The sequence below is a fragment of the Acidimangrovimonas pyrenivorans genome, from assembly GCF_042643245.1.
Classification (GTDB): domain Bacteria; phylum Pseudomonadota; class Alphaproteobacteria; order Rhodobacterales; family Rhodobacteraceae; genus Acidimangrovimonas; species Acidimangrovimonas pyrenivorans.
On sequence record NZ_JBHRSK010000002.1, the window covers coordinates 1 to 229115 of the forward strand.

The 229115-nt window shown below is 66.9% G+C and carries 197 protein-coding genes, 3 tRNA genes and 2 pseudogenes (1 of these 202 running past the window's edge); 94 read left to right on the forward strand and 108 right to left on the reverse strand.

Features of this window, described 5'->3' with window-relative positions; genetic code table 11:
• Window positions 1–454 (forward strand): tyrosine-type recombinase/integrase (locus ACFOES_RS00965; RefSeq protein WP_377831008.1); only part of this gene is annotated, 454 nt, incomplete at its 5' end.
• 83 nt (window positions 455–537) lie between these two features.
• Here ACFOES_RS00965 and ACFOES_RS00970 read toward each other — a convergent pair.
• From ACFOES_RS00970 to metF, 6 genes are all read right to left on the reverse strand, one after another.
• Window positions 538–2379, reverse strand: coding sequence for a hypothetical protein (locus ACFOES_RS00970; RefSeq protein ID WP_377831010.1), 1842 nt, complete (start codon window positions 2377–2379; stop codon window positions 538–540).
• The gene (locus ACFOES_RS00975) at window positions 2372–4855 is read right to left on the reverse strand and encodes an ATP-binding protein (protein WP_377831012.1); all 2484 of its coding nucleotides are present in this window, start codon (window positions 4853–4855) and stop codon (window positions 2372–2374) included. Before ACFOES_RS00975 ends, ACFOES_RS00970 begins: the two co-directional genes overlap by 8 nt.
• A gap of 4 nt (window positions 4856–4859) precedes the next feature.
• The gene (locus ACFOES_RS00980; protein ID WP_377831014.1) at window positions 4860–6167 is read right to left on the reverse strand and encodes a hypothetical protein; all 1308 of its coding nucleotides are present in this window, start codon (window positions 6165–6167) and stop codon (window positions 4860–4862) included.
• Between the two features lie 789 nt (window positions 6168–6956).
• A tRNA-Leu gene (locus ACFOES_RS00985) sits at window positions 6957–7040 on the reverse strand.
• Window positions 7041–7150: 110 nt separating this feature from the next.
• Window positions 7151–7636, reverse strand: coding sequence for a PaaI family thioesterase (locus ACFOES_RS00990; RefSeq protein WP_377831016.1), 486 nt, complete (start codon window positions 7634–7636; stop codon window positions 7151–7153).
• 107 nt (window positions 7637–7743) lie between these two features.
• Window positions 7744–8610, reverse strand: a complete 867-nt coding sequence (gene metF / locus ACFOES_RS00995) for a methylenetetrahydrofolate reductase [NAD(P)H] (RefSeq protein ID WP_377831018.1) — start codon at window positions 8608–8610, stop codon at window positions 7744–7746.
• Window positions 8611–8703: 93 nt separating this feature from the next.
• Between metF and ACFOES_RS01000 the strand changes: the two genes are divergently transcribed.
• Together ACFOES_RS01000 and ACFOES_RS01005 are read left to right on the forward strand one after the other, a co-directional pair.
• Window positions 8704–9609: a LysR family transcriptional regulator gene (locus tag ACFOES_RS01000; protein ID WP_377831021.1), complete on the forward strand. Its 906-nt coding sequence runs from the start codon at window positions 8704–8706 to the stop codon at window positions 9607–9609.
• Between the two features lie 280 nt (window positions 9610–9889).
• Window positions 9890–10678 (forward strand): inositol monophosphatase family protein, encoded by a 789-nt coding sequence (locus ACFOES_RS01005; protein WP_377831023.1) that lies wholly within the window; start codon window positions 9890–9892, stop codon window positions 10676–10678.
• A 157-nt stretch (window positions 10679–10835) separates the two neighbouring features.
• Here the strand turns inward: ACFOES_RS01005 and ACFOES_RS01010 are convergent, their stop codons facing one another.
• The gene (locus tag ACFOES_RS01010) at window positions 10836–11582 is read right to left on the reverse strand and encodes a rhomboid family intramembrane serine protease (protein WP_377831027.1); all 747 of its coding nucleotides are present in this window, start codon (window positions 11580–11582) and stop codon (window positions 10836–10838) included.
• Between the two features lie 59 nt (window positions 11583–11641).
• Window positions 11642–15106 (reverse strand): bifunctional proline dehydrogenase/L-glutamate gamma-semialdehyde dehydrogenase PutA, encoded by a 3465-nt coding sequence (gene putA / locus ACFOES_RS01015; RefSeq protein WP_377831029.1) that lies wholly within the window; start codon window positions 15104–15106, stop codon window positions 11642–11644.
• A gap of 105 nt (window positions 15107–15211) precedes the next feature.
• On the opposite strand from putA, the gene ACFOES_RS01020 reads away from it, so the two are divergent.
• Window positions 15212–15676 carry an Lrp/AsnC family transcriptional regulator gene (locus ACFOES_RS01020; protein WP_377831034.1) on the forward strand — a complete coding sequence of 155 codons (465 nt, stop codon included), beginning with the start codon at window positions 15212–15214 and terminating at the stop codon, window positions 15674–15676.
• Window positions 15677–15848: 172 nt separating this feature from the next.
• On the opposite strand, the gene ACFOES_RS01025 is transcribed toward ACFOES_RS01020, so the two are convergent.
• The 3 genes from ACFOES_RS01025 to ACFOES_RS01035 form a co-directional block, all read right to left on the reverse strand.
• Window positions 15849–16970, reverse strand: coding sequence for a DUF2235 domain-containing protein (locus ACFOES_RS01025; protein ID WP_377831039.1), 1122 nt, complete (start codon window positions 16968–16970; stop codon window positions 15849–15851).
• A complete protein-coding gene (locus ACFOES_RS01030; protein WP_377831043.1) occupies window positions 16927–19236 on the reverse strand; it encodes a xanthine dehydrogenase family protein molybdopterin-binding subunit in 2310 nt (769 codons plus the stop codon). Before ACFOES_RS01030 ends, ACFOES_RS01025 begins: the two co-directional genes overlap by 44 nt.
• Before the next feature lie 120 nt (window positions 19237–19356).
• Window positions 19357–20502, reverse strand: coding sequence for a type III PLP-dependent enzyme (locus ACFOES_RS01035; RefSeq protein WP_377831045.1), 1146 nt, complete (start codon window positions 20500–20502; stop codon window positions 19357–19359).
• Window positions 20503–20725: 223 nt separating this feature from the next.
• Between ACFOES_RS01035 and ACFOES_RS01040 the strand changes: the two genes are divergently transcribed.
• From ACFOES_RS01040 to ACFOES_RS01060, 5 genes are all read left to right on the forward strand, one after another.
• A complete protein-coding gene (locus tag ACFOES_RS01040) occupies window positions 20726–21157 on the forward strand; it encodes an Lrp/AsnC family transcriptional regulator (RefSeq protein WP_377831047.1) in 432 nt (143 codons plus the stop codon).
• A gap of 189 nt (window positions 21158–21346) precedes the next feature.
• Complete coding sequence (locus tag ACFOES_RS01045) at window positions 21347–24301, forward strand: valine--tRNA ligase (RefSeq protein ID WP_377831049.1); 2955 nt, start codon at window positions 21347–21349, stop codon at window positions 24299–24301.
• 67 nt (window positions 24302–24368) lie between these two features.
• The gene (locus ACFOES_RS01050; protein WP_377831051.1) at window positions 24369–24839 is read left to right on the forward strand and encodes a macro domain-containing protein; all 471 of its coding nucleotides are present in this window, start codon (window positions 24369–24371) and stop codon (window positions 24837–24839) included.
• Between the two features lie 173 nt (window positions 24840–25012).
• Window positions 25013–26119, forward strand: coding sequence for a pyridoxal phosphate-dependent aminotransferase (locus ACFOES_RS01055; RefSeq protein WP_377831054.1), 1107 nt, complete (start codon window positions 25013–25015; stop codon window positions 26117–26119).
• A gap of 140 nt (window positions 26120–26259) precedes the next feature.
• Entirely contained in the window at window positions 26260–26673 is a 414-nt protein-coding gene (locus ACFOES_RS01060; RefSeq protein ID WP_377831056.1) for a DUF6858 family protein, read from the forward strand.
• Window positions 26674–26793: 120 nt separating this feature from the next.
• Here ACFOES_RS01060 and ACFOES_RS01065 read toward each other — a convergent pair whose 3' ends face one another.
• On the reverse strand, window positions 26794–28011 hold the full coding sequence (locus ACFOES_RS01065; protein ID WP_377831058.1) for a pyridoxal-phosphate-dependent aminotransferase family protein: 1218 nt from the start codon (window positions 28009–28011) through the stop codon (window positions 26794–26796).
• 409 nt (window positions 28012–28420) lie between these two features.
• On the opposite strand from ACFOES_RS01065, the gene ACFOES_RS01070 reads away from it, so the two are divergent.
• On the forward strand, window positions 28421–29119 hold the full coding sequence (locus ACFOES_RS01070; RefSeq protein WP_377831061.1) for a tyrosine-protein phosphatase: 699 nt from the start codon (window positions 28421–28423) through the stop codon (window positions 29117–29119).
• The gene (locus tag ACFOES_RS01075; RefSeq protein WP_377831063.1) at window positions 29116–30855 is read left to right on the forward strand and encodes an ABC transporter ATP-binding protein; all 1740 of its coding nucleotides are present in this window, start codon (window positions 29116–29118) and stop codon (window positions 30853–30855) included. The genes ACFOES_RS01070 and ACFOES_RS01075 overlap by 4 nt, the downstream gene beginning before the upstream one ends.
• 204 nt (window positions 30856–31059) lie before the next feature.
• Here ACFOES_RS01075 and ACFOES_RS01080 read toward each other — a convergent pair whose 3' ends face one another.
• A complete protein-coding gene (locus ACFOES_RS01080) occupies window positions 31060–31680 on the reverse strand; it encodes a hypothetical protein (protein ID WP_377831066.1) in 621 nt (206 codons plus the stop codon).
• Between the two features lie 372 nt (window positions 31681–32052).
• On the opposite strand from ACFOES_RS01080, the gene ygfZ reads away from it, so the two are divergent.
• The 10 genes from ygfZ (at window position 32053) to ACFOES_RS01130 (ending at window position 41928) form a co-directional block, all read left to right on the forward strand.
• Window positions 32053–32826: a CAF17-like 4Fe-4S cluster assembly/insertion protein YgfZ gene (ygfZ, locus tag ACFOES_RS01085; protein ID WP_377831069.1), complete on the forward strand. Its 774-nt coding sequence runs from the start codon at window positions 32053–32055 to the stop codon at window positions 32824–32826.
• Window positions 32823–33632 carry a fructosamine kinase family protein gene (locus ACFOES_RS01090; RefSeq protein ID WP_377831071.1) on the forward strand — a complete coding sequence of 270 codons (810 nt, stop codon included), beginning with the start codon at window positions 32823–32825 and terminating at the stop codon, window positions 33630–33632. Before ygfZ ends, ACFOES_RS01090 begins: the two co-directional genes overlap by 4 nt.
• 331 nt (window positions 33633–33963) lie before the next feature.
• Window positions 33964–34290, forward strand: coding sequence for a DUF6280 family protein (locus ACFOES_RS01095; protein WP_377831074.1), 327 nt, complete (start codon window positions 33964–33966; stop codon window positions 34288–34290).
• A 255-nt stretch (window positions 34291–34545) separates the two neighbouring features.
• A complete protein-coding gene (locus ACFOES_RS01100; protein ID WP_377831078.1) occupies window positions 34546–35169 on the forward strand; it encodes a VOC family protein in 624 nt (207 codons plus the stop codon).
• Complete coding sequence (locus ACFOES_RS01105) at window positions 35166–35660, forward strand: GNAT family N-acetyltransferase (protein ID WP_377831082.1); 495 nt, start codon at window positions 35166–35168, stop codon at window positions 35658–35660. Before ACFOES_RS01100 ends, ACFOES_RS01105 begins: the two co-directional genes overlap by 4 nt.
• A 31-nt stretch (window positions 35661–35691) precedes the next feature.
• Window positions 35692–36375: a TerB family tellurite resistance protein gene (locus tag ACFOES_RS01110; RefSeq protein WP_377831084.1), complete on the forward strand. Its 684-nt coding sequence runs from the start codon at window positions 35692–35694 to the stop codon at window positions 36373–36375.
• Between the two features lie 5 nt (window positions 36376–36380).
• Window positions 36381–37418: an endonuclease/exonuclease/phosphatase family protein gene (locus tag ACFOES_RS01115; protein ID WP_377831087.1), complete on the forward strand. Its 1038-nt coding sequence runs from the start codon at window positions 36381–36383 to the stop codon at window positions 37416–37418.
• Window positions 37419–37455: 37 nt separating this feature from the next.
• The gene (locus ACFOES_RS01120; RefSeq protein WP_377831089.1) at window positions 37456–37818 is read left to right on the forward strand and encodes an AAA+ family ATPase; all 363 of its coding nucleotides are present in this window, start codon (window positions 37456–37458) and stop codon (window positions 37816–37818) included.
• Window positions 37819–38122: 304 nt separating this feature from the next.
• Entirely contained in the window at window positions 38123–40192 is a 2070-nt protein-coding gene (locus ACFOES_RS01125) for a hydantoinase/oxoprolinase family protein (protein ID WP_377831093.1), read from the forward strand.
• Window positions 40189–41928: a hydantoinase B/oxoprolinase family protein gene (locus tag ACFOES_RS01130; RefSeq protein ID WP_377831097.1), complete on the forward strand. Its 1740-nt coding sequence runs from the start codon at window positions 40189–40191 to the stop codon at window positions 41926–41928. Before ACFOES_RS01125 ends, ACFOES_RS01130 begins: the two co-directional genes overlap by 4 nt.
• 131 nt (window positions 41929–42059) lie before the next feature.
• Here the strand turns inward: ACFOES_RS01130 and ACFOES_RS01135 are convergent, their stop codons facing one another.
• Window positions 42060–42938: a glycosyltransferase family 2 protein gene (locus ACFOES_RS01135; protein WP_377831099.1), complete on the reverse strand. Its 879-nt coding sequence runs from the start codon at window positions 42936–42938 to the stop codon at window positions 42060–42062.
• Between the two features lie 160 nt (window positions 42939–43098).
• Here ACFOES_RS01135 and ACFOES_RS01140 point away from each other — a divergent pair, with 160 nt between their 5' ends.
• Window positions 43099–43251, forward strand: coding sequence for a hypothetical protein (locus ACFOES_RS01140; RefSeq protein ID WP_377831102.1), 153 nt, complete (start codon window positions 43099–43101; stop codon window positions 43249–43251).
• A 29-nt stretch (window positions 43252–43280) separates the two neighbouring features.
• Here the strand turns inward: ACFOES_RS01140 and ACFOES_RS01145 are convergent, their stop codons facing one another.
• Entirely contained in the window at window positions 43281–43982 is a 702-nt protein-coding gene (locus ACFOES_RS01145; protein ID WP_377831105.1) for a sugar transferase, read from the reverse strand.
• A 369-nt stretch (window positions 43983–44351) separates the two neighbouring features.
• Here ACFOES_RS01145 and ACFOES_RS01150 point away from each other — a divergent pair, with 369 nt between their 5' ends.
• From ACFOES_RS01150 to ACFOES_RS01160, 3 genes are all read left to right on the forward strand, one after another.
• Window positions 44352–45845 carry an oligosaccharide flippase family protein gene (locus tag ACFOES_RS01150; RefSeq protein WP_377831109.1) on the forward strand — a complete coding sequence of 498 codons (1494 nt, stop codon included), beginning with the start codon at window positions 44352–44354 and terminating at the stop codon, window positions 45843–45845.
• Window positions 45846–46333: 488 nt separating this feature from the next.
• Window positions 46334–56203, forward strand: a complete 9870-nt coding sequence (locus ACFOES_RS01155) for an amino acid adenylation domain-containing protein (RefSeq protein ID WP_377831112.1) — start codon at window positions 46334–46336, stop codon at window positions 56201–56203.
• A 2-nt stretch (window positions 56204–56205) separates the two neighbouring features.
• Window positions 56206–59061, forward strand: coding sequence for a condensation domain-containing protein (locus ACFOES_RS01160; RefSeq protein ID WP_377831114.1), 2856 nt, complete (start codon window positions 56206–56208; stop codon window positions 59059–59061).
• On the opposite strand, the gene ACFOES_RS01165 is transcribed toward ACFOES_RS01160, so the two are convergent.
• Window positions 59055–59726 carry a 4'-phosphopantetheinyl transferase family protein gene (locus ACFOES_RS01165; protein ID WP_377831116.1) on the reverse strand — a complete coding sequence of 224 codons (672 nt, stop codon included), beginning with the start codon at window positions 59724–59726 and terminating at the stop codon, window positions 59055–59057. The two genes, ACFOES_RS01160 and ACFOES_RS01165, sit on opposite strands and share 7 nt — an antisense overlap.
• Before the next feature lie 80 nt (window positions 59727–59806).
• Here ACFOES_RS01165 and ACFOES_RS01170 point away from each other — a divergent pair, with 80 nt between their 5' ends.
• On the forward strand, window positions 59807–61600 hold the full coding sequence (locus ACFOES_RS01170; protein WP_377831119.1) for a CocE/NonD family hydrolase: 1794 nt from the start codon (window positions 59807–59809) through the stop codon (window positions 61598–61600).
• 317 nt (window positions 61601–61917) lie between these two features.
• Here ACFOES_RS01170 and ACFOES_RS01175 read toward each other — a convergent pair whose 3' ends face one another.
• Together ACFOES_RS01175 and ACFOES_RS01180 are read right to left on the reverse strand one after the other, a co-directional pair.
• Window positions 61918–64071, reverse strand: coding sequence for a GumC family protein (locus ACFOES_RS01175; protein WP_377831122.1), 2154 nt, complete (start codon window positions 64069–64071; stop codon window positions 61918–61920).
• A gap of 271 nt (window positions 64072–64342) precedes the next feature.
• On the reverse strand, window positions 64343–65761 hold the full coding sequence (locus tag ACFOES_RS01180) for a hypothetical protein (protein WP_377831126.1): 1419 nt from the start codon (window positions 65759–65761) through the stop codon (window positions 64343–64345).
• A gap of 137 nt (window positions 65762–65898) precedes the next feature.
• On the opposite strand from ACFOES_RS01180, the gene ACFOES_RS01185 reads away from it, so the two are divergent.
• Entirely contained in the window at window positions 65899–67623 is a 1725-nt protein-coding gene (locus tag ACFOES_RS01185) for a hypothetical protein (protein WP_377831129.1), read from the forward strand.
• Here the strand turns inward: ACFOES_RS01185 and ACFOES_RS01190 are convergent.
• The 14 genes from ACFOES_RS01190 to atpD form a co-directional block, all read right to left on the reverse strand.
• Window positions 67620–68852: a glycosyltransferase family 4 protein gene (locus ACFOES_RS01190; RefSeq protein WP_377831132.1), complete on the reverse strand. Its 1233-nt coding sequence runs from the start codon at window positions 68850–68852 to the stop codon at window positions 67620–67622. The genes ACFOES_RS01185 and ACFOES_RS01190 overlap by 4 nt on opposite strands.
• 230 nt (window positions 68853–69082) lie before the next feature.
• Window positions 69083–69328 (reverse strand): MoaD/ThiS family protein, encoded by a 246-nt coding sequence (locus ACFOES_RS01195; RefSeq protein WP_377831136.1) that lies wholly within the window; start codon window positions 69326–69328, stop codon window positions 69083–69085.
• 2 nt (window positions 69329–69330) lie between these two features.
• On the reverse strand, window positions 69331–71574 hold the full coding sequence (locus tag ACFOES_RS01200) for a xanthine dehydrogenase family protein molybdopterin-binding subunit (RefSeq protein ID WP_377831140.1): 2244 nt from the start codon (window positions 71572–71574) through the stop codon (window positions 69331–69333).
• A 1-nt stretch (window position 71575) separates the two neighbouring features.
• The gene (locus ACFOES_RS01205; RefSeq protein ID WP_377831144.1) at window positions 71576–72052 is read right to left on the reverse strand and encodes a (2Fe-2S)-binding protein; all 477 of its coding nucleotides are present in this window, start codon (window positions 72050–72052) and stop codon (window positions 71576–71578) included.
• Window positions 72049–72912 (reverse strand): FAD binding domain-containing protein, encoded by an 864-nt coding sequence (locus tag ACFOES_RS01210; protein WP_377831148.1) that lies wholly within the window; start codon window positions 72910–72912, stop codon window positions 72049–72051. The genes ACFOES_RS01205 and ACFOES_RS01210 overlap by 4 nt, the downstream gene beginning before the upstream one ends.
• A 222-nt stretch (window positions 72913–73134) precedes the next feature.
• A complete protein-coding gene (locus ACFOES_RS01215) occupies window positions 73135–73980 on the reverse strand; it encodes a F0F1 ATP synthase subunit gamma (protein ID WP_377831153.1) in 846 nt (281 codons plus the stop codon).
• A 1-nt stretch (window position 73981) separates the two neighbouring features.
• Entirely contained in the window at window positions 73982–75520 is a 1539-nt protein-coding gene (locus ACFOES_RS01220) for a F0F1 ATP synthase subunit alpha (RefSeq protein WP_377831156.1), read from the reverse strand.
• Window positions 75507–76247 carry a F0F1 ATP synthase subunit delta gene (locus tag ACFOES_RS01225; protein WP_377831159.1) on the reverse strand — a complete coding sequence of 247 codons (741 nt, stop codon included), beginning with the start codon at window positions 76245–76247 and terminating at the stop codon, window positions 75507–75509. The genes ACFOES_RS01220 and ACFOES_RS01225 overlap by 14 nt, the downstream gene beginning before the upstream one ends.
• A 4-nt stretch (window positions 76248–76251) precedes the next feature.
• Window positions 76252–76482, reverse strand: a complete 231-nt coding sequence (locus tag ACFOES_RS01230; protein WP_377831523.1) for a F0F1 ATP synthase subunit C — start codon at window positions 76480–76482, stop codon at window positions 76252–76254.
• A gap of 34 nt (window positions 76483–76516) precedes the next feature.
• Window positions 76517–77182, reverse strand: a complete 666-nt coding sequence (gene atpB, locus ACFOES_RS01235; protein WP_377831162.1) for a F0F1 ATP synthase subunit A — start codon at window positions 77180–77182, stop codon at window positions 76517–76519.
• Window positions 77182–77466 carry an N-ATPase subunit AtpR gene (locus ACFOES_RS01240; protein WP_377831165.1) on the reverse strand — a complete coding sequence of 95 codons (285 nt, stop codon included), beginning with the start codon at window positions 77464–77466 and terminating at the stop codon, window positions 77182–77184. Before ACFOES_RS01240 ends, atpB begins: the two co-directional genes overlap by 1 nt.
• On the reverse strand, window positions 77463–77759 hold the full coding sequence (locus tag ACFOES_RS01245; protein ID WP_377831167.1) for an AtpZ/AtpI family protein: 297 nt from the start codon (window positions 77757–77759) through the stop codon (window positions 77463–77465). The genes ACFOES_RS01240 and ACFOES_RS01245 overlap by 4 nt, the downstream gene beginning before the upstream one ends.
• Window positions 77756–78217 (reverse strand): F0F1 ATP synthase subunit epsilon, encoded by a 462-nt coding sequence (locus ACFOES_RS01250; RefSeq protein WP_377831169.1) that lies wholly within the window; start codon window positions 78215–78217, stop codon window positions 77756–77758. Before ACFOES_RS01250 ends, ACFOES_RS01245 begins: the two co-directional genes overlap by 4 nt.
• On the reverse strand, window positions 78214–79740 hold the full coding sequence (gene atpD, locus ACFOES_RS01255) for a F0F1 ATP synthase subunit beta (RefSeq protein WP_377831172.1): 1527 nt from the start codon (window positions 79738–79740) through the stop codon (window positions 78214–78216). The genes ACFOES_RS01250 and atpD overlap by 4 nt, the downstream gene beginning before the upstream one ends.
• A gap of 198 nt (window positions 79741–79938) precedes the next feature.
• On the opposite strand from atpD, the gene ACFOES_RS01260 reads away from it, so the two are divergent.
• Window positions 79939–80349 carry a carboxymuconolactone decarboxylase family protein gene (locus tag ACFOES_RS01260; RefSeq protein WP_377831174.1) on the forward strand — a complete coding sequence of 137 codons (411 nt, stop codon included), beginning with the start codon at window positions 79939–79941 and terminating at the stop codon, window positions 80347–80349.
• Window positions 80350–80425: 76 nt separating this feature from the next.
• Here the strand turns inward: ACFOES_RS01260 and ACFOES_RS01265 are convergent, their stop codons facing one another.
• From ACFOES_RS01265 to ACFOES_RS01275, 3 genes are read right to left on the reverse strand one after another with little or no spacing between them, the layout of a single operon-like run.
• Window positions 80426–81943, reverse strand: coding sequence for a hypothetical protein (locus ACFOES_RS01265; protein ID WP_377831177.1), 1518 nt, complete (start codon window positions 81941–81943; stop codon window positions 80426–80428).
• Window positions 81940–82686, reverse strand: a complete 747-nt coding sequence (locus tag ACFOES_RS01270) for an FAD:protein FMN transferase (protein ID WP_377831180.1) — start codon at window positions 82684–82686, stop codon at window positions 81940–81942. Before ACFOES_RS01270 ends, ACFOES_RS01265 begins: the two co-directional genes overlap by 4 nt.
• Window positions 82687–82697: 11 nt before the next feature.
• Entirely contained in the window at window positions 82698–83132 is a 435-nt protein-coding gene (locus ACFOES_RS01275) for an FMN-binding protein (RefSeq protein ID WP_377831182.1), read from the reverse strand.
• Between the two features lie 271 nt (window positions 83133–83403).
• On the opposite strand from ACFOES_RS01275, the gene purU reads away from it, so the two are divergent.
• Entirely contained in the window at window positions 83404–84288 is an 885-nt protein-coding gene (gene purU, locus ACFOES_RS01280; protein WP_377831185.1) for a formyltetrahydrofolate deformylase, read from the forward strand.
• 94 nt (window positions 84289–84382) lie between these two features.
• On the opposite strand, the gene ACFOES_RS01285 is transcribed toward purU, so the two are convergent.
• The 11 genes from ACFOES_RS01285 to ACFOES_RS01335 form a co-directional block, all read right to left on the reverse strand.
• Window positions 84383–85849 carry a DegQ family serine endoprotease gene (locus ACFOES_RS01285; RefSeq protein ID WP_377831187.1) on the reverse strand — a complete coding sequence of 489 codons (1467 nt, stop codon included), beginning with the start codon at window positions 85847–85849 and terminating at the stop codon, window positions 84383–84385.
• 173 nt (window positions 85850–86022) lie between these two features.
• The gene (locus tag ACFOES_RS01290) at window positions 86023–86217 is read right to left on the reverse strand and encodes a DUF2065 family protein (RefSeq protein WP_377831190.1); all 195 of its coding nucleotides are present in this window, start codon (window positions 86215–86217) and stop codon (window positions 86023–86025) included.
• On the reverse strand, window positions 86217–87122 hold the full coding sequence (hflC, locus tag ACFOES_RS01295) for a protease modulator HflC (RefSeq protein WP_377831192.1): 906 nt from the start codon (window positions 87120–87122) through the stop codon (window positions 86217–86219). The genes ACFOES_RS01290 and hflC overlap by 1 nt, the downstream gene beginning before the upstream one ends.
• Window positions 87122–88372, reverse strand: coding sequence for an FtsH protease activity modulator HflK (hflK, locus tag ACFOES_RS01300; RefSeq protein WP_377831196.1), 1251 nt, complete (start codon window positions 88370–88372; stop codon window positions 87122–87124). Before hflK ends, hflC begins: the two co-directional genes overlap by 1 nt.
• Before the next feature lie 68 nt (window positions 88373–88440).
• Window positions 88441–89799 (reverse strand): glutathione-disulfide reductase, encoded by a 1359-nt coding sequence (gene gor / locus ACFOES_RS01305; RefSeq protein ID WP_377831524.1) that lies wholly within the window; start codon window positions 89797–89799, stop codon window positions 88441–88443.
• A 4-nt stretch (window positions 89800–89803) separates the two neighbouring features.
• Window positions 89804–90592, reverse strand: a complete 789-nt coding sequence (rpiA, locus tag ACFOES_RS01310) for a ribose-5-phosphate isomerase RpiA (RefSeq protein WP_377831198.1) — start codon at window positions 90590–90592, stop codon at window positions 89804–89806.
• Window positions 90593–90699: 107 nt separating this feature from the next.
• A complete protein-coding gene (locus tag ACFOES_RS01315; protein ID WP_377831202.1) occupies window positions 90700–91620 on the reverse strand; it encodes a DMT family transporter in 921 nt (306 codons plus the stop codon).
• A 455-nt stretch (window positions 91621–92075) separates the two neighbouring features.
• Entirely contained in the window at window positions 92076–93455 is a 1380-nt protein-coding gene (locus tag ACFOES_RS01320; RefSeq protein WP_377831204.1) for an L-serine ammonia-lyase, read from the reverse strand.
• Between the two features lie 111 nt (window positions 93456–93566).
• On the reverse strand, window positions 93567–93818 hold the full coding sequence (locus ACFOES_RS01325; RefSeq protein ID WP_377831207.1) for a DUF2267 domain-containing protein: 252 nt from the start codon (window positions 93816–93818) through the stop codon (window positions 93567–93569).
• Window positions 93779–93952: a hypothetical protein gene (locus ACFOES_RS01330; RefSeq protein WP_377831210.1), complete on the reverse strand. Its 174-nt coding sequence runs from the start codon at window positions 93950–93952 to the stop codon at window positions 93779–93781. Before ACFOES_RS01330 ends, ACFOES_RS01325 begins: the two co-directional genes overlap by 40 nt.
• Window positions 93953–94062: 110 nt before the next feature.
• Window positions 94063–94752, reverse strand: coding sequence for a glutathione S-transferase family protein (locus ACFOES_RS01335; protein WP_377831212.1), 690 nt, complete (start codon window positions 94750–94752; stop codon window positions 94063–94065).
• 160 nt (window positions 94753–94912) lie between these two features.
• On the opposite strand from ACFOES_RS01335, the gene ACFOES_RS01340 reads away from it, so the two are divergent.
• The 4 genes and pseudogenes from ACFOES_RS01340 (at window position 94913) to ACFOES_RS01355 (ending at window position 96796) form a co-directional block, all read left to right on the forward strand.
• The gene (locus ACFOES_RS01340) at window positions 94913–95038 is read left to right on the forward strand and encodes a hypothetical protein (protein WP_377831214.1); all 126 of its coding nucleotides are present in this window, start codon (window positions 94913–94915) and stop codon (window positions 95036–95038) included.
• Window positions 95039–95052: 14 nt separating this feature from the next.
• A pseudogene (locus tag ACFOES_RS01345) lies at window positions 95053–95145 on the forward strand (hypothetical protein); the annotation flags it as partial.
• A 118-nt stretch (window positions 95146–95263) separates the two neighbouring features.
• A complete protein-coding gene (locus tag ACFOES_RS01350; RefSeq protein ID WP_377831525.1) occupies window positions 95264–95602 on the forward strand; it encodes a LysE family translocator in 339 nt (112 codons plus the stop codon).
• 222 nt (window positions 95603–95824) lie between these two features.
• Complete coding sequence (locus tag ACFOES_RS01355; RefSeq protein WP_377831217.1) at window positions 95825–96796, forward strand: DMT family transporter; 972 nt, start codon at window positions 95825–95827, stop codon at window positions 96794–96796.
• Here ACFOES_RS01355 and ACFOES_RS01360 read toward each other — a convergent pair.
• The 3 genes from ACFOES_RS01360 to ACFOES_RS01375 form a co-directional block, all read right to left on the reverse strand.
• Window positions 96687–97379, reverse strand: a complete 693-nt coding sequence (locus tag ACFOES_RS01360; RefSeq protein ID WP_377831221.1) for a thiamine diphosphokinase — start codon at window positions 97377–97379, stop codon at window positions 96687–96689. The two genes, ACFOES_RS01355 and ACFOES_RS01360, sit on opposite strands and share 110 nt — an antisense overlap.
• A 2931-nt stretch (window positions 97380–100310) precedes the next feature.
• Entirely contained in the window at window positions 100311–100550 is a 240-nt protein-coding gene (locus ACFOES_RS01370) for a DUF2842 domain-containing protein (protein ID WP_377831228.1), read from the reverse strand.
• A gap of 10 nt (window positions 100551–100560) precedes the next feature.
• Window positions 100561–101853: an adenylosuccinate synthase gene (locus ACFOES_RS01375; RefSeq protein ID WP_377831231.1), complete on the reverse strand. Its 1293-nt coding sequence runs from the start codon at window positions 101851–101853 to the stop codon at window positions 100561–100563.
• Between the two features lie 169 nt (window positions 101854–102022).
• Here ACFOES_RS01375 and ACFOES_RS01380 point away from each other — a divergent pair, with 169 nt between their 5' ends.
• The 11 genes from ACFOES_RS01380 to ACFOES_RS01430 all read left to right on the forward strand — a co-directional run bounded on the left by ACFOES_RS01380 (window position 102023) and on the right by ACFOES_RS01430 (window position 111705).
• Window positions 102023–102418, forward strand: a complete 396-nt coding sequence (locus ACFOES_RS01380; RefSeq protein WP_377831233.1) for a DUF6524 family protein — start codon at window positions 102023–102025, stop codon at window positions 102416–102418.
• A 73-nt stretch (window positions 102419–102491) separates the two neighbouring features.
• Complete coding sequence (secG, locus tag ACFOES_RS01385) at window positions 102492–102887, forward strand: preprotein translocase subunit SecG (RefSeq protein WP_377831239.1); 396 nt, start codon at window positions 102492–102494, stop codon at window positions 102885–102887.
• A 210-nt stretch (window positions 102888–103097) separates the two neighbouring features.
• On the forward strand, window positions 103098–104741 hold the full coding sequence (locus ACFOES_RS01390; RefSeq protein WP_377831242.1) for a CTP synthase: 1644 nt from the start codon (window positions 103098–103100) through the stop codon (window positions 104739–104741).
• 122 nt (window positions 104742–104863) lie between these two features.
• Window positions 104864–105337, forward strand: a complete 474-nt coding sequence (locus ACFOES_RS01395; RefSeq protein ID WP_377831245.1) for a transglycosylase SLT domain-containing protein — start codon at window positions 104864–104866, stop codon at window positions 105335–105337.
• 52 nt (window positions 105338–105389) lie between these two features.
• Window positions 105390–106292, forward strand: coding sequence for a PhzF family phenazine biosynthesis protein (locus tag ACFOES_RS01400; RefSeq protein ID WP_377831249.1), 903 nt, complete (start codon window positions 105390–105392; stop codon window positions 106290–106292).
• A 20-nt stretch (window positions 106293–106312) separates the two neighbouring features.
• Window positions 106313–106606 (forward strand): DUF1330 domain-containing protein, encoded by a 294-nt coding sequence (locus tag ACFOES_RS01405; protein WP_377831254.1) that lies wholly within the window; start codon window positions 106313–106315, stop codon window positions 106604–106606.
• 152 nt (window positions 106607–106758) lie between these two features.
• Window positions 106759–107202, forward strand: coding sequence for a tellurite resistance TerB family protein (locus ACFOES_RS01410; protein ID WP_377831258.1), 444 nt, complete (start codon window positions 106759–106761; stop codon window positions 107200–107202).
• Window positions 107199–107945 (forward strand): phosphate/phosphite/phosphonate ABC transporter substrate-binding protein, encoded by a 747-nt coding sequence (locus ACFOES_RS01415; protein WP_377831262.1) that lies wholly within the window; start codon window positions 107199–107201, stop codon window positions 107943–107945. The genes ACFOES_RS01410 and ACFOES_RS01415 overlap by 4 nt, the downstream gene beginning before the upstream one ends.
• A gap of 250 nt (window positions 107946–108195) precedes the next feature.
• A complete protein-coding gene (locus tag ACFOES_RS01420) occupies window positions 108196–109536 on the forward strand; it encodes a glutamine synthetase family protein (RefSeq protein ID WP_377831265.1) in 1341 nt (446 codons plus the stop codon).
• A 177-nt stretch (window positions 109537–109713) separates the two neighbouring features.
• Window positions 109714–110394 carry a type 1 glutamine amidotransferase gene (locus ACFOES_RS01425; protein ID WP_377831269.1) on the forward strand — a complete coding sequence of 227 codons (681 nt, stop codon included), beginning with the start codon at window positions 109714–109716 and terminating at the stop codon, window positions 110392–110394.
• A 117-nt stretch (window positions 110395–110511) separates the two neighbouring features.
• Window positions 110512–111705, forward strand: coding sequence for a DegT/DnrJ/EryC1/StrS family aminotransferase (locus ACFOES_RS01430; protein ID WP_377831271.1), 1194 nt, complete (start codon window positions 110512–110514; stop codon window positions 111703–111705).
• Window positions 111706–111845: 140 nt separating this feature from the next.
• Here the strand turns inward: ACFOES_RS01430 and ACFOES_RS01435 are convergent, their stop codons facing one another.
• The 4 genes from ACFOES_RS01435 to ACFOES_RS01450 form a co-directional block, all read right to left on the reverse strand.
• Window positions 111846–112811, reverse strand: a complete 966-nt coding sequence (locus ACFOES_RS01435) for a LysR family transcriptional regulator (protein WP_377831275.1) — start codon at window positions 112809–112811, stop codon at window positions 111846–111848.
• A 160-nt stretch (window positions 112812–112971) separates the two neighbouring features.
• Window positions 112972–113535 carry a polyhydroxyalkanoate synthesis repressor PhaR gene (gene phaR / locus ACFOES_RS01440; protein ID WP_377831277.1) on the reverse strand — a complete coding sequence of 188 codons (564 nt, stop codon included), beginning with the start codon at window positions 113533–113535 and terminating at the stop codon, window positions 112972–112974.
• A gap of 152 nt (window positions 113536–113687) precedes the next feature.
• On the reverse strand, window positions 113688–114140 hold the full coding sequence (locus ACFOES_RS01445) for a phasin family protein (RefSeq protein WP_377831279.1): 453 nt from the start codon (window positions 114138–114140) through the stop codon (window positions 113688–113690).
• 130 nt (window positions 114141–114270) lie between these two features.
• Window positions 114271–116064: a PHA/PHB synthase family protein gene (locus tag ACFOES_RS01450; protein WP_377831282.1), complete on the reverse strand. Its 1794-nt coding sequence runs from the start codon at window positions 116062–116064 to the stop codon at window positions 114271–114273.
• Between the two features lie 114 nt (window positions 116065–116178).
• On the opposite strand from ACFOES_RS01450, the gene phaZ reads away from it, so the two are divergent.
• Window positions 116179–117453, forward strand: a complete 1275-nt coding sequence (gene phaZ / locus ACFOES_RS01455; protein ID WP_377831285.1) for a polyhydroxyalkanoate depolymerase — start codon at window positions 116179–116181, stop codon at window positions 117451–117453.
• 40 nt (window positions 117454–117493) lie between these two features.
• On the opposite strand, the gene ACFOES_RS01460 is transcribed toward phaZ, so the two are convergent.
• The 3 genes from ACFOES_RS01460 to ACFOES_RS01470 form a co-directional block, all read right to left on the reverse strand.
• Window positions 117494–118204 carry an alpha/beta fold hydrolase gene (locus ACFOES_RS01460; protein WP_377831291.1) on the reverse strand — a complete coding sequence of 237 codons (711 nt, stop codon included), beginning with the start codon at window positions 118202–118204 and terminating at the stop codon, window positions 117494–117496.
• Between the two features lie 190 nt (window positions 118205–118394).
• Complete coding sequence (locus ACFOES_RS01465; protein WP_377831295.1) at window positions 118395–119258, reverse strand: alpha/beta hydrolase; 864 nt, start codon at window positions 119256–119258, stop codon at window positions 118395–118397.
• Between the two features lie 124 nt (window positions 119259–119382).
• Window positions 119383–120132: an alpha/beta fold hydrolase gene (locus ACFOES_RS01470; RefSeq protein WP_377831299.1), complete on the reverse strand. Its 750-nt coding sequence runs from the start codon at window positions 120130–120132 to the stop codon at window positions 119383–119385.
• Between the two features lie 249 nt (window positions 120133–120381).
• On the opposite strand from ACFOES_RS01470, the gene thrS reads away from it, so the two are divergent.
• Complete coding sequence (gene thrS, locus ACFOES_RS01475; protein ID WP_377831303.1) at window positions 120382–122400, forward strand: threonine--tRNA ligase; 2019 nt, start codon at window positions 120382–120384, stop codon at window positions 122398–122400.
• A gap of 213 nt (window positions 122401–122613) precedes the next feature.
• On the opposite strand, the gene ACFOES_RS01480 is transcribed toward thrS, so the two are convergent.
• The gene (locus ACFOES_RS01480; RefSeq protein WP_377831307.1) at window positions 122614–122970 is read right to left on the reverse strand and encodes a hypothetical protein; all 357 of its coding nucleotides are present in this window, start codon (window positions 122968–122970) and stop codon (window positions 122614–122616) included.
• 293 nt (window positions 122971–123263) lie between these two features.
• Between ACFOES_RS01480 and ACFOES_RS01485 the strand changes: the two genes are divergently transcribed.
• Window positions 123264–123470, forward strand: a complete 207-nt coding sequence (locus ACFOES_RS01485) for a cold-shock protein (RefSeq protein WP_377831311.1) — start codon at window positions 123264–123266, stop codon at window positions 123468–123470.
• A 174-nt stretch (window positions 123471–123644) separates the two neighbouring features.
• Here ACFOES_RS01485 and ACFOES_RS01490 read toward each other — a convergent pair whose 3' ends face one another.
• The gene (locus ACFOES_RS01490; protein WP_377831314.1) at window positions 123645–124070 is read right to left on the reverse strand and encodes an EamA family transporter; all 426 of its coding nucleotides are present in this window, start codon (window positions 124068–124070) and stop codon (window positions 123645–123647) included.
• Window positions 124071–124463: 393 nt separating this feature from the next.
• Between ACFOES_RS01490 and ppk2 the strand changes: the two genes are divergently transcribed.
• The 3 genes from ppk2 to ACFOES_RS01505 all read left to right on the forward strand — a co-directional run bounded on the left by ppk2 (window position 124464) and on the right by ACFOES_RS01505 (window position 127431).
• Entirely contained in the window at window positions 124464–125342 is an 879-nt protein-coding gene (ppk2, locus tag ACFOES_RS01495) for a polyphosphate kinase 2 (RefSeq protein ID WP_377831526.1), read from the forward strand.
• Between the two features lie 78 nt (window positions 125343–125420).
• Window positions 125421–126017 (forward strand): SAM-dependent methyltransferase, encoded by a 597-nt coding sequence (locus ACFOES_RS01500; RefSeq protein WP_377831317.1) that lies wholly within the window; start codon window positions 125421–125423, stop codon window positions 126015–126017.
• Between the two features lie 55 nt (window positions 126018–126072).
• Complete coding sequence (locus ACFOES_RS01505; RefSeq protein WP_377831320.1) at window positions 126073–127431, forward strand: MATE family efflux transporter; 1359 nt, start codon at window positions 126073–126075, stop codon at window positions 127429–127431.
• 85 nt (window positions 127432–127516) lie between these two features.
• Here ACFOES_RS01505 and ACFOES_RS01510 read toward each other — a convergent pair whose 3' ends face one another.
• Together ACFOES_RS01510 and ACFOES_RS01515 are read right to left on the reverse strand one after the other, a co-directional pair.
• Window positions 127517–127933, reverse strand: a complete 417-nt coding sequence (locus ACFOES_RS01510; RefSeq protein ID WP_377831322.1) for a hypothetical protein — start codon at window positions 127931–127933, stop codon at window positions 127517–127519.
• Between the two features lie 10 nt (window positions 127934–127943).
• Window positions 127944–129146 (reverse strand): pyridoxal phosphate-dependent aminotransferase, encoded by a 1203-nt coding sequence (locus tag ACFOES_RS01515; protein ID WP_377831325.1) that lies wholly within the window; start codon window positions 129144–129146, stop codon window positions 127944–127946.
• Window positions 129147–129232: 86 nt separating this feature from the next.
• Between ACFOES_RS01515 and ACFOES_RS01520 the strand changes: the two genes are divergently transcribed.
• From ACFOES_RS01520 to ACFOES_RS01530, 3 genes are all read left to right on the forward strand, one after another.
• Window positions 129233–129637: a helix-turn-helix domain-containing protein gene (locus tag ACFOES_RS01520; RefSeq protein ID WP_377831327.1), complete on the forward strand. Its 405-nt coding sequence runs from the start codon at window positions 129233–129235 to the stop codon at window positions 129635–129637.
• Window positions 129634–129909 (forward strand): FAD assembly factor SdhE, encoded by a 276-nt coding sequence (locus ACFOES_RS01525; RefSeq protein WP_377831331.1) that lies wholly within the window; start codon window positions 129634–129636, stop codon window positions 129907–129909. The genes ACFOES_RS01520 and ACFOES_RS01525 overlap by 4 nt, the downstream gene beginning before the upstream one ends.
• A gap of 264 nt (window positions 129910–130173) precedes the next feature.
• Complete coding sequence (locus ACFOES_RS01530) at window positions 130174–130668, forward strand: MarR family winged helix-turn-helix transcriptional regulator (protein WP_377831334.1); 495 nt, start codon at window positions 130174–130176, stop codon at window positions 130666–130668.
• Between the two features lie 92 nt (window positions 130669–130760).
• Here the strand turns inward: ACFOES_RS01530 and ACFOES_RS01535 are convergent, their stop codons facing one another.
• The 3 genes from ACFOES_RS01535 to ACFOES_RS01545 form a co-directional block, all read right to left on the reverse strand.
• Window positions 130761–131189, reverse strand: coding sequence for a VOC family protein (locus ACFOES_RS01535; protein WP_377831337.1), 429 nt, complete (start codon window positions 131187–131189; stop codon window positions 130761–130763).
• 85 nt (window positions 131190–131274) lie between these two features.
• Window positions 131275–132666 (reverse strand): surface lipoprotein assembly modifier, encoded by a 1392-nt coding sequence (locus ACFOES_RS01540; RefSeq protein ID WP_377831340.1) that lies wholly within the window; start codon window positions 132664–132666, stop codon window positions 131275–131277.
• A 9-nt stretch (window positions 132667–132675) separates the two neighbouring features.
• Complete coding sequence (locus ACFOES_RS01545) at window positions 132676–133686, reverse strand: hypothetical protein (protein WP_377831346.1); 1011 nt, start codon at window positions 133684–133686, stop codon at window positions 132676–132678.
• Window positions 133687–133942: 256 nt separating this feature from the next.
• Here ACFOES_RS01545 and ACFOES_RS01550 point away from each other — a divergent pair, with 256 nt between their 5' ends.
• From ACFOES_RS01550 to ACFOES_RS01565, 4 genes are all read left to right on the forward strand, one after another.
• Window positions 133943–134776: a thymidylate synthase gene (locus tag ACFOES_RS01550; protein ID WP_377831351.1), complete on the forward strand. Its 834-nt coding sequence runs from the start codon at window positions 133943–133945 to the stop codon at window positions 134774–134776.
• A gap of 2 nt (window positions 134777–134778) precedes the next feature.
• On the forward strand, window positions 134779–135303 hold the full coding sequence (locus ACFOES_RS01555; protein WP_377831527.1) for a dihydrofolate reductase: 525 nt from the start codon (window positions 134779–134781) through the stop codon (window positions 135301–135303).
• A 55-nt stretch (window positions 135304–135358) separates the two neighbouring features.
• On the forward strand, window positions 135359–135994 hold the full coding sequence (locus ACFOES_RS01560; protein WP_377831354.1) for an ATP-binding protein: 636 nt from the start codon (window positions 135359–135361) through the stop codon (window positions 135992–135994).
• 189 nt (window positions 135995–136183) lie between these two features.
• Window positions 136184–136636, forward strand: a complete 453-nt coding sequence (locus tag ACFOES_RS01565; protein WP_377831359.1) for a hypothetical protein — start codon at window positions 136184–136186, stop codon at window positions 136634–136636.
• A gap of 9 nt (window positions 136637–136645) precedes the next feature.
• Here ACFOES_RS01565 and parE read toward each other — a convergent pair whose 3' ends face one another.
• Window positions 136646–138607: a DNA topoisomerase IV subunit B gene (gene parE / locus ACFOES_RS01570; RefSeq protein WP_377831364.1), complete on the reverse strand. Its 1962-nt coding sequence runs from the start codon at window positions 138605–138607 to the stop codon at window positions 136646–136648.
• Between the two features lie 161 nt (window positions 138608–138768).
• Here parE and ACFOES_RS01575 point away from each other — a divergent pair, with 161 nt between their 5' ends.
• Entirely contained in the window at window positions 138769–139275 is a 507-nt protein-coding gene (locus ACFOES_RS01575; RefSeq protein WP_377831367.1) for a c-type cytochrome, read from the forward strand.
• A gap of 3 nt (window positions 139276–139278) precedes the next feature.
• Here ACFOES_RS01575 and ACFOES_RS01580 read toward each other — a convergent pair whose 3' ends face one another.
• Entirely contained in the window at window positions 139279–139605 is a 327-nt protein-coding gene (locus ACFOES_RS01580) for an ArsC/Spx/MgsR family protein (RefSeq protein WP_377831370.1), read from the reverse strand.
• A gap of 195 nt (window positions 139606–139800) precedes the next feature.
• Between ACFOES_RS01580 and ACFOES_RS01585 the strand changes: the two genes are divergently transcribed.
• Entirely contained in the window at window positions 139801–140187 is a 387-nt protein-coding gene (locus tag ACFOES_RS01585) for a DUF302 domain-containing protein (protein WP_377831372.1), read from the forward strand.
• Window positions 140188–140266: 79 nt separating this feature from the next.
• Here ACFOES_RS01585 and ACFOES_RS01590 read toward each other — a convergent pair whose 3' ends face one another.
• Window positions 140267–140674 (reverse strand): c-type cytochrome, encoded by a 408-nt coding sequence (locus ACFOES_RS01590; RefSeq protein WP_377831374.1) that lies wholly within the window; start codon window positions 140672–140674, stop codon window positions 140267–140269.
• A 141-nt stretch (window positions 140675–140815) separates the two neighbouring features.
• On the opposite strand from ACFOES_RS01590, the gene ACFOES_RS01595 reads away from it, so the two are divergent.
• On the forward strand, window positions 140816–141277 hold the full coding sequence (locus ACFOES_RS01595; protein ID WP_377831376.1) for a DMT family transporter: 462 nt from the start codon (window positions 140816–140818) through the stop codon (window positions 141275–141277).
• A gap of 86 nt (window positions 141278–141363) precedes the next feature.
• Here the strand turns inward: ACFOES_RS01595 and ACFOES_RS01600 are convergent, their stop codons facing one another.
• From ACFOES_RS01600 to proS, 4 genes and pseudogenes are all read right to left on the reverse strand, one after another.
• Window positions 141364–142044 (reverse strand): ABC transporter ATP-binding protein, encoded by a 681-nt coding sequence (locus ACFOES_RS01600; protein ID WP_377831378.1) that lies wholly within the window; start codon window positions 142042–142044, stop codon window positions 141364–141366.
• Window positions 142037–143323 carry a lipoprotein-releasing ABC transporter permease subunit gene (locus tag ACFOES_RS01605; RefSeq protein WP_377831528.1) on the reverse strand — a complete coding sequence of 429 codons (1287 nt, stop codon included), beginning with the start codon at window positions 143321–143323 and terminating at the stop codon, window positions 142037–142039. Before ACFOES_RS01605 ends, ACFOES_RS01600 begins: the two co-directional genes overlap by 8 nt.
• Window positions 143324–143476: 153 nt before the next feature.
• A pseudogene (locus tag ACFOES_RS01610) lies at window positions 143477–144666 on the reverse strand (PQQ-dependent sugar dehydrogenase).
• Between the two features lie 71 nt (window positions 144667–144737).
• Window positions 144738–146075, reverse strand: a complete 1338-nt coding sequence (gene proS, locus ACFOES_RS01615; RefSeq protein ID WP_377831381.1) for a proline--tRNA ligase — start codon at window positions 146073–146075, stop codon at window positions 144738–144740.
• 125 nt (window positions 146076–146200) lie between these two features.
• On the opposite strand from proS, the gene ACFOES_RS01620 reads away from it, so the two are divergent.
• From ACFOES_RS01620 to ACFOES_RS01635, 4 genes are all read left to right on the forward strand, one after another.
• Entirely contained in the window at window positions 146201–147298 is a 1098-nt protein-coding gene (locus ACFOES_RS01620) for an AI-2E family transporter (protein ID WP_377831385.1), read from the forward strand.
• 1 nt (window position 147299) lies between these two features.
• Window positions 147300–147989, forward strand: a complete 690-nt coding sequence (locus tag ACFOES_RS01625; protein WP_377831387.1) for a chromosomal replication initiator DnaA — start codon at window positions 147300–147302, stop codon at window positions 147987–147989.
• Between the two features lie 41 nt (window positions 147990–148030).
• A complete protein-coding gene (locus tag ACFOES_RS01630; protein ID WP_377831390.1) occupies window positions 148031–150205 on the forward strand; it encodes an RNA degradosome polyphosphate kinase in 2175 nt (724 codons plus the stop codon).
• Window positions 150206–150493: 288 nt separating this feature from the next.
• Window positions 150494–152053, forward strand: a complete 1560-nt coding sequence (locus ACFOES_RS01635) for a Ppx/GppA family phosphatase (protein ID WP_377831392.1) — start codon at window positions 150494–150496, stop codon at window positions 152051–152053.
• A gap of 9 nt (window positions 152054–152062) precedes the next feature.
• Here ACFOES_RS01635 and ACFOES_RS01640 read toward each other — a convergent pair whose 3' ends face one another.
• Both ACFOES_RS01640 and ACFOES_RS01645 read right to left on the reverse strand, forming a co-directional pair.
• Window positions 152063–152662, reverse strand: coding sequence for a 2-hydroxychromene-2-carboxylate isomerase (locus ACFOES_RS01640; protein ID WP_377831397.1), 600 nt, complete (start codon window positions 152660–152662; stop codon window positions 152063–152065).
• A gap of 84 nt (window positions 152663–152746) precedes the next feature.
• The gene (locus ACFOES_RS01645; RefSeq protein WP_377831403.1) at window positions 152747–153262 is read right to left on the reverse strand and encodes a PhnA domain-containing protein; all 516 of its coding nucleotides are present in this window, start codon (window positions 153260–153262) and stop codon (window positions 152747–152749) included.
• Window positions 153263–153405: 143 nt separating this feature from the next.
• Here ACFOES_RS01645 and ACFOES_RS01650 point away from each other — a divergent pair, with 143 nt between their 5' ends.
• The 6 genes from ACFOES_RS01650 to ACFOES_RS01675 all read left to right on the forward strand — a co-directional run bounded on the left by ACFOES_RS01650 (window position 153406) and on the right by ACFOES_RS01675 (window position 159551).
• On the forward strand, window positions 153406–154791 hold the full coding sequence (locus ACFOES_RS01650) for a hypothetical protein (RefSeq protein ID WP_377831406.1): 1386 nt from the start codon (window positions 153406–153408) through the stop codon (window positions 154789–154791).
• A gap of 124 nt (window positions 154792–154915) precedes the next feature.
• The gene (locus tag ACFOES_RS01655) at window positions 154916–156217 is read left to right on the forward strand and encodes an ABC transporter substrate-binding protein (RefSeq protein ID WP_377831409.1); all 1302 of its coding nucleotides are present in this window, start codon (window positions 154916–154918) and stop codon (window positions 156215–156217) included.
• Window positions 156218–156278: 61 nt separating this feature from the next.
• Entirely contained in the window at window positions 156279–157202 is a 924-nt protein-coding gene (locus ACFOES_RS01660; protein WP_377831411.1) for a branched-chain amino acid ABC transporter permease, read from the forward strand.
• The gene (locus ACFOES_RS01665) at window positions 157199–158143 is read left to right on the forward strand and encodes a branched-chain amino acid ABC transporter permease (RefSeq protein ID WP_377831412.1); all 945 of its coding nucleotides are present in this window, start codon (window positions 157199–157201) and stop codon (window positions 158141–158143) included. Before ACFOES_RS01660 ends, ACFOES_RS01665 begins: the two co-directional genes overlap by 4 nt.
• Window positions 158140–158856, forward strand: a complete 717-nt coding sequence (locus tag ACFOES_RS01670) for an ABC transporter ATP-binding protein (protein WP_377831413.1) — start codon at window positions 158140–158142, stop codon at window positions 158854–158856. Before ACFOES_RS01665 ends, ACFOES_RS01670 begins: the two co-directional genes overlap by 4 nt.
• Entirely contained in the window at window positions 158856–159551 is a 696-nt protein-coding gene (locus ACFOES_RS01675) for an ABC transporter ATP-binding protein (protein ID WP_377831416.1), read from the forward strand. The genes ACFOES_RS01670 and ACFOES_RS01675 overlap by 1 nt, the downstream gene beginning before the upstream one ends.
• A gap of 364 nt (window positions 159552–159915) precedes the next feature.
• On the opposite strand, the gene ACFOES_RS01680 is transcribed toward ACFOES_RS01675, so the two are convergent.
• The 9 genes from ACFOES_RS01680 to ACFOES_RS01720 all read right to left on the reverse strand — a co-directional run bounded on the left by ACFOES_RS01680 (window position 159916) and on the right by ACFOES_RS01720 (window position 169198).
• On the reverse strand, window positions 159916–161832 hold the full coding sequence (locus tag ACFOES_RS01680; RefSeq protein ID WP_377831418.1) for a hypothetical protein: 1917 nt from the start codon (window positions 161830–161832) through the stop codon (window positions 159916–159918).
• Window positions 161829–162782 carry a glycosyltransferase family 2 protein gene (locus ACFOES_RS01685; RefSeq protein ID WP_377831419.1) on the reverse strand — a complete coding sequence of 318 codons (954 nt, stop codon included), beginning with the start codon at window positions 162780–162782 and terminating at the stop codon, window positions 161829–161831. Before ACFOES_RS01685 ends, ACFOES_RS01680 begins: the two co-directional genes overlap by 4 nt.
• A 148-nt stretch (window positions 162783–162930) precedes the next feature.
• Window positions 162931–163224, reverse strand: a complete 294-nt coding sequence (locus tag ACFOES_RS01690; RefSeq protein ID WP_377831420.1) for a hypothetical protein — start codon at window positions 163222–163224, stop codon at window positions 162931–162933.
• 220 nt (window positions 163225–163444) lie between these two features.
• Window positions 163445–163891, reverse strand: a complete 447-nt coding sequence (locus ACFOES_RS01695; RefSeq protein WP_377831422.1) for a hypothetical protein — start codon at window positions 163889–163891, stop codon at window positions 163445–163447.
• Entirely contained in the window at window positions 163888–164790 is a 903-nt protein-coding gene (locus tag ACFOES_RS01700) for a hypothetical protein (protein WP_377831423.1), read from the reverse strand. The genes ACFOES_RS01695 and ACFOES_RS01700 overlap by 4 nt, the downstream gene beginning before the upstream one ends.
• Window positions 164783–165838, reverse strand: a complete 1056-nt coding sequence (locus ACFOES_RS01705) for a glycosyltransferase family 4 protein (RefSeq protein WP_377831424.1) — start codon at window positions 165836–165838, stop codon at window positions 164783–164785. The genes ACFOES_RS01700 and ACFOES_RS01705 overlap by 8 nt, the downstream gene beginning before the upstream one ends.
• Window positions 165839–166106: 268 nt before the next feature.
• Entirely contained in the window at window positions 166107–167030 is a 924-nt protein-coding gene (locus ACFOES_RS01710) for a hypothetical protein (RefSeq protein WP_377831425.1), read from the reverse strand.
• A gap of 86 nt (window positions 167031–167116) precedes the next feature.
• Window positions 167117–168487: a TolC family outer membrane protein gene (locus ACFOES_RS01715; protein ID WP_377831426.1), complete on the reverse strand. Its 1371-nt coding sequence runs from the start codon at window positions 168485–168487 to the stop codon at window positions 167117–167119.
• Between the two features lie 57 nt (window positions 168488–168544).
• Window positions 168545–169198: a protein-L-isoaspartate O-methyltransferase family protein gene (locus ACFOES_RS01720; protein WP_377831427.1), complete on the reverse strand. Its 654-nt coding sequence runs from the start codon at window positions 169196–169198 to the stop codon at window positions 168545–168547.
• An 833-nt stretch (window positions 169199–170031) separates the two neighbouring features.
• On the opposite strand from ACFOES_RS01720, the gene ACFOES_RS01725 reads away from it, so the two are divergent.
• Complete coding sequence (locus ACFOES_RS01725) at window positions 170032–171120, forward strand: PAS domain-containing sensor histidine kinase (RefSeq protein ID WP_377831428.1); 1089 nt, start codon at window positions 170032–170034, stop codon at window positions 171118–171120.
• A 299-nt stretch (window positions 171121–171419) separates the two neighbouring features.
• Here the strand turns inward: ACFOES_RS01725 and ACFOES_RS01730 are convergent, their stop codons facing one another.
• Window positions 171420–171818 (reverse strand): hypothetical protein, encoded by a 399-nt coding sequence (locus ACFOES_RS01730; RefSeq protein ID WP_377831429.1) that lies wholly within the window; start codon window positions 171816–171818, stop codon window positions 171420–171422.
• A gap of 389 nt (window positions 171819–172207) precedes the next feature.
• On the opposite strand from ACFOES_RS01730, the gene ACFOES_RS01735 reads away from it, so the two are divergent.
• From ACFOES_RS01735 to ACFOES_RS01765, 7 genes are all read left to right on the forward strand, one after another.
• Window positions 172208–173323 (forward strand): TauD/TfdA family dioxygenase, encoded by a 1116-nt coding sequence (locus ACFOES_RS01735; RefSeq protein ID WP_377831430.1) that lies wholly within the window; start codon window positions 172208–172210, stop codon window positions 173321–173323.
• A gap of 294 nt (window positions 173324–173617) precedes the next feature.
• On the forward strand, window positions 173618–174004 hold the full coding sequence (locus ACFOES_RS01740) for a hypothetical protein (RefSeq protein WP_377831431.1): 387 nt from the start codon (window positions 173618–173620) through the stop codon (window positions 174002–174004).
• A gap of 45 nt (window positions 174005–174049) precedes the next feature.
• Window positions 174050–174715: a TetR/AcrR family transcriptional regulator gene (locus ACFOES_RS01745; RefSeq protein WP_377831432.1), complete on the forward strand. Its 666-nt coding sequence runs from the start codon at window positions 174050–174052 to the stop codon at window positions 174713–174715.
• A 200-nt stretch (window positions 174716–174915) separates the two neighbouring features.
• A tRNA-Cys gene (locus tag ACFOES_RS01750) sits at window positions 174916–174989 on the forward strand.
• A gap of 73 nt (window positions 174990–175062) precedes the next feature.
• Window positions 175063–175812, forward strand: a complete 750-nt coding sequence (locus tag ACFOES_RS01755) for a DUF6946 family protein (protein WP_377831529.1) — start codon at window positions 175063–175065, stop codon at window positions 175810–175812.
• Window positions 175809–176639 carry a DUF3883 domain-containing protein gene (locus ACFOES_RS01760; protein WP_377831433.1) on the forward strand — a complete coding sequence of 277 codons (831 nt, stop codon included), beginning with the start codon at window positions 175809–175811 and terminating at the stop codon, window positions 176637–176639. The genes ACFOES_RS01755 and ACFOES_RS01760 overlap by 4 nt, the downstream gene beginning before the upstream one ends.
• A gap of 106 nt (window positions 176640–176745) precedes the next feature.
• A complete protein-coding gene (locus ACFOES_RS01765; RefSeq protein WP_377831434.1) occupies window positions 176746–177360 on the forward strand; it encodes a hypothetical protein in 615 nt (204 codons plus the stop codon).
• Window positions 177361–177378: 18 nt separating this feature from the next.
• On the opposite strand, the gene ACFOES_RS01770 is transcribed toward ACFOES_RS01765, so the two are convergent.
• The 4 genes from ACFOES_RS01770 to ACFOES_RS01785 form a co-directional block, all read right to left on the reverse strand.
• Window positions 177379–178500, reverse strand: coding sequence for a tyrosine-type recombinase/integrase (locus tag ACFOES_RS01770; RefSeq protein ID WP_377831435.1), 1122 nt, complete (start codon window positions 178498–178500; stop codon window positions 177379–177381).
• Entirely contained in the window at window positions 178487–178912 is a 426-nt protein-coding gene (locus ACFOES_RS01775) for a hypothetical protein (protein WP_377831436.1), read from the reverse strand. The genes ACFOES_RS01770 and ACFOES_RS01775 overlap by 14 nt, the downstream gene beginning before the upstream one ends.
• Window positions 178913–179017: 105 nt before the next feature.
• On the reverse strand, window positions 179018–179413 hold the full coding sequence (locus tag ACFOES_RS01780; RefSeq protein WP_377831437.1) for a hypothetical protein: 396 nt from the start codon (window positions 179411–179413) through the stop codon (window positions 179018–179020).
• Window positions 179414–179522: 109 nt separating this feature from the next.
• Window positions 179523–179927, reverse strand: a complete 405-nt coding sequence (locus tag ACFOES_RS01785; RefSeq protein ID WP_377831438.1) for a hypothetical protein — start codon at window positions 179925–179927, stop codon at window positions 179523–179525.
• A 379-nt stretch (window positions 179928–180306) separates the two neighbouring features.
• On the opposite strand from ACFOES_RS01785, the gene ACFOES_RS01790 reads away from it, so the two are divergent.
• The 5 genes from ACFOES_RS01790 (at window position 180307) to ACFOES_RS01810 (ending at window position 184375) form a co-directional block, all read left to right on the forward strand.
• Window positions 180307–180624, forward strand: coding sequence for a hypothetical protein (locus ACFOES_RS01790; protein ID WP_377831439.1), 318 nt, complete (start codon window positions 180307–180309; stop codon window positions 180622–180624).
• Between the two features lie 113 nt (window positions 180625–180737).
• Complete coding sequence (locus ACFOES_RS01795) at window positions 180738–181610, forward strand: hypothetical protein (RefSeq protein ID WP_377831440.1); 873 nt, start codon at window positions 180738–180740, stop codon at window positions 181608–181610.
• 9 nt (window positions 181611–181619) lie between these two features.
• Window positions 181620–182096 (forward strand): hypothetical protein, encoded by a 477-nt coding sequence (locus ACFOES_RS01800; protein WP_377831441.1) that lies wholly within the window; start codon window positions 181620–181622, stop codon window positions 182094–182096.
• Window positions 182097–182811: 715 nt separating this feature from the next.
• Window positions 182812–183660 carry a hypothetical protein gene (locus ACFOES_RS01805; protein WP_377831442.1) on the forward strand — a complete coding sequence of 283 codons (849 nt, stop codon included), beginning with the start codon at window positions 182812–182814 and terminating at the stop codon, window positions 183658–183660.
• 175 nt (window positions 183661–183835) lie between these two features.
• Window positions 183836–184375: a hypothetical protein gene (locus tag ACFOES_RS01810; RefSeq protein ID WP_377831443.1), complete on the forward strand. Its 540-nt coding sequence runs from the start codon at window positions 183836–183838 to the stop codon at window positions 184373–184375.
• A gap of 51 nt (window positions 184376–184426) precedes the next feature.
• Here the strand turns inward: ACFOES_RS01810 and ACFOES_RS01815 are convergent, their stop codons facing one another.
• Window positions 184427–185719, reverse strand: a complete 1293-nt coding sequence (locus tag ACFOES_RS01815; protein WP_377831444.1) for a MobA/MobL family protein — start codon at window positions 185717–185719, stop codon at window positions 184427–184429.
• A 214-nt stretch (window positions 185720–185933) separates the two neighbouring features.
• Between ACFOES_RS01815 and ACFOES_RS01820 the strand changes: the two genes are divergently transcribed.
• Window positions 185934–186215, forward strand: coding sequence for a hypothetical protein (locus ACFOES_RS01820; RefSeq protein ID WP_377831445.1), 282 nt, complete (start codon window positions 185934–185936; stop codon window positions 186213–186215).
• 3 nt (window positions 186216–186218) lie between these two features.
• On the opposite strand, the gene ACFOES_RS01825 is transcribed toward ACFOES_RS01820, so the two are convergent.
• A complete protein-coding gene (locus ACFOES_RS01825) occupies window positions 186219–187748 on the reverse strand; it encodes an AlbA family DNA-binding domain-containing protein (RefSeq protein ID WP_377831446.1) in 1530 nt (509 codons plus the stop codon).
• Window positions 187749–187767: 19 nt separating this feature from the next.
• A complete protein-coding gene (locus ACFOES_RS01830) occupies window positions 187768–191607 on the reverse strand; it encodes an Eco57I restriction-modification methylase domain-containing protein (protein WP_377831447.1) in 3840 nt (1279 codons plus the stop codon).
• Window positions 191608–191945: 338 nt separating this feature from the next.
• Between ACFOES_RS01830 and ACFOES_RS01835 the strand changes: the two genes are divergently transcribed.
• Window positions 191946–192034 (forward strand) — tRNA-Ser (locus tag ACFOES_RS01835).
• A gap of 202 nt (window positions 192035–192236) precedes the next feature.
• Here the strand turns inward: ACFOES_RS01835 and ggt are convergent.
• Both ggt and mntR read right to left on the reverse strand, forming a co-directional pair.
• Window positions 192237–193988, reverse strand: a complete 1752-nt coding sequence (gene ggt, locus ACFOES_RS01840; protein WP_377831448.1) for a gamma-glutamyltransferase — start codon at window positions 193986–193988, stop codon at window positions 192237–192239.
• A gap of 94 nt (window positions 193989–194082) precedes the next feature.
• Window positions 194083–194526, reverse strand: coding sequence for a manganese-binding transcriptional regulator MntR (gene mntR, locus ACFOES_RS01845; protein ID WP_377831449.1), 444 nt, complete (start codon window positions 194524–194526; stop codon window positions 194083–194085).
• Between the two features lie 220 nt (window positions 194527–194746).
• On the opposite strand from mntR, the gene ACFOES_RS01850 reads away from it, so the two are divergent.
• Window positions 194747–196033 carry an Nramp family divalent metal transporter gene (locus tag ACFOES_RS01850; RefSeq protein WP_377831450.1) on the forward strand — a complete coding sequence of 429 codons (1287 nt, stop codon included), beginning with the start codon at window positions 194747–194749 and terminating at the stop codon, window positions 196031–196033.
• 192 nt (window positions 196034–196225) lie between these two features.
• On the opposite strand, the gene ACFOES_RS01855 is transcribed toward ACFOES_RS01850, so the two are convergent.
• The 6 genes from ACFOES_RS01855 to bufB form a co-directional block, all read right to left on the reverse strand.
• The gene (locus ACFOES_RS01855) at window positions 196226–196981 is read right to left on the reverse strand and encodes a hypothetical protein (RefSeq protein WP_377831451.1); all 756 of its coding nucleotides are present in this window, start codon (window positions 196979–196981) and stop codon (window positions 196226–196228) included.
• Entirely contained in the window at window positions 196978–197976 is a 999-nt protein-coding gene (locus tag ACFOES_RS01860; protein ID WP_377831452.1) for a GSCFA domain-containing protein, read from the reverse strand. The genes ACFOES_RS01855 and ACFOES_RS01860 overlap by 4 nt, the downstream gene beginning before the upstream one ends.
• A 252-nt stretch (window positions 197977–198228) precedes the next feature.
• The gene (locus ACFOES_RS01865) at window positions 198229–198657 is read right to left on the reverse strand and encodes a glyoxalase superfamily protein (RefSeq protein WP_377831453.1); all 429 of its coding nucleotides are present in this window, start codon (window positions 198655–198657) and stop codon (window positions 198229–198231) included.
• Window positions 198654–200054 (reverse strand): MATE family efflux transporter, encoded by a 1401-nt coding sequence (locus ACFOES_RS01870; RefSeq protein ID WP_377831454.1) that lies wholly within the window; start codon window positions 200052–200054, stop codon window positions 198654–198656. Before ACFOES_RS01870 ends, ACFOES_RS01865 begins: the two co-directional genes overlap by 4 nt.
• A gap of 179 nt (window positions 200055–200233) precedes the next feature.
• Window positions 200234–201043: an HvfC/BufC N-terminal domain-containing protein gene (locus ACFOES_RS01875; protein WP_377831455.1), complete on the reverse strand. Its 810-nt coding sequence runs from the start codon at window positions 201041–201043 to the stop codon at window positions 200234–200236.
• Complete coding sequence (gene bufB, locus ACFOES_RS01880) at window positions 201027–201932, reverse strand: MNIO family bufferin maturase (protein ID WP_377831456.1); 906 nt, start codon at window positions 201930–201932, stop codon at window positions 201027–201029. The genes ACFOES_RS01875 and bufB overlap by 17 nt, the downstream gene beginning before the upstream one ends.
• A 252-nt stretch (window positions 201933–202184) precedes the next feature.
• On the opposite strand from bufB, the gene ACFOES_RS01885 reads away from it, so the two are divergent.
• Together ACFOES_RS01885 and ACFOES_RS01890 are read left to right on the forward strand one after the other, a co-directional pair.
• Window positions 202185–202478, forward strand: coding sequence for a BufA1 family periplasmic bufferin-type metallophore (locus ACFOES_RS01885; protein WP_377831457.1), 294 nt, complete (start codon window positions 202185–202187; stop codon window positions 202476–202478).
• Window positions 202479–202571: 93 nt separating this feature from the next.
• Window positions 202572–203153, forward strand: coding sequence for a DoxX family protein (locus tag ACFOES_RS01890; RefSeq protein ID WP_377831458.1), 582 nt, complete (start codon window positions 202572–202574; stop codon window positions 203151–203153).
• A gap of 81 nt (window positions 203154–203234) precedes the next feature.
• On the opposite strand, the gene ACFOES_RS01895 is transcribed toward ACFOES_RS01890, so the two are convergent.
• Window positions 203235–203501 carry an anti-sigma factor family protein gene (locus ACFOES_RS01895; RefSeq protein ID WP_377831459.1) on the reverse strand — a complete coding sequence of 89 codons (267 nt, stop codon included), beginning with the start codon at window positions 203499–203501 and terminating at the stop codon, window positions 203235–203237.
• A gap of 111 nt (window positions 203502–203612) precedes the next feature.
• Window positions 203613–204212, reverse strand: coding sequence for an RNA polymerase sigma factor (locus tag ACFOES_RS01900; RefSeq protein ID WP_377831460.1), 600 nt, complete (start codon window positions 204210–204212; stop codon window positions 203613–203615).
• Between the two features lie 253 nt (window positions 204213–204465).
• On the opposite strand from ACFOES_RS01900, the gene ACFOES_RS01905 reads away from it, so the two are divergent.
• Together ACFOES_RS01905 and ACFOES_RS01910 are read left to right on the forward strand one after the other, a co-directional pair.
• Window positions 204466–205221, forward strand: coding sequence for a glycosyltransferase family 25 protein (locus tag ACFOES_RS01905; protein ID WP_377831461.1), 756 nt, complete (start codon window positions 204466–204468; stop codon window positions 205219–205221).
• Window positions 205218–206021: a sulfotransferase family 2 domain-containing protein gene (locus ACFOES_RS01910; RefSeq protein ID WP_377831462.1), complete on the forward strand. Its 804-nt coding sequence runs from the start codon at window positions 205218–205220 to the stop codon at window positions 206019–206021. The genes ACFOES_RS01905 and ACFOES_RS01910 overlap by 4 nt, the downstream gene beginning before the upstream one ends.
• On the opposite strand, the gene ACFOES_RS01915 is transcribed toward ACFOES_RS01910, so the two are convergent.
• From ACFOES_RS01915 to ACFOES_RS01955, 9 genes are all read right to left on the reverse strand, one after another.
• Window positions 206015–206965 (reverse strand): glycosyltransferase family 2 protein, encoded by a 951-nt coding sequence (locus ACFOES_RS01915; protein WP_377831463.1) that lies wholly within the window; start codon window positions 206963–206965, stop codon window positions 206015–206017. The genes ACFOES_RS01910 and ACFOES_RS01915 overlap by 7 nt on opposite strands.
• A gap of 646 nt (window positions 206966–207611) precedes the next feature.
• Window positions 207612–209528 (reverse strand): AAA family ATPase, encoded by a 1917-nt coding sequence (locus ACFOES_RS01920; RefSeq protein WP_377831464.1) that lies wholly within the window; start codon window positions 209526–209528, stop codon window positions 207612–207614.
• On the reverse strand, window positions 209525–210046 hold the full coding sequence (locus tag ACFOES_RS01925; RefSeq protein WP_377831465.1) for an ABC-three component system middle component 5: 522 nt from the start codon (window positions 210044–210046) through the stop codon (window positions 209525–209527). Before ACFOES_RS01925 ends, ACFOES_RS01920 begins: the two co-directional genes overlap by 4 nt.
• Window positions 210031–211221: an ABC-three component system protein gene (locus tag ACFOES_RS01930; protein WP_377831466.1), complete on the reverse strand. Its 1191-nt coding sequence runs from the start codon at window positions 211219–211221 to the stop codon at window positions 210031–210033. Before ACFOES_RS01930 ends, ACFOES_RS01925 begins: the two co-directional genes overlap by 16 nt.
• Window positions 211218–214439, reverse strand: a complete 3222-nt coding sequence (locus ACFOES_RS01935) for a type I restriction endonuclease subunit R (RefSeq protein WP_377831467.1) — start codon at window positions 214437–214439, stop codon at window positions 211218–211220. Before ACFOES_RS01935 ends, ACFOES_RS01930 begins: the two co-directional genes overlap by 4 nt.
• 1 nt (window position 214440) lies before the next feature.
• The gene (locus tag ACFOES_RS01940) at window positions 214441–215586 is read right to left on the reverse strand and encodes a restriction endonuclease subunit S (RefSeq protein WP_377831468.1); all 1146 of its coding nucleotides are present in this window, start codon (window positions 215584–215586) and stop codon (window positions 214441–214443) included.
• The gene (locus ACFOES_RS01945; protein WP_377831469.1) at window positions 215583–217592 is read right to left on the reverse strand and encodes a class I SAM-dependent DNA methyltransferase; all 2010 of its coding nucleotides are present in this window, start codon (window positions 217590–217592) and stop codon (window positions 215583–215585) included. The genes ACFOES_RS01940 and ACFOES_RS01945 overlap by 4 nt, the downstream gene beginning before the upstream one ends.
• Window positions 217593–217783: 191 nt before the next feature.
• Window positions 217784–218917, reverse strand: coding sequence for a 5-methylcytosine restriction system specificity protein McrC (locus tag ACFOES_RS01950; protein ID WP_377831470.1), 1134 nt, complete (start codon window positions 218915–218917; stop codon window positions 217784–217786).
• Window positions 218914–221019, reverse strand: coding sequence for an AAA family ATPase (locus ACFOES_RS01955; RefSeq protein ID WP_377831530.1), 2106 nt, complete (start codon window positions 221017–221019; stop codon window positions 218914–218916). The genes ACFOES_RS01950 and ACFOES_RS01955 overlap by 4 nt, the downstream gene beginning before the upstream one ends.
• Here ACFOES_RS01955 and ACFOES_RS01960 point away from each other — a divergent pair.
• From ACFOES_RS01960 to ACFOES_RS01975, 4 genes are all read left to right on the forward strand, one after another.
• Window positions 220915–222017, forward strand: a protein-coding gene (locus ACFOES_RS01960; RefSeq protein ID WP_377831471.1) for an IS3 family transposase whose coding sequence is annotated in 2 segments (ribosomal slippage) — window positions 220915–221170 and window positions 221170–222017 — 1104 coding nt in all. Because the reading frame shifts where the segments join, the coding sequence is not laid out codon by codon here. The two genes, ACFOES_RS01955 and ACFOES_RS01960, sit on opposite strands and share 105 nt — an antisense overlap.
• Entirely contained in the window at window positions 221992–222444 is a 453-nt protein-coding gene (locus ACFOES_RS01965) for a hypothetical protein (protein ID WP_377831472.1), read from the forward strand. The genes ACFOES_RS01960 and ACFOES_RS01965 overlap by 26 nt, the downstream gene beginning before the upstream one ends.
• A gap of 399 nt (window positions 222445–222843) precedes the next feature.
• Window positions 222844–226386: a DEAD/DEAH box helicase gene (locus ACFOES_RS01970; RefSeq protein ID WP_377831473.1), complete on the forward strand. Its 3543-nt coding sequence runs from the start codon at window positions 222844–222846 to the stop codon at window positions 226384–226386.
• Window positions 226386–229115, forward strand: the 5' portion of a protein-coding gene (locus tag ACFOES_RS01975; protein ID WP_377831474.1) for a sacsin N-terminal ATP-binding-like domain-containing protein. It continues 411 nt past the right edge of the window; only the first 2730 of its 3141 coding nucleotides appear in the window; it begins with the start codon at window positions 226386–226388; its stop codon lies off the right edge, out of view. The genes ACFOES_RS01970 and ACFOES_RS01975 overlap by 1 nt, the downstream gene beginning before the upstream one ends.

A 229115-nucleotide genomic window follows, 5' to 3' on the forward strand; every position in this document is an offset into this window, starting at 1 on the left:
CTCTAATCGACGGTGGAGGAAAAATCCCGTGGCAGGTCAGGACCACTATGATGGCGAATACATCGCCGTGGTACAGGACAAGACCAAGGAGCGCCTTTGGGTCTATTGCCCTCAGGGCCTGCGAGACTATCTCGACACGCTGCCAAAGCGCGGCGCCTACATGCTGCCGAAGAACCTAACTGAACCACTGGGCTACCAGGCAATCGAGCGGCGTTTTCGTACGGTGCGTAAGACGGCCGGCAAGGCCTGTGACGGTCTGGTAATGCATGGCTGGCGTTACACTGCGGCCGTCGCACTTGCTGAGGCTGGTTGCAGTGATGCGGAAATACAGGCAGTCACCGGCCACAGGACGCTTGTGATGGTCCAGAAGTATCGCCGCCGGGCCGCACAGAAGCAGCTGAGCAAGCAGGCACAGCAGCGACGGGACCGCATTTCTAGCACTCCCCACGAGTGACACTTTCGGCCCATAGCCGGCTTCCAAGGGAAGCAGGTCACTATCAGAGGAGTGAGTTGCAGGGTGCGCCGCTAAGGGCGAGCTCAGCCAGGTCGGGAAAAATCATGTTCGTAAGCGTCTCGGGCCAAGAACCGGCTGTAGGCGCTCAGCAGCGAGATCGCCAGCGGATCGCGAATCCGACCACGCCGACGGATCGGGTAGCTGTAGGCGCCTGCGTCGTATGTTCCATACTTGGCAAAGCTCTTCTTGGGCGAAGCCCTCGGGATTACCGCGCGCGCTATGAGGGCAGCGACCTCGTCATTGTGCTTCTCCCGCGCTGATTCGATTTGCTTGCTCACACTCCGGAAGTGCTTCCGAAGCTCTTTGTCCCGTTTCTCCCAAGCCTTACTGTGAAGGCTAAGGCTAGGGTCAGCAGCAGCGCTGAGCTGGCAATGGCCGTCCTCATTTAGAACAGCCAGGTCGAGGACGTGTAGATTGGCCGGTGTCGCATCGGCCAACTGGACAATGGCCGATTGCGCACCGTAATGGTCATAGTGATCAAGCGAGAAGTGCAGGCCTTCCTTTATCTTGGGATCTGCGCCCAGTTCCCGTCTGCGCAATGGCGCCAACACTGCAACTTTGAAGTTGTTTTCCCGCACCCGCTCTCCATTGCTGCGGACCATCAGGTCGCACGGTTGGGCAATCAGCACCCACAACTTGAGATCTTCCCCTTCGCCGATCTCGAACACATCACCGTTGCGGAGCGGTTCGTTATAACTATTGACCAGCTCGTCACTCTCATAGAGTTCCTCCCTGCGCAGCCTGTGCAGCCGCTCCTGCGAACTGGCGGAAAGCTCGCGGCCGATGTCGGCGATGTCCTTGGCGGTTTTGGTAGCCGCGGAGAATCTTTCAAATTCTGGGTGTTGAAGAATCTGAGCCTTCACTTTGTCCTTCTGAATGATCCCGTAGACACGGATCAAAGTCTCCAGCTCCGATACGCCCTCCGTCTCCGATGACTTGACGATCATGTGCTCAAAGTCGATGGGATCGAGGTCCGAAAACTGCTCAAGGGCGTCTGCCAGAGCCTTTTCGAAGGCATCGGCTGCTAGGCTCTTCATCGTCTGACTGTAGATGTTGATGAGGGTCCGATAGACGGCGCCGTAAAATTCCGGCGCATCGCCCAAAGTGGTCTTGGCAATCGGCATGAAAAAGCGAAGGTCCAGCTTCTCGGACTTCGCAAGCTCACGCCAAGAGGCGACCTCCGAGCCCTTTTGGACGGTGTGGGTAAGCATGCCGCAGAACCACCGCGTGCCGAACCCGGCCTGTTCCTTCTCGGACATGTCGCGAATGATGTCCGAACCCTTCTTGAAGCCGAGGTCCGCATCATCGACCTCCAGTTCCTGGTCGAACAGGAAGAGCGTCCGATGCTCCTCCGTACACTCTGCGATCAAGGCCGCCCGCTGCTCATGCCAGGCCTGCGGCGTCAACAGTTGCGCTATCGTTTCGTCCGGCAGGTGGTCTTGAAGCAGCCCCAAAGCCTCGCGCTCCGCCGCGTCCTCGCTTTGGGAAGAGAGCACTTCGCGAAGTTCCGCCTGCTTATCGCCATCCAGTTCCGCCAGCCGGGCCGCCAGCTGCTCCGGCAAAGCACCATTATCTATTTCAAGGGTGACACCGGCGAAGAACGGCGCTAGCGCCTCGCTCGCTTCAGGCTTCGCCACCAAGACCTTGAAGACTGCACCGACGTCGGTCTCAAGCGCCGCTTTGTCATCGACAAAGACAATCTTGGCGATCTTCAGATGATCAAAGAGCTGAGCAAGCTTTGCGCGCGCGTCACCCGACGCCTCAGAGGCAGGTTCTACGACGACGGCGCTGTCCGCCACTGCGGGCTCGGGCGCGTCGGGCGCTGTGGCGGCTTTCATTGCCCTCGGCTTGGAGTCTTCAGCCATCGATGATCCCTGTTAGATCCAATTCGAAGATGTATCTCCGGTCTTGGGTGTTTCGGTCAGTCAGCAGTGCGATGCTGCAGCCCATAGACTCTAGAATTTGGGCGCTAATGAACAGGCCAAGACCCCGCCCTTCGTCCTTCGGCTTCAAGGTGATAAAGGGTTCGAACAGGACGTCCTCGACGGCTGGGTCAACCCCGCCGGCGTTGTCCCAGATGCGAAGCCGAGGCGCAGCGTAGGCAATCGCCAGTTTCGGGCGGAAGGCCTTGTCGCGCGATTGAGCTTCAGCGAGCCAGTACTCGCCGTTCAGAAGAACATTGTCGATGACCTGCGTTAACCGCCCACGACTGGTCTTCACCGCAAAATCGACGCTGCCCGGTTCGATCTCCGTCTCGATGCCGTGGCTGGCCCAGCGATCAGCGAAGTGCTCACGGATTTGATCGATAAGACTGGCGACCTTGAAGCTCTCGATCTTGTCTCGCTGATAGCGCAGCGACGGCGACAGATGGCCGATCTGTCGGCGAAGCGCTGAGGCCGCGGCAGTCACGTCCTGACCCAGGACCAGCAAGTCTGCATTCGGGGGTGACGTTTTGCGCGCGCGGGCGATCGCGGCAGCGGCCTTCTGCATAAGCCGGTCGGTTTGGTTCTGCACCTCGTGTGACAGGGCTTCAGCCAGGAGGCCAAGGCCGGCCAATTCGGAAAAGTCTTGGAGCTGATCGTTCAGCACGTCGAGCCGCGGCGACAAGGTCGCCACGATATCGGCTAGGTTCTTAGCCTCCTCGGCGTAGCCCGCCAGCTGGTCGAACAGCGCTTGAGAGGCTTCAAGGGCCTGATTGGCCTCGGTCAAGAGCTCAGCGAGTTCGCGTTCCGCCGCGCTCGTCAGCAGCGGGGCCTGTTTGATCTTGGTCGTGACTGCCGCGATCTTGGTGCGGGCGGAGGCGGTGCTAGCCTCCAGCGCCTTGGCCGAACGGCTGTATGTTGCCAGTCGGCGGGCCACGACCTCGGCATCAGCGATCGCTTTTCTACCGCCCTCGAAGGGCTTTGAGCGCGCCGGCAGATCGGCCTTGTAAGTGTTGAAATTGCGTCGCGACCATTCGTAGAAGTCGCCTATGACCTCGACGACTTGTAGCATCAACCGCCGGAAGTTGTGCGAATACGCATTGGCGACGAAGCCTTCACGGTCGGTCTTGTCCTTTAGGTTGTTATTGGCTGCTTCGCTAATCGAGACGAAGCCGATGACGTTCTGCGGTCGCAGACCATAATAGGAAGCGCCGCTGGTCTGTTGTGCGCTGAGTCGCAGCCAGTCTTCGCCATTCAGCCCATAGGGTTTGATGGCGAAACCGTCGCGAAAAACCTTGATGCCCGCGTGGAGTTTGACGATCTCGCGCACCTCAGTCGTATTGGCGAGACCACCTAGCTTGGCGCCCTCCTCATCGCGGCGGAACAAGAACTCATCTATCTCGGCATGGAACGGCCCCGGATCGGCGACGACGGGGTCAGAGTCGGCGGCCATGCCCGGGACCATCTCCACCTTGGCCAGGGACGACAACTGCAATCGGTATTTGAATTCAACGAAGTAGTTCGGGTCGTCACTGTAGCTAAAATCCACCGGCGCTTTACGCTTTTTCAGATATTCAAAGAAAGAGCGGCCGTTGTCGCGGGCCAGTAGGTGCTCAAATGAGTCCTGGTCTTGGTTGCCGCGTAGCTTCACGAGCCGGAATCTGCCTGTCAGGTCCATCTCGCCGTCGGCAAAGTCTACGACGAACTTGGCGACGGCCGCGCCGCGCACCTTAGTCGAAACCTGTCCAAGGTCGATCGGCCGGCCGTCAATGCGCAGCGTCACTAGGAATGGCCGGGCCTCGGCGAACGGTGAGATGATCTGAGAGAGGTCAGCGATAAGCCTATTTTCGGCGCCACTCCGCCAGACGCCCGGATTACGCAGGCCGGAAATGACCAGCTTCGTACCCTTCACCCGGCCAGCGGCCGCTGCCTCGATGGTCACCGGGACCTCGCTGAGACTCTTGTCGTCGGTGAAGGCGCTCCAGGCGAAGGCGACGTGCTGGGTCGCAGCTTGGCCGTCCTTGCGCGTATACAACTCAAGGTTCTGCCCCAGCTTCTGGGTGCTCAGCCGCCCCAAGCCCTTGTCACCGAGCGGGGTGCGCCCCTTGGGCGTCACGCCTCCGGCAGCCTTCAAGACTCGTTTGCCAGACAGCGAAATCATCAGCCAGCCGCGCTCGATATCAGCACGGTCCATACCCATGCCGTCATCTTCAATAGTGATATAGCCGACGGCCTTGGGGAACTTGCTTTGGTCGCCAGGCGGCGGATCAACGGTATTGACCACCACGTGGGCGTAATCGGCGTCCGCGTCATATGCGTTCTTGACCAGTTCGACGATGGCGGTGACCTCGTCGGAGACCAACTCGTCGCCCAACTGGCGCACGACCGCAGCACTGATGTTGAAGTGGGGATTGGCCATGCGGCTAGGGCTCACCCTTGCGGACGACGAGGATTTTCTCCTCGCGCATGGTCGCCGAACTGGCATTCCGATCTGGCATACGCTTGTGGTGAATGCGGCGCGTTAGGGTAGTGATCACCTTGCAGTTCAAACCCTCAAGCAACTCGCCCAACACTAAGTCGGTGGGCACCTGTTGGCCGGCGATGCTGCGGTTTCCTACCGTCCAAATCATGTAGCTGTCCAGTTTCATCACCCCCAGAATGCTGTCGAGGCTGGCTCCGAAATCCCGATAGAAGCGGACGAGGCGGCTCCGGCCGTCGTCCGGCTTGGACGGCAGCCCATCGGCGAACCGCTTCAGCCGGGGTGAAGCCTCCAAGAGCTTCGCCTCCTCCCAGGCTCTTTCGCCCGAGGCGCCGCCCAGGCTGCGGCGATCGATCTCCTGTGTCGTGCGCAACATCGCGGTGTCCGCAGTCGCATCGATATCCTGAAAATCGATCCAGTGCAGCGGAAGGTAGGAATGCTGGCCGTAGGTGACGGTCGTCAGATTGTCCCCGTAAGGCGGCGAGGTCATCAGGAGGTCGAATGGGGCGGCGTCGCCCCAGTAGTCTAAGGCCTGGCGCGTATCGCCTACGCGAACGTCGGTTTGACCGACGTACTGGGCCGACTTGATCCAATTGGCGTCGGTGAGCCGACGCCTGAATGTCGAGAAGCTAGACGCATTCGCCCGAGCCAGGTCGCGGAACACCGAGATCGGCGACAGGCTGCGCTTGGCGATCACGTCTGCGGGGCGGGCGTGCAGCTTATAGGTAGAGGTGCGATCATTGCTGGTAAGCCGTACGGTCTCGGCCAGCGTCACCCAGAGGAATCGGCGCATCCAAAGGTCGGTGCACTTGCGGATCGCGCGCCTCAGCCGAGACAGTTCGATCGCCACGTCATGCTGAAACCACTTCTCGCGATTATCCATCGAGGTCTCGATGGTTTGGCGCCGATCCGCTTTGGCCTGGGCGGCGACCTGTTCAGCGACCGCCTCGGCTGTGAACTCCACAGTTCTCGACGTCCTAACTCGGCTGATCAGCACAGCCAGCGGGTTGATGTCATTACCATACACATCCAGCCCGTAGTGCATCCCACTGACTAACGAGGTGCCAGAGCCCATGAAAGGGTCGTAAACCGACTGGATGTCCGGACGTACTTCCAATACGGCGCCCATCAGACGACGCTGAACGATAGGAACCATCATCGCCGGATACTGGAAGATGCTGTGGGCGCTATCGCTGCGATCGCGGTCTTTCGAAGACCAGAAGTCCGGATCGGCGCCCTTGGCCTCCAGCAACCTTAGAAGCTCGGCGTCGATGTCCTGTGCTGTGCGGACGTCAGGCGCAGTAGGAGAGCGTTGAGCTAAGAGGGGCATTAAATGCTCACCATGAGACAGCCGAATTTTCCCGATCTGGTCGGGTGATGAGCGTAATCCCCCGGTATAGTCCTGCCGAAGCCCGCCGGTCGCAACGCCTTGCCGCGTGACGATAACTCGATTGCTTGGCCCTGTGAAGTCTCGATAGTTTCCCGTTCGACACCGTGATGCTTGGAGAACCGAATCCGCAGAACCTGCGGCGCAATCCTGTGCTCCGTCGCTATCGCGTCGACGACAATGTCTGTTGACGATGATGAACCGGCAAGAGTGTCCGCAAGATCTTCGACGGCGGCTGAAATCTGATCTTCGCTTGGTCTCAAGGCCGACACCTAAGCAATACCATCACAGAGCGTCAATTGACGCTTTGACATTATGGATCGTGCTACGGTCTCCGTCGCGCTCGAACGTCTGCTTTCCAAGCGAGGCCCAACTGTCACGCATCTGCCGAGAAGGTCTGGAATCCGCCCAGTTCTGCAATAGATGTCAGGTGCGGCTGAAGTCGGTTTGAAAGTGGAGATTGGCTGCTTCCGGACCTGAGCTGCGGTCAGATCGAAGGTCGGGCATGGGTCGGTCTCGCCCTACTACCCCGCGTTCTTCCCTGCTCGGCCGAACAAGAACGGAACAGGAATGGGGGAAAATGGTGGGGGAAATCAGCCGTGCGGGACCGCCTTTCCGCCAACGAAACTCACCAGAATCATTTGCATTTCAATGTGGTACCCGCGGCCGGATTCGAACCGGCACGCCTTGCGGCTAGGGATTTTAAGTCCCCTGTGTCTACCGTTCCACCACGCGGGCGCGGCGCCACCCTAGAGCGCGAGAGCGGCGCGCGAAACCGCTTTTCGGGGAAACGCGGCACCGAGGCAAGGGGGCGGCGCAAGCGGCGGCGCAAACGGCCGCCTGGCCGGTCAGGCCTTCATGATCAGGCAGGTGGTCGAGCCGGTGGCATAGAGCCTGCCATCGGCAACGCCGCGGATCGTGCCCTCGGCGACGCCGGTCGAGCGGCCGGTATGGCTGACCATGCCGACGGCCTCGATCTCGGTGCCGACCGGCAGGGCGCGGGTGATGTTGATCTTGTATTCCAGCGTCGTGTAGTAGCTGCCCTTCGGCACCATGGTCATCACCGCGCAGGCCATGCAGCTGTCGAGCAGCGTCCCGTACCAGCCGCCATGCACCCCGCCCATCGGGTTGGTGGCGGTGAAGTCCGGCGCGCCGCGGAAGGCGACCCGGCCCGGCTCGACCTCGTGCAGCCGGTAGGTCATCAGCCCGGCGATCGGCGGGCCGGAAATCCGGCCCTCGAGGATGCCGCGCATGAAGTCGAGCCCCGACATCGACAGCAGCTCCTCCCGGTTCGGCAGGTCGTCGGGCTTCGTCGCGAAAAACTGTTCGGTCATGCGCACCTCCTTGTCGGAAGCGCGAGCCTAGGGGCAGGCGGAAAGGGCTGCAACCGGGTCGCGCGCGTGACCCTGCGTCGCAACCCGGACGGCTGCAAGGCCGCCGCTCAGGCGACCTTTTCCAGCGTCACGTCCGGCGTCACGCCCAGCGCGTGGCAGACGTCGCGGGTCAGGTGCGGCCGGTTGAGGGTGTAGAAATGCAGGTCCTCGACCCCCTCGCCGATCAGCGTGTCGCAGAGCTCGGTGCAGATCGCGGTGGCCAGCAGGTCCTCGCGATCGTCGCGCCTGGCGGTCTCGAAGGCGTCGTCGAGCCATTGCGGGATCGCGGCGCCGCAGCGGCCGGCGAACTTCTTCACCCCGTTCCAGTTCTCGATCGGCAGGATGCCGGGGATGATCGGCGCCTCGATGCCTTCCTTCACGCAAGCGTCGCGAAAGCGCAGGAAGGTCTCGGGCTCGAAGAAGAACTGGGTGATGGCGCTGGACGCCCCGGCCTCGATCTTGCGCTTGAGCCAGCGCACGTCGGCCATGCTGTCGGCGGCCTCGGGATGCGGGTCGGGATAGGCGCCGACGCGCAGGGTGAAATCGCCCGTCGCCGCCAGCGCCTCGATCAGCTCGACCGAGTTGGCGAAGCCATCGGGATGGGCAGTGAACCGCTCCTGCCCCTTGGGCGCGTCGCCGCGCAGCGCGACGATCTCCCTGACGCCGGCCTCGGCGTAGGATTTCGCGATCTCCAGCGTCTCGTCGCGGGTCGCCTCGACGCAGGTCAGGTGGGCGGCGACATTGAGGCCGTAATTCTTGCCGATCGTCGTCACCGCCTCATGCGTCAGCTTGCGGGTGGTGCCGCCGGCGCCATAGGTGACCGAGACGAAGCCGGGATTGAGCGGCGCCAGCACCTGCACCGTCTCCCACAGCCGAAAGCTCGCCTCCAGCGACTGGGGCGGGAAGAATTCGAACGAGACGCGCGGCGTGGCCATGATGATCCTCCTGAGATGCTCTCTTGTCGCAAATCGCGGAACGTGAGACAAATTCATAATCCTCAAGATCAATATGAACAACGCGACAAGAAGATGCATCTGGAACTGCGCCATCTCCGCTCGATCCGCGCCATCCACCAGGCCGGCGGCCTTGCCCGCGCGGCCGAGATGATGAACATGACGCAATCGGCTTTGTCCCACCAGATCAAGGGCTTGGAAGAACAGGCCGGGGTCGAGCTCTTCGCCCGCCGGTCCAAGCCCTTGCGGCTGTCGGCGGCCGGCCACCGGCTGCTGCGGCTGGCCGAGAAGGTGCTGCCCGAAATCGACGCGCTGGACGAGGAATTCCGCGCCCTGCGCTCGGGCAAGACCGGGCGGCTGCACATCGCCATCGAGTGCCACGCCTGTTTCCAGTGGCTGTTCCCGGTGCTCGAGGTCTTCCGCCATGCCTGGCCCGACGTCGATGTCGACATCCGGCCGCGGCTGGCCTTCGACGCCCTGCCGGCGCTGGTGCGCGAGGAGGTCGACCTGGTGATCTCGTCCGACCCCGAGGATCTGCCCGGCGTCACCTTCCACCCGCTCTTCGACTACGCCCCGGTCTTCGTCGCCTCGGCCCAGAACCCGCTGGCCGAAAAGCCCTATATCGAGGCCGCTGACTTCCGCGACCAGGTGCTGATCACCTACCCGATGGACCGCGGCCGGCTCGACATCTTCTCCGAGCTGCTGATCCCGGCCAAGGTCGAGCCGCGGGCGGTGCGGCAGGTCGAATTGACCGAGGTGATCCTGATGCTGGTGGCCTCGAACCGCGGCGTCTCGGTGCTGCCCGACTGGGTGGTGCGCGAGGTCAAGTATCACTCCGACTACGTCACCCGGCCGGTCACCGAACAGGGCCTGACCAAGCGGCTCTACGCCGCCACCCGCGACGAGGACGCGACGCGGCCCTTCATGGCCCATTTCCTGCGCCTTGCCCGCACCGAGCCGGTCAAGCTGCAACGGCAGTAGGGCGGCGCGCGCCGCTCTCTGCCCGCGTGCCCGGCACTGGGGTCACTCAACTGCGGCCGCTCAAAGGCTCGGAGGATCGCGCCCGGCCCCGAGGGTGGGCGCAATCGCGCCCGCAATGGGGGGCGGGGTCGGGCGCGATCCGGGGCTGAAGCCCCGGAAAGCCGGATGGTCGGCAGGCTGCATGATCTGCATGGCGGACAGCCTTCCCCTCCAAGCTATCGCCCCCTTCCCTTCCGTCCCCTTTGCGCCTATACGGCCCCGGTTACCAAGGAGCCCCCCGATGCAAGGCAGCGCCAATCTCAACCTGATGATCAAGGCCGCGCGCAAGGCCGGCCGCAGTCTGGTCAAGGACTTCCGCGAGGTCGAGAACCTGCAGGTCTCGTCCAAGGGGGCGGGCGATTTCGTCTCCCGCGCCGATATCGCGGCCGAGAAGATCATCCATGACGAGTTGATGGCCGCCCGCCCGACCTATGGCTGGGTCGGCGAGGAAAGCGCCCCGGTCGAAGGCAAGGACCCGACCCGGCGCTGGATCGTCGATCCGCTCGACGGCACCACCAACTTCCTGCACGGGTTGCCGCACTGGGCGGTGTCGATCGCGCTCGAGCACAAGGGCGAGATCGTCGCCGGCGTCATCTTCGACGCCGCCAAGGACGAGCTCTACTGGGCCGAGAAGGGCGCCGGCGCCTGGATGAACGACCAGCGGCTGCGGGTCTCGGGCCGGCGCTCGATGATCGAATGCATCTTCGCCACCGGCGTGCCCTTCGGCGGCCGCGGCACCCTGCCCGCCACCTTGCAGGATCTCGCCCGGCTGATGCCGGCCTGCGCCGGCGTCCGGCGCTGGGGCTCGGCCGCGCTCGACCTCGCCTATGTCGCCGCCGGCCGCTACGACGGCTACTGGGAGCGCGGCCTGAACAGCTGGGACATCGCCGCCGGCCTGCTGCTGGTGCGCGAGGCCGGCGGCCTGGTGGGGCCGATCCGCGAAGGCCAGGATATCCTCGAGAAGGGCGCCGTGCTGGTCGCCAACGACCAGATCTTCGCCCCCTTCGCCAAGATCATCCGCGACGAATAAGCCGCGCCACCGCGCCGCTTGCCTCCGGTGGGGATGTTTTCCCCTCGGAACGGCCGGCAGCGTCTTCCCAACTTTCTGCTCGCAAATATCCTCGGGGAGCGCGAGGGGCAAACGGCCCCTCGCCCGCGCGACGCGTGCCAAGCGCGGCGCCCCCCGATCAGCGCCGCTTGCGCACCACCGGGATCCGGCTTTTCGACAGCTCGTATTCCGCCTGCGGATGTGGCGGCCGGCCATGGGTCCGGCGCCAGTAGCCGATGCCGCCGCGCCGCAGCCAGATCGGCAGGGTCATCGCCAGCCCGGCGGCGAAACCGCCGACATGGGCCAGGTAGGCGACGCCGCCGCCATCCGCCGTCACCGCCAGGCTGCTGAAGACCTGCAGCCCGATCCACACCCCCAGCACGATCCAGGCCGGCAGGATGACGACTCGGAAGAAGATGATGAAGATCAGCAGCACGTCGACCCGGGCGCGCGGGAACAGCATCAAATAACCGCCCATCACCCCGGCGATCGCCCCCGAGGCGCCGACCATCGGGATGCGCGAGCCCGGGTCGCCGGCGATCTGCAGCAGCGCCGCCGCCAGCCCGGCCACCAGGTAGAAGCCGAGAAAGCCGGCATGGCCCAGCCCGTCCTCCATGTTGTCGCCGAAGATCCACAGGAACAGCATGTTGCCCAGCAGGTGCATCCAGCCGCCATGGATGAACATCGAGGTCAGGATCGTTTCCCAGCCATAACCCGACGTCACCCGGGCCGGGATCATCGCCCAGGCGTTGAAGAAGCGGTAGGCCTCGAGCTGGCTGGTGATGAAGGGCCATGTGCTGAGGAAGACCACGACATTGATCGCGATCAGCGCATAGGTGACATAGGGCGTCCGGCCCGAGGGGTTGTGATCGCGGATCGGGAACATGGGGATACGCTTCCCGATCCGCGGCCCACCGTCAAGCGGACATCGTCAAGCCGCCGCGCTCAGGCCGCCACCGCCGCCAGCAGCTGGGCGTTGCCGCCCGAGGCGGTGGTGTCGATGCAGACATGGCGCTCCAGCAGCACCCGCCCGGCATCCGGCATCTCCGTGACCAGCGGCAGGATCGCCCCGTCGCGCGCCGCCAGGGCCCGCGCGTAGTCCCGCGCCATCTCGACCTCGCCCCACCATAGAGCAGACGAGAACTCGTCGAGCCCGGTCAGCCAGTCGGGCGCCACCGTGCCCGCCGCCGCCACCGCGATGCCGCCGGCGGCCTCGACCGCCGTGACCTGTGCCGCCGCCGTGTCCGGCCCCGGGCCGAGGCAGAGCACCGGCGCCCGCGGCAGCAGCGACAGCCGGTTCGACTCGCCGGTCGGTCCCGGCAGGTCGATCACCCGCCGCGCCTCGGCCGGCACCCGGACCGCCCGCAGCTCGCCCTGCAGCCGGGCGCGCTCGTCATCGCCCTCCCAGCGGCCGCCCGCGGGCGTCTCGCCCTTGGTGAAGCGGGCCAGGTATTCCGGCCCGCCGGCCTTGGGCCCGGTGCCCGACAGGCCCTCGCCGCCGAAGGGCTGGCTGCCGACCACGGCGCCGATCTGGTTGCGGTTGACATAGGTGTTGCCGACCTTGATCTGCTCGACCACCTGCTGGACGCGGTCGTCGATCCGGCTGTGCAGCCCGAAGGTCAGGCCGTAGCCGGTGGCGTTGATATCGGCGATCACCTTGTCGATCTCGTGCGCCTTGAAGGTGGCGAGGTGGAGGACGGGGCCGAAGACCTCGCGCTCGAGATCGGCGATGCCGGTCACCTTGAGCACCAGGGGGGCGATGAAATGGCCCTCGTTCGGCGCCCGCAGCTCCTTCAGCACCCGGCCCTCGGTCCGCGCCCGGGCGACATACTCCGCGATGCCCTGCCGGGCCTCGGCGTCGATCACCGGCCCGACATCGGTGGCCAGGTCCCAGGGATCGCCCAGCGCCAGCTCCTCCATCGCGCCGAACAGCATCGTCTGCACGGTCTCGGCGACGTCCTGCTGGACATAGAGGCAGCGCAGGGCCGAGCAACGCTGGCCCGCCGACTGGAAGGCACTGGCGAGGATGTCGCGCACCGCCTGTTCCGGCAGCGCCGTCGAGTCGACGATCATCGCGTTGAGTCCGCCGGTTTCGGCGATCAGCGGCGCGGCGGGATCGAGATTGTCGGCCATCGCCCACCGGATCGCCTGCGCCGTCTCGGTCGAGCCGGTGAAGGCGACACCGGCGACGCGCGGGTCCGAGGTCAGCGCCGCGCCGACGGTCGGGCCGTCGCCGGGCAGCAGCTGCAACGCCGTCTCCGGCACCCCGGCCTGGTGCAGCAGCCGCACCGCGAGGGCGGCGATCAGCGGCGTCTGCTCGGCCGGCTTGGCCAGCACGCCGTTGCCGGCGGCCAGCGCGGCCGAGATCTGGCCGGTGAAGATCGCCAGCGGGAAGTTCCACGGGCTGATGCAGGCGAAGACGCCGCGCGCCGGGGCGGTCAGCCCGGCGGCGCCATCGGCATAGTAGCGCAGGAAATCGCAGGCCTCGCGCAGCTCGCCCACCGCGTCGAGCTGCGACTTGCCCGCCTCGCGCGCCAGGATGGCGAAGGCGGGGCCGAACTCGGCCTCGTAGAGCTCCGCCGCCTTGCGCAGCACCTTCGCCCGTTCCTCGGCCGGGGCGTCCCAGGGCCGCGCCGCCGCCAGCGCCGTCTCGACATCCTCGGCCGCGGCATGCACCACCCTGCCGACCACGTCTTCCGGCCGCGCCGGATTGACCGCCGTCAGCGGCGCGGCGCCGACCACCGGCCCGGCGATCATCGGCGCCGCATGGAAGACCTCCGAGCGCCACGGTGCGCGCGCCGCCTCGATCCCCTCCAGATCGCCGCTATCGGTGATGTCCCAGCCACGCGAATTGCCGCGGGCACCGAACAGCTCGGGCCCGGTGCGGATCGCCGGATTGGCAACCTCGGGCAGCAGCGGCTCGACGGCGGCGAAGGGACAGGCGGCCACTTTCTCCGGCGGCACCTCCTCGTCGACGATCTGGTTGACGAAGGAGCTGTTGGCGCCGTTCTCCAGCAGCCGCCGCACCAGATAGGCCAGCAGGTCGCGATGGGCGCCGACCGGGGCGTAGATGCGGCAGCGGGTGCCCATGTCGCTGTGGACGATATCGTGCAGACGCTCGCCCATGCCGTGCAGGCGCTGGAACTCGTAGGCGTCGCGGTCGCGCCCCATCTCGAGGATCGCGGCCACGGTATGGGCGTTGTGGGTGGCGAATTGCGGGTAGATGCGGTCGGTCATGCCCAGCAGCTTGCGCGCATTGGCGATATAGCTGACATCGGTCGCGGCCTTGCGGGTGAAGACCGGGAAGCTTTCCAGCCCCAGCACCTGCGCCCGCTTGATCTCGGTATCCCAATAGGCGCCCTTGACCAGCCGGACCATGATCCGGCGGTCGAGCCTTTGGGCCAGCGCGTAGAGCCAGTCGAGCGCCGGCCCGGCGCGGCGGCCATAGGCCTGGACGACGACGCCGAAGCCGTCCCAGCCGGCGAGTTCGGGATCGGCCAGCACCGCCGCGATCACCTCGAGCGAAATCTCAAGCCGGTCAGCCTCTTCCGCGTCGATGTTGAAGCCCAGCCCGTGCTGTGCCGCCAGCCGCGCCAGCTCCTGCACGCGCGGCACCAGCTCTTCCATCACCCGCGCCCGCTTGGCGAGCTCGTAGCGCGGGTGCAGCGCCGAGAGCTTGACCGAGATGCCCGGATTGACCCGCACGTCCTTGCCCTTGGCGGCCCGGGCGATGGCCTTGATCGCATCGCCATAGGCCTTGTGGTAGCGCAGCGCGTCGGCGCCGGTCCGCGCCGCCTCGCCCAGCATGTCGTAGCTGTAGGAATAGCCCTTGGCCTCCATCCCGGCGGCCCGGTCCATCGCCGAAGAGATCGACTCGCCCAGCACGAATTGCCGCCCCATCTCCTTCATCGCCCGGCCGACCGCGGTGCGGATGACGGGCTCGCCCAGCCGCTTGACGGCAGCGCGCAAGTGGCCGGCGATGCCCGGCTCGCGCTCTTCCAGCACCTTGCCGGTCAGCATCAGCGCCCAGGTCGAGGCGTTGACCAGCGACGAGGCCGAATGGCCCAGGTGCCGACCCCAGTCGCTGGGCGCGATCTTGTCCTCGATCAGCGCGTCCACCGTCTCGGCATCCGGAACCCGCAACAGCGCCTCGGCGAGGCACATCAGGGCGATGCCCTCCTCGGTCGACAGCCCGTATTCGGCCAGGAACACCTCCATCAGCCCCGGCCGCGCGCTGGCGCGGATGCGGCGGACCAGGTCGGCACCGGCGGCGCTGATCCGGGACCGGGCGGCGGCGTCGAGCCCGGCCTGGTCGATCAGCCGGGCCAGCAGCGGCCCTTCCGGGGTCAGCGGATCGGCGCGGAACGGGGCGATGTCGAGGGCGGAAAGGGGTGCGGCAGTAAGGGGCATGGCACGGGTCTCCTGTTTGATCTAGAATATCGCCAAACGGCAAGCCATATGTCCCGATTGTTCGCCCATCTTTGGCCGAACGAACCGCAATTGAGGAATAATGCGATGCAATCCGCCCCCGCAGAGCTCGACCGCTTCGATCGCGCGATTCTGCGCGAACTGGCCACCGACGGCCGGGTTAGCGCCACCGAGCTCGCCCGTCGCATCGGCCTGTCGAAATCGCCGACCCAGGCGCGGCTGAAGCGGCTGGAGGAAAGCGGCGTCATCACCGGCTACCGCGCCCTGCTCGACCCGATCAAGATGGGGCTGTCGCATGTCGCCTTCGTCGAGGTGCGGCTGTCCGATACCCGCGAGGCGGCGCTGCAGGCCTTCAACAAGGCGGCGCGGGCGATCCCCGAGATCGAGCAGTGCCACATGATCGCCGGCAGCTTCGACTACCTGCTGAAGATCCGCACCGGCGACATCCACGATTACCGCAAGGTGCTGGCCGAGAAGCTGTCCGGCCTGCCCCATGTCGCTGCCACCTCGACCCATGTCGCGATGGAGGCGGTGAAGGAAGGGCCGCTCTAGGGCGCAGGGCCGGCAAAGCCGGGGGCCAGCCCCCGCTCCCCCCGGGATACTTGCGCCCGGAAGAAGGGGGGAATGACCTCTTCTGCCTTTCACCTTTGCGAAAATACTCCGGGGGAGTCGCCTCTGGCGACGGGGGCAGCGCCCCCGGCCACGCCGGGCCCTGCAAGCCTCCTCACACCGCCTTGTCCCGGGCCGGGAGCTGCAGGTCCGAGACCAGCCGCGCCGGGTGGCGCTTGGCGACCCAGTCGCGGGCGCTGGGATGGATCGACTCGCTTGGATCGCGGCCGACGACACGGCGGCTGCGGATCAGGAACAGCTTGCCCAGCCCATACCAGGTGCCGATCATCGGCGCCTCGGAATCGCCGGGGAAGCGCGCCCGCCAGCCCACCGGCAGCGGCAGGCCGCAGCCGGCCGCCTTGTCCAGCATCCAGACCAGCGGGATGTTGGCCAACGGCCGGGCGGGCTCGTAATCGCCCAGCATGCCGCCGACATCGCCATGGCTGCCGCGGAACCAGACCTGCTCGACCCGGCCGTTGAAATCCTCGGGGCTGGTCCACATCACCGGGGCGAAGGCGTCGCGGGTCTCGTCCAGCGCCAGCGCGTGGAAGCCGCGGCGGATGGCCGGCCCCAGATCGTGGTTATGGAAGGCGTGATGGGATTCGGTCAGGCGCCACAGCACCGGCAGGCGCAGCCCGAGCGACTTCACCGTGTCCCAGACCCCGACCATCTCGATCGCCACCTCGTCGTGGCAGTAGAGCCGGACGAAGGCTCGGGCGGCATCGCGGTCGCGCGGCATCTGGTAATGGCGATAGGCGGTGCGGACGTTGCGCACGGTGGCATGCTCGGCCCGCAACAGCCCGACCCGGTCGATCACCCCGGCCAGCGAGCGCACGGCATAGGCGCCGCGCGAGAAGCCGAACAGGAAGATGCGGTCGCCGGGATGGTAGCGCGAGGCGAGGAAGCCGTAGGCGCGGCGGATCTGGCGGTTGATGCCGCGGCCCGAGATCACGTCGCGCGCATGGTGCCAGTTGTGCCACTGGATGCCCGGCTCGTAATAGACCGAGAGCCGGGCCGAGGGCGTCATCTCGCGCAGCAGCCGGTAGGTCAGGCCGGCATGGGTCTCCTGCCCCGGTTCGAGCGAGGACAGGGTGCCGTCAAGGATGATGACATGGTCGACCGGCCCCCGTTCGGCATGGGGCTCGGGCGAATGGGTCTCGGCCCGCCGGGGCCAGACCCAGCGCCTTATGCGGTCACGAAGCCGCACCGGCCTCCCCTGTGTCTTCCGCCGCCGCATCGCGCAGCCAGCCCCAGACCCGTTCCGGCGTCAGCGGCATGTCGACGGCCCGCACCCCGCGCGCGCAGAGGGCGTCGAGCGCGGCATTGGTGACGGCGGCCAGCGCGCCGACCGTGCCGGCCTCGCCGCAGCCCTTCATTCCCAACGGGTTGGTCGTCGAGGGCACCGGTTCGGTGGTGAAGCGGATCATCGGCATAGTGTCGGCCCGCGGCATGGCGTAGTCCATGAACGTCGCCGTGAGCAGCTGGCCGGCCTCGTCGAAGACCACCCGCTCGGTCACCGCCTGGCCCAGGCCCTGGGCGACGCCGCCATGAACCTGGCCCTGGGCCAGCATCGGGTGCATCAGGTTGCCGAAATCGTCGGTCACGGTGTAGCGCACCACCTCGAGCGCGCCGGTCTCCGGGTCGATCTCGACCTCGGCGACATGGCCGCCATTGGGATAGGAGCGGCCCTCGAGCTTGGTCCGCTCCTCGTGGCGCAGCAGCTCGGTCCGGCCCTGTTCCCGCGCCAGGTCGGCGGCCTCGACCAGAGTCATGGTCCGGTTCGAGCCCGGGGCGCGAAAAGCGCCGTCGTCGAACTCCGGCTTCGCCCCCATCTCGTCCTCGAGGAAATCGGCGAAGGCGGCGACCATCTTGTCGACCGTCGCCAGCGTCGCCGCCGACTGCACGGTGACCGAGCGCGAACCACCGGTGCCGCCGCCCCGAGCGATGCGATCGCTGTCGCCCTGGATCACCTTGATCTGTTCGATCGGGATGCCGGTCCGATCCGACAGGAACTGGGCATAGACGGTCTCGTGCCCCTGCCCGTTCGACTGCGTCCCGACATACAGGTTCACCGTGCCGTCCTCGTTGAACTCGACCGTCGCGCCCTCGGACGGATCGCCGAGGATCGCCTCGATATAGTAGCACAGCCCGAGCCCGCGCAGCTTGCCTGCCTTCTCGCTTTCCGCGCGACGTGTGGCAAATCCGGCAACATCGGCCTCCTGCTCGAGCCGGCCCAGCACGCGGGGGAAATCACCGACGTCATAGGTCTCGCCCGAGGCGGACTTGTAGGGGAAGGCGGCGGGCGGGATGAAGTTGCGCCGGCGCAGCTCGAACGGGTCGAGGCCGAGCTCGCGCGCCGCCATGTCCATGGTGCGTTCCAGCGTGTAGATCGCCTCGGGCCGGCCGGCGCCGCGATAGGCGTCGACCTGGGTGGTGTTGGTGTAGATGCCGCGCGCCCGGACATCGACGCATTGCACGTCATAGGTGCCCGTCAGCACCCGCGAAGAGATCGAGGACTGGATCGCCTGGCCGAAGACCGAGTTGTAGGCGCCCAGGTTCGAGACGATGTCGACCCGGTAGGCGGTGATCCTGTAGTCGTCGTCGAGGGCCAGCTCGGCGGTCGAGACCAGGTCGCGGCCGCCATTGTCCGACAGCATCGCCTCGGTCCGGTCGGCGATCCAGCGCACCGGCTTGTTCAAGGCCCGGGCGACATGGGCGAGGACGAAATACTCCGGGTAGGGCCCGGTCTTCATGCCGAAGCCGCCGCCGACATCCGGGGTGGTGATCTGGACCTGCTCGGCCTCCAGCCCCAGCGCCTTGGCGATCCAGCCCTTCATGTTCCACACGCCCTGGCCGCCGAAGGCCAGGTGCAGGCGCGCGCCGTCCCACTCGGCGAAGGCGCCACGCGGCTCCATCGAGCCCACCATGATCCGGTTGTCCTCGAGCCGCAGCTTGACCCGGTGGGCGGCCCTGGCAAAGGCCGCCTCGGCCGCCGCGGCATCGCCCAGCCGCCAGTCATAGGCGACGTTTTCGGGCGCCTCGGCATGGATCTCCGGCCCGCCCGGCGCCACCTCCATGTGCACCGGCAGTTCCTCGAGGTCGAAGCCAATCGCCTCGGCCGCGTCCCTGGCCTGGTCCATGGTCTCGGCGATCACCGCCGCGAAGGGCTCGCCGACATAGCGCACCCGGCCCTGCGCCAGCACCGGCCGCAGCGGCGCGGCGGCGTCGCTGCCATCGGCGTTCTTGACCGTGATATAGGGGATCGCCAGGTCGACCCCGGCGGCGACGAGGTCCTCGGCCCCCAGCACCATGTGGACGCCCGGCATCTCGCGCGCGTCGTCGAGGTCGAGCGCGGCGATCTCGGCATGGGCGACCGGGCTGCGCAGGAAATAGGCATGAAGCGCGCCCGCGGGCGCCACGTCATCGACATAATGCCCCCCGCCGGTCAGAAACCGGATGTCTTCCAGTCGCTTGATCGACTGGCTTTCGCCAAATCTGCTCATCTTCGCCCTCGCGGAAATCCTGTTCCGGGCGGAGACTAACCCGCGCGGCGCCGGTGTCCAGAGGGCGCGGCGGCGCGCGGGGCAGGATCGCGGGGCGGGATCGGCCGTCCTCGGGCCGTCCTAGTGCTGCAACGCCAGGACGGTGACCAGCGACAGGGCGCCGAAGCCGTTGAACCGGGTATTGGTCGCCATCGAATAGGCGCCCATGCCGTGGAACAGCAGGTAATCCTCCTCGGCCATGTCGCCGGGCAGCGCGATCTCGCCCGGCAGGCGGTCGACGCTGTCGCAGGTCGGGCCGAAGACGATGCGCGGCACCGTGTCGCCGTGGCGGCGCTGGCCCTCGGTCGAGAGCACCTCGATCCGGTCGATGATGCCGATCATCGGCAGCTCGGCCAGCGCGCCGTAGACGCCGTCGTTGAGGAAGACATGGGCGCCGTCGCGGATCGCCTTGACCCGGGCGGCCAGGCTGAAGGCCTCGGCGACCAGGCCGCGGCCCGGCTCGCAGACCAGTGCCGGCCGGCTGTCAACGAAGGCCTCGCCAGTGGCACGGTCGATCAGGGCGAAGGTCGCCTCGATCTGCGGCATGACGTCGTCGAGCCGATGCGAGGGGAAGCCGCCGCCGACATTGAGCCGGGCGATGGTGACACCGGCCTCGCGGGCGATCTGGGCGGCGCTGTGGATATAGGTCTCCCAGGCCGCCGGATCGGTGCACTGGGTGCCCGGGTGGAAGGTCAGCGACGGGATGAAGCCGGCATTGGCCGCCATCCGCAGCAGCTCGACCGCCTCTTCCGCCGTCGCCCCGAACTTGGCGCCGAAATTGTAGGCCGCGCCCTGCACCGGCAGCTTGAAGCGCACCGAGATCTCGCAATCCTCGGCCGGCACCAGCTCGATCAGCTTGGCCAGCTCGCTGCGGCTGTCGACCGACCACGACTTGACGCTCATCTCGACCGCGGCGCGGATTTCCGACCGCGCCCGCACCGGGTTGTTGTAATGCAGCGCGGCTTCCGGCGCGAGCCGGCGCAGCAGCGCGATCTCTTCCGGCGAGGCGACGTCGAAGCCGCGGATGCCGGCGGCGGCCAGATTGGCGATGACGATCTCGTCCGGGTTCGACTTGACCGCATAGGTCACCAGCCCCGGAAAGCCGTCGAGGAAGCGCCGCGCGGTAGCGTGCAGCACCCCGGGCGAGAAGAACATCACCGGGTTATCCGGCTGGCTGTGCTTGAGAAATTCGGACGGATTCGTCCAGATCGTTTTCGAGAGCCCCATCGGCGTTTCCCTTTCCCTGCCAACAGAGCGCAGCCCTCTCCAGCCCTGGGACAACCAGTTCGGAGCCGCTTTGCGCGTTCAACCAAACCAGGCCAGGTACAGGCTTGCGCCGCCCTTTGGTCCTGAAAACGAGTGTGCTGCATATGATGGACATTTTCACCGATGAAAAGAGTTGAATTGTGCGGAATGGTAGGCAAAATGACGAAAACCGTGGGCAGATTTCATGGACGACCTCGACGAGAAACTTCTGGCGGCGCTGGCGGCGGATTCCAGCACCTCGACCTCGCGGCTGGCGCGGCGATTCAAGGTGGCGCGCTCGACGGTGCAGGCGCGGATCGAGCGGCTGGAACGGACCGGCGTCATCGCCGGCTACACGATCAAGCTGGGCAACGCGGTGCTGGCGCGGCGGATCCGGGCCACCGTGCTGCTGCAGGTCGAGCCGCGCTCGACCCCGCGGGTGCTGCAGCGGCTCAAGATCATGCCCGAGATCGAGATCGCCCACACCACGACCGGCCGCTTCGACCTGATCCTGCAGGTCGCGGCCGAGACGACGCAGGCGCTGGACGAGGTGCTCGACCAGATCGGCGCCGTGCCGGGGGTGAAATCCTCCGAAAGCCTGATCCAGCTGGCGACCAAGATCGACCGGGCGGTGTAGCGGGGCGGTGTCGCCGGGCGCGCTCAACGGAGCCTGCGGCCCTGTTCGCGATGAGGCGCCGCAGGCGGCCGAAGAGCCTCCCCCGTTCTCCTGCGGCCAGATTTCCCCGTTTAGGCGCTTTTCCTTGGGCCGGGGGCGCGTTAAACACCACGCGCCCACCATGCGGGCGCAGTGAGCGGGAAAGATCCGATGCCGATGGAAAAGACCTTCAACGCCAAGGAGGCCGAAGAGCGCCTCTATGCAGCCTGGGAAGAGGCCGGGGCCTTCGCCGCCGGGGCCAATGCCAAGCCCGGGGCCGAGACCTTCTCCATCATGATCCCGCCGCCGAACGTCACCGGCGTGCTGCACATGGGCCATGCCTTCAACAACACGCTGCAGGACATCCTGACCCGCTGGCACCGGATGCGCGGCCATGACGTGCTGTGGCAGCCCGGCCAGGACCATGCCGGCATCGCCACCCAGATGGTCGTCGAGCGCGAGTTGGCCAAGGACAAGTCGAACCAGACCCGGCGCGAGATGGGGCGCGAGAAGTTCCTCGAGAAGGTCTGGCAGTGGAAGGCCCAGTCGGGCGGCACCATCGTCAACCAGCTCAAGCGCCTCGGCGCTTCCTGCGACTGGTCGCGCAACGCCTTCACCATGTCCGGCGCCCCCGGCGCTCCGGCCGGCGAGGAAGGCAACTTCCACGACGCCGTCATCAAGGTCTTCGTCGAGCTCTACAACCAGGGCGCCATCTACCGCGGCAAGCGGCTGGTCAACTGGGACCCCCATTTCGAGACCGCGATCTCCGACCTCGAGGTCGAGCAGGTCGAGGAGGACGGCAAGCTCTGGCGCCTGCGCTATCCGCTGGAGGACGGCGTCAGCTACGATCACCCGGTCGCCTTCGACGACGAGGGCCGGCCGCTGGAGACCGAGCCGCGCGACTATCTCGTCGTCGCCACCACCCGGCCCGAGACCATGCTGGGCGATACCGGCATCGCGGTGCACCCGGACGACGCCCGCTACACCCACCTGATCGGCAAGCATGTCGTGATGCCGATCACCGGCCGCCGCATCCCCATCGTCGCCGACGACTATGCCGATCCCGAGAAGGGCACCGGCGCCGTCAAGATCACCCCGGCGCATGACTTCAACGACTGGGGCGTCGGCCAGCGCACCGGGCTGCGCGTCATCAACGTGATGAACACCCGCGCCGGCATCGCGCTGAAGGACAATGCCGATTTCGCCGAGGGCTGCCCCGAGGACCTCGTCGCCCGCGCCATCGAGCGTTTCGACGGCTGCGACCGCTACGAGGCCCGCGACGCCATCGTCACCATGGCCGAGGACGAGGGCTGGCTCGACGGCATCGACAACGAGCGCCACATGGTCCCGCATGGCGACCGCTCGAAAGTCGCCATCGAGCCCTTCCTGACCGACCAGTGGTTCGTCGACACCCGGAAGGTCGTCGGCCCGGCGCTCGACGCCGTCCGCAAGGGCATGGCCGCGCAGGAGGCCGGGGAGTTCGACGAGACCGCCGGCTACACCCGCATCCTGCCCGAGCGCGACGCCAAGACCTATTTCCACTGGCTGGAGAATATCGAGCCGTGGTGCATCTCGCGCCAGCTGTGGTGGGGGCACCAGATCCCGGTTTGGTATGGGCCGAAGTGGTTCGCGGAACCAAATTCGAATGTCATTTCGCACAAGTTTGGGGAGCACGAGTTCTTCTGTGCTTCCAATGAAGCCGAGGCGATTGAACGCGCGAGCCAATATTACGAGCGTCAAATTGTGGTCGTGAGCGATGAAAAGGCCGCGACCTTGTATCTGGACCAACACGGCCTTGCGGGAGCGATGCCGATTTGGCGCGACCCCGACGTCCTCGACACCTGGTTCTCCTCGGGCCTGTGGCCGATCGGCACCCTCGGCTGGCCGGAAAACACCGAAGAGCTGCAGAAATATTTCCCGACCGATGTCCTGATCACCGGCTTCGACATCATCTTCTTCTGGGTCGCCCGGATGATGATGATGCAGCTTGCCGTGGTCAACCAGATCCCCTTCCACACCGTCTATGTCCACGCCCTCGTCCGCGACGAGAAGGGCAAGAAGATGTCGAAGTCGCTCGGCAACGTGCTCGACCCGATCGAGCTGATCGACGAATACGGCGCCGATGCCGTGCGCTTCACCCTGACCGCGATGGCGGCGATGGGCCGCGACCTCAAGCTGTCGACCGCCCGCATCGCCGGCTACCGCAACTTCGGCACCAAGATCTGGAACGCCACCCGCTTTGCCGAGATGAACGGCGTCTTCGAGGGCTACGCCCCCGACGGCTCCATCCCGCAGCCGAAGGCGACGGTGAACCGCTGGATCGTCGGCGAGACCGCGCGTGTGCGCGAGGCGGTCGACGAGGCGCTGACCAACTTCCGCTTCAACGACGCCGCCAACGCGCTTTACGCCTTCGTCTGGGGCAAGGTCTGCGACTGGTATGTCGAATTCGCCAAGCCGCTGTTCGACAGGCAAGAAACCGCCGCCGAGACCCGCGCGACGATGGCCTGGGTGCTCGACCAGAGCCTGACCCTGCTGCACCCGATCATGCCCTTCATCACCGAAGAGCTGTGGGCCACCACCGGTAGCCGCGACAAGATGCTGGTCCATGCCGACTGGCCGACCTACGGCGCCGAGCTGATCGACCCGGCGGCGGATCGCGAGATGAACTGGGTGATCGCCCTGATCGACGAGATCCGCTCGGCCCGCGCCCAGATGCACGTGCCGGTCGGGCTGCGGCTCGACATGCTGCAGCTGGCGCTCGACGACGCCGGCAAGGCCGCCTGGGACCGCAACGCGGCCCTGATTCAGCGCCTCGCCCGGATCGAGAGCCTGGCCGCGGCCGAGGTGGCCCCCAAGGGCGCGATCACCATCGCGGTCGAGGGCGGCACCTTCGCGATCCCGCTCGAGGGCGTCATCGACATCGCCGAGGAGAAGGCGCGCCTGGCCAAGACGCTGGAGAAGCTGGAAAAGGATCTCGGCGGGCTGCGCGGCCGGCTGAACAACCCGAAATTCGTCGCCTCGGCGCCGGAAGAGGTGGTGGACGAGACCCGCGAGCGGCTGGAACAGGGCGAGGACGAGGCCGCCAAGCTCAAGGCGGCGCTGGCCCGGCTGGCCGAGGTCGGCTAAGGCCGCGAAGCCAAGGTCGGGGCCGGCGCCGCTGGCCCCACCCGCCGCCACCGGCTACAGTCGGCCGATGAGCGGGATCAGCTACACCACCGGCGACGCCACCGCCCCGGCCGACCGTCCGGCCGTCATTGCCCATGTCTGCAACGATCTCGGCGGCTGGGGGAAGGGCTTCGTGCTGGCAATCTCGAAACACTGGCCCGAGCCCGAAGCCGCCTACCGCAAATGGGCCACCCACGGCCCCGATTTCGCCCTCGGCCGCAGCCAGTTGGTGAAAGTCGAGGACGATCTCTGGGTCGCCAACATGATCGCCCAGCACGGGCTGCGCCCCCGGCACGGCGTGCCGCCGATCCGCTACGACGCCCTGCGCGCCGCGCTCGACGAACTGCACCGCCTCGCCCCGCCCGGCGCCTCGGTCCACATGCCGCGCATCGGCTGCGGCCTCGCCGGCGGCAGCTGGGACGAGGTCGGCCCGATCGTCGAGCAAGCCCTCGCGGCAAAGGGCCGCCGGGTGACGGTCTACGACTTCGCCCGCAAATAGCCGCCCCCCTTTCATCTTCACGCAAATATCCTCGGGGGGCGCGGGGGGCAGACAGCCCCCCGCCTGCGTCACCTGCGCCATTGTTCAAGTACAATGGCAACGCGGGCAGACAGCCCCCCCGCCTCCGCCCTCGCCTCTTGCACAACGCCGCGTTTTCCGCTTCTGATCCGGCCATGACCGGACCACGCTACACCCCGCTCGTCGCCAGCCTGCCCTCGACCGTCCCCTTCGTCGGGCCGGAAACGCAGGAGCGCAGCCGCGGCCGCCCCTTCGCCGCCCGGCTCGGCGCCAACGAATCCATCTTTGGCCCCTCGCCCAAGGCCATCGAAGCGATGCAGGCGGCCGCCGCCGAGGTGTGGAAATACGGCGACGCCCAGAACCACGACCTGCGCCAGGCGCTTGCCGCCCACCACGGCATCGGGCCCGGGAACATCATCGTCGGCGAGGGCATCGACGGGCTGCTGGGCTACCTGACCCGGCTGGTGGTGGCCGAGGGCGACACAGTCGTCACCTCGAACGGCGCCTATCCCACCTTCAACTACCATGTCGCCGGCTTCGGCGGCGTGCTGCACAAGGTGCCCTATCGCGGCGACCACGAGGACCCCGAGGCCCTGATCGCCAAGGCGGTCGAAGTGCAGCCCAAGCTGATCTACATCTCGAATCCCGACAACCCGATGGGCAGCCACCACCCGGCCGAAACCATCCTCAAGATGATCGCGGCGGTGCCCGAGGGCAGCCTGCTGATCCTCGACGAGGCCTATATCGACCTCGCCCCGGAGGGCACGGCGCCGGAAATCGCCCCGGACGATCCGCGGGTGATCCGGATGCGCACCTTCTCGAAGGGCTACGGCATGGCCGGCGCCCGGGTCGGCTATGCCATCGCCGCGCCCGCGCTGATCACCGCCTTCGACAAGATCCGCAACCATTTCGGCATGTGCCGGACCAGCCAGATCGGCGCCCTCGCCGCGCTGCGGGACCAGCCCTGGCTGGAAGAGGTCAAGGCCAGGGTCGCCCATGCCCGTGCCCGGCTGGCCGAGATCGCGGCGGCCAACGACCTGACCGCCCTGCCTTCGGCGACCAATTTCGTCGCCATCGATTGCGGCGCGGACGGCGATTTCGCCCGCCGCGTGCTGGCCGAGCTGACCGCGCGCGACATCTTCGTCCGCATGCCCTTCGTCGCGCCGCAGGATCGCTGCATCCGGGTCAGCTGCGGCCCCGACGCCGATCTCGACGCCTTCGCCGCCGCGCTGCCCGAGGCGCTGGAAGCCGCCCGGCGCTGAGCACGGGCCGGCCGCCCGGCCACGCCCCGGCATGCCGCCTTTCCCGCGCGACCGCCGCGCCAGAGGCGCTATGTGGCCAGGTGGCCACGATGACGCATCCTGCGCCGGGAAGCGATATGATATTACATCGCCTCCCTGCCATGAACCGAAAGGCCAACATCATGCGCCAGTCCCTGCTGATGGACAGATACCCCGCCTACGACCTGACGCTGCCCAAGAGAGAGACCTCGCTCGGCTCGGTCGACGAGATCATCGCCGCGCTCAAGGCCCGGATCGATGCCCATCCCAAGGTGGCCTATATCGCCACCTTCGATCACTACGGCCATACCAGGGCGATCGACGGCACCGTCTCTGACGAGATCAAGGAGGCCAAGAACATCGTCTTCTGCTTCGGCGTGGCGCTGCCCAACCCGCATGTGCTGGCGGTGCGGCCGCGCTCGATCGGGATTGCCGACATGGGCGACCATTTCGAGATCACCTTCCTCGAACCGCCGATGGAGGTGGCGACCAAGGAGATGGAAGCCTGGTGCAAGGATCTGGCCGACCGGGTCTGACCCCGCCCGGACGGGCCGGCGCCGGGCACGGCGGAAGATAACCGCGGCCGCTCGAGGGGGCGGTGGAGGGGCCCAGCAAGCGAGGAAGCCGGCAAGCGAGGAGGCACGCAAGCCGGCGCTTCAGCCCGCCGTCTCCGCGACCGCCTCGGCCGCCACCGTGGCGGCCGCCTCCAGCGCGCCCGGCCCGTGCGGAATGCCCAGCGCCTGCATCCCGGCCTCCATCACCGCCAGCGCGCCCAGCGTCATATGGGCGTTGACATGGCCCATATGGGCGACGCGGAGGAAGCCGTGATAGGCCGGGTCGTTCGGCTCGGCCATGCCCAGCCCGATGCCCAGCGTCACCCCGGCCTGGGTCTCGGTCCACTTGCGCAGGGCAGAGGCCTGGGGCGCGCCCAGCCGGGCCGCCGTCACCGCGTGGCCGCGCAGCGCCGGGTCGGCGATGTTGAGCGCGATATCGGGGGCGCCCTGCCCCCAGGCCTCGAAGGCGGCCCAGACCGCGCGCGCCAGGGTGGCGTGGCGGGCCCAGATCTGCGGCAGCCCCTCCTCGGCGATCATGTCGAGCGCGGCGCGCAGGCCGTAGAGGTGATGGGTCGGCGCGGTGCCGCTGAAATACTGGTAGAACTGCTGCGGCGCCGCGCGCGGGCCCCAGTCCCAATAGGGCGTGCGCAGGTCGGCGCCAGCGCAACGCTCCTGCGCCTTGTCGCTGAACCAGACGAAGCCGAGGCCGGGCGGCGTCATCAGCCCCTTCTGGCTGGCCGAGACGGTGACGTCGACGCCCCAGCCGTCCATGTGGTACTCGTCGCAGGCCAGCGAGGCGATGCAGTCGACCGCCAGCAGCGCCGGGTGACCGGCGGCGTCGATCGTCTCGCGCACCGCCGCGATATCGTTGCGCACCGAGGTGGCGGTGTCGACATGGGTGACCAGCACCGCCTTGATCTCGTGCGCCCTGTCGGCCTCCAGCGCGGCGGCCAGTTGCGCCGGGTCGACCGTGGACTGCTTGCCGAAATTCAGCATCTCGACATCCACGCCCATGCGCCGCGCGCTGTCGGCCCAGCCCTCGCCGAAGCGGCCGGTGGCCAGCACCAGCGCCTTGTCCCCGCGCGAGAACATGTTGGCGTTGGCCGCCTCCCAGGCGCCATGGCCGTTGGCGATGAAGATCGCCACGTTATGCCGCGTGCCGGCAACCGCCTTGAGGTCGGGCACCAGCCCGTCGACCATCTCGTGCAGCGCACCCTCGTAGATGTTGGGCGCCGCCCGATGCATGGCATTCAGCACCCGGTCGGGCATGACCGAGGGGCCGGGGATGGCAAGGTAGGGACGGCCGTGACCGAGGCTCATGGGGCAAACTCCGCCGATTGCACGCAGGGAACCGCCAATCGGTAGACCCGGGATTCGGGAGCGTCAATCCGGCACGGCGCCCGCTCCGGCCCCGGGGAAGGCGATTGCCCGTTTCGTCATCACTTGCGCGGCTGCGCCGCAAGCCTGCCCGTTGGCGCTGCGCGCCGGGGGGCGCTGCCCCCGCCCGTTCCGGGCTCCCCCGGGATATTTTCGCTCAGGTGAAGGCGAAAAGGGATAGCCGTCGCCGGCTTCTTCTTTGCCCAAATACTCCCGCCGGAGGCGCCCGCCCGGCAAGGCCGCACGCCGCCGACCGGTGGCCGGCCAGCTTGCCACCTGCCCCCTTTGCGGCTAGACCGCCGGGGAACGCCCGGGCAAACGCCACGCGGGCCGGCACGGCGACGGAGAGCGGATGCTCAAGAAACTGCACAAGCGGGTCAAGGACCTCGAGCGGCGCCTCAACGTCCCGAATTACAGCGACCTGAGCAATCCGGAGCACCGGCGCCGCGCCTATTGGCACTACCAGCTGATGGACCACGCCTTCCTGCGTGCCTGGTGGACCAATTTCCACCCGGTGACCGAGGGCGTCTACCGTTCGAACCAGCCCGGGCCGGCGCGGCTGCGGCGCTATCACGAGATGGGCATCCGCGCCGTGCTCAACCTGCGTGGCGCCGCCGATACCAGCTATCACCTGTTCGAGCGCGACGCCTGCCGGCGCTACGGCATGGAGATGGTCGATATCGGCCTCTCGGCCCGCAGCCTGCCGCTGCCCGACACCCTGCTCGAGCTCGAACGCATCTTCCGCACCATCCCGCGCCCCTTCGTCATGCATTGCAAGTCGGGCGCCGACCGCGCCGGCTTTGCCTCGGCGCTCTACCTGATGATGATCGAGGGCGCGCCGGTCGAGGTGGCGGCGCGGCAGCTGCACTGGAGATACCTGCATCTGAAGAAATACGACACCGGCGTGCTCGACCATTTCCTGCGCACCTACGCGCGCGCGCAGCGGCGCAGCGGCATCGGCCTGATGGAGTGGATCCGCACCGGCTATGACCGCGACGCGGTCGGCCGCGACTTCCAGCTGTGGCGGAAGGGCGAGTGGGAGGCGGAATGACCGGCGGGGCGCTCTTCCTCTGGATCTGGCGCGGCTACCTGCACCCGCATCGCTGGCTGCTGCTGGCGGCGCTGGTGCTGATGAGCGTCGAGGGCGGCATGATGGGCGCCCTGTCCTACCTCGTGAAGCCGATGTTCGACCGGGTCTTCGTCGAGGGCGACAAGGCGGCGGTATTCTGGGTCGCCTTCGCGGTCAGCGGCGTCTTCATCCTGCGCGCCCTGGCCGGGCTGGGCCAGCGCATCCTGATGGTGCTGAGCGGCGAACGCGCCGTCGCGGCGCTGCAGGCGGACATGCTCGCCCACCTGATGACCCTCGACCAGGGCTTCCACCAGACCCATCCGCCCGGATCGCTGATCGAGCGGGTGCGCGGCGATACCGGCACGCTGCGCGGGCTGTGGACCTCGGTGGTGGCGGCGCTGGGGCGCGACGTCGTGGCACTGGTGTCGCTGTTCGCCGTGGCGCTGTCGGTCGACTGGCGCTGGACCCTGATCGCCGTCGCCGGGGCGCCGCTGCTGGTCGGGCCGATCCTGCTGCTGCAGAAGCTGGTGCGCCATACCAGCCGCAGTGCCCGCGCCTCCGCCGCCCGGCTCTCGACCCGGCTCGACGAGATCTTCCACGGCCTGACCACGATCCAGCTCACCGGCACCGAGGCCCGCGAATCCGCCCGCTTCGGCGCCGACCAGAAGGCCTTCATCGGCGCCCAGGTCCGGGCCGAGGCCGGCTCGGCCGGCATTCCCGCGATGATGGACGTGGTCGCCGCGATCGGCTTCGCCGGGGTGCTCAGCTATGGCGGGCTGCAGATAATCGCCGGCGAGAAGACGGTCGGCGAGTTCATGTCCTTCTTCACCGCCATCGCGCTGATCTTCGAGCCGCTGCGCCGGCTCGGCGCGGTGTCGGGGGCCTGGCAGGTGGCGCGCGCCAGCCTCGAACGCATCCGCGAGATGTTCGACCGCCCGGCCACCATCGTCACCCCCGCCAAGCCCGGCCCGGTGCCCGAGACGATGCGGGTCGAGCTCGACGACGTCCGGTTCGCCTATGACCGCGACCCGGTGCTCAACGGGCTGAGCTTCACCGCCGAGCCGGGCCAGACCACGGCCCTCGTCGGCCCCTCCGGCGCCGGGAAGAGCACCGTCTTCCACCTGCTCGCCCGGCTCGCCGACCCGCAGTCCGGAGCGATCCGGATCGGCGGGCGAGAGCTGCACACGATCGAGCTCGGCACGCTGCGCAACCTGTTCTCGGTCGTCAGCCAGGACGCCGCGCTGTTCGACGAGAGCCTGCGCGACAACATCCTGATGGGGCGCCAGGGCGTGGCCGAGGACAAGCTGGCCGAGGCCCTGCGCGCCGCCCATGCCGACGAATTCACCGCCGCCCTGCCGCAGGGGCTCGACACCCCGGCCGGGCCGCGCGGCTCGGGCCTGTCGGGCGGCCAGCGCCAGCGCATCGCCATCGCCCGGGCGCTGTTGCGCGACGCCCCGATCCTGCTGCTCGACGAGGCCACCAGCGCGCTCGACGCGCAATCCGAGGCGCTGGTCGCCGAGGCGCTCGACCGGTTGTCGCAGGGCCGGACCACGCTGGTCATCGCCCACCGCCTGTCGACGGTGCGCGATGCCGACAAGATCGTGGTGATGAAGGAGGGCCGCGTCGTCGAACAGGGCACGCATGACGAGCTGCTGGCCCGGGGCGGCACCTATGCCGAGCTCTACCGGCTGCAGTTCCGCGACAGCGCCGAGCAATAGGCACAGGGCCGACGGCCCGGCTTTCCTCGCCGAGGCCGCCGGGCCAGGCCGCTCTCGCCGCGCGGGCATACCCGCGGGAAACGACCTGCCCCCGCCCCGACTTGGCCCGCCCCGTCTTGGCCCGCCCCGTCTTGGCGCACGCCGTCTTGGCTCGGCCGCTGAACGCTCCGGGCGAATGGCACAGGCTCGCGGCTCTCGCCCTCTTCAGTCGAGGAACGGGTCCGGGTTCCAGTCCTTGAACGGGCTGTCCTCCTCCCCCCAACTCCGCTCGAACTGCTGGGCATGCACATCCACGCCGCCGGCCCGCTTCAGGATCTCGCTGGCTTCGCTTTCTTCACCGGCGTTGGCGACGGCCACCCAGAACAGGATCCCGCCCTCGCGCAGGCTGGCCTCCAGCCGGTCGGCATGGGTCTTGCCGATAGCCGCGGCAAGCACGCCACCGAGACTGCCGCCGACGGCCCCGCCGGCCGCCGCGGCCAGCAAGACCATCGCCAGGGCGCCGCCGCTCGCCACCACCATCAGCGCGCCGCCCATCGCCCCCACATAGAGGGGCAGCCCGATTGCCGCGCTTTCGGCGGTCATCCGGTCGGACCTCTGGATGAATGCGCGTTGCGGCACCCGCGGGTCGTCCTCCATCACCTCGATCGGTTCGAAATGGTGGCCCAGCTTCTTCGCGACCGCCTTCCGGTCGCCCATCACGCTCAGGCGGCTTTCCGAAAAGCCCGCCTTCAGCAGTTCCTCTGCCGCGGCCTCGAGCTTCCCGGCATCGTGAAAGACCGCGACGACCTCGCGCATCTTGTTGGTGGTGGCTGCAGTATCCGACATTGGTCAATCTCCCTCCTGGTTGCCTTGCGACTGGCCACCGGCGCCAGGCATGCAACGGTGCACCATCGTGGGGCGAGCGATGGCGTCGCGCTCGCCCGCGCGCATTTCGTCCCTTGCCCCGGAAGAGTTACCGCCAGGGAGAAGCGGCGGCATTGACGCCGGTCACGGGACCGGCGCGGCAAGGATTTCGTCTTGCCCTGCAAAGACAGAGGTTCCGGCCGCAGGGCCGGCTGGCGCGGCCCGGGAACGGGGCGATTTCCGCCCGCGAACATCGCCGAGCAGAGTGCAGCGCCAAGCCGGGAGGGACAGAGGCCCCCTGTCACGGAGGCCGCCCCATGCTATATCTGCGCCACGACGACCAAGGAGACCCGCATGAGTGGCGAACGCGCAGAGAACCGTCGGCTGTTCCGCATCACCGGCGCCGACCGGCAGGAGTTCCTGCAAGGGCTGGTCAGCAACGACGTGGCCGGCCTCGAGACCGGATTGGTCTATGCCGCGCTGCTGACGCCGCAGGGCAAGTACCTGGCCGATTTCTTCCTCGTGCCGATGGGCGATGCGATCCTGCTCGACGTTGCCGACAGCCTCGCCGACGGGCTGATCCGGCGGCTGACCATGTACAAGCTGCGCGCCGACGTCCAGATCGAACCGTCCGGGCTGCATGTCAGCCGCGGCCTCGGCACCCCGCCCGCGGGCGCCTATCGCGATCCGCGCCACCCGGCGCTGGGCTGGCGCGCCTATTCCGAGGCGGCGGGCAGCGAGCCGCAAGTCGACTGGGACGCGATCCGGGTCGCGCATTGCATCCCGGAAAGCGGGATCGAGCTCATTCCCGAGGACAGCTTCATCCTCGAGGCCGGGTTCGAGCGCCTCCATGGCGTCGATTTCCGCAAGGGCTGCTATGTCGGTCAGGAGGTGACGGCGCGGATGAAGCACAAGACCGAGCTGCGCAAGGGCCTGGCCATCGTCGAGGTGCGCGGCGCCGCCGCGCCGGGCACCGAGATCACCGCGGGCGGCAAGCCCGCCGGCACCCTGTTCACCCGCTCGGGCGACCGCGCCATCGCCTATCTGCGCTTCGACCGGGCCATCGGCGAGATGAATGCCGGCGCGGCCACCGTCACCCGCGCCGCCACAGCCGACGCGGCGGGATGAGCGGGCTCGCCGCCCGTCTCGCCACCGTGCTCGGGGCCCCGGTCAGCGGGCTTGCCCGGATCGGCGGCGGCGACCTGTCCGAGGTCTGGCAGGCCCGCGACGGCGACGGGCGGGGCATCATCGTCAAGCGCGCCGCCGGGGCCCGGACCGAGGCGGTGATGCTGGCCGCGATCGAGGCCGCCGGCTGCCCGGTGCCGCGGGTGCTGCATGGCGGCTCCGGCCTGCTGGTGATGGAGCGACTGCCCAGCGGCCACCGCCCCGGCACCGCCGGCTGGGCCGGCTTCGGCGCCGCCGCCGCGACGCTCCACGCCGCCACCGGCCCGCGCTACGGCTGGAGCGAGAACCACGCCTTCGGCCCCGTCGCCATTCCCAATGCCGCCGCGCCCGACTGGCCCGCCTTCTGGGCCGAGCGCCGGCTGCTGGCCGCGCCCGAGGCGCTGCCGGCCGAGATCGCCCGCCGCCTCGACAGCCTCGCGGCCCGCCTGCCGGAGCTGTTGCCGCAAGCCCCGCGCCCGGCGCTGCTGCATGGCGACCTGTGGATCGGCAACGCACTGTTCGGCCCGGACGGCTTCTCGGGCCTGATCGACCCGGCCTGCTCCTGGGGCGACCCCGAGGTCGACCTGGCCATGCTCGCCCTCTTCGCCAGCCCGCCACCTGCCTTCTTCGACGCCTACGGCCCACTGCCGCCCGGCGCCGCCGAGCGCGTGCCGCTCTACCAGCTCTGGCCCGCCCTGGTGCATCTGCGCCTGTTCGGCGCCGGGTATCGCGACCTGGTCGAAGGGCTGCTGCGCGCCGTCGGCGCCTAGGGACGGGCCCGCCCGGCCGACCTGTGGCCGGCGCGCAACGCCGCACCGCGGCATCCGCGCAGCGCCCGCCCCGGGCCGGCTATTGAGCGGGATTTCGCCGCCAAGGCCGGGAAAGATCGGGAAATTTCTTACGATAAACTTGATCGGTGAGGCGCGGCCTCTATATATCGCAGATCCAGCCCCGGCGATCCGACTAGATACGGTAGTTTCTTGCCTCAGCCATGCGCCTCACGCATGGCAGTCATTCCGAAAGAGGCATACCGAATCAGCGCGAAAAGTCCATATTCGCCGGACGCCACGAAACGCAAGAGCAATAATAAAGGACGACAATATGGCCGATTTTGTTGACGGCAGCGCATTCAACTTCGAACAAGGCCAGCGGGCGCGCAAGCTTTTTGCCGCCGTGGTGCTCGCCGCGCTCGATGATGCGATCGCCGACGACAAGAAGTACGGCAACGGGCCGGAGCAGATCGCGCGTTGGGCGCGGTCGCGCGACGGGCGGGAAGTGCTGTCCTGTGCCGGGATCGACCCGAATGAACGGGTCGTGAAGGGTCTGATGGAATTCGTCGGCAAGGGTGTGCGGACTTCGGTCGCCCTGTCGCGCGAAGAAAGCGAACGCCGCCATGCGCTCGAACTGGAGCAGGCCGAAGCCGCCTGAGCCAGAGCCGATAGACGCGGGCAACCGCGATGCGGAACAACGCGCCCCTCGGGGCGCGTTTTCCTTTTGCAGCCCGGCCTTCCCTGGCGACATGGGCGCCTGCGAAGGCCGCCGCATGAACGGCGTCTTCCCGTCCCGGTCGGGCCCCGGCCCCGGGCCAGGAGCTTAGAAGCTCGGGCCGCGGCGACGCGAATCCCTCTGGACGGCCGCGCCCGGGCGGGCCAGCATCCGCCCGACGATCAGGGAAGGACGGACATGCTGGTATTCGATCACTTCGCGGTGGCGGCCGAGACCTTGGCCGAGGGCGTCGAGGCCGTCGAGGCGGCGCTGGGATTGCCGCTGGGACCGGGCGGACAGCATCCCCGGATGGGGACGCATAACCGGCTGCTCGGGCTGGGCGATCTCTATCTCGAAGTGATCGCCATCGACCCCGACGCGCCGGGGCCGGGCCGGCCGCGATGGTTCGACATCGACAATTTCTCCGGCACGCCGCGGTTGACCAACTGGATCTGCCGCTGCGACGACCTTTCCGCGGCGCTGGACGCGGCCCCGGCCGACAGCGGCACGCCGATCGCATTCACCCGCGGCGAGTTGCGCTGGGAAATGGCGGTGCCAGAGGATGGCAAGCTGCCTTTCGACGGCTGCTTCCCGGCGCTGATCCAGTGGCACGGCGCGGCCCGCGGCGCCGCCCATCCGGCAAAACGGCTCGAGGATGTCGGCTGCCGGCTCAAGCGGTTCGAGATCGCCCACCCCCAGGCCGAGGCCCTGCGCGCCGCGCTGGCGCCGCTGATCGCCGACCCGCGCGTCGTGGTGCTCGACGGGCCGGAGAAGGCCCTGCGCGCCGAGATCGAAACCCCGCATGGAGTGCGCAGCCTGTGACGCAGATCCGCCCCGCCACCCCGGCCGACTGCCCGGCCATCGCCGCGATCTGGAACCCGATCATCCGCGACACGCTGGTCACCTTCAACGCGGTCGAGAAATCGCCCGCCGACCTCGAAACGCTGATCGCCGAGAAGGCCGCGGCGAGCCATGCCTTTCTCGTCGCCGAAGACGATGGCGGCCTGCTGGGCTTCGCCAGCTACGGCCAGTTCCGCGGCGGCATCGGCTATGCCCGGACAATGGAACACACCGTCATCCTCGGCCCCGACGCCCGCGGCCGCGGCGTCGGCCGGGCGCTGATGACGGCGATCGAGGATCACGCCCGCGCCGGCGGCGCGCATTCGATCTTCGCCGGGGTCAGCGCCGCCAACCCCGCCGGCCGCGCCTTCCACGCCGCGATCGGCTACCGCGAGGCCGCAATTCTGCGTGAGGTCGGCTACAAGTTCGGCCAGTGGCTCGATCTTGTGCTGATGCAGAAAATGCTGACCTGACAGCGCCCCGCCGGACCGTTATGCTGATCCCATGTCGATCTGGACCCGCATCTCCGCCGCCCTGTCCTCGCTCGCCTCGGGCGAGGCGCTGGGCACGCTGTTCGACAGTCTGCGCAGCCCGCCGGAACGCTCGGTCGCCTTCACCATCGCGGTGATCGCGCTTGGGGCCAAGATGGCCAAGGCCGACGGCCGGGTGACGCGCGACGAGGTCTCGGCCTTCCGCCGCATCTTCTTCATTCCCAAGCGGGAAGAGGCCAATGCCGCCAAGGTCTTCAACCTCGCCCGCCAGGACGTCGCCGGGTTCGAGGATTACGCCCGCCGCATCGCCCGCATGTTCCGCGACGACGAGCAGACCCGGATCGACCTGCTCGAAGGGCTGTTCCGGATCGCCGTCGCCGATGGCGAGTATCACCCGGCCGAAGATGCCTTCCTGAGCCGGGTGGCCGAGATCTTCGGCCTCGGCGACCGCTGCTTCCGCAGCCTGCGCACCCGCCATGTCCCCGACGCGCCGCCCGATCCCTATGCCGTGCTCGGCGTCTCGCCCGAGGCGCCGCTGGAGGAAATCCGCGCGGCCTGGAAACAGGCGGTGCGCGAAAGCCATCCCGACCGGATGAAGGCGCGCGGCGTGCCCGAGGAGGCGCTGCAACTGGCCGAGGCCCGGATGATCGCGGTCAACGCGGCCTGGGAGGAGATCTCGCGCCTGCGGGCGGCCTGACGGCGATGCGGATCGCGACCTACAACGTCGAGTGGTTCAGCAACCTGTTCGACAATGACGGCGAGCTGCTCGAGGACGGCGAATGGTCGGCGCGCTACAACGTCACCCGGTCCGACCAGCTGCAATCGCTCGGCATTGTCTTCACCGCGATGAATGCCGACGCGGTGCTGATCGTCGAGGCCCCGAACGAGAACCGGCGCCGTTCGACCGTCGGCCAGCTCGAGGCCTTCGCCGCCCATTACGAGTTGCGCACCCGCAAGGCGGTGCTGGGCTTTCCCAGCGAGACCGAGCAGGAGATCGCCCTGCTCTACGACCCGGACGTGATGACCGCCGTCCACGATCCGCGCGGCGAGCCGACCGGCAAGAAGGGCTCGGCCGACGCGCCGCGCTTCGACGGCGTCTTCCGCTACGATGTCGATGTCGACACCATCCCCGACCTGATCACCTTCTCCAAGCCGCCACTGGAACTGGCGGTGACGCTGAAGGACGGCTTCGCCTTCCGCATGATCGGGGTGCATGCCAAGTCGAAGGCGCCGCACGGGGCGCAAACGCCGGACGAGGTCCTGCGGGTGTCGATCGAGAACCGGCGCAAGCAGCTGGCGCAATGCGTCTGGCTGCGCCAGCGCATCGACCAGCACCTCGAGGCCAAGGAGCCGCTGATCGTGCTGGGCGATTTCAACGACGGTCCCGGGCTGGACGAATACGAGAAGCTGTTCGGCCATTCCGGCATCGAGGTGGTGCTGGGGCTGGGCGAGGGCGAGGGCCGGCCGCTGCGCCTGCGCGAGCCACATGCGATGATGGCGCTGGGCCGCCGCGTCGGCGTCGCCCCGACCACGGCGCGCTTCTACCTCGCCGAGCACAAACGCTATTTCTCGGCCCTGCTCGACTACATCATGCTGTCGCCCGACCTGGCCGAGCGCGACCCGTTCTGGCGCGTCTGGCACCCGTTCGACGACCCGCTCTGCTACCGAACGCCCGAGCTGCGCGAGGCGTTGCTGGCGGCGTCCGACCATTTCCCGGTCTCGGTCGATATCGTGCTCTGAGCTTCAAACGACTCGGGGGGGCGCCTATATTGAGGCCATGCGTATCTTGCTTGCCCTGCCCCTCGCCCTGAGCCTCGCCGCCACGCCCCTGTGGGCGCAGGAAGGCGATGCGCCCGGGTCCGACGGCCAGGCCGAGCAGGGCCAATCGCAGGACGGGAAGGGCGATCTCGGCCGCGGCGCCGAGATGATGCAGGAGGGCGGCAAGCTGATCCTGCGCGGGCTGATGTCGCAGATGGAGCCGAAGATGCGCGCGCTGACGCGCCAGCTGTTCACCCTGATGGACAGTCTCGACGCCTACGAACTGCCCGAGATGCTGCCCAATGGCGACATCATCATCCGCCGCAAGGTGCCGCTGGTCCCGGTCCCGCCCGGCGCCGGGGGCAACGATATCGATCTCTGAGCGGCCCGGGAGCGGCCTCTTTCGGCGCCTTCCGGCTCCTGGACACAGAGGGTCAGCGCCCGTCCGCGGGTGGACGCTGCGACAGCCCCGGTCTTCACTTCATGGCGCCGCCACATCGGAGTTCGGAGCGTGGAATAGACAGAGAAGACGCGCCCGCCCGATGGGGCGGACGGGCGCTGCCCCGGCGGCGCTGCGCGCCTTGCTTCCGGGTCGGGGAGGTCATCTCCCACACGCGCCGATTGACTTTCGCCCCGGCGCCGGAAAACATTTGCATACGAACAGTCTCGCATCCGAGGGCAGCTTCATGAACACGGGCGTTTCGGGCCAGTCGGGCCAGATCGTCGGCGTCGATGTCGGCGGCACCTTCACCGACCTCGTCGCGCTGGACCCGGCCACGGGCCAGGTGCGGCTGGCCAAGGTGCCCTCGACGCTGGACAACCAGGCCTACGGGGTGATGGCGGCGCTGGAGGAGGCGGCGGTCGACCTGGCCGCGCTCGACCTCATCGTCCACGGCACCACGACGACGACCAACGCGGTGCTGGAGCGCAAGCTGTCGAAGACCGGCCTGATCACCACCGCCGGTTTCCGCGACGTGCTGGAACTCGGCCGGCGGACCCGGCCGCAGCCCTACGGCATGAAGGGCAGCTTCACCCCGATCATCCCGCGCGACCTGCGGCTGGAAATCCCCGAGCGGATGGATGCGGCGGGCGAGATCGTCACCCCGCTGGACGAGGACGCCCTGCGCGGCGCCGCCCGGGAGCTGCTCGACAAGGGCTGCGAGTCACTCGTCGTCCATTTCCTCCACGCCTATGCCAACCCGGCGCATGAGCTGCGCGCCGCCGAGATCCTGCGCGAGCTCTGGCCCAACCAACACGTCACCCTCGGCCATGCCCTGCTGTCGGAAAGCCGCGAGTTCGAGCGCGGGGTGACGGCGGCGGTCAACGCCTCGGTCCAGCCGCTGCTGGAACGCTACATCCGCCGGCTGGTCGAGGAGCTGGCGGGCGGCGGCTATGCCGGCGAGGTGCTGGTGATGAACGGCAATGGCGGCATGGTCTCGTCGCGCATGGTGGCGCGCGAGGCGGCCAAGACGGTGATGTCGGGCCCGGCTTCGGGGGTGATGGCGGCGGCCTATACCGGGCGCCAGGCGGGGATGCCGGACCTCATCACCTATGACATGGGCGGAACCTCGACCGACGTCGCCCTGATCCGCGGCGCCGAGCCCTCGGTCTCGAACGAGATCGAGATCGAATACGCCATGCCGATCCACGTGCCGATGGTCGATGTCCGCACCGTCGGCGCCGGCGGCGGCTCGATCGCCCGGGTCAACGCCGCTGGCCTGCTGGAAGTCGGCCCCGAAAGCGCCGGCGCCAGCCCCGGCCCGATCTGCTACGGGCGCGGCGGCACCGACCCGACGATCTCCGATGCCAACCTGCTGCTCGGGCGGCTGAACCCGGCCAAGCTGAAATCGGTCGAGGGCGGGGTGTCGCTGGCCGATGTCAGCGCCATCTTCGAGGCCAAGCTGGCCCGGCCCCTCGGCCTGACCGTCCCCGAGGCGGCCGAGGCGGTGATCCGGCTGGCCAATATCAAGATGGCCGGCGCGATCCGCATGGTCTCGGTCTCGCTCGGCGCCGACCCGCGCGACTTCGCCCTCTTCGCCTTCGGCGGCGCCGGCCCGTTGCACGCCTCCGCGCTGGCGCGCGAGCTGGGCGTGCCGCGGGTGCTGGTCCCGGCCCGGCCCGGCATCACCAACGCACTGGGCTGCGTTGTCGCCGACCTGCGGCACGATTTCGTCACCACCCTGAACACCCCGCTCGACCTGCTCGACATGGATCACCTGGCGCAGGTGCTGGAGGGACAGGCGGTCGAGGGCGCGGCGCTGATCGGCGCCGAGAAGGTCGAGATTCGTGACACCCGTCCGGTCTATTCGCTCGACATGCAGTTCATCGGCCAGACCCACCTGCTGCGCGTCCCGCTCGACGGCCCGAAGATCAGCCGCGAGGCCCTGCGCAAGCGCTTCGAGGAGGTCTATTTCCGCCGCTTCCGGGTCGAACTGGCCGAGATCCGCGCCGCCGTGGTCAACGCCAACTGCTCGGTGATCGGCGCCCGCGCCCCGCTCGACCTCTCGACCCTGATCGACCCTGCGGGGCGCAAGGCGACGCTGGCCGAGGCCCGGACCGCCCGCCGCGCGGTGATCTTCGACGGCGCCGCCCACGACACCCCGATCTACTGGCGCGACCACCTGCCCGGCGACTTCAGCCTCACCGGCCCGGCCATCATCGAGCAGATGGACACCACGGTCCTGATCGAACCCGGCGATACCGCGACGGCCGACGGCGCCGGCAATATCATCGTCACCCTGGGGGGCCGCGCATGAGCCTCGATCCGATCACCCTCTCCGTCATCCAGGCCGGGCTGCAGCAGGTCTGCGACGAGATGGACCTGAGCTTCTCGCGCGCCGCCTTCTCTCCCGTGATCGCCGAGGCCAACGACCGCTCGGACGGCATCTACAGCGCCGAGGACGGATCGCTGATCGCACAAGGGGCCGGCGGGCTGCCGGTCTTCGTCGGCACCATGCAGGCCTCGACCGCGACCCTGATCGAGCGCATCCGCGCCGGCCGCAGCGCGGCGCCGCAGCCGGGCGACATCTATATCGTCAACGATCCCTATCTCGGCGGCACCCACCTGATGGATGTCCGCTTCGCCCGGCCCTTCTACCGCGACGGCGAGATCTTCTGCTGGCTGAGCAACACCGGCCACTGGCCCGATACCGGCGGCGCGGTGCCCGGCGGCTTCTCGGCCTCGGCGACGGCGGTGGAACAGGAGGGGCTGCGCCTCCCGCCGGTCCGGCTGTTCAAGCGGGGCGTGCTGGACGAGGAAATCTATTCCATCATCTGCTCGAACATCCGGGTCGCCGACCAGCGCATCGGCGACGTCAAGGCGCAGGCGGCGGCGCTGATGGTCGGCGAGGAGCGGCTGACCGAACTGCTCGACCGCTACGGCGACGCCACCGTGCGCGCCGCGATCGCCGAGCTGCGCGCCCGCGCCGCCACCCAGATGCGCGCCTTCATCGCCGCCATCCCCGAGGGCCGCCACGAAAGTACGGCCTGGATCGACAGCGACGGCGTCGTCGACGAACCGCTCGCCATCCGCCTCGCCGTCAGCCGCACCGGCGACGACCTGCGCTTCGACTTTGCCGGCTCCTCCGCGCCCTGCGCCGGGCCGATGAACTCGGTGAAGGCGACGACGCTGTCCTCGGTCTACCTGGCGATGCGCCACATCTTCCCCGAAGTGCCGATCAGCGCCGGCGCCTTCGAGCCGCTGCAGGTGACGGGGATCGAGGGCACCTTCCTCGACGCCCACTACCCTCGGCCGGTCTCGGGCTGTGCCGCCGAAGTGTCGCAGCGCATCGCCGAGGCGGTCTTCGCCGCGCTGGTCGCCGCCCTGCCCGACCGCGTCACCGCCGCCCCGGCCGGCACCTCGGGCAACTTCGCCCTCGGCGGCCACGACCCGGCGCGGGGCCGCGATTTCGTCATGTACCAGCTGTCGGGCGGCGGCTATGGCGGCAATGCCGACCATGACGGGCTCGCCAATGGCTGCTCGACCATCGGCATCTCCAAGGCGCCGCCGGTCGAGATCATGGAGCAGCAATTCCCCGTCCTCTACCACCGCTACGCCCTGCGCGAGGGCTCGGGCGGCGCCGGGCGCCATCGCGGCGGCTTCGGCCTCGACTACCTGCTCGAGCTGCGCCGGGGCGCGGCCCGGGCCAGCTTCGTCATGGATCACGGCCGGGTCGGGCCGCAGGGGGCGCTCGGCGGCCGGGACGGCGCACCGAACGAGGTCACGGTCTGGCGCGGCGGCGCGGCCTACACCCCCGCGCACCTGTCCAAGGAGCAGGACATTCCGCTGGCGCCCGGCGACCGGGTCCATGTCTGCACCCCGGGCGGCGGCGGCTATGGCGACCCCCTGACCCGCGATCCGGCGGCGGTGGCCGAGGATGTCCGGCTGGGCCGCTACACGGTGGCGCAGGCGCGGGAGCTGTTCGGTGTCGCGCTGACCGGCACGCCGCCGGAGGTCGACACGGCCGTCACGGCAGCATTGCGGAACGGTTAGGCCGGGGGCGCTGCCCCCGGACCCCCGGGATATTTGCCAGCAGAAAGAAGGCGCGCAGACAAGATCATCTTTCTGGTCGCGATATCCCCACCGGAGGCTCCGCCCGCTCCGCTGGCGCCTTGGCCGGGCAATCAGCCGAGTTCGAGAATGCGCTCGGGCGTGCTGCGGCCCAGGGCCAGGTCGCGCAGGGCGCGGAGGTTGCCGCGCAGCCGGCCGCGGCGGTCGACCCAGGGCTCGGGCCGCAGCGAACGGCCGAGATTGGCCGCGAGGTTGCGCGCCATCATCCGCAGGGCGCGGCGCGGCGCCATCGTGCCTTTGCGCATCAGGTAGGCCGGGTTGGCGATCTGGGAATAGCCCAGCCGGTAGCCCGGCGAGCGCCCGGTCTTGGTCCCCAGATGGACCCCCCGCAGCGCCCCGGCGCGGACGATCCGGCCATGCGGGGCCAGCCGGCGCGAGAAATCGACGTCCTCGAGCCAGGCATAGAGCGGCAGCCGCTCGTCGAAGCGCAGCTGGTTCTGCAGCACCGGCCGTGCCCGCACCGCCATGTTGCAGCCATAGCCGTTATAGGTGTCCTCGAGCCGGTCGTCGCCGCGGCCCTCGGCGGCGCGCAGCCGGGCCAGGCCCTCGCTGAAATCGTAGCCCGGGCCGAGGATGCCGTCGGCCACCACCGTGCCGGTCGCCACCACCACGTCCGGGTTGTCGCGGAACAGCCGCTCGGTCTGTTCGACGTAATCCGGCGCCATCAGGAAATCGTCGTCGAGCAGCAGCAGCACGTCCTCGGGCGCCAGCATGTTGATCGCCCGGTTGCGCTGGACCGAGGCGCCCTTGTCGCCGCTCACCACCATGCAGGGAAAGGGCAGGTCCTCCAGCGTCGATTCCTTGAGATCCCCCGATTCGGCCACCGACAGGACGACGAAATCGGGCAGCCGGGTCTGGCGGGCGATATCGCGCAGCGTCCGGGCCAGGATCTCGGGCCGACCGGTCGTCGGAATGGCAAGAACCAGCCTCATTTCGGCCACATTTCGCTGCTTCCTTTGGAAGACCGGAAATAGCAGCGTGCTATGGGGGTCGTCGATATGCAAGCTTGTGGCCATGATCGCCTCGTACCGGTTACTGCTTCGTCTATTCCGGCCGCCCTTCCGGGCGACCACTGAGCGTGAGGGAAAGCACATGGCGATGACCGAAGATCGTTTCTCCGGCGCCCACGCCCTGCGCCCTTGCCCCGGCTGGCTGGCAACGATGTCCGCCGCCGCGATTCGCCGTGCCGTCGTCATCGGCTGCGCCCTGGCCTGGGTCATGGTGATCGGCCTGGCCGTCGCCTGATTGCCGCGCGCTTCGGATTTCTCCCTGACCTAGCAGGCGCCGTCGCGGAACAGCACCACGCGCACCGTCCGCAGCAGGATGCGCAGATCGGACCACAGGCTGTGGTTGCGCACATATTCGACGTCCATCGCCACCCGCTCGGGATAGGTGGTGTTGCTGCGCCCGCTGACCTGCCACAGCCCGGTCAGACCCGGCCGCACCGAGAGATACTCGCGGAAGTTCTCGCCATAGTGATGCTGCTCGTCCTCGACGATCGGTCGCGGCCCGACCAGCGACATCTCGCCGCGCAACACATTGAAAAGCTGGGGCAATTCATCAAGGCTGGTGCGCCGGAGGGTGTCTCCCAGGCAGCTGATCCGCGGATCGTCGGTCAGCTTCTGGGTTTGCTCCCATTCGCGCCGGGCGACCGGATCGGCCGCGAGCAGCGCCTCCAGCCGTTCCCGCGCATCCGGCACCATGGTGCGGAACTTCAGGCAGCGGAAGCGGCGGCCGTTCAGGCCGATCCGTTCATGCGCGAAGAGAATCGGTCCGCCCTCGCGCAGCTTGAGAACCGCCGCGATGATCAGGAAGAACGGTGCGAAGAACAGCAGCAGGACCGCCGCGCCCAACTTGTCCAGGGCGATTTTCCACAGCGGTATCGTGTTCGCGCCACCCCGGGACAGGTCCAGGCGGTTGAACGAAGACACGATCTTGCCTGCCCCGTTGCTACGGGGGTCGGTAATGTCACTCATGCTTTGTCAGCCGGAACCCGGCCCCTCTCTCGGTTGTCAGTTCCGAGATCACACCCAAGACTGTGTTAGACGCTGAGCTGCCTTATTTTTGACACCATTATTGGCAAATCTCTGTTTCGCGTCTCACAACAGTCCGGCACCCACGTGTTAAATATCTGAAGTATAATAGTTTTTATAAACACGTTACTCGCGCTCGGAACCACGGGACAAGCCGTCGTACCCTCGTATCGCCACCTTGTCTCGTCCCCCCGGACACGTCGATAGTCCAAATGGTGCCTCAATTCCGCCCCATTCGCAACAGGCACTGCGATTCGGCACGAATATGGGTCGCCACGACATGGCAGATGGCACGACAAACGGACACAGCGCGTGAGCAACAAGACCTCTTCCCCCGCGCCCCGGCGCAAATCCGGCACCGTCGGCGACGGGATCTGGACGATGATGGAGCGGGTGATCTCGCAGGGCACCCAGCTGGCGATCTTCGTCGCCGCGGCGCGGTTGCTTAGCCCGGCCGAGTTCGGCGTCTTCGCCCTCGTCTCGACCTGCGCCATCCTGCTGCTGCGCGTCGCCGAGGTCAGCTGGGCGCCCTATATCATGTCGTGGAGCGGCGACGACACGGTGCCACGCCAAGTGGTGATGATCGCGCTCTATGCCGGGGTGGCGATGGGCGCGGTCGGGGGGCTGGCCGGGGCCCTGCTGCCCGCCCTGGGATTCGGCGCCCAGACCGGACACCTGGTGATGCTGTTCGCACTCTGGGTGCTGCTGGCCACCGTGTCATCGGCGCAGAAGGGAATGATGATCTGGCAGGACAGGCTGCGCGCCTCGGCCGCCGCCGAGATCACCGGCGACGTGGTCGGCATGGCGGTGGCCCTGGCCTTCCTGTTCTCGGGCTGGGGCGTCTTCGCGCTCGCCTTCGGCCGGCTCGCCTTCCAGTCGACCCACCTGGTGCTCAGTTTCGCCTTCACCCGGCGGGCGCCGCTGCCCGGCATGGAGGCCACGGCGCTGCGCGACCTGATCGCCTATTCGCGGCAGAACTTCACCAGCCGGATCATCGCCAACCTACGCCTCTACGTCGCCACCTTCGTCATCGGCGGCTTCCTCGGCCCGGCGGCGGTGGGCTATTACCGCGCCGCCGCGCGGCTGGTCGGCGCCGTGGCCGAGGTGATCGGCCAGCCGGCCCATGTCCTGGCCTGGAGCCTGTTCCGTCAGGTCCGCGACGCCCATGAGGGCAGCACCACCGGCTTCCAGACCCAGGCCAAGCTCTATTTCACCGCGCTCTTCGCGCTCGGGGTGCCGGTCTTCGTCTGGCTTGGGGTGATGGGCGAGGACCTGATTCGCGGCCTGCTGGGCGAGAAATGGCTGCCCGCGCTGCCGGTGGTCGCCGTCCTGGCGCTGTCGCGGGCGCTGCAACTGCCCGGCCCGGCGGTCGAGCCGATCATGTCGCTGGCCGGGCAGGTCCGGCGACTGCCCCTGTTCACCCTGTTCGGCCTGGTGCTGAGCGTCGCGGCAACGACGGCCGGAGCGACCTTCGGCCTGCTGGCGGTGGCCTGGTCGCAGGTCGTGGTCAGCGCGGTGATGGCCGTTGCCTCGGCCCGGCTGCTGCAGCGCCATGCCGGGCTGAGCTGGCCCGGCATCCTCTATTCGATGCGCCGCATCGTGGTGCCGCTGCTGCTGGGGGCGGCCGTGATCCTGCTGCTGCGCGAGTTTCCCGCCTTCGAACAGCTGCCGGCACTGGTGCGCGCCTTCGGCGCCGTCGTCCCGGCGCTGGCGATCTACCTCGTCGCCCTGGCCGTGGCCGAGCCGCGCCTGCGCGCCCTGGCCCGGTCCCGGCTCCGGCGCCGGCAGGGCGGCGCCCGGAGCTGAGCCCTGATTCGTCCCCGCCGCTCGCGGCGAAGCGGCCGGGCGAGGGCAGATGGCCGCGCCACGGCCAGATGTTGTGGCCGGCGGCCCATGCGCCCCACATCTGGAACGATGACAACCCCCGATTGAATACCCGTCGCGCAGTCGCCATGCGGCTGCGCCCTGAAACAAAGCGTTTCGATTTGCCTGAAAATTGCCGCATTGCGATCCCGAAACCGAACACAAACAACAGCTTAAACAGATAGCGAAACACCAGGTTTCTGGGGCCGACACGATCGTCTGCGCCGATTTGTTGACAGAAATTCTGATCGGCAAATACTCGGCAGTAGGTGACCGTAACGAGTGTTTTTCACCCCCTGCCCGCGGAGAGGCGGCCAAGGGGAAAGGCATTTGCACGGTGCGATTGCGTCGACTCCGACATGCGGCGCCCTTCGGCATCGGGTCATTTCCGGCCCGGATCCGCCAGTCGGGGATTTATTTTGGGGTGGGGAATGAAACGCGATGGCGATGCCGTATCGGTGGCCCGGCCGGGCTACGATCCGGGGCAGGCGATTTATCCGGTCTTCGCGGCTCAGGCGGTGCGGGCGCCGGACGCCCATGCACTGCTGGCCGGCGACCGTGTCCTCTCCTATGCCACTCTGAAAACGGCGGCAGAGCGGGTCGCGGCGCGGCTGCGCGCGGCCGGCGTCGGCCGCGGCGATTTCGTCGGACTGCTGGAATCGCGCTCGGCCGAGGCGATCATCGCCATGCTCGGGGTGCTGCGCGCCGGGGCCGCCTTCGTGCCGCTGGACCCGACTCACGCGCCCGAACAGCTCGCCTTCATCGCCACCGACCTGCCGCTCAAGGCCGCGCTGGTGGCGGCCCGCTATGCCGACAGGGCGCCCGAGCTGCTGCCCGCAGGGCTGACCGCCCTCGCCCTCGAGGACGTCCTCGCCGGCCCCGATCCCGACAGCGCCGACTGGCCCGAGGCGACGGGCGCCGACCCCGCCTATGTCATGTATACCTCGGGCACGACCGGCACCCCGAAGGGGGTGGTGACGGCCCAGCGCGGCATCGCCGCGATCATGCTCGACCAGCCGCTCTTTGCCGTCACTCCCGACGACGTCGTGCTGCATGCCTCGACCATCGCCTGCGACGGCTCGGTCTTCGACATCTGGGGCGCGCTGCTGAACGGCGCCGCCTGCGCCATCGTCGAGACGCCGATGCCGGCGGTTCAGGACGTCGCCGCGGTGATGCGCCGCCACAACGTCACGGCGGCAGTGTTCTATGCCGGGCTCAACCACCTGATGATCGACCACGCGCTGGATGCCTTCGCCAGCCTGCGCCTCGTCTCCTCGGGCGGCGACGTGATGTCGCCCGGCCATGCCAAGCGGCTGCTGGCCGCCTATCCCGAGATCCGGCTCAACAACATCTACGGCCCGACCGAGACGACCATGGTCAGCCTCGGCCAGTGGGTGACGGAAGAGCTGCTCGACGGCGGGCCGCTGCCGATCGGCCGGCCGATGGTGCATGAGGAGGCCTTTCTCGTCGACGAGGCGCTCCGGCCGCTGGCGTCGGGCAAAACCGGCCAGCTGACCATCGCCGGCCCCGGCGTGGCGCTGGGCTATTACGGCCGGCCCGAGAAGACCGCCGAGGTCTTCATCGACGATCCCCGGCCGGGCAAGTCCGGCAAGGTCTACCTGACCGGAGACCTTGCCCATCTGCGCGCTGACGGCGTCTTCGAGTTCCGCGGCCGCGTCGACCGCCAGGTCAAGCTGGGCGGAAGGCGGATCGAGCTCGACGGGCTCGAACACGTGCTGCGCAGCCAGCCCGGCGTCGCCGACGCGGCGGTCGAACTGGTCAAGGGTCCGGCCGGCGACAAGCGCATCGCCGGTTTCCTGCTGCCCGAGGGCGGCATGCCCGCCGACGAGACCGGTTTCGTCCGCCAGGTGATGGCGGCGGCCGGCGAAGAGGTCAGCCCGGCAACCCTGCCGCGCGTCACCCGGGTGACCACGGACTGGCCGCTGACCCCGGCCGGCAAGACCGACCGCAAGGCGCTGCTGGCGCTGCTCGACCGGCCCACGGCGGCCGCGCCGGCGCAGAAACCCGACCCGAGGAACATCCGCGCCACCATCGCCGCGGTCTGGCAGGAGATCCTGGCCTGTGATCCGCCGGACGACGACATCACCTTCTTCGAGGCCGGCGGCACCTCGCTGCAACTGATCGACGCCCATGCACGGCTGGAGGCGCGGCTGGGGGTGAAGTTCGACATCACCCTGCTGTTCGAGACCCCGCGGCTGGGCGATCTGGCGGCGCGGCTGGCCGATCTCGCCCCCGCCGCCCCGGCGGCCGAGGCGACGCCGCAAGCCGCGAAACGCGACGACCTCCCCGAGGGCGCCATCGCCATCACCGGGCTGGCAGGACGGTTCCCCGGCGCCGACGACCTGGCCTCGTTCTGGGCCCGCATCCGCGCCGGCGACAACCTGATCCCGCGCTTCGCGCCCGAGGAACTGGAAGACGTCGTCCCGCCCGAACTGCATGCCGATCCGGCCTATGTCCCGGCCCGCTCGGTGCTGAAAGATGTCGACCTGTTCGACGCCAGGTTCTTCAACATGCTGCCGCGCGACGCGGCCGAGATGGACCCGCAGGGCCGCATCTTCCTCGAGATCTGCCAGGAGGCGCTCGAGGATGCCGGCATCGACCCGACCCGCGCGCCCGGCCCGGTCGGCGTCTACGCCGGGGCGACGCTGTCGACCTATCTGCTGGCCAATATCATGGCCGACCGTGCCGCGCTGGACGATTTCACCGCCCAGTTCCAGATCGGCAATTACGGCATCCTGACCGGCAACACCAACGACAACCTTGCCGGCCGGGTGGCCTACAAGCTCAACCTGCATGGCCCGGCGATGGCGATCTCGACCGCCTGCTCGACCTCGCTGACCGCGATCGCCCAGGCGGTGCAGTCGCTGCGCGCCGGGGCCTGCGACGTGGCCCTGGCCGGCGGCGTCTCGATCACCTTCCCGCAGAAGCGCGGCTACATGGCGCAAGAGGGCGGCATGGGCTCGACCGACGGGCTGTGCCGGCCCTTCGACGCCCGGGCCGGCGGCACCGTCTTCGGCCATGGCGCCGGGGTCGTGGTGCTGAAACGGCTGGAAGACGCGCTGGCGGCGGGCGACCAGATCTATGCCGTGATCCGCGGCGCTGGGGTCAACAACGATGGCGCCGAGAAGATCTCCTACACCGCGCCCTCGGTCACCAGCCAGGCGGCGGCGATCCGGATGGCGCATCAAGATGCCGGCATCGACCCGGCGACGATCTCCTACGTCGAATGCCACGGCACCGCGACGCCGCTGGGCGACCCGATCGAGATCGCCGGGCTGACCCAGGCCTTCGGCACCGGCACGCCGGGCGCCTGCGCGCTGGGATCGGTAAAGGGCAATATCGGCCATCTCGACGCCGCGGCGGGGGTGGTCAGCACGATCAAGACGGCGCTGATGCTGCGGGCGCGGGAAATCCTGCCGGTGGCCAATTTCCAGACGCCGAACCCGCGGATCGACTTCGCTTCAGGCCCGTTCCGGGTGCCCGAGGGGCTGGAAGACTGGGCCAGCGACGGCCCGCGCCGCGCCGGGATCAGTTCCTTCGGCGTCGGCGGCACCAATGTCCACCTGGTGCTGGAAGAAGCCCCCGAGCGCCCGGCGGAAGCGCCGGTCGAGGCGCCGCAAATCCTGCCGCTCTCGGCCACCACCCCCGAGGCGCTGGCCGAAATGGCGGTGCGGCTGGCCGACCGGCTGGAGGCCTCCGACGCCCCCGCCCTGGCCGACGCCGCCTTCACCCTGCAGGAGGGCCGCCGGACCTTCCCCTGGCGCCTGGCCGTCGCCGCGATGACCAATGCCGAGGCCGGGACCGCGCTGCGCAAGGCCCAACCGCCGCGCGCCGCGACGCCGAAGGAGGCGCCGCCGGTCGTCTTCATGTTCCCCGGCCAGGGCTCGCAATATCCCGGCATGGGCAAGGGCCTCTATGCCAGCGAGCCGGAATATGCCCGCTGGATCGATCAGGGGGCGGAAATCCTCAAGCCGCTGATCGATCTCGACATCAACGAGTTGCTCTGCTTCGGCGACGTCACCGACAAGGCCGCCGCCCGGGCGCTGCGCGACACCCGCATCACCCAACCGGCGCTCTACCTGACCCAGGTGGCCACGGCCCGGCTGTGGCAGGCGCGCGGCATCGACCCGGCCGCCATGCTGGGCCATTCGGTCGGCGAATTCGCCGCCGCCACCATCGCCGGCGTGATGAGCTTCGAGACCGGCCTCAAGATCATCGCCGAACGCGGCCGTCTGATGCAGGACCAGCCGCCGGGCGCGATGCTTTCGGTGCGCTGCACGCTGGACGAGCTGCGGCCGCATCTCGACGACACGGTCGACCTGGCCGCGCTGAACGCGCCGAAGCTGCAGGTCGTGGCCGGACCGGACGAGGCCGTCGACGCGCTGGCCGAGAGGCTCGAGGCGGCGGGAATCGCGGTCACGCGGCTGCATACCTCGCATGCCTTCCATTCGAAGATGATGGACCCGGTGACGCCCGCGCTCGAGGCACTGGTCGCCGGCGAGGCGCTGGCGGCGCCGCAAATTCCCTTCGTGTCCAGCGTCACCGGGCGCTGGATCACCGACGACGAGGCGCAGAGCCCGGCCTTCTGGGCCGCCCAGGCCCGCGCCCCGGTCAATTACCAGGCCGCCCTGCAGGCGGTCTGCGAGACAAGGTCTCCGATTCTGCTGGAGGTGGGTGCGGGACGCACCTTGTCAGCCTTCGCGGCGCAGACCTTGGGACGCGGCGGGCATGGCGGGATAATCCAGTCATTGCCGGATCACACCCAATCGGACTCTGACGATCAAAGCGTCATGGCCGCCGCGTTCTGCCAACTCTGGGCCGCCGGGGCGCCCGTCGACTGGTCCCGCCTGCCGCGCGGCACCCGCCGGGTGTCGCTGCCGCCCTACCCGTTCCAGCGCAAGCGCCACTGGATCGATCCGCCTCCGGCCGGAGTGCCGATGGCTGCGCCGGCTGTTGCCGCGACGGCCATGCCCCCGGCCCCCGAAATCCCCGCGCCGCAGCCCGCTGTGCCCGCCGCAAGTGAGAATGCCATGACCGATGTTGCCCAGACCGCCCCGCGCAGCGCGCGCCTGACCGCCGAACTGCTGGCCCTGTTCTCCGACCTCTCGGGCGAGGACCTGGCGCCGGAGGAGGCGACGGCGCCATTCCTCGAACTGGGCTTCGACTCTCTGTTCATGGGCCAGGTGGCGCAGGCGCTGGGGCGCGACTACGGGGTCGAGATGACCTTCCGCAGCCTGCTCGCCGACACCCCGTCGATCGCCGAGCTGGCCGCCCATCTCGACGCGGTCCTGCCGGCCGAGGCCGCCCCGACACCGGCCCCGGCGCCCGCTCCGGCCCCGCAACCGGCGGCTGCACCCGCCGCGCAGGTCCCGGCGGCGGCGTTGACGGCGGCGGCTCCGGCGATGCCGGCGGCTCCGGCCCAACCGATGGCCCAACCGATGACCCAGCCGATGGCCGCCGGCTCGGATCTTTCCGGCCTGCTGCAGGCCCAGATGCAGACCATGCAGGCGGTCTTCGCCGAGCAGCTGCGCGCCCTCGGCGCCGCGGCGCCGGCCCCGGCCGCCGCACAGTCGGCGCCCGCCCCGGTTGCCCAACCGGCGGCGGCGCCGGCGACGATCGCTACCCCGGTTGCCCCGGCGGCCGAAGAGGCGCCCGCACGCAAGGAGGGTTTCAAGGTCGGCCGCGGCCCGAGCCTCGCCGGCGCCGAACTGACGCCCGATCAGCGCGCCTTCGTCGCCGACCTCGCCGCGCGCTATTCCGAGCGTCACGCCAAGTCGAAGGCCTACACCGCCGAGCACCGGTCGCACCTGGCCGACCCGCGCACTGCCGCCGGCTTCCACCCCGACTGGAAGGAGCTCACCTTCCCGCTGGTCTCGGACCGCTCGAAGGGCGCCTATATCTGGGATGTCGACGGACACCGCTTCGTCGACGTGGTTAACGGCTTCGGCCAGACCGCCTTCGGCCATTCGCCCGATTTCGTCAGCGCCGCAGTCGCCGCTCAGCTGGAAAAAGGCTATGCCATCGGCCCGCAATCCGAGAAGGCCGGCCCGCTGGCCAAGCGCCTATCCGAGATGCTGGGGCACGAACGCGTCACCTTCTGCAACACCGGCTCGGAAGCGGTGATGGCGGCGATGCGCGTCGCCCGCGCTGTCACCGGGCGCGAGAAGATCGTGGTCTTCTCAAACGACTACCACGGCCAGTTCGACGAGGTGCTGATCAAGGGCAAGACCCGCGGCGGCGATCCGGCGGCGCTGCCGATCGCGCCGGGCATCCCGCGCTCGGGGCTGACCAACATGGTGGTGCTGGGCTACGGCGCGCCGGAATCGCTCGACTGGATCAGCAGTAACATCAAGGACATCGCCGCGGTGATCGTCGAGCCGGTGCAGTCGCGCCATCCCGAGCTGCGGCCGTCCGAATTCTGCCGCGACCTGCGCCGGATCACCCGCGACGGCGGGTCGGCGCTGGTCTTCGACGAGGTCGTCACCGGCTTCCGCACCCATGCCAGGGGCATGCAGGGGATCTGGGAGATCGAGGCCGACATGGCGACCTACGGCAAGGTGATCGGTGGCGGGCTGCCGGTCGGCTTGCTGGCCGGCGCGCGGCGCTTCCTCGATGCGCTCGACGGCGGCCAATGGGCCTATGGCGACGATTCGGTGCCGCAGGTGGCGCCGACCTTCTTCGCCGGCACCTTCGTCCGCCACCCGCTGGTGCTGGCGGCGGTCGAGGCGGTGATGGACCATCTCGACGCCAGGGGCGAGGTGCTGTGGACCGAGGTCGCGGCCAGGGCCGGGGCGCTGGCCGGGCGGATGAACGCGGCGCTGGCCGAGCGCGGGCTGCCCGAGCTGGTGACGCATTTCTCGAGCTGGTTCGTCATCAACGTCACCAGCCACGACCCGCGCGCCGCGCTACTCTTCCCGCTGATGCGGATGGAGGGGGTGCATGTGCAGGACGGCTTCTGCGGCTTCCTGACCACCGCGCATAGCGACGAGGATATCGAGGCGGTCTACGGCGCCTTCGTCAAGGCCGTCGACACGCTGCAGTCGATCGGCATCCTGACCGGCACGGGCGGCGCGGCCCGGCCTTCCGCGGCGCCGCAACCGGCCGCCACGGCCACTCCGACCCAGGCGATCCCGCTGACCGAGAGCCAGCACGAGATCTGGCTCACCCACCAGCTTGGCGACGGCGCCGCCTGCAGCTTCAACGAGGGCGTCGCGCTGCGGCTCGACGGCCCGCTCGACCGGGCGGCGCTGGAGGGGGCGCTGCAGCTGCTGATCGCCCGGCACGACGCGCTGCGGCTGGTCTTCGACCGCGCCGGTGCCAGCTTCGACGTGATCGCGCCCTATGCGCCCGAGCTGGCGCTGCACGACGTCTCGGCCGATCCGGACCCGGAGGCGGCGCTCGAGGCCTTGCTGGCGAAGGACGCGGCCGAGCCCTTCGACCTGACCGCCGGCCCGGCGCTGCGGCTGGCGCTGGTCGCGCTGGCGCCCGAGCGTCACGTCTTGCTGATGACCGCCCATCACATCCTCTGCGACGGCTGGTCCTTCAACGTCCTGCTCGACGAGATGTCCCAGCTCTATGCCGCCGCCTGCGAGGGCCGCGATGCGGGCCTGCCGCCGGCGCCCTCCTTCGCCGCCTATGCCCAGGCCCATGCGGCGACCGAGATGCGGCCGGAAACCCTCGCCTTCTGGCGCGCGCAATACGAGACGATCCCGTCCCTGCCCGAACTGCCGGCCGACCATCCGCGCCCGGCGGTCAAGCAGTTCAACGGCGGCACCGTCACCGCCCGTATCCCGGTCGAGACGCTGAAGGCCGCGCGCAAGGCCGGGGCCAAGCAGGGCTGCACCCTGTTCGGCACCCTCTTCGCCGCGCTGCAGATCACGCTGGGCCGGCTCAGCGGCGCCTCCGACATCGTGCTCGGGGTTCCGACCGGCGGCCAGGCGCTGCTCGAGAACCAGGCGCTGGTCGGCCATTGCGTCAACTTCCTGCCGATCCGCGCCGCCTTCGACCCGGCGCAGCCGGCGGCCGAGCACCTCGCCCGGGCCGGCAAGGCGGTGATGGCGGCCTTCGACCACCAGGACACGACCTATGGCGCCCTGGTGCGCGAGCTGGAAATCCCGCGCGCGCTCAACCGGTTGCCGCTGACCGAAGTGCAGTTCAACCTCGAACGCGTCGCCGAGGAGCTGCCGATGGGTCCGGTGACCGGCCGCGCCGCGCCGACGCCCAAGGCGGCGGCCAATTTCGACCTGTTCTTCAACATGATCGAGGGCCGCGACGGGCTGCGCGTCGATGTCGACTACAATGCCGATGTCTACGATCCCGAGACGGTGCGGCGCTGGATCGGCCATCTCGAGGCGGTGCTGGCCGGGCTGGGCGCCGACAGTGCCACGGCGATCGCGCATCTGCCGATGATGGCGCCCGAGGCGCTGGCCGATCTGGTCGAGGGCCGGAACCGGACCGCGATGGACTATGACCGCGCCGCGATGCTGCCCGACCTGATCGCCCGCAGCGCCGCGGCCACGCCCGAGGCGGTGGCGGTCGAGGCCGCGGATGCCGCGCTCACCTATGCCGAGCTCGCCGGCGCCAGCGACGCGCTCGCCGCCCATATCCAGGCGGCCCTGCCCGAGCCCGGTGCCCGGGTCGCCGTCGCCCTGCCGCGCGGCGCCGGCATGCTGGTGGCGCTGATCGCGGTGCACAAGGCCGGCCATACCTACGTGCCGCTCGACCCGCGCCAGCCGGCCGCCCGGCTGCGCACGATCTGCGAGACGGCAGAGGTCTCGGGCCTGGTCTGCGCCGATGCCGGCTTTGCCGAGGGGCTGGACATCGCCGTCCTCCACCTCGCCGACGCCCCGGCCGGCGGCACGCCGGCACCGGTGGCCGCCGATCCCGAGCGCCCGGCCTATGTCATCTTCACCTCGGGCTCGACCGGCACGCCGAAGGGCGTCGCCGTGCCCCATCGCGCGGTGGTCAACTTCCTGACCACCATGGCGCGGGAGCCGGGCATGACCGCCGAGGACACGCTGCTCTCGGTCACCACGGTGATGTTCGACATCGCGGTGCTGGAGCTGTTCCTGCCGCTGGCGGTCGGCGGCACCGTGGTGATTGCCAGTTCCGAGGACATCCTCGACGGCTTCGCCCTGGCCGAGCGCGTGGCGCGGGACGACATCACGGTGATGCAGGCGACGCCGACGCTGTGGGACATGCTGCTGGAGGCCGGTCTGCAACCGCGCACCGGGCTGAAGATGCTGGCGGGCGGCGAGCCGCTGCCGGCCGACCTCGCCCAGCGGCTGACCGCGGCGGGTGGCGAACTGTGGAACATGTACGGCCCGACCGAGACGACGATCTGGTCGGCGGTCAAGCGCATCGCCCATGACGAACCGATCACCATCGGCGGGCCGATCGGCAATACCGATCTGCACATCCTGTCCGAGGCCGGGGAGGTTCAGCCGATCGGCGTCACCGGAGAGCTGAATATCGGCGGCGACGGGCTGGCGCTGGGGTATTACAACCGGCCCGACCTGACCGAGGCCGCCTTCCGCGACATCGCGCTGATGGGCAAGCCGCGCCGGCTCTACGCCACCGGCGACCTGGCGCTGCGCAAGGCGGATGGCGGGATCGTGGTGCTGGGCCGCCGCGACACCCAGGTGAAACTGCGCGGCTTCCGCATCGAGCTGGGCGAGATCGAGACCCGGCTGCGCGCCCTGCCCGGCATCGCCAGGGCGGCGGTCGACGTCGCCGCGCGGCCGTCGGGCGACAAGCTGCTGGCCGCCTGGCTGGTGGCCGAACCGGGCGCGACGCTCGACACCGCGGCGATCTCGGCCAGCATCGCGGCGCAGCTGCCCGATTACATGGTGCCGCAGGCCTGGAGCGTGCTCGACGCCCTGCCCCAGACCGGCAACGGCAAGCTCGACCGCAAGGCGCTGCCGGCGCCCGAGGCCGCCGCCGTGCTGGCCGAGGCGCCGCCGGCCGATCCGCCGAGCGGCCCGACCGAGGAGAAGATCGCCGCGATCTGGGCCGAGGTGCTGGGCCGCGAGACCATCGGCGCCACCGAGACGCTGCACGCGCTCGGGGTCGACTCGCTTTCGGTCTTCCGCATCGCGGCGCGGATGCTCGATGCCGGGCTCGGGCTCGAGGCGCGCGACATGCTCGCCCATCCCTCGATCCGCGACCTCGCCGCCTTCGCCGACGCCCGCGGCGGCGATACCGAACCCAAGGGCCCGGCGCGGCCCTCCCTGAAATCGTTCCGCGGCGGTGCCCGGCGCGGCATGGAGAAAGCCTCCTGAACATGAGTGACCACGACCCCTCCGCCGGCCAGGGCCCCGAGACGCAGGAGGCGCCGCTGCGCTTCCCGCTCAGCACGATGCAGCGCCAGCTCTGGTTCATCGACCAGATGAACCCGGGCGACCCGACGCTCAACGTCGCGGTCCGCTGGGAACTGCGCGGCCCGGTCCGCAACGAGAGCATCGAGGATGCCTTCAAGGCGATCATCGCCCGGCACGAGATCCTGCGCACCCGCTTCGTCGAGGAGGACGGCGCGCCGCTGCAGGAAGTGCTCGACGCGGCCCCGTTCCGCCTCGGCCTGATCGACCTGCGCACCACGCCCGCGGCCCGCCATGCCGAGCGGCTGGACGAGATCGCGCAGGAGGATGCCGCACGGCCGTTCGACCTGACCCAGCCGGGGCTGCTGCGCGCCACGCTGGTGCGGCTGGCGCCCGAACGGGCGGTGTTGCTGATCGTCGCCCATCACGTCGTCTTCGACGGCTACTCGATCGGCGTGCTGGGCCAGGAACTGGGCACCATCGCCGCGGCTCTGGAGGCCGGACAGGCGCCCGAGCTGCCCGAGCTGCCGCTGCAATACGGCGATTACGCGCTGTGGCAGGAGGAATACCTGGCCAGCGGCGTGCTCGCGGAAGATAGCGCCTACTGGGCCGCGCAGATGAAGGACGCGCCCTATTTCGAGCTGCCGGCGGACAAGCCGCGCCCGGCCCTGCGCTCGACGGCAGTCACGCGCCGCAGCCGCGCCCTGCCGGCCGAGTTCATGCCGCGCTTCGAAGCCGCCGCCAAGGCGCGCGGCGTCTCGACCTTCACCCTCGGCGCGGCTGCTCTGGCGGCGACGCTGCACCGGGTGACGGGCAAGCCGGAAGTGCTGTTCTCGACCCCGGTCGCGGGCCGGGCCGAGACCGATCTGGAACCGCTGATCGGCCCGTTCATCAGCCACCAGGTGCTGCGCCTACCGACCGCCGACGAGACCCCGTTCAGCGCCCATCTCGCCACCACGCGCCGCGTGGTCGAGGAGGCGCTGACCCACCAGTCGCTGCCCTTCAGCAAGCTGGTCGAGATCGTCAATCCGCCGCGCGACCCGTCGCGGGCGCCGCTGGTCTCGGTCGCCTTCAGCCTGCAGCACGTCTTCCTCAGGGACGCCCGCTATGGCGGGTTCGAGCTGGTCTCGGCCCCGTCGCACACGCCGGGCGCGGCGCAGGACCTGAACGTCGTCATCATCGGCCGGCCGGCGCAGGGCTGGCACCTGCATGTCGAGTATTGCCCCGAGCTGTTCGAGCCCGAGACGATCGAGGCGCTGATGGCGACCCTGCTCGCCGATATCGAGGCGGTGCTGGCCGATCCCGAACTGCCGCTGGGCGCCCTGCCCGCCGATGCCCGGCTGGGCGCCTCCACCGAGGCCGCGGCCCCCGGGCTGACCCAGGTCGAGGCGGTGCTGGCGGGCCATCCCGAGGTCGCCGCCGCGGCGGCCGTGGCCGTGGAAGGCGGCAGCTATGCCTTCGTCAGCCCGCAGCCCGACAGCCTGGTGCCGCTCGAGGGGCTGCCGGTCGAGCTGATGGGCTATGCCGCCCGCCGCCTGCCGGCCGCGGAGATGCCGCAGGGGATCAGCGTGCTGGCGGCCCTGCCGCGCGGCGCCCGGGGCGAGATCGACCGCGCCCGCCTGCCCGCCCCGCCGCACGGCACCTCGGCAACGGCCATGACCGCGCTGCTTGCCTCTTCCGCGCCGCAGCCCGCGCCCTTCGTCGCCGCCGAGGGGGCCGCCGTTGCGCCGGCTGCTCCAGCTGCGGTCAAAGCCGGCGCCGGCGAGATCGAGGACCGGCTGGCCGCGCTCTGGGCCGAGCTGCTGGACCAGCCGGAGCCGCCGCGCGAAACCTCGTTCTTCGACCTCGGCGGTCATTCCCTGCTCGCCGTCCGGCTGATGTCCCGGATCCGCGAGACCTGGGGCGTGCGCTTCGGCGTCGCCACGATCTACGCCCATCCGACCATCCGCGCCCTGGCCGCCAGGATCGGCGCCGAGATCGGCGGGACCGAAGAGGCGCAGGGTGACGACTGGCGCATCGAGCCGCTGGAAACCGAGGGCGACGCCCAGCCGATCATCGCGGTCAACGATGTCGCCATCATGCTCTCGGCGCTGGGGGAGATGAGGGACCGCCACCCGGCCGCCTGCGTGCGCCTGTTCGACGGCACCCGCGGCATCGACCAGCGTCCGCGCAGCTTCGAGGAGATCGCGGCCGAATACGCCAAGGTCATCCGCAAGCACCAGCCGCACGGCCCCTACCTGCTGTTCGGCGTCTGCGTCCACGGCAATATCGCGCTCGAGGCCGCCCGCATCCTGCAGGCCGAGGGCGAAAAGGTCGCCGTCGTCATCAAGGATGTCTGGGAACCGGGCTATGCCGCCAGCCTGAAGGCCGACAAGGCCAGCCGCTGGCGCGAGCGCCGCTTCGCGCTGGCGAACAGGATCCGCATGGTCCGGGCCGGCACGATGTCACTGCCGGCGATGCTGGGCAGTTACCGGCTCATCCGCAAGACCGGGCTTTTGCAACTGGCGGTGAAGGTGGGGCTGATCGAGCGCGGCGCGCTCTACGACCTGGCGCCCGAATTGCAGGGCTTCGTCACCTACATCTCGGCCGCGCGCGATGTCTATCGTCCGGCGCCCTTCGACGCGCCGGTGCTGCATGTCGTCACCAAGATCACCCCGCATGGCAAGCATTTCCTGCCCTCGGTCGGCTGGGAGAAGGTCGTCACCGGGCCACTGAAGACGGTCAATATCGACGAGGTCCTGGTGAAGGGCGAGAGGCGGCTGGGCACCGCCGAACTGGCGCGCGAGATCGAGACCTTCCTCGCCGAGCACGCGGCTCAGTGAGCCGGCAGCGGCAGGCTCCCCTGGCGCAGGCGCAACCGCAGGGTGGCGCCGCCGGTCTCGGCCGCCACAGCCCCGGCCATGCCCGGGCCAACGTCAAGGTCGGCCAGGGCCCAGTCCGCGGCCGTGCCGCCCTCGATCCGGGTCAGCCGCGCCTCGCCCGGCGCCAGCGTGACGTCGAAACTGTCCAGCGCCATCGACAGGCCGGGGCCGCAGGCCTTGACCAGCGCCTCCTTGCGGGTCCAGCAGCGGAAGAAGCCGGCCTGCCACTCGGCCCCGGGCAGCGCCGCCAGAGCGCGCTGCTCGGCGGGCGAGAAGAAGCGGCGGGCGATGCCCTCCTCGACCGTGCGATGGGCCTCGATGTCGATGCCCAGCCGCAGCGGCCGTTCGCTGACCGCCAGCGCCGCCCAGCCGCCGGAATGGCTGAGGTTGAATTCGGGCCCGCCGGCGAGCGACGGCCGGCCGTGATCGGAATAGCTGAAACGCAGCGCAGCGGGCGACATGCCCCTGTAGCCGGCAAGGATCTCGCGCAGCCGGCTACGGCCGGCGCGGAAGGCCTCGGCATGGCGGTGATAGACGAAACGGTCGGCCCGCGCCGCCTCGTCGGGCGACAGATGCGCGCCGCCGCCGGTCAGCGGCCAGAGCCAGAGGTCAATGACAATTTCCACCCGGCTCCCCTTCCCGCCCGCCGTTTCGGCGCGCATCCTAGCCGCGACGCGATATCGAGGTCGAGCCCCGGGGAGGCAGGATGAGGAAACGCTGGCTGGTGATGATCGGGGCCGTGGTGCTGGCGGCGGGCGGGGCGGCCGCGGTCAAGCTGCCCGGGCCGGTGCATGACGCGCTGCGCGGGCTCAAGTACCGGGCCGAATTCGCCGCCTGGGTGCGCGGGTTGCCGGCCAAGCGGCTGGCCGATGTCATGGTGCCGATGCCCGACGGCATCAAGCTGGCGACCGACATCTACCTGCCCGAGGACGGCCCGGCGCGCAAACCGGCAATCCTGGTCCGCCTGCCCTATGGCAAGGACGGCTATCCCGAGGCCCGGCACTGGGTCAGCCTGTTCACGCCGCACGGCTATGCCGTGGTGGTGCAGGACATGCGCGGCCGCTTCGGCTCCCAAGGCGTCTTCGCCCCCTACCCGCACGCCGCCAGCGACGGCGCGGCGACGCTGGACTGGATCGCGGCCCAGGGCTGGTCGGACGGCCAGGTGGGGACGATCGGCTGCTCGGCCCTGGGCGAGAGCCAGGTGATCCTCGCCGCCGCCCGGCCAAAGCAACTCAAGGCGATGGTGCCGATCGGCGCCGGCGGGGCGATCGGCACGGCAGGCGGGGTCTACGGCTACTTCGGCATGTTCGAGGGCGGCATCCCCGAGCTCGCCTCGGCCTATGGCTGGTTCGCGCGCTGGGGCGGCAAGACCGGCGACAGGATGGACGCGCCGCCGATCGACTATGCCCGGGGGCTGGCCACCCTGCCGCTGCGCGACGCCATCGCGCGCGCCCGGCCCGACCCGACCGATTTCGAGGCGATGCTGGACGGGTTCGACCAGCCCGGCTTCGGCGCCCACACCGGCTTCATCGGCGACGATGCCCGCTTCGCCACCCCGGCGCTGATGGTCGACAACTGGTACGACCAGAGCGTCAGCTCGACCCTGGTCCTGTCGAAGCTGATGCGCCGCTCGGCCCCCGACCAGCACGTGCTGATCGGCCCGGGCGGGCATTGCGACAGCACCGGCCCGTTCAGCGCCGGCCATGTCGGCGACATGGCAGTGAAGGGCCGGCCGCAGCCCTATGACCGGCTCTATCTCGGCTTCATGGATGCCAGGCTGAAGGATGCGCCGCCGAAGGGGCCGGGCAAGCTGCCGCCCTACCGCTTCTACGTGCTGGGCGAGGATGTCTGGCGCGATGCCGAGAGCTGGCCGCCGGCGGCCGCGCGGCAGGTAACCTACCGGCTTGCCGGCGACGGCCTGAGCCGCGCCGGGGCCTCGGCCGGGGCGCGCAGCTTGACCTCGGACCCGATGGACCCGGTGCCGACCCTCGGCGGCGCGATCTGCTGTACCGGCGATCCCGCCACCCGGGACGGGCCGCTCGACCAGCGCCCGGTCGAGGCGCGGGCGGACGTGCTCAGCTACAGCTCCGCCCCGCTGCAGGTGCCGCTGCGCATCGCCGGTCCGATCAGCGCCCGGCTGACCGTGTCGACCGACGTGCCCGATACCGACCTCGTCGCCCGCCTCACCGATGTCGCCCCGGACGGCACCTCGCTGATGATCCAGGAGGGGGCGCTGCGGCTGCGCTATCGCGACGGCTTCGCCGATCCCAAGCTGATGCAGCCGGGCCAGAGTTACACGGTGACGATCCGGCTGCGCGACATCGCCTGGCTGGTCCGGCCCGGCCACCGGCTGCGGCTCGACATCGCCGGGTCGAGCTATCCGCGGCTGGCGCGCAACCTCAACGGCGGCGGCGACCCGAACCGCGAGACGGTGCCGCACAAGGCCCGGATCACCATAGCGGCGCCGTCGGAGCTGACGCTTTACGATCTGCCGGAGTAAGCTGCCCCCTTCCGTCCGGGGAACCGGTGGCGCAGCCCTCCCGACCAGGGAGGGAGGATCGCGCCCGACCCCGAGGGTGGACACACGGTCGTTTGCGCTATGTCCGCATTCCCTGGCCCGACGTCTTCTGGCCCGACCTCCTCTGGCCCGGCGCCCTCTGGCCAGACCTCCTCTGGCCCGGCGTCCGTCTGCAGGGCAACGGCTGCTCCACACCGCGCCCGCCCTGAGCGGCGGGTCGGCTGCGATCCGGGGCTGAAGCCCCGGCAAGGCAGGTGGGTCAAACGGTCTTTGCAGCTTTCGCGGCCGGGGCGCCTGTCTCAGGCCGAATAGCCATACCCCTCGGTATAGACCTCGGTGCTCTGGCGCTGGTCGACCACGCTCAGCACCGCGCCGGTGAGGTGGAGCCCGTTCTCGTGGCATTGCGAGATGCCCTTGGTCACCGCGCTGCGCGGCGTGCTGTTCCAGCGCACCAGGTAGAGGCTCATGTCGACCGCCTGGCCGACGATCAGCCCGTCCGACACCGCCAGCAGCGCCGGCGCGTCGACCAGAACCAGATCGTAATTGTGCTTCAGCGTCTCGATCATCGGTTCGAGCCAGCTTGCCGCCAGTTCGTCGGCGACATCGGGCCGCGGGGTCGAGGCCGCGAGCACGTCGAAGCCGAGATCGGGGTCACGGTGGATCGCGTCATGCAGCGAGCAGGTATTGGCGATGAAGCCGGCGAAATCGTGCTCGGCCTGCCAGCCGAAGGTGCGGTAGAGCGTGGCCCGGCGCAGGTCGCAATCGACCACGATCACCTTCTTGCCCGACAGCGCCGCCATCCGTGCCAGCGACAGCGTCGTCGTCGTCTTGCCCTCGCCCGGCACCGAGGAGATCAGCATCACGCTGCGGGCCTCTTCCTTGCCGTCGCGCAGCAAGAGCGAGGTGCGCAGGTGGCGGATGCGCTCGGCATAGAGGCCATAGGGGTTCTGGGCCAGCTCGCGCCAGGCGCCGAGCGGCGATTTCCACGGCTCGCGCGGGATCGCGGCCAGCACCGGCAGGTCGGTCTCGCTCTCGACATCGCGGATCGAGCGGAAGGTGACCGAGGTCATCTCGAGGAAGAACACGAGCGCCAGGCCCAGCACCAGGCCGGTCATCCCGCCCAGCATCGTCATCAGCTTGGGCCGCGGCGAGACCGGCGCGGTCGGGACCGTCGCGTTCTCGATCAGCTTGGCATCGGCACGCTGCATCTGCTCCTGCGTCCGCGTGTCGGTCAGCCGGCCGAGCAGCTGCTCATAGGCCTGGCGCGCCGCCGCCGCCTCGCGCTGGAGCTGGCGCAGCCCGATCGTGCTGCGCGACAGGTCGACGATCCGCGACTCCATCTTCTTGACGCTGTCCTGCAGCGTCGCCTCGCGGATACGGGCGATGTCGACATCGTTCTTGCGCTGGTCGACGATCTTCTGAACCTCGGCCTTGAGGTCCTTGCGCAGTCCCTCGATCTCGACCAGGAGACGCTGGCGCTCGGGATGGCCCGTGCCGTAACGCTGGGCCCAGATCGCATCCTGGCGCTGGCGGTCCATCAGGTCGGCATTGATCTTGTCCAGCGCCGGCGAGCTGACGATGTTGTTGACCGCGTCGATGCCCTGCTTGTCGATCACCGATTTGATCTGGTCATAGCGCGCCTCGGCCTGGATACGGTCGGCGCGGGCCGTCACCAGCTGGCTGTTGAGCTGGGCCAGCTGCTGGTTCGCGGCGTCGAGCGTGCCGCCATCGACCAGCAGGTTCTCGGCCCGGAACTTCTCGACCTTGGCCTCGGCTTGCTCGACCTGCTTGCGAAGCTCGTCGACCCGGCTCGACAGAAAGCGGGTCGCGCTCTCGGCGGTGGCGCGGCGGCTGTCGAGCTGGGCCGAGATGTATTGCTCGGCGATGGTATTGGCCAGCAGCGCCGCCAGCTGCGGCTGGGTATTGGCGGCGTAGATATCGATGACGTAGGACTGGCCCTCGCGCCCGACCTTGAGGTTCTTGCTGATCTGCCAGACCAGCCGCTCGATCTTGCGCTGTTCGGGCGTCATCGCCCCCTCGGCCGCGCTGGGGGCCGGCGCCGGCTTGTTGAGGCCCAGCAGGCCCTTGACCTTGCTTTCCAGCTGCGCCGTCAGCGACGGCGCCTGATTGGCCGGGTCCATGCTGTCCAGCCGGTCCAGCCCGATCTTCCTGACCACCGACTCGATCAGCACGTTCGAGGTCAGAACCGAGACCTCGCTATTGACCACCTGGTCGTTGAGGGTGAGATCGGAGACCACGTCCTTCGAGGACGTCACCTGGCTCTTGCGGCTTTCGAGCATCACCTTGCTCATCGCACCGTATTTCGGGGTCACGAAATGGGTCGAGCCGCCGGCCAGGATCGCGCCCAGCAGGAAGGTGCCGATCAGCATCATGCGCCGGCGCCAGACCATGCGGAACAATTCGCGCACGTCGACGCGCTCGGGCTCGTCCACTGACCCGCTCGAGCGACGACGCGATGCCGCAGCCCTCTCGAAGGGCAGCACCCTGCTGTTCATCCCAGTCTCTCCTTGGCAGGGGCCCGTTCCGTCGGCGCGCACGCACCAAGAAAGCCCGGTTCCCACCCGCCGTCCGCCAAAGGCGCCCCCAAGAAGGCATCTTGTCCCGGATCGGGGCCGCAGGTCAAACGCTGTGTCGCGACGGGAGCGGATTTGCCGAATGCGGGGCCACAATCTGCCTGTCAGCGCGCTTATTGACGGCGAGCCTTCACCAATCGTCGCGCATCCCGCGGTGCAGTTCGCGCCGCGATTCTATCACCGCGCCGCGCGACAGGCCGCTGGCCAACCCGGCCAGGGCGAAGAAGAAGACGCCCAGGTCCGGCGTCGGCGCGGTCAGCATGGCCGAGATCAGCAGCGCGAAGCAGCCCGCCTTGAGCCCGCCGATCGCGGCCGCCCGGTCGGGGTCGAGCTGGGCCGGCGCCGGCGCCCGGCCAAGGCTGGCGAAGAAGCCCGCGAACAGCGCCGTGCCGATCAGCCCGATGCTGCCCAGGCAGGCCAGCAGCCAGTTCGAGGCACGCATGCTGCCCAGCCCCGCCCCCATCAGCCAGGTCTCGGTGAAGTTGACCCAGGCCTGGGCATTCCAGCTCATCCGCTCGACGCCCGAGGCGGTGCCGAGCTTGTCGAACAGGGCGCGGTTGAGGAAATCGCTCACCGGCCCGACCAGCTCGTAGGCCGCGACCAGCACCAGGAAGGCCAGCCAGAGCGTAACCGCCACACCGACGGTCAGCGCCGCGGACCGGCGGTTGATGCGGCGGTCGAGATGGCGGGCGACGGCAAACCCGGCATAGGCGACCAGGAAGGCCATCGCGGCGACATAGGCCGAGGACGAGGTCGAACGGACCAGCACGAAGGCGGTCAGCAGCAGGCACCAGGCGGCCAGCGCAGAGCGCCCCGCCCTCAGCCAGTAATGCAGCCAGAAGCCGAACAGGCCGAGCGTGTAATAGCCGAAGGCGGAGGCCTCGGGAAAGCCGCCGACCATGCGCTTGAGCCCGGCCATGCTGACCTCGGTCAGCATCGCGTAATTGGCGGTGCGGAGGAAATCGAGCAGCTGCGGCAGGCCGACATCGTGGCTGAGCACGTCGAGGATGCCGAGCCCGACATGGACGAAGGTCGCCGCTGCCATGCCCTTGACCACCACCTTGCCGTCGGGATGCTGGCGGAACACCGTTGCCAGGGCGAAGAAGGCGGCGGCGTCGATGTAGATGCGGAACAACTGGGTCAGGTTGCCGGTCGTCGGGCGCAACGGGATCGAGACGATGCTGGACTGGTTCTTGACCCGGGCGATGGCGAAGACCTCGGTCTGGCCGACGAAGAGCCGCGGAAAGAACAGCGCGGCGACAGTGCAGAACACCACCAGCAGCAGCAGGTAGAAGCCGGGCCGGAACGGCCGCATCGAGCCGAGCAGCCGCGCCGGCGCGTCCTTCTGCATCCACAGCAGCACGAACAACGCCAGGGCGCAGAAATCGCGCATGATGATCGAGGCGCCGCCCGCCGCCGGCAGGTTGAAGGCCGCCGCCGCCCCGAAAGGCGTGACGGCCAGGAACAGCCACAGCCCGCGATAGGGGCCTTTCACCGCCAGCGCGACGATCACCGCGAGGGCCAGGAAAGTGGTCGGAACGATCTGCATGCGTGCCTCTTTCGGGCCGCCCCGGCAGGGGGCGGACAGGTTCGGCGCAGCATAGCGTCCGCTCGCGAAAAAACGAGCGGCGGAGGGATGAAAAAACGCGTAGCATGGGTGCCAATCCGCTCCAAAGACGAATCCCCATGATCCGCCGATATTTCCTGCCCCTTCTTCTGGGTGCTGCCCTGCCCCTCGCCGCCGCGGCTCCCGCCGCCGCGCTCGACCTGCGCGGCCCGGCGCTGGCTGCGGATTCGAATTTCGGACAGGGCTGGAGTCCCGAGATGCTGGCGGCGGCCCAGGGCCTGGGCGTGCGCGCCCTGCGCGACGCGGTCTACTGGAGCCTGGTCGAGCGTGACGGCGAATTCCACTTCGACCGCAAGCGCACCAGCTATCCCGACAAGGTCGCCGCGGCGGGGCTGCGGATGAGCCTGGTGGTCAATAACGGCCATCCCGACTACGACGACGGCAAGACGCCGCACAGCAAGCGCGCCGTCGCCGCCTTCGCCCGCGACGCGGCCGAAACCGTGAAGCGTTTCCCGGTCATCGACTCGGTCGAGGTCGGCAACGAGTTCAACAGCGCCAATTTCGTCGACGGCCCGGTCAAGGAGGGCGGGCTGAGCCAGCGCGTCGCCTATTACGCCGCCTTGCTCAAGGCGACCCATGACGCGGTCAAGGCGGCGCGGCCCGAGGTCCGGATCCTCGGCGGCGGGGTGCATTCGATTCCGGTCGGCTATCTGCAGCGGCTCTTCGCACTGGGGGCGGCGGCGGACATGGACGCCCTGGCGCTTCACCCCTATTCGACCCCGCCGGAGCAGCTCGCCCGCCAGATCGCGGTGCTGCGCCGGCTGCCGCAGGCCGCCGAGATGCCGATCGAGGTGACCGAGTTCGGCACCACCGATGCCGCCGCCGCGCCGGGCTTCCTGCTGCGCAACTATTGCCAGATGGCACTGAGCGGGGTCAGCCGGGCGGTCTGGTTCCCGCTCAACGCCCGCGGCGACGGGCTCGAGCCGCTGGTCGACGACACCGGCGCCGCCACCCCGACGGGCCGCGCCTATGCCACCGCCGCGCGGCTGCTGGAAGGCAAGCCGGTAAGCGATGCCGCCCCCGACCCCTTCACCTATGCCTGCCAGTTCGGCGACCGGGCGCTGGTGATCTGGGGCGCGCCTCGGGCGCTGCATCTGGGCCGGAGCGACCTGCAGGCCTTCGACCCCAGCGGCGCCCCGCTCGCCCCCAGCCTGCTGCAGCTGTCCGAGACCGACCCGATCCTGGTCACCGGCGAGAGCCCCTTCGTGCTTGGCACCGACGTCACGCTGGGGCCGCAGCGGCTGATCGCCGACAGCTACGACCAATACGCCTTTCCCGGCGGCCGCACCGAAGACGGCTTCGACCGCTACGTGCTGGCCGGCGGCAAGCGCGTCGAACTGGAGATGCGGCCGGGGCAGGAGGCGCCGGGCCGGCCCTGGACGCCCTACCTCGCCGCCGCCGACAATCCATGGGTTCGGCTGCAGGCCCGGTCGCTGCTGCCCGGCGGCAGCTCCGACCGGCCCGAGATGATCGTCCAGAGCTTCACCGCCCCGCACGCCATGACCCTGCGCGCCGAGGCCCGCTTCACCCCGGCCCAGCGCAGCGCCGACGGCATCGAGGTGACGGTCGCGCTGAACGACCGGGTGCTGTTCCGGGGCGTGGGCAAGGATCCGCAGGTCTTCGACGGCAAGCCGCTGACGCTGAAGGCCGGCGACACCCTGAGCTTCACCGTCGGCCCGAACGGCAACGCCAAGGGCGATGTCACCGCCTATCGCATCACCCTGCGCCGGGCCGCGCCCGCCGAAGGCACCGCGGCCGGCACCGGGAGCGGCCCGGCCGACTAGGACAGTCCCCGGCCGCTCATGCCGTCATAGAGCCCGAGCAGGTCGCCGATCCAGCTCTCCGGCGTGTTGGCCAGCGCCACCACGCGGTCGAAGCCGCGCCGGCTGATCCTCGCGACCGCGTCATCGGACAGGGCGCGGAACCGCTGCAGCGCCGCGGCCAGATCGCCGGGCCGGGCCATGTCGAAGCCGAGGCCGAGGCCGTTGTCGACGATCTCCGGCGCCAGCAGCGCCGAATTGGCCACCAGCACCGGCAGCCCGCTCTGCGACGCCTCGGCGACGACCAGCCCGAAGGGCTCGGCATGGCGCGACGGCACGACCACCGCCCGGGCCCGCGCCGCCAGCCGGGCGATGCCGGCCCGGTCCTGCCAGCCGGCGAACGCCACCTCCGGGTGCGCGGCTTCCAGCTCGGCCCGCAGCGCGCCCTCGCCGGCCACGGTCAGCGGCATTTCCGCCTGCGCCGCCGCGGCGACCAGCTCGCGCACGCCCTTGTCGGCCTCGACCCGGCCGACGAAAAGCAGCCGGTCATTGCGCTCGGCTTCGATCCGGTGGTCGGTATAGGGGGTGACGGGATTGCGGACCACGTGCAGCCGCTCGGCCGCATAGCCGCCCAGCTCCATCAGCGGCACCATACCGGGATGGATGATGGCGATCCCGCCCCAGTCCAGACGCTGGTCGAAGGCGCGCAACAGCCCGGCATGGCGCGCCACCCGCCACAGCTTGTGAACATAGCTGCGCTTGTCGCAATTCGTGGTCAGGCAATCGAGGCCCAGCGGCCGGCGCCGGCAGGGCACGCCGCGCTTGTAGTCGGTGAAGACGCTGTTCGGGCAGGCCAGGAACAGATCATGGGCATGGGCCAGCACCCGCGGCGCCACCTTCTGCAGCGCGGTGAAGATCGAGGGCGAGAGGATCTGGCTCCAGACATGGACGTGGTAGACCGTCGCGGGCGTGTCGCGCTCGGCGATCAGCGCGGCCAGCGCGTCGCGGGCCTGCGTATTGTAAAGCCCCGCCGTCGCCGCCTGCCATTTCGGCTGTTGCAGCAGCCGGGCGCCGCCGACCGGCACCACCTCGACGCCGATCTCGGCCAGTTCCGGGTTGCCGCCGTCGTCACCGGTGAACAGGGTGACGTCGATCCCCCGCGCCCGCAGCATCCGCGCCGAGAGCAGCGCCAGCCCGGTCGCCCCGCCGCGCGCGGTGCTGGAATCGTTGACGATGACGACATGGCGGCTCATCGGCGGGCCTTGGGTTGGGAAACGGAGCGGAGGGGCATGCGGCGTCCTGTCTGGTCGGCGCAGAGCCTAGCCCGGATATCTTGTGAAAAATATGGTGTTGTGGCGATGTTGGGCGGGAAATTCGCGGCTATGGCGGGGACTGCTGGCAATAGCGCGCCAGGCGGAGGTTCGAGACAGCGCAACGGGGGGGCCGACCTGTCGAAGCTTCGGCCACGGCCCCCGTCTCTCCCCTAGCCGCCCTTCATGTAGGGCATCAGCACCACCTCGCTGTCGGGCTTGATCGGGGTGAACCAGGCCTCGCGGTAGATGCGGCCGTCGAGCGCGAGGGAGACCCCGCGCTCGATCTGCGGTTTCAGGCCGGGATAGTCGGCCGAAAGCTTGTCGAGCAACTCCTTGAAGTTGCGCGCCTCGACCTCGACTTCCGCCTGCCCGTCGGTGGCATGGCGCAAAGAGCCCCAGATCGCCACCTTGACCATACTCAGCCCTTCGCCATCAGCGCCGACAGGATCCGCGGCGGCGACATCGGCAGTTCGGTCAGCCGGACATCCGCCGCCCGCGACACCGCGTTCGAGATCGCCGCCAGCGGCGGCACGATCGAGGTCTCGCCGACCCCGCGCACGCCGTAGGGATGGCCCGGGTTGGGCACTTCGAGGATCACCGTGTCGATCTTCGGCAGGTCCGAGGCGACCGGAATACGGTAGTCGAGGAAGCCCGGGTTCTGCAGCCGGCCGTCCTCGCCATAGATGTATTCCTCGTTCAGCGCCCAGCCGATGCCCTGGGCGGCGCCGCCCTGCATCTGGCCCTCGACATAGGCGGGATGGATCGCCTTGCCGGCATCCTGGAACACCGTGTAGCGCAGCACCTTGGTGGCGCCGGTCTCGGGATCGACTTCGATGTCGCAGAGATGGACGCCGAAGCTGACCCCGGCGCCGTCGGCATTGGCCTCGTGATGGCCGGCGATCGGGCCGCCGGTCTGGAACGAGACCGCCGCGATCTCGGCCAGGGTCATCGGCGGGAACTTGCCCGCGTTCGGCCCCGCCGGCACCGCCGCGCCGTCGACCCATTCCACCGCCTCGGGATCGATGCCCCAGATCTTGGCCGCCCGCGAGCACATCTTCTTGATGGCATCCCGCGCCGCCTTGATCGTCGCCAGGCCGACGGTGAAGGTCACCCGGCTGCCGTCGGTGGTGTCGGAAAAGCCGATGCTGGTGGTGTCGGCGACGATGGTGCGGACATGCTCGTAGGGGATGCCCAGCTCCTCGGCCGCGATCATCGAGATCGAGGCACGGCTGCCGCCGATATCCGGGTTGCCCTCGGTCACGTTGACGGTGCCGTCGGTGTTGACGCTCAGCGTCACGCTGGTGTTGCCGCCGAAGTTGAACCAGAAGCCGCAGGACAGGCCCCGGCCCTGGTTCGGACCCAGCGGCGCGGTGTAATGCGGATGGGCCTTGGCGGCCTCCAGCGTCGCCCGCAGGCCGATATCCTCGAAGGTGACGCCGTAGCTCGACTTGGTGCCCTTGCTGGCGGCGTTCTTGAGCCGGACGTCGAGCGGGTCGAGCCCCAACTCCTGGCACAGCTCGTCGACGACGCTTTCGACCGCATAGATCGCCGTCGGCGCGCCCGGCGCGCGATAGGAGATCTCCTTCGGCCGGTTGGTCAGCGCGTTCAGGCCGTAGGTCCGCACCGCGTCGAGGTCATAGGGCGCGAAGGCGGCCTGGGCGCCCATCTCGCAGGTGCTGTTGGGGTAGCAGCCGCCGGAATAGCGCAGCGTCGCCTCGGCCGCGGTGATGCGGCCGTCCCTGGTCATGCCGATCTTGACGTCGGTCGAGGTGTGGACGGTCGGGCCCGAGGCGCGGAACACCTCTTCGCGGCTCATCACCAGCTTGACCGGCCTCCCCGCCTTGCGCGACAGCGCCAGCGCGACCGGCTCGATGAAGACCGTGGTCTTGCCGCCGAAGCCGCCGCCGATCTCGGACGGGGTCACCTTGAGCTGGCTCTCGTCCATCTCCAGGATCCCGGCGCAGAGTTCGCGCACCAGGTACTGGCCCTGGGTGCAGACCCAGAGCTCGCCACGGCCGTCCGGCCCCATCGAGGCGAGGCAGGCATGCGGCTCGATATAGCCCTGGTGGGTGGCGGCGGTGCGGAAACTGCGGCTGATGATCTTGTCGGCCTTGGCAAAGCCGGCCTCGAGATCGCCATGGCCGAACTCGCAGTAATTGGTGACGTTGGCGGTATGGCCCGCCGGCACCGTCTCCTGCACCCGGCCCTCCAGCACCACCGGCGCGTCGGGCTGCATCGCCGCGTCGACATCGGTGACATGGGGCAGGACCTCGTAGTCCACCTCGATCGCGGCCAGCGCCGCCTTGGCGGCCTGGGCCGAGGTCGCGGCGACGGCAGCGACGGCATGGCCGTCATAGAGCACCTTGTCGCGGGCCAGGCAATTGTCCTGGGTGTCGCGCAGGCCCATGTCGTCGGGCAGGCCGAAATCGGCCGAGGTGACCACGGCCTTGACGCCGGGCAGCGCCGCGGCCTTCGAAGTGTCGATCCTGACGATCCTGGCATGCGCATGCGGGCTGCGCAGGATGCGCCCCACCAGCATGCCGGGCGCGGTCAGGTCGGCGCCATAGAGCGCCCGGCCGGTGACCTTGTCGATGCCGTCGGGACGGGCCGGGCGCGAGCCGACCACCTTGAAATCGCGCTTCTGGTATTCGTCGAAAGCCATCTCACGCGCTCCTCAGCTTGGCGGCGGCATCCTGCACCGCCTCGATGATCTTGTCGTAGCCGGTGCAACGGCAGAGGTTGCCGGCCAGCCAGTAGCGGACCTCCTCGTCGGTCGGCGCGGGATTCTGTTCCAGCAGCGCCTTCGAGGCGACGAGGATGCCGGGGGTACAGATGCCGCATTGCAGCGCGGCATGGTCGATGAAGCTCTGCTGCAGCACGTGCAGGTGATCGCCCTCGGCCAGCCCCTCGACGGTGCCGACCTCGGCGCCCTCGGCCTCGGCCGCCAGCACCAGGCAGGAGCAGACCAGCCGGCCGTTCAGCGTCACCGAGCAGGCGCCGCAATCGCCGGTGCCGCAACCTTCCTTGACGCCGGTGAACCCGAGCCGGTTGCGCAAGGCGTCGAGCAGGGTCTCGTCCGGGGCGCAGACGAATTCGTACTCGTCGCCGTTGACCTTGGTGGAAACCTGAAGGGATTTCATTGCGCGCCTCCCGCCCGTTCGAATGCAATCCGGGCGGCGCGCTTCGCCAGCACGCCGGCCACATGGGTGCGGAACGCGACGGTCCCGCGCTTGTCGTCGATCGGCGCGCAGGCGGCCGAGGCGGCGGCGGCGAGCGCCTCGAGCACCCCGTCCTCCAGCTTCGAGCCAATGAGCGCCGCACCGGCCTCTGGCACCAGCCGCGCCGTCGGCGCCACCGCGCCCAGCGCGACCTTGGCCTCGGTGACGGTGCCGTCGGCGGCCAGCACGATGTTCACCCCGGCGCCGACGACGGCGATATCCATCTCGGTGCGCGGGATGAAGCGCAGATAGGCGTCACCGGCCCTTTCGGGCCGCGCCGGCAGGAAGATCGAGGTGACGAACTCGCCCGGCTTGAGCGAGGTCTTGCCGGGGCCGACAGGGATCTCGGCCACCGGGCAGTCGCGGCTGCCCTCGGGACCCTCGATCCGCGCCACCGCGCCGGCGGCGATCTGCGCCGGCACGCCATCGGCGGCGGGCGAGGCGTTGCACAGGTTGCCGGCCATCGTCGCCCGGCCCTGGACCTGGGTCGAGCCGATCAGGTTGACGCCCTCGACGACGCCGGGCCAGGCGGCGACAAGATCGGCGTTCTCGGCCAGCTCGGCGCCCGAGACGGCGGCGCCGATGCGGAAGCCGCCCTCCTCGCGCGTGATCTCGCGCAGGCCGGGGATATGCTTGATGTCGACGACGGTTTCGGGCGCGACGAGGCCCGATTTCATCTGCACCAGCAGGTCGGTGCCGCCGGCCAGGACGCGGGCCGCGCCGGCGCCTTCCAGCAGCAGGGCCGCGGCCTCGGCCGCGGTTTGGGGTGTTGTGTAACGCATCGGTCGGATTCCCTTCCGCCTCGTCCGAGGCTATCTGGCCGGGAGCCTATCAACAGCGTCACGGGAACCGCAACGGGGGAGCGGCGGAAATCGTGCCGCGGGCGGAGCTTGGCCGGACGGTGGGCAAGCCAGGCTCATCCCGTGAGCATTGTCTGTGGGTCCACCCTGCGCGAAATCAAGGCCGCGGACCGCCGCGCAAGCACGCGATGCTCGGCGCCGCCCCTACCCGTCCGTCCCGCGCCGGCTGGTGATCGCCTCGGCCCCGGTGACGACGTCGAGCAGTTCCTCGGTGATCGCCTCCTGGCGCAGGTCGTTCTCGGCCCGCTGCAGCACTTCCAGCTTGTCGGCGATCGAGCGGTCGGCGGCCTCCATCACCTGCAGCCGGGCCGCGTTCTCGCTGGCGAAGCTTTCCATCAGCGCCACGGTCAGGGCGGCGAAGAGATATTCGTCGTAGAGCCGCGCCACCAGTTCGGCCGGCGGCATCTGGGTCAGCGGCAGCACCAGCTCGCCATAGGCCGGCTGCGGCGCCGGCTCGGGCGGCAGGACGCCGCGGTCGGTGACGTCGAAGGCGCCGCCGCGGCGATAGGCGCCGAACACCACCCGGACGCGGCGCGCGCCCACCACCTGGGGAAACAGGTTGCGCGCCAGCCGCGGCACGCCGGGGGCATGGGTCGCCATCGGCTGGCGGCCCTCGAGCTCGAAACCGCGCTCGGCGGCGATGGTCGCCCCGCGCGAGCCGACGATGACCAGCCGCTCGCCCTTCTCGCGCAGCGCCTCGGCCCGGTCGAGCAGGCGGGCGTTGAAGCCGCCGACGAAGCCGTGCTCTGCGCAGACGGCGATCAGCACCGGCGGCCCCTCGCCGAAGGGCAGCGGGCGCGGGCCCTCGGTCACCAGCGCCAGCGCCTCGGACAGCGCCGCCTCGACCACGGCGACATGGGCGCGGATGCCGGCCAGCGCGTCCTGGCCCTCGTGCAGCCGCCCCGCCGCCATCGCCCGCAGCGCCTGGAACAGCTTGCGCAGCTCGCGCAGGTTGGCCAGACGGGCCTTGATCGCCTGGGCCTGCTCCATCCTAGTCCGCCTTCCCGGCCTCGACCGCCGCGACCTCTTCGATGCAGGCGTCGATGATCTTCAGGATCGCCGCCTGGTCGGCCTGTTCCAGCTTGCCGGTGGCGTCGATCCGCGCCACCGCCTCGGGGCATTCGGCCTCGAGCCGGTCGCCGATCGCCGCCTTGAAGCGGTCGACCGCCTCGAGGCTGACCCCGTCCAGCCGGCCCTGCCCGATCGCCAGCAAGAGCGCCAGTTGCCGGGCCAGCGGCGCCGGCTGGTATTGCGGCTGGCGCAGGATGGCGCGGATGCGGCGGCCGTGGTCGATCTTGGCCCGCGTCCGCTCGTCGACCATGGCGCCGAAACGGGTGAAGACCTCGAGTTCGAGGAACTGGCCGTAATCGAGTTTCAGCGAGCCCACCGCCGTCTTCATCGCCGGCGCCTGGGTCTGGCCGCCGACGCGGCTGACCGAAAGGCCGACGTTGACTGCCGGTTTCTGGCCCTCGTAGAACAGCTTGGGTTCGAGGTAGATCTGGCCGTCGGTGATCGAGATCACGTTGGTCGGGATATAGGCGGTCAGGTTGCCGCCCTGGGTCTCGACGATCGGCAGCGCGGTCAGCGAGCCGCCGCCATGCTCGGGCGCCAGCTTGGCGGCGCGCTCCAAGAGCCGCGAATGGAGGTAGAAGACGTCGCCCGGATAGGCCTCTCGCCCCGGCGGCCGGCGCAGCAGCAGCGACAGCTGGCGGTGGATGATGGCGTGTTTCGACAGGTCGTCATAGACCACCAGCGCATGCTGGCCGCGGTCGCGGAAATACTCGGCCATGGAACAGGCGGCATAGGGCGCGATCCATTGCGCCCCCGGCGGCGCGTCGCTTTCGCCGACGACCACGATGCAGCGGTCGAACGGGCCCTTTTCGCGGATCGCCTGGGCGACGCTGGCGACGGTCGAGAGCTTCTGGCCGATGGCGCAATAGACGCAGATCACGTCCGAGCTCTTCTGGTTGAGGATGGTGTCGACGGCGATCGCGGTCTTTCCGGTCTTGCGGTCGCCGATGATCAGCTCGCGCTGGCCCCGGCCGAGCGGGATCATCGCGTCGACGACGGTGATGCCGCTCATCAGCGGCTGGGTCACCAGCGCCCGGTCGACGATGCCCGGTGCCGGGCGCTCGATCGGCTCGTGGCGGGCGGCGGCGATCTCGGGCCCGCCGTCCAGCGGCCGGCCCAGCGCGTCGACGACCCGGCCCAGCAGCCCCTCGCCCACCGGCACGCGGACGATCTTGCCGGTGCCGCGCACCTTGCTGCCGGCGCTGATGCCCTCGGACGGGTCGAGCATGACGATGCTGGCGCGCTCCTCCTCGACCCGCAGCGCGAAGCCGCGCGAGCCGTCCTCGAACTCGACCACCTCGTCGGCGCGCAGCCAGGGCAGGCCGACGACCGTCGCCACGCCGTCGCCGATGGTGTCGACCGCGCCCTCGTGCTCGACCCCGGCGGCGAATTCCACCGCCCCGGCGCGGTCGCGTGCGCTGTCGAACCAGCTGCCGATCTTCTCGTCAAACCCGCTCATCGCTCTCGATCGCTTCCGTTGCCTGGTTGAGTTGCTCGGCCCAGCTGTATTTCAGTGCCGAATGGGGGAAGTGCAGCTCGGCCCCGCCGAGGATTTCCGGATCGACTTCGAAGGCGACCCTGGCGCCGTCGAACTCAGCCGCCAGCCGGGCGCGCCACTGGCCCTGCTCCCCGTCGGTCAGCGGCCGGGCGGTCAGCACCCGGATCTCTGCCCCCTTGACCTCGAGCGCGGCGTCGAGCCGGGTGCGCTCTTCCTCGGGCAGGGCGGCGACGCGGGCACAGACGTGTTCGAGCAGAGAGCCCTCGGAGGCCTCGCGCAGGATGCGCCGGGCCAGGGTCCGGGCCAGGTCCGCCAGTTCCGCCTCGGCTCCGGCGATGGCGGCGCGGCGGTCTTCGGCCAGCACCTCGCGCCCGATCTTGAGCACCTCCTCGGCCTCGGCCCGGGCCCGTTCCAGCAGCGCCTTGCGCTCCTTCGCCGCCTCGTCACGGGCGGCGGTCAGGACGCCGACCCGCTCGTTCTCCAGCGCGACGCGGTCCTCGACCAGCCCCTGGCGCTCGGCCTCGGCCGCCGCCCGGGCCTCCTCGGCCCGTTCGAGCGCCGCCCCGGCCTCGGCCCGCCGCGCCTCGATCACCCGGCGGACTGGCGCGTAGAGGAAACGCCGCAGCAGCCAGACGAGGACTGCGAAATTGACGGCCTGGAAGCCGAGGGTCCACCAGTCGATTTCCATCGCGTCAGCCCGTGAACGGGTTGGCGTAGAGCAGCAGCAGCGCGATGACGAGGCAGTAGATCGCCATCGTCTCGATCATCGCCAGGCCGACGAAGAGCGTGCGCGAGATCGTCCCGGCGGCCTCGGGCTGGCGGGCGATCGCCTCCATCGCCGCGGCTAGCGCCCGGCCCTCGCTGAAGGCGGGGCCGATGGCGCCGAAGGACACGGCGATGGCGGCGCCGATGATCGAAAGCATCTCGATGGTCACTGTGGGGTCTCCTTGGTTGCGCTCAGGTCTCGACCGCGCCGATGCCGGCGCCGATATAGACGGTGGCGAGGATGGTGAAGATGTAGGCCTGGATGACGCCGATCAGGATGCCCAGCAGCATGAACGGCACCGGCAGGAACAGGCCGGCGAGGTAGAGCACGATGGCGATGACGAATTCATGGCTCATCATGTTGCCGAACAGGCGCACCATCAGCGACAGGATGCGGGTGAACTCGCCCAGGATGTTGAGCGGCAGCAGCATCGGGCTGGGATGCAGGAAATGGGCGAAGTAGCCGCCCGCGCCGCGCGCCTTGATGCCGAAATAGTGGATCGAGAAGAAGACGATCAGCGCCAGCGCCGCCGGGGTCTCGATCCGGCCGGTCGGCGGAGTGACGCCGGGAACCACGGCCGAGAGGTTGGCGACGACGAGAAAGACGAACAGCGTCCCCAGCATCGGCAGATAGGGCCAGGGGTCGCGCTGCAGGATCGAGCGGACCTGTTCCTCCAGCGTCTCGACCAGGATTTCCAGCGCCGCGGCAAACAAGCCGCCGCGCGCCGCTGCCCGCGTCCCCCACCAAGAGACCAGCGTCAGCAGCGCCATGATCCCCCAGGTGGTCACGACCGCCCGGCTGATCGGCACCGGGCCGAGGTGGAACAGGATCTCGAGGCCGAAGGGCGTGTGATGCATCAGCCCTCCCTTCCGCCGCGGACGACGAGGAAGCGGGCGACGATGAAACCGGCGAAGGTGATCAGCAGGGGCAGCGCGCCCTCCTGCGCCACCAGCACGAAGACGACGACGGCGCCGCCGATGCGCAGCCCGTACCAGGCCGCCAGCTTGCCGGCCGGGGCCTTCTCGCCATGCAGCCGCACGGTGTGGCGCAGGGCGAGGAAATAGCCCGTCCCCAGCGCCCCGCCGAGGATCAGGTAGAGGATCGCCGCCAACGGCGCGATGGCGAGTTGAAGATGGGTCATGACCGGGTCGCCTTCTGCCAGGCCAGCCAGGCGCCGATGACGACGCCGGCGGCGATGAAGAGGCCGCTCCACAGGATCGGGTGGCCGGTGACCCGGTCGAGCCAGCGGCCGAGCAGCCCGCCCAGAAGCGGCGGCACCACGATCAGCCAGCCCAGGGCGCCGATCAGCGACAGGTTCTCCCACACCGTCGGCTCGCGCTCCTTGCGGCTGCGGGCCTCGCGCGCGGCGCGCTTCTGCACCGCGCCGTGCATCTCGTCGCTCCTGGCGTCGCGGTCGTCGTCGGGATCGCTCATGCCTTGCCTCCCGCCTGCAGCGCCGCCTCGATCCCCGGCACGTTGCCGCCCTCATAGCCGCGATGGGCCGAGGTCAGGTAGCGCTGCAGCTGCCGCATCGTCGCCAGGTGCAGCCGTGCCGTCGAGATCCGCGCCTCCTCGTCCGAGCGTTCCTCCTGCTCGAACTGTTCCAGCACCGCCGAGCCCAGCCGGTCGAGCGCATCCTCGGTCACCGCCTCGCGCGCCGCGACCGAGACCTGGTCGCCCTCCGAGACCCGCAACACGCCGCCGCGCAGGGCGGCGTGATGCTCGGCCCCGTCGGCGCCGGTCCAGCTCAGCACCGAGACCGCCAGCACGGTGAGGAAATCGGCGTGTCCCGGCAGGATGCCGAAGCTGCCGGTCTCGTCCTCGGCCCGGATCCGGGTGACGCCCTCGGTCTCGAGCACCAGCTTCAGCGGGGTGGTGATCAGCAGCTTCATGCCGCGTCCTCCCCCGGCTGCGCCGTGCCCCCCTCGCCCTCTTCCGATGTGCCGGTTTCGCGCGCGGCCTGCTCCTTGGCCCGGGCCTCCTCGAAGGTGCCGACCATGTAGAGCGAGCTTTCGGCCCAGTCGTCGGCCTCGCCATCGAGGATCGCGCGGGCGCCCGCGAGCGTGTCCTCGAGCGTCACCGAGGCGCCCGGCAGGCCGGTGAATTGCGAGGTGACGGCGAAGGGTTGGGTCAGGAAGCGGATGATCCGCCGCGCCCGCCGCACCGCGCGCTGGTCGGCCGCCCCGAGCTCGTCCATGCCGAGCAGCGAGATGATCTCCTGCAGCTCGCGGTAATGCTCGATCAGCCGCCGCACCTCCTGCGCGGTGTCGTAATGCACCTGGCCGACGATCAGCGGATCGAGCAGCGACGAGACCGAGGCCAGCGGATCGACCGCCGGGTAGAGCCCTTCCGACGCCATCTCGCGGCTGAGCACCAGCGAGCTGTCGAGATGAGTGAAGATCTGCGCCACCGCCGGGTCGGTGAAGTCGTCGGCGGGCACATAGACCGCCTGGATCGAGGTCACGGCGGCCTGGTCGACCGAGGTGATGCGCTCCTGGAAGGCCGCGATCTCGGTCGCCAGCGTCGGCTGGTAGCCGACCCGGCTGGGCAGCCGGCCGAGCAGGCCCGAAACCTCGCTGCCGGCCTGGACGAAGCGGTAGACGTTGTCGACCAGCAGCAGCACGTCCTGGCGCTGCTCGTCGCGGAAATACTCGGCGACGCTGAGCGCCGACATGCCGACCCGCCAGCGCGCGCCGGGCGGTTCGTTCATCTGGCCGTAGACCAGCGCGGTATTGGACAGCACGCCGGAGCCCTTGAGCTCGGACCACAATTCGTGGCCCTCGCGCGTGCGCTCGCCGATGCCGGCGAAGACCGAGAGGCCGCCGTGCTTTTCCACCGTCGCCCGGATCAGTTCCATGATCAGCACGGTCTTGCCGACCCCGGCGCCGCCGAACATCGCCCCCTTCGAGCCGCGGGCGAGCGGGGCCAGCAGGTCGATGATCTTGATCCCGGTCAGGAACAGCTCGGAGCCGCCGCGCTGCTGGGCGAAGCTCGGCGCGGCGCGGTGGATCGGGACGCGCGGCACGTCGTCCTCGAACGGCGCGCCGCCATCCGCCGCCTCGCCGATGACATTCATCAGCCGGCCCAGCACCGCCCGCCCCGCCGGCACGGTCAGCGGCCCGCCCAGGGCCGCGACCTCGAGCCCGGGGCGCAGCCCGGCGGTATCCTGCATCGCCACCGCGCGCAGCCTCGTGGCGCCGATATGCTGCTGGACCTCGATCATGACGTCGTGGCCGCGATCGGCCACCACCCGCAACCCGGCATTCACCGGCGGCAGCGCGCCCTCGGGGAAGACCGCCTCGACCACCGAGCCGTCGATCGCCGCCAGCCGGCCCGCCACCCGTTCGGCCCCGCCCCTGTCACTTCCGGCCTCGTCGTTCCCGCCTTGCGCCGCCGTCTCCGCCACGTCCGCCATGCACTCGTCCTTCCCGACGTCCCGCATTTCAGCCTGCCGCCCCCGGGTCATCCTGACATTGATTTGTCGCAATGGCATGTTTTTTCTGGCTTCCCCCGGGTCCGAATTGCGCCGACGGGGTTGACGGGCGCGGCCCGGGCGGCCGTCATCGGGAGAGCGCGGGGCCCCCTGCCCCGCCCCGGTTCAAGGAGGACGACCATGGCAACCGTGAGGCTGATCGGCGATGAAGAGGCCGAGACGATCCCCGCCGTCAAGGCGGTGTTCGACGACATCCGCGCGACGCGGCAGACCGACTTCATCAACAATTTCTGGCGCGGGCTGGCGAACGACCCGGTGACGCTGGCCCGGGTCTGGGACAGCCTGAAGGCCACGATGACCGGCGACACGGCGCTGCCGCCGATGGTGCAGGAGATGATCTACATCGCGGTCTCGACGGCCAATGGCTGCAGCTATTGCGTCCATTCCCACACCGCCGCCGCCAAGGCCAAGGGGATGACGCCGGACATGCATGCCGAGCTGCTGGCGGTGATCGGGCTGGCGGCGCAGACCAACCACCTCGTCACCGCGATGCAGCTGCCGGTCGACGCGGCCTTCCTGGTCGGGGAGTGAACGGCGCCGGCAGGAGACGCCGCGGCGCGGGCGCCCCCCCCCACAGGCAGGACCGGACGGGACCGCCCTCTGCCCCTCAGGCAAAGCCGGGGAAGAAGTCCACCTTGATCCGCGAACGCCGGACGCCCAGCCGCCGCAGCGCCTTCTCGAAGCGCACCACCATGCCGCGCGGGCCGGAGATGTAGAAGGTCCGCTCGCGCAGGTCGGGCACCTCGCGCAGGATCAGGTCCTCGTCGATGAAGCCGTTGTGGTAGCCCGGGCCGTAGACCCCGCCCTCGGCAACGGCATAGACCGCGCGCATCCCCAGCTCGCGCCGCGCCCGCTCGAACAGGTCGCCATAGGCGATCTCGTCGGGCCGGTTGTTGCCGTAGAGCAGCACGATTTCGCGCTCGTCGCCACGGTCGACGAGGTCCTGGACGATGCTGCGGAAGGGCGTGATGCCGATGCCGCCGGCGATGAAGGCCAGCTTCTGGTTCGGGTCGCGCGGCAGGGTGAAGGTGCCGGCGATCTGCGAGCCGTACATGACGTCGCCCGGCATCATCTCGATCATCTTGCGCTTGAAGGCGCTGGGTTGCGGGTAGAACTTGACGCCGAGCCGGACCTCGTTCTCGGTCGGGGCCGAGGCGATGGTGAAGGGCCGGCGGTTGCCGCGGCTGTCCGGCTGTTCGAGATGCAGGGTCCAGTCGAGATATTGCCCCGGCCGGAACGGCAGCGCCTTCTCGCTGTGGAAGACGTAGTCGTAGCAGCCGGCCGCGATCTCCTCGACCCGCAGCAGGGTGAGCTTGAACCGGCCCTTGGGACTGGCCGCCCAGGCGTAGAGGTTGCCGACGAGGAAGGCGATCTCGGGCGTCAGGTAGAAGCCGCCGATCTGGATGTTGGGCGAGGACAGCACGCCGACGATGGCGCCGTAGACCAGCCGCGAGACCCGACCATGGGCAGCGGTCAGCGGTTCGGTCAGCATGGCGAAACCGGCGAAGAACAGCGGCGAGTAATAGAGGCTCTGCTGCAGCGCCATGCCCGCCATCTCGGGTGGGGTGGTCGCGGCGACGGCGGCGAGGTTGGCCAGCACGTAAACCCCGATCATGTCGAGGCGCTGGACCTTGCGCGTCACCATCAGCCCGCCGATCAGCACGATCGGCAGCAGGTAGGAATTGCCGCCCAGCCACCAGATCGCCGGCTGGCCCAGCGCCAGCCCCGAGACCACGGCGCCGAGGGCGACCGGGTTGAAGATGTGCTTGCGGTCGACGGCGAGGAGGAATTTCGACGCGATCGCCGCGACCGAGGCCAGCACCAGCCCGGCCAGCCCCATATGGTCGGAGGCCGTCACCGGCGGCATGATCAGGGCCAGGATCAGCGCGGTGATATGGACGGATTCGGCGTTCACCGGCACCCGCAGCAGCCACGCGAAGGCCCGGTTGGTGGCCCAGCAGGTGGCGACGATCACCACGGTCGAGAAGACCAGCGCGGTGGGATCGGCGGGCACCAGCCCGAACAGCCCCAGGCCGAAGGCCGCCACCAGCAGCGCCCCGGTATAGTAGAGCATCAGCCGGTACATGGTGACATGGTTCAGCACACGGTCGACGAGATGTTTCATGATGCGACAAAGCCTCTGAAGCCGCTGGTCTGCTGGGCGGTGCCGTCGGCGCGGACGGCGTAGCCCTCGAGTTGCGGCACTGCCTCGATGAAGTGGATGCCCTCCGGCCCCATGGCGAAGCCGGCGGTGGCGTAGAGATCGGCGGCCAGCACGTCGGGGCCGATCACGGTCAGGCTGACGACCTGTTCGATCGGCCGCCCCGGGAAATGCGGATCGTAGATATGGGCGCCGCGGGCATAGCTGCCCGAGGTGGCGATGCCGCGCCCGCGCGGCGTCACCCCCTTGATGATCTGCCCGGCGTCGAAGGGGTTGCGGATGCCGATCACCCAGTCGCGGCCCTCGGCATCGCGGCCGCCGGTCTGGATGTCGCCGCCGGCATCGACATAGTAATGCTCGACGCCCGTCGCCGCGATCTGCCGCGCGACCTTGAGGATCGCCCAGCCCTTGACCACGCCCGACGGGTCGATGCCGCCCTCGGGGCGGGCGATGTCGAAATAGCCGTCGCTGGCCTGCCGCATCTCCTCGGCGATCTCCAGCACCTCGGCCATCTCGGCACTCGCCGCTCGGCGCGCCAGGCGGCCGGCATTGAGCGCGCTGACTTCGCTGTCGTCGCGATAGGGGCTGAACCGGGCATCGACCTCGGCAAAGGTCGCGAAGGCGGCGTCGATCAGCGCCTCCGCCCCCGCGCCGACCACCTCGACCGTGATCGGCATGCCCATCATCAGCCGCGTCTCGCGCGCCATCGGCGGCGTCCTCAGCCGCCCGCCCTTTGCAGCGCGCCCTGCATCGACATCAGGAAGGCCTCGCTGGTCAGGGTGGCGCCGGAGACGCCGCTGACCCGCAAGCTCTGGGCCCGGATCACCTCGGTTTCCAGCGCCGGCAGGGCGCGGCGGTTGATCCAGCGGCTGGTCGAGCGGTCATGCGGGTAGCGCAGGATGTCGATCGAAGCGATGCGGCCATGACGGATGTTCGCCCGGACCTGGACATAGCCGTAATAGTGGCGCACCGCCGGGCCGCGATAGCTGCCGTCCTTGAGGTGGTGGCGGCTGGACACCGTGGTGGCCATGGCGGCGGCATCGCCCGGCCGCGCCGGCGGCAGCGGCACCGGCGAGGCGGCGAAAGCGGCGGCGCCGCAGAGCAGCGCGGCGGCGGAAACGGCAAGGGCGGTGGTACGGATGGTGAAAGCCATCGGGGGCCTTTCGAATGGAGGTTGCACGAGTCGTCTGGCGGGCCTTCCGGGCCCTGTTTTCGCCTGCCATCCTAGCGATCCGACCTGACAGCGCGCTGAGAACCGCCCGCCCGCCGCAAATGACCTCGCGACGGCCCCGGGCTGGCCCGAGGCCGGGCCTCGGGGTCGCGCGTCTCTGCTGCGGTGCCGCATTTTGCTCTGACTCTCGCCGCAGGGGACGCTAGAAGGGCCCCAACGCATCCTTTCAACCCTCCCAACCGAAACGCGCGCCATGACCCATTACGCCCTGACCGTCAAATGCCCCTCGACCCGCGGCATCGTCGCCGCCGTCTCCGCCTTCCTCGCCGAGCGGGGCTGCAACATCACCGACAGCTCCCAGTTCGACGACCAGGAGACCGGCAACTTCTTCATGCGCGTCAGCATGAGAAGCGAGACCGGCGCGACGCCCGACGGCCTGACGGAAGGCTTCGCCGCCGTCGCCGAGCGCTTTGCCATGGATTACGCCTTCCATGACGAGGCCGAGAAGATGAAGGTCATCATCATGGTCTCGCGCTTCGGCCATTGCCTCAACGACCTGCTCTATCGCTGGCGCATCGGGGCGCTGCCGATCGAGATCGTCGGCGTGATCTCAAACCACCTCGACTACCAGAAGGTGGTGGTCAACCACGACATCCCGTTCCACTACATCAAGGTGACGAAGGACAACAAACCCGAGGCCGAGGCGCGCCAGATGGCGATCGTCGAGGAGACCGGGGCCGAGCTGATCGTGCTGGCGCGCTACATGCAGGTGCTGTCGGATGAGATCTGCCGCAGGATGTCGGGCCGGATCATCAACATCCACCATTCCTTCCTGCCCAGCTTCAAGGGCGCCAACCCCTACAAGCAGGCGTTCCAGCGCGGGGTCAAGCTGATCGGCGCGACCTCGCATTACGTCACCGCCGATCTCGACGAGGGCCCGATCATCGAGCAGGACACGGTGCGCGTCACCCATGCCCAGAGCCCGGAGGATTACGTCGCCCTCGGCCGCGACGTCGAGAGCATGGTGCTGGCCCGCGCCATCCACGCCCATATCCACCGCCGGGTCTTCCTCAACGGCGACAAGACCGTGGTCTTCCCGGCCTCGCCGGGCTCCTACGCCTCCGAGCGTATGGGCTGAGCCGGGCCGGGAGCGCCCCGCCCGACACGCCGCAAAGCAAAGGGCGCGCCGCAGGCAAGCGGCGCGCCCTTCTTTCGTTCGGATGCGGCCCGGCCTATTCGACCGACAGCGCCAGGAACCGCGGCTCGCCCTGGCGGCGGATCAGCAGCAGGATCGACTTGCGGCCGGCATCCTTGGCCTCGGCGATGCGGTCGTTCAGGTCGCTGATGCTGGCCACCTTGACCTGCCCGGCCTCGGTGATCAGGTCGCCGGCGCGCAGGCCCTTCTCATAGGCCTCACTGGTGTCGGCGACATCGGTGACGACGATGCCCTCGGCATCGGCCTTCAGGCCGAGCTGGTCGCGCAGTTCCGGGGTCAGCGTGCTCAGCGTCATGCCCAGCAGCGTCTGCTCCTTCGGCTCGGGCGCCGGCGCCGTCTCGGCCGCGGGCTTGTCGGCCTCGGCGGTCTCGCGCCGGCCCAGCGTCACGGTCAGGGTCAGCGTCTTGCCCTCGCGATAGACGAGCACCGGCACCTTCTTGCCGACCGGCGCGTCGGCCACCATGCGGACCAGTTCGCGGGTATCCTTGACCTCGGCGCCGTTGAAGCTCTGGATGACGTCGCCCGACTGGATGCCGGCGGCGGAGGCCGGGCCGTCCGGCACGTCGGTGACCAGCGCGCCCGCCGACTTGGGCAGGCCCATCGCTTCGGCGACGTCGGGGGTGACGTCCTGGATCCGAACGCCGAGCCAACCGCGCCGGGTCTCGCCGTAATCCTGGAGCTGGGCGACCACCTTCGAGACCACGTTCGAGGCCATCGAGAAGCCGATGCCGATCGAGCCGCCATTGGGCGACAGGATCGCGGTGTTGACGCCGATCACCTGGCCGTCGGTGTTGAACAGCGGCCCGCCCGAGTTGCCGCGGTTGATCGCCGCGTCGGTCTGCAGGTAGTCGTCATAGGCACCGCGCAGCGCCCGGCCGCGGGCCGAGATGATCCCGGCCGAGACCGAGAAGCCCTGGCCCAGCGGGTTGCCGACCGCCAGCACCCAGTCGCCGACGCGCATGTCGTCGCTGTTGCCGAAACTGACGAAGGGCAGCGGCTTGTCGCTTTTCACCTTGAGCAGGGCGATGTCGGTCTTGGGATCGACGCCGACCACCTTGGCCTTGAGCTTGCCGCCGTTGAAGAACTCGATCTGGATGTCGTCGGCGCCGTCGATGACGTGGTTGTTGGTGACGATATAGCCGTCTTCCGAGATCACGAAGCCCGAGCCCAGCGCCTGGCTGCGGCGCGGCTTGGGCTTGCCCTGGCCGTTGCGGTCCATGAAATCGCGGAAGAAATCCTCGAAAGGCGAGCCGGGCGGCACCATCTGGCCCGGATCGGTCGAGGCGGCGACCGTGGTCGTGGTGGTGATGTCGACCACCGCCGGGCTGACCTTCTCGACCAGGTCGGCGAAGCTGTCCGGTGCGGCACGGGCATAGGCTGCCAGCGCCTGGGCCAGCAGCAGCGCGAGCCCGAGCGCGAGCATCGCCAGCGCGCGCAGCGGATCCTGCCGCCGGACGGGAATGGAAATAGCCTTGGATTGCACTGCGAACTCCTTTTCATGCGCCCCGGCGCGAAGCCGGAGCTCCTCCTCCGGCCGGGCCGGCGGCCGGCGGCAGGTTTCCCGCCGCGGCCTTTGCCTCAGTATGCGCCCCCCGCCGCAGCGGGGGACATGATAATCCGAAACGGTCCCGCTCACATAGCCGTGAATGTCGCGTTTCAGTGGCCCAGCACCCGGACCAGCGTCAGCACCAGCACCCCGGCCGCCAGCGCCCCGAGACCGAGGATCCGGCGCCATTCGTTCGGCAGCCGCGCCAGCAGCAGCAGCGCCTCCTCGATCCGCCCCGGCGCCAGCGCGAAGACCAGTCCCTCGACCACCAGAACAAGTCCGATGGCCTGGAACGCGGTCTGCATCACTGCCCCGCGGCCGGCGCCGCCGGCGCGGGTTTGGCGACGCCCATGTCGCTGTTGAGATAGTTGAAGAACTCGCTCCTGGGCGTCAGGACGATGGTCGAGTTGTCGCCCTTGAGCGCCTTCTCATAGGTGCTGAGCGAGCGCGTGAAGGCGAAGAACTCCGGGTCCTTGCCGAAGGCCTCGGCATAGATCGCGTTGCGCTTGGCGTCGGCCTCGCCGCGGATCACGTCGGCCTGCTTCTGCGCCGCCGAGGTCAGCTCGACCGCGGTCCGGTCGGCGGCGGCGCGGACGCGCTGCGCCGCCTCCTTGCCGCGGGCGACCTCGTCGGCGGCCTCGCGCTCACGCTCGGCCCGCATCCGGGCGAAGGTGGCCGAGAGGTTCTGCTCGGGCAGGTCGGTGCGGGTCAGGCGCACGTCGATGACGTCGACGCCCAGCGCATTGGCCTCGCGCTTGGCCAGATCGCGGATCCGGTTCATCAGCGGGGTGCGGTCCTCCGACAGCACCGCGTTCGACGGCACCGAGCCCAGCACCTGGCGGGTCGAGGCGTTGAGGATGTTCTCGAGCCGCCGCTGGGCGAAGCCGATGCCCTGGGTACCCGTCGCCTCGCGGAATTTCACCAGATCGGTGATGCGCCAGCGGGCGAAGGCATCGACGACCAGACGGCGGTCGTCGAGCGGCGTGACCTCGAGCGGCTGGGTCGGCAGGCCGAGAATGCGGCCGTCATAGCGGACCACGTCCTGAATGAAGGGGATCTTGAAGCCGATGCCCGGCGTCTGGACCACCTGCTTGACCTGGCCGAACTGCAGCACCAGCGCCTTCTGGCGCGGATCGACGATGAAGATCGACGACAGGCCGACGGCCAGCACGATCAGGGCGGCCGGGATGATAATCGCTGTCTTGCGCATCAGTTGCCTCCCGTGGCGCTGGTATTGGCGGAATTCGCCGCGCTTGCCATGCCGCTCGCCGCCGCGTTGCCGGAACGCGACGAGAGCGACGCCTTGGTCTTGGGCAGCAGGTCGTTGAGCGGCAGATAGGGCACCACCCCCTGGCCGCCGCCGCCGTTGCCGGTGGTGACGCCGTCGAGGATGACCTTGTTCATCCCGCCCAGCACCGAGCCGATGGTGTCGAGATACATCCGCTTGCGGGTGACCTCGGGCGCCTTGACGTATTCCTTGTAGATCGAGTCGAAACGGCTGGCCTCGCCCTCGGCGATGTTCACCACCTGGGCGCGGTAGCCCTCGGCCTCCTCCTGGACCTGCGCCGCCTCGCCGCGGGCCGCGGCCAGCGCCTTGTTGGCATAGGCGTCGGCCTCTTTCTCGAGCCGGTCCCGCTCCTGCTGCGCGGCCTGGACCTGGCGGAAGCTGTCGATCACTTCCTTGGGCGGGTCGGCGCTGTCGAAGTTGACCCGGATCACGTTGATGCCGGCATTGTAGCTGTCGAGCGTCTTCTGCACCGAGGTCCGCAGGTCCTGGGCGATGACGCCACGGTCGCGGTTGAGGATCGGCGCCAGCTCGGTCCGGGCGATGATGTCGCGCATCGCCGATTCCGAGACCGCGCGGATGGTGTCGGGCGGATCGGCGAGGTTGAACAGGTACTTGGCCGGATCGGCGATGTTCCAGACGACCTGGAAATGGACATCGACGATGTTCTGGTCGCGGGTCAGCATCAGCCCGTTGTCGCCCGAGGCCGCCCGGCCGCCGCCGATATCGGTGGTGCGCTCGCCGGTGACCGGGATCACCTCGGCGGTCATGAAGGGCCAGGGCGCGAAGTTCAGGCCGGGATCGCCGATGCCGGCGAACTTGCCCAGCAACAGCTTGACCGAGCGTTCCTCGGGCTTGACGGTGTAGAACGAGCTGTAGCCCCAGACCGCCAGCAGCGCCAGCGCCCCCAGCGCGACGCCGCGCATGGTGAACATCGGGCCGCCGGAGCCGCCGCCGCCCACCGGGCCGCGCGGCCCGCCGCCGCGGCCGCCCATCAGCACACGCAGCTGCTCCTGGCCTTTCTTCATCAGCTGGTCGATCTCGGGGATCTGCGGCCCCTCGCCCGGGCGCCGCCCGCCGCGATCGTCGCCGCCACGGTCGCCGCGATCATCGTCGCCGCGGTTTCCGCCCCCCTGGCCGCCGCCGCCCCAGGGTCCACCTGTGTTGCCTGCCATCTGGCTTCCTTTTCCCTTTCGCAAGTCGCCTCAACTTAGGGTGAAAATTGGGGACTTGCCTGTGAAATTCAACCTTTGCGCACCGGGGTTTTCATCGTCACCAGTTCTTCCGACATGGTCGGGTGAACGGCCACGGTGCGATCGAAATCCTCTTTGGTCGCGCCCATCTTGATCGCCACCGCCGCCAGCTGGATCATCTCGCCCGCCTGCGGCGCGACGATATGGCACCCCAGCACCTTGCGGCTTTGCTGGCTGACGATCAGCTTCATCAGCACCCGGTCCTCGCGGCCGGCGAACAGCGTCTGCATCGGCCGGAAAGCGGCGCAATAGACCTCGATCGGCTCCTGCTCGCGCGCGGCCTCCTCGGTCAGGCCGACCGAGCCGAATTCCGGCTGGGTGAAGACGGCGCTGGCAACGAGATCGTGATCGGCCGTGGTCGGCACGCCGGCGAAGACGGTGCGGGCGAAGGCCTGGCCCTCGCGGATCGCCACCGGGGTCAGGTTGATGCGGTCGGTGACATCGCCGACGGCATAGATCGAGGGCACCGAGCTCTGGCTGTAGGCATCGACCTCGACCTGGCCGTTGCGGCCCAGCCTGACGCCCAGTTCCTCGAGCCCGAGCCCGGCCGAGTTCGGCACCCGGCCGGTGGCATACATCACCGCGTCGAATTCGCGGTCGTGGCCGTCGGTCGAGACGACGCGGATGCCCGTGTCGGTCTTCTCCATCCGGATCACGTCGGTGCCGCAATGGATCGCGATGCCGCTTTCGCGCATCGCCTCGGCGACATGGCCGCGGGCCTCGTCATCGAAGCCGCGCAGGATCTGGGCGCCGCGGTAATATTGCGCCACCTCGATGCCGAGCCCGTTGAGGATGCAGGCGAATTCCGAGGCGATGTAACCGCCGCCGACCACCAGCGTCCGCTTCGGCAGCGCATCGAGCTTGAACACCTCGTTCGAGGTGATCGCCAGTTCGGCGCCGGGGAAATCGGGGATGAAGGGCCGGCCGCCGGTGGCGATCAGGATATGCGCCGCGGTGACGGTCTCGCCCGAGGCAAGGCGCACGGTATGGGCGTCTTCCAGCACCGCGCGCTCGTCGAAGATCGTCACCCCGGCGCCGTCGAGCCCGCTGCGATAGGCCTTTTCCAGCCGGTTCAGCTCGGCATCCAGTTTGGCGCGGAACACCGACCAGTCGAAATCGCCGATCTGCGCGTCCCAGCCATAGGCGCGGGCATCCTCGACCGCCGAGGGGTATTCCGAGGCGAAGACCATCAGCTTCTTGGGCACGCAGCCGCGGATGACGCAGGTGCCGCCCATGCGGTATTCCTCGGCCAGCGCGACGTTGGCCTTGCCCTCGGTCGCGGCGATGCGGGCGGCGCGCACCCCGCCAGAGCCGCCGCCGATGACGAAGAGGTCGTAGTCGAAAGTCATTCCGTCACTCATCCAGGTCGGCGAAGATATTGTCGCTGTCGGCGAATTCGATCCGTTCCTCCGCCGTCGTGCCCTCGTTGATGTCGCGCAGCTCGACCTTGCCGTCGCCATGGCCGATCACGACGACGTCGCAGATGTCGATGAACAGACCGTTCTCGACGACGCCGGGGATCTGGTTGAGCACCAGCGCCAGCTGGCGGGCATTGCCGATCCGCTGCAGGTGCAGGTCGACGATGTAGTTGCCCTCGTCGGTGACGAAGGGCGCCTCGCCGTTCATCCGCAGCGAGGCCTCGCGGCCGAGCACGTCGAGCCCGACCAGCGTCTCCTCGATCAGCGCCTTCGAGGTCTGCCAGCCGAAGGGCACGACCTCGACCGGCAGCGGGAAGGCACCGAGCTGGGCCACTTCCTTGGCGACATCGGCGATGACGATCATCCGGTCCGAGGCGGTGGCGACGATCTTCTCCTGCAGCAGCGCCCCGCCGCCGCCCTTGATCAGGTTGAGATTGGCGTCGAACTCGTCGGCGCCGTCGATGGTGAGGTCGAGCCACTTGGCCTCGTCCAGCCCGAGCACGGTGATGCCGCATTGGCGGGCCAGCTCGGCGGTGCGGCTCGAGGTCGGGACGCCGGTGATCTTCAGCCCCTCCTCGCGCACCCGCTCGCCCAGGCAGCGCACCATCCAGGCCGCGGTCGACCCGGTGCCGAGGCCGAGGCGCATCCCGTCCTCGACGAAATCGACAGCGCGCCTGGCGGCGACGAATTTCGCCTTGTCGATGGGAGAGAGTTCAGCGGCCATGTCGGTCTCCTTGGAAATCGCTGGTTTCGCTTATAGGCAATCCGCACCGCAGGGGCGAGGGGGCAATTGCCGCGGTGCCGCGATGTGAAGGCGCCGGCTTGCCGGTTTCAGGGTTGCGCCGGGGCCGGACGCTCGACCGGCCGGGCCAGTGCCCGCTCGCGCCAGACGATGTAGAGCCCGGCGGCGATGGTCAAGCCGATCCCGGCCAGCGCGAGGCCGTCGGGGAAATCGCCGAAGACGACGAATCCGGTGATCGTGGCGAAGGGGATTTCCAGGTATTGCATCGGCGCCAGGGTCGAGGCCGGGGCGAAGCGCAGCGACCAGGTCATGAACAGATGGGCGAAGGTGCCCAGCGCGCCCAGCAGCACCAGCAGGTGCCAGGGCTGGGAGGCCGTCAGCAGCGGCCCGACCGGGGGCAGGCCGATATGCCGCCCCAGCAGGCTGAGCGGGATCAGCAGCACGCAGGCGACGAGGCCGCTGACCGCCTGCAGCGCCACCGGCCCGGCCTCGCGCGAGACCTGGCGCGTCACCAGCATGAAGAAGGCGAAGATGACGGCGACGCCCAGCGGCAGCAGCGCCGGCGGCCCGACCTCGGCGAAGCTTGGCTTGATCACCAGCAGCGTGCCGACGAAGCCGACGACGCAGGCCATCAGCCGGCGCGAGCCGACTTCCTCGTTCAGGATGAAGCGGCCGAGCAGCAGCATGATGAAGGGCATGACGAAGGCGATGGCGACGGCATTGGCCAGCGGCAGGAAGCGCAGAGCCGAGATCATCGTGCCGATCCCGGCGATATGCAGCAGGGTCCGCAGCACGGTCAGCCGCAGCCCGCGCCGGCTGAGCCGCAGGCTGTCGCCGGTGGCCAGCACCAGCGGCACCAGGATCACCGCCTGGGCGACGAAGCGCAGCGTCACCAAGTGGATCAGCGCCACCTGGCCGCCCAATACCTTGGCCGTCGCGTCCCCCATGGTGGCGAGGGCGCAGAAGACGAGCATCAGCAGGATGCCGAGAACGGGGCGGTCACTGGTCATGACGGGGACGATAGAGGCGGCCGCGCGGGGGCGCAATCGGGGATAGGGTGACCCAGAGGCACTTGGCAGAGCGAAGACGTGACCGGCCCGCTCGCGGGGTGGCCGGCATGCTCAGAGGCGCGCCGGTCGCCCTAGAACCGGGCCTTCCGCCGACACGACGCAAGCAGGGCGAGCGCCTGCTCGTGGGATGGCGCTCGCAACCTCAGAACGGGGCAGTTTATGCCGGCCAAGCCCCTCCACGATAGGAGCGTCGCGCGCAGTTCCCCAAAGCGCCAGCCCGTCACGCCAAAGGCATGCCGACGATACGCGGCGCACCTGCGGTGCGACGGGACGGACAGGCGCTCGCCCTGCGCGGTTCCCGCGCGCACCGGGCGGGAAGACACCAGGCCCAAGACCGCACCTCCCGCCAAGCGCTCCGAGACCGCTCAAGCTCGCCCGTGATCCACTAATCCCCCTCAGCAGTTCGGCACGTTCACCGCCAGCCCGCCGAGCGAGGTTTCCTTGTATTTCTCGTGCATGTCGTGCCCGGTCTGGCGCATGGTCTCGATCGCCGCATCGAGGCTGACCAGGTGCTTGCCGTCGCCGCGCAGCGACAGCGAGGCGGCGGACACCGCCTTGATCGCGCCCAGCCCGTTGCGCTCGATGCAGGGCACCTGGACGAGGCCCTTCACCGGGTCGCAGGTCATGCCGAGGTGATGCTCGAGCGCGATCTCGGCGGCGTTCTCGACCTGCTCGGGGCTGCCACCCAGCACCGCCGCCAGCCCGGCCGCCGCCATCGCCGAGGCGCTGCCGACCTCGGCCTGGCAGCCGCATTCGGCGCCCGAGATCGAGGCGTTGTGCTTGCACAGCCCGCCGATCGCCGCCGCCGTCAGCAGGAAATCGGGCACCCGCGCCGCGCTCGCCCCCGGCACGTGGTCGAGCCAGTAGCGGATCACCGCCGGCACCACCCCGGCGGCACCGTTGGTCGGCGCCGTCACCACCTGTCCGCCGGCCGCGTTCTCCTCGTTCACCGCCATGGCATAGACGCTCATCCAGTCGTTGATGACATGCGGGGCCGTGAGGTTCATGCCGCGCTCGGCCTCCAGCGCCTCGTGGATACCCCGCGCCCGGCGCCGGACGTTGAGCCCGCCGGGCAGGATGCCGCTGCCGGCCAGCCCGCGGTCGATGCAGGCTCCCATCACCTGCCACAGCCGCGCCAGCCCGGCCTCAATCTCGGCCTCGCTGCGGAACACCCGCTCGTTGGCGCGCTTCATCTGGGCGATGGTCTTGCCGCTTTCCGCCGCCATCGCCAGCATCTCGGCCGCGGTCTGGAACGGGAACGGCACCGGCGAGCGGGCATTGTCGGCCTTGGGATCGCGCGCGGCCAGTTCCTCCTCGGTCAGCACGAAGCCGCCGCCGATGGAATAGAACACCTCCTGCATCAGCACGTCGCCCTGGGCGTCGGTGGCCGACAGGATCATCGCGTTGGCATGGCCGGGCAGCGCCGGGCCGTAATCGAAGCTCAGGTCCCGGGCCGGGTCGAAGGCCAGCTCCGGCAGGCCCGGCGGCGTCACCCGACCGCTGGCCCTGATCCCGGCCAGCGCCGCCTCGGCCTTGTCGGCGTCGTAGCGCTCGGGGTCGAAGCCCGCGAGGCCGAGGATCGTCGCCCGGTCGGTCGCGTGCCCGACCCCGGTGAAGGCGAGCGAACCGTGCAGCGAGGCCTTGAGCCCGGCCGGGTGGAACGGGCTGCCGCGCAGCATGTCGAGAAAGCGGCCGGCGGCGACCATCGGCCCCATCGTGTGGCTCGAGGACGGGCCGATGCCGACCTTGAAGATGTCGAAGACCGAAAGAAACAAGGCGCGCTCCTGCTGTTCGCGGCGGAGAGTGCGGCGGGCCGGACCGGATTGCCAGACCGAAAGCGACGCTTTGCAGCCGAAACGGCGCGGGCGCGTCGTCGCAGCCCGCGCTCAACGCCCGCCAGCCGCGCCCGGCACCTGCCGGAAGGCGCGCGCCGCCTCCGGAAGCCGCTCCAGAACCCGTTCGAAATCCGCCGCGTCGACATGTCGGCGCAGCGCCCAGGCGACATCGCCGATCACCGTTTCCGGGCAGAAGTTGTGGTTGCGCCGGACGTCGCGGGCCGCGCGCATCATCTGCTCCCGGTCGGCGAAGGGCACCGGCATCACCGGCAGCCAGCCGGCAACGAAGATCGCCCGCAGCACCGCCGGCGGAAGACCCGGAAGACGGCATCGGCGCAGGTATAGGCGACATTGTCCGATGGCGTCCCCAGTCGCTCGCGCGCATCGGCCAGGTAGGCGCGAAATTCCTCGGTGGCATGGCGATAGGTGAAGGGCATCGGCATGGTGGCAATATGCCCCGACCAAGGGACAGATGCAGCCCCTAGCCTTTCTTCTTTGCCCCAATACTCCACGGGGGTCCGGGGGTGTGAAACCCCCGGCCTTGCCCTCAGGTCGCGCTGCCCTCTGGCGGTTCCGCGTAGCCCGGCGCCGAGAAGGGTGTCGGCCCCAGCCCCTCGGCCTCGGCACAGCGCCGGGCGGCCGGCCGCGCCTCCGCCGCCTCTGCCAGTGTCTTGAGCGCGGGCGTGTCGTCAAGCCGGAACCAGCCGGTCCCGCCCCGCGGGTAGAGCGCCGCCCAGCGCATCAGCCCGGCAAGGTAGCAGGACAGCACCGAGGGGGCCTCGGGCGAGAGCCAGTCCGGCGCCTCCGCCGCCACGACGTCGAGCAGGCCGAAATGGCGCGCGATCCGCCGCCCGGCGATGGCGTGGAAGCCCGCTTCGCAGCCCGGCGGCGCATAGCGTTCGGGATAGAACAGCTGGCGCAGGTCGGCGTGGAGCGTGTTGGCGGTGAAGAACAGCCACTTGAGGAAGGCGCCGCGCGCCGGGTCCAGCGGCGCCGGGGCCAGCGCGCCGTGGCGTTCGGACAGCCAGAGCAGGATGGCGCCGGTCTCGAAGATCGGCCCGTCGGCGGTTTCCAGCACCGGGATCAGTCCGGCGGGGTTGAGCGCGCGATAGGCCGCCCCCTCCTGTTCCCGCGCCGCCCGGTCGACCAGCCGCGTCTGGTAGGGCGCGCCCAGTTCCTCGAGCGCGAGGCGGACGATCAGCGAGGCATTGTCGGGCGCGTAGTGCAGCAGATACATCGGCGGTTCCTTTCGGGCATCTGGTGACCGGTTTGGCCGCAGCGCAAGCCGGCGGCGCGCCGGAAAGCGACCCCGGCCGGATCAACCGCGCCGCGAGAAACGTCTCGACATTGCGCCGCCCGCCCCTGGACATGGGGCATCTCCGGACAGGGCCAGATCCATGCCCCTCGACTCCGGCTTCGCCTTCGTCGCCGCCCTGCTGCTCTGGGTGGCGATCCCCGGCCCCGGCCTCCTGATGGGGGCGGCCGCGCGCTTTCCTGCGGCGTCCGCTCCACCCTCGGGCTGATCGGCGGCATCCTCTTGGGGAACGTCTTCTACATGGCGCCGGTCTTCCTCGGCCTCGCGGCGCTGGGGAAATTGCCGGGCGAGTTCTTCGTCGTCGTCCGCATCCTCGCCGCGCTCTACCTGATCTGGCTCGGCATCGCGCTGTGGCGCAAGCCGCCCGGGAAGCCGCAGGCGCCGGCCGCGGCCCAGGGCGACCGGGGGGAAGAGCTTCCTGACCGGCTTCGGCCTGACGCTCGGCAATCCCGAGGCGATCCTGTTCCATCTCGGTTTCCTGCCGACCTTCTTCGACCTGCCCCGGCTGTGGGCGCTGGACGCGGTGGCGATCATCGCGATCTTCGTCGCCATGCTCGGCACCGCCTTCGCGCTCTACGCCCTCGCCACCAGCCGCGCCGGCGCCGTCTTCGACAGCCCGGCCCGGATGCGCCGGCTCGACTGCGCCTCCGGCAGCCTGCTGATCGGCGCCGGCGGCGTGGTGCTGCTGAAGCGCGCCTTACGGGACCGCTCTCGATGGGGCCGCCGAGGAGCGCCCCAGGGGCAGCCTGCCTCCGGCGGGGATATTTTTTGAACAGAAAGTGAGGCGCGCGCACCTCCCCCACTTTCTGCTCGAAAATATCCTCGGGGAGCGCGAGGGGCAGACAGCCCCTCGCCCTTTCCTGCGCACCATTGCCCAGGCGCAATGGCGGCGGGGCAAACGCTCCCCCGCCTTTCGTCCCCGAACATCCAAACCCGTCCCCGCGATGTCGCAAACCGGACGGACTTGGCACCGCGCCGGCCCTATCCGCGGCGGATGAGCAGCACCGACCGCATCCCCCTCGGCATCGCCTTCATGCTGGGCTTCTGCGCCCTGGCGCCGATGATCGACGTCTCTTCCAAGCTGGCCGCGCAGAGCGTGCCGGTGGGCGAGATCACCCTGGCCCGCTTCGTCGTCCAGGCCGCGCTGATGGCGCCGCTGGTCTGGTGGCAGGGCCAGAGCTTCCGGCTGCGCGGCCGGGCGCTGCAGCTCACCCTGCTGCGGGCCGCGGTCTCGATCCTGTCGACCTATTGCTTCGTCGCCGCCGTCCGGGTGATGCCGATCGCCGACGCGCTGGCCATCGTCTTCGTCGAGCCGTTCCTGATCCTCGGCCTCGGCTGGCTGATCTGGCACGAGCAGGTCGGCCCGCGCCGGATCGTCGCCTCGGGCGTCGGCTTCCTCGGCGCGCTCCTCGTGATCCAGCCCAGCTTCGCCACGTTCGGCGCCGTCGCCTTCTTCCCGCTCGGCACCGCGCTCGGCTTCGCGCTCTATATCCTGATCACCCGGCAGTTGGCGCCGCTGCAGCACCCGATCGAGATGCAGTTCCACACCGCCTTCGTCGCCATGGCGCTGTGGGCGCCGGTGATCTGGCTGGCCAAGGGCAGCGGGCTGCCGGCGCTCGACCCGGTGCGGCCCGAGGGCTGGGCCTGGGCGTTCCTCATCGGCGTCGGCGGCTTCGCGACGCTGTCGCATATCCTGATCGGCTTCGGGCTGCGCTTCGCCCCGGCAGCGACGCTGGCGCCGCTGCACTACCTCGAGATCGTCAGCGCGGCGACGGTCGGCTACCTGTTCTTCGGCAATTTCCCCGACGCGCTGACCTGGGCCGGGATCGGCGTCATCGTCGCCTCGGGCCTCTACATCATCCACCGCGAACGGGTGCTGGCAAAGCGCCCGGCGCCAGCGCCCGCACCGCCGCTGCCAGCTGGCCCCGCGGCAGGATCACCAGCATCCGCGGCGCCGAGAAGCTGAGCCGCACCTCGCCGGCGACGACCCGGTTCGAGGTCCCGACCCGGCCGTCGGGCGCGAACTCGAGCCCCTCGATCGGCCATTCCAGCCCGGCGCTCTCGCCCTTGACCGGGGCGAGCGGGAACAGCGACAGCCGGCTGCCCTTGCGCAAGTGCAACGTCAGGTCGCGCGGCGCCAGGAAGCACAGGTCGCTGCCGCCGAGCAGGATGCAGGCACGGTCGGGATGGCGCGCCAGCGTGTTCAGCGCCGCCAGGCCGTGGTCGAAGCGCGGCCCCCAGAAGCCCAGCCCGAGCACGAAGGGCGCCGAGACATGGCGCAGCGCCTTGTCGAAATCCGTGGTTTCCTGCTCGTCGATGCGATAAAGACGGTCGGGGGGAAGGGTTGTCCGGGCCGCCGGCGTGAGCGAGTCGAGATCGCCGATCACCGCCTCGGGCGCGTGGCCCAGCGCCAGGGCCCGGTCGGCGCCGCCATCGGCCGCCACCAGCCGCGGCGCCAGGGCCAGGGCGGCCGCCAGGGCGGGCTTGGTTAACGCGCCGGCGCCAACCAGGGTGACCCCTGCGGGTGATTGGACAATCGCCTGTGTCATGCTTTTATTGTTCCCAAATAAGGCAAAGCGCCACGGTAACGGCCACATTCAATCCTTCAAAAGACCCCGTTCTGTCCACGGAAATGAACATGAACAAGGTAAATTGGACCGGATTGGTAACGGCAGAAAGCGAGCGTATCGATGGTCGGAGATAGTAAGATCCTCACAGTCTCCTATGGTACCTTTTCCTGCACGCTGGAAGGGTTCGAGGAACCGTTTTCGACGATGAAGGCGATCGCGGAGTATTTCCGCGACCTGGCCGCGGACGACCGCTATTTCGGCGCCGAGCCGCCGACGCCCGACGCCAACATGCTGCATCAGATCGCGGAACGCGAGATCCAGCGCCGGGTCGAGGCGAAGATCCAGGAGAACGGCGTCATCCTGCGCGCCGACGAGGGCCACGCCCTGAGTGCCCCCGCCGCTCCGGCCGCCGCTACTCCGGTCCCCACTACTCCGGCCCCCGCGGCCGAGGCGCCCCAGCCTGCCACGCAGCCTGCCCCGCATCTGGCCCCGCAAGCTCGGTCGGCCGCCGGCCAGCCCGAGACGGCGCGCCCCGTGCCCGCCGATACGCTGCGCCCCGAGCCGCTGGCCGAGCCGCATCCCCGGCCCGCCGCCTTCGCCGCGCCCGAGGACGAGAGCGAGAACCGTCCCGCGGCCACGAGCGACGACAGCGTCGCCGCCAAGCTGCTGCGCATCCGTGCCGCCGTCACCCAGGCCCGTGCCGCCAGCCCGGCGCCCGGCGCTGCGCCGGCTGTTTCTGCCCCTGAAGCCGTCCCGTCCGATGAGGCTTACGAGGAGGAAGCAGCCGACCTCGTCGCCAGCCCCGCGCTCTCGGCCCGGATCGCCGCCACGGAAACGCCCGCCGAGGAGACTCCGGAGGAGGAACCGGTCGCCGAAGCGGCGCAGGAAGCCGCCGAGGAAGCGCCTCTGGCTGCCGAGGCCGAGGAAGAAGCCGTCGAGGAAGCTCCGGAGGAAGAGCCGGTCGCCGAGGCGGCGCAGGAAGCCGCCGAGGAAGCGCCGCTGGCTGCCGAGGCCGAGGAAGAAGCCGTCGAGAAAGCTCCGGANGCCGAGGCCGAGGAAGAAGCCGTCGAGAAAGCTCTGGAGGAGGAGCCGGTCGCCGAGGCGGCGCAGGAACCCGTCGAGGAAGCGCCGCTGGCTGCCGAGGCCGAGGAGGAAGCCGTCGAGAAAGCTCCGGAAGAGGAGCCGCTCGCCGAGGCGGCGCAGGAACCCGTCGAGGAAGCGCCGCTGGCTGCCGAGGCCGAAGACGCGGAGGCCGCCGAGAAGGAAGCCGCGGCCTTCCAGGCCCTGGACGCCGCGGTCGGTGGCTCGCCGTCGCTGAAGGACCGCATCGGCAACCTGCTCTCGGTCCTGGGCCAGCAGAAACCCGGCCCCGAGGAAGCGGTGGAGGAAGAGGCTGCCGAAGAGCCTGCGGCCGAAGCCGAAGCGCCGCAGGGGGCCGAGAGCGCCGCAGCCGAGGAGACTGTCGAGCCGCAGACCATCGAGGCCGAAGAAGGCACCGCCGAGGAAACCGCCGCCGAGGAAACCCCGCTTGCGGCCGAGGCCGAAGCGCCCGAAGCCGAGGCACCGGAGGCCGCCGAAGAAACCGCTGCCGAAGAGGCGCAGCCGGAAGGCCCCTCGGAGAAGGCGCAGCGCGCCCGGGCCCGGGTGATCAAGGTGCGCCGGATGGACAGCATCGCCCCGGGCGCGCCGTCGGCCGCCGAAACGTCGGCCACCGAGGAACCGGAGACCGAAACCCCGGCCGCGCAAGCCGTGGAGCCGGAAGCCCCGGTGGCCGAAGCGCCCGTAGCCGAAAGCACCGAGACCGCTGCCGAGGCCGCGGGGGAAACCGCCGCCGAGACGCCCGCCACCAGCAGCCTGTCGCCCGAGGACGAGGCCGATCTGCAGGCCGAGCTGGACGCGGTGGCCCGCGAGGCCGCGGCCCAGCGCCGCGCCGACCGCCCCGGCCGCTCGATCCTCGAGAACCGGGTCGAGCCCGAGGACGACGCGATGAACCGGCTGCTGCGCCAGACCAATACCGAGCTGGCCGGGCCCGAGAACCGCCGCCGGCTGGCCACCATCGCCCATCTCAAGGCCGCCGTCGCCGCGACCCAGGCCGACAAGACCCGCGCCTCCGACAACGCCCATGCCGCCGAGGCGACGATGAATCGCTACCGCGACGATCTCGCCAAGGCCGTGCGCCCGCGCCGGCTGCGCTCGGAAGGCCGCCACACCACCGCGCGCCCGCAGGCGCCCGAGGATCGGCCGGCGCCGCTGGTGCTGGTCTCGGAGCAGCGCATCGACCGCCCGGCCCCGGGCAGCGAACACGGCCCGGTGCGCCCGCGCCGCGTCACCAGCGGCAACCTCGCCGTCAGCGAGGAGGAGCAGGAGGACAGCGCCCTGCTCGCCGACAGCCACAGCTTCGCCGAATTCGCCGAGCGGATCGGCGCGACCGAGCTGCCGGACCTGCTGGAAGCCGCCGCCGCCTATTCCGCCTGCGTCGAGGGCCGCGAGAACTTCACCCGGCCGCAGATCATGCGCTTCGCCGCCAGCGTCGGCAGCGAGAGCGAGACGCCGTTCAGCCGCGAGGCCGGGCTGCGCAGCTTCGGCACGCTGCTGCGCGAGGGCAAGATCAAGAAGGTCAAGCGCGGCCAGTTCGCGATCGCGGACTCGTCCCGCTTCCTGTCCGAGGCGCGCAAGGTCGCCCACTGAAGACACCGCTATGCTCGTTTCGGTAACGAGTGCCGGGCGGAGAGGGCGACAGCCCGCTCCGCCCGTTTCCTTTCTTCAGACCCCGCCCCTTGCCGGACCCGATTGCGCGCACCGGGGGGCGCTGCCCCCGCCCGTTCCGGGCTCCCCCGGGATATTTTCGCTCAGGTGAAAGGACGCGGAGGCGCCGGCGTCTTCCGTAGCCGAAGAGCCCTGCCGGCGGCGCTACTTCGGGCGCGGGTCGTCGCGCGGCGCGTCGGGATCGGGCTGGCCGACACCGCGGAAAACGAAGCGGAACGGCAGCGCCCAGAGGAAGCCGAGCCCGACATAGACCGCCAGCTCGACCAGGAAGGACGGCCGGTCGAACAGGTCGACGACGGTCACCGCCGCGACGATGTAGGCCGGCAGGCCGATCAGCAGGATGACGAGCGACCAGCGCCGCCTGGCCTTGTAGGAGAGCGCCATCGCCCGCCCCTCAATCCGCGAACGGGTCGGTGACGAGAATGGTATCCTCGCGCTCGGGGCTGGTCGAGAGCAGCGCGACCGGGCACCGGATCAGTTCCTCGATGCGGCGGACGTATTTGACCGCGGCGCCGGGCAGGTCGGCCCAGCTGCGGGCGCCGGCGGTGCTTTCGCTCCAGCCCTCCAGCGTCTCGTAGACCGGGGTCACGTGGGCCTGCAGGTCGGCCGCCGTCGGCAGGTAGTCGTAGTGCTTGCCGTCGAGCTCGTAGCCGGTGCAGATCTTGAGCTCGTCGAAGCCGTCGAGCACGTCCAGTTTCGTCAGCGCGATGCCCGAGACGCCCGAGGTGGCGCAGGTCTGGCGCACCAGCACCGCGTCGAACCAGCCGCAGCGGCGCTTGCGCCCGGTGACGGTGCCGAATTCGTGGCCGCGCTCGCCCAGGCGCTGGCCGTCGGCGTCGTCGAGTTCGGTCGGGAACGGGCCTTCGCCGACGCGGGTGGTGTAGGCCTTGACGATGCCGAGGACGAAGTCGATCGCGGTCGGGCCGAGCCCGGTGCCCGAGGCCGCCATGCCGGCGGTGGTGTTGGACGAGGTGACGAAGGGATAGGTGCCGAAATCGACGTCGAGCAGGGACCCCTGGGCGCCTTCGAACAGGATGCGCTTGCCGGCGCGGCGGGCCTCGGTCATCACCTTCCAGACCGGGGCGGCGAAGGGCAGGATCTTGGGCGCGATCTCTTCCAGCTGCGCCTTGAGCGCGTCGCCGTCGATCGGCTCGAGCCCGAGCCCCGAGCGCAGCGCGTTGTGATGGGTCAGCAGCCGGCCGATGCGCAGGTCGAGCGTCGCCGAGTCGCCGAGATCGGCGACCCGGATCACCCGGCGGCCGACCTTGTCCTCGTAGGCCGGGCCGATGCCGCGGCCGGTGGTGCCGATCTTGGCGACCGCGTTCTGGCTTTCGCGGGCGCGGTCGAGCTCGCCATGCACCGGCAGGATCAGCGGCGTGTTCTCGGCGATCATCAGGTTGTCGGGGGTGATCTCGACGCCCTGCGCGCTGAGCTTGTCGATCTCGGCCAAGAGCGCCCAGGGATCGAGCACCACGCCGTTGCCGATCACGCTCAGCTTGCCCTTGCGGACGATGCCCGAGGGCAGCAGCGACAGCTTGTAGACCTCGCCGTCGATCACCAGCGTATGGCCGGCATTGTGCCCACCCTGAAAGCGGGCGATGACGTCGGCCCTTTCGCTGAGCCAATCGACGATCTTGCCCTTGCCTTCATCGCCCCACTGGGCGCCCACGACGACGACGTTGGCCATGTGCTCCTCGCATTCTGCCGGTCAAACCCTGCGCGGTATAGCCGCCGGCGCGGGCGCGCGAAACCACAAATTCGCCGCAGCGTGCGCCCGCGCACTGGACAGCGGCGGCAAGAGCCGGGTAGCGAAAGGGAAACGCGCGGGAACCAAGAACAAGCGGTAGGGGAACATGATGGGGTTTTTCATGCGCTGGCTGGCAGCCTTCGTGCTGCTGGCCTCGACCTATAACCCGACGCAGTGGAACTATGTCAGCTGGATCGAGGCGAACTATGCCGTGCAGCTGCCGCTGGCGGTGCTGATGGGGCTGCTGTTGACGGTCGCCTACATGATCTACCTGCGCGCCACGCTGCGCTCGATCGGCAGCTTCGGCATGATCATGGTGATCGCCATCCTTGCCGCGCTGATCTGGGTGCTGATCGACTGGGGCGTGCTGACGCTCGACAATCCCGACCTGAACCTGTGGCTCGGCATCTTCGTGCTGTCCTTCGTCCTGGGCATCGGATTGTCCTGGAGCCTGGTCCGCCGGCGCCTGACCGGACAGGCCGATGTCGACGACCTCGACGAATGAGCCGAGACGGGGGGTTGCGACCCCCGCTGCAACAGCCTAAATAGCCCCGTCACCAGCCAGCGGAAGCCGTCCAATGGAAAACGTCGTTCTCATCATCCACCTGATCCTCGCGCTATGCCTGATCGGCGTGGTCCTGCTGCAACGTTCCGAGGGCGGCGGGCTCGGCATGGGCAGCGGCGACGGCGGCGGCGGCGGGGTGATGACCGGCCGCCAGGCCGCGACCGCGCTGGCCAAGCTGACCTGGATCTTCGCCATCGCCTTCCTCGCCACCTCGGTGACGCTGACCATCCTGGCGGCGCAGAAATCCGCCGGTTCCTCGGTCGTCGACCAGCTTGGCGGCAAGACCCAGCAGGCGCCGGCGACCACCCCGGCCAAGGACAACAGCCTGCCGGCGCCGAGCGGCGATCTTCTGCCGCCGAGCCAGAACAACCAGACCGACGCGCCCGCCACGCCGCCGCGCGCCGACTGATCCGGCCCCGATCGGGGTCCAAGCCGGGCTTCTGCCCGGCCGTGGCCCCGTCACCACAACCAATTGGTTCACGCCTAAACCGAGCAACATCATCTTGCGGTTTGCTTGCAGACCGCACGGAGTTCGACTATATGTTAACTCCCGTGATGCTGCGATTCCTTCGGGCTGATCCGCGACACTTGAACGAACGACTCACGGGAGATTCACCGCATGGCACGGTATGTTTTCATCACAGGCGGTGTGGTCTCCAGCCTGGGCAAGGGGCTTGCCTCGGCCGCGCTGGGGGCATTGCTGCAGGCGCGTGGTTTCTCGGTCCGGCTGCGCAAGCTCGACCCCTATCTCAACGTCGATCCCGGCACGATGTCGCCCTTCGAGCATGGCGAGGTCTTCGTCACCGATGACGGCGCCGAGACCGATCTCGACCTCGGCCATTACGAGCGATTCACCGGCGTCGCCGCACGCAAGACCGACTCGGTCTCGTCCGGCCGGATCTATTCCAACGTGCTCGAGAAGGAGCGCCGCGGCGACTACCTCGGCAAGACGATCCAGGTGATCCCGCACGTCACCAACGAGATCAAGGATTTCCTTGCCGTCGGCGACGACGAGGTCGATTTCATGCTGTGCGAGATCGGCGGCACCGTCGGCGATATCGAGGGCCTGCCCTTCTTCGAGGCGATCCGCCAGTTCAGCCAGGACCGGCCGCGCGGCGAGTGCATCTTCATGCACCTGACCCTGCTGCCCTACATCACCGCCTCGGGCGAGCTGAAGACCAAGCCGACCCAGCACAGCGTCAAGGAGCTGCGCGCCATCGGCATCGCGCCCGACGTGCTGGTCTGCCGCTCGGAACACCCGATCCCGGAAAAGGAACGCGAGAAGATCGCGCTGTTCTGCAACGTCCGCAAGGACGCGGTGATCGCCGCCCCGGACCTGAGCTCGATCTACGAGGCGCCGCTGGCCTATCACCGCGAGGGGCTCGACCAGGCGGTGCTGGACGCCTTCGGCATCTCGCCCGCGCCGCGGCCGAACCTGGCCCGCTGGGACGACGTCATGGACCGGCTGAACAATGCCGAGGGCGAGGTCCGCGTCGCCATCGTCGGCAAGTACACCCAGCTCGAGGACGCCTACAAGTCGATCGCCGAGGCGCTGACCCATGGCGGCATGGCCAACCGGGTGCGGGTGCGCTCGGAATGGATCGACGCCGAGATCTTCGAGCGCGAGGACCCGGCGCCCTATCTCGAAGGCTTCCACGCCATCCTCGTCCCCGGCGGCTTCGGCGAGCGCGGCACCGAGGGCAAGATCAAGGCGGCGAAATTCGCCCGCGAGCGCAAGGTGCCCTATCTCGGCATCTGCCTCGGGATGCAGATGGCGGTGATCGAGACCGCGCGCGACCTTGCCGGCCTGCCCGATGCCGGCTCGGAGGAGTTCGACCACGAGGCCGGCAAGAAGCGCTTCACCCCGGTCGTCTACCACCTCAAGGAATGGGTGCAGGGCAACTACACCGTCCAGCGCAAGGTTAGCGACGACAAGGGCGGCACGATGCGGCTCGGCGCCTATACCGCGCAGCTGACCCCGGGCTCGAAAGTGGCCGAGGTCTATGGCGCGACGACGATCGAGGAGCGCCACCGCCACCGCTACGAGGTCGACATCAAGTATCGCGACAAGCTCGAGCAATGCGGCCTGATCTTCTCGGGCATGAGCCCGGACGGCCGCCTGCCCGAGATCGTCGAGGTCAAGGACCACCCGTGGTTCATCGGCGTCCAGTTCCACCCCGAGCTGAAGTCGAAACCCTTCGCCCCCCACCCGCTCTTCGCCGACTTCATCCGGGCGGCGAAGGAGGTCGAGCGGCTGGTGTGAGGGCCACCGCTCCCTGATCGCCTTGCGGGTATCCCCGGCACCCTTCCGCCGATCCCTTCCCCGCGCTCTTTCCCGGGCCGCCCCCTCCGCGCTATCACGGAGGGGTGAGCCCGGAGACCCAGATGCCCCTGCCCCGCCCTGTGCCCCGCCGCGCCGTCCTTGTCCTGCTCCTCGGCCTTGCCGGCTGCGGCTACCGGCCGCCGGCCAGCCGGGCCGACACCTCGGGGCTGCATGCCGGCGAGACGCCGCAGCTGCGGCGGATGATCAACCATTACGCACGGGTCTACGACGTGCCGCCCTCGCTCATCCACCGGGTGATCCAGCGCGAGAGCGGCTACAATCCGCGTGCCCGCAACGGGCCCTATTACGGGCTGATGCAGATCCTGCCGCAGACCGCCCGGACGATGGGCTATCGCGGCCGGCCCTCGGGGCTGCTCGATGCCGATACCAACCTGAAATACGCGGTGAAATACCTGCGCGGCGCCTGGCTGGTCTCGGGCGGCAGCGAGAGCCGCGCGGTGATGTGGTACGCCCGCGGCTACTATTACGAGGCCAAGCGCCGGGGCATGCTGCGCGAGACCGGGCTGCGCTCGTGAGGGCTTGCGGCGGGCGCGCGAGCCGCTAGGCTTTGCGGGTCCAGGAGGTGCCATGCTCGCCTATCACACGCTCGACGTCTTCACCACGCAGGCCTTCGCCGGCAACCCGCTGGCGGTGGTGCTGGGGGCCGACAGCCTGACGCCCGAGCAGATGCAGATCATCGCGCGCGAGTTCAACCTGTCCGAGACGATCTTCGTCCAGCGCCCGCGGAACCCCGATCACGAGGCCAGGGTGCGGATCTTCTTCCCGACCGCGGAAATTCCCTTCGCCGGCCATCCGACCATCGGCTGTGCCTGCCTGCTGGCCGACCTCCGGCACGGGCCGGACAATTACCGCACCCATCTCGTGCTCGAGGAACAAGCCGGGCTGGTGCCGGTCACGGTGACCCGCAAGCGCGGCGTCACCGAGGCCGAGTTCATTGCCCCGGTCCTGCCCTACGCCCATCCCGGCGAAGCGCCGGCCGAGCTGATCGCCGCCGCGCTCGACCTGGGCCAAGAGGCGATCGGCTTCGGCCGCCACGCGCCCGGCATCTGGGAGGGCGGGCCGGCCTTCCTCTATGTCCCGGTCGCCGACCGCGCCGCGCTGGCCCGCGCCCGGCCGATCGAGCCGCATTGGTCGGCGCTGATGGCGGCGGCCAAGGTCGACAGCGCCTATCTCTATACCAGGGGCGACGGCGTCGATTTCCAGGCCCGGATGTTCTCGCCCACCGCCGGCATTCCCGAGGATCCGGCCACCGGCTCGGCCACTGCCATCCTGGCCGCGCAACTGCAGGCCGCCGGCCGGGTGAGGCCGGGCGAGCACGCCTTCAGCCTGCTGCAAGGGGCCGAGATGGGCCGGCCGAGCCACCTGACCCTGACCGTGGTCGCCACGGCGACCAAGCTGGTCGAGGTCCGGATCAGGGGCGCCGCCATGCCGGTCTCGGAAGGCCGCATCGCCGTCCCCGGCGCCCGTTAGAATTTCACAGGAGGAAAGAGATGCCCAAGGGATACTGGGTCGCCCATGTCGACGTGCACGACCCCGCGGTCTACGAGGAGTACCGCAAGGCCAATGCCGCGGCCTTTCAGAAATACGGCGCGCGCTTCATCGTGCGCGGCGGCGCGCAGGTCCAGCGCGAGGGCCAGAGCCGGGGCCGGACCGTGGTGATCGAATTCCCCAGCGTCGAGGCGGCGCGGGAGTGCTTCGACAGCCCGGAATACCAGGCGGCCAAGGCGCTGCGCGACCCGGTCTCGGAGGCCGACCTGGTGATCGTCGCCGGCTACGACGGCTGAGGCGGCCTTCCTTGGCCCCGTTCCGGCCCCGTCCCGGGCCTCGTCACCCCCTGCGACGAGGCCCGGCCGGGGCACCAGAAGCGCCGCGCCGCGAAGCCCACACAAGCGTGAGCCCTCTTCCCCCGCCCGCGCCGGCGCTTTATATGATAACCATGTTCGCCGATCTTCTCCGCGGCCTTCTGGCCCCCGCCCCGCAGCGCCTGCCCGAGCCGGACGCACGCCTCGCGCTCGCCGCGCTGCTGGTGCGCATCGCCCGCTCCGACGGCGATTACGCCGAGGAGGAGATCGCCCAGATCGACTGCATCCTCTCGTGCCATCACGGTCTGAGCCCGTTCGAGGCGGGCAAGCTGCGCCAGCAGGCCGAGGCGCTGGAGGCCGAGGCGCCCGACACCGTCCGCTTCACCCGGGCGCTGAAGGACGCGGTGCCCTACGAGGACCGGATCGACATGATCGAGGCGATGTGGGCGGTGGTGCTGGCCGACGGCAAGCGCGACCAGGAAGAGGATTCGCTGCTCCGCCTCGTCGCCAACCTGCTCGGCGTCAACGACCGCGACAGCAACATCGCGCGGCTCAAGGTCGAGCAGGGCAAGGCATGATCGCCGCGCTGCCGATGTATGACCGGCCCGAGAATGCCGGCGCCCATGATGCGCTCTGGGCCGCGATCCGCGACGCGATGCGGGCGCGCGGCGCCGCGGCGCCCGAGGCGCTGGACCGCGCGGTCGGGCTGATGGAGGGCTGGACCTCGCCCGAACTGGTGCTGGGACAGACCTGCGGCCTGCCCTTCCGCACCAGGCTGCATGACCGCGTCACCCTGGTCGCCAGCTTCGATTACGGCCTCGACGACACGCCGCCGGGCTACTACCGCAGCCTCTTCGTCAGCCGCGCCGACGAGCCGGGCGAGATCGCCGATTTCGCCGCCCGCCGCTTCGCCTACAACCAGTCCGACAGCCATTCCGGCTGGGCCGCGCCGCAGCTCGCCGCCGAGACGATCGGCTTCCGCTTCGAGCCGACGCTGGAAACCGGCGCCCACCGCGCCAGCGCCCGGGCCGTGGCCGAGGGCCAGGCCGACATCGCCGCCATCGACGCCATCACCTGGCGCGGGATCGAACGCTGGGAACCCGAGCTGGCCGCCGTCCTGCGCGTGCTGGGCCCGACCGCGGCCGCCCCGGGCCAGGCCCTGATCGCCGCCGCCGGCGCCGATGCCGACATCACCTTCGCGGCGCTGGAAGAGGCGCTCGACCGGCTGGACGACGACAGCCGCGAGACCCTGGGCATCGTCGGCGTGGTCCAGACCCCGGCGGAAACCTACCTGGCCGTGCCGACGCCACCCGGCCCCTGAAACCGGGCGCCGGGACGCGCCTGCGCGCGGCTCTTTCGCGCCCTTCCCTCTGCGGCAGCTTTCGGCGTTGCTTTCCGCCGCCGGATCGGCCCTACTGCGCGGCAGTTGCAACAACATACTGTGCTATCGTGACATCACGCGAAAGATCCGCTGACACCCAGGGTTTCCAATTCCGTCCGTTCCGCGCCCGGCCGCTGCCGCTGCGCCGCCTCGTCCCCCTGCCCTCGCGCCCGGCGCGGGGAGGTGCGGCATGATGACGAAGAACTGGCTGAGAAAGAACCCGCAGGTCCGGACCATTCGTGTCGCCGCCGCCGACCTCAACGGCCAGGCGCGCGGCAAGCGCGTCCCCGCCCGTTTCGCCGACAAGGTGGTCGCCGACGGCACCCGCTTCCCGATGTCGGTGCTCAACCTCGACATCTGGGGCGAGGATATCGACGACAGCCCGCTGATCTTCGACACCGGCGACGCCGACGGGGTGCTGAAACCGACCGAGCGCGGCTTCGTGCCGATGCCCTGGCTCGAGGCGCCGACCGCGCTGTTGCCGATCTGGATGTTCCGCGACAACGGCCAGCCCTATGACGGCGACCCGCGCCACGCCCTGCGCAACGTGCTCGACCGCTACCGCACCCACGGCCTGACCCCGGTGGTGGCGACCGAGCTGGAATTCTTCCTGATCGACGACAGCGGCAAGAAGCTGCAGGTGCCGCTGAGCCCGCGCTCGGGCAAGCGGCGCAAGGCGGCCGAGACGCTGTCGATCCGGGCGCTCGACGCCTTCGACACCTTCTTCACCGATCTCTACGACGCCTGCGAGGCGATGGACATCCCGGCCGATACCGCGATCTCGGAAACCGGGCTGGGCCAGTTCGAGATCAACCTGATGCACAGCGACGAGGCGCTGCGCGCGGCCGACGACACCTGGCTGTTCAAGATGCTGGTCAAGGGCCTGGCCCGGCGCCACGGCTTCGCCGCCAGCTTCATGGCCAAGCCCTATGCCGAATACTCGGGCAACGGGCTGCACACCCATTTCTCGCTGCTCGACAGCAACGGCGCCAACGTCTTCGACAATGGCGGCCCCGAAGGCACCGCGATGCTGCACCACGCCGTCGGCGGCTGCCTGGCGGCGATGCATGACAGCACGCTGATCTTCGCGCCCCATGCCAACAGCTACGACCGGCTGGTCCCCGGCATGCACGCGCCGACCGGCATCGCCTGGGCCTACGAGAACCGCACCGCCGCCGTCCGCATCCCGTCGGGCAGCCCGAAGGCACGGCGGATCGAGCACCGGGTGGCGGGCGGCGACGTCAATCCCTACCTGATGCTGGCGGCGATCCTCGGCGCCGCGCTGATCGGGATCGAGGATGCGATCGAGCCGCCCAAGCCGATCACCGGCAACGCCTATGCGCTCGACCTGCCGCAGATCCCGGACAGCTGGGACGAGGCGATCGCGGATTTCGAGACCAGCGATATGGTCGCCCGCATCTTCCCGCCCGAGCTGATCCGCAACTACGTGCTGACCAAGAAGCAGGAACGGCACTACATGGCGGAACTGAGTCCGGAGGAACAGGTCGAGGTCTATCTCGATACCGTCTGAGCGGTCGGAGAGGCCGGGGGCCCAGCCCCCCCGGCCCCCGGGATATTTGGATGAAGACGAAAGGGGAAGAAGAGCTCTTTTCCCCTTTCGTTGCCTGCCCTATCTGCAAGGCGCATGGCCTTGCCCTTCCTGAGGCGGCCGGGATACCGTGCCGCGAAACGACGAGAACACATCAAGATGCTGATCGGAATTCTGCAAACCGGCGAGTCGCCTGCGGATCTGCGCGGGGAAATGGGCGACTATCCCGCCATGTTCGAAAAACTGCTGGCCCCCTACGGCTTCACCTTCCGGACCTGGAAGGTGATGGAGATGGACTTCCCCGAGGACGTCAAGGCCGCCGACGGCTGGCTGATCACCGGCTCGCGCTTCGGCGCCTACGAGGATCATCCCTTCATCAAGCCGCTCGAGGACTTCATCCGCAAGGCCTATGACGCCCATGTGCCGATGGTCGGCATCTGCTTCGGCCATCAGATCATCGCCCAGGCCCTGGGCGGCAAGGTCGAGAAATTCGCCGGCGGCTGGTCGGTGGGGCCGACGGAATACGAGTTCGACAACGGCAAGGTGGTGATGAACGCCTGGCACCAGGACCAGGTGACCGAGAAGCCCGCCGGCGCCGAATGCATCGGCCGCTCGGATTTCTGCGAGAACGCGGCGCTGGTCTACGACACCCGCGCCTTCACCGTGCAGGCCCATCCCGAATTCGCCGACGACTTCGTCGGCGGCCTGATCGAGACCCGCGGCAAGGGCGTGGTGCCCGACGCGCTGCTGGCGGAGAGCCAGAGCAAGCTGGGCACTCCGCTCGACAGCCCCGCCGTGGTCAAGCGGATCGCGGAATTCTTCAAGCATCCCCGGGGCTGACCCGAGGTCATGCGGCGAGCTGGCGGCAATCCACCGCCGCTCGCGGATTTCTCAATGGCCAAATCGCCCGCGATGAGTTACAGAAAACCTGAAAGAGACTTTCAGGAAAGGTGAAGCATGGCCCTCGCACCGAATGTCTACGACGCCGAGCCGATCCCCGAAGCCGCCCGCGCCGAGATCGAGCGTCTGCTGAGCTCGGGCGACCTGTTCCGCTACACCTCCGACAACGCCCCGGTCGCGCTGCTGGAAGCCGAGTTCGCGCAGATGATGGGCAGCCGCTATGCCCTCGCCGTCTCGTCCTGCTCGGCGGCGCTGTTCCTGTCGCTCAAGGCGCTCGACCTGCCGGCCGGGGCCCGGGTCCTGATCCCCGCCTTCACCTTCGCCGCCGTGCCCTCGGCCGTGGTCCATGCCGATTGCGTGCCGGTGCTGGCCGAGGTCGGCGAGAACTACCGCATCGACCTCGACGATTTCGCCGCCAGGCTGGACGACGACATCGCGGCCGTCATCATCAGCCACATGCGCGGCCATACCTCGGACATGGACGCGATCATGGAACTGGCCGAGGCGAAGGGCGTGCCGGTGATCGAGGACGCCGCCCATTCGCTCGGCACCGTCTGGGGCGGGCGCAAGATCGGCACCATCGGCAAGATCGGCTGCTTCTCGTTCCAGTCCTACAAGCTGGTCAACTCGGGCGAAGGCGGCATCCTGGTCACCGACGACCCGGAAGTGGCCGCCCGCGCCATCATCATGTCCGGCGCCTACGAGCATAACTGGAAGAAGCATCCGGGGATGCAGAACAGCTTCCACCACTGGCAGAACAAGCTGCCGCTCTACAACATGCGGATGTCGAACATCGCCGCCGCCATCGTCCGGCCGCAGCTGCCGGAAGTGGCCCGCCGGGTCCGCGACGGCCGCGCCAATCACGACTATGTCGCCGAACAGCTCAACGCCTCGCCCTGGCTCGACGTCCCACCGCCGCTGGAGCCCGAGGAACGGGCGCCGGATTCGATCCAGTTCAACCTCGTCGGCTTCGACAGCGACGACGAGGCCCGCGCCTTCCAGGCCGCCGCCAAGGCGCGCGGCGTCTCGGTCCAGGTCTTCGGCCTGAGCCAGGACAACGCCCGCGCCTTCTGGAACTGGCAGTTCCTCGGCGAGACGCCCGAGCTGCCGAAAACCCGGGCCATGCTGATGCGCGCCTGCGACACCCGCCTGCCCGCCCGGCTGAGCCGCGAAGAACTCGACATCATCGCCGGGGCGCTGGTGGCGGCGGCGGAAGAGGTCAAGGGCGAGACCCGCGCCTACGGAACCTGAGCGCGGTACGAGAGAGACCGACGGGCCGGGGCTCTGCCCCGGACCCCGGAGTATTTCGGCAAAGGTGAAATGCAGGGCGGTGTCTCCCCATTTCATCTTCAGCTAAATATCCCGGGGTCCGGGGCAGCGCCCCGGCCTTGTCACAGCACCCGCAGCGCGCCCTCCAGCCACGGCATCCGCGCCACGGCCGGGGCCACCACCAGCTCCTGCAGCAGCGGCCGCAGCCGGCCGGCGACCTGGCCCGGCATGTCGCGCAGCACGCCGGCGCGGGCGGTGAGCGAGATCCGGCGCGACAGCGGGGCGAAGGGCAAGGGCAGGACATCGACCTTGTCGCGGAACCGCTGGGCGTGGAGGTAGCCGAGCGGCGTCAGGATGGTCCAGCCCGCGCCCTGCGCCACCATCGCCATGATCGCGTGATAGCTGTCGAGTTCGAAGCGATGCGCCAGCCGCAGCTCCTGCCGCGCCAGGTGGGCGGCGATCTGGCGGCCCATGGCGTGGCGCTTGGTGTAGAGGATCAGCGGCAGCGCCTGGAGCCGGGCCAGGGTGTCCGCACCCTCCGCCACCGCGCCTTTCGGCACCGCGGCGACGAAGGGTTCCGACAGCAGCGGATGCACCTCCATCCAGTCGGCCGCCGGCCCCATCTCGGCCGCGACCACCATGTCGAGCGCGCGGCTGTCGAGCTGGTCGAGCAGGCGGTGGCTGGGCCCGGTCTCGAGCAGGAACTGGCAGCCCTTCAGCTCTTCCGCCATGTCGGCGAGCAGCCGCGGGGTGACGTCGGAATCGAAATCCTCGATCATGCCGAGGCGAAAGCTGGTCAGCCCAGACAGGTCGCCCGCCGCCAGTTCGGCCCGCGCCTCGGCGGCCTCGTTGAGGATCGCCTGGGCGCGGCGGCGGAACATGGCCCCGGCCGGGGTCAGCGTCAGCGGCCGGGCCGAGCGGTCGAGCAGTTCGGCCCCCAGCGCCGCCTCGAGCGCGGCGAGCTGCTGGCTGACGCCCGAGACGCTGGCTCCCAGCCGCCGCGCGGCGGCCGAGATCGCGCCCTCCTCGGCGACGATCAGAAACACCTCTATGCCCCAGAGCGTGACCCGCCCCTGCGTCTCGCCCATGTCGCGAGGCTCCCTGTCGATGGCCTGCCCGATTGCGTCGCGGCAGGCTAGCCGGGCCGCGGCGCCGGCACAATCCGCCACGGCGCCGTCCCGATGCGGTTCTCACGGCCGGAATGCGGGACCATGAACCCGGCCACGGACCCGGGCCGGGCCATGGCAATCAGAGCTTGGACAGCTTGGACTGGAGCTCGGCCAGCTGCTTCTTGATCTGGGCCAGTTCCTCGTCCTTGCCCTGCTCGCCGGTGCCGGCGCCCGCGGCTTCGGGCCCGGTGCCGCCCTGCGCCGGCCAGCCCGCCATCATCGACTTGAGGAACGCCTCCTGCTGGCGCTGCAGCGCCTCGAAGCCGGGCACCGTCGCCATCGGGTTGGGCATCGAGCCGAGGTTTTCCATCATCTTCGACTGGCTGTCGCGCAGCATCTCGAAAGAGGCGGCGAGGAATTCCGGCACCACGCTCTGGGCGCTGGAGGTATAGCTGCGCACCAGGTCGGTCAGCACCGTGATCGGCAGCACGCTCTCGCCCTTGCTCTCATGCTCGGCGATGATCTGCAGCAGGTATTGTCGGGTCAGGTCGTCACCGCTTTTCAGATCGATGATCTGGACCTCGCGCCCGGCCCGGATGAAGCCGGCGATATCCTCGAGCGTGACATAGTCGCTGGTCTCGGTGTTGTAGAGACGGCGGCTGGCGTAACGCTTGATCAGAAGCGGTTTTTCGGTTTCGGCCATAAGGCCCCTCCCCCTTAATTCGCACATTCTTTTGCAGTGCAGAGAAAACTCTAGGGCAGCGCAGAAAAAAAAGAAAGGGCGGGCACGAGGCCCGCCCTTCAGCGTCCGGCCGGCGGGAGGAGAACCGGCGGTCGCCCGATTGTGTCGCGCGCTTACTTCGCGGCGGCAGCGGCCTTCTTGGCCGCGGCGGTGGCTTCCGTGGTCGCCTTCTTGACGGCGGCGGTGGCATCCTCCTGGATGTCCTTGCCCGCGGCCAGCATCAGCTCGACGGTTTCCATCTGCACCTTCTTCGCCACTTCGGCGAAGGCGGCCAGGTTCTCGGCAGCCATCTCGGCCGAGGCCGAGGCGAAATCGCCGAACGCCTTGCCGTAATCGGCCGGCTCGGTCTTGGCGGCGGCCACTTCGCTGGCCTTGGCCAGGGTGTCCTTGGTCCACTTGCTCGAGATCTCGGCCGATTTCTCGGCGGCGTCGAGCGCGACCTTGCTCATCTTCTCGCCCAGCGCGGCCTGGGTCTTGAAGGCGTCCTGCATGGCCGTGGTGTCGACCGGGAACGCCGACATCATGTCTTGCATCACCTTGGTAAAATCTTGGGTCTTCGTCGCCATTATTCAACTCCAGTTTGCGGGATTTCGGGGGCATCCCGTCCAAATCCATGGCCAATAGATACATGCTGCACCGCAGCATTTCAAGAGTTTTCGCTGCGATGCAGAAAGAGATTTCGAAAAGGGCAGGAAATCAGCCTTTTGGCCGGGCCACGACATAGCTGCCCGGGGCCGGGCCGAGCACTTCGTTGGTCGAATCGCCCGGCACGCGCGCCGCCACCTTGGCGCCCGAGCGCCGGGCCAGCCACTTGCCCCATTCGGGCCACCAGCTGCCCTGGTGATAGTCGGCCGCGTCCTTCCACGCCTCGGGATCGCCCATCTCGCCGCCGTTCAGGTAATGGCCATACTTGTTCTTCGCCGGCGGGTTGACGATGCCGGCGATATGGCCCGACTGGGCGAGGATGAAGGTCTTGTCCTTCGAGCCGAACTGACGCACGCCATTGAAGCTCGATTTCCAGGCGGCGATGTGGTCGGTCTCGCAGGCGACGGCGCAGACCGGCAAGGTGACGTCCTTGATCGAGACGTCCTCGCCGCAGATGCGATAGCTGCCGCTGGCGAAACGGTCCTGCTGGCACAGCCCGCGCAGGTACTCGACGGCCATCTTCGCCGGCAGGTTGGTGCTGTCGCCGTTCCAGTAGAGCAGATCGAAGGCCGGCGGCGCCTGACCCATCATGTAGCTCTTGATCGCCGGCTGGTAGATCAGGTCGTTCGAGCGCAGGAACGAGAAGGTGCGCGACATGAAGAACGAGCTCAGCAGGCCGGTCTGCTCGACCTCCTGCTCGATGCCGTCGACGAAATCGTCGGTCAGGAACACCCCGACCTCGCCTTGGTCCGAGAAATCGGTCAGCGTGGTGAAGAAGGTGGCCGACTTGATCGGGCTCTCGCCGCGCTTCTTCAGCAGCGCCAGCGTCAGCGCCAGGGTGGTGCCGGCGATGCAGTAGCCGACGGCGTTGATCTTCTTCTCGCCGGTGATCTTCTGCACCTCGGAAATCGCGGCCAGATAGCCCTCCTCGACATATTGGTCCATGCCGACATCGCGATAGCTGGCGTCCGGGTTGACCCAGCTGACCACGAACAGGGTGAAGCCCTGGTCGACGATCCACTTGATCAGGCTGTTGGCCGGCTTGAGGTCGAGAATGTAGAACTTGTTGATCCAGGGCGGGAAGATGATCAGCGGCGTGCGGTGCACCTTCTCGGTCGTCGGCGCGTATTGGATCAGCTCGAGCATGCGGTTGCGGAACACCACCGAGCCCGGCGTCGTCGCCAGGTTCTCGCCGACCTTGAACGCGTCCCGGTCGGCCAGCGTCACCAGCAGGTCGCCGTCATTCTCCTCGAGATCGCGGACCAGGTTCTCCAGCCCCGCCACCAGCGACTCGCCGTCGGTCTCGACCGCGCGTTCCAGCGCGTCCGGGTTGGTGCCGAGGAAATTGGTCGGCGACATCATGTCGATGATCTGGCGCGCGAAATACTCGACCCGCTGCTTGTCGCGCGGCGCGATCGTGTCGATCCCGGCCACCGCCTGCTCGATCGCCTCGGCGCTCATCAGGTATTGCTGCTTGATGTAGTTGAACCAGGGATGGGTCTCCCATAGCGGGTTGGCAAAGCGCCGGTCGCCGGGGGTCTGGTCCGGCGGCGGCGCCAGCCGGCCCTTGGCCAGATGCTCCTGCGCCTCGACGTAATGCTTCAGCGCCTTGCCCCAATAGGACACCTGCTGTTCGATCAATTTCGAGGGATTCTGCATCATTTCAGCCATGTAGGCCGTCGCCGCCTTGACGAAGAGATCCTGTCCGGGGCCCTGCAGGCTGGGATCGACCGGGCGCTTGCGGGCCATGGCCGCCACCAGCCGCTTCGACAACTCGTCAATCCGGGCGAGATTGGCGTTGAGACGATCGAGCTTTCGCGCTGCGTCCTCGTCATCGGTTGTCATGTTAATAAATTCTCCCTATCGTGCCGCTGTGCAGCATATCTGTGCTTGCCCGATGGGGAAAGCAACGATTGCCGTGAACACCCTGGGAGGAGCAGACCGGGGAAGGAGCGATCTATGAAAAACCTGATGACCTATGACCTGATGGAAACCGCTCGGAATACCAACGAGTGGCTTGGGGCGACGGCCCGGGCGATGGCGGCCTATCCCGCCTTCGGCCTCGTGCCCAACCCGATGGTCAACATCGTCGCCGCCTATGGTGCGGTGACCGAACGCGCCTTCGCCCGCATGGTCGCCAAGCCCGACTGGGGCATTCGCACCGTCGTCAGCGAAGAGGATGGCCGCGATCACATCGTCGAGATCGAGACCGTGATCTCCAAGCCCTTCGGCGACCTGATCCATTTCAACGTCCGCGGCCGGGCGCCGCGCGCCCGCCGGGTGCTGCTGGTCGCCCCGATGTCGGGCCATTACGCCACGCTCCTGCGTTCCACCGTCGCCAGCCTGCTGCCCGATTGCGAAGTCTACGTGACGGATTGGCACAACGCGCGTGACATTCCGGTCTCGGAAGGCAAGTTCGATATCGAGGATTACACGCTCTACCTCGTCGATTTCATGCGCGTTCTGGGGCCCGACCTCAACGTCATCGCGGTCTGCCAGCCGGCGCCGCTGACGCTGGCCGCCACCGCCTATCTGGCGGAAGAGGAGCCGGCCGCCCAGCCCCGCACCCTGACCCTGATCGGCGGCCCGATCGACCCCGACGCCGCCGCCACCGAGGTGACCGATTTCGGCCGCCGGGTGACGATGGGCCAGCTCGAACACCTGGCGATCCAGCGCGTCGGGGTGAAATATGCCGGTGTCGGCCGCGCGGTTTATCCCGGCCTGCTCCAGCTCGCCTCGTTCATGTCGATGAACGCCGACCGCCACGGCAAGGCCTTCTTCGACCAGATCCTGCGCCACGCCAAGGGCGCGGCCGGCGATCACGACGCTCACAACCGGTTCTACGACGAGTATCTCGCGGTGATGGACATGACGGCCGAGTTCTACCTCTCGACCGTCGAGCGGGTGTTCAAGAACGGCGAAATCGCCAGGAACGAGTTCGTCGTCGGCGGCAAGCAGGTCGACATCGGCAAGATCACCGATGTCGCGGTGAAGACGGTCGAGGGCGCCAATGACGACATCTCGGCCCCGGGGCAATGCATCGCCGCGCTCGATCTCTGCACCGGGCTGGACGACGCCAAGAAGGCCAGCCATGTCGAGCCCGGCGCCGGCCATTACGGCATCTTCGCCGGCAAGTCCTGGCGCGACAATATCCGGCCGCTGGTGCTCGACTTCATCGACGGCAATGCCGGCGGCCCGACGCCGCTGCGCCAGGTCAAGGGCGGCCGGGCCTGAGCCCCGCCCCCGCCTTAGCCCCGCCCGACCTGAGCCCGCGCTAGCGCAGCATCAGCGGCGCCCGCAGCCACGCCTCCAGCGCGTCCGTTACCGCCTCGGGCTGTTCGAGCGATGGCAGGTGGCCGCAATGACCGATCTCGACGAAGCTGCCATGCGGCATCAGCTCGGCCATGAAACGCTGGCGCCGCGGCGGGGTCACCGGGTCGTCGGAGCCGCCGATCACCAGCGCCGGCAGCATCGCCCGGCGCAGCACCTTCTGCTGGTCCGGCCGCCGCTGCAGCGCCCGGCTCTGGCGGATATAGACCCCCTCGCCCAGGGTCAGCGCCATGTCGCGCAGCATCTCGAGGATCTCGTCGCGCGCCCGGCCCGGCGCCAGCACGGTTTCGGGGAATTCCTTCGCCACCATCTCGGTCAGCCGCCCGGCCTGGGCGCCGACGATGCGCGGCTCGCGGGCCACGGAATCGGCCGAGGTCTCGGCCTGGGCATGGCTCGCGATCAGCGCGATCCGGCTTACCCGCTCGGGCGCCCGGCGCTGCATCTCGAGCGCGACATTGCCGCCAAGCCCCTGGCCGGCCAGCGCGAATTCCGCCGGCGCCTGCGCCAGCAGATCCGCGGCCATCTCCTCGACCGTGCTGCCGCGCACCGGCGCCGCCACCTGCACTGCCCGGCCAGAGGACAGCGCGATGACCTGATGCCAGAACGCGCGCGCGTCGCTGATCATCCCGGGCACGAGGACAAGGGGGTCTGGCATCGATAGGTCTTTCCGAGCTTCTTGGCGAGCTTCTTGACGAGATGCGCAACTCTCGCAGAGCGGGTGGAAAATTCAAGCGGATCGCCGCGCGGGCGGCGGCAATCCGCGATCACATTTGCTGTCCGGAAACACCCCGCGGAAGCCCGAGGGGGCGCGGCAGCGCGCCTCCCCCCCTGCCGGGCGCGCCGGCTCAGAAGCCCTGCCTCTTTGCCCAGTCGAGGATCAGCTTCTCCGTCCCCGCGGTCTGGCCCGGGCTGAGGATGTCGCCGGCGATGACATGGGAACTGGGATCGTCGCCCGGCCCCATCACCCGCTTGACCACCTCGTGCGGACCGCCCCACCCGGCGGCGATCTCGGCCGTGCGGCGCTCGTCCACCACCTCGTCGGCGGGGGCGTAGAGGAACAGCGCCGGCGCCATGTCGCGGCTGTAATCCTGACGCCCGGCATAGGCGACCAGGGCGCCGACCGGGAAGACCGCGACCGAGGGGTAGCAGGTGGTCCAGTATTTCTTGTGCAACGGGTTATGCGGCGTGAAGCAGCGCTTGCGCCCGGCGATCAGCGGCGCCCAGTAGCGCGCCAGCGGCATCGTCAGCACCACCGCCTTGGGGTCGCGCATGGCGAAATTGGGCGACAGCAGCACCAGCCCGTCGATCTGGCCCTTCAGCCGCGGATCGCTGGCCCCGATCGCCGCCAGCGTGCCGCCGGTCGATGTCGCCATCACGATCACCCGCTTGCCAATCCGGTGGCCGATGGCCAGCGCCTCGGCGAGGTCGTTCATCCACTTGCCCGTCGTCGCCGTAGCCAGCGCCGGACCGCCGAGGCCATGGCCGGCCAGCCGGGTGTAGAACAGGTTCGCCCCCAGCGCCCGTGCGACATCGTCCGGCACCGGCCGGATCTCCTGCGAGGTGGCCGAGAAGCCGTGGATATAGACGATCGCCACCGGCGTCTGCGCCCCGCGCGCGCCGGCCCAGACGATGCGCTTCTGCACGCCGGGGGTTATGTCGGGAAACTGCTGTTCTTCCTTCGCCAGGTAAGCGTCAAGATCTACCCCCATAGCATTGGGATCGAAGGTTATTCTTGTGTCCATTTCCGCGCGGGGTCCGAAAAGCCAAATCGCTGTGATCAGCAGGATAATGCAAAGCAGGCCGCGCCCCAACCAGCGCCCGAAGACCCGCATCTCAGCCGTCCGCCCGGGCCAGGACCTCACCGACGGAGGCCGCGATCAGGTCCAGGCAGTCGGGCGTCGAGAAGCGGTGGTCGGCGCCCTTGACCAGCGTCAGGCGGATGTCCTCGCCCTCGGCATGGGCAAGCAGGCGCAGCGCCACCTCCTGCGGCACGTCGAGATCGGCGGTGCCCTGCAGCAGCCGCACCGGGAACGGCAGGCCGAGATAGTCGCGCAGCACCAGGTGGCGGCGGCCGTCCTCGATCAGCTTGCGGGTGATGATGTAGGGCTCGTCGGAATATTCCGACGGCAGCTCGACCTGGCCATGCTCGTCCAGCGCCGCCCGCTGGGCGGTCGAGAACCCGTTCCACATGCTGTCCTCGGTGAAGTCCGGCGCCGCGGCGACGCCGACCAGGCCGGCGACCCGCTCGGGCAGCGCCCTGGACACCAGCAGCGCAATCCAGCCGCCCATCGACGAGCCGACCAGCACTTGCGGCCCCTCGGTCAGGGCCGAGATCGCGGCGACGGCATCCTCGGCCCAGTCGCCGATGCAGCCGTCGAGGAAGTCCTCGGACGACTGGCCATGGCCGGAATAGTCGAAGCGCAGGAAGGCGCGGCCGGTCTTTTCGGCCCAGTCCTGCAGGTAGAGCGCCTTGGTCCCCTCCATGTCCGACTTGAAGCCGCCGAGGAAGACGACGCCCGGCCCCTGCCCCGCCGTCCGGTTATAGGCGATCCGCCGGCCCTGCGGCGTTTCCAGGTATTCCATCGCGTGTCCTCCTGCCTGGCGCCCGGCCCGGGCGTCCCGATCCCTCGCCCAAGTCATGGCAAAGAAGCGGGTGCTGTGGAAGGCCCCCGGCCCTTGCCTGACGCAGCGACAGGCCGGGCCGGGCGTGGACAAAAGCGTCGCGGCGCCGGGCGGGCCGGTTGACTTCCCGCCGCGCCGCGCCGATACAGGCGCCCACATAACCCGCAACCGGGCGTTCCGTGGGCGCCAAACCGACGAGGAGATCGGCCTATGAGTGACAAAAACATTTCCTTTGGCTTTGTGCATAGTGCTGATTACAAACGTCCTGTAGACGACGTTTCGGCGAGCGAAATCAGGCTCACCTTCCCCGATGGCAATGCACGCAGCTTCCCCGCCGGCACCACGCCCGCGCAGGTCGCCGAGAGCATTTCCAAGTCTCTCGCCAAGAAGGCGATTTCCGCCACCGTCGACGGCGCCCATTACGACCTGCAATGGCCGATCGAGCACGATGCCAGCATCGCCATCAACACGATGCAGGATGACGGTCCGGCGCTCGAGCTGATCCGCCACGACCTGGCCCACATCATGGCCCGCGCCGTGCAGGAGATCTGGCCCGAGGTGAAGGTCACCATCGGCCCGGTGATCCAGAACGGCTGGTACTACGATTTCGACCGCGAGGAGCCCTTCACCCCGGAGGACCTGAGCGCGATCGAGAAGAAGATGAAGGAAATCATCAACCGCCGCGACCCGGTGACCACCGAGGTCTGGGACCGCGAGCGGGCGATCAAGTATTACGAGGCCAATAACGAGCCCTACAAGGTCGAGCTAGTCGAGGCGATCCCGGAGGATCAACAGATCCGGATGTACTGGCACGGCCACTGGCAGGACCTGTGCCGCGGCCCGCACCTGCAGCATACCGGCCAGGTGCCCGCCGACGCCTTCAAGCTGATGAGCGTCGCCGGCGCCTATTGGCGCGGCGACAGCGACCGCCAGATGCTGCAACGCATCTACGGCGTCGCCTTCAAGAACCGCGAGGATCTGAAGGCCTATCTGACCATGATCGAGGAGGCCGCCAAGCGCGACCACCGCCGCCTCGGCAAGGAGATGGAGCTGTTCCACCTCCAGGAAGAGGCGCCGGGCATGGTGTTCTGGCACCCCAACGGCTGGACCATCTACCGCACGCTGGAAGACTACATGCGCCGCCGCCTGTCGCGCGCCGGCTACAAGGAGATCAAGACCCCGCAGGTGGTCGACCGCATCCTGTGGGAGCGTTCGGGCCACTGGGAGGCCTATCGCGAGAACATGTTCATCGTCGAGGTCGAGGAGGAGCACGCCAAGGAAAAGCGCATGAACGCGCTCAAGCCGATGAACTGCCCCTGCCACGTCCAGGTCTACAACCAGGGTCTCAAGTCCTACCGTGACCTGCCGCTGCGGCTGGCCGAGTTCGGCTCGTGCCACCGCTATGAAAGCTCGGGCTCGATGCACGGGCTGATGCGGGTGCGCGGCTTCACCCAGGACGACGCCCATATCTTCTGCACCGAGGACCAGATCGAGCAGGAGACGGCGCATTTCCTCGAGCTGCTGTCGTCGATCTACCGCGACCTCGGTTTCGCCAAGTTCGACATCAAGCTGTCGACCCGGCCCGATGTGCGGGTGGGCTCGGACGAGATCTGGGACAAGGCGGAAACTGCGCTGGAAAACGCGATCCGCAAGGTCACCAACGATTACGAGATCGACCCGGGCGAAGGCGCCTTCTACGGGCCCAAGCTCGACTTCAAGCTGACCGACGCGATCGGCCGCGAATGGCAATGCGGCACCTTCCAGGCCGACTTCAACCTGCCGGTCCGGCTCGACGCCGAATATGTCGGCGAGGACGGCGCCAAGCACCGGCCGGTGATGCTGCACCGCGCCATCCTCGGCTCGTTCGAGCGCTTCCTCGGCATCCTGATCGAGAACTACGCCGGCAAGCTGCCGTTCTGGCTGGCGCCGCGCCAGGTCGTCGTCGCCTCGATCGTCTCGGATGCCGACGACTACGTGAACGAGGTGGTCGAGAAGCTGCAGGCCAGGGGCATCCGCGCCGAGGCCGACACCCGCAACGAGAAGATCAACTACAAGGTCCGCGAGCATTCGCTGGGCAAGGTGCCGGTGCTGCTGGCGATCGGCATGAAGGAGGTCGAGGACCGCAGCGTCTCGATCCGCCGCCTGGGCGAGCGCAGCACCGAGACCGCGACGCTCGAGCAGATCGTCGAGGACCTGGCGGCCGAGAGCCTGCCGCCCGACCTGGCCTGACCGCCGGCCCCGGAAAACACCGCGGAGAACACTGCGGGAAAAAGAAGGCGTCGCCCGCGGGCGGCGCCTTCTTCATCGGGGCCGCCGAGGCAGCAGCGAAACCGAGGTGATTCGCCATCATGGGCCGGGATCACGGCCTTGCCCGGCGCGACGCCGCTGTTGCGATGCTGCTTTGCGGCAACGGGCCGAGTCGCAGCCCCGGCGGCATTTGGCCTAATGCGCGTCCGGCTGCTGCGCCAGCAGGGCCAGCACGCCGGCCAGCCCGCACATCGCGATCGGGAACATGGTGAAGACGTTGAAGCCGAAGGCGTGATACATCCCCGCCATCGACACCAGCAGCAGCACGCCGGCGATCACGTTGCGCGCCCGCGCCATTGCCCCGCCGGCAATCGCCAGCAGCGGCGCGAACAGGCTAACTGTCCGGATCAACTCGGGATTCTGCACCTGATGGGCGAAATCCGCGACCTCGCCGTAATTGGCGATGAACTCGGTATAGCCGTAACTGAAGAAGCCGACGAGCATTCCCCAGAGCCCGCCGATGATCCCCAGAACCAGTGCCGCGTTGCGCATTCCGCACCTCCTTCGCATTGCCGTTCCGATATAGGCGCGCACCGCGGCCGGAGAAACCCCGAAGCCGCCCGCTGCAATCGCAAGTGGCATCGGCGGCTCCGCGCCGGCCCGCCGGCTCCGCCCCCGCTCACACCAATGACGCTTGATTTTCTAAACGGATGCGGCATCATTTTTTTGCGTGACGACAGTTCTTCAAGACGACCGCCTCCTGTTTCAGGCAGCCGGAAGACGACGAACTTGGCTGCACGGCCCACGGCAATTTCGCCGGGGGAAACTTGAAAAGGAGAGACGGAATGCCGACTGGCACCGTGAAATGGTTCAACAGCACCAAGGGCTATGGATTCATTGCGCCGGACGAAGGCGGCAAGGATGTGTTTGTGCATATCTCGGCGGTAGAACGCGCGGGCCTCAAGGGGCTGAGCGACAATCAGAAGATCGGCTACGAGCTGCAGTCGGGGCGCGACGGCCGCTCCTCGGCCGGCGACCTGCGCCTGCTCTGAACATCGCCGGAAAAGACATTTCGAAACGGCCCGGCGCCTGCCCGGGCCGTCTTGCTTTCCGAGACGGCCGGGGGCGCTGCCCCCTGACCCCCGGGATACTTGGATGAAGATGAAAGGGAAAGGCGCTGTGGCGTCCAGACCCCGCTCTGGCCCCGGACCTGGCTGTCACCGGCCTCAGCCGTTGGCCACCAGAAGCGCGCCGATGGCGATCAGGACAACGCCGAACCAGCCGGCGCCCGACAGCTTCTCGCCCAGGAACAGGCCGGCGAAGACGGCGACGAGGACGATCGACAGCTTGTCGATCGGGGCGACGCGCGAGGCCGGGCCCAGCTTGAGGGCGCGGAAATAGCACAGCCACGAGGCGCCGGTGGCGAGGCCGGAAAGGGCCAGGAAGGTCAGGCTGCGCGGCGAGACGGAACCGATGCCGCGCGCCTCGCCGGTCGCCCAGACGATGCCGGACAGGGCAGCGACGACGACCAGCGTGCGGATCAGCGTCGCCAGGTTCGAGGGCACGTCCTCGACCCCCAGCTTGGCCAGGATCGCGGTCAGCGCGGCGAAGACCGCCGCCAGCACCGCCCAGAAGGGCCAGGAGGCGCTCATGCCGCCCGCTCGTGATTTGTCGCCATCGCGTCCGTCTCCCCTGCCTTGCCCGAGCTTCGGCCTTGCCCGAGCTTGAGCCAGCCTCGACCATTCGTCGCCCCGGCGCAAGCGGGCGCGGACGTGTCCGGCGGATCACGTTAGGCGGCGGGTAACGGTTTCTTGACACCAATCAAGGCAGGCTGCCCATCGGCGGCGCGATGTTGGACCTTGACCGATGGGGCAACAGGCATGGAGGCCGGCATGGCAGATGGGAAAGAGCCTCGGGACGCAGCCACGGACCTGCCGCCGGAGGCGGTGGAAGAGGTCATCGGCGAGCCGAACGGCGGCGGGCCCGGTGGCGCCACGGAGGCACCGCTGCCGAAACCGGTGCGGCGGCATGTGGCGCGCGGGCCGATGCTGGACGGTTCGGGCTTTCCCCGGGTCGACCCGGACGCGATCCGCCACGCCTTCGAGACCGGCGCCTATCCCTATCGCCGCAAGCTGGCGGAAAAGGCCTACCTGGCCGAGAAGGCGCAGCTGCAGGCCGAACTTCTGAAGGTCCAGCTCTGGGCCCAGGAAACGGGGCAGAAATTCGCCCTGCTGTTCGAGGGCCGCGACGCCGCCGGCAAAGGCGGCACGATCAAGCGGTTCATGGAGCATCTCAACCCCCGCGCGGCCCGCGTCGTGGCGCTGAACAAACCCACCTGGGAAGAGAAGGGGCAGTGGTTTTTCCAGAGGTATATCAAGGAGTTGCCGACGGTTGGCGAGATGGTCTTCTATGACCGCTCGTGGTACAACCGTGCCGGAGTCGAACGGGTTATGGGCTTCTGCAGCCCCAATGAATACCTCGAATTCATGCGCCAGACGCCCGAGCTGGAGCGGATGCTGGTGCGGGCGGGGATCCGGCTCTACAAATACTGGTTCTCGGTCACCCAGGACGAACAGGCCCGGCGCTTCAAGGCGCGCGAGACCGATCCGCTCAAGCGCTGGAAGCTGAGCCCGATCGACAAGGCCAGCCTCGGCATGTGGAACGAGTATACCGAGGCCAAGGAGGCGATGTTCTTCTATACCGACACTGCCGACGCGCCCTGGGTCATCGTCAAGTCGAACGACAAGAAGCGGGCGCGGCTGAACTGCATGAAGCATTTCCTCAACTCGCTCGACTATCCCGGCAAGGACCCCGAGATCGCCACCCCGCCCGATCCGCTGATCGTCGGCCAGGCCGCGCACGTGATTCACAGTTCCGAGCATATCCTGGGCACCTCGCTGCATCCCGATCAGCGCCGGCGCTGACGGCGGCCCTCCGCGCCGCTCTTGCCCTGCTTTGCCGCCTGCCCTAGCTCTGATGCGGCACAGGACAGGAGGAACGCCATGTGGGACGAACGCTTCGCCGGAGAGGATTATCTGTTCGGCACCGAGCCGGCGGCCTTCCTGGCCGCCCAGGCCGGCCGGCTCCAGGCGGGCAGCGATGTGCTCTGCGTCGCCGATGGCGAGGGCCGCAACTCGGTCTACCTGGCCGGGCTGGGCCATCGGGTCACCGCGATGGACGGCGCCGCCAACGGCATCGCCAAGGCGAAGAAGCTGGCCGAGCGGCGCGGGGTCGCGGTCGACTATCACCTCGCCGACATCGCCGAATGGGACTGGAGCGAAGGCACCTACGACGCCGTGGTCGCGGTCTTCATCCAGTTCATGGGGCCCGAGATGCGCCGCAGGGTCTTCGACGGCCTGACCCGGACGCTGAAGCCCGGCGGGGTACTGCTGCTGCACGGCTACACGCCCAAGCAGCTGGACTACGGCACCGGCGGGCCGCGGATCCTGGAAAACCTCTACACCGCCGACCAGTTGCGCGCCGAATTGCCGGGGGTCGAGATCGAGACCCTGCGCGAATACGAGGCCATGGTCGACGAGGGCAAGGGCCATTCGGGGCGCTCGGCGCTGGTCGACCTGATCGGGCGCAAGCCGGGCTGACCGCCCCCCTGCCACGCCCTCTTGCCGCCCCAGGAGGGCTCGGCTAAGGGGCATCATGGCGGACAGGATGACATATCGCGCCCAGGCCGGGGCGGTGCTGGCGCTCGGGCTGCCGCTGGTCGGCTCGAACCTGGCGCAGTACCTGCTCAACGTCACCGACACGGTGATGCTGGGCTGGTACTCGGTGCGGGCGCTGGCCGCCGTCACCCTCGGTTCGTCCTCCTTCTTCATCGTCCTCATCGTCGGCGCCGGCTTCGCCAAGGCGGTGATGCCGATGGTCGCCGAGGCGGCCAGCAGCGACGACCGCACCGAGGCGCGGCGGGTCACCCGGATGGGGCTGTGGCTGTCGATCCTCTATGCCGTGGCGGCCATGCCGCTGATGTGGTATTCCGGCCCGCTGCTGCGCCTGCTCGGCCAGAAGCCCGAGATCGCGCAGCTGACCCAGGATTACCTGCGCATCGCCGGCTGGAGCCTGCTGCCCGGCCTGCTGGTGATGGTGCTGAGAAGCTTCCTTGCCGCGCTGGAACGCACCCGCGTGGTGCTGCTGGCGACGCTGGCCGGGGTGGCGCTGAACGCGGTGCTGGACTGGCTGCTGATCTTCGGCCACGGAGGGCTGCCCGAGCTGGGCGTGCAGGGCGCCGCCATCGCCACGCTGGGCACCCACCTGCTGACGCTGGCCATCGCCGCGCTCTATGCCGCCCTGCAGCCCGAGCTGCGGCCCTACCAGCTGTTCACCCGCTTCTGGCGCGCCGACTGGCCGGCCTTCGGCCAGGTCTTCCGGCTGGGCTGGCCGATGGGGCTGACGAGCCTGGCCGAGGGCGGGTTGTTCCAGGCCTCGGCGCTGATGATGGGCTGGATCGGCACGGTCCAGCTGGCCGCCCATGGCATCGCGCTCGAGATCGTGGCGCTGACCTTCATGGTCCATCTCGGCCTGTCGAACGCGGCGACGATCCGCGGCGGTCGGGCCCGCGGCCGCGGCGACGCGCGCGGCCTGCGCGACGGGGCGGCGGTGGCGGTCGGGCTGTCGGCGCTGTTCGCGCTGGTGGCGGTGGCGACGATCGTGGCCTTCCCGCACCAGCTGCTGGGGCTGTTCATCAATCCCGACGATCCGCTCAAGCCGCAGCTCCTCGACTACGGCACCCGGTTCGTGCTGGTCGCCGCGCTGTTCCAGTTCGCCGACGCGACGCAGGTGATGGCGCTGGGGCTGCTGGCGGCGCTGAAGGACACGAGGGGGCCGATGGTCCAGGCGGCGGTGAGCTACTGGCTGATCGGCATCCCGGCCAGCTACGCGCTCGCCTTCCCGCTGGGGCTCGGCGGCGTCGGGCTGTGGCTCGGCCTGACGCTGGGGCTGACCCTGGCGGCGGTGCTGATGATGACCCGGTTCTGGCGCAAGGCGCCGCGGGTGGAGGTCTAGGCGGGTGGAGGTCTACACGGGTGGAGGTCTACACGGGTGGAGGTCTAGGCGGGTGGCGGTCCAGGCAGAACCAGAGCCGGGCGCCCTAGGCCTCCCCGCCGCCCTTGGCCATCAGCCGGTCGGCCTTCTTGCGCACCAGCACCGAGCGCAGGTCGTGCATCGCCATCAGCAGCGGCTCGGTCAGTTCCTCCAGCGCCTCGTCGCTGGCCTTGCTCTGCGCCCATTGGGCGGCGAGGTTGAGCTGCTCGATGGTGCGCCGGATCTCGTCCAGTTCGCGCCCGGCCAGCAACGCCTGACGCTCCGTCAGCCACGCGCGGATCGCTGCCATGTCCGCGGACGTCAGGTCCCGGTTGCCATGCGGCTTGATCTCGCCGTTCCGGGCGTTGGCGACGGCGATCTGCTCCATCTCGAGCCGGCGCAGGCGGTTCTCGGGCTCCAGCCGGAACACCGCCGCGCCGTTCTCGCGGATGCGGAAATAGTATTCCGGCAGGTCGTCCGCCATCTTGCCCCCGTTACTTCAGGCCCTTGCAGAAGGTCTGAATCCGCGTGCAGGCCTCGGTCAGGGCCGCGTCCGAAGTAGCGTAGCTGACCCGGAAGGCCGGCGAAAGCCCGAAGGCCGCACCGAAGACGACGGCGACGCCGGTCTCTTCCAGCAGCGCCGTGGCGAAGGCCTCGTCATCGGCAATCACCGTGCCGCCGGCCGAGGTCTTGCCGATGCAGCCGGCGATGCTGGGATAGACGTAGAACGCCCCTTCCGGCACCGGGCAGGTGATGCCGGGCGCCTCGTTGAGCATGCCCACCACCAGGTCGCGACGGCGCTGGAACGCCACCCGGCTCTCGGCGATGTAATCCTGCGGCCCGGTCAGCGCCTCGAGCGCCGCCCACTGGCTGATCGAACAGGGGTTCGAGGTGCTCTGCGACTGGATCTTGCCCATCGCCCGGATCAGTTCCACCGGCCCGGCGGCATAGCCGATGCGCCAGCCGGTCATCGCGTAGGCCTTGGAAACGCCGTTGCAGGTCAGCGTCCGGTCGTAGAGCCTGGGCTCGACCTGCGCCGGGGTGCAGAACTCGAAATCGTCGAAGACCAGGTGTTCGTACATGTCGTCGGTCAGCACCCAGACATGCGGATGGCGCAGCAGCACGTCGGTCAGGCCCTTGAGCTCGTCGCGGCTGTAGCCGGCGCCGGTCGGGTTCGACGGCGAGTTGAAGATCAGCCACTTGGTCTTCGGCGTGATCGCCGCTTCCAGCATCTCGGGCGTCAGCTTGTAGCCGGTTTCCATCGGGCATGCGACCGCCACCGGCTCGCCGCCGGCCAGCAGCACCATGTCGGGATAGCTGACCCAGTAGGGCGCCGGGATGATGACCTCGTCACCCGGGTTCAGCGTCGCCATCAGCGCGTTGTAGAGCGTCTGCTTGCCGCCGGTGCCGACCGAGACCTGCGCCGGGGTGTAGTTCAGCCCGTTCTCGCGCTTGAACTTGTCGCAGATCGCCCGCTTGAGCTCGGGGATGCCGTCGACGGGGGTGTATTTCGTCTTGCCGGCGTCGATCGCCGCCTTGGCCGCGTCCTTGATGTTCTGCGGCGTGTCGAAGTCGGGTTCGCCAGCGCCGAGGCCGATGACGTCCTTGCCGGCCGCCTTGAGTTCGTTGGCCTTGGTGGTCACCGCGATCGTGGGTGACGGTTTCACGCGATCGAGCGACGCAGACAGGAACGACATGGGCGGCCTCCGGTTTGATGTTGCCGGAGACCTGTCTTAGGGTGCGCCCCGACAGCGATCAAGCGATATCGGAGAGGAGAGGCGAGATGGCGGAAGAGACCCCGACGGAAGGCTGGTTCAGCGAGGATGCCGCGACCTTCGGCGACCGGCTGGCCGGCGCCCGCGAGGCGATGGGCATGAGCCAGAGCGAGCTGGCCCGGCGGCTGGGCGTCAAGCTCAAGACCGTCACCGGCTGGGAAGACGACCTGATCGAGCCGCGGGCGAACAAGCTGCAGATGCTGGCGGGGATGCTGAACGTCTCGATCATGTGGCTGCTGACCGGCCGCGGCGAGGGGCTTGAGGGCCCGGTCGAGGCCGACGGCCTGAATGCCGGGGCCGAAAAGCTGCTGGCCGACTTGCGCAAGGCGCGCACCGATGCCATTGCCTTGGGCGACCGGATCGGCCGCCTGGAAAAGGCGCTGCGCAAGACCCTCAAGGAGAACGCCGGATGAGCGAAAGCCCGGAAGATCGGCTGAAGCGGATGAAAATGCGCTCGTGGCGGCGCGGCACCAAGGAGATGGACCTGATCCTCGGCCCCTGGGCCGACGCCCATCTCGCCGGCCTCGCCCCCGCCGCGCTCGACCTCTACGAGGCGCTGCTGGCCGAGAACGACCAGGACCTCTACCCCTGGATCACCGGCCAGAGCCCGATGCCGGCGCAATATGCCGAGCTGCTGGGCGAGATCGGCACCTTCGCCCGCGCCCGGCTTGGCCCCACCGGCTGATCCGGCGCTCCGGAGCCGCGCCCTGCGGGCACAAGGCTTCTGTCGGGTGCCGCGCGCGTGGGGGCGCTGCCCCCGCCGCCCTTCGGGCGCCTCCCGCGAAGCATTTCCACAAAGGTGACTGAGAAGAACGGGTGCCCGCTTCCTCTCAGCGCAAATATCCCGGGGGTCCGGGGGCAGCGCCCCCGGCCTGCCCCCCGCTCCTTAACCCTATCTTTGCCTTTTGCCGCGAGTCTCCGGCCGCACCATGACCAGGCGGAGGGCACGATGTCGGCGCAGGCGATGCCGAGCGAGGCGGATCAGGAGTTCCTGCGGGGCTATCTGGAAAGCCTCGCGCTGGTCGAGCGGCTGCACCGGCTGCTGCTCGACGTGATCAAGGACGAGTTCGAGCGGCTCGGCCTGCTCGAGATCAGCCCGGTGCAGGCGCTGCTCATCTACAATATCGGCGATAACGAGGTGACGGCGGGCGAGCTGAAGTCGCGCGGCTATTACCAGGGCTCGAATGTCAGCTACAACCTGAAGAAGCTGGTCGATGCGGGCTACATGCATCACCAGCGCTCGTCGATCGACCGGCGCTCGGTCCGGGTCCGGCTGACAGGGCGCGGGCGCGAGGTGCGGCGCATCGTCGAGGCCCTGTTCGCCCGCCAGGCCGGGGAATTCGAGAAGCGCGAGGTGCTGGCCCTGGGCGGGATCGGCGAGGTCAACCTGGCGCTGCGGCGGATGGAGCGGTTCTGGACCGAGCAGATCCGCTACATCTACTAGCGATCGCCGGGCCCGGCGGTTTTCGCGCCGGGCCCGGCATTGCGACGCCTACCGGTGGCCGAACTGCAGTGGCCCGACCGCCAGCGTCCCGATCACCAGTGACCGGTGTTTTCCATGCTGGCCCAGGGCTCGGCCTTGGGCAGCGGCTCGCCGATCTGCAGCAGCTCGACCGAGATGTTGTCGGGGCTGCGGACGAAGGCCATGCGGCCGTCGCGCGGCGGCCGGTTGATGGTGACGCCGTTGTCCATCAGGTGCTGGCACATGTCGTAGATATTCTCGACGCCATAGGCGAGATGGCCGAAATGGCGGCTGTCCGAGGGCAGGCCCTCGTCGCCGTCCCAGTTGTAGGTCAGCTCGACCGGGCAGTCCTCCTGGCCCTCGGGCGCCATGAAGACGAGGGTGAAGCGCCCTTCCTCGTTGTCCCAGCGCCGGGTTTCCTTGAGCCCGAGAAGGGCGAAGAATTTCATCGTTTCGTCGAGATCCTGCACGCGGACCATGGTGTGAAGATAACGCACCTGCATCGGCACCTCCTGTTGGCGTTTCGCCAGACTTAGCACGCCCGCCAGCGGTGTCACCCCCGGGACCGGCGCGCCGCAGGGCGGGCGGTCAGAACTGCGAGCGGAAGCCGAGCAGCAGACCGGCCTGGCTCGAGCGGTAGAGCCCGACATTCGAGGCCGTGCGGCTGTAGCTGACGTCGAGGCTGGGCGAGAAGCCCATGTAGGAAACCCTGGTGAAAACCATGGTCAGACCGGCCGACAGGGTCACGTCGCGCCGGCCGTTCGGGGCCCAGCTATAGGGTCCGTAACGTCGGCGCTCCGCGCTCAGCTGCAGCCCCAGCGCAATTCCGCGCACCGGCTTGGCCTTCGACCAGGTCAGGTCGGCAAACACGGCCCGATTATCGATCTCCGCTTCCGCCGCGCGCGTGTCGCGCGCTCCGAAGCTCAGCCGCATTCGGTCGCGATTGGCCAGCCCCCAGTCCAGTCCGATTTCGCCGGTCATCACGTCGGCCGACCGGGACGTCATGTCGTAGCGGTCCTGATGCTCGTAGCTGACATCCCACAGCGCCTTGAGCTGCGGCGCCAAGGGATGTTCGGCGCCGAGGCCGAGCCGGGCATAGTCGGACAGCACCGCCCCACCGTACCAGTTGCGTCCCAGCGTGCCGGTCCAGTGATAGATCGACAGCGACTTGACCGAGCGGCGGAATTCCTGCCGGATGCCGATCTCGAAAGCGCCAAAGTCGTAGTCGCTGCCTTTCGCCATCGGCGCCGCCGCCTTCGCCCGGGCCGAGAGCCAGTTGTGACGATAGCTGCCGGAAAAGTGGAACTCTGTCCGGACGCGCTCGCTCGGCGGCAAGCGGTAGACCGCGGCGAATCCCAGTTGGCCGACATAGCCCGAAAGCGCCTGGGCGTCCGTGCCCAGTTCGATCGTCACCGGCCCGTAGGGCAGCCATGGCAGTTCGGCAAGGCTGGTCGAGCTCGAACTGCCGTTGTTGACGTTCGACGACGGCGACAGCGACAGGCTGAAATGCAGCGCCCAGGGATTGCGCGAACGGACATATCTGTAGTCGCGCACCGCCAGCGCCCGGGCGCGCTCGTCCGGCGCGTTCTCGACCGCGCGCCGCAGCCAGAGCTGGGCCAGCGTCCGGTTCCCGGCCGAGGACAGCGCCTGCGCCCGCACCCGCGCCGCGGCATAGCGTTCGGGCGCGGTCTCGGCATAGCGCCAGGCCTTGCGCGCGGCGGCGCGGGCCTCGTCGTAATGGCCCAGGTCGCGCGCCGCCCGCGACCGGATCAGCAGCGCCGTGACGTCCTTCGGGTCGCGCCCCAGCAAGGCCAACGCGATATTGTGAGCGTCGGCGGCATAGCCGGCCGCGAGCGCCCGCATCCCGACCGCGCGCATCGCAGCCGGGCTCAGCTCGACCGGCTTGGCCTGGCCGGCAAGCGGCGCGGCAACGGCCAGCAGGCCCAGCGCAAGCGCAAGCCCGGCGGTGCGGATGCGCATCAGCGCCTCCTAGTTGCGTTGCAGGATGAACCCGCCGGTCTCGCGCACCGTGACACCGTCGACGCGCGGATCGGCGGAGGTCATGACCACGATGCCGACCACCTCGCCCGCATTCTTGCCCGACAGCACCGCGTAATACTTGCCGGTCTCGAGCCGCTCCGATCCCGAGCTGGTGGGGACAGTGCTGGTGATGCCGTTGGTGATCTCGCCGGCCTTGCTCAGCGTTCCCGGCCCGACGGTGAAGACGGCAGTCGGCAGCACGGTCTGGGTCACGTTGGTCTTGGTGGACAGCGCCGCCAGCACCTGGCCGGTGATATCGTTGCCGTTCACGTCGAAGATCTTGCGGTTGGAAATCTGGCCCTGCACCCCGGCGGGATCGTTGAAGTCATTGAAGTCGATGGCGATCTTCATGTCGCCGGTGGTGTATTCAAGTCCCGCGGCGCCATCGAAGTCGCGCAGGCCGGCATATTTGCCGCTGTAATTGGCCTGGCCCGAGGTCGGCAGCACGACCGATCCGTTGCGCTGATACATGAAGCCACCGAAGCCGTAGGGGACATAGGCCCCGGTGCGGACGATGGCGAATTCGGTCGTCGGCTTGCCGTCCGCCGTCTTGTTCGTGCTGCGCGCGTAGATCGCGCGGTAGAGGAACTGGTTGATCGGGGTGCCGGTAAGCGAGTCCTGATAGGTGCTGGCCGCCTCGTAGACCTGGTAGGGCCCGAGATTGGGCACGGTCGTGTCGCGGGTATAGGTATTGCCGCCGTCGAAGGCGAGGTTGTCGACCGTGAACGTGTCGTTGGTCGCGTCATAGGTCATGTTGGTCGCATAGCCGTCGCCCGTGGCCGCGTCCTGCTTTTCGCTATGGCTGATCGGCGAACTGGCCGAGACCGTCGTGCTCCCCGGCAGGTCGACCGTCGTGCCGGTGCCGCCGCTGCTACCCGAACTCGGGCCGCCGTTGTTGAGCGAATTGCCGCTACAGCCTGCAGCCATCAGCGTCACGGCCGCCATATGCCAGAATTTCATTTCACTGCCCGTAATTCGTTCTTTCTTGCGCGAATGGTCGCCGCGCACCGCTTCAAAGTCAACGCTGCAACGGAAAATCGCCCGCGCCGTGACCTTCATGCCAGCCCGGCGAAGTGCTACCGGATATTGCGTCGGGCCCGGCTTCAGGCGGAATATGTTGCGCATTCCCGGCAGAGCGCCCATGCTTCGCGCTTGGCGGAACCGGCCGGGGCGGGTAAGACTGCAGGCAGGCGAGGGACGACCGGGAGAGACGGGGATGAAACAGTATCTTGACGCTTTGAGAACGATCCTGGCCGAGGGCGTGGCGACGACCGACCGCACCGGCACCGGCACCATCGCCCATTTCGGCATGCAGGCGCGCTACCCGCTGGCCGACGGTTTCCCGCTGGTGACGACGAAGAAGCTGCACCTGCGCTCGATCATCCACGAGCTGCTGTGGTTCCTGGCCGGCGACACCAACATCAAGTATCTCAACGACAACGGGGTGACGATCTGGGACGAGTGGGCCGACGAGAACGGCGATCTCGGTCCCGTCTACGGCCGCCAGTGGCGCGCTTTCCCCGCCCTGCAGCCGACCGACAAGACGCTGGACGGCGCGCCGCTGTTCCTGGCCCGCAGCGTCGACCAGATCGCAGAGCTGGTCGACGCGATCCGCACCACCCCCGACAGCCGCCGCCTGATCGTCTCGGCCTGGAACCCCGGCGACGTGCCGGAGATGGCGCTGCCGCCCTGCCATACGCTGTGGCAGGTCAAGATCCTCGGCGGCAAGCTGCACCTCCAGCTCTACCAGCGTTCGGCCGACATGTTCCTCGGCGTGCCGTTCAACATCGCCTCCTATTCCCTGCTGCTGGTCATGCTCGCCCATGTCACCGGCTACGAGCCGGGCGACTTCGTCCATACCATCGGCGACGCCCATATCTATTCCAACCACATGGAGCAGGTGCAGACCCAGCTGGCCCGCACACCCAAGCCCCTGCCCCGACTGCGCATCACCCGCGAGGTGAAATCGATCTTCGACTTCCGCTACGAGGATTTCGAAATTTCTGGCTACGACCCGGACCCGGCGATCCGCGCGCCGGTGGCGGTGTGACGATGATTTCGCTCGTCGTCGCCCGCGACCGCAATGGCGCCATCGGCAAGGACAACACCATCCCCTGGCGCGCGCCCGAGGACCTGGCCTTCTTCCAGCGCGAGACCAGCCACGGCGCGCTGATCATGGGCCGCAACACCTGGGAGAGCCTGCCGGTCAAGCCGCTGAAGAACCGCCTCAACCTCGTCGTCTCGTCGAGCCTGGAGGGCGAGCATGTCGTGCCCTCGCTCGATGCCGCCCTCGAGGCCGCCCACGCCGCCGGCTACCACCGCCTCTACGGCATCGGCGGCGCCGGGATCTACCGCGCGCTGCTGCCCCGGGCCCACCGGCTGCTGATCACCGAGGTCGATGTCGCCGTCGAGGCCCCCGACACCTTCTTCCCCGCCTTCGATCCGGCCGAGTGGCGGCTGATCGGCAAGGCGGTGCTACGGGAAGAGGGGCCGAAATGCGAGCTGTGTGAGTATTTGCGGCGGGGTGAGGGACGCGCCCTAGGCGAACAGCCAAACCGCCCTTATACTCGTAGATAAAGGACAGGGACAAATACGGCTGAGGGCCTGGGGCCAAGTTTGGCGGAGATAGTTGATGAGTAAGACAAAGAGCTTTTCTGAACTTGAAAGAAGAGAATTTGTCGCTCTAAAGCGACAATATGTGCATCCAGCCAACGAAGTATCGCAACCCAACCAACTTGTGGGACGAGAACAAGCCCTTAACTCAGTCCGCAATGCTTTTGAGCGCGATGGGTCTAATATTTTCATTTGGGGTCAGCGCGGCGTTGGCAAAACATCTCTGGCCCACACCGCAGCAGCAAAATACTCAGACATTGTCGCGCTCGGTCCTGCAATCGCGTGCGAAAAGAATTCTTCGATATCTAACCTCTTTCAAGACCTTGCGCGACGCGCAATAGCCAAAGATAAGAGCCTCCTTAAAAATTCGTCCGTCAAGATCAAACTCGAAGCCCTTGGGCTCTCTGTTGAGGGCCAACTCGGTGGCTTTCGGCCGACTACGGAGATCACATCTGTCAACCAAGCGTCAGAACTTCTTGGTGCACTCTTCCCCTCGGACTTTCAAAACGGAAAAAAGACAGTCATCATAATAGACGAATTTGATCAACTTGAGAATCAAGACACCATCAATTTCCTAACCTCGCTCGCCAAACAAATGTCAGTGGACGCACTGGACGTAAAAATTGTCTACTGCGGCGTTGCAAGTGATCTGTAAGCATTGATTGGCTCCCACGAGTCTGTCGGTCGATATATTTCGGCGATCAAGCTTACCCCACTATCTGACAATCACATCTGGACAATCGTACAGAATATTGCGTCAAATTTTGGCCTGAAGATTCCACGCGGCCAAGTAGTTAGAATAGGACAAATTGCGTGTGGATATCCCACATTCGCTCACCTCATTATGGATGAAATATTAAATGTTGCGTTTGAAGAAACGTATTCCGACGAGACAGTAAATCAAACGATATTCAATGAAGCAATGCGCAGAGCGGCCAGTGGGGCAGCCACACATTTACAAGGCGCCTATGAAGCCGCAACTCTTAAAGGAACAGACAGATACGTGGAAGTCCTGTGGTCAGTTGCCAACGGCCAACATATCCAAGAACGTCAATTCAAAGACATTAGAAATGACTACAAAGCAATTATGGCAGCTCGCCCTCAAAGGGATGCTATCGTCAAAGAACAAACACTTCGAAACCATGTTAATGCGCTTTGCGAGGATTCGAATGGAAGCGTGTTGGAGAAGATGAAGACAGGTTGGTACAAATTCCGCGACCCAATGTTCCGGGGCTATGTTCGCATGATGGCATTTAATGAAGGCATCGAATTAGGTGACGAGAGTTTTCCTCGCTAGTCTCACCCCTCAAATATCCAGCTCCTCCACGAACCGGGCGTTCTCCTGGATATACTGGAAGCGCAGTTCCGGCTTCTTGCCCATCAGCCGCTCGACCAGGTCGCCGGTCTCGCCCGGTTCGTCCTCGTCGATGGTGACGCGGATCAGCTTGCGCGAGGCCGGGTCCATGGTGGTTTCCTTCAGGTCCTTGGCGTCCATCTCGCCCAGGCCCTTGAAGCGGCTGACGTCGATCTTGCCCTTGCCGCCCAGCCCCTTGGCCAGCCACATGTCCTTTTCCGCCTCGTCCAGCGCGTAGATCCGCTTGGCACCCTGGGTCAGGCGGAACAGCGGCGGGCAGGCGAGGTAGAGGTGGCCCTGGTCGATCAGCGGCCGCATCTGGGTGAAGAAGAAGGTCATCAGCAGCGAGGCGATATGGGCGCCGTCGACATCGGCGTCGGTCATGATGATGACCTTGTCGTAGCGCAGGTCGTCGATGTTGAACCGCGTCCCCAGCCCGGTGCCCAGCGCCTGGGTCAGGTCGTTGATCTCCTGGTTCGAGCCGAGTTTCGAGCTGGCGGCACCGAGGACGTTGAGGATCTTGCCGCGCAGGGGCAACAGCGCCTGGGTCTTGCGGTCGCGGCCCATCTTGGCGCTGCCGCCGGCGCTGTCGCCCTCGACGATGAACAGCTCCGTCCCCTCGCGGTTGGTGGCGGAACAGTCGACCAGCTTGCCCGGCAGGCGCAGCTTCTTGGTCGCCGTCTTGCGCTGGGTCTCCTTCTCCTGCTTGCGCCGCAGCCGTTCCTCGGCCCGCAGCACGAGGAAGTCGAGGATCGCCCCGGCCGCCTTGGTGTCGGCCGCCAGCCAGTTGTCGAAATGGTCGCGCACCGCGCCCTCGACCAGCTTCTGCGCCTCGGTCGTGGCCAGCCGGTCCTTGGTCTGGCCGACGAATTCCGGCTCGCGGATGAAGACCGAGATCAGGGCGCAGCCGCCGGTGAGCAGGTCCTCGCGGGTGATCTGGGCCGCCTTGCGGTTGCCGACCAGCTCGCCATAGGCGCGGATGCCTTTCAGAATCGCGGCCCAGAAGCCGGCCTCGTGCGTACCGCCCTCGGGCGTCGGCACGGTGTTACAGTAGGACTGGGTGAAGCCGTCGCGCGCCGGGGTCCAGTTGATCGCCCATTCGACCTGGCCGGGGACGTGGAACTTCTCCTCGAAGCCGACCTTGCCGGCGAAGGGCCTGTCGGCATAGGTCGAGGAGCTGCCCAGGGTTTCCGACAGGTAGTCGGCCAGGCCGCCGGGGAAGTGGAAAGTGGCCTCCATCGGCGTGTCGCCATCCTCGATCGCCGTCTTCCAGCGGATCTCGACGCCCGAGAACAGGTAGGCCTTCGAGCGCACCATCTTGAACAGGCGGGCGGGCTTGAAGCGGTGGCTGCCGAAGATCTGCTCGTCGGCATGGAAGGTCACGGTGGTGCCGCGCCGGTTCGGGGCGGGCCCGACCTTTTCCACCGGCCCCAGCGGCTTGCCGCGGCTGAATTCCTGGGCGTAGAGCTCGCGGTTGCGCGCCACCTCGACCCGCATGCGATCCGACAGCGCGTTGACCACCGAGGCGCCGACGCCGTGCAACCCGCCCGAGGTCTGGTAGGCCTTGCCCGAGAACTTGCCGCCGGCGTGCAGGGTGCAGAGGATGACCTCGAGCGCCGACTTGTCGGGGAACTTGGGATGCGGGTCGATCGGGATGCCGCGGCCGTTGTCGCGGATGGTGATCGAATAGTCCGCCGCCAGCTCGACCTCGATCCGGCTGGCATGGCCGGCCACCGCCTCGTCCATCGAGTTGTCCAGCACCTCGGCGACGAGGTGGTGCAGCGCCCGGTCGTCGGTGCCGCCGATATACATGCCGGGCCGCTTGCGGACGGGCTCCAGCCCCTCCAGCACCTCGATGGAACTGGCGTCATAGGAGGCGGAGGCGGCGTCGCCGGAAAGAAGGTCGTCGGCCATGGATGCTCGATTCTTGGTATGGTGGCTTGGCGGCAAAGTAGACCATCCTTGCCCCTGCCGTGCAAGCCTCGGCCCAGATGTTGGGGCCCGGTGCCGCCGCCCCGCCCCATGCTGCGCCCGCCGGCCCCGGCAGAGCCCCGCGCCGCCGTTGAGGCCCGTCAATGCACGCGTCCGCCGGCGCGCGCAGACTGACCCGAGGGGAAACTCGCATCAAGATGAGAGCATTGGGAGGAGATTTTATGACACAAGTTATTCGGAGTGCCGCCGCCGCATTGATCCTCGGTCTGGCATTCGGCGCGCCGGCGATGGCCCAGAGCACGGTCGAAGCCGGGGCGGCCGCATTCAAGAATCGCTGCGCGGTCTGCCACGGCGAGACCGGCAAGGGCGACGGCACGGTGGGGCAGATGTTCACGCATCCGCCGAAGAACCTGACGCTCTTGAGCAAGGAAAACGGCGGCGTTTTCCCGTTCGAACGGGTCTACCAGTCGATCGACGGCCGCAAGAAGATCGCCGCCCACGGGATCGGCGGGTCGCCGATGCCGATCTGGGGCGAGTATCTGATGGAAGAGGCCATGGAACGGCAGGGAACGGACAAGAACGCCGCCGCCCTGATGGTTCAGGGCCGGATCCTGCAGCTGATCGCCTATATCCAGTCGGTCCAGCAGTAAGAGCTACAGCCCCCAGGCGGCCTGCGCCGCGGCGGCCCAGCCCAGGGTCCGGCGCCCGCCGTCCTCGACCACCGGCCGCTTCATCAGCGCCGGGTGTTCGGCCAGCAGGTCTGCGGCCGGGCGGGCGCGCTCGGCCTCGGACAGGCCGCGCCAGCTGGTCGAGGCACGGTTGACCAGCTTGTCGCCGAACTCCGCCAGCAGCGCCGCCAGCTCGGCAGGGCTCAGCGGCTGGGCCCGGACATCGCGGAAGGTCACGTCATGGCCGGCCGCGGCAAGCGCCTTGCGCGCCTTGCGGCAGGTGTCGCAGCTGGGAATACCGTAGAGGATCATCGCGGCCTCGCATCATTGATCGGGCCGTCACAGTCCCCGATGCGGCGGGCCGGTTCAAGCCCGCTTCGCCGCTCCGCGCGCGCCGGGCGAAACCTCGCCATGCCAAAGGTTTGAGCCGGAGCCGCCGGCCCGGCCTTGACCTGCCCCCGGCGCTGCCCCCAGATGGGGGCCAGTTCCCATCACAGGAGTTCCCCGATGTCCTACACCCTGACCCGCCTGCTGGCCGACACCCCGATCGACGCCGCCGAGGAACGCGCCCGCAAGGCGCTGGCCGATAACGGTTTCGGCGTGCTGACCGAGATCGATGTCGCCGCGACGATGAAGAAGAAGCTCGACAAGGACATGGCCGGCTACAAGATCCTCGGCGCCTGCAACCCGAACATGGCCTGGCAGGCGATCGGGATGGAGCCGCGCGTCGGCGCCATGCTGCCCTGCAACGTGATCCTGCGCGCGGTCGAGGGCGGCACCGAGGTCTCGGCGATCGACCCGGTCGCCTCGATGGCGGCGATCCCGAACGACGATCTGAAATCGGTCGCCACCCAGGTGCGCGACATGCTCGACAAGGTGGTGCAGGCGGTCTGAGGCCCCCTTCCGGACCGCCCCTTCCGGACCGCCGCGCCCGGCGCGGCGGCCCCGCACCGGCCGGTCGCGGCGCCGGGCCTCAGCGTTGCAGCGTCTCGACGTAATCGGCCAGGTCGACCAGCTTCTCCGGCGTCGGCGTCACCACCCCGTCGCCGGTGTCGATCATCACCTTCGGGCCCTCCAGCAGCGTGTCGAAGACCGGCATCATGCCGCCATGGCCCTTGGCGCGGTTGTAGCCGTCGATCATCGACATCACCGCGATGCGCGGGAAACTGCCGTCGTTGCGCGCCGCGATGCCGGTCAGGTCGGCCGGCTTGACCTTGAGATCCGCCGCCGCCGGCCCGTCGCCGCGCCCGTCCACGCCATGGCATCCGGCGCAGAGGTCCTGGTAGCTGGCGCGGCCGGCCGCGACCTGCGGCGGCTGGCCGGTACAGGCCGCCACCAGCGCCACCAGCGTCACCCCGGCCAGTCCGACAAATATGCGCATGTCCCTCTCCTGTCGTTTCGCCCGGCCAGACTGCCAAGGCGCCAGCCCGGTCGCATTGATCGAGGTCAGCCCGGCGGCGCCCCTTCCCCTCCGCCCCTACCTCCCCTAGTCTCGCGCCGCAATCATTCCGCGAGGCCCCCGATGACGCTCGACTCCCTGCGCTATGCCGCGATCATGCTTGCCGCCGGGATCGGCATCCCGGTTCTGGCCGCGCTCAACGCCCAGCTCGGCGCGCGGCTGGGGGCGCCGGCGGCGGCGGCCGTGATCCTGTTCGTCGTCGCCTTCTGCGGCGCGCTGATCGCGGCGCTGGCAACGATGGGGGCCGACAGCCTCGGCCGGGCGCTGGTGCGGGCGCCGGCCCAGCCGAAGGTGCTGTTCCTGGCCGGGCTGCTGGTCGCCTTCTACGTGCTGTCGATCACCTGGATCGCGCCGCGCTTCGGCGTCGGCAACGCGATCTTCTTCGTGCTGCTGGGCCAGATGATCTCGGCCGCCGCCATCGACCAGTTCGGCCTGCTCGGCGCCGTGGTCAAGCCGCTGACCCTGATGCGCGGCGCCGGGATCGGCTTCATGGTGCTGGGAATCCTGCTGATCCAGCAGGGGTAACCCCTCCTGCATTTCTTCTTTGCCCAAATACTCCCGCCGGAGGCGTCCCTGCCCGTCCGCTCCCACCGCCCGCGGGCGCGAGGACCTCAGCCTTCGATCCGCCCCGCCTCGAGCCGGACGATGCGGTCCATCCGTGCCGCCAGCTCCATGTTGTGGGTCGCGATCAGCGCCGCCAGCCCGGTGCCGCGCACCAGCTCCATCAGCGCGCCGAAGACCTGGTCCGAGGTCTCGGGGTCGAGGTTGCCGGTCGGCTCGTCGGCCAAGAGCAGCCGCGGCTCGTTGGCCAGCGCCCGGCAGAAGGCGACGCGCTGCTGCTCGCCGCCCGACAGCGCCGCCGGGCGGTGGTCGGCCCGCGGCTTGACCCCGACCCGGTCGAGCAGCGCCAGCGCCCGCGCCTCGGCCGCCTTCCGCTTCGCCCCGTTCGCCAGCTGCGGCAAGACGATGTTTTCCAGCGCGGTGAACTCGGGCAGCAGGTGGTGGAACTGGTAGATGAAGCCGACCTCGCCGCGCCGCACCCCGGTCCGTACCCGGTCGCCCAGCCGGGTCATGTCCTGCCCGCCGATGGCGACGCTGCCGGTGTCGGGCGTGTCGAGCAGCCCGGCGATATGCAAGAGCGTCGACTTGCCGGCGCCCGAGGGCGCGACCAGCGCCACGACCTCGCCCCGGCCGATCCGCAGCGAGGCGCCGCGCAGCACCTGCACCTCGCCCGGCGTGCCCTTGAGGTAGGTCTTGCCGATCCCGTCCAGCGCCAGCACCGTCTCACTCATAGCGCAGGGCCTCCACCGGGTTCATCCGCGCCGCGCGCCGGGCCGGGATCAGGGTGATGACGAAGGACAGGCCGAGCGACAGCGAGACCGATTTCAGCACGTCCCACAGCTCGAGCTTGGCGGGCAGCGAGTAGATGCCGCGGATCGACGGGTCCCAGACGCCGCCGCCGGCCCAGTAGTTCACGAAGGAGAAGATCGGGTCGATATAGATCGCGAACAGGCAGCCCAGCAGCACGCCCATCGCGGTGCCGATGGTGCCAGTGGAGGCGCCGCAGATGAAGAAGACCCGCAGCACCGAGCCCTCGGTCAGCCCCATCGTGCGCAGGATGCCGATGTCGCGGCCCTTGTTCTTCACCAGCATGATCAGCCCCGAGATGATGTTCATCGAGGCGATCAGGACGAGGATAGAGAGGATGACGAACATCACGTTGTCCTCGACCGTCAGCGCCCGCAGGAAGCTGCCGGCACTGTCGCGCCAGGTCCAGAGCATCGCATGCGGCCCCGCCGCGCGCAGCAGCGCCGGTTTCAGCGCGTCGACATGCTCGGGATCGGCGGTCATCACCTCGATCTCGTCGGCCGCGCCCTCGCGGTTGAAATAGCTCTGCGCCTCCTTGAACGGCATGTAGACGCGGGTCCGGTCGATGTCGTAGCGGCCGGCGGTGAAGATGTAGGTCACCGTGTAGGCCTTGACCCGCGGGCTGGTGCCGAAGGCCGTTTTCACCCCGTCGGGCGAGATCAGCCGCAGCCGGTCGCCGATGCCGATGCCCAGCTCGCGGGCGATGCCCGAGCCGATGGCGATGCCCTGGTCGAAAGCGTCGAGGCTGCCGATCGCGCGGTCGGGATGGGCGATGCGCGGGATGTTCTTCAGGTCGTCCAGCGCGATGCCGAAAACCTGAACCCCGGTATTGCGGCCATCAAAGGTCGCCATCACCTCGCCCTTGACCAGCGGCGCGGCAGTGGTGACGCCGGGGATCTTCTCGATCCGGTCGGTGATGGCGTTGTAATCGGTGATCTCGCGGCTGACGCGGCCGTTCACGTCGGCATGGGCGGCGGCATAGACCGTGACATGGGCATTGGCGCCGAGGATGGTGTCGACGAACTCGGCCCGGAAGCCCGAGCGCACGGCCAGCGTCGCGATCAGGGCGAAGACGGCCAGCGTGATGCCGATCAGGCTGATCCAGGTCATCACCGAAACGCCGCCCTCGGCCCTGCGGGCGCGCAGGTAGCGCCAGGCGATCATCCATTCGAAGGCGGAAAAGGGGGCGGTGCGGTTGGCCACGTCTGCTCCTGTCATGCGCGGCGGAGAGTGCTGTCCCCGGCATCTGGCGTCAAGGGACCGGCAGGGGAAGAGGTGTCACGAAACCCGATGGTTATGAAAACAGCGCGTGAATGTCCCCCGCCCCGCGCCGGCGTCGGCGGAAACCGGCCATCCCTAGCGTTTGCGCGTCAGCCGCAGCAGCTGGCCGTCCTCGGCATCGGTCAGCGCCAGGATCGCGCCGTCGGCGGCGACGTCGATGTCGCGCAGCCGCGCCTGGCGGTAGAGGAAGCGTTCCTCGCCGGTCACCCGGTCGCCGGTCAGCTCGAGCCGGACGATGCCGCCCGGGGTCAGCGAGGCGGCGAGGATGTTGCCGCGCCATTCGGGGAACATGGCGCCGTCGTAGAAGGTGAAGCCGCTGGGGGCGATCACCGGGTCCCAGTATTAGCGCGGCTCGGTCATGCCCTGGGCATGGGCCTTGCCGCTGCCGACTGGGGCGCCGTCGTAATTCACGCCATAGCTGACGATGGGCCAGCCGTAATTCGCCCCCTTGCGGATCAGGTTGAGCTCGTCCCCGCCGCGCGGCCCGTGCTCCAGCGTCCACAGCTGCCCCGTCCCCGGCCGCAGCGCCGCGCCCTGGAGGTTGCGGTGGCCGTAGCTCCAGACCGCCGGGCCCCGCTTCGGGAACGGATTGTCGGCGGGGGCGCTGCCATCGGCGTTGAGCCGCAGCACCTTGCCGTAGCTCTTGCCGATGTCCTGCGCGAATTGGCGCTCGCGGCGGGTGAAATGCTCGCCAGTGGTGATCCAGAGATATTGCCCGTCGGGAACGATCCGCGATCCGAAATGGGCGGCGGTGCGCGACGGCGGGGACTGGACGAAGAGGTCGCCCCCCCCTCCAGCCGGCTCAGGTCCGCAGACAGCCGCGCCGTGGCGGCGGCGGTGGCCGAGCCGCCAGCAACCGGCTTGGCATAGGTGAGGTAGATGCGGCGCGAGCTGGCGAAATCGGGCGCCAGCGCGACGTCGAGCAGCCCGCCCTGCCCCTCGGCCAGAACCCTCGGCACGCCGGCGATCGGGGCGCTCACCCGGACAGCGGCACCGACATGGCGCAGGGTGCCGACGCGCTCGGTCACCAGGTAGCCGCCCTCTTGCGCCGGCAGCGGCGCGATGCCCCAGGGATGATTCAGCCCCGTCGCCAGCACCTCGACCGACAGCGCGACGCCGCCATCGAGCTGCGGCGTCCTCGTCTGGCCGGCGAAGGCGGGGCGGAATCCGGGGACATTGGGCTGGCCGTATTCCCAGCCCTGCGCCGCCAGCGGCGCGGCGGCACTCAGGGCCAGCAGGATGGCGGCGAGGCGGTCAACGAACATGGGGCCCTCCTTTCCGGGGGCCCCATTAAAACACGGAAAACCAGCGCAGCGGGCGGAAAACCGGCGCCGGATCAGATCGTCGCGTAGATTTCCGCCACCCGGGCGATCGCCGCCTCGGCGCTCATCTCCTCGCTCTCGCCGGTGCGGCGCGAGGTCAGCTCGACCTTGCCGTTGGCAAGGCCGCGCGGGCCGACGGTGATGCGCCAGGGCAGGCCGATCAGGTCCTGGGTGGCGAATTTCGCCCCCGCCCGCTCGTCGGTGTCGTCGTAGAGCGGATCGAGCCCCTTGGCCTTGAGCGCGGCATAGATCGCGTCGCAGGCGGCGTCGGTATCGCCGTTGCCCTGCTTGAGGTTGACGATGCCGCAATGGAACGGCGTCACGCCCTCGGGCCAGATGATGCCCTTGTCGTCGTGGCTGGCCTCGATGATCGCGCCCAAGAGGCGGCTGACACCGATGCCGTGGCTGCCCATGTGGACCGGCACCCGGCTGCCGTCGGCGGTGACGACGGTCGCCCCCATCGGCTCGGAATACTTGGTGCCGAAATAGAAGATCTGGCCGACTTCGATACCGCGGCTGGTCTTCTGCCGCTCGACCGGGATGTCGTGGAACAGGGCGACGTCGTGGGTCTCGTCGGTGCGGGCGTAGGGCGTCGTCCATTCCTTGACGATCGCCGCGCATTCGGCGCGGTCGTCGTAATTCACCACCCGGTCGCCGAATTTCAGATCGGTGATGGCGCTGTCGTAGAAGACCTCGGATTCGCCGGTCGAGGCGAGGACGAGGAACTCATGCGTGTCGTCGCCGCCGATCGGGCCCGAATCCGCCCGCATCGGGATCGCCTGCAGCCCCATCCGCTCGTAGGTCCGCAGGTAGCTGACCATGTGGCGGTTGTAGGCGTGCATCGCGTCCTCGTAGGTGAGGTCGAAATTGTAGCCGTCCTTCATCAGGAACTCGCGCCCGCGCATGACGCCGAAACGCGGCCGGACCTCGTCGCGGAACTTCCACTGGATGTGGTAGAGCGTCATCGGCAGCTGCTTGTAGCTCTCGACATGCGAGCGGAAGATGTCGGTGATCATCTCCTCGTTGGTCGGGCCGTAGAGCATGTCGCGCTCGTGCCGGTCGGTGATGCGCAGCATCTCCTCGCCGTAATCGTCGTAGCGGCCGGATTCGCGCCACAGGTCGGCCGGCTGCAGCGTCGGCATCAGCAGCGGGATATGGCCGGCGCGCTGCTGCTCCTCGTGCACGATCTGCTCGATCCGGCGCAGCACCTTGTAGCCCAGCGGCAGCCAGGAATAGATGCCGGCCGCCTGCTGCTTGATCATGCCGGCGCGCAGCATGTAGCGGTGGCTGACGATCTGGGCCTCGGCGGGGGTTTCCTTGAGGACGGGCAGGAAGTAGCGGGACAGACGCATCTCACGGGCCTTGCATAGACTGGGTTCGGCATCACCTATTGGATCCGCAGCTATCAGGCAAGCGGCCCGCGCTTGCAAGGGCCGCGGGGATCGGTCAAGACAGGGAAAAGCGAGGAACGCGGCCGATGGCACTGCCGGTCAGGGAACAGCTGAAATACTGGGGCGCCGCGGCGGCGGTGTTCCTGCTGGCGCTGTGGTTCCTGGGCGGTGTCATCCTGCCCTTCCTGGTCGGCGGCGCCATCGCCTATTTCCTCGATCCCGTCGCCGACCGGCTCGAGGCGATGGGGCTGAGCCGGGCGCTGGCGACCACGGTGATCTCGGTGATCGCGGTGCTGATCTTCATCCTCGTCGCGCTCCTGGTGATCCCGACCCTGGTGCAGCAGCTGATCGCGCTGATCAATGCCGCGCCGACCTATTTCAACCAGCTCCAGGCCTTCCTGACCCGGCATTTCCCGCAGGTGCTGGACCAGAACAGCGTCGTCCACCAGACGCTGCTGTCGATCGGCGACGCGATCAAGTCGCAGGGCGGACGGGTCGCCAACAGCCTGCTGAGTTCAGCCGTCACCGTGATCAACGCGGTGGTGTTCCTCATCGTCGTGCCCGTCGTCGCCTTCTACCTGCTGCTCGACTGGGACCGCATGGTCGCCCATCTCGACAGCTGGCTGCCGCGCGACCACCGCGCCACGATCCGCCAGCTTGCGCGCGAGATCGACGCGGTGCTGGCCGGCTTCGTGCGCGGCCAGCTCTCGGTCTGCCTGGTGCTGGGCAGCTATTACGCCATCGCGCTGATGCTGGTCGGGCTGCAATTCGGACTGATCGTCGGCGCCATCGCCGGGCTGATCACCTTCATCCCCTATGTCGGCGCGCTGACCGGCGGCACATTGGCGATCGGGCTGGCGCTGTTCCAGTTCTGGGACCAGCCGCTCTGGATCGGCGTCGTCGCCGCGATCTTCGCCCTGGGCCAGATGATCGAGGGCAATATCCTGACCCCGAAACTGGTCGGCGGCTCGGTCGGGCTGCACCCGGTCTGGCTGCTCTTCGCGCTGTCGGCCTTCGGCACCTTGTTCGGCTTCGTCGGCATGCTGGTCGCGGTGCCGGTGGCGGCGACGCTGGGGGTGCTGGCGCGGTTCGGCATTCGCCAGTATATGCACAGCCTGCTCTACCAGGGCCTCGGCCCCGGAGAGACGCCTGTAACCGGATCGGACGCGAGCGACGACGCCTGACATGCCGCAACAGCTGACTTTCGACCTGCCCGTGCGCGAGGCGCTGGGGCGCGAGGATTTCTTCGTTTCCTCGGCCAATGCGGTGGCGCTGGCGACGCTGGACGGCTGGCAGGACTGGCCGCAGGGCAAGATGGCGCTGATCGGGGCGCGCGGCGCCGGCAAGACCCACCTCGCCCATGTCTGGGCCGCCGAGGCCGGGGCCAGCATCGTCTCGGCCGCCGACCTGACCGAAGCCGAGGCCCCGGCGCTGGCCGCCGGTGCGGCACGGGTGGTGGTCGAGGATGCCGACGCCATTGCCGGCGACCGGGAGGCCGAGGTGGCGCTGTTCCACCTTCACAACCTGGTGCTGGCCTCGGGCGGGCGGCTGCTGCTGACCGCCGCCACCGCCCCCAACCGCTGGCCACTGGGCCTGCCCGACCTGGCCAGCCGGATGCAGGCCACCGCCGTTGCCGCGCTCGAACCGCCGGACGACGCGCTGCTCTCGGCGGTGCTGCTCAAGCTCTTCGCCGACCGCCAGATCGCGGTGGCGCCGAACCTGATCCCCTATCTCGCCGCCCGCATCGACCGCTCCTTCGCCGCCGCCCGCGACGCCGTCGCCCAACTCGACCAGCAGGCGCTGGCCCAGTCCCGGCCGGTGACGCGGGCGCTGGCGGCCGAGGTTCTGGACTTGGGCGCGGAAGACGCGCCATAGTCGTCACCTCGCATTTACACAGCTTCCGCTATAAGGCGCTTATGACCAACGCTGATTTCCTCACCGCCCCGTTTCCCGATGCCGCCGCCCTGCCCGCCGCCGAGACCGCCGGACCGAAGCGGTTCTTCAACCGCGAACTCAGCTGGCTTGCCTTCAACTGGCGCGTCGTCGAGGAGGCCCGCAACCCGCGCGTGCCGCTGCTGGAACGGGTCCGCTTCCTGTCGATCTCGGCCACCAACCTGGATGAATTCTACACCGTCCGCGTCGCCGGCCTGCGCGAGCTGGCCCGCGCCGGCAACACCACGCCCGCCGCCGACGGTCGCAGCCCGGCCGAGCAGCTTGTGCTGATCAACGAGGACGCACGCCGGCTGCTGCAGGCGCAGCAGGCGATCTGGAACAAGCTGAAGAAGGAGATGGAGGCCGAGGGCATCAGCCTGCTGACCCGGGCAAAGCTGACCCGGCGCGACCACAAGTTCCTCGAGGACTATTTCCTGGGCCAGGTCTTCCCGGTGCTGTCGCCGCTGGCGATCGACCCGGCGCACCCGTTCCCCTTCATCCCCAATACCGGCTTCTGCCTGGCGCTGCAGCTCGAACGCACCGGCGATTCCCGGCCACTGCAGGCGCTGCTGCCGATCCCGCAGCAGGTCGCGCGCTTCGTGCCGCTGCCGGCAGAGCCGGGCGAATTCCGCTTCCTGCCGATGGAGGAGCTGCTGCTGCTCCATCTCGGCTCGCTCTTCCCCGGCTACCGCGATGCCGGCCATTGCGCCTTCCGGGTGCTGCGCGACAGCGATCTCGAGGTCGAGGACGAGGCCGAGGACCTGGTGCGCGAGTTCGAGGTGGCGCTGAAGCGGCGGCGGCGCGGCGAGGTGATCCGGATGACGATCACCGCCGGCGCACCGGAAGAGCTGCGCCACACGGTGATGGAGGAGCTGGGCGTCGCCCCGGACGAGGTGATCGAGATGCGCGGCCTGATCGGCGTCGCCGATCTCAAGGAACTGGTGCTCGACAGCCGGCGCGACCTGCTCTGGCCCTCCTTCACCCCGCGCGTGCCGGAACGGGTGCAGGACCACGAGGGCGACATGTTCGCGGCGATCCGCCAGAAGGACATGCTGCTGCATCACCCCTACGAAACCTTCGACATGGTGGTGCGCTTCCTCGACCAGGCCGCGCGCGACCCGGACGTGCTGGCGATCAAGCAGACGCTCTACCGCACCAGCCGCGACAGCCCGATCGTCGACGCGCTGTGCGAGGCGGCCGAGGCCGGCAAGTCGGTGACGGCGCTGGTGGAACTGAAGGCCCGCTTCGACGAGGCCGCCAACATCCGCCAGTCGCGGCGGCTCGAGCGCGCCGGCGCCCATGTCGTCTACGGCTTCCTCCACCTCAAGACCCATGCCAAGATCTCGACCGTGGTGCGGCGCGAGGGCGACCAGCTGGTCACCTATACCCATTACGGCACCGGCAACTACCACCCGATCACGGCGCGGATCTATACCGACCTCAGCCTGTTCACCTGCGATCCGGCGCTGGGGCGCGACGCGACCAAGGTGTTCAACTTCCTGTCGGGCTATGCCCAGCCCGAGGGGCTGGAGAACCTCGCCATCTCGCCGATCAACCTCAAATCGCGGCTGATCTCCTCGATCGCGGCCGAGGCCGAACACGCCCGCGCCGGCCGCCCGGCCGAAATCTGGGCCAAGATGAACGCGCTGACCGAGCCGGACGTGATCGACGCGCTCTATGCCGCCAGCCAGGCCGGGGTGAAGATCAACCTGATCGTCCGCGGCATCTGCAACCTGCGCCCCGGCATCAGGGGCCTGTCCGACAATATCCGCGTCAAGTCGATCGTCGGCCGCTTCCTCGAACACAGCCGCATCGTCTGCTTCGGCAACGGCCACGGCCTGCCGTCGCGGCAGGCGCGGGTCTACATCTCCTCGGCCGACTGGATGGAGCGCAACCTCAACCGCCGGGTCGAGACCCTGGTCGAGATCGGCAACGCGACGGTGAAGGCCCAGATCGTCGACCAGATCATGGCCGCCAACCTGGCCGACGAGGCGCAGAGCTTCATCCTCCAGCCCGACGGCCATTTCCTCCGCCAGCTCGAGCCCGCCGATGGCAGCCTGTTCAACTGCCACCATTTCTTCATGGACAACCCGTCGCTCTCGGGTCGCGGCAGCGCCGGCGCCTCCGACGTGCCCAAGCTCGCCCACCCGAAGGAATAGGGCCGCGCCCCCCGTCGGCGGCGCCCCTCCCCAGCCCCTGGACTTCACTTTCTGCTCGAAAATATCCTCGGGGAGCGCGAGGGGCAGACAGCCCCTCGCTCTTTCCTTGCGCCATTATCCGAGGCCAATGGCGGCGGGGCAGACGGCCCCTCGCCCTTCCTTTGCGCCATTGTCCAAGGCCAATGGCGACGGGGCAGACAGCCCCTCGCCCGCTTTGCCCTTCCGCGCGGCATTGACGCCCGCCCCCCGGGGCGGCATGGTCGGGCCGGAAGAAGCAGGGAACCGTCGATGAACGGCAGTCCAGAAGCCGCTGACGATTGGGGGCCTTTCGGCCGGCCGCTATTCGAAGATCCGTCAGCCCGCGCGCTGTCCCGCGTCGCCGTGGTCGATGTCGGTTCGAACTCGGTGCGCCTCGTCGTCTTCGACGGCGCCGCCCGCTCGCCGGCCTATTTCTACAACGAGAAGATCCTCTGCGGCCTCGGCGCCGGGCTGGCCGATACCGGCCGGCTGAACCCCAAGGGGCGCGAGCGGGCGCTGTCGGCCCTGCGCCGCTTCGCGCTGCTGGCCGAGGGCATGCAGGTGACCTCGCTGACCGCCGTCGCCACCGCCGCGGTGCGCGAGGCCGCCGACGGGCCCGAGTTCCAGGACGAGGTCCTGCGCGAGACCGGTCTGCGCCTCTGGGTCATCGACGGCGCCGAGGAGGCGCGGCTCTCGGCCCAGGGGGTGCTCCTGGGCTGGCCCGAGGCCGAGGGCATCGTCTGCGATATCGGCGGCTCGTCGATGGAGCTGGCGCTCTGCGGCGGCGGCCGCATCGGTCCCCGCGTCACCTCGCCGCTGGGGCCGTTCCGGCTGCAGCAGGTCGAAGGCGGCGCCAAGGGCCGCAAGAAGCATATCGAGACGATCCTGAACCCGTTGCTGGAGCAATTCGACGGCGGTCACCGCAAGCTCTACCTCGTCGGCGGCTCCTGGCGCGCCATCGCCCGACTGGACATGGAGCGGCGCGGCTATCCGCTGACGGTGCTGCACGAATACCGGATGACGCAGAAATCGGTGCTGGCGACGATCGACTGGATCGGCAAGAACGACCTGACCGAGCTGCGCAAGCGCACCGGGACCTCGTCGGAACGGATGGAACTGGTGCCGCTGGCGGGCGAGGTGCTGCGCCAGCTGGTGCGCATCTTCCGGCCCAAGGAGATCGACGTCTCGTCCTACGGCATCCGCGAGGGGCTGCTCTACGAGCAGATGCCGCAACGGCTGCGCGCCCGCGACCCGCTGATCGAGGCCTGCCGCTTCGCCGAGGCGACCGGCGCCCGAATGCCGGGCTTCGGCAAGAAGCTCTACAGTTTCCTGATGCCGCTGTTCCGGACCGCGCATGCGCCGCGGCTGCGGCTGATCAAGGCCGCCTGCCTGCTGCACGACACCACCTGGCGCGCCCATCCCGACTACCGTGCCGAGGTCTGCTTCGACAACGTCACCCGCGCCAATCTCGGCGGGCTCGACCATCGCGGCCGGGTCTTCCTCGGCCTGGCGCTGCTGCATCGCTACAAGAACAGCCGCTCCGGCAGCCGGTTCGAACCGCTCATCGGCCTGTTGTCCGAGGACGAGCTGCGCGATGCCGAGGTGCTGGGCAAGGCGATGCGCTTCGGCGCGATGTTCGCCGTCGACGACCCGACGCGGGTCGGCGAGCTGCGCTATTTCCCGCGCAAGAAGGTGCTGGAGCTGGTGCTGCAGCCCGAGGGCGTCGGCCTGTTCGGAGAGGTGGCACGGGCGCGGTTCCAGTCGCTGGTCTCGGCGCTGAAGGTGACCTCGAAGGTCACCGAGGCCAGGGCGCCGGCGGTGAAGGGCTAGGGCGGAGGCCTAGACGCTGGGCCCGGCCAGGGACCAGCGCACGGCATCCTCCATCCGGTCGTCGCCCCAGAACAGCTCGTCCCCGACGATGAAGCTCGGTGCGCCGAAGATGCCCTTGGCGCGCGCCTCCCCGGTCGCGGCGGCATAGGCGGCTTCGGTCTCCGGCGCGTCGGACTGCGCGATCACCCGCTCCGGGTCCTGCCCGATCTCGCGCAGCGTGTCCGACAGGTTCGGCTCGCTGCCCGCCGGGGCGCCGTGCTGGAACCAGCGGCGATAGGTGGCCAGCAGGTAGTCGCGGCACCAGCCCTCCTGCCGGCCGACGATGGCGACGCGGTTGGCGAGGTCGAAACCTTCGAGCGGATAGGGCGCCGGCAGGCTGGCGGGAATGCCGAAGCCGGCGGCGCGGCGCTGGATGTCGCGCCACATGTAGCGGGCCTTCACCGGCTTGGTGGCGAAGGGGATGTTGTCCATCTCGACCATGATCGCGCGCACGCTGAAGGGCCGCAGCTCAAACCGCACCCCGGTTCCCGCCTCGACCCGCGCCAGCCGCATCAGGCTGAGATAGCTGTAGGTGCTGCCGACCGACAGCCAGAACTCGATCGGTTTCATGATCCCTCCCCGCCGGCACGACGCCGCCGGACGATAGCGCGGATCGCGCCGATCGCCAAATCGCGCCGCCGGAGCGGCCCGGGGTCAGGACTTCTTGACGAACTGGGTCAGGATGACGATGCGCTGGCCCTCGACCCGGCCCTCGATATGCTCGGCATTGTCGGGCACGAGAGAGATGTTGCGCACCGCGGTGCCGCGCTTGGCGGTGAAGCCCGCGCCCTTGACCGGCAGGTCCTTGATCAGCACCACCGTATCGCCCGAGGCCAGCACCGCGCCGTTGCTGTCGCGATGCACCACTTCCGGCTCGGCGCTCAACCCGGCCTCGGCCCAGCTCAGCACTTCGGGTTCCAGGTAGGCGATCTCGAGCACATCCCGCGCCCAGGGTGCCTCGGGCAGCGCCTTGAGCAGGCGATAGGCCAGCACCTGCACCGCCGGCTCGGTGCTCCAGATCGCCTCGTTGAGGCACTGCCAATGCGGCCCGTCCTGCGGCCCGTCCTCGATCCCGGCGCGGCAGGTGGCGCAGAGCATCACGGTTTCGTCGCGCGGCACCACCGCGTAGGGGGTGGCGTCTTCGGCATGGCAAAGGGCGCAGGTCGGCATCGGGTGTCCTGTCTGTGAGGTATCGCCCCTGCCATAAGCCGTGGCGGCGGCCCTGTCCATGCGGGACGTGACCGGCCCGGGCTGCGACCACGCGGACATCGCCCGACGCTTGAAAAATCCCCGAGACCACGGATGATCGGGGAATGCGCAATATCCTTGCCCTTTCGCTCGCCCTGATCGGCCTTGCCGGCCCGGCGCTCGCCCATGCCACCGAGCAGGGCATCGTCATGCTGCTGCCCACCGGCTATTACATCGCCGGCGGCGTCGCCAGCGTGATCCTGACCGTGCTGCTGGTCTCGGTCCTGCCCGACCGGGCGGCGCTGGCGCTGTTCAAGCCGCTTCCGCTGCTGCGCAGCCGCGGCGCCGGGGCGTCGGTCCGGATCAGCAGCGCCAGCTTCGCGGCTCTGGTGCTGCTGGTGGTGGCGGGCTGGTTCGGGCCGCACGATCCGACCCGCAACCCGCTGCCGCTGGCGATCTGGAGCCTGTTCTGGGTCGCGCTGGTGGTGCTGCAGGGCCTCTTCGGCGATCTCTGGCGCTGGCTCAACCCGTGGAGCGGGCCCTACTGGCTGCTGCGCCGCCGCCTGACCCTGCGCCCCTACCTGCGCTACCCGCGCTGGCTCGGCCACTGGCCGGCGCTGGCCAGTTTCCTCGCCTTCGCCGCGGTGCTGCTGGCCCACCCGGCGCCGGGCGACCCGGACCAGCTCGCCCCGATGGTGGCGAGCTACTGGCTGTTCCACTTCCTCGGCATGCTCGTCTTCGGGCCGAAATGGCGGCGCCGGGCCGAGGGGATCAGCGTGCTGATGGCGAATTACGCCTCGGTCGCGATCTTCGCCAAGCGCGGCGGGCGCTGGCGCGCCGGCCTGCCCGGCTGGCGCTTCCTGACCCAGCGCAGGCCGCCGGTGGCGCTGGCCACCTTCATGATCGTGATGCTGGCGGTGGGCAGCTTCGACGGCCTCAACGAGACCTTCTGGTGGCTCGGCCTGATCGGGGTCAACCCGCTCGAATTCCCCGGCCGCTCCTTCGTCGTCGACCAGAACCTGATCGGCCTCGCCGTCGCCTGCACCGTGCTGGTCGCGGGCTTCGTCGCCACGGTCTATCTCGGCACGAGGCTGGCCGGCGCCCCCCGCCGCTTCGGCGAGGCCTTCCGCCGCCTCGCCCCGGCGATCCTGCCGATCGCGCTGGGCTACCACTTCGCCCATTACATGCCCAGCTTCCTGGTCGAGATCCAATACGTCCTGCGGCTGCTGAACGACCCGCTGAACCTGGGCTGGAGCCTGCTGGGGCTGAAGGATTTCTACGTCACCACCGGCTTCTTCAACACCACCGCCACGATGCGCACGATCTGGCTGGGACAGGCCGGCGGCGTCGTCATCGGCCATGTCCTCGCCATCCTGTCCTCGCACGCGCTGGCGGTACAGATGTTCGGAACGCACAGCAAGGCAACACGCAGCCAGTTGGCGCTTGCGACCTTTATGGTGCTTTACACTCTGTTCGGGCTGTGGTTGCTGGCCTCGCCCCGCGGGGCATGAGCCGGGGGAAGCACCGTGGCGAGCGAATCGCTTGCATGCACACAATGCTAGACGAATCGTTTGCATGCACACAAGCTGACCTCATAGCTACAATAATTCACGCCCGCAACAGGGAATCCGCGTCATGACCAAATCCGATAATCCGAAATCCCCCGCGCGCCGCAGCGCGCTGAAAACCCTTGGCACCGGGGCCGTCGCGGCAGCCGGGGCCAGCACGCTGCCGATGTGGGCGCGCTATGCCCAGGCGGCCAGTTCCGAACCGATCAAGCTGGGCTTCCAGATGCACGCCACCGGCATCGGCGCCGCCTATGGCCGCTGGTACGACCGCACCAGCACCGCCGCCGTCAAGGCGATCAACGCCGACGGCGGCATCAACGGCCGTGAGGTGAAGATGATCACCGAGGATGACGGCACCGATCCCAAGCGCGGCGCCGAGGTGGTCGAGAAATTCGCCAACCAGCACAAGGTCGATCTCGCCTTCGGCACCCTGTTCTCCCATGTCGTGATGGGCTCGGCCCCGCGCGCGGGCGAGCTCAAGCTGCCCTATTTCGTCGTCTCGGAAGGCCATCACGTCGCCTCGGGCAAGCTCAACCGCTGGACCGTCCAGCCCGGCATCACCGACGTCAAGAGCCAGGTCCAGGCGATGGCGCCTTTCGTGACGCAGAACCTGGGCAAGAAGGTCACCATGATCTTCCCCGACTACGCCTTCGGCCACGACCACCGCGACTTCTTCTCGGCCGCGGTCGAGGCCAATGGCGGCGAGATCGTCCAGCTGATCCCGATCCCGCCGACCGAGACCTCGTTCACCAAGTATTTCCCCAAGATCCCGCGCGAGACCGAGGTGATCTATCACGTCATGGTCGGCCCCGCCGTGCTGACCTTCGTCAAGGAGATGGGCGAGTTCTTCGGCCCGAACCACCCGCAGATCTTCGGCTTCATCGACAGCCTCGAGGCGGTCGACCTGTCGAGCCCGGGGCTCGAATTCCTCGAGGGCACCTATTTCTGGGAAGGCAACCCGCGCTACGCCCAGCCCGACCAGACCGAGTATGACAAGACCTTCCGCGCCGCCGTCGGGGTCGATGCCAACGGCGCCTCGGTCAGCGATCCGACCGACGTCTCGACCTATGCCCACATGTTCGGATGCTGGGAAACGCTCTACGTCATCAAGGCGGGGATGGAGGCGGCCGGCTACGGCGGCATCGCCGACCGGCAGAAGCTGATCGAGGCGGTCGAGGCGATGACCGACATGCCGGCCTCGAACGAGCATCCGCAAGGCAAGAAGGTCTTCAACGGCAAGACCCACCAGGTGTTCGGGCTGCAATACATCTCGAAAGTGACGAACGGCAAGCTGATGGTGGTGCATACCACCAGCCTCGAGGACGGGTTCTATCCCGACGAGGTCGATTACACCAAGATGTCGTTCTGAGGCAGCGGGCCCCGGGCGCAGCCCCGGGGCCTTTCACGATCGGGTTTCTGTCGGGCAGGTCATGGATTTCGGACCCTACCTCATGCTCGCCTCGCTCGAAGGGGCGTTGCAGGCGGCGGTGCTGGCGCTGACGGCGGCGGGGCTGAGCCTCGTCTTCGGCGTCATGCGCGTGGTCAACGTCGCCCATGGCGAGTTCTTCATGCTCGGCGCGGTCGGCGCCTGGGCGGTGGCGGCGCATCTGGGCGGCGGCCCGGCGGTGGGCTTCATCGCCGCGCTGGTGGTGGCGCCCGTCGCCGTCGGCCTGCTGGCGGCGGCCGCCGACATGACCATCCTCAAGCGGCTGAACTACGACCCCGAGCGCACCATCGTCGCCACCATCGGCCTGCTCTACATCCTGCAGCAGGCGACGCTGATGACCTATGGCGCCGATGCCCGCCCGGTCGAGCCGCCCTTCAACACCCGCCTCGCCCTGCCCTGGATCGCCTGGGACGGCGGGCCGCAGATCGTCTGGCCCTGGGGCCTGTCGACCACCTCCTACAAGCTGTTCGTCATCGCCGCCGCGGTCGTCGTGCTGCTCGGCATCCGGGTGCTGATGACCCGCAGCAAGCTGGGCCTCGTCATGCGCGCGACCCAGTCGGACGGCGAGATCGCCCAGGCCTTCGGCATCCCGGTCGAGCGGGTCTATGCCACCGTCTTCGGCATCGGCGCCGGGCTGGCGGCGCTGGCCGGCGTGCTGATCGTGCCGATCCAGCAGGCCTATTACCTGATGGGCGGCGACGCGCTGCTCTTGTCCTTCATCGTCGTCATCATCGGCGGGCTGGGCAGCCTTGCCGGCACCATCGTCGCCGCGGTGCTGATCGGCATGAGCGAGGGCATCATCTCGGTCTTCTTCTCGCCGACGCTGGCCAAGATCCTGGCCACGCTTCTGGTCGCCTTCGTGCTGGTGTTCCGGCCGCAGGGCCTGTTCGGAGCCAAGGCGCGATGAGCGGCTCGGCCAAGTCCATCGCCCTGCATGGCGGGCTGATCGCGCTGCTCTTGGCGCTGAACTTCGTGCTGCCGGCCTATCACCACGGGGTGCTGGCCCGGGTCATGGTGCTGGCCTGCTACGCCATCGGCTACAACATCCTCTTCGGCTATACCGGGTTGCTCAGCCTCGGCCATGCCATGTTCTTCGCCGCCGGGATGTATGGCGCCGGGCTGCCGATGCATTTCCTCGGCTTCGGCCCCGCCGCGGCGATGGGCGCCGGGCTGGTTTCGGCCGCCCTGCTGGCGCTGGTCGTCGGGCTCCTGGCGCTGCGCACCGTCGGCGTCGCCTTCATGATCGTGACGCTGATGTTCGCCCAGGCCGGCTATCTCGCCATCCTGCTGGCCGGCAAATGGACCCGCGGCGACGAGGGCATCGTGCTGCAACAGGCGCAGCGCAGCCTCTGGGGCCTCGACCTGAGCGGCGAGCAGGCGCGCTACCTCGCCGCCCTCGCCCTCTTCGCGCTCTGCCTCGCCCTGTCGCTGTGGCTGATCCGCCAGCCCGCCGGCCGCGTGCTCATCGCGATCCGCGAGAACGAGGAGCGGGCGCGACTGCTGGGCTACGACACCTTCCGCCACAAGCTGCTGGCGGTGGTGGTCTCCGGCACGATCTCGGGCGCCGCCGGGGCCGGCTACGGCATCCTCTTCGGCTATGTCGGCGCCAGCTTCGCCTCGGTGCAATATTCGATCTACCCGCTGCTCTGGGTCCTGCTCGGCGGCGCCGGCACCCTGCTTGGCCCGTTTCTCGGCACGCTGTTCATGTTCTACCTGATCGACATCGCCTCGGGCCTCACCAGCGCCTACATGCTGCTCGCCGGCCTGGCACTGGTGCTGCTGACCCTGTTCGCGCCGCAGGGCATGGCCGGAGAGCTGCGCCGCCGGATCTGGGGCTGGCTGCCATGAGCGCGATCCTCTCCACCCGCGACCTGTCGCGCAGCTTCTCGGGCCTGCGCGCCGTGCACGAGGTCGATTTCGAGCTGGCGCCGAACGAGATCCGCGCCCTGATCGGCCCCAACGGCGCCGGCAAGACCACCTTCGTCTCGATGCTGATCGGCCGCATCCCGCCGTCGTCGGGCCGGATCTTCTTCGACGGGCGCGAGATCACCCGGCTGCCGGCGCACAAGCGGGTGCAACTGGGCATGGCCTACACCTTCCAGATCACCTCGGTCTTCGCCAAGCTCAGCCTGCACGAGAACGTCGCCCTGGCCGCCCGCCGCCGCCTCGGCCATGACCGCGCTGCCGTCGACGCCGAAGTGGCGCAGGCGCTGGCCCGGGTCGGGCTGGCCGACCGCGCCGGGCAGATCGCCGGCGACCTCAGCTACGGCCACCAGCGGCTGCTCGAGATCGCCATGGGCCTGGCCCAGCACCCGCGCCTGCTGATCCTCGACGAACCGACACAGGGGTTGGCCGACAGCGAGATCGCCGAGTTCAAGGGCCTGATCCGGGCGCTGGCCCCCGAGACCACGATCCTGCTGATCGAGCATAACATGAGCGTGGTGACCGAACTGGCCGACCGCATCACGGTGCTGAATTTCGGCGAGGTGCTGGCCGAGGGCACGCCCGGGGAAATCCATGCCAACCGCGCGGTGCAGGCCGCCTACCTGGGGACGGGCTGATGCTGGACGTCGACAGAATCGATGTCGCCTACGGCCCCGTGCCGGTGCTGCGCGGGGTGTCGCTGACGCTGCTGCCGGGCCGCATCACCTGCCTGCTCGGCCGCAACGGCGCCGGCAAGACCACGACCATGAAGGCGATCATGGGGCTGTTGCCGCTCAAGGCCGGGCGGATCGTGATGGACGGCACCGATCTCGGCCGGCTGCCGGCGCATGAGGTCGCCCGCCACGGCATCGGCTACGTGCCGCAGGGCCGGCGGCTGTTCGGCGAACTGACGGTGGCCGAGAACCTGCAGGTCGGGCTGATGACCCGCGACAGCGGCGCCGGCACGCTGGAGGAGGTGCTCGAGATCTTCCCGCGCCTGCGCGAGCGGCTGGACCAGCCGGCCCAGACCCTGTCGGGCGGCGAGCAGCAGATGCTGGCGACGGCCCGCGCGCTGTGCATCCGGCCCAAGGTGCTGCTGCTGGACGAGCCGACCGAGGGGCTGCAGCCCTCGATGATCGAGGCGATCCGCCAGGTGGTGGTGCGGATGCGGAGCGAGGGCGTCGCGGTGCTGCTGGTCGAGCAACGGGTCGACGCGGTGCTCTCGGTCGCCGACGAGGTGGTGTTCCTCGAAAACGGCCGCAATGTCGAAACCCTGCCCGCCGAGACGCTGCGCGCCGATCCAGACCGGCTGAGCCGGCGGCTGGGGGTGTGACCTCGGGCGTCTTGCCATTGCCGGTTGGCAGGTTGACCGGAGGCTCCGACCCCATGGGCGAGCTTTCCGCTTGGCGAGGCATCAGCAGGGTGCGCGCCTGCCCGTGGGGTGGCGCCAGCGACCACCGAACGACGCGCTTTATGCCAACCAACTCCCTCCACGATACGAGCAAGACGCACGGATAGCCAAAGCGCCAGCCCGCCGGGACGGGCAGGCGCTCGCCCTGCGCGTTTCACGCGCGTGCCGGGCGGATTGGGCATGGCCAGTATCCGCTTCCTCCCGCGAAGCAGAGCCGTAGGGGTTAGCCCTGCCAGGCGCATACCCGGCAGGCTGCCCGCTTCGTCCCCAATTCGCCCGCGGCCGGTCAATCTCCTCCCGCACGGACGATTTCGGTGACCGGGCGGGAAGTCCCCCCTGCCCCTGCCCCTGCCGCGGCCACGCGCACGCTCCGGTCGGAGGCGAGAAGGCCGGGAACGAGCCAGTTCGCGACGAAGACCTTGTAGCCGTCATCGAGGGCCCGGTTGACCAGCCCGGCATCCACCTCGTCCGAAAGCCGGTCCGGCACCGCCGCCAGGTAGCCGGGGCGGCCGATCAGCGGCGCCATGATTTCGGGCGGGGCGATGACCAGCGCCGGGGCGGGCAGGTTCAGCATCTGCGTCGCCTCGCGGGCGATGGCGATCCGCCGGGACTGCGCCGCGCCGAGGTCCAGCAGCGGCCCGAGCGCGAGGGCCATTCCCACGGTCACCAGGGCGCCGCGCCGGGCCAGCCCGAGCGCAAGCGTGGCAAGGCCGAGCGACCGCGGCAGGCAGGTCAGCGCGGCCAGGAACGCCATCCCCGCCAGCGCATAGCCGGGAAGGATCTGCTCGGCCCCGCCAAGCCCGGACGGCAGGACGCGCGACCAGGCCACGACCAGCGCCGCCCCGATCAGGGGCCAGAGCCACCGTTCCCGCGCCGCGAGGCCGCCCGGCTCCAGGACGCCGGTCCATATCCGCGCCACCAGCACCGCCAGAAGGGGCAGGATCGGCAGGAAATAGCGCATGTTGCTGCCCAACCCGCCGTGCCACTCGGTCGGCAGGAAGGGCAGCATCCACAGCAGCGCGCCGCCCAGCAGGATGGCGTGGCCGCGCCACGCGTCCAGGCCCCAGCGCCGGGCGAACAGGGCGGGCAGCAGACCCAGCCAGGGCAGGCTCTGCCCCAGCGCCTTCTTGTAGAGCCCCCAGAAGCCGACGGTGCCGTCGGCGGCGTGGACGACACCGGGGCGGCTGTCGTGGATCGGCCGGATGTCGAGCACGAGCACGTAGAAACCCTGCGCCAGCCGTTCCAGCGCCTGCCGGACCCCCGGGGCCAACAGCAGCGCCAGCACCAGCACCAGCGCCACGGCGGCGAGCACCGCAAGCGCGACGCGGCGGCGCAGGAGGCTGCGCCGGAACAGCCGCAGCGCGACCAGCAGCAGCCCCGCCATGGCCAGGGCAACGCCGAGGCCGACATAGCTCGAAGAACTCGTGCCGCCGCCCTGCGGCTGGCCATAGGAGAGCGGGTTGGGCGTGCCGAACTTGACCATGTTCGCCCAGGCCGCGACCGCGAGCCCGGGAAGCATGCCGGCGACACCGGCAGCCAGGGTCGCCACGGGACGACGCGCGAGCAGGACGACGCAGGCGGCGATCAACGGCAGGACGAGCACGGTGTCGAGCCGGAACAGGAAGCCGAGCCCGACCAGCAGGCCGGAGCCCATGGCGCGCGCGATGCCGGCCCGGCCCTCGGCGTCGAGCGAGCGCAGCGCGAGCAGCAGCGCGGCGGCAACGCAGAAGGTGCTGACGCCATGCGGCCAGATGCCGAAGGCGTATTCGAGCGCGAAGCTGCCGAAGACCAGCAGCAGCGGTGCCAGCAGCGCGCTGCCCTCGTCGCCATAGAGCGTGCGGGCAAGGCCGCGCGTCACGAACAGGGTGCCGGCCATGGCCGCGGCGTTGAGCACGATCAGCCCGTGGCTGCCGAAGGCGGCGTAGAGCGGCGCCCCGGCAAGGGCGGTGCCGACGGGATATTGCGGCACCAGCCCGTCCGCGCCGGCGCTGAGCAGCCAGAGTTTCAGCGCCTCGCTGCCATAGCTCGGGTAACCGTTGGCAATGCCCAGATGGCCGCTGGCCGCCAGCGTCTTGGCGCCCAGCAGGTAGATCACCTCGTCGATATTGAACAGACCGCCGGAGACCAGCGGCACGGCGGCGAGGATGCAGGTCGACAGCACCAGCAGCAGCGCGGTGCCGTGGCGCTCGGCGAAGGCGGTCATTCGACGCCCGCCCTTTCGATCTCGGCCCTGAGTTGGCGCGCGCGGATCTCGGCCAGCAGGATCCGGTTCGAGGCGATCAGATCGGCAAGCAGGCCGCCGATGAAGACCACGACCCCGGCGGCGATCAGCCCGGTGCCGAGGACGAGGGACTGGACCTTGCCGTCGCCATTGCCGGCCAGGTAGTAGAGCAGGAAGCGCAGCACGGCGAGCATGCCGGGCAGCGCCAGCACGAAGGCGACCAGCGAGAAGGACTTGAACGGCTTGTAGAGCACCAGGATGCGCAGCACGGTGACGGCCGAGCGGGTGACATATTGCGCCACCGACCGGATCAGCCGCGACTCGCGCGTCGGCGGATTGACCTCGATCGGCACCGACTTGATCGGGATCCCCTGGCGTCCCGCCTGGATGATCGTCTCGAGCGTATAGGTGTGCGAGTTGAAGACGTAGAGGCGCAACGCGGCGTCCTTGTGGATCGCCCGGAAGCCGCTCGGCGCGTCGACGACATCGGTGCCGCTCGCCTGCCGGACGACCCAGCTGCCCAGTTTCTGCAGCATCCGCTTGAGCGGCGAGAAATGCGCGATCGACGCGATCGGCCGCGCCCCGACGACGATCTTCACCCCCTCCTGCAATATCGGCCGCGTCAGCGCCGGGATGTCCGCGGCCCGGTACTGGTTGTCGCCGTCGGTGTTGACGATGACGTCGGCGCCGAGCTTCAGGCAGGCCTCGAGCCCGTGCATGAAGGCGGTCGCCAGCCCCTGGTTGTGGCCGAGCCGGACGATGTGGTCGACCCCGGCGGCGCGGGCGACCTCGACCGTGCGATCGGTCGAGCCGTCGTCGATGATCAGCCACTCGACCTCGTCGAAGCCCTCGACCGCGCGCGGCAGATCGGCCAGCGTCGCGGGAAGCTGCGCCTCCTCGTTATGGCATGGAATCTGGATGATGAGCTTCATCTAATGCCCCCGTGTTGCGTCGGTCCGGGCCTCGCCCGACGCCGTTCCTGCGCTCCGACAAGGAAGCGTCGGGAGGTGGCGAAACTCGGGCAATTATGCGGATATTTGGCGATTGTTTCCGATATGGCAAATATCCGCGGCACCGGCCTCACCCCTGCCCGGCAATCGCGACGCGGCCGGGCCGCCGCCCTTCCAGTTCCGCCTCCTGCCCCGCCGGGGCCGCCAGCTTGGCCCGCCATTCCGGCTCGTCGCCATAGCCCAACTGCGCCATCAGAGCGCCGCAATGGCGGTCGAGCAGGCGGGCCCGGGCCAGGCTCCAGTCGCGCCAGTTCGGGGCGCTCCCCGCGCTGGCATTGCGCCGCTCGCCGCGCCGCTCGGGGGCATAGCGGACAGGGTAGCTGCGGCGCGGATGCGTGGCCGCGAAATCGAGCAGCGCGCGCATCTCGGCATCGTCTTCGACCAGGAACAGGTCCTCGTAGCGCCACAGCCGGGTCAGCGGATCGGCCGCGGCGGCATCGGCGATGCGCCGGTTGATTGTCTTCCAGTCCCAGCAATGCTTCTCGAAGGCGCTCGCCCGGCCCCAGCGCGCGGCAAGCGCGGTCTCGCCGGTATCGGCGGGCGACAGCCGGCGCTGGCCGAACAGCGCCGTCAGGTCGCGGCGGTCATGGTGGCCGCCGTGGTTGAGCCACGAGGTCGCGCGGGTCGCGCACGATGCCGATGATCCGCGCCGTCGGATGCAGGGCGCGCAGTTCGGGCAACAGGCCGGCCCATTGGTAATAACTTTCGACGATCAGCGGCGCCGACAGGCTGGCGTAATAGCCGTCGCGCTGGCGGCGGATCGCGGCGATCGCCGCTTGCGTGTCGATCCGCCCCCGCAGCCGCCGCGTCGCGATATTGCGGATGCCGGTGCGTCCCAGAACGCGGCCGATCACCATGTGCCAGAGCCCGAACTGCCGGATCGCCCGCGCCATCCGCGCGGGCTCCCACGGGCTGGCAAGGTCGGGCTCGTGGACGGAATGGGCGCCCTCGATCATCTCGCCCATCAGGTCGCCGAAATACTGCGTGCCGGTGCGCCCGCCCGAGACGATGAAGACGAAATCCCGGCTCATCGGACCGCGCCCCGCGACGGCAGCGCCTCGCGCAGGACCAGGAGCCCCGCGAGCATCAGCATCACCGCCATGCCGAGCAGCCGGTCCAGCGCGGTGGCGAGGAAGGCGGCCCCGGCCGGCAGGCGCACGATCGGGGCGAGCGCGGCCGAGACCGCCTCGCGCACGCCGAGACCGGCCGGCACGACCGAGATCGCCGAGCCCAGCACGCCGGCGACGGCGAAGACCGAGACCTGGGGCAGCGACGCCGGGACGCCCAGCGCCGCGAGGCAAAGCTTGATCCGCAGCACGCTGACGGCGACCAGCGCCAGCTTGACGGCGGCGATGCCCAGCCCGCCGGCCCAGCCGCCGCTGACGCGCCGCGCCCAGACCAGGGCGAGCGCGGTCAGCCCGAGGCCGAGGGCGAGCGCCGGCGCGCCGAAGCCGGGCGCCGGAGCAAGCAGGAACAGGCCGCTGGCGGCGAAGGCGACGCCGAGCCACATCAGCGCGATCATCAGGGTCACCGCGCCGCCCGACTTCAGGCTGCCGCCGGCGGCGCTCAGCCCGGCCAGCCGCACCATCGCCGCGCCGGGCAGCGGCAGCATGTTGGCGGCGCTGGCGAAGATCGTCAGCCGCAACGCCCGGCCGACGCCGAAGCGGGCGCCGATCAGTCGCGCCGACAGCTCCATCTCGGTGGCGTTGAGCGTGATGGTCGCCGGCAGCGCCAGCGCCACCAGCCAGAGCAGCGGCGCCAGCCGCATCTGCGCCGGGTCGAGCGGGGTCCGCGTCAGCGCGGCCCAGGTGCCGAGCGCCAGCAGGGCCAGTGCGGCCAGGGTGGCGCCGCGGCGCAAGGCCGGCGGCACGTCGCGCCCCTGCGCCATGGCCAGCAGCCTATGGCCGAAAACGGGGCTCGGCTCAGCCATAGGCGGCGACGGTTTCGCGCGCGACCCGTTCCCAGCTGAAATGTTCCCGCGCCGCCTCGGAGGCGCGCGTCGCGGCGGCTTCGCGTTGGTCCGGTGTCCAGCCGGCGACATCGGTGATCGCCGCGGCCCAGGCGGCGGCATCGCCCGAGGGCAGCTTGGTCCCGGTCACGCCGTCGATCACCGCGTCGTTGAGGCCGCTATGGGCCGCGGCCAGCACGATGCCGCCCGCCGCGGCGGCCTCGACCGCGACGAGGCCGAAGCCCTCGAAGCTGGGGTGCGCACCGTCGATGTTGGGAAGGACGACGCAGAGCGCCCCGGCATAGGCCCGCGCCAGCGTTTCGGCGTCGAGCACGCCGAGATAGCGCACCCGCGGGTTGTCCAGCGCGGCGGCCTCGTCCCGGTCCCAGACATGGCCGGCGACGTCGAGCGCGATGTCCCCGGCCAGCTGCGGCAGAACCTCGCGGATGAACCAGCCGCAGCCCTTCTGCGGCAGCAGCCGACCGGCGAACAATATCCGGCGCGAGGGCAGCCCGCGCGGGGCGGGTTCCAGGTCGGTCGCCAGCGCGACGCGCGGCGTGTTCCCGAAGCCCAGCCGGCGGGCCAGCGCCGCGGTGGCGGTGGAATTGCAGACGACGACGGAGCGCGGCAGAAGCCGGGCGCCGAGCCGGAGATAGGCGCGGTAGAGCCGGCCGCGCAGCCCCGGCCGGAAGGCGTAGGAGACGTCGGTGCCATGCGCCGAAAGCGCGATGCGCGAGCGCGGCGCCCTTAGCCGCGCCGCCAGCGCCAGCGGCCAGCTGGCAAGGTCGGCGACATGGGTGATATCCGCGGGATGGCGCGTGGCCAGCAGGCGCAGCGCCGCCTTCGCCCCGAATCCCAGCAGGGCAAAGGCGCCGGGAACGCCGCCGTCCGGCCGGCCCGGCAGGACGATGGGGTCGACACGGGCATAGCGCCGCAGCTCGGACGACAGGCGCAGGGCATAGGTCTCCATCCCGCCCATCGCGGGCGGCCATTTGCGCGAAACGAAGCGGAGGGTCGGGGGCGCTGCCATCCTGTCTGTCGCCGATGTCCGGAACTGTTCTCCCTTGGGGAGTAGCCGCAAATTACGGCAACAAATTGGCGCGATTTCGAACACAGTTCATTTTGCGGAGCGAAACAATACCCAGCCTTCGACGCTGCGGCCGCCGGGCCGGAACCGCGCTCCCTGCCAGCGGCGGCGCTCCGCGGCGGACGACGTGCCGCCGGGGCGGCACGGCCGCAGCCGGGTATCGCGGCAGAGGCGGCCCCCTGCCCGGCGGCCGGTCGGCGGGAAGGATGGGTCAGTCGAGCTTGCGCGCGGCGAGGGCGCGGCTGATCTCGGCCCGCACCAGCTTGCGGACATTGCGGGTGATGCGCTCGCCCAGCGCGCCCTGAAGCTCGTTGCGGATCAGCTGGCGCACCAGATCGTTGAGGGCATCCTCGTCGATCTCGATGCTCTCCTCGTCCCACGAAGCCTCCGCTTCCGGAGCAACGGTCTCCGCTTCAGTCTCCGCTTCGAGCGGGGGCTGCCAGTCCCGCCGGGTGGAAGTCCAGAGGGGCTCGGCCGCGGGCGGCGTTTCGGGCTCCGGTGCGGGCGTGGCATCGCCGGCCTCGGGCCGCGCCAGCGGTTCGGGCGCCGGGAACGCGTCGCCATCGTCGTCGATCGCGGCAAAGGCGCCCCGGCCGACCGGACGCGTCAGATCGCCGGGGCCGGGCTCTTCGCTGCCATCCGGATCCCATTCCTCGCGCCGGGCCGCCACCGCTGCTTCGAGCTCTGCGATCGTCGCCTCGAGCGCCGGCAACATGCCGGATCGCGCGGCGGCTGCGGCCGGCGCGGCATCCGCCTCGACCTCGGGTTGCCAGTCGTCCCGGGCGGCCGGCCCGGCGGGCTCCGCCTCGGGCTGCCATGCCTCGGCCATGTCCTCGCGCCCGCCCGCCGGCGCCCGCTCGGGCTGCCAGTCCTCGGCCGCAGGAATATCCGCCAACGAATCGGACGACGACGGCGCGGGATCGGCGACCCGCAGCGCCGGGGTCAGCACCAGCCGGCCAACCGCCGACGCCGATGCCTCGGGCCGACGCGCCGGGCGGGTGCCGGAGGCGATCTTGCTGGCGGTCGAGGACGAAGGCGGCACACGCTGCGGTAGCGGCCGCTCCTCCTCCGAGACAAGCCGGCGGATCGAGGACAGAACGTCCTCGATCTCGGTACGGGTCATCGGATCGGACATGGGCGGTTTCCCTATTGGACCTGTAGGTATGGTAGCCGTGTCATAGTGCTGACACAACTACTAGGTTCGGCCCCCACCTGTCGTCGTCACTCCTTACCGATGCTCTTGAGCAGCTTGTCGAGCCGCTTGCCCTGCACGCTGGTGGCCGGAGCATTCTTCACGGCGTTGTAATAGGCGGCCGGATCGTAGGTCGGAATCCCCAGCTTGAGGTGATCCGCCGTCAGCAGCCCCATCGAGGACAGCAGCGTGTAGACCGCGATATACTCGTTGGTCCCGGCCGTGATGCGCGAGGCCTTGGCGTTGAGCAGCGACTGCTCGGCGTTGAGCACGTCGAGCGTGGTGCGCGAGCCCAGCTTGGCCTCTTCCTTGACGCCGTCATAGGCGGTCTGGGCGGCGCGGATCTGCTGGTTGTAGGCCGTGATGCTGGCCCGGGCGACCTGGAGCTGCGACCAGGCGTTGCCGACGCCCTGGGTGACGCTGACACCGGTCTGCAGCAGCCCGGCGCGGGCCTGGTCGGCCGCGGCCACCGCCTTGCGGTAGAGCGCCGAGATCTGGCCGCCGGCATAGAGCGGCTGGCTCAGCGTCAGGGTGGCGGAGCCACCCTTGTTGCCGCCCGAGTCGGTGCCGTATTCGGCCGTGGCCGACAGCGTCGGCCGGATGCCGGCCTTGGCCCGCGCGACGCTCAGGTCGGCGGCCTTGACCTGGTGCTTGGCCTGCAGGATCTGCGGGTGGTTGTGCTGGGCGACCGCGACCGCATCCGTGAGCGACTTGGCCGTGGCCGGCGCCCTCGGCGGCGCGGCCAGACGGCCGGGATAATGGCCGACAGCGGCCTTGTAAGCCTCGCGCGCCGTGGCCAGCTGGCCCCGTGCGGCGGTCAGCTGGCTGCGCGCGGCGGCCAGCGCCGCCTCGGCCTGGGCGACGTCGGTGCGGGTGATCTCGCCGACATCGAAACGATCCTGGGCCGCCTTGAGTTCCTGGTTCAGCACCCGGACGTTGCCCTGGTTCAGCACCACCGTCTCTTCGGCGTTGCGCACGTTCATATAGGCGGTGACGGCCCCCAGAAGCACCTGCTGCTCGACATTGACCAGCGCCTGCCGGGTGGCCAGCACGGTTTCCTTGGCCGCGGCGATCGCCGCCTTGGTGCGGCCGAAGTCATAGACCGTCATCGACGCCTGCAGGCCAAGCTGGCCATAGAGGTTGTTGAACAGCGTCGAGGCCGAGGCCGTCGTCACCGCCCTGCCGGTGGCGGCGATGCCCAGTGTCGGCCGCAGCCCCGAGACCGCCACCGCGACATCCTCGTCGCTGGTGCGCAAAAGCGCCCGGTTCTGCTCCAGCAGATGGGAATTGCGATAGGCCGAGATCATCGCGTCGCTCAGCGTCTCGGCCCAGGCGCCCGGCGCCATGGTCATCACCAGCAGGGCCGCGGCGCCCGCTCGCCCCAGTATCTTTGCGTTCATCTTCATGCTCTCCTGCCCACCTTCCGCGTTTGTTGCCTGCCCGCCGCTGCGTCCCGCCTAGAGGACGAAGGCGCGATTCTTCTCGAACCCCGGAAGCACCGGGGCCGAGGCGTTGAAGGCGAAGCGCCAGGTCAGCCCGCCATCCAGCTTGTAGCCGATGCGGCAGACGCCCAGCGCGCCTTCCATGAAGATCGCGGCGATGCGGCCGCCATCCTTGAGCTGCGCGGCCAGGCCGGCCGGCAGATGCTCGACCGCGCCCTCGACCATGATCGCGTCGTAAGGCCCGTGCTTGGCCGCGCCCTCGGCCAGCGGCCCGGAGATCACCGCGGCGTTGTCCACGCCCTCGGCCGACAGCGTCGCCTGGGCCTCGGCCGCGAGCTCGGCATCCTCCTCGACGGCGACGACGGCCTCGGCCAGCCGGGCGATGACGGCGGCCGAGTAGCCCAGGCCGCAGCCCAGATCGAGCACCATCTCGTCGGGCTGGATATCCAGCGTGTCGAGCATCTTGGCCAGGGTGCGCGGATCGAGCATCACCCGGCCCTGGCCGAGATCGAGATTCTCGCCGACATAGGCGGCCTCGCGCTTGTTGGCGGGGACATAGGATTCGCGCGGTACCGCCAACATCGCCTCGATGATCGGAAACCGGGTGACATCCGAGGGCCGCACCTGGGTGTCAACCATCATGGTACGGCGGGCGGCGAAGTCAGTCATGGCTAAACTCTTCGGTCTAGTTTCGGTCGCTTCCGTCTTGCCACAGAACGGCGACATCGGCAACACGGGCTACATCCAAGCAACGGCTTGCGTGACATATTATCATAGCATAGGCGACAGCGCAGCGACGGCGAGCAGGCGAAGCGACCACGTGGCGGAATGCAAATCCGGGAATTCCCCGAGGCGAAGCAACGCACTAGACCGTTGCCCCAGGCCGTAAGAGCCATCAGGACATTGCGCGAACAGAAGCCGGACCCGATAACAGCGGCTTGCCCCTCCACTTGCGGCTTGCGAAGGGGCTGCCTGGGCGGAGCGTTTTCCGGAAGTCAGGCGTCCCGTCTCGGGTGCCTTTGCTCCAGCCTCCCCAGGCCCTTCCTGCCTACCTCGTGACCTGCACCGCGCAGGCCCCGGGGCGCGATGGGCAAGCCTTCGGCACGGAGGCGACGCCCCCCTCCTCAGCGCCCCCCGCTCGCGGTCGCAGGCGAAGAGAATTCACGCAGGGCTGGCCCGGCAACCGGCGCGCGTTGCGCAGCGGGCCTGATGAGATCGTGTGAGCTTGGCTGAAAGCCGGAAGCACGCCTCGCCTTCTGAGCCGGTCTTCCCGGGCCTCCCATCATGGAAGGCGGGACAAGCTCGGTGCCCGCTGCGGCGTCTTGGTTCAATGAAGCGTGGCAGGGGCTGCAGCCCCCCCTGGAAGCCGACAGTTCCTGCCGCTGCGCGCTGCGACTGAAGGCGGGCGCCGAAACCGCTCATGCAGGGCTTTCTTGACAGAACCGGCAGGGTGGCTACCGTTCGGCTTGATACTTCCAGCCAAGGCCCGCGATCAGAAGTCAATGGACACCAAGCGCGACTCCTCCTTCGAACGCATGCTCGCGGCCGACAGCAAGATGCGGATCTTCAACGACACCGTGCCGGCGGGGATTCTGGTCATCGGCCAGGAAGATGGCCGGGTGGTCTTTTCCAACCGCTACTTCAACGAGGCTTTCGGCGTCGATGCCGTGGCGCTGCTGGGCGAGAGCTGGGAGAGCTTCTTCGTCGACAAGGACGAGCGCCAGGAGCTGATGGTCGAGTTCTCCGTCCGCGACCAGGTCCGCGATTTCGAGCTGCGCCTGCGGGGAAAGGACGACACGGTCCTTTGGGGACTCGCCTCGCTCGCCCCGATCATGGTCGACGACGAGGAACTGCTGCTGTTCGCCTTCAGCGACGTCACCAAGCTGAAGCACATCGAGGGGAAACTGCGCGAGCTCAACGAGATCAAGAACCGCTTCCTGGGCATGGCGGCCCACGATCTGCGCAACCCCATCGGCGCCATCCGCTCGATGTCGAACATGATCCTCAAGCTTGACCTGGACGACGAGAGGAAGGGGAAGCTGCTGCAAACGATCTCGCGAACCAGCGATCAGATGCTGGCCCTGCTCAACGACCTGCTGGACGTTTCGGTCATCGAAAGCAGCGAGTTCAGCCTCAAGCAACGCACCGGCAGCCTGGGCGCCCTGCTCAAGGAGCGTGTCGCGCTGGTTTCGCTCAGCGCCGAGAAGAAGGGCATCCGGCTGTTTTGCGACATCGACGGCGACACGGACATCGAACTCGACCCCGGGCGGGTAGCTCAGGCCATCGACAACCTGTTGACCAATGCCGTCAAGTACTCGGCCCCGGACAGCATCGTCGAAACGTCGGCCCGGCGCGGCGGCAGCTCCGTCGACATCCGTGTGCGCGACTACGGCCAAGGCATTGCTGCCGACGAGATCGGCCGGATATTCATGCCCTTCGAGAGGCTGAGTTCGACGCCGACCGCCGGCGAGAAGAGCACCGGTCTCGGCCTCGCCATCACCAAGAAGATCGTCGAAGCCCACGGCGGCACGGTCGGCGTCGAGAGCACGCCGGGCGAAGGCTCGACATTCACGCTGTCGTTCCCCCTCTAGGCGGTGAAGCCACGGCCACCGGCCGGCAGAGGGCTTCTGGCGGAACCGCCGACAATACTGCTTTGTCCCGCATAGCCGATGCCCGGCCTGCTGCCGGTTTTGCGAACGGCAGCAGACTGCTATCCACGGCATTGTCTCTGCCACCGTGCGCGGCGCTCCAAGATTCTAGGAGCTCCCCCCGCGCCTCGAACAGGTCCTGAACGGCCACATCGTCTTTCAGCACCGCACCTTCGACAGGAGCGGCGTCGCCTTGGTGCCGATACCAGCGCAGCCAAGAAGAAGCAGAGACCCGGGCAGGCTCACGGTCTGTCGCGACGCACTCTCAGGCAGCCTTCGCGAACATAGTAGGCCGCCGTGAACGCGTCGAAATCGGGGTGACCGTCGAGGCGGTGCATCACGATCTCGGCAAGGCCGATTTCGTCCTCCGTCGTCAGCAGGGCCTCGTCGTTCATCACTTCGTCCTTTGCCCGCTGCGACGACACCTCGATCCGGCGCAAGCTCTGGTAGGTGCTGGCGACAAAGCCGAGGCGAAAGCAGATGTCGTCGGAGGGTTGGGCCCGGATCTTCTGCTCCTCCTCAGGGCGAAACAGTTCGACCAGCCGGCCCGTCCTGTCCCTCATCTCGACGCTCAAGGCATCGGAGGTGTGGTCATCGCGCGGAGCGAAGGCCATTGGGAAAAGCAACGGGGCGAGTGTCACGGCCCGACTGGGCATGGGGTTTCCTTCCCGCGATATCCATGCACCGATGCGGTGCGCGGTCGAGCGAGCATAGCCGATATCGCGGGGCAAGTCCCGCGACCTAAGCGCCCTCGCGATCCGCGGGATTCGAAGGGGCACGTCGGCTGGCGATCGTCGCGCCCTCGCCCACGACGGCCATTTGCGACCTGCGCTTGTCGCGGAGACGGTTGCGCCGCAATGCCGGAGCATGGATGCTCGCCGAAGACGAGGATCAAGGGAACCCGGCGACAGCACATGTGTGCCGTTCTTGGAAGATGTCAGGGCCACCCGCACGGGAAGGCCCATGCGTGGTGGCCGCCGCCCGGGCGCGGCCGCCGCCCGATTATCTGACCCTATCCAAGAGAGATCCCATGCAAGCAACGCTATCCGCGGGGCCCGAGGCCCTTGAAATCCGCTGGTCCGATGGCACCACCGGAACCTTTCCCTATCTCTGGCTGCGCGACACCGATCCCGCCGGCTTTCACCCCCAGACCGGCGAGCGGGTCTTCGACCTGACCAGCGTGCCGCTGGACATCGCGCCGGAACGGGCCGAGATCGAGCGCGATACGCTGGTCGTTTCCTGGCCGGATCAGAGCGGCGAAAGCCGCTTCGATCTGGGCTGGATCAAGGCCAACCGTCCGGGCCGCCCCCGCCCCGATCCGGCCGAGGTGGCCCCGGTCGTCTGGCGCAGCGGGCTGGGGGCGCAGAACATCCCCCGGGCCGCGGCGGAGCAGGTGCTGGCCTCGGAGGCCGCGCTTGCCGACTGGCTGCGCGCGACCAAGTGCTACGGGTTGTCGATCGTCGACGGACTGGCCGACACCGTCGAGGCCGGGATGGCCATCGCCCGCCGCGCCGGCCACCTGCGCGAGACCAATTTCGGCCTGACCTTCGAGGTCGTCTCGAAACCCGACCCCAACAACCTCGCCTATACCTCGATCGCGCTGCCGCTGCATACCGACCTGACCAACCAGGAACTGCCGCCGGGCTACCAGTTCCTGCATTGCCTCGCCAACGAGGCGCAGGGCGGCGGCTCGGTCTTCTGTGACGGCAAGGCCGTGGCCGAGGACCTGCGGGCCGAAGACCCGGACGCGTTCGAGATCCTCTCGACGGTCAGCGTTCCGTTCCGGTTCCATGACGCGCAGACCGATATCCGCAGCCGCAAGACGGTGATCGAGCTGGATCGCGACGGCGGGGTCTCCGAGATCTGCTTCAACGCCCATCTGGCCGACATTCTCGACCTGCCGGCCACGCAGATGCCCGCCTATTACCGCGCCTACCGGGCCTTCATGGCCAGGACGCGCGCCCCGGCCTACGCGGTGACGCTGAAGCTGACGGGCGGCGAGATGGTGGTGTTCGACAACCGCCGCGTCCTGCACGGGCGCACCGCCTTCGATCCCTCGACCGGTTTCCGCCACCTGCACGGCTGCTATGTCGACCGCGGCGAATGGGACAGCCGGCTGCGCGTTCTCAGCCGACATGCGGTCTAGCCGGCCGCGCTCCAGGGCCAGCTGACAGCGAAGGGACAGGCCGCGCGCATGCCGCGGCCTGTCGCCCGTTCGGGGCGCGGGTGCCCAGGCTCCGCCACGACGCGGCCGCCCGGGCGAACCGCCCGAAGCGGAGGCTCAAGGCAGGCCAAGCCAGTGGCAGCCCTCCTCAGGATATCGGCTCTTGGCCGGCACCGAGCCTTGCTCACCAAGGGACGCTCCTGCGTCAACCTTGACGGCGCGCCGATCATGGACAAAAATAGACAGACCGGTCTATTCTGACCCAGGGAGGAAACCATGAAAGTTGCAAAGGACGATGTCGACGTCAGGATCCAGATCCCCGGCGCCACCTTGCGCCAACGACGGGGGTTTGGCACCGTCAAGGGCTACGACCGCATTGGTGGCGAATACTTCTCGCTCTCGGCAGGAGTGGATACCGCCCCTTTGTTCGCAGGGCTCGAAGGCGACCTCTGCCAATGCCCGCATTGGGGCTATGTGCTGAAGGGCGCGATAACCACCACCGACGCGCATGGTGCGCGGGAAACCGTCAAGAGCGGAGACCTCTTCTACTGGCCGCCGGGGCACAACGTGCATGTCGATGCCGATGCCGATATCATCATGTTCAGCCCGGAGCATGAACATACCGAGGTCCTTGACCACATGAAGGGGCGGCTGCAAGCCTAGGCCAACCGGGCGCGCCCCCTTGGCGCGCCCCTTGAAGTGAAGACGATGGCGAAAGATACCAAGAACCGGCTGATCGAGACCGGCCTGATGCTTCTTCTCGAGCGCGGCTACAGCGGGCTCGGAATCCTTGCGGTGCTCGAGGCCACTGGCACGCCCAAGGGCTCGTTCTATCACCATTTTCGCGACAAGGAGGATTTCGCCCTCCAGGTGATCGACGCCTATGTCTCCGGGGTGCACGAGCAACTTGAAGCCTGCCTCTCCGACAAGGCGACAGACCCGCTCGACCGAATCCGCGGTTTCTTCGAGGCGACGGCCCTCGCCTATGAGAGCCAGGGGTATATGGGCTGCCTGATGGGGGGGATCGGCCAGGAGTTGGCGGCAACGAGCGAGGTGTTCCGCGACAAGATCGAGGGCTGTCTCGCCGCGATTGCCGAGCGCATCGCGGTCTGCCTCGCCGAGGCGCAGCGGCAGGGCCGGCTCCATCCCGATGCCGACGTCGCGGCGATGAGCAATCTCATCGTCGATGGCTGGGAGGGCGCCGCGTTGCGAAGCCGGCTGCGCCGAAGCCCGGCCTCGCTGGATGCGATGCTGGGATTCTATTTCGCCGCGCTGCCCACGATTGCCCCAACGCCCTCGAGGAGCGCGGTTCATTCAGGCCCTTCGCTATCGGGGAGTGATGGAACTGGCCCGGGCGGGTTGCGACGACGATGAAATCGCCGGCGACAGCGGCCATAGCTCCAAGGGCAGGATCCGCAATTGGGCGGGCGAAGCGGGACCGATCATGCGCGCCCGGCAGACCCGGGAGAAGCGCAAATGGCCCGGGACAGAACGCAAACGGAACAGGAACCTGATAAACGGAGTGATAACCGCTTGACGCCCGCGCCGCATAAACCTAATGAATGCGGCACTCTGGCGAGTTGGCGGAGTGGCTACGCAGCGGATTGCAAATCCGTGTACACCGGTTCGATTCCGGTACTCGCCTCCACCTTATTTCCAAGAAGCTTCGACACGACGAGAAGCTCGGCGACCCTGCCGGTTTACAGATCGGTTTACAGTTGGTGCCGTTCCGCGCGTCTTTCCGCACCCGCATCGAGCGAAATCTGTTGAACGGCGACCGGATCACGGGAATGATCCTTCGCATGTCGCGTATCTATGTTCCAACCCGCGGACCAAGTGATTGGCGTGCCCTTTTGGGCGATCCCGAGAAACACTGGAAGGCCGGGTATTCCGCGATGGCGGCGGCACGTTCCTGGGAGACCGCCAAGGGCGTGCCCCCTGAGATCGCGAAGATTATGGGCCCCGCCCCGGACCTGCTCCTTGCGATCCCCGAACACAAGGTCCCGCTTCCCGGTAGAGGCGCGGCAAGTCAGTGCGACGTCTTCGCCCTAATTCGGGATCGGGAAGAGACGGTCTCGCTGGCAGTCGAGGCGAAGGTCGCCGAACCTTTCGACAAACCCATTGGTGAATGGTTGCGCGATGGCTCAGACGGCAGGCGCACGAGGCTTGCCGCGATCTGCGACTTGCTGGGCTGCGGCTTACCGCCGGGTGACCTATACTACCAGCTATTCCATCGGACCGCCGCGGCAGTCATTGAGGCCAGGCGCTTCGGCACCGACGCCGCGGCGATGATCGTTCAATCCTTTTCGCAGGAGCACCTCTGGTTCGACCAGTTTTCTGCCTTCTGCGCCTTCCTCGGCGTCGACGCAGCCCGAGAAAAACGGCTCACGCGGGATCTGCCGGGCGGTGGAAATCTGATCCTCGGCTGGGCCACGGGCGAGGCCCGGTTCCTGGAACCGGTCGCACCATGAGCGACGACGACTGGACCGATCTCCAGAACGACGCGATCGTCGCGGACTACTTCGCCATGCTTGCCGACGAACTGGCGGGCCGTCCCTACAACAAGGCCGCCCACAATCGCGCGTTGCAGAAGCTAACGGGAAGAACGAAAGGGTCGATCGAATTCAAGCATCAGAACGTCTCGGCGGTTCTCTTAGGGCTGGGCGAGACCTGGATCCGGGGCTACAAGCCGGCCTTCAATTTCCAGACCTCGCTGGTCGATGCCGTGGCACATTGGCTTCAGAACCATCAAGGCTGGTTGGCGCGCGTCCCCCCTGCCCCAGCCCCGGGTCTGGCGGAGCCTGGACTGATCTGGGTCGGCGTCGCGCCCACCATGCGAAATGCGCCGCCTCCGAAGGAACTCGAGCAGATGCAGGCGGTGGCCAGAAGGTTCGACGTCGCCGCCCGCGACGAGCGGAACCGGGCGCTTGGCCAGGCTGGCGAGGCGCGAGTCTACCAGCACGAGCGGTCGATCCTGATGGGCGCCGGGCGGGAGGACCTCGCCAAGCGCGTCGAATGGGTCTCGCGCGACCGCGGCGACGGAGCAGGGTTCGACATATCCAGCTTCGCGCCCGATGGCGCGCAACGCCTAATCGAGGTGAAGACGACGAACGGTTGGGAAAGAACGCCATTTCACATCTCGCGCAACGAACTGGCCGTCGCGGAGGAACGTCGAGAAAGCTGGGTCCTGTTCCGCCTCTACAACTTCTCGCGCGCGCCCCGGGCCTTCGAACTGCGCCCCCCGCTCGATGCACACCTATCTTTGGCGCCGACAACATTTCAGGCAAGCTTCCACTGAAAAGAAACAAGCCTCACCTTTGATCTCACGGGCCGTGTTGTGCCCTGGATTACGGGAGGTGATCCGATGGTAAGCTTGAGGGAATGGAGCGACAGAGACAGCCGAGATGAGAAAACACCCAAATAGCTTCACCGAAAGCCTTTATCGCGAGCACCGGTGGCCCACGAAAGGCGACCGGCTGTTACGATCATCGGGCGACCGGGGTCGCAGTGTCGAGTTCACATCCCAGCCGCTTCCCAAGCACGTCCTGCTCTGGGATGGCTATTTGTCCGCTGCCGACGGACTGGTTCGGATGTGCCTGTCCGAAGGATACCGGCACGAGAGGCACACCGTCATCTATCCGATCCTCTTCAACTATCGGCACGGTTTGGAACTCGCCATGAAGTGGGTGGTCCTCATGTATGGTGGGACAGGCATTTCCGGGGTGCAGGTTGGCCACAACCTATGGCAGCTTTGGAAAGAATGTCGCAGGATTATCGAAGAAACCGGTCCGACCGAAAAGGACGTCGACGATGCTGTCGAACAGGTGATCAAGGATTACCACGAGCTCGACAAATCTGGGGTGAATCTTCGGTATGGCTGGGGAAATGACGGTCGTGAAATCAAGCTACCGGATCGCATGATAGACCTTGAGAATTTGCGAGATGTCATGGAGGGCATTGCCAACTATTTTGGCGGTCTCGACGGCTGGCTTGACGATCAGCGCTCCACTGTCCGCTGAACCAGGTCCATGATCTCCTCAGGTCTTCCGCTCGACCTCGGCCTTCTCCCGCGCCGCAGTCAGCTTCGCCAAAACCTCGTCCGCCACTTCGGGGACCAGCGCGGCGTATTTCTCGATGATGTTCGCGGCATGACGTAGCCCCCACCCCATGGTGACGGCGATCTCGTTGAGAGAGCAGCCGGCCCGAAGTAGTTCCGTCGCCGCCGTTCCGCGCATGTCGTAGAGCCGGAGCTCGTCGCGAACGCGGATCATTGCGGGGTTCCCCTCCGCCATCGTGTTCGCCCTCTCCTTCAGATCGCGAACGATCTGGGATGCACGCTCCGGCGTCAGGCGCCGACCCGTCAGAGAGACAACGAGATATTCCTGATCCTCCGGCGTCTCGTCGATCAAGCGTCCCAAGGCGGGCGTGACCGGTATGCTCACCGGCTTCGTGGTCTTGGTGCGCCGGAAGTAGAGACGGCGCCCCAGTCGCGTATTCTGGACATGTTCGCGTGTGAGGATGCCGATGTCCTGTGGCGTCAGGCCGCCTTCCGACGCAGCGACGACAACGCGCTTCTCCCGTTCGCAGGCAACGTCGAGTAACGCACGTTGCTCATCCGGCAACCAGATGATGTCGGAGCGGTCCGACCGATACAGCCGTTCGACGTCGAAATGATGATGGATCGAAAGAGCCGCCACATTGGCCTTCGTCCAGTTGAGGAAGCGGGTCACCACGCTCGTAGCGTAATCGAATTGCCTCGGCGAATGCGCCCACCGGTTCTTCCACTCTCCGATCTCGTCGAGAGATTCCGGTTCCTCGAATATCTTGATGGGCTCGTTGCCGAATTCCTCCTCGAAGGAAACGAGATATTTATCGTAGTCTTGACGCGTCCGGGGCTTGAGCTGCGTGTAGTGCGGCGACTTCCGGTAGCGATTCATCACCGCCGCTGTTGAATCTCGACTCGTCGAGGCGCTCCGTCGGGAAGCGCCGCGAATAGCATCGTTGTAGGCGAAGAAGTATTCGGGTTGCGGCGGCGCGAAAGACATTGCCGAATTCCAAAAGGCAGGCCCACCCCGGAACGCGTAGTGGTAATGGCGAATGGACCCGTCGCTCAATCTCTTCCGAACGCGATGAACGCCCTTAATATCAGGCTTGACCACGGCGCGCCCTCCTCTGAGCGACCAAGCTCGTGGAAGCCGCCGGCGCGTTCATGCCTTGGGCGGCGTCGAGCCGCTCGCGGACATGCTTTGGGTCGTAGACATTGCTGCGCCCAGGAACAGTCTTGATCCCCAATTTCGCGCACCAAGAGCGGAACCCGCTGGTAACCCCGCCGAACTTCATCGCGGCAGCCAACTCTTCTCCGGTCATCAACATGAGAGGCACCCCATTCAGAACGGGGAATTCGATGTTCGGGGCTTGTGGAAAACTGCTCATTGTACAGATCTTTTCGGTCTTGCGCTTCTTCTCCTCGCGGTAACATGCGTACGACGCACTCGAGGCAGGAGAAAAAACTGGAGAAAATGGCGGAGATCTCTGACAACCAATTGAATCAGAAGAAAAGAAATCGCCCATGTCGCGGATCAGAAAGCGGGCGCGCCTACGTCAACGTGGCAGCAGAATGATTACCGGCGCGCCCTATCGCGAGAGTTCCGAGCCCGCGATTTCTTTCCCGTTCCTTTACCTCGGCGACACTGCCTCGGATGGCGTCAGGACCGGGCCAAACCTCGTCGCCAGGTCGGCAAGTCGTGCCCCGTGCCAGTCGATGGCCCCGAAGACATCCCGAGGCCCTCTGCCCTCGAGCGACATCTCATCTGCACGCACGAAAGAGAGGGCTTCGAGGCAGCCCAGAACTTCCATGAGCCTTCGCTTAAGGACTTCGGGGTCGGGGAAGGCCCTATCGGCCTCGCCGATAAGCGTCTCGACCTGATCCAAGGCGTGGCCATCGTCCGCCAGCGAAACAACCTCGTGAAGGCCCAGGCCATGTCGGCGAAGATGATCAGAAACTTCGATCACCGCCCGTTCCCGAATTTCATCACGCCGCTTGGTCCAGGCGGCCAGATCACTTCCGCTCATTCAGAGCTCCTTCGACGAACAGCCCGCGGCCCCTGCCGCGCGTCTGATCGCTGTCGCCGTCAAGAGCTGCCGACGGGGGTGGGGCCGGCAGCTTGAGCATGTCTCTGGTTCAGGCGACCGCCAGCAGGCGCATCGCCTCGGGTTGGGTTTCGAGAGCATTCTCCAGAGCCGCCCGCAGGCCGTCGGTCAGCAAGCAGATTTCGTCAACGACTGGATCCGAAGGGTCGATCCGCGCAAAGTAACCTGCCTCCGGACGGCTCTCATCGTGAACATGTTCCAGCGTGAGAATGCCAAGAAGATCACGCAAAGCGAGCCACGTGCAGCGCGAAATCCTCGCCCCGTCGCGGAGGCGATCCATGATCGTGTCGACCAAACGCCCGCCGCGCGCACCGGCAAGAAGGCAGGCAGCGTTGCGCAGGCCGTCCAGGTGATCGGAAATGAACACGCGCAACGGCTCCATCGGATTCCTGGTCACACGATTGGCAGTCTGCGAAGAGATCTCGCGAAGGTGCATCTTGAACTCCTTGGTGTGGAAGCCGGGCGCTCTTGGCCCGGGTCAAGTTCTCGAATGGACTTCTCACACCGAGGCCCCGCGCGATCCGGCCTCAGGCTCCCAGGCCAGATCGTCCGGGGGCGCGGCCCTTCTCTTGTTCTTCATTTCGGGCCAGGGCCGAATGCGCACGGCAATGCCCGCTGGTCCATGACCGCAAGATATTGGATTGGCGCCGATAAGATCGTTGGAACTTCGATATTCTGACGATCATCCCGGCGGCGCGACACGTCGAGCGCGCCGCCGGGATGATCGTCAAGGGCTGGTCTGGGGGGGAGCGTCGAGGGGGGGCCTCCCCTCTCGACCCTCGGGCACGCGATTTGCGTGGAGCGCTGAGCGAAGAATGGTTCAGGCCCCCTCAGGATATTCGTCTCCGTTCGATGAGGTTTCGAACGACAGTTTGAAACGGCCCAAGGTCATGCCTCGTGCCCTTCGCATTCCCGGGACAAACCAGCGTATCGAGCTCGCGCCGACAGCGCGCAGCACGCCTGAACGCAAGACGCCGGCCATGCGGCACGGTATCGATGCTTTCGTTCGCCGGAAGACCGGCAAGGTGGATGTGCCGGATCTTCATCGGGTGATCTACCGACCGTGGCTGTATGCCGGAACGAAGGTCGGAGCCAAGCTCGACAGCAGTTGGCGAAGCGGCGCGTCAAAGTAGCGAAAGCGCCGCCTTTGTCGTTCCCCAAGATCTCACCTACCCGCGATAGAACACAAAGTGTTGTCTCAATCTTCTCGCGAGATTACGCTTTTTCGAGTATCGAGGGAGGTTTCATGATCGAGCGACCGGATTTTATCGTCAGCGAAGACGAGGCAAGGCTGTTTCCAATACTCGCGGAAACAAGCAAAGAGAAACGGGTAGCATCGATTTTCTTGGCCGTAATGACCCAGATCCCGGTCCTGGCTGAAGAGGTTCTTTCCAGCGTTGGCGTCCGGGTAGGGAAGCGCACGCGCGTTCGTGCATTCACCGAAGTCGTGCTGAAGGACAAAGTCGAAGATGGTTGTCGCCCCGATGGCCTGCTGATCATCGACACCGGACGAACGCAATGGTCGGCCCTGATTGAAGCCAAGATCGGGCGCAATGAGCTGACATCAGAGCAGGTATCCAAATATGCGGAGTTGGCGAAGGCGAACGGCATCGACGCTGTAATCACCATCTCGAATGAGTTTGTGGCGCGCGCAGATCATTCTCCGGTTTCGATCTCGAAGATGCTGCTTCGAAAAGTCGACCTGTTCCACTGGTCCTGGTCGTGGCTGGCCACCGTATGCGAGATTCTTGAATATCAGGAAGCAGTAACGGACACAGAGCAGGGATACCTCCTCGGGCAACTGAACCATTTCCTTGCGCACCCTGCCACTGGGGTCGAGCGATTTACCCAGATGACCGCGAGCTGGAAAGATGTGACGCAGGCGGTATCGAACGATGAGGCTTTGCGGAAGACCGCTCCGGAGGTTGAAGCCGTCGCCGCGAGCTGGGTTGCGGAAGAGCGAGACCTCTGTCTGCACATGTCCAGCCATATTGGTCAGGAGGTCGCCGCCAAGGTCGAGAGAAAACTCTCCGATGACCCAGCATCCCGCCTCAAGGCAATGGCAGAAGCACTCGCAACCCGACATTCGCTGTCATCTGTCATCCGTGTGCCAAATTGAGCTTCCGACATGGATGTCACCATTGATCTCGCCCGCCGGACTGTCGCCGTGTCGATGTCGCTGAAGGCGCCAGGGGACAAGAAGTCGACGAAGGCCCGCGTCAACTGGCTGCTGCGAATGCTCCCGGAAGATGACGAACGACTTCTTCTGCGGGCACATTGGCCCGGTCGCGGGGCGCCGACGACCAAGGACATCAAGACCCTGCGTGAAGATCCATGTGCGATACAGAACGACAATCCGGCCGCGACGCCGCACGCCTTCGAGGTTCTGCTGGTAGAGAATCTCGGCAAGCGCTTTTCAGGGCGTCGCACCTTCATCGAGGATGTCGAGCGTATCGTCCCCAGCTTCTACGATCTTGTCGGCACCAACCAGAAAGCATGGCAGGCGCCGCCTCCGAAGCCGGTCAAGGTTCGTAGCGAACCTGATCCGGGCGAGTTGGAGCATGATGATCTGGAAGACGCTGGAGCGATTCCCCAGGACGAATGAGATCAGCCGGCGTTTATGGCGACTGATCTACTTGGGTCCCGCCACACGGAATGCGTCACCACGGATCGGCGGCATTTTCGCGCCCAGCGTGCGGAGGATGCATCAGCACCGGTTGCAGCACAACCTCGTCGAGAAGTTCGGGCCAACTCTTGGCGCGTCTCGAGAGAAGAGTTCGACTCGAGGACCCTGAGGCCTGTGCCAGCACGCCCGCCAAGGTGAAGCAGTGGTCGGGGAGTGATCCGAATCCGTCGCAAATCTGGATAAGGCTCACATCTCCAAGAGCCGCCTGAAACAAGTGCCTCTTGAAAAAGGATGGCTCCCCGCGGCTGCCATGGCGACAGCGGCGTGTATTGCTCGCGACTCCGGCCGGAATCGAGAGATTCTCACGCCGCCCCGTTTCCAAGGGTTCTTGGGTTCCAGCAATTCCATGAATTCTTTACTGCGATACACGTGAAATAACAGGTTGTTACGACAAATTGGCGATCAAAAACACGGAAATCACAAACACAAATGACGGATAAATATGAAAGGAACCGGCACTTCGCATACGACAAGACGGATTGGGATGCCACAACAACTGCCCTACTGCATAGGGATAACGGCCCAAGACAGAACATTTCACGGTGGCACTGGAAGGTAAGACGGACAGACCAGTCATTTTGGCGGGGAGCGATTTCGCCCCATCTACTCGTCATACAAACGACGAGTGGAAACGATGACCATCAACGACAAATATATAGTTCGAGAACATGCTGTTTCATACCTTCAAAATGGCGAGCGAACATTTCTCGGTCTTAGGCTTGCACATGGCCTAATGTATTGGATGCATCAATATCTCGACGGCGAAACGCAGCGCGCCACTGGCGTCTTCCACAAGGAAAGGATCGTGCGCTGTCGCGACATCGCTGATGCGGTCGGACCGGTGGGTGCTACAGACAATGATTGGCTTCGCGTCGCGGTCAACCAACTCGAGGGGCAAGGTCTCTTTCGGTCGGTTCAGGTCGAAGGACAACGGCTCCACTTCCATCTGTCAGAGAGTTTCCTGGCTGCATATTCACGAAAGGCCAAGGGCGACTCATTCGCGATCATTCGGACCGATCACATCCGCGCATGTGGGACGCTACACGACATCCTGTTCCTCACGCTCGCGTCGATGCACGGCGGGAGAGACTACCCGAAATTCTCCCTACCTCGCATCCTTAGGGAGCCTGCCCCTTCTCTCACGCCAATTCAACGGCTTGAGCTCGGATTGAAACGCGAGGATCAGGAGAAATGGCGGAAATCATGGGAAGTCTCGAGCAAGTCCTGGGTCCGGGCCGCGACCAGAGCAAGTGCACTTCTGAACCATGCCTATCTTATCGCCCCTCAACACGGGATCTTCGACAACCACGTCTCAAACGTTGTGGTCAAGGTTTCGCATGGAAAAACGAAATGGTCACCTGAACGGCTGTACAAATTCCGAGCCGGGACTCGAAATGTTGTTGAGATTCATCCCTCCGGGAAGAGGGTCAGGTTGAACAAGGCCGCCCTCAAGAGCAAGCTCTATCAGACCAACATCATATAGTAGAATCTATTGCCCCGCGCTTGGATGCGTAGAACCCCGATTCCCCCAAGCACTTACTTACTTCCAAAAAGCGCTCAAACTAACTTTCCCGACTTTCAAACTTTCTTACGAATTTTTCTTTTGCCAGCAAGATTTCGACCAATATCCATTTTATGTCCACAAAAAGGAAAGCATAATGTCTCGAAAACCTCTCTATACAAACGAGCAAATCATTGAAGTGGGTGAAGCTCTCGAGCGGGCGCACCCTGGCCGAGAAATTGACGCTTGGCGTGTGTACGACAAGTTGGGGCTTCGCGGAAAATACGAACGTGTTCGCGAAATCTGGGACACCCATCGCGAAGCACGGAAGGAAAAGGGTTCCCCTGCCGAGAGCTACGAGAAAATCATGCCCAGTCACTTCCGGGAAAGCCTTGACAAGATTTTCGGAGATTTCGGCAACGGAATCGAGGAGCTTTTCATGAACTTCGACTCACACATTTCCAGCCAGTACAACCGGCAAATCCGCATCCTTCAAGAAGATCATGACAAAAGCCTTTCGGAGCTGAAAGAAGAGCTGGCGTTCTGGCGAAATCGCGCTTCGACACTCGAGCAAGAGCTCGGCGATCAGGCTCCTCATACCAGCGTTCGGGCGCAGGAGAAGCGTCGCGAAACCGACAAGAGCCCGAAGAGCTCGCCGTCAGGCCCTCTTCCCGGCCAGATGACCATGTCGGTTTAATCTTCAAAGTCGCCGCCCTCGGGCGGCGATTTCCGCCTAATCCCAGCTCTCCTACCTGACCCGAACGTACCCTCTGTTTCGTAGCCGCACCACCAACGCCACGCCGGATGTCTTAGGTTCTATGGGCATTTCATAAGTCTCGGGGTCTATCTCGGCCTCATCTGCCGGCGAACCTTGATCAAACTCCCCTCGAGCGACGGCCGCCAAGACCTTGCCCCAGTCCCCGAGTTCTCCTGGCGCGCTGAGATGGAAAGCAGCGCATGCGGCCTGTTTGGCTTCCTCTGCGGTTTCGACCCGAGCAAGCCGGGCTCGCTCTTTCCTCGCTTCCTCCTTCCGAGCCCTCTCCCTTAGAAAGGCAATTCGCTGGCCTTCGTCGGCGACACGAGCGCGCTCACGCTCCAATGCACGAAGTTGAGACCAGGTTTCCCACAGCTCCTCGTTCAACTGATCATGTTCGCTTCTGCTTTCTTGATCGACCGCCCCGGGCGGTGCGTCATCCCGCGGGTCCTGAGGCGTGGGTTCTGGCGATTTGGGAGCCGCACAGCCCGAAGCCCGCAGACTTTTTTCCGTCCTGGCTTTTCTGCGTATGATTGCTGTCGCAGCCGGCCCGCGGTGACACCCGCTCGTTAACCCAGGAGGAGCATCGCCTGCTTCGGCCATCTCCGCGTAAGATCTCAGGTCGATCCGGGCTGAGGACCCGACATGCCTGAGCGCGGCGTTGACGCGCTTCTGCCACTCTGCGCGGATCATCTTGAGCTCGACTGGCCCCTTCTTCTTGTCGTCCAGTTTGCGGACCTTTGCCCCGAACCCGTCTCCGGGCTCCTGCCGGCGACGGGTCGACGTCAGCATGTGAACGTGGAAGTTCCGATTCGTCATTGCCGGGTCCGCCAGAACCTCAACATATTCCTTCGGCGAAATCGTGCCCTTCGCAAGTTGCGCGTCGATTCCACGACCTATCTCTTCGTCGTGGTAATGCGGCGCATGGATGGCCCAATAGACGGCCATGCCATAGGTGTCTTTGAGAAAGCAGGTGAAGCCATGTACGACCCTTCGCTGTTCGGCGAGCGGCAGCTCGGCGGGCAGCGCCGCGCGGAATTCCCGCGCGACTCGGGCATTGCATCGGGTCTCGCAAGCCTCGACCGCATTCCAAAGTCCCTCGACCCGACCCGTCCAATTCGTCAGCCCCTCTTCCAGCAATCCTCGCTTCCGAAGGTAGGAGAAGGTGCGCCCGGTCCTGTCGTCTCGAAGACGGCGCCGTCCGATGTATGCGGCACGCGCGATCGATGACGCGGTTTTCCCGCGCGTGAGGTGGTGCAGTGAGAAATGGCTGGCCGGATGGATCATGCTATGTATATCGGGCCCGTTGCCGTTTTCCGCTCCCTTGAGAGCCCGCTGCAGGCGCGCTGCAAACGGAGTTTGCGTAATTGCGCCTTGCCCTCCGGGCCACGGTGGTTCCACCGGACCCGTCTCGATCGAGCCGATGGTAGGAAAATGCTGATGCGTACGCTCTCCTGGGGCTCCATGTCTCTGTCAGGACAATCTAAAGAGGACCGTCGTCGTGGCAGAAATTGAGAAGCAGATCTCCGACCTGGAAAGATCGATCGCGCAGAAACAAGAGCGCTTGAAGGACCTGAATCAGAAGCAGAAGCAGATAGCTCGATCGAACGAGACGCGAAGAAAGATCATCCTCGGCGCCGCCTTTCTCGCCGGGCTGAAGCACAGAACACCGGAAGACCAAGACCGCAGTCTACGCTGGCTTTATCGACATGTTACCAACAAGCGTGACCGCGAATTCCTCGGATTGGCTCCGCTGGCGGAGCCGCCCATGCGGAAGCAATGAGGGCTATGGACGGCGTTGTTGACCAAGCTGCCGCGCCTCAATTTCATCCAGGCGGGCCGCGGCACGGAAGACCCCACTTCGCACGTTGGCGCCTCCCTCCCCGTCCCTGTATATGTCCTGAAGAAGAGCAAACAGCTCTTCGTCCAGGATCGCATTGTCGGCCAAACCTTGAATACCCCGTACGATCTGGGAGTCTGAAAAGCGTTCTCTTAGGTTCTCGACCTGACCCGCGCGCAATGCCTCCAGGACCTGCAATGTGGCCCCTCTTGGTTGTGAAAACGCGGTTCTCTGCCCCCGAAGCCGCGCGAGGGCGTTTTCCTTTGACACCCTGTAAACGGCCTCTGTCGCTTCGAGAGCCGCTATGGCGGCCCCCGCATCGCTGTCGGCCAATCTGATGAAATAAAACAACGGCAACCATTGCCTCTGCACCATGGCGGAGAGGCACACATACCCCATGGGTGATCGCACCGCTTCGCGCTCCAGATAGGCCATCAGAGCCATTTCAGCCGACAAGGCTTGCCCCTCGACGCGCTCGACGACTTGGCCCTCGCGGTCAACTGCATGAACATCACCGATGAGCTTTAGGGTAGGCGCTCCCACACGTTCGTTGAATTCACCCTCACGGATGAAATCGAGTTGATCAGCCAAGGCCCGGTCGATGGTGATATGCCTTGTCCCCGCGTCCAGTTCGCCTCGATCCGTGTCCACGATCAGGGCACGGTCCGCGCCGATCTCGGTCAACCGCGAGGCACCAACCAACAACATCTGCTGCGCGGCCCGGTCCCTTTCACGCAACATGGCCAGCAAGTCGCCGAATCTGATCTTACCCGACTGTCCTGGATATCGAAAAAGGATGGTCCCATCCTCAAGACCATTCGCATCGCGGCATACGATCACCGGCGGATGGGAGTGCTTTTCCACGTGAATGACGCCCACGGGAAAGCCGCCGATTTCGATCACGTCTTTCAAGAACACGGGCGTAGGTGTGAGGTGCGACTTTGCCTTGTCCGTGATCCGGACGATATCGGTATCTTGGAACGTGCTGTTCGGCATCCCGCTCACCCTGCAATCATCGTTGCGGACGCCGACGAAAATGAAACCACCCCGGTTGTTCGCCAGGGCGGCAATCGCGCGAATGACCGGCTCCATACGCCTCGGGTCGAACTCGGCCTTGCATTCCTGGTCCGAGGTCTCCCCATCGGCCAGATACCAGTGACCGTCCTCCCGGAGAACAAAGCGGGCCCGTGCCTTCTCGGCGAGCGTAGGCTCGACAGGAGCGCCTCCCTCGACCACCACGCCAACCTCGGCAGGTTGGAACCCGGCGAGAAAGGCATCCAGCTCCGCATCTGTCGCAGCGGGGATCTCCGGGCCGTAGTCGCCGTTCCGAATATTCGTGATGCGGCCCGAATTCACCGGGCGGTCCTGACGGTTGAAGTAGAACTGGATATCCCGGTTGCGGGTGCCCCGGCGAAGCATGGCCTTGATGAGGCCAATCTCTTCATCCGTGATCGTTCTCCGCGGCGCTCGGACCACCTGCTTGCTCCCTCCGTCCCTAATGCACCTTCGCCTCGATCATCGCGATCTCTCCCGGGCTTAGGTCGTGAAGACGGTAGATCGTCTGGTTGATCCGGCGCTCCCTCGTGGCGATCTCGGTTTCGGCGGCGGCGATTTCATCCTGCAGACGGATCACATCGGCCATGATGTGGTCCTCGGCGCTGAGACTGATCTTCCTCAATTCCATGGCGAGCTTCTTGCCTGTCATCCTGGCCGTAACCTCGGTGCGGCTGGCCAGCACCTTCCACTGCGCGAGGATGAAGGGGGCCTGATCCGGGGAGGGGAAGATGCCCGTGATCGCCGGAATGCCGTCGATCAGGAAACGCAATTCGCCCCGTTTTAATTCTGCGGCGAGGGGAACTCCAGGTTCAAGGCGTTCTTCAAGCGCGGCGTGCCGGGCCTCCAACTCACGGGCCAGGCGCTCTTTGGCCCATTTCCGGCGGTCGTTGCCGATCAGACGCTTAGGGGCAGCGTCTTTAAGCTCGTTCAGGCCAGGCAGATCTGGAAACAACCATTCGTCCGGGCGAGGTCGAATGCGGACAGCCCCCATACGTCGGGCAATGTCGTCCAAGGCCTGCCGGAGGTGGTCATACAGCTCTTGAAGGCGCTCGGCATCCCCCGCCAGCGCGGCATTGTCGTCGCCGTCGGTGACCGGAAGCGGCAGGTACTTGATGAACTGCTTGTTCGCCTCAAAATATCCGTTGTCCTTCGGCTTCGCCGTCTTGCGGAAGTAGAAGTCGCAGGGTTTGGCGTTGAGCGCGGCCAAGGTGCTCCACAAGGATACACCGCGGGCGGGCATGATGCCGTTCACACGGACGTTGTTGATGTAGAAGGCACCGTCGCCATCCGCCGAGACCTGCATTGACCTGACCGTTTGGGCGACCAGCAGCTTAGGGGCTTCCTGCTTGTCGAGGTTCTTCGGGTAGTTATATGCCCACCACCCGTCATCGAGGTCCATCTTGTTGCTCTCGCGGGCGCGAAGCTCCTCTTCATGCCCGATCAGGTAGGCCCAGGCGTTCGGATATTGCGACCGCATGGTGTTGGCAGGGACAAGGCTCGGACGGTTTCCGCTAAGGCTGTAAGGGAATAGAAGGTAAGTATCGGTCTGAGGTGTCAGATAGCGGCTCGCCTCTGGTCCGGACACCAGCGGCTTCATGATCTCGTCTTCGATCTCGACCACGCGCCCGCGCTTGGCTCCTTTCGGCGGCTTCTCCTCGTAACGGTTCGGCCCGAGACGTTTCAGATGATAGATGTGATCCGCGCTGGTCTGAATGCCCACGAAGATGTTCCGCGTCACGGCGGGATCGTCCAGCCGCAAACCGCTGGCGGTCAGCTTGTCGATCAGGTCGCGCTCGGCGCCTGTGACGAGCAGCCAGCGATCCCCGAATTTCAGGCGGTCGTAGCTCAGACGGATGTCCTCTGCCTCCCACGGGCTTTCGGCAACAACCCCGTTCGGGGCCTGAACCACGGCGACCTCGTCGTTAGGTCGTTTCGAGAAGAACTGGAGCGCGGTGTAGACGGTCGCTTCATCGAAGATCTGGTGCGACCCGAAATCGATCCAGCCCCATAGGTGACGGCCCTCTTCGATCACGCCGCGCAGCCCTGCGCCGTATTCGTTCATCTGCCAGACGGATGGGGCGATGTAGCCCAGCCTCCCATTGTCATTCAGAAGTTGGATGCCCTTTTCTACGAATGGTAGGTAAAGGTCGAAGTTGCCGGTCTGGGTGCTGCAATAGGCTCCACCGCCCTTGGGGTCGCGCGAAAGGAACGCTGCCATGTCGGCATGCACCTTTCGGAAATTCTGGAGTTTCACGTAGGGTGGGTTGCCTACGACCACGTCGAACCCTCCGCGCTCGAACACGCCGGGGAAAGCGGCCTGCCAATCAAAGGCGTTGATCCGCTCCTTCTCGTCCTCGCTGTAGGGCGCAAGGCCGTTATAGAACTCAGGTCCGATCAGGCTGTTGCCATCGCGGATATGGCTGTCGAGCGAAGACAACGGCTTGTCGGAGCGGGCGGTGTGGAGCCAAAGCGCGAGTTTGGTGATCTCAACCGACGCCGGGTTGATGTCCACGCCGTAGAGGTTGCGGCGAAGGATTTCGCGCACCGCGGCGTCTGTCCAGTCTTCTTCCGCCATCTTCTGTCCAAGTTGGCGGCGCAGGTCACGTAGAGCCTTCCATTCGTCCAACAGGTACGCCAGCGTCGTGATCAGGAACGCGCCGGAGCCGCACGCCGGATCAACGATGCGGATGTCGCGTAGCTCCACCTCGTAGGCGTCAATGGCTTCCAGTGAGGGCAGCTTGTTCTTCTTCTCGGACGGCCAGCCGCACATGGCTTTAAGATCAGCAAGGCGGCGCCCCACCGTCTCATCCACGATTCGTTCCACTACCCATTCGGGGGTGTAGTAGACACCGTCGCGCTTGCGCTTGCTTTCCTTATTGATCGACTTGCGGCCTTCCTCTTCAGCTTCGAGGATTTCCAGTTCGGTGATCGACTGTTCGAAGATGCGCCCAAGTGTGTAGAGACCGATGCTCCGCTCCGGATCGCGCTTGCCGGCAGGCGCGTGTTCATCGTGGACAACGCCCTCGCCCCAGCTGGAAGCGTAGTTGTAGTTTGCAGACAGGTAGAGCAGCGTCAGCTTGTTGGCAGCGAGACTCGCCTCGTTCTGGCCCTGCCCACGCTCGCAAAAGATGCTGTTGGGGATGTGTAATTTCTCAAGCTCGAGGTCGGGGGCAAAGAGCCCGCCATTAAACTTGTTCATCCGATGCCCCCCAAAGGGCTGGCCATCGTTCATCACCGTGAAAAGGCGGCGCAGCCATTGCCAGATTTCCCCGCCCTTCGGATCGAAGAACTGATCATCGGCTTGCCGGACCAAGTAGTCACGTAGGAGTTGCGGCGGAAAACCCGGGGCGTGGCCCATGTCCTCGCAGAAGAATACGAAAATCGCCCGATCGAGGATTTTCTGAGCCATACGCACCAGCCGCCCCTTGGTGCCCGGGAAGCGATCCGTACTCGGTCCATTATGCTTCAGCAGGCTGCGATAGAGGTGTTCGCGGAAGCCGCGGTATTCGGCGTAGAAGCGGTTTTCCAGCTCGCTTTGGCGAAACCGTTGTCGCTGGATGAGCGACAGCAGCTCGGCTCGCCCGCTTATGCCCCGGACGATCAGCGTATCGCGGTGGAACAGGCGCGAGAACAGGAACCGGTCGAAGCGGCCCTCGTCGGTGTCGTTCAGCAACGTGGCATTCTGGAGCAGATCCTTCTTTTCCAGCGCGAAGCTGATGAACTGCCGCTCGCCACGATCCGCCCAGTAGAGGCGAAACTCATTCATGTCGGTAATGATAGCCCAAGTCGGAATGATCGGTTCATACCCGAACATCCCCTTGCGGCTGGCATAGAGGTAGTCGAGGCCCTGCTTTACCGGCGATCTGGAATTGCCCTTCCGTTTTTGTGGGGCGTCAAGGGCGCTCTTGATGTCTTTGAATTCGACCAAGACCTGGGGGATTGGATCGGTCTCATCTGGGGCGAAGAACCCAAGCGCAGCATCGGCTTCCCCCATGCCACCGCGCTGCCCCGCTCCTGCGACCGGGAAGGCCGGATAGAGGGTGTAGTTGGCTTCGCCACCTACTTGGCCGGCCTGGACATAACCCCACGTCGCATGGAAGAACTCCTCGAGCAGTGCAGCCTGCGCGGAGGTCTCCTTCAAGGTGCCGCGCCCAGCCCATCGCGTTAGGCGCTCGAGGAGCTCGACCTCCTCGGGGCTATCCTTGAAGGTTTCAAATTCATGCGCCCAGACCGAGCGCAAGAAGGACCTTGATAGAAAAGAGTTCTGGGTATCGACCATTAGCCATGAACTCCTTGAATACAAACGGAAGACTGATACTCCACGGGAAACCTCCTCGCCTTCAAAGGCGACTATTTCTGGGTCGCGGCCAGAACGCAAGACCATCACAAGTTGTGATGGAAAGCCGACTGCCGACGTCTCGCCAGGAGAACCGTTCGTTCTGCTTGAAGGTATTTCCGACACGGCCTTCGAGTTCGAACCGCTTTCGGCCCTCCTGCTGCCTCCGCTCGTCGTCCCAAGTTATCGACGCAAAACCACACAATTCAAAAGAAGCTACCGCCGCAAAGGCGGTTTACAGTTCCGCGATAAACTGTTGATTTGGCTTGGCACAATTTGACGGCGGTTTACAAAAAAACCAAGAAAAACCAAAACCCATTCATGGATTGCAAATCCGTGTACACCGGTTCGATTCCGGTACTCGCCTCCATTTCCTTTCAATTACTTGGCGGAGATCGGTCGTGCGCAGCACGACGCGCCTGGAGATCTGTCCGGCTTCGGCGCCTGGTCGCCCGGCAAGGGCAAGCGCAGGGTGGCAGCTTTGCGAAGGGACCGCCTGCCCCGCCCCGTCGCCGGGAATGCAGAAAGAGCCTCTCGGCGCCCGGGCCGATCCCATTGCGCGCCAGGGGCCTTCAATGGCCCCGCGCCGCGCCCGCGGGACGGCGGCTGTCATTGGCGCCTTGCAGCCCGCCCGTCGCCGGATCGGCAAGGATCGCCTCGGCGGCGCCCCAGGGCGGGCGCTCCTTGAAGCTGTATCCCATCGCTTCGAGCGCGGATCGGCTCTTTGGCGTCAGGTAGCCCGGCTCGACGAAGACCAGATCGGGCAGCCACTGGTGGTGGAGGCGCGGCGCGTCGACCGCCTGCTGGATGTTCATGCCGAAATCGACGACATTGAGGATGGTCCCGAGCACCGTCGAGATGATGGTCGAGCCGCCCGGGCTGCCGGTGACCATGAACACCTTGCCGTTCCTGAGCACGATGGTCGGCGTCATCGAGCTCAGCGGCCGCTTGCCCGGCGCCACCGCATTGGCCCTGCCCTGCACCAGCCCGAAGGCATTGGCCACGCCGGGCTTGGCGGTGAAGTCGTCCATCTCGTTGTTGAGGAAGAAACCGGTATCGCCCGCGATCCGCCCGGTGCCGAAGAAGAAATTGAGCGTGTAGGTGACCGAGACCGCGTTGCCCTGCGCGTCGACGATCGAATAATGCGTCGTATGCTGCCCCTCGGCTGCGCCGAGGCTGCCGCTTATCTCGGAGGACGGCGTGGCCCGGTCCGGCCTGATCGTGGCGCGGAGGGTCTTGGCATGGTCGGGCGAGATCAGCCGTTCGACCGGGTTCTTCCCGAAGGCCGGGTCGCCGAGATAGGTGTTGCGGTCGGCGAAGGCGCGGCGCTCGGCCTCGACCAGATAGTGGCTGGCCCGGGGCGAGGCATAGCCCCATTGCGCAAGGGGATAGGGCTTGAGGATCTGCAGGACCTCGCAGACCACGGTGCCGCCCGAGCTCGGCGGCGGCGCCGAGACGATGCGATAGCCGCGGTAGTCGCAGCCGACCGGTTCGGACCAGGGCGCGGTGTAGGTGGCGAAGTCCCGCATCGTGAAGAGACCGCCGCCCCGCTGACTGGCGGCGACGATGGCCCGGGCGATCGGCCCCTTGTAGAAGGCGTCGCTGCCGCCCCGGGATATCGCCTCCAGCGTCTGGGCAAGGGCGGGCTGTTCCAGCCGCTCGCCGGCCTGCAACGGCGTGCCGTCGGGATGCAGGAAGATCCGCGCGACATTGGGCCGGCCGGCGAACAGCCCTGCGCGCAGACCCAGCAGGCGCGCGTCGGCGGCGTCGAGCACGAAGCCCTCCGTCGCCAGCGCGATGGCCGGGGCCATGACCTCGGCCCGGGGCATCGTGCCGAACCGCGCCAGCGCCTCGTTCAGCCCCAGCACCGTGCCCGGCACGCCGGTGGCAAGCCAGGAATCGCGGCTGAGGCCGGGATCGGCCTTGCCGTCGGCGTCGAGGAACATGTCCGGCGTGGCGGCCAGAGGCGCCTTTTCGCGGAAGTCGAGGAACAGGTTGCGGCCATCGGCCAGGTGCACGGTCATGAAGCCGCCGCCGCCGAGATTGCCGCAGCAGGGATGGACCACGGCCAGCGCGTAGCCCACGGCCACCGCCGCATCGACCGCGTTGCCGCCCTTCTTCAGGATGTCGAGCCCGACCTCGGTGGCCAGGTGCTGGGCGGTGACGACCATCGCCTGCCGGGCTCTGACCGGCTGCGCGGCCGCGAGCATCGCCCGGGTGGCGCTGGAAACGCCGAGATCGGGCAAGGCGGCATCGCGGCTGTCGGCCAGCGCGGCGGAGGACAGCAGCAGGACTGCGGCAAGAAGGGCTCCGAGGCGACGCATGGGGGTCCTCTCCTGCTCGTCCATGTCTGGCGGTCGCGTCAGGCTAGCATGTTTGCGGCCGCCGGACATCCCGCGGGCGCGGCGCCGGCCGGCTTCAGCCCGCCGCGGCCAGGAAAGCCTCGAAGGCCTTGAGGCTTCGGCGTGAGACGTGGTGCTCGATCCCCTCGGCATCGACCTCCGCCGTCTCCCGCGGCACGCCGACAGCGACCAGCAGGTCGACGACGGTGCGGTGGCGGGCGCGGACGCTGTCGGCCAGCGCGGCGCCCTCCTCGGTCAGGAACACGCCGCGATAGGGGCGCGAGGTCGCCAGCCCCTCGCGCTTGAGCCGGGCGACGGCCTTGGTGGCAGTGGGATGCGCCACCCCCATCCGTTCGGCGATATCGGCGACGCGAGCCTCGCCATGGACCGCGATCAGGTCGCCGATCATCTCGACATAGTCTTCCAGAATCGCCTTCGCCTGTGCTTCACGGGCGCGGGCGAAGCGGCCGGCCTGTTCCGAGGGAGTCGCTTCCGGCGGCGGGGTGTCATGCTCGGTCATCCTGGCCTCTTTTTCTTGGTCTTGGGCGGCTTCCCGGCCCCGGCAGCCGCCGGGCCCCTGCTGAAGGCCGATAAATCATTATAGCCAAGGGTAAATAGTGTTCTGCGCATTTGCAATCCCGGTTTCGCGGCATCTTGTCCGGCCTGCATTATATGGCCTCTTGCATCAAATGTAGCCTTGGCTATATTTCTGCGCCGAAGCACATGGAACGGACCCGACGATGATCAGCACCGAACGCACCCGCCGCGGCATGACGGCCGTCCTTTCCGGCGAGCGCCGCGGTTTCCTTGGCAAGCTCCTCTTCGTCGGCCCGGCGGTGATCGCCTCGATCGCCTATATGGACCCGGGCAACTACGCCACGAACATCCAGGCCGGCGCCGGCTACGGCTACATGCTGCTCTGGGTGGTGCTGCTGGCCAACCTGATCGCGATGCTGTTCCAGGCGCTGTCGGCCCGGCTGGGCATCGTCACCGGCAAGAACCTGGCCGAGATGTCGCGCGACCATTTCCCCAAGCCAGTGGTCTGGACGATGTGGGCGGTCAGCGAGGTGGCGGCGATGGCGACCGATCTGGCCGAGTTCCTCGGCGGCGCGATCGGCCTGGCGCTGCTGTTCGACCTGCCGCTGTTCTGGGGCATGGTCGTCACCGCCATCGTCACCTACGGCATCCTGATCTTCGAGCGGAAGGGGTTCCGGCCGATGGAGCTGATCATCGGCACGATGGTCGCCATCATCGGGCTGTGCTACCTGATCGAGCTGCTGATCGCGCCGGTGAACTGGAGCGCGGCGGCAACCGGGCTGGTGACGCCCAACCTGCCCGACGCCACCGCCCTGACCATCGCCGTCGGCATCATCGGCGCCACGGTGATGCCGCACGCGATCTACCTGCATTCCGGCCTGACCCAGACCCGCGCCGTGATCCGCAACGACGCCGAGCGCCGCAAGGTGCTGCGCTTCTCGAATATCGAGGTGGTCGTCGCGCTGGCCATCGCCGGCATGGTCAACATGGCGATGGTGATGATGGCGGCCAGCGCCTTCCACCAGGGCCATAGCGAGGTGGCCGAGATCGAGACCGCCTATCATACCCTGACGCCGTTGCTGGGCGCCGCCGCGGCCTCGGTCTTCCTCGTCTCGCTGATCACCTCGGGGATTTCCAGCTCGGTGGTCGGCACCATGGCCGGGCAGATGATCATGCAGGGCTTCCTGCATTTCCGGGTCCCGGTCTGGCTGCGCCGGCTGGTGACCATGGTGCCGGCCTTCGCCGTGGTGGCGATCGGCTACAACGCCACCGACGCGCTGGTTCTGAGCCAGGTCGTGCTGTCGATCGCCCTGCCGGTGCCGATGATCGCGCTGATCATCTTCACCTCGCGCCGCGACGTGATGGGCGACTATGCCAGCGGCCCGCTGACCCGCATCCTCGCCTATGTCGGCGCAGCCGCGGTGCTGGGGCTGAACTTCGTGCTGCTGGCCCAGACCTTCGGCGTGCCGATCCCGTTCCTCGTGAACTGAGCCGGGGCGGGACAAGAGCCATTGCGGGGCGGGCCGGGTCAGGCGCCGCCCCCCGTCTTCTTCGCGATGCTCGCCGGCGGTTCGGGAGGGGACACCCGGCCCCTCGCCCCCGGCTATCGGCGATGGGAAGAGGGGCGCATTGTGCTGCCAGCGTTTCGCGCCGGGCCGGTCCCGGTCACGCCGGCCGCGGCCTCAGGCGGTGGCGGCCATGCTTTCGATCTGGGCGACGATCCGCTCCATCATCAGCCGCCCGTATTCGGCGTTGGCATGCAGCCGATCCGGCTGGCCATCGCTCAGCACCACCTGCTTGGCATAGGCGTCCTTGAGCAAGCCGTCCGGCCCGACCACCTCCGGCGGGTTCTCGACCAGGGGCAGGTCCCGCCGGGCGAGCCATGCCCGGAACTGCTTGCGCGCCGCGCCATCGACCGCCGCCAGTACGTCGACCGGGATGCAGGGCTCGCGCGTCGACCATTCCCGCCGCGGCGGCGGGCATTCGATGACGAAGAACCGGACCCCCGTCTTCTTCAGCTGCGACAGCAGGGCGCGGACATGGCGCTGATCGTTGCGGATCATCGCGTCGAGCACCGCGCGCGACACGGGGCGCGACGCGGGGCGCGACGCGGGGCGACGGCCCGGCCCGGCCAGGGCCGCCGGCGCGGCCTCCTTCCAGAACGGATTGCGGTAGATGCGGGCGAAATGCGTCCCCATGCAGATGCCCCAGAGATCGGCTGGGTCGAAATGGCGCTTGCCGGTGAACCGCTCGAGATTCGCGGCATATTCGGGCAGGGTGAATTCGACCACGCCCTTGCGGATCGCGCTGAACGGCTTGACCACCTTCGCGGCGGTGCCGAACGGCCCGACATGGATCTCATGCGCCCCCTGCCCGAGGGCGTCGAGCCCGTATTTCAGCGCCGGCGTATGCGAGTTGCCACCAATAAACAGCTTCATCGGCCAAATGCTTCCAGGATTTCCTCGTCACAGACGACATCGTCGGGATCGGCCTCGGGCGCCGGCCCGGGCCGGGCCGCGGCCTTCGGTTGCGCCGCGACGTCGGCGCCCTTGCCGCGATGGGCGGCGAAGAACACCTCCATCACCGATTTCACCCCGTCCGGCGCGACCGTGCGCAGGTTCGGCATGTAGAACATCGCCCGCATCGGGTGCGAGGCGACCAGCTCATAGGACGGGAAGTAATCGACCGCGTCATACTTGGCCCGCAGCTCGCCGCAGACGGCACGGAGCACCGACTTGGAATAGACCGTGGCGCTGAGGACGTGATCGTCCGTGGCCGTGGCGGTCAGCGGCACCGGCGAGACGGTGAACAGGAACTTCATCTCCGGGTTCTCGGCCCGCGCCAGCGCGATCACCTCCTCGGCATCGGCCATCACCTCGCTGAAGGTGAAGTTCTTGAACCGGTAGCGTTCGGGATCGAAGCTGCCGCCGATGGTGCCGGGACAGGTTGGCAGGATGGCGCCGTCCTCGACGCATTCCCAGGCCTCGGTCAGGCCGAAGGTGAAGACGAACAGGTCGGCCTGCCTGAGAATCCCCGCGACCTGCGACAGGTGATAGGCGCGGTCGGCCTCCATTTCCGCCAGCGAGGCGAAGCCGTCGGGCTCGATCGACGGCCGGAACGGATCGCGCACCCGGCCCTTGTCGTCGGTCCAGGCGTTTTCCTTCGGCGTGAACTCCCCGCGCGCACGCCGGAGCAGCTGCAACAGCTGGCGGACGGAATAGACGTTGCCGTAGCGCGCGGAATAGAGATCGAAGCCGTAATCGTGATACTGCGCCTCCGGCAGCAGCGGCGGCGGCGGCTCGACATCCAGGAAATTGTATCCCCGGCGCTTGAACTGGGCGCCGATATGTTGGGCAAAACAGCTGCCCGCGGCGGCGATCACCTCGGATTTCGAGATGATGAACCGGGGCGTGTAGAGATCGCTGAAATGCAAGGGGGAAACTTCCCCGACGGCAGAGCGCCAAAAGGCCTTTCTGCCTTGGGTTTCATAAGGGTTGGACACGTCGACCCCACATATTTTCTACGTCTTCGTCATGCAGCAAACTGGCCTCACGGTAGGCCGCGTGCGGCGGGTTGGCAACTCCCGGATTAGCTGCGGCGCCGCGAAATGCCATCGACGGGAAACGGTGCCTGCTCCATAGGCAGGGCGAGGCGGCGCGACCGGTATGGGCCGGTCGCGCCCTGCTCAGATCTCGATCTCGAGATGCGGCCGGCCGTCCGAGGTCCGCTCGCGCGAGGTGCCGGAAGGGCCGACGGTGCCCTGGATGCGCTTGCGGAAGTTCGAGAAGCTGTCGAAGGTCACGACATCGACCGCCTCGTCGAGTTCGAGCTCGAGCCGGAACCAGCCGGCGCCGGTCATCTTCACCGCGACGACCGTGGCGATGAAGGGCTGGCCCAGGTAGCGACCGATGACGCGGCCGCCCGGGGTCCAGTCCTCCGGCGGGGCGTTGCCCAGCGCGGCGTGGAAAGTGTTCCAGTCGCGATAGCCGTGCTGGCGGGCGACCAGCTCCAGCGCCTTGCTGTGGCCGATCTCCTGGCCCTCGGCCTGGAGCTGGGCGCGCAGCCGCTTGGCCTGGGCCTTGGCCTCGGCGACGGTGGGAAGCCGCGCGCTCATGCCCGGCCCTCCACCGGCGCCGCGGCCACCGGCAGCACGCCCCAGCGCAGCGACTGCCGCCGTGCGCCGCGCGCCAGCACCAGCACCGTCAGCACCGCGAGCAGCGCGTCGCTGGCCGGCCCGGCCCACCAGATCGCCCCGGCGCCGATGCCCAGCGCCAAGGCGAAGGTCAGCGGGATGGCGAAGAGGTAGGGCTTGGCGAGGCTCAGCAGCGCCGCCCGGGGGGCGTCGCCGATGGCCTGGAAATGGGTGGCGATCATCCGCAGCGGACCGGCGAACAGGAACAGTGCAACCATCACCGGCAGGATCTCCGCCACCTTCGCCACCACCGCCGGATCGGCGACGAAGCCCGCCCCGATCCGCGCCGCGAACAGGCTGACGCAAAGTTGCACCGCCAGGCAGAAAACCAGCGCCGCGCCGAGCGCGAAACGCAGGCTGGCGCCGGTGCGCCGCGCCAGCCCGGCGCCGTGGTTGTTGCCGGTGATCGTCTGCATCGCCTGCGACAGCCCGATCAGCGGCAGGATGGCGAAGGTCATCACCCGGGTCGCGATGCCGTAGGCCGAGACGGTGACGGCGTAATCCGGGCTCTGCGCCATCTGCAACGCGGACAGGATCGCGGTCGAGCCGAGCGCGACGCCGATGAAGTTCAGGCTCTGCGGCGCGCCCAGCGCGAGGATGGCGCGCCACGGCCGGGCGGTGGCCCGGCGCAGCACCGCCGCCGGGTGCAGCGCGCTGCGGCCCCGGACGCGGAAGGCGAGGATCAGGGCAAGGCCCAGCGCCTGCGCCGCCACCGTGCCATAGGCCGAGCCGGCGACGCCGTGATGGAACACCGCGATCAGGACGTAATCGAAGCCGATATTGGCCAGCGAGACCAAGAGGCTCATCGCCGCCATCATGCCGACATGGCCCTCGTTGCGCAGCGCGTCGACATTGACCGCCAGCACGAAGTAGAGCGGTGCCCAGAGCACCAGGATGCGCAGGTAGGTTCCGGCCATCCCGGCGATCATGGCATCGCCGCCGGCGGCGGTGCGGACCACGGCGCCGCCGACCAGCAGATAGGCCGCGATCAGCGCCAGCGCGACGGTCACGGCCAGCCAATGGGCGCCGGCAAAGACCGCCTGCGCCAAGTCGAGACGCCGGGCGCCGAGATGGCGGGCCAGCAGGCTGGACATGCCGCCGGCGACCAGCGTCGCGCAGGCGACGATCAGCATGTAGAGGGGGAAGACAAGGGTGACCGCCGCCAGGGCGTCCTGGCCGACGTAATGACCCAGGAACAGGGCATCGGCCACGTTCAGCAGCCCGTTCATCCCCATCACGAAGATGATCGGCGGCGCGGTCTTGGCGAAGAGGGCCGGTATCGGGCCCTCGAGATAATGGTTGCGAGACGGATCGGACATCGCTCTGCATTCCTCATGCGTCGATCTCGCTTCGGTGGATGGGACCCGCATTGCCACCCGCGCGAGACGCGGAGGGGAACAGAGAGTGTATCTCGAGCAGAACTTCACCAAGACATTGCTGTCCGCGGGTGGCAGGCGTCTGCAGCCGCCCGAGCCCTTAGACGGTCGCGGCGCTTCGGTCAAGCCTGTTTCGACGATGGCCGTTCCGCCCTGTCCCCCGCCGCGACCGGGCGCAGATCGGTCAGCAGGCCGAGCCCGATCAGCCCGGACAGCGCCGCGCCGATGTCCAGATCGGGCGCGGCGCGCAGGGCGGTTTCGGCGGCGTCGGTCAGGCTGCTGCCGGCGGCGAGGGCGAGCAGGAACCGCGCCGGCCCCGGCGGCAGCAGGCGCAGCTCGACCGTGGCTTCCGGCCGGGCGATCAGCACCGTCTCGCCGCAGGTCAGGTCGATCGCGCCCGGCGGAGCCTGCCCCGTGTTCGCCTGCCAGATCGTCCCGGCCGGGTAATCGGAGGTCACGATCCGGCAGGACGGGTGCAACGCGGCCCCCAGCATCGGCAGGTATTCCGGCGCCGTCGCCGCCAGCGCCTCTTGGCTGATCGGGGCGGCCTCGGGGGCGTGATAGGCCTCGAGCCAGGCGCGTTCGACCCGGGCGACATCGCCAATGTAAGGATAATCGGCCAGCGGCGGGAAACCGTCGAGGAAGGTGGCGAACCCGGCGCCGTAGCGCAACATGATCGGGCTGTCCGGCGGGTTGGCGGTGACGAAAATCCGGGCGGCGGCGCGGAAGAACCGCTCGCCCACCAGCCGCTGCACCACCGGGTAGGCCGCGGCCAGCGCGTCGATCAGGCTGGAGACGACGTTGTTGCGATAGACGGCGAAGCGGCGCGGGCTGGGCTGGCCGTCCGGCCCCACCAGCCCGTCGGGCACCGCCGCCTCGGGGTCGAGCAGCGCCGCGCCGAATCCCGCCTGCCGGTCACGAAGCGGCAGCATGGCGCAGCCCCTCCTGGACGACATCGGCCATCACCGCCTCGGCCCGCCGCGCCTCGGCGAAAAGCTCGGGCCATGTCGGCACCTCGGCATCCCATTCGATCAGCGTCGGCAGCGGCCCGGTCAGCGACAGGGCATAGGCGTAGAGGTCCCAGACCTCGGCATCGACCGGCCGGTCATGGGTGTCGATCAAGAGCGGCCGGCCGGCCTCGTCTGCGTCCGGCGTGAAGCCGGCGAGGTGGATTTCCTGCACCTGCACCAGCGGGTAGCGGGCGATGTAGTCGCGCGGCTGCCAGTCCTGGTTGGTGGCCGAGACATGGACGTTGTTGACGTCGAGCAGCAGGCCGCAGCCCGTCCGCCGCGCCACCTCGGCGATGAAATCGACCTCGTCCCAGCTGCTCTCGGCGAAACTCAGGTAGGTCGAGGGGTTTTCCAGCAGCATCTGCCGGCCCAGCGCCGCCTGCACCGCGTCGATATGGGCGCAGACCCGGGCCAGGGTCTCGTCGGTATAGGGCACCGGCAGCAGATCGTTGAGAAAGCCGGTGTCATGGGTCGACCAGGCGAGGTGTTCCGAGAACATCGCCGGGTGGTAACGCTCGATCAGCGCCTTGAGCCGGGCCAGGTGGTCGCGGTCGAGCGGCCGGTCGGCGCCGATCGACAGGCCGACGCCGTGCAGCGACAGCGGGTAGTCGGCCCGGATCGTTTCGAGATAGCGATGCGGCGGGCCGCCGGCGCCCATGTAGTTCTCGGCATGGATCTCGAAGAAACCGATATCCGGACGGGTGTCGAGGATGTCGCGGTAATGCTGCGGCTTCAGCCCGACGCCGGCGCGCGGCGGAAGCGTCTCGTGGCCGGGCGCTTCGTGGCCGGGATCGCGGTCAGGTCTGGTCATGGTTTCCTCCCTTGGCGGGCGGGCGGCAAGGCGCCCCACGGGGAAAGGACTGCCCGGCCCCCACATGCGTTACGGCGGGGCGGATCGCGTTTTCGTGAGCGCCGCCCCAGGCAGCGCGCAGCCGGACCCCGGGCCCCGGCAGAGGCCCGTCGCAAATATCACGGCTGCGTTACCGCTGTAACGGCGGGCCGCCCTGGGGGGTCGACCCCGGCAGAAGGCACGGTGCCTTCGCAACCAGGAGGAAACAGACCCATGACCATGCATACGCGCAGCCTGATGATCGCCGCCGCCCTGACCACCGGGATCGCCGCGAGCACGGCCACGCCGGCCGCCGCCGCCGGGCAGGAGAAATGCTACGGCGTCGCGCTCGCTGGGCAGAACGACTGCAAGGCCGGCCCCGGCACCACCTGCGCCGGCACCTCGAAGGTCGACTACCAGGGCAACTCGTTCAAGCTGGTCCCCGAGGGCACCTGCACCTCGATGGAGCTGCCGGGCAACCGGATGGGCTCGCTGACGCCGCTCGAGCGCGACATGCCCAAGAGCTGACGCGGCCGGACAGGGCCCTGATCAGTTCCCCGGATGCGCCCCCGGAGCCCCGTGGGGCGCATCCCTCCCCGCCCGGTCGAGAAAGGACATAACATGCGCCGCGCCCTCACCGCCCTTTTCGCCCCGCAGAACCGGCCCGGACCGGCCGGCGCCAGCGCGCTGTCGCTGCTCGCGCGGTTGGTCTTCGCCTCGGTCCTGCTGCGGTTTTTCCTCAGTTCCTTCGCCACCAAGATCGACGGCTTCGGCCTGTCGGCCGGCGCCTATGTCCAGATCCTGCCGCGGCAGATGGAGGCGGCGGGCTACGATCCGGCGATGCTTTCCTGGCCGCTGCACCTCGTCGTCGGCGCCGGCACCCTGGCCGAGCTGATGCTGCCGCTGCTCGTCGTTCTGGGCCTTGCCACGCGGCCGGCGGCGCTGGCAATGCTTGGCTTCGTCGCGGTGATGTCGCTGACCGACATCTACGGCCACGGCATCGAGGCCGCCACCATCGGGCACCTGTTCGACACCGACCCCTACGGCACGATCCTCGACCAGCGCCTGATGTGGGGCTTCGTGCTGCTGGTGCCGCTGTGGCTGGGCGGCGGCGCGGTCTCGCTCGACGCCCTGCTCTGGCCGCGGCTGCGGCGCTGGCTGGGGCGGCCCGGGCCGGGCCTTGCCCCCGGCCACCACGCCTGATCCCGCTCCGACGCCTGCATGACAAAGCCCCGGCCGGGTAACGACGGCCGGGGCTTTCGCATTGGCGGCGGCGCGGCCGGGCTAGCCGTGGTCGTGGTCGTGGCCGTGATCATGGTCATGACTGTGCAGCCGCGCCAGGATGGCATCGACATGGGCGGCCTCCTCGGGGTCGCGCGGTTCGCCGGTGGCAGCGCGGGTCAGGTCGCGCGTCGCCTGCATCTGGGCGATGAAATGCGCGCAGCCGGTGCAGATCAGCAGGTGCAGCCGGAGCTTGATCCGGTCCCAAAGCCCCATCTTCCCGTCAAGCAGGTCGCTGGCATGTTCGGTTACATCCTTGCAGGTCATCATCCGCTGATGTCCCTTCCTCTCGGCTGACAGGGACAGGACATTCCGCGCCCGTTCGCGTTACACCCGTCCATGGATTGTTGTTGCCGCTGTGACATTCAATCGCGCCCCCGCCTACATCACCTTGTCCAGCGCCGCCCGCACCGCAAGCCGGGCGCGGTGCAGCTGGACCCGCATGTTGCCCTCGGAAATGCCGAGGATGTCGCAGACCTCGGCGGCGTCGAGCCCCTGCTGGCCGCGCAAGGTCAGCACCGCGCGCTGGCCCGAGGGCAGCGCCTCGATCGCCTCGGTCACGTGTTCGAGCAGGCTGCGCCCGGCGATGATCCGCTCCGGCGTGATCTCCTTCCACAGGTCGACCTTGTCCTTCCAGTGCCCGCGACCGTCGAAGGCGGCGGCCAGGCTGTTATCCTCGCCGCCCTCGTCGAACGAGACCGAGCGGCCGTCGCGCTTGGCCCGGGTGCGGGCCTTGTTGACCATGATGGTGAAGATCCAGCCCGCCAGCGACGACCGGCCCTCGAAGCCGCCGATGTTCTTGAGCACCGCGACCCAGGCGTCCTGCACCACCTCCTCGGCCGTCGCCCGACTGTCGACGATACCGGTGCAGACCCGGATCAGGGCGGCGTTGTGCTGCCGGTAGACGTGCTCGAAGGCGGCTCGGTCGCCCTCGGCGAGCCGCCGCACGAGCGTGGCTTGATCGGAAAATCCGGTCGGCATGCATTCCCCTCGGCCCGTTCCGCGACGCGCCCTCCGCTCCTGGCGTGTCCGGGCCGCCGGCAGAGAATGGCACAGGGCGCGGGTCCTGTGAAGCGAGGCCGCGCGTGACCCGGCTGGGCGGATTGGTGCCGGTCTTCGCTCCGCCCGCGTCTCGACCTCGGGGCGCCCTGCGGCTATGACCGATGAGCGAGTGAGCCGCCCCGCCCCTCCCCGGCGGGACGCGGGATGGTCGAAGTCAAGGAGACCTGCGCCGATGACAGAGACAGCCGCCCCCTGGCCCGTCCTGGTCGTGTCCCTGGCCGACGCGCAGGCGCGGCGGCGGGCGCTCACGGCGCAACTGGAGGCGCTGTCGATCCCGTTCCGCTTCGTCGACGCCGTCGACGGCCGCAACGGCCTGGCGGCGCGCTACGAGACCATGATCGACCGCCCCGGCACCGAGGTGCAGTTCGGCCGGCCGCTGGCGGATGCCGAATATGCCTGCGCCCTGTCGCATCTGTCGCTCTACCGGCGGATCGTCGACGAAGACCTGCCCGGCGCGATCGTGCTCGAGGACGACGCCCGCGTCGGGCCGCTCTTCGCGGAGTTCCTGCGGGGGCGCGGTTTCGAGGCCGCCGACCTGATCCAGCTCGATCACCTGCATGGCGATGTCTGGCGCTTCGGGACGCAGACGCCGCTGACCGGCGGCATCCGGATCGTCCGGGCCGCGCGCAACGCCAGCCTGACCACCGGCTATTCGATCAGCCGCCGCGGCGCGGCGCATATCCTGGACCACGCGCTGCCGCTGCGCGGCCCGGCCGACTGGCCCTGCGACGTCACCGCGCTGCCGGCGATGCTCGCCCTGCCCCGGGTCGTGGACCATCCCCGGATCGAGCCGGGCACCTCGGATATCGAGAAGGCCCGCGCCTCGCTGGTGACGGGCCTGCCCCAACCCCGCCGCGGCCTGCGCTTCTTCAGGGCGGCCTATTGGCGGCGCTGGTGGTTCAAGAGACGGACGAGGAGGGTGTCATGAGCAATCCGCCCCCCGGCTGGCGCCCCTACGAGGAGCGGATTCCCGGCCACAAGTCCAAGGACCTGCTGCTGCGCTGGGTCAGCCGCCACGCCGCCGAACGCTACCGCTTCGGGCAACTGCCCGCGCTGGAACGCACGGTGTTGGCCCATACCATCGCCACGGCCGACGGGCGGCTGGCCTTCATCAAGAACCCCAAGGCCGGTTGCACCACCATCGCCCACCTGCTCTACCGCTACGATCACGGCCACGATTACGAAGGCCGGATCCACTATGCCCCTGTCGGCCTGCGGGCCGACATCTCGCAATGGCGGGATCTGCGCGACGCGCTCGTCAACGCGGTCTCGTTCTCGACCGTCCGCCAGCCCGAAAGCCGCGCGGTCTCGGCCTTCTTCGACTTCTTCGTCAAGCGCCAGAACGACGAGGCGCCGAAGCACCTCGACCGGATCGAGGCCTTCGGCTTCTCGCGCCGGGACGACCTTGGCTACCGGTTCGACGTCTATCTCGACTATGTCGAGGCCAACCTGGCGCATTCAGACCTGCGCACCGACCCCCATTTCCGGCCGCAGCACATCAATCTCGGCCACGGCGCCTTCACGCTGACCCATGTCGGACGGGTGGAAACGCTCGACGCCGACCTGCAGCACGTGGCCGAGCTGGCCGGGATCGAGCTGCCGCGCCCGGACAGCCTGACAGATGCGCGCAAGAACCGCAGCGGCTCGACCGCCTTTGCCCCGAGCCTGGCGCAGAGGCGGCGGATCGAGGCGCTCTACGCCCGCGATTACGAGCTTTACGGCTACTGACCGGGCGCCCGGGCCTTGCCTGCGTCCCTCAGCGCCTTCAGCCGCCAATAGGCCAGCAGCGCGGGCGCCAGCACGGCCGGGCGCTGCGTGGCGGCGAACTGGCGGGCCTCGGCCGCGAAGCCGCCCTTCACCGCGCGCCGGATGTAGCGCGTCGCCAGGAACCAGCGACCGCCGCCAAGGGCCGCGAAGCGGGCGGCCGACTTGTCATGGGTGCGGCGGTAGCACGCGACGACCTTGCGAGGGGCGGTCGAACGGGTGAGCTGTGCGCTTGCGGACCCGGCCGGGCTGTGGTCGATCCGGACGCGGGTGCCGGGCCGGTCGGCCACCAGCGCCCGGTATCCGGCCGCCACCAGCCGGACGCAGAGATCGGTGTCCTCGTCGACGATCTGGGCGGGATCGAAACCGCCCACCGCCGCGAAGGCCGCCCGGCGGACCCAGACCCCCCGGCTGGTCGCCGCGACGCGCCGGCGCAGCGGCGCCCGGCCGGACAGCAGCCGGAACCCCGCGTCGGCCCAGCCATCGTCGCCCCGGTCCTCATCGGGCGCGGCGGCGAAGCCGAAGCCCGCCGCGGGCGCCGCCCTGACCGCTGCGATCGTCGCCTGCAGGTAGCCCTCGACGAAGAGATCGTCGTCATCGAGGAAGAAGACGAGGTCGGCGGCCGCCTCCGCGACGCCGGCATTGCGCGCCGCCCCGGCGCCGCGGGCGACCTCGTGCCGCAACAGGCGCAACCGCCGGTCGCTCACCCCGGCCAGAACCTCGGCGGCCGGCCGTGTCGAGCCGTCGTCGACGACGATGACCTCGCCGCGCTCCGGGCATTCCCGCAGCGCCGAGGCCACGGCCTCGGCCAGCAGCGCCGGCCGGTTATGGCTGGGAATGACGATCGACGCCGGGACGCCCGTCGCGCTGGTCCTGTTCACCTCGCCGGCCTCGAAAGCTAGGGTCATCCGATGCGGGCGACGGCCGGGCAATCGCGGCCGGTTCGACCCTGCAGCACCCTATCGCCGGGGCCGGGCGAACTCAAGCAAGGGCACCGGGCATAGGCAAAAGCCCGCCCTCCGCCAGCGCGGAATTTGCGCTCGCCCGGCGCTGTCCCCCGGGTCTTCCACGGCCGCGGCGTCAACCGTTCCAGGTGTCCGCGCCCCCCCCCCCCGCCATCGCTACACCGTGCCGCCGCCATGACCGGCCCCTCGAAATCAACGGCGCCGTCGCGCAGCCCGATCAGCCGGGCGGCATGGTTCAGGGGCGAAAGGGGGGCCAGATGCATCGCTTGCGATCCGACGTGCTCGAACATGCCAGGCCAGGTCCCTCGAGACGCGCCGAGCGCGGTCGCAGATCGCCTCTTTGGAGAAGGTGAAGGCGGGGGATTTGGTCAACGCCATGGTCTAAGGCTCCGGATCGCTGCGGAATCCTGAAGCGGAACCAATGCATGAGCTTGAGGAATGGTGCCCGGGGGCGGCATCACAGTGAACAGGAAATCCCGACACTTACGTGCCAGTGGGACACTTTTTTGTCCCACTGTTTGTTAGCGTTTTCCGACCGAGTGTCCCACTGTCGATCCGATCTCGTTGCTCAGCTACCTCTTTGTGCCTGTCAGGAGCTTTCCTCGTCGGACAGCTTGCGGAGCGTGCGGTCAGCGTGCGTGTAGTGAGGACCGATCGTGTACTGGTCTTCGTCCAAGTCGGGGTCAATCATCGACGTCGTGAAGATGATCTGGTGATCGAGTTTAGCGCGTTCAGAAGCCTCCACCATGATCTTCTGGAAGTTGTGGCTTCGTTCCTGCTCCATGCCTTTGTCTTCAACATTGTCCATGAGCAAGAACCGAGGATGGAGAAACTCGCTGTCCTCTGTTGCTGCGGCAAACAAAGATAGGATCGCCGCGTTCTTGACGATTACATTGCTGCTCTCTGCAAAGTTCAGCTCTCCATCAACGAGAATGGAATTATCACGAAAACTGACGACGACTGACTTGGCGTTTCTGAATTCGTCTTGTCGATCCAGGTCTTGCCGCAGGAAGGACTTCGCCTTCTCAGACACTTGTGTCAATGCTGTGCGGCGGCGCGTCTCGCTGGCTGTATCGAGGGCCTTCTGACGATCTTTTAGTCGGTCAATTTCACCTTGAAGCGTGGCTTTTCGTTCACTCACATTTTCGAGTTCGGCTGCACGTTCACGTAGCCTTGCAAGGTCCCGAAGCTCTCGGTCGATCTGGCCAAGGCGTTGATAACGCTCGGCGGTAAAGCTCTCGCGAGGCGAGCTGCTGATCTCGTAACGTACTGTGAATTCCGAAAGCTTCTCTTGGTAGGTCGATCGCAACTTCCGCAGTTCTTTTTTTGCCTGCGCCGTGCCGGTTTCCTTCTCCTCAAGAAGCTGGCGGGACTCTCGAATTTGAATATCCAAATCCAGTTTGATTTGCAGATAGCGCGACCGTTCTTGCTCGGGATCGGTTTCGCTACCGCAGAGAATGCAATGGTCGGGATCACTCGTGCCGTGGAGCGGCGAAAGACACGCGGGGCAGTGCGTGAATTCGATACTCCCAATGATTTCAGATGACTTCTGAGCCTTGGGAAGCTTGTCCGACAATTCTTCAAGGTGACTGATGAAACTCGTCAGATCAGTGACTTCGAGGTCATTCGTATGTATTTGCTGCTCAATGTCGACGATTTGTCCCCGCAGCTTTCGGATTTCCGAACTAGCTTCTTTCCGTTCCTGGACGAAGGACTTAATCTCTTGGTCATCGACCAGATCATCGACATTCGCGATCTCGCTCGAAAGACGAGCGTATTCCTCCTCAAGCCCCGCGACACGTGCGTCAACGCTCTCTACACGCGCGAGCGCTTCTTCTTCAGGTAGAGACCTCAACAGCGACGTGTATTGCGACGACAGTTCATCAAACTGCTTGTTGAGCTTACGAAGTTCGAGTTCAATCTCGTACGATTCATAACCTCGGATGCCGCAAATCAGGTCGCCGACAGCCTCGCGAATTTCTCCGGTATCGAAGGATTCATATCGGAAAAGGAACGAGGCTGGTGTCCGCTGGTCCGAATAGAGAAGCCGAAGAATCTGGTTCATCGTGACATTTGCTGCACCCTGACTTTGTGCTTCCGGTATCCCTGAAGCGCGAAACATGATCTGGGAAAAGCTCTCCTGACCCGAAGCAGATCTTCTGATCGGATATGACTGCCAACCATCAAGACCCTGGTCAGCCGCTTCCTCGAATGTACCGTAGAAGACCGAAATTGGCGTCTGAGCTTTTTCAATGCTGCGCTTGAGAGTTAGGACACCGCTGGCAGTGCCGATCTCGGCTTGGACCTCATCGCAATTGGCGGCCACTGTCTTCCAGTTGTCGAATTCGCCGCCAAGGATGTAGAATACAAAATCGGCAATTGTAGACTTGCCTGAGCCGTTCTCACCGCGAATGATGTTCACGCCGAGATGGAATTTCTGGTCATAGACCGGCGATCCGCTCTGCATGACGCGCAATCGCTTCAAATGGAATTGGGAGTAACTCATCTGACCAGCCTCCTCAATCCGGTACTCTGACGAATATCTGAAATCGTTCGTGTCGTAGGTCCAAACTTGTGGACAAGAAAGTCTCCAAGCCGCCGCTCGCTTTCGGAGAACAGAGGAAGAAACTCAGCTTCAAATAGAATACGCCCCTCGTCTGAGGGCGTCACAGACCCGTTGTCGAGTTCGGGAAGCTCAATAAGCCCTTTCCCAGACAATGTGCGAAACGCCTGCCGTTGCACCTCATCCATCTTCTGGAAAAGCAATTGTGACGAGGGGTAAACGACGAACCCCTTTTCGGGGCGCGGTATGCGGAGCTCTCCAAACGCTTTTCGGACCTCTTGGGGCATGCGCGTTTTGTGCAGGAGCGGTGCATTTGACAGATAGAAATCCAGGATGAAAAGCCGCTCGGGTGAGGGGCGGGTCGCATCGCTCCACAGCCCAATTAGGCCACCGATCCGGCGGACCGCGTCATAGACATCCAGTTGAGGGAACCACAGCCGACCAATCATGGCTTGTCCCATTGGATGTGGCATTGCTCTGTCAGATAGTAGAGCGCCTGAAGAACCGCTGTAGGGCTAAGTACTCCAAATTCTGCCCGCGCGCACAGCGCGTCAATGACATGCTCTTGGACGGCTGCCGAAACCTCTGCATCTGGCGCGCCTGCACAGATTTTGGGACCGAACACATGCGTTAGGAATCGTTGCTCCACAGCAGATAGTAGCGCATCGTGTTTGGTCTTTGCTTCGTTGAACAAGCCTAACCGATGGTATTTGCGCGCAAATTTGCTCTGAAGATTGTTGGCTGTCGCGTATTCGTGTTCCTTTCCCGCGTCAATCAACTTCTCCTGGAGCGTTCTACGATCATCCTCTGATTTTTGGCTGTAGTCATCCGGAGACAAGCCGGACCCGACTTCGTTGAAGCCCGGCATCGGGCAGGTCTCCAAGGCCTTTTTCAAGTGACGGAGCAGAGAAACAAAAACCGGCGCCTCCTTTGAGGCGGGTTTGCAGATACCGGCATGGTCGGCATCAACAGCAATTGGACGGGTCTTAAGGCACCCCGGATCGGCGCTATCAGGCGAGACAACAAGCGCCACGTTCTTGGTCTTGTACTTCTCGTAGTAGGCAATCGTAGTTATGCCGCTTTTCTGCGCGATGTCCCTATAACCATTGTAAAGGTCGGCGACGTATCCTGTGTCTCCACTCAGTGTATCGATGAAACGCGAAGACATACGCGGGAAGGCAAATTTCAAGATGCTCGCGAGTTGCGCGCCTTTATGCGGCGTGGCCATGAATATGGTGAGCTTTAGTTGTTGACCAATCGCGTTCCAATCCTCGTCTTGGGCTTCGACGGCAGCACGGAGCATTTCTTTTGCCAGCAATCCCCCAAGGCTGTGACAAACGAATGCAACGGGTCTCGTTCCAATGCCATGCGAGACCATATGCTCCACTAGACTTGACGCACGTTCATGCAGGTCCATTTCCTTTTTGGACCATTTCTCGAACAGGCTGGATGGATATCCAGCTGTGTAGATACATACCCCTTCCAGATCATCTGCAATCCAACAAGGCCAGAAGGTTTCCTCCCCATTGGTCCAGGTTCCTTCCGGATCACCAGTAAGTCCATGGATAAAGACAATATCGAGCGCCGCCGAGTCCTTGTCCCCGCACATGTGTTTGAATTGCAGGCTGACCGTCATGTAGCCACCCTCCTCTCAGCGCTGGACACTTGCTGGTCATGCCGCGCGAAGAAATTGAAGATGAGGTCAGTCTTGGCTGCCAAATCATCTTCACTATAGGATTCGACCGGCAGACCCGTGCGATCGTCATAGAGATAGTCGTAGATCGTCTGCTTGAACCGGTCGCGGGTGGATGTCTTGCCGAAGATGTCCTGCACGTCACGCATCTGCTTTTCCAGCGTTTGAAGCAGTGAAACGGCTACAGACTTAATCTTCTTGATGTCGCTTTTTGAGAGTTCAGGCTTAAGCAACAAGTCGAACACCGCCAGTTGCTCTTCGTTTTCAAGCCCCTCTTTCACATAGCGCTTCGATTCAGCGCTCATCTCAGCGGACAACCGCATCAACGCCTCGAACGTCGCCTCGATGGTGTTCTTGTCTTTTTCCAAGTTGTACTCGCGGACGATCTCCTCGAAGCGCTCCTGGAAGTTGGTGCGGGTCGGGTTTTCGGCAAGCATCTTGCGCAAGCGATCCTCGACCACCGACTTCACGTCTTGAACATCCGAGTTCTTGGTTTCGCTCTTTTGGAATTCTTTGCGTAGCAGCTCGAAGTTGATCTTCGACATGTCGAAGATGCGATCATCTGAATCCGGATCGGCGGTTACGTCGATCGCATCACTGACGATGGCGTTTAGGCGCTGAATGATCGCCGAGGTGTCGGCGTTGTCACGATCATCCTGCAGCGTCTTGTAGAGGAAGCTGATCGCTTCGTAGTCCGCGCGATGCACCTGAACGCCTTTGAACGTCAGGCACGCCTTGTACTTGCGAAACACGGACCGTGCGGAAATCTCAAATTTCTTGCGGCTTTCGTCATCGATATTGACCGCCTCTTTGGCATCCAAGATCGCCTTGTTACGAGCAAAGCCTGTGGCTGTCTTCAGCGTCTCTAGGTCAAATCCGTTGTCTCGCAGTTGAGAGCGCACGAAATCCACCGCCTCTGCAAGCTCTGCTAGAAGCTCTTCTTCGGGATGGAGCGGATCGGTCTCGGGACCGCCCTGTCCGTCAAATCCACCTTCTCCGGTGTGACCGGCAAAAGTCGCCAGCGCTTTGCGCAGGTTCTTCAGAATGCCGCAGTAATCGACAATCAGACCGTTGTTCTTGCCCGCTTTGACACGGTTCGCGCGCGCGATAGCCTGCATGAGCGTGTGGGCTTGTAGAGGCTTGTCGAGATACAGCGTCGACAGTGAGGGAACGTCAAAGCCCGTGAGCCACATTGCACAGACAATCACCACCCTGAACGGGTGTTCTTCGCGCTTGAAAGCGGTTTCGACATCCAGACGCTTGCCGTCACCTAGCAGGAAGCCCTCGCGGATGAGCTTTCGATGCGGAAGAATATCGAGGCCCCACTTTCGGAACTTGTCGACCTCTCCTTGCTCGTCGCTGACGACAACGGCCATCTCAGTCTCGCGCATCCAGGCCAGCTGCCGCTCGCGTACGGCCTGATCCTGATCGTCACGCGACGCAGAAACCTCACGTTCAAGCTCGGCGATCCGGGACTGCCAAGCCTCTTGGATGTAGTCGTGCATCCTAACCGCCGTGACCTTGTCGATCGCGACAAACATAGCTTTGCCGGTTTCCCAATTGGTCGAGTAGTGCTCGGCAAAGTCCCGGGCGATATGGCGAAGGCGCTTTTCCGCTGTCACAACGTGGTAGTCGCGCTTCAGCTCGTTTTCCAACTTGGCCGCGACATCCGCATCCTCGATCTCGGCCTCTGCGATGGCATCAGCGAGCCGTTGGTTGAGCCCCTCAGCAGATAGACCAAGTTTGTCTCCACGCGCATCGTAGTAGAGCGGCAACGTGGCTCCGTCCTCGATGGCGCGCTGGAAGTCGTAGGTGGAGATGTAACCGCCGAAAACGCGCTGCGTGATCTCGTCGCTCGTGAAGAGCGGCGTCCCCGTGAACCCGATGAAGCTGGCATTCGGCAAGGCGTCCCGCATGTTCATGGCAAGCGTGCCGTATTGAGTGCGGTGCGCCTCATCTGTCATGACAATGATGTTGTCACGCAGCGAGTACTGCTCGCCGTCTTTGATCTCTTTGTTGAACTTCTGAATCAGGGAGAAGACGAAGGCCTTTTGCTGACCGAGAAGTCCTTTCAGCTCTTCACCGGAATCCGCACGGCACGGGTCCTTGTCGTTATTGGCAAGACCGACGCCCGCGAAGGTGTCGTAAATCTGTTTGTCGAGATCGGTACGGTCGGTCAGCACGAGGAAGGTGAAGTCCCCGCCAAGCTTGCGACGGACTTTCTGGGCGAAGAATGCCATCGAGTAGGACTTGCCAGAGCCTTGTGTGTGCCAGAACACACCGAGCTTGCCGTCGCGTTCCTTGCGGTCGCGCACACTGTCGACGGCGCGGTTCACGCCAAGATACTGGTGGTTGCGCGCGACGATCTTGGCAAGCTTCCCCGTGCTTTCATCGAAGAGGATGAAGTTCTCGAAAAGGTCTAGGAAGTTCTGACGGTTGCAGACGCCCTTGATGAGGGTTTCCATCTGCACGACGCCTTTGTCGCCCTCGGCCAGGCGTTTCCAGTCGCTGAAATGCTCGTATTTCGCCGAGATCGAACCGACCTTTGCCTCTACCCCGTTCCCAAGCACCACGAAGGCGTTGAAGTCGAAGAGTTGCGGGATCGTGTCGAGGTAATCCAGGAAGTTGTCGTCATAGGCGCGGCGGAGCGATTTGTCAGGGCGTTTGAGTTCAACGAACATGAGCGGCAAGCCGTTCACGAAGCCGATCACATCGGGGCGGCGGCGATGACCATTTGGGCCACTGACCCACAATTCTCTAACGCAAAGGAAATGGTTGTTGGCGTGGTCGGCGTAGTCGAAGACCTTGAGCCGCGTCTTCTTGATCTCGTTGCCTTTCTTATAGGTGGCGAGAACGCCATCGCGGATCAGATCGAACTTTTCGCGGTTGGTCTGAAGCGTTGACTGGAAGCTGAGCGTATCGGTGATCTGCCGCAGCACAGACTTGTAAGCCTCGTCGGGAAGGCCGGGATTGAGGCGGATCAGCGCCTCACCAAGGTGGCGAGTTAGCACTACCTCCCGATCCGACTTACGGCCAAGCGTGCCTTCCGGCCCAAATGTCTCGGTGTTGAACGCGAAGACGGACTCATCCCAAGCCAGCTCATCGACCAAATAGTCGGCGAGTGTCTGTTGGGCGAGTCTGTCCTCCGTAAAGTCGTTCAACTCAAACCTCCAACCTTCCATCCATAAGGCGTGGCAGAAGGTGATCCCGCGCCTCTATTAACCTTCTATTTTGCTCAAAAAGCCGCGCTCTTTTCTTATGAATTGGCTCAGCAAATTCAGAGAATGCGTTTTGTAACTCCCAGGGTGGGATCATAATGGGTAACTTCCCCATATTTTTTCTCGAAATTCGTGGCCGTGTTGCGCCGGTCGCGTGCCCCTCACATCGGGAGAGGTTTTGCTGAGAATTGATATGATAAAGAAGGTACATCGCATCAACGCAAGCACCCGGTCGCACAATTGTTACATCAACTGCCGTAACCATCCTAAATGGTTGATCAGTAACCATCCAGCCGCGCCCTATAGGCGCAGGCATTCTTGAGACTATGATGTCTCCTGGCACAACTTCCGTACACCTTAGCCGTTTGAAGGTATCTTCTGTGATGAATCTTTGGTTCCCAGTCTCAATAAACTCGTTCTGTCCGATGTTGGAAATCTGAAGGATTCGGTAGTCATCACCGCCTTGGTCTTTTGTTTCAAGCCAATCTCCATCGGAATATCTCTCGCACACTGTTTGCACGGGTTGAGACTTCCAATCTTTTGGCACTCCACCAACGATGTCAGCATGTTCATGGCCTGGAAACCGTAGGTATACAAACCATTCGCGAAACAGAAGGCGCACACTCTGCTCCAAGAGCTCGATGCGACGGTTATTGTTGGCTATTAGATCGTCATAGGCTGACAGAAGCGCCACTATCTTCTGTTGCTGCTGAAGGTCGGGGCACCTAGCCGGGAGCTTGTGAAGAACATTGCGATCCACTCCAGGCACAGCTGCCTTATCGCTTTGGTAGTTACGAAGTTTGTCGCGCAGAAAGTAAGCGACAAAACGCGGATCATTTCCATGGAAGTCAATCGCATAAAGCGCAGTATTGAGCGGCCAATAAGGTTCAGTGACAAAAAAGACTTCTCCGATCGTCCCATATCGCCCGGTCACAACACCCGGAGGCTCGGCCTTTGCCTCGTTGTGGTGACCGGTAATTCCGGATGATGAAACAACGGGCACAGGTCCATGGACACGCTTCGCTTTAGGCAGATCATGCCCCCGTTTCAACGTCACCACATCACCCAACGTGCAAACTTCCCAACTCATCCAATCAACTCTTCAAAATTCTTCTTGATCGTCGCAGCAAGCTCGACGGCCTCGGCATTCAAGCCATCGATCTCAATCTGGATGTCTCGCATCGCCTCCTCGAAATCGAAGTCTTCATCCTCTTCCTCGGGTGCCACCCCGACATAGCGCCCCGGCGTCAGGCTCCAGTCGTTCGCTTCAATCTCATCCTGATCGACGAGCTTCACGAGTCCTTCCACGTCGCACAGCTCACCGTCCGGGAAACGGCTGAGCAGCCACTCGGCCTGCGTATGGAAGTACCGTGCCCGTTTGAGGTGCTCCGTCACCTCATGACGCGCTTCATCAAGCGCATTCAGACGTTTCTTGCCTTCGGCTGGCTTGGTCCCCGCGGCAACGTCCTCATCATGCACGCGGGTTGCCAGCTTGTAGAAATGATCGATCACCTTGGTGAGCGATTTGATGCGATCGGCGCTCGGCGCGAACGCCTCAGCGCCAGCTTTCAAGCCGCCGATTTCCCGGCTGCCACCGTCCCAGGCAGCCGCCTTTGCCTTTACGGTCTCAGATTTGAGTTGCTCGATGTCGGCGATGACGTTTTCGGAAAGCGCGTTCAGCTCGTCGTCGTCATACGCGCCAGTCACATCTTTCATCGCCTGCTCTAAGCCTGAGAAGTCGCTGGCTTCGGTCTGTGTGAAAGCCGTATCGAGATAGCCTGTCACCAGCTCCAGGAAGCGTTCGGATTGGCCGCGATAGAGCCAGACAATCGAACTCAGGTTGGAAAGCTGCTCGGGCGTGAAGTCGAAAATCTTACGCGTCACCTTGCGGTAGATGTTGCGCGCATCGATCATCAACACCTTGTCTTTGAGGTGTTCGGGCTTGCCCTTGTTGAAGAACCAAAGCTCGCACGGCACCGAGCGGGTGTAGAAGAAGTTACCCCGGATCGCGACCATGATGTCGACATCACCAGACTTCACCATCGCCTCGCGGACTTTGGCTTCACCGTGACCCGCTGACGAGGCCTGAGAGGACATGACGACGCCTGCGCGCCCATTGTCGTTCAAGTAAGCGTGGAAGAACGACAGCCAGACATAGTTGCCGTTGCTGACTTTGCCGCCCTTGTTCACACCGGGCAGACCGAATTCCAGGCGGGAGTCATTCTTGATTTTCTCGGCGTCGATCTCGTCTACGTTGAACGGCGGATTGGCCATCACAAAGTCGGCCTTGCCGACAAGGTCATGCGGGTCTTCGTAGTATGAGATCGCCTTCTGAATGTTTCCTTCGAGACCGTGAACGGCGAGGTTCATCTTGGCGAGCCGGATGGTCGTCGGGTTCTTTTCCATCCCGTAGAACGTCACGCGTTCATTCGGGTTGGCTTTCATGCGCTCGATGAAGTGCGCACTCTGGACAAACATGCCAGCTGAGCCGCAGGCCGGATCGATGATCTTGCCGTGATCGGGTTCGATCACGTTGACGATGGTCTGCACGATCGAGATCGGCGTGAAGAATTCGCCGCCGTCGTGGGCTTTCTGATCGGCGAACTGCGTCAGGAAGTACTCATAGATGCGCCCGAAAACGTCGCCATCGGCTTTTTCGAGGGCTGGATCGTTGAAGTTACGAAGAAGCTGACCAAGATCGTCGTCACCGAGTTCTTGGTACTCGGCCTTCGGGAGCGCGCCATCAAGGGACTCATAGTCCGCTTCGATGCTTTCCATTGCAGCGATAATGGCGCCGGCGCGATCGCCGCCATCCGGGATAGCGACCAGGTGATCGAACTGTGCTTCAGGTTTGAGGTAGATCGAGCCGCGCCCCGAAAAATCTTTCTTTGTGGGTGCGCGTGTGACGCCCCCACGCGAGGGCAGCGAGGCCTTGACCTCGTCCTGCACGCGCAGAAAACGGCTGTAAGCGTGACGCAGGAAGATCAGTCCCATGACGGGCAGGAAGTACTCGTTGCTGGCGAAGTTGGAGTTGGCGCGCAGATGATCGGCCACCGACCACAAGCGTTTCTCAATCTCGCCGACATGCTCCATCATGGATCACTGCTCCCTCGTGTTTTTATCGGGTGTAGCAGATGGCGGTAATGCCTGCCTCCCCAAATTTTTTAAATGACCGCCCTAAGTAGTGCCACATCCAGAGATTGATTCAAAGAAATTTCTATCACAAATACAATGTGTTGCGATGTTGCTTTCTGGTTCCGGTGACGACTCTGCCGTCACGCAGAGCTTCAAGCGGTCCAGCTTGTGTAGACTGGCAAACGACGCAACCGATCCACGACCGCCTCCGTCGGCGCCGCAAGGTCGATGGTTGCGAACCGCACAAGGTGCCCCTGAAGTTCGGCAGCCTCATCCATGTCGTTCCCGATCGCCGGATAGAGCAACATACCTTCCGAACTGAGCGACAGCGGATCGTCAGCCTCTTCCTGGCTCCGCAGGTACGAGTAGAGCTGGTAGATATGTCCGGTCTTGAAGCGTTGCCCGTCGCCATACTGAGCACCGGTCAGAATGTTCGTGAACTTGGTGTCGATGATGATGCGCCGGTCTTCACGAACATTCTCCAGGATGATGTCGGTGACCATCATGGGGAGATGCATCCGGATGCCTGGCGATGCCGCACCTATTGGCCATCGGAACTGCTTTCCCGGATAGACCCGCCACCCTTCTTCACGCGAGAGCTCGGCCGCAAAAAAGTTGCCGATGGCGCGCTCGAAGAGCTTCCTAAACTCTGTATCGCCGCGCTGCGCCTTGAGAAGCGAGCGAACGCCCTCCTGCTCTGTCGGCAGGACCAGATCAAAAACGGCCCGCGCAAGTGAGACCATCAGGCGATCATCGGCCTCGTGTCGCCCGATCTGATCTGACGCCATTTCAGCTCGCGAGGGCATAGCGCCGCGGACACCGGCGCGGCCGAGCGCTCCCGCCAAGGTCTTTGTCCTATGCGCAAGGTTCGCATCATCGAGGCGGCTGCCCAGCATTGTGAGTGCGGCACGCACGAGCCGATTGCGCGGCGTGTCGATTGTGAGCTCTTCAAAGCGGCAAGCAATTTCGCCGCGGCGGAACAGGTCTTGGGATTCCGTTTTGAGGATGTCGATCCGCCCCCGCACGCGCTTGAGCGTGTCTTCGCGCCGGCGATATCCAAAACTCAGATTGCGCCGCAGACGGGTTTCGACAGCATGGCAGAGAAGCCGCGCGATCAAGGATTTGAAGTCTGGAGAGTCTTCGATCTCTGCCTCGAACCGACCCTGAAAGCGGGCCAAATCATAGGCATAAAGGAACAAGAACCACACATTGCGCACAGGGATCTTGTCATAGGCGAGCTGGGCTACGGACTCACCCTCATCCTCATATTCCAGCGCCTCGATCATAGGCCTTGCAGGAGCCGCGCCTTCGATGTGGCGGCCTTATCGAGATTGTCGAACCAGTACTCTTCGAGAAGCGGCGCAATCTCGGTTTCAACGACCCCGCGGAACCAAGCCTTCGCGTCCGCGATGGTTTCTCCCGGCGCAGGCGTGACATAGCTGTGCCCGATCTTGAACTGACCGCCGAGCGATCGGTCAGCCGCGATCTCCTCATTGAGCTCGGTCATGAGTTGCTGGATCAGCGCCAGATCGGCGGCGTCCATGCCGACTTGATCCACGCACCATTTGCGCCAGCTTTCATTGAGCGCGGTCTCAAGCGTGACGAACGCAAACCGGCGCCGCAACGCCAGATCGACCAAGGCGAGCGACCGGTCGGCAATGTTCATGGTGCCGATGACGAAAAGGTTGCGCGGGATGAAGACGCGCTCGCCGCGCTCGTGGCGATAGGCAAGCTCAATCGCCTCCTCCTCGCTGCGCTTGTCCTTTTCGAGAAGGGTCAGCATCTCCCCAAAGATTTGCGCGGGATTGCCGCGGTTGATTTCCTCGACGATGACAACAAAGGGCCGGTCGGGTTCAGCGCGCGCCGCTTCGACCGCCTCCAGGAAAACGCCATCGATCAGGGAAAGCGCGCCGTTACCATCGGGGCGCCAGCCGCGAACGAAGTCTTCGTAGGATAGTGACGGGTGGAACTGAATCGAGCGCATCCGTTTGCGGATGACGGCGCGGTCCTTCGTGCCGATCAGTGCGTAGCCGAGACGTTTTGCGAGCCAGGTCTTACCCGTGCCAGGCGGGCCTTGCAGGATCAGGTTCTTCTTGGATTGAAGTTGCGACAGCGCGGAGTTGAGGATGTCTTCGGCGAAAAAGCAGCCATCGGAAAGAATGTTTCCGACATCATATGAGGTAACGTCGGCCTCCTCGATATCGGCCTCAGCTTCTTCCTCTTCGAGTTCAATCTCCGTTGCTGACGCGGGGCGTGGTTTGTACTTCTTCGCGAAATACGGAACGCGCAGCCAGAAGTCATAGTCCTGCTTCTGACCGCCGAAGGTGAACTGGATAAGCCTCCGCGCAAGCTCGTCAGAGGCGTCAGCCTCAACGACGGTCACGCGGTAGGTGTAGAAGTACCAGTCTCGGGGATCATCAAGCGGCCGCCAGTCCACTTTTACGGTGCGGCCGTCATTCATGTTCTCTGTGACCGTGCCGATCGCCTTGATCCGCATGCAAGAGACCGGCTTGTCGTGGTTCTCGAACGGCAGGCTGTACTTCTTAACGAAGGATGCCTTGATCGCAATGCGATCACCTGGCTTCATCCGCTCGACATGCTCGATGAACTTGTCGTGGTAGCCGTTCTGCCAGATACCCTCTTTGAAGAATCTTTCGGTCTGATCGTCTGTTCCGTTCCAGACGGCGCCCACGAACCAGAAACGGCGGTTCGGATCGTCGAAGAGTTCGCCCACATCCTCATCTGTGGGCGCGGCCTCCTCATCGGCTTCATCCTCGTTCGCCGTCTTGTAACGCGCGTGGATGTCGCGAAAGAGCGCATAGGCTGCCTCTTGATCGAGATGGGTTTCTCGACCCTCGGCTGTGAGCTGCCAGACACCACGTTTCTTGCTGTCGATCAGCCCGGCTTTGGCGAGGTAGAATTTGGCCCAACCGACTTGGTTTTCATATTTTGACAGGCCGTTCTTATTGGTGGCTTTGAGGTCTTCGTCAGTCACGAGCGGGCTCTTCGCGACTTCTTCATAGGCCTGCTTCGGTTCGGCAGAACCGCCGAGAGTCCGCATGGCATCGAGTAGCGGGCCGAACAGGCGGACGAACTGAGGGCCGCTGCCATTCTTGGTCTTCTTGGGTTTGGCAGGCTTCTCTAGCTTCGCCTGTTCGTCCGGCGTGAGCTCCAGATTGTCCGGCGCCGTCGCAGCCCAGGCTGCTCTGCCCCCTGAAACCTGGACCGTTTGAAGCTGGAGTTTTCGGCTAATCTTTCCTGGCTGGGAGAGGAGCGGAAACGCATGAAGGCATCGAAGTTCACGGAGGCGCAGAAGGCGTTCATCCTGAAGCAGGGCGAGGAAGGCACGCCGGTTGCGGAGATCTGCCGCAAGGCGGGGATCAGCCAGGCGACCTACTTCAACTGGAAGAAGCGATACGGCGGGCTGCTGCCGGACGAGATGCGTCGGCTGAAGGCCCTCGAGGACGAGAATGCGCGCCTGAAGAAGATCGTGGCAGACCTGACGTTGGATCGTGAGATGCTTCAGGACGTCATCCGGCGAAAGCTCTGAAGCCTGGACGTCTGCGAGAGATCGTGACCGGGATGTGCGTCGACTGGGGCGTGTCGATCCGGAAGGCTTGTGGGGCCATCTGCTTCGACACGTCCAGCTACCACTACAAGTCCCGGCGGACGCACCAGGCTGCCGTCGAGAGGCGGATCAGGGAGATTTGCGAGACGCGCGTGCGGTATGGTTATCGCCGTGTGCATGTCCTGCTGCGGCGAGAGGGGTGGATCATCAACATGAAGAAGACCCGCAGGATCTACAATGAGTTAGGCCTTCAGCTGCGCAACAAGCATCCGAAGCGTCGGGTGAAGGCGAAGCTGCGCGAGGACCGCCAGGAAGCCATCGGTCCGAACGATGTCTGGGCGATGGATTTTGTCCACGATCAGCTCGCCATGGGGAAGAAGCTCCGCATCCTGACCGTTGTGGACACCCATTCCCGGCTGTGCCCGGCGGCCGATCCCCGCTTCGCCTACCGGGGCGAGGACGTCGTGCAGACGCTGGAGAAGGTCTGCGCCAGGATCGGCTACCCGAAGACCATTCGTGTCGACAATGGCAGCGAATTCATCTCCCGCGACCTCGACCTCTGGGCCTATGCGAACGACGTCACTCTGGACTTCTCGCGGCCCGGCAAGCCCACAGACAACGGCTTCATCGAGGCCTTCAACAGCAAGCTCCGCTCCGAGTGCCTGAACGCGCACTGGTTCATGAGCCTTGCCGACGCACGCGAAAAGCTGGAAGATTGGCGTAGACACTACAACGAAGACCGACCCCATAGCGCGATAGGATACAACGTCCCGATCGCCATGCATTATCCCGATGGCGCAACCAGCCCGTCATCGTGACACAGCCGGGAAAATCCAGCTTCCGGCGGTCCAAGGTTGGGGAGCAGTGCAAGGCGAACATGCCTTCCTGTTGTTCCTTGATGAACTTGTCGGGATCACTGACATCATAGCCAAGCTGTTCTGCCGCATTGATAAATCCATCACGCGCTGTGCCTTCGAGCGCGCCTGTTTTTACGCTGCTCTGATTCACGACGATGGAAGACGGCAACGGCCATTCCCGACCGGCAGAGATTTCAATCAGGTCGCCAAGCTGGCGAAACAGATCGTATCGTTTCTTCTGCCAGTCGGCATTGTTGGCCTTCGCGAGCTCACCGTAGCTGACAAAGCGATGCTCACGAGCGGCGTTCAATATGGCGCGGTAGGTTGTGTTTATGTCGAGCTGATCATCCATGACGAAAGCCTATCTGACGTCATACATTTTGGGTAGCCTATTCATAGACTTATCCAAAACCTATCGCCCTGCTGCGCCGGAGCCGTCCGTCACCCCTCACCCAGAGCGGGGGTGGCGGCGGCGAGGACGAGGCAGGGCACCCATCCCCGCCCTGCTTTGCTGGTGGGCTCCCGAGCTCGCTACCCCGGCGAGTGGAGACCTGCCTCAGCTCTGATGGAGGACATCTCTGGCACACTTCATAGGTGGCCATGAGCTGCGATGCCTGCCCGAAACTACCACCGATGGGCGATATCTGCTAAGCATGATGCGGAGCCCAGTCGGTCGGCAAGGAGGAAAAAAATGAAAAGATTCGCGAAACATAGGATAAATCTGATAAAAAAAGTAAGTTTTGCGAATTTTGAGAATTGAGATACCTGAATGTATAGTGAATTGAGAATGGCATCGTCCGATTTGGCCGGCTTCCTACAGCAGGAGCTACCGGAACTCTCGGATGATTGGTGGGAGAAGAACGTTGTTGAAAGACTGAGTTTTCAACAGCAGAGAATTATCGAAGAAAAAAGGCTCTCCTCACTACGCGAGCTGGACCTTGCCGCCCTTCTCAGAGTCCTGGATCAGAACTGGTATGAGCTTTCAAACAAGCTGAAGTTCCCACGTGAGGGTAGGAATTGGGTGAAGGAACTGCAGACTGTCCGGAACAAGTGGGCGCACGCTTCGGCGGAAGAAGCCCCTCCCAGTGAGGTCTACCGGGACGCAGACACGCTTGAGCGACTGCTATCAATGATAAATGGGAGCAAAGCTTCGATCGAAGCTGCGAACGCGATGAAGAACGCGGCTCTGGCTTCGATGTCGAAAGGGCCGACAACCAACGGGCCCGCGAAGGTGCCTGAAGAGCCCACAACACCTCCAGATTCTGCGGCGGAGAAACCAGCCCATCTTTTCAATGTGGGTGAAGTTGTAACACTGCGTTCTGACAACAGCGTCATGGTGCCTGTCCTGGAGGTCGTGTTTGGCGGACCTGAAATACGATACCGCGTCTTTCAAGATGGCGCGAAAGCCACCTACTACGAAAGCCAGCTCCAAGCCTTAGGTGGCGACGACGACGAGAAGCCCGAAATCTCGATCGAAGAATTCAAAGCACGTCTGACAGCACAGCACCTCCTCTCCCCTTCTACGGCGAACCTTTTCTCGTTGCGCTCTGGGCGCGTGAACTTTGTGCCATATCAATACCGTCCAGTTTTGAAGCTCATCAGGTCGGACCGCCCTCGGCTGCTGATCGCAGACGAAGTCGGCGTCGGTAAGACAATCGAGGCGGGCCTTGTCATCAAAGAGCTCGGCGCACGGACGGACATCTCATCCATCCTGGTGATCTGTCCGAAGGCACTCGTCGCCGAACGGAAGTGGCAGACCGAGATGAAGCGCTTCGACGAGGACTTCACCCACCTTGACGGTAAGCTTCTGCGCCACTGCCTCCAAGAAACAGACCTAGAAGGCGAATGGCCGGAGAAATACGGCAAGGCGATCCTACCGTTCTCGTTGTTCGATTCCGATTTGATCTTTGGCCAGGGCGGGCGAAAGCAGAAGAAGGATCGTGGTTTGCTGGCGCTTGACCCAGCTCCCGCCTTTGATTTGGTGATTGTCGATGAGGCTCACCATATCCGTAACTCGGACACCTTCCTGCACCAAGGCGTTAGGTACTTCTGCGACAACGCCAAAGCTGTCTTGCTGATGACGGCAACACCCGTCCAGCTCGGTAGCTCTGACCTATTTACCTTGCTCAACGTCGTTCGTCCGGACCTAGTGATCGACGAAGCCAGTTTCGAGCAGATGGCCGAGCCGAACCGGTTCATCAATGAGGCGATACGACTTTGCCGTGAAAAGTCCACCGGTTGGCAGAAGGAAGCCTCGGACCAGCTGCGGGAAGCCGCACAAACTGAGTGGGGTCGACTCTTCTTGCGCGAGGAAGCGAACTTCCAGGATGCCTTCGACAAGCTTCAGGAAGCGGATATTCCCGATGCTGAGCGCGTGCTGATGACGCGAACGCTCGAAGAACTCTACACGTTCAGCTCAATCATCAACCGGACGCGCCGCCGTGACATCGGGGAATTTACGACGCGCAAACCGCAAACGCTGACAGTTGAATTCAACGATGAGCAGCGAGAACTCCACGATACTCTGCTGAGCATCATCGCCAAAATCCTCGCGCGCTGTCATGGCCAGCAGAACGTCAAGTTCATGATGACGACAATCCGGAGGCAAGCCGCAAGCTGCCTGTTCGGTTTGGCGCCCCTTCTTTCCGATATCCTGACCCGAAAGCTCGATCAGCTTGAAGTGATTGAGAGCAATGACATCGACGATGACGTCGACCTCTCCTTTGTCGACGAGGTTCGGACCGAGATAGAAGAGCTCCTCCACAAGGCCGAAAACCTCAATCCGGAAGATGCAAAGGTGGAAGCCTTCATTGGAGCTCTGAAGGACAAGGCTGGCTTGGAGAACAACAAGGCACTCGTCTTCAGCACCTTCAGACACACGCTTGCCTATCTCGCCAAACACACTGAGGCGGCGGGCCTTCGTTTCGGCCTTGTTCACGGGGATGTTCCTGATGAAGAGCGCGCAGATTTGAGACGGCGGTTTGCGCTTCCGAAGGACCACGAAGATGCTCTGGATGTACTCCTCTCATCCGAAGTCGGATGTGAGGGCCTCGACTTCCAGTTCTGCGACTTCCTCGTGAACTATGATCTTCCTTGGAATCCGATGCGGATCGAACAGCGGATCGGACGTATTGATCGATACGGACAGAAAAGTGAAGCTGTTAGCGTCGTCAACCTCGTAACGCCTGGAACGGTTGACGCCGATATCTACCAGCGATGCCTCTGGCGGATCGGCGTGTTCCACCACGCCGTGGGCGGCAGTGAAGAAATTCTTGGCGAGATCACTCAGGAAATCCATGACATCGCGGAGAGTTTCGTTCTGACGGAAGACGAAAGGGAGAAGAAGCTCCAGCAACTAGCAGACAACGGCATTCGTCGCATCCGGGAGGAGCAAGACCTGGAAGAGAAGGAATCCGAACTCTTCGGTCTGAATGTCCCGAAGCAATCTTGGCGCGAGGATATTGAAGACGCTGAGAGCGAATGGCTGTCGCCGGCGTCGATCAAGAGATGCGTATCCAGATACATTCAGTCAAAGACGGGCTCGGACGTTGATCCTCTGTCAGGCGACAAACCGCTAAGGACCTTGAGGGTGAGCCAAGAGGTGCGGAATGCGCTGTTGGCAGATTTCAGGAAGTTCAAACGTAGCAATGACACCCTCTCCAGAAGTTGGGAGAAATGGCTGAAGGGCGGCAGTCCAAGTCTCACGGTGACCTTCGACCAGGACTCTGCGGCCGAAAACCCGTCAGCTGTTCACCTAACAGTCTTGCATCCTCTGGTGCGGCAGGCAGCCCGCTTCCTAGAAATGGATGAAGCGATGTACTGCTCCCTAGAAGTGACAGATGGATTGCCGCCAGGTCAGCACAAATTTGCGCTGTATCGATGGACTATGCATGGCATCAAACCTGACGAGCGTCTTGTTGCGGTCGCCACCGACCCAGAGGTCGAAGGCGCACTACTTCAAGTGCTGCATAGAGCCGTGGAACCAATCCTTTCCGTCTCGCAGTCTGCGCAAGACTTCGATGATCTCGACAATCTTCACCACACGAAATGGTCGGCAGCGCAAGCCAATCATATCGCAGAAAACCAGAAGCTTGCTGAGCATCGGGTGCAGAGCTTGACTGTAAGCCATCGAGCTCGCGTGCGTACCTTGGACGATCAGATATCCAAATCGACCAATGATCGAATTCGAAAGATGAAGGAAGCCGAGCTAGCACGGGCCAACGCTGACTTCGAACGTCGCGTGAGTGAGCTACGTGACGCGGGCAACACCGGTGACATTAGAGCCGCCCCGATCATGCTCGGTACCATCTCTGTCCGGAGCGGTGAATAATGACCGATTTTCTAACCAAACTCTCCGAACAGCGGCGAAAGTTTCTTGAAGGGCTCGATGCCAACGAAGGTGACATCAATCTCGACATCTTCGAGGACTTCTACCCTGACCAAGCTCATTTCGTATTCGAGTTGCTGCAAAATGCCGAAGACGCGGAAGCAACCGAGGTGTCTTTTTCCCTCAGTGAAGACGGTTGCTTGTTCGAGCACAACGGCAAGCGCCTGTTCACCGAGAGAGATGTCAGGTCAATCACCGGCATCCATAACAGCACCAAGGAGAAGTCCTCTGACGAAATAGGAAAATTCGGCGTCGGGTTTAAGTCGGTATTCGTCTACACCCTCGCTCCGGAAATTCGATCAGGAGACTTTGCCTTCCGCATCTCACGTCTCGTCATGCCAGAGCGTATCGATGATGACGGCGGCGATCGCGCAGTTACCCGCTTCTGGTTTCCGTTCAACAACCCCAAAAAGCCGAAAGATACTGCCTTTGGGGAAGTGCGCGCTGGCCTTCGTGATCTTGCAGAAACGACCTTGCTCTTCCTATCAAATATTCATGCGATCAACTGGAGGATAGATGATGGACAGGCAGGATCGATCTTACGCATCGAACACTCTGACGAACACATCGAAGTTCTGAAAGAAAGCGGTGGATCGACAACAGCAACATCTCACTTTCTTCGATTTTCGGAGACTGCCGAAGGATTGGAGAGACAAAAGGTATCCGTCGCTTTCAGCCTGGAGCCCAGCAAGGAAGAAGAGACGTATCAGTCAGGCACACCGCTTTCGAAGCAGTTCAAGATCGTTCCGGTCAATGGGCAGGTCGCAGTCTTCTTTCCCGCAGAAAAGGAGAAATCCAATCTGCGCTTCCATTTGCATGCTCCTTTTGTGCCGGAGCTTAGCCGAGCGAGCATCAAGCGCGACCTCCCGGCCAATGAGCCGCTTTTCAAACAGCTCGCCTCCATGAGTGTGGCAGCCATGCGTGGCATCAAAGAAATGGGTTTGCTGACGCCTGATTTTCTGGGTGTCTTGCCAAATAACAGTGATGACCTTGGCAAGCAGTACAAGACTATTCGCGAGAAAATCACAGAAGCATTCAACGACGAACCCTTGACCCCAACTTTCCGCAAGGGTCATGCGCCAGCAAAACATCTATTGCAGGCGAAGGCATCACTAAAAGAGCTGCTAGCGCAAGAAGATATCGAGTTTTTGGTGGACTATAAGTCCGTTGCACCGCAATGGGCCGCAAGTCGTGCTTTGCAGGGCACAAACGTCGAAAGGTTCATGAGCGGCCTCGATATCAATGAATGGGATGTCGATGACTTCCTCGAAGTGCTCGCGGACAAGTTAGATGCGAGCTACACTTGGAGCCCACCAGATGAAGACTTCTTGAAGTGGCTCTCGAAAAAGCCGGTCGAATGGATGCAACAGCTCTACGCTCTTCTGGCAAGCGAACCTGAAACAAAGGATGAACTAGATCAGCTAAGTGATGCAAAAATCGTCCGACTGATGGATGGTTCGCTAGGAATCCCCAAGGAGTGCTACTTCCCGGATGACCACAATCGCTACAGCAAGATTGTGCCTTGCGTCGATCGTGAATTGCTTGAGGGCGGGACCAGTCAGAAACGCAAGAAATTTACAAGAGTGTTCCTGAGCGAAATTGGGGTCTCGGAAATTGGAGAGCGCGAACTCGTCGAGGCATTGCTCGAAAAAGAATATGCTTCAACCGAGCATGTGCTCAAAGAAAAGGAGCATGCCGCGCATCTCCGTCGGTTCATGAAGCTTTTGGAAAAAGAGCCGTCGGCAAGATTAATGCTTCAAGAACATCGAATATTTCTTGGAGATGATATGCAGTGGCACAAGCCAGGAGATATCAATCTTGATAGCCCATACTTGGACACGGGATTGTCTGAGTACTACGAAGCTTTGGGCCTTTCGAGCAAGACGGTTCAGCTCCACTCCCTATACCAGAATCTTCCGATCGACACGCCAAAGATTGCTGGCCTCGCAAAATCACTTGGAGCAAGAACGGCCATCCCGGTCAAAAAATCGTCGTGCACAAACAATCCAGACTGGAGCTACCTCTGCAGAGTCGCTGGCGAGCGCAACACTTCGCCCATCAATGACGACTATGTCATGATCGGTTTCGAAAGACTAATTTCAAAGAAATCAATCAGGGTATCGCGACTAATCTGGAACTCGATGTGCCAGCTCGGAGAAAGGCATCTGGAAGCGCGTTTTAGACGCAATGTGTCCGGTGGTAGCCGCTACGCAAAGTCTCAACTCGTTCACCAGCTACGAGATACTGCCTGGGTTCCGCAGGGTGATACCTTTGTAAAACCATCCGCAGCCAGGGCCGGGCTGCTCCCGGAAGGGTTTAGCTTCGATGCCGGCTCGCCTTGGATAAAGGCGATCGATTTTGGTGGCGACGTCGCAAGGGAAAGTGAAGAGGCGCGCGCGCAGGCAGCCGCCGCCCAAGCTCGAAAGACGAGAAGACAGGCCGCTGCCGCAGAACTGGGATTCGAAAACCCTGACGATCTCGAATGGCTTTCCGAGCTGTCTGAGCTCTCGGAAAGTGAGCGACTGGAAATACGCGAGGAAATGCGCAGACGAAAGACTGTGCCCGATCTGCCCGAGAACGAGCCGAGCAACCCTGAGCGGCGTGATGCACGAGTTCGAGAAATCGCGAAAGACGCCCAAGGCCGGGAAACAGAGAAACGTTCCAGAAGCATC

Bases quoted from the DNA above. Each gene is read 5' to 3' on its own strand.
- ACFOES_RS01080 (WP_377831066.1), bottom strand. From the start codon at position 31,680: ATGTCGGATACTGCAGCCACCACCAACAAGATGCGCGAGGTCGTCGCG.
- ACFOES_RS01010 (WP_377831027.1), bottom strand. From the start codon at position 11,582: ATGTTCCCGATCCGCGATCACAACCCCTCGGGCCGGACGCCCTATGTC.
- ACFOES_RS01565 (WP_377831359.1), top strand. From the start codon at position 136,184: ATGGATGAAATATTAAATGTTGCGTTTGAAGAAACGTATTCCGACGAG.
- ACFOES_RS01555 (WP_377831527.1), top strand. From the start codon at position 134,779: ATGATTTCGCTCGTCGTCGCCCGCGACCGCAATGGCGCCATCGGCAAG.
- ACFOES_RS01735 (WP_377831430.1), top strand. From the start codon at position 172,208: ATGCAAGCAACGCTATCCGCGGGGCCCGAGGCCCTTGAAATCCGCTGG.
- ACFOES_RS01655 (WP_377831409.1), top strand. From the start codon at position 154,916: ATGACCAAATCCGATAATCCGAAATCCCCCGCGCGCCGCAGCGCGCTG.
- ACFOES_RS01485 (WP_377831311.1), top strand. From the start codon at position 123,264: ATGCCGACTGGCACCGTGAAATGGTTCAACAGCACCAAGGGCTATGGA.
- ACFOES_RS01790 (WP_377831439.1), top strand. From the start codon at position 180,307: ATGGTTCAGGCCCCCTCAGGATATTCGTCTCCGTTCGATGAGGTTTCG.
- ACFOES_RS01460 (WP_377831291.1), bottom strand. From the start codon at position 118,204: ATGCCAGACCCCCTTGTCCTCGTGCCCGGGATGATCAGCGACGCGCGC.
- ACFOES_RS01140 (WP_377831102.1), top strand. From the start codon at position 43,099: ATGGCGATGACCGAAGATCGTTTCTCCGGCGCCCACGCCCTGCGCCCT.
- ACFOES_RS01435 (WP_377831275.1), bottom strand. From the start codon at position 112,811: ATGGGCGAGACGCAGGGGCGGGTCACGCTCTGGGGCATAGAGGTGTTT.
- ACFOES_RS01745 (WP_377831432.1), top strand. From the start codon at position 174,050: ATGGCGAAAGATACCAAGAACCGGCTGATCGAGACCGGCCTGATGCTT.
- ppk2 (WP_377831526.1), top strand. From the start codon at position 124,464: ATGCTGGACGGTTCGGGCTTTCCCCGGGTCGACCCGGACGCGATCCGC.
- ACFOES_RS01100 (WP_377831078.1), top strand. From the start codon at position 34,546: ATGCTGGTATTCGATCACTTCGCGGTGGCGGCCGAGACCTTGGCCGAG.
- ACFOES_RS01215 (WP_377831153.1), bottom strand. From the start codon at position 73,980: ATGGAGCAGGCCCAGGCGATCAAGGCCCGTCTGGCCAACCTGCGCGAG.
- ACFOES_RS00990 (WP_377831016.1), bottom strand. From the start codon at position 7,636: ATGACCGAACAGTTTTTCGCGACGAAGCCCGACGACCTGCCGAACCGG.
- ACFOES_RS01130 (WP_377831097.1), top strand. From the start codon at position 40,189: ATGAGCCTCGATCCGATCACCCTCTCCGTCATCCAGGCCGGGCTGCAG.
- ACFOES_RS01805 (WP_377831442.1), top strand. From the start codon at position 182,812: ATGACCATCAACGACAAATATATAGTTCGAGAACATGCTGTTTCATAC.
- ACFOES_RS00970 (WP_377831010.1), bottom strand. From the start codon at position 2,379: ATGGCTGAAGACTCCAAGCCGAGGGCAATGAAAGCCGCCACAGCGCCC.
- ACFOES_RS01220 (WP_377831156.1), bottom strand. From the start codon at position 75,520: ATGAGCGGGTTTGACGAGAAGATCGGCAGCTGGTTCGACAGCGCACGC.
- ACFOES_RS01590 (WP_377831374.1), bottom strand. From the start codon at position 140,674: ATGCGCATATTTGTCGGACTGGCCGGGGTGACGCTGGTGGCGCTGGTG.
- ACFOES_RS01315 (WP_377831202.1), bottom strand. From the start codon at position 91,620: ATGACCAGTGACCGCCCCGTTCTCGGCATCCTGCTGATGCTCGTCTTC.
- parE (WP_377831364.1), bottom strand. From the start codon at position 138,607: ATGGCCGACGACCTTCTTTCCGGCGACGCCGCCTCCGCCTCCTATGAC.
- gor (WP_377831524.1), bottom strand. From the start codon at position 89,799: ATGACTTTCGACTACGACCTCTTCGTCATCGGCGGCGGCTCTGGCGGG.
- ACFOES_RS01095 (WP_377831074.1), top strand. From the start codon at position 33,964: ATGGCCGATTTTGTTGACGGCAGCGCATTCAACTTCGAACAAGGCCAG.
- putA (WP_377831029.1), bottom strand. From the start codon at position 15,106: ATGCCCCTTACTGCCGCACCCCTTTCCGCCCTCGACATCGCCCCGTTC.
- ACFOES_RS01430 (WP_377831271.1), top strand. From the start codon at position 110,512: ATGGCCCTCGCACCGAATGTCTACGACGCCGAGCCGATCCCCGAAGCC.
- purU (WP_377831185.1), top strand. From the start codon at position 83,404: ATGACCCATTACGCCCTGACCGTCAAATGCCCCTCGACCCGCGGCATC.
- ACFOES_RS01850 (WP_377831450.1), top strand. From the start codon at position 194,747: ATGATCAGCACCGAACGCACCCGCCGCGGCATGACGGCCGTCCTTTCC.
- ACFOES_RS01260 (WP_377831174.1), top strand. From the start codon at position 79,939: ATGGCAACCGTGAGGCTGATCGGCGATGAAGAGGCCGAGACGATCCCC.
- phaZ (WP_377831285.1), top strand. From the start codon at position 116,179: ATGAAAAACCTGATGACCTATGACCTGATGGAAACCGCTCGGAATACC.
- ACFOES_RS01640 (WP_377831397.1), bottom strand. From the start codon at position 152,662: ATGAAACCGATCGAGTTCTGGCTGTCGGTCGGCAGCACCTACAGCTAT.
- ACFOES_RS01905 (WP_377831461.1), top strand. From the start codon at position 204,466: ATGACAGAGACAGCCGCCCCCTGGCCCGTCCTGGTCGTGTCCCTGGCC.
- ACFOES_RS01470 (WP_377831299.1), bottom strand. From the start codon at position 120,132: ATGGAATACCTGGAAACGCCGCAGGGCCGGCGGATCGCCTATAACCGG.
- ACFOES_RS01965 (WP_377831472.1), top strand. From the start codon at position 221,992: ATGGCGCAACCAGCCCGTCATCGTGACACAGCCGGGAAAATCCAGCTT.
- atpB (WP_377831162.1), bottom strand. From the start codon at position 77,182: ATGCATCACACGCCCTTCGGCCTCGAGATCCTGTTCCACCTCGGCCCG.
- ACFOES_RS01050 (WP_377831051.1), top strand. From the start codon at position 24,369: ATGAGCGGGATCAGCTACACCACCGGCGACGCCACCGCCCCGGCCGAC.
- ACFOES_RS01630 (WP_377831390.1), top strand. From the start codon at position 148,031: ATGACCAACGCTGATTTCCTCACCGCCCCGTTTCCCGATGCCGCCGCC.
- ACFOES_RS01560 (WP_377831354.1), top strand. From the start codon at position 135,359: ATGAGTAAGACAAAGAGCTTTTCTGAACTTGAAAGAAGAGAATTTGTC.
- ACFOES_RS01545 (WP_377831346.1), bottom strand. From the start codon at position 133,686: ATGAAATTCTGGCATATGGCGGCCGTGACGCTGATGGCTGCAGGCTGT.
- ACFOES_RS01945 (WP_377831469.1), bottom strand. From the start codon at position 217,592: ATGATGGAGCATGTCGGCGAGATTGAGAAACGCTTGTGGTCGGTGGCC.
- ACFOES_RS01425 (WP_377831269.1), top strand. From the start codon at position 109,714: ATGCTGATCGGAATTCTGCAAACCGGCGAGTCGCCTGCGGATCTGCGC.
- ACFOES_RS01035 (WP_377831045.1), bottom strand. From the start codon at position 20,502: ATGGGGCTCTCGAAAACGATCTGGACGAATCCGTCCGAATTTCTCAAG.
- ACFOES_RS01970 (WP_377831473.1), top strand. From the start codon at position 222,844: ATGGCATCGTCCGATTTGGCCGGCTTCCTACAGCAGGAGCTACCGGAA.
- ACFOES_RS01410 (WP_377831258.1), top strand. From the start codon at position 106,759: ATGTTCGCCGATCTTCTCCGCGGCCTTCTGGCCCCCGCCCCGCAGCGC.
- secG (WP_377831239.1), top strand. From the start codon at position 102,492: ATGGAAAACGTCGTTCTCATCATCCACCTGATCCTCGCGCTATGCCTG.
- ACFOES_RS01275 (WP_377831182.1), bottom strand. From the start codon at position 83,132: ATGGCTTTCACCATCCGTACCACCGCCCTTGCCGTTTCCGCCGCCGCG.
- ACFOES_RS01715 (WP_377831426.1), bottom strand. From the start codon at position 168,487: ATGAACGCAAAGATACTGGGGCGAGCGGGCGCCGCGGCCCTGCTGGTG.
- ACFOES_RS01155 (WP_377831112.1), top strand. From the start codon at position 46,334: ATGAAACGCGATGGCGATGCCGTATCGGTGGCCCGGCCGGGCTACGAT.
- ACFOES_RS01360 (WP_377831221.1), bottom strand. From the start codon at position 97,379: ATGACACAGGCGATTGTCCAATCACCCGCAGGGGTCACCCTGGTTGGC.
- ACFOES_RS01030 (WP_377831043.1), bottom strand. From the start codon at position 19,236: ATGAGCAGATTTGGCGAAAGCCAGTCGATCAAGCGACTGGAAGACATC.
- ACFOES_RS01725 (WP_377831428.1), top strand. From the start codon at position 170,032: ATGGACACCAAGCGCGACTCCTCCTTCGAACGCATGCTCGCGGCCGAC.
- ACFOES_RS01625 (WP_377831387.1), top strand. From the start codon at position 147,300: ATGCCGCAACAGCTGACTTTCGACCTGCCCGTGCGCGAGGCGCTGGGG.
- ACFOES_RS01490 (WP_377831314.1), bottom strand. From the start codon at position 124,070: ATGAGCGCCTCCTGGCCCTTCTGGGCGGTGCTGGCGGCGGTCTTCGCC.
- ACFOES_RS01380 (WP_377831233.1), top strand. From the start codon at position 102,023: ATGGGGTTTTTCATGCGCTGGCTGGCAGCCTTCGTGCTGCTGGCCTCG.
- ACFOES_RS01170 (WP_377831119.1), top strand. From the start codon at position 59,807: ATGAGGAAACGCTGGCTGGTGATGATCGGGGCCGTGGTGCTGGCGGCG.
- ACFOES_RS01245 (WP_377831167.1), bottom strand. From the start codon at position 77,759: ATGAGCGATCCCGACGACGACCGCGACGCCAGGAGCGACGAGATGCAC.
- hflK (WP_377831196.1), bottom strand. From the start codon at position 88,372: ATGGCAGGCAACACAGGTGGACCCTGGGGCGGCGGCGGCCAGGGGGGC.
- ACFOES_RS01685 (WP_377831419.1), bottom strand. From the start codon at position 162,782: ATGAAGCTCATCATCCAGATTCCATGCCATAACGAGGAGGCGCAGCTT.
- ACFOES_RS01530 (WP_377831334.1), top strand. From the start codon at position 130,174: ATGTCGGCGCAGGCGATGCCGAGCGAGGCGGATCAGGAGTTCCTGCGG.
- ACFOES_RS01160 (WP_377831114.1), top strand. From the start codon at position 56,206: ATGAGTGACCACGACCCCTCCGCCGGCCAGGGCCCCGAGACGCAGGAG.
- ACFOES_RS01785 (WP_377831438.1), bottom strand. From the start codon at position 179,927: ATGCACCTTCGCGAGATCTCTTCGCAGACTGCCAATCGTGTGACCAGG.
- ACFOES_RS01270 (WP_377831180.1), bottom strand. From the start codon at position 82,686: ATGGCGCGCGAGACGCGGCTGATGATGGGCATGCCGATCACGGTCGAG.
- ACFOES_RS01855 (WP_377831451.1), bottom strand. From the start codon at position 196,981: ATGAAGCTGTTTATTGGTGGCAACTCGCATACGCCGGCGCTGAAATAC.
- ACFOES_RS01600 (WP_377831378.1), bottom strand. From the start codon at position 142,044: ATGAGTGAGACGGTGCTGGCGCTGGACGGGATCGGCAAGACCTACCTC.
- ygfZ (WP_377831069.1), top strand. From the start codon at position 32,053: ATGAGTGGCGAACGCGCAGAGAACCGTCGGCTGTTCCGCATCACCGGC.
- ACFOES_RS01690 (WP_377831420.1), bottom strand. From the start codon at position 163,224: ATGCGCGCGCTGCTCGATTTCGCGGCCACGCATCCGCGCCGCAGCTAC.
- ACFOES_RS01580 (WP_377831370.1), bottom strand. From the start codon at position 139,605: ATGATCCTCTACGGTATTCCCAGCTGCGACACCTGCCGCAAGGCGCGC.
- ACFOES_RS01870 (WP_377831454.1), bottom strand. From the start codon at position 200,054: ATGTCCGATCCGTCTCGCAACCATTATCTCGAGGGCCCGATACCGGCC.
- ACFOES_RS01340 (WP_377831214.1), top strand. From the start codon at position 94,913: ATGCCCCTCGACTCCGGCTTCGCCTTCGTCGCCGCCCTGCTGCTCTGG.
- ACFOES_RS01645 (WP_377831403.1), bottom strand. From the start codon at position 153,262: ATGCCGACCTGCGCCCTTTGCCATGCCGAAGACGCCACCCCCTACGCG.
- ACFOES_RS01510 (WP_377831322.1), bottom strand. From the start codon at position 127,933: ATGGCGGACGACCTGCCGGAATACTATTTCCGCATCCGCGAGAACGGC.
- ACFOES_RS01075 (WP_377831063.1), top strand. From the start codon at position 29,116: ATGACCGGCGGGGCGCTCTTCCTCTGGATCTGGCGCGGCTACCTGCAC.
- ACFOES_RS01940 (WP_377831468.1), bottom strand. From the start codon at position 215,586: ATGAGTTGGGAAGTTTGCACGTTGGGTGATGTGGTGACGTTGAAACGG.
- ACFOES_RS01115 (WP_377831087.1), top strand. From the start codon at position 36,381: ATGCGGATCGCGACCTACAACGTCGAGTGGTTCAGCAACCTGTTCGAC.
- ACFOES_RS01795 (WP_377831440.1), top strand. From the start codon at position 180,738: ATGATCGAGCGACCGGATTTTATCGTCAGCGAAGACGAGGCAAGGCTG.
- ACFOES_RS01540 (WP_377831340.1), bottom strand. From the start codon at position 132,666: ATGCGCATCCGCACCGCCGGGCTTGCGCTTGCGCTGGGCCTGCTGGCC.
- atpD (WP_377831172.1), bottom strand. From the start codon at position 79,740: ATGGCGGACGTGGCGGAGACGGCGGCGCAAGGCGGGAACGACGAGGCC.
- ACFOES_RS01375 (WP_377831231.1), bottom strand. From the start codon at position 101,853: ATGGCCAACGTCGTCGTCGTGGGCGCCCAGTGGGGCGATGAAGGCAAG.
- ACFOES_RS01760 (WP_377831433.1), top strand. From the start codon at position 175,809: ATGAGCGACGACGACTGGACCGATCTCCAGAACGACGCGATCGTCGCG.
- ACFOES_RS01500 (WP_377831317.1), top strand. From the start codon at position 125,421: ATGTGGGACGAACGCTTCGCCGGAGAGGATTATCTGTTCGGCACCGAG.
- ACFOES_RS01705 (WP_377831424.1), bottom strand. From the start codon at position 165,838: ATGGCAGCGCCCCCGACCCTCCGCTTCGTTTCGCGCAAATGGCCGCCC.
- ACFOES_RS01065 (WP_377831058.1), bottom strand. From the start codon at position 28,011: ATGAGCCTCGGTCACGGCCGTCCCTACCTTGCCATCCCCGGCCCCTCG.
- ACFOES_RS01650 (WP_377831406.1), top strand. From the start codon at position 153,406: ATGCGCAATATCCTTGCCCTTTCGCTCGCCCTGATCGGCCTTGCCGGC.
- ACFOES_RS01810 (WP_377831443.1), top strand. From the start codon at position 183,836: ATGTCTCGAAAACCTCTCTATACAAACGAGCAAATCATTGAAGTGGGT.
- ACFOES_RS01675 (WP_377831416.1), top strand. From the start codon at position 158,856: ATGCTGGACGTCGACAGAATCGATGTCGCCTACGGCCCCGTGCCGGTG.
- proS (WP_377831381.1), bottom strand. From the start codon at position 146,075: ATGCGTCTGTCCCGCTACTTCCTGCCCGTCCTCAAGGAAACCCCCGCC.
- ACFOES_RS01865 (WP_377831453.1), bottom strand. From the start codon at position 198,657: ATGAGCGCGCGGCTTCCCACCGTCGCCGAGGCCAAGGCCCAGGCCAAG.
- ACFOES_RS01420 (WP_377831265.1), top strand. From the start codon at position 108,196: ATGATGACGAAGAACTGGCTGAGAAAGAACCCGCAGGTCCGGACCATT.
- ACFOES_RS01515 (WP_377831325.1), bottom strand. From the start codon at position 129,146: ATGTCGTTCCTGTCTGCGTCGCTCGATCGCGTGAAACCGTCACCCACG.
- ACFOES_RS01665 (WP_377831412.1), top strand. From the start codon at position 157,199: ATGAGCGGCTCGGCCAAGTCCATCGCCCTGCATGGCGGGCTGATCGCG.
- ACFOES_RS01020 (WP_377831034.1), top strand. From the start codon at position 15,212: ATGCAATCCGCCCCCGCAGAGCTCGACCGCTTCGATCGCGCGATTCTG.
- ACFOES_RS01925 (WP_377831465.1), bottom strand. From the start codon at position 210,046: ATGGGACAAGCCATGATTGGTCGGCTGTGGTTCCCTCAACTGGATGTC.
- ACFOES_RS01370 (WP_377831228.1), bottom strand. From the start codon at position 100,550: ATGGCGCTCTCCTACAAGGCCAGGCGGCGCTGGTCGCTCGTCATCCTG.
- ACFOES_RS01005 (WP_377831023.1), top strand. From the start codon at position 9,890: ATGCAAGGCAGCGCCAATCTCAACCTGATGATCAAGGCCGCGCGCAAG.
- ACFOES_RS01465 (WP_377831295.1), bottom strand. From the start codon at position 119,258: ATGGGGGTAGATCTTGACGCTTACCTGGCGAAGGAAGAACAGCAGTTT.
- ACFOES_RS01330 (WP_377831210.1), bottom strand. From the start codon at position 93,952: ATGCCCTTCACCTATCGCCATGCCACCGAGGAATTTCGCGCCTACCTG.
- ACFOES_RS01205 (WP_377831144.1), bottom strand. From the start codon at position 72,052: ATGAAATCCCTTCAGGTTTCCACCAAGGTCAACGGCGACGAGTACGAA.
- ACFOES_RS01800 (WP_377831441.1), top strand. From the start codon at position 181,620: ATGGATGTCACCATTGATCTCGCCCGCCGGACTGTCGCCGTGTCGATG.
- rpiA (WP_377831198.1), bottom strand. From the start codon at position 90,592: ATGGCCGCTGAACTCTCTCCCATCGACAAGGCGAAATTCGTCGCCGCC.
- ACFOES_RS01680 (WP_377831418.1), bottom strand. From the start codon at position 161,832: ATGACCGCCTTCGCCGAGCGCCACGGCACCGCGCTGCTGCTGGTGCTG.
- ACFOES_RS01070 (WP_377831061.1), top strand. From the start codon at position 28,421: ATGCTCAAGAAACTGCACAAGCGGGTCAAGGACCTCGAGCGGCGCCTC.
- ACFOES_RS01400 (WP_377831249.1), top strand. From the start codon at position 105,390: ATGCTCGCCTATCACACGCTCGACGTCTTCACCACGCAGGCCTTCGCC.
- ACFOES_RS01355 (WP_377831217.1), top strand. From the start codon at position 95,825: ATGAGCAGCACCGACCGCATCCCCCTCGGCATCGCCTTCATGCTGGGC.
- ACFOES_RS01190 (WP_377831132.1), bottom strand. From the start codon at position 68,852: ATGAGCCGCCATGTCGTCATCGTCAACGATTCCAGCACCGCGCGCGGC.
- ACFOES_RS01000 (WP_377831021.1), top strand. From the start codon at position 8,704: ATGCATCTGGAACTGCGCCATCTCCGCTCGATCCGCGCCATCCACCAG.
- ACFOES_RS01230 (WP_377831523.1), bottom strand. From the start codon at position 76,482: ATGCTTTCGATCATCGGCGCCGCCATCGCCGTGTCCTTCGGCGCCATC.
- ACFOES_RS01415 (WP_377831262.1), top strand. From the start codon at position 107,199: ATGATCGCCGCGCTGCCGATGTATGACCGGCCCGAGAATGCCGGCGCC.
- ACFOES_RS01180 (WP_377831126.1), bottom strand. From the start codon at position 65,761: ATGCAGATCGTTCCGACCACTTTCCTGGCCCTCGCGGTGATCGTCGCG.
- thrS (WP_377831303.1), top strand. From the start codon at position 120,382: ATGAGTGACAAAAACATTTCCTTTGGCTTTGTGCATAGTGCTGATTAC.
- ACFOES_RS01120 (WP_377831089.1), top strand. From the start codon at position 37,456: ATGCGTATCTTGCTTGCCCTGCCCCTCGCCCTGAGCCTCGCCGCCACG.
- ACFOES_RS01550 (WP_377831351.1), top strand. From the start codon at position 133,943: ATGAAACAGTATCTTGACGCTTTGAGAACGATCCTGGCCGAGGGCGTG.
- ggt (WP_377831448.1), bottom strand. From the start codon at position 193,988: ATGCGTCGCCTCGGAGCCCTTCTTGCCGCAGTCCTGCTGCTGTCCTCC.
- ACFOES_RS01585 (WP_377831372.1), top strand. From the start codon at position 139,801: ATGTCCTACACCCTGACCCGCCTGCTGGCCGACACCCCGATCGACGCC.
- ACFOES_RS01620 (WP_377831385.1), top strand. From the start codon at position 146,201: ATGGCACTGCCGGTCAGGGAACAGCTGAAATACTGGGGCGCCGCGGCG.
- ACFOES_RS01695 (WP_377831422.1), bottom strand. From the start codon at position 163,891: ATGAGCCGGGATTTCGTCTTCATCGTCTCGGGCGGGCGCACCGGCACG.
- ACFOES_RS01885 (WP_377831457.1), top strand. From the start codon at position 202,185: ATGACCATGCATACGCGCAGCCTGATGATCGCCGCCGCCCTGACCACC.
- ACFOES_RS01210 (WP_377831148.1), bottom strand. From the start codon at position 72,912: ATGCGTTACACAACACCCCAAACCGCGGCCGAGGCCGCGGCCCTGCTG.
- ACFOES_RS01390 (WP_377831242.1), top strand. From the start codon at position 103,098: ATGGCACGGTATGTTTTCATCACAGGCGGTGTGGTCTCCAGCCTGGGC.
- ACFOES_RS01875 (WP_377831455.1), bottom strand. From the start codon at position 201,043: ATGCTGCCGCTTCGTGACCGGCAGGCGGGATTCGGCGCGGCGCTGCTC.
- ACFOES_RS01765 (WP_377831434.1), top strand. From the start codon at position 176,746: ATGAGAAAACACCCAAATAGCTTCACCGAAAGCCTTTATCGCGAGCAC.
- ACFOES_RS01660 (WP_377831411.1), top strand. From the start codon at position 156,279: ATGGATTTCGGACCCTACCTCATGCTCGCCTCGCTCGAAGGGGCGTTG.
- ACFOES_RS01110 (WP_377831084.1), top strand. From the start codon at position 35,692: ATGTCGATCTGGACCCGCATCTCCGCCGCCCTGTCCTCGCTCGCCTCG.
- ACFOES_RS01535 (WP_377831337.1), bottom strand. From the start codon at position 131,189: ATGCAGGTGCGTTATCTTCACACCATGGTCCGCGTGCAGGATCTCGAC.
- ACFOES_RS01450 (WP_377831282.1), bottom strand. From the start codon at position 116,064: ATGACAACCGATGACGAGGACGCAGCGCGAAAGCTCGATCGTCTCAAC.
- ACFOES_RS01780 (WP_377831437.1), bottom strand. From the start codon at position 179,413: ATGAGCGGAAGTGATCTGGCCGCCTGGACCAAGCGGCGTGATGAAATT.
- ACFOES_RS01930 (WP_377831466.1), bottom strand. From the start codon at position 211,221: ATGACGGTCAGCCTGCAATTCAAACACATGTGCGGGGACAAGGACTCG.
- ACFOES_RS01200 (WP_377831140.1), bottom strand. From the start codon at position 71,574: ATGGCTTTCGACGAATACCAGAAGCGCGATTTCAAGGTGGTCGGCTCG.
- ACFOES_RS01025 (WP_377831039.1), bottom strand. From the start codon at position 16,970: ATGCGGCGGCGGAAGACACAGGGGAGGCCGGTGCGGCTTCGTGACCGC.
- ACFOES_RS01045 (WP_377831049.1), top strand. From the start codon at position 21,347: ATGCCGATGGAAAAGACCTTCAACGCCAAGGAGGCCGAAGAGCGCCTC.
- ACFOES_RS01900 (WP_377831460.1), bottom strand. From the start codon at position 204,212: ATGCCGACCGGATTTTCCGATCAAGCCACGCTCGTGCGGCGGCTCGCC.
- ACFOES_RS01890 (WP_377831458.1), top strand. From the start codon at position 202,572: ATGCGCCGCGCCCTCACCGCCCTTTTCGCCCCGCAGAACCGGCCCGGA.
- ACFOES_RS01775 (WP_377831436.1), bottom strand. From the start codon at position 178,912: ATGGGCGATTTCTTTTCTTCTGATTCAATTGGTTGTCAGAGATCTCCG.
- ACFOES_RS01125 (WP_377831093.1), top strand. From the start codon at position 38,123: ATGAACACGGGCGTTTCGGGCCAGTCGGGCCAGATCGTCGGCGTCGAT.
- ACFOES_RS01710 (WP_377831425.1), bottom strand. From the start codon at position 167,030: ATGTCCGATCCGATGACCCGTACCGAGATCGAGGACGTTCTGTCCTCG.
- ACFOES_RS01895 (WP_377831459.1), bottom strand. From the start codon at position 203,501: ATGATGACCTGCAAGGATGTAACCGAACATGCCAGCGACCTGCTTGAC.
- ACFOES_RS01950 (WP_377831470.1), bottom strand. From the start codon at position 218,917: ATGATCGAGGCGCTGGAATATGAGGATGAGGGTGAGTCCGTAGCCCAG.
- hflC (WP_377831192.1), bottom strand. From the start codon at position 87,122: ATGCGCAAGACAGCGATTATCATCCCGGCCGCCCTGATCGTGCTGGCC.
- ACFOES_RS01060 (WP_377831056.1), top strand. From the start codon at position 26,260: ATGAACCGAAAGGCCAACATCATGCGCCAGTCCCTGCTGATGGACAGA.
- ACFOES_RS01635 (WP_377831392.1), top strand. From the start codon at position 150,494: ATGAACGGCAGTCCAGAAGCCGCTGACGATTGGGGGCCTTTCGGCCGG.
- ACFOES_RS01135 (WP_377831099.1), bottom strand. From the start codon at position 42,938: ATGAGGCTGGTTCTTGCCATTCCGACGACCGGTCGGCCCGAGATCCTG.
- mntR (WP_377831449.1), bottom strand. From the start codon at position 194,526: ATGACCGAGCATGACACCCCGCCGCCGGAAGCGACTCCCTCGGAACAG.
- ACFOES_RS01720 (WP_377831427.1), bottom strand. From the start codon at position 169,198: ATGACTGACTTCGCCGCCCGCCGTACCATGATGGTTGACACCCAGGTG.
- ACFOES_RS01185 (WP_377831129.1), top strand. From the start codon at position 65,899: ATGATCCGCCGATATTTCCTGCCCCTTCTTCTGGGTGCTGCCCTGCCC.
- ACFOES_RS01915 (WP_377831463.1), bottom strand. From the start codon at position 206,965: ATGACCCTAGCTTTCGAGGCCGGCGAGGTGAACAGGACCAGCGCGACG.
- ACFOES_RS01090 (WP_377831071.1), top strand. From the start codon at position 32,823: ATGAGCGGGCTCGCCGCCCGTCTCGCCACCGTGCTCGGGGCCCCGGTC.
- ACFOES_RS01055 (WP_377831054.1), top strand. From the start codon at position 25,013: ATGACCGGACCACGCTACACCCCGCTCGTCGCCAGCCTGCCCTCGACC.
- ACFOES_RS01145 (WP_377831105.1), bottom strand. From the start codon at position 43,982: ATGAGTGACATTACCGACCCCCGTAGCAACGGGGCAGGCAAGATCGTG.
- ACFOES_RS01815 (WP_377831444.1), bottom strand. From the start codon at position 185,719: ATGATCCATCCGGCCAGCCATTTCTCACTGCACCACCTCACGCGCGGG.
- ACFOES_RS01670 (WP_377831413.1), top strand. From the start codon at position 158,140: ATGAGCGCGATCCTCTCCACCCGCGACCTGTCGCGCAGCTTCTCGGGC.
- ACFOES_RS01445 (WP_377831279.1), bottom strand. From the start codon at position 114,140: ATGGCGACGAAGACCCAAGATTTTACCAAGGTGATGCAAGACATGATG.
- phaR (WP_377831277.1), bottom strand. From the start codon at position 113,535: ATGGCCGAAACCGAAAAACCGCTTCTGATCAAGCGTTACGCCAGCCGC.
- ACFOES_RS01395 (WP_377831245.1), top strand. From the start codon at position 104,864: ATGCCCCTGCCCCGCCCTGTGCCCCGCCGCGCCGTCCTTGTCCTGCTC.
- ACFOES_RS01740 (WP_377831431.1), top strand. From the start codon at position 173,618: ATGAAAGTTGCAAAGGACGATGTCGACGTCAGGATCCAGATCCCCGGC.
- ACFOES_RS01040 (WP_377831047.1), top strand. From the start codon at position 20,726: ATGGACGACCTCGACGAGAAACTTCTGGCGGCGCTGGCGGCGGATTCC.
- ACFOES_RS01700 (WP_377831423.1), bottom strand. From the start codon at position 164,790: ATGGCTGAGCCGAGCCCCGTTTTCGGCCATAGGCTGCTGGCCATGGCG.
- ACFOES_RS01240 (WP_377831165.1), bottom strand. From the start codon at position 77,466: ATGACCCATCTTCAACTCGCCATCGCGCCGTTGGCGGCGATCCTCTAC.
- ACFOES_RS01920 (WP_377831464.1), bottom strand. From the start codon at position 209,528: ATGAGTTACTCCCAATTCCATTTGAAGCGATTGCGCGTCATGCAGAGC.
- ACFOES_RS01265 (WP_377831177.1), bottom strand. From the start codon at position 81,943: ATGAAACATCTCGTCGACCGTGTGCTGAACCATGTCACCATGTACCGG.
- ACFOES_RS00975 (WP_377831012.1), bottom strand. From the start codon at position 4,855: ATGGCCAATCCCCACTTCAACATCAGTGCTGCGGTCGTGCGCCAGTTG.
- ACFOES_RS01335 (WP_377831212.1), bottom strand. From the start codon at position 94,752: ATGTATCTGCTGCACTACGCGCCCGACAATGCCTCGCTGATCGTCCGC.
- ACFOES_RS01525 (WP_377831331.1), top strand. From the start codon at position 129,634: ATGAGCGAAAGCCCGGAAGATCGGCTGAAGCGGATGAAAATGCGCTCG.
- ACFOES_RS01505 (WP_377831320.1), top strand. From the start codon at position 126,073: ATGGCGGACAGGATGACATATCGCGCCCAGGCCGGGGCGGTGCTGGCG.
- ACFOES_RS01595 (WP_377831376.1), top strand. From the start codon at position 140,816: ATGACGCTCGACTCCCTGCGCTATGCCGCGATCATGCTTGCCGCCGGG.
- ACFOES_RS01480 (WP_377831307.1), bottom strand. From the start codon at position 122,970: ATGCGCAACGCGGCACTGGTTCTGGGGATCATCGGCGGGCTCTGGGGA.
- ACFOES_RS01290 (WP_377831190.1), bottom strand. From the start codon at position 86,217: ATGCAGACCGCGTTCCAGGCCATCGGACTTGTTCTGGTGGTCGAGGGA.
- ACFOES_RS01575 (WP_377831367.1), top strand. From the start codon at position 138,769: ATGCACGCGTCCGCCGGCGCGCGCAGACTGACCCGAGGGGAAACTCGC.
- bufB (WP_377831456.1), bottom strand. From the start codon at position 201,932: ATGACCAGACCTGACCGCGATCCCGGCCACGAAGCGCCCGGCCACGAG.
- ACFOES_RS01910 (WP_377831462.1), top strand. From the start codon at position 205,218: ATGAGCAATCCGCCCCCCGGCTGGCGCCCCTACGAGGAGCGGATTCCC.
- ACFOES_RS01830 (WP_377831447.1), bottom strand. From the start codon at position 191,607: ATGGTCGATACCCAGAACTCTTTTCTATCAAGGTCCTTCTTGCGCTCG.
- ACFOES_RS01195 (WP_377831136.1), bottom strand. From the start codon at position 69,328: ATGGTCAAGGTGGCGATCTGGGGCTCTTTGCGCCATGCCACCGACGGG.
- ACFOES_RS01520 (WP_377831327.1), top strand. From the start codon at position 129,233: ATGGCGGAAGAGACCCCGACGGAAGGCTGGTTCAGCGAGGATGCCGCG.
- ACFOES_RS01225 (WP_377831159.1), bottom strand. From the start codon at position 76,247: ATGGAAATCGACTGGTGGACCCTCGGCTTCCAGGCCGTCAATTTCGCA.
- ACFOES_RS01250 (WP_377831169.1), bottom strand. From the start codon at position 78,217: ATGAAGCTGCTGATCACCACCCCGCTGAAGCTGGTGCTCGAGACCGAG.
- ACFOES_RS01405 (WP_377831254.1), top strand. From the start codon at position 106,313: ATGCCCAAGGGATACTGGGTCGCCCATGTCGACGTGCACGACCCCGCG.
- metF (WP_377831018.1), bottom strand. From the start codon at position 8,610: ATGGCCACGCCGCGCGTCTCGTTCGAATTCTTCCCGCCCCAGTCGCTG.